Raw genomic sequence first — 229,000 nt, forward strand, 5'->3', positions numbered from 1 at the left:
GCCTGACGTTCGCCGCGCCGCAGATCGCGCTGATCAACAACGTCGACGTGGCCGTCGTCAATGACGTGGCCGGCATCAAGGACGCCCTCGTGCGCCAGGCCGCCAGCCCCGTGCGCTGGGTGGAGACCATGCAGAAGGTGGCCGCCGATGGCATTACGCAAGTGATCGAATGTGGTCCGGGCAAGGTCCTGATGGGCCTGGCCAAGCGCATCGATCCCGTGCTGGTGGGCGACGCCATCGTCGACCAGGCATCGCTGGAACGCATTTTGACGCAGCTCAAGTAAACAGCAAACGGCAGTGCAGTCATGGCTGCCGTCAGCCATCTTTAAGGATACACATGAATTTAGCAAATCAAGTCGTGCTGGTCACGGGCGCCTCGCGCGGCATCGGCCGCGCCATCGCCACCGAACTGGGCAAGCAGGGTGCCACCGTCGTTGGCACGGCCACCTCGGAAAGCGGCGCGCAAGCGATCACCGATTACCTGGCCGCCGAAGGCGTGGCGGGCAAGGGCCTGGTCCTGAACGTGACCGATGCGGCGCGCTGCGCGCAAGTCGTCGACGAAGTGCAGAAAACCTACGGCAGCCTGTCCATCCTGGTCAACAATGCGGGCATCACGCAAGACCAGCTGGCCATGCGCATGAAGGATGAAGAGTGGGACAGCGTGATTTCGACGAACCTGTCGGCCGTCGGGCGCCTGTCGCGCGCCGTACTGCGCGGCATGATGAAAGCGAAGGCCGGGCGTATCATTAACATCACGTCCGTGGTGGCGTCGTCGGGCAATCCGGGGCAGATGAATTACGCGGCGGCCAAGGCCGGCGTGGAAGGCATGAGCCGCGCGCTGGCGCGCGAAATCGGCAGCCGCAACATTACCGTGAACTGCATCGCCCCAGGCTTCATCGATACCGACATGACCAAGGCCCTGAGCGAAGAGCAGCACGCGGCCCTGTTGACGCAAATTCCCCTGTCCCGCCTGGGCAAGCCGGAAGACGTGGCGGCGGCCGTGGCCTTTCTGGCCTCGCCGCAAGCGGCGTATATCACGGGCACGACCCTGCACGTGAATGGCGGAATGTATATGAATTGATGTGAACGGTAGACGGGGCGGGCGTTTGTGGCATGATTCAACGGTCGTTTTTGTCTATAATCGCATCTTTTAGCAGCAGCTTCGGTCGAATTAGCAGCAGACACCGAAATTAGTATTCGGACGCGCAAACCTGATAAAATGCGCGCACTTTCCGTAACACACACTTTGGAGCCATAACATGTCGGATATCGAACAACGCGTTAAGAAAATCGTCGCTGAGCAACTGGGCGTTGCAGAAGCAGACATCAAAATCGAATCCTCCTTCGTCGACGACCTGGGCGCCGATTCCCTGGACACCGTGGAACTGGTGATGGCCCTGGAAGACGAATTCGAAATGGAAATCCCTGACGAACAAGCTGAAAAAATCACCACCGTGCAACAGGCGATCGACTACGCCACCGCACACGTCAAGGCCTAAGCCTGTCTGACCGACTTCAGGAGAATCGCTTGAGCCGTTCTAAAAACCGTCGTGTTGTTGTAACCGGCCTGGGCTGCGTTTCACCTGTCGGCAATACTATTGCCGAGGCGTGGGGCGCAATCATCGAAGGTAAATCCGGCATTGCCACGATTACCAAGTTTGATGCACAGCCATTCACCACGCATTTTGCCGGTGAAGTCAAAGGCTTCAATATCGAAGATTACATCTCCGGTAAGGAAGCCCGCCATATGGATACCTTTATCCATTACGGCATGGCTGCAGGCATCCAGGCGATGCAGGACTCCGGCCTGGAAGTGACCGAGGAAAACGCCGAACGCATCGGCGTGATCATCGGTTCCGGTATCGGCGGCTTGCCGCTGATCGAGGAAACCAAGTCCGAGTACGAAAAGCGCGGTCCGCGCCGTATCTCGCCATTTTTCGTGCCTGCCTCGATCATTAACATGATTTCTGGCAACCTTTCGATCAAATATGGTCTGAAGGGCCCGAACCTGGCGATCGTGACGGCGTGTACCACCGGTCTGCACAGCATCGGCGCGGCAGCGCGCATGATCGAGTACGGCGATGCCGACGTCATGATCGCCGGCGGTGCCGAGTCGACCGTGTCGCCGCTGGGCCTGGGCGGTTTCGCCTCGGCACGCGCCTTGTCGACCCGCAACGACGATCCGGCAACGGCATCGCGTCCGTGGGATGCCGACCGCGACGGCTTCGTGCTGGGCGAGGGCGCTGGCGTCATGGTGCTGGAAGAGTACGAGCATGCGGTGGCCCGTGGCGCCAAGATCTATGCCGAAGTGCATGGTTTCGGGATGAGCGCAGATGCTTATCACATGACCTCGCCGCTGGAAGATGGCAGCGGCGGCAGCAAATCGGTGATCGCGGCCCTCAACAACGCCGGCTTGAACGCGGATCAGATTCAATACCTGAACGCGCACGGCACGTCGACCCCGCAAGGCGACGTGGCGGAAGTGATGGGCATCAAACGCACCTTCGGCGAGCACGCCAAGAACCTGGTCGTCAACTCGACCAAGTCGATGACGGGCCATTTGCTGGGCGGCGCGGGCGGTCTGGAAGCGGTGTTTACGGTCCTGGCATTGCACCATCAGGTGTCGCCGCCGACCATCAACATCTTCAACCAGGATCCCGCTTGCGATCTCGATTTCTGTGCCAACACGGCGCGGGATATGAAGATCGATTATGCAGTGAAGAATTCGTTCGGCTTCGGCGGTACGAATGGCACACTGATTTTCGGTAAAGCGAAATAAGCAGGAACTTTCAAGCGCTCGCTGCGGTCGAACCGTAGTGAGCGCTGATTCGGCGCCAACGTTCGTTGGCGCCTGAATTTGCCCGGCATGTTGCTGGCGCGCCTTTCTTTTCCCTTGTTGTATGTCAATCGCCGTATCGCTGCTTATTCGCGCGCCCATCTGTTTGCGCTGGCTGCAAGCGGTCCTTGGCGTGGCTGCGCTGCTCGCTGCCTGGCCCTTGTCCGGTGCCTGGCGCAGTGCGTCCGGGCCAGGCGTGCTCGTGGGCGCCTATGCGCTGGGCTGGGCTGGCGCCGTGCTCAGTGCGCTTGGCGGCGGTTTTTTACTGCTGGCCCTGCGCTGGCGCAGAAAGCCGCACAGGCTTGATATTTCGCCGGTCGGCCAGTTGCGGCTGGCGGTATATCTGGAGCATGGCGCGGCGCCGGCGGATGCCTGCGGGACGGCGTCGTCGCTGCGGCGGCTGTTGCCGGGCTCCACCTTGTGGCCGTCGCTGCTGGTGCTGTGCCTGGAAGATGGCGCAGGACGGCGCAGCGCCGTGCTGGCGCAGCGGGGGCGTGCTTGCCCCGCGTTTCGCCAGCTGGCCGTGGCGTGCCGGGCCATTGCGGCGCGGGAAAGGGAAGAATAAAAGTGGGGCGAACACTGAACTTCTTGCAGCGGGCCAACTCTATATCCATACAGGCGCCCACGCTGCATGCCAATGGGGATACGCGGCGTGAGGACAGAGCGCGAGTATGATCAGTTACTGGTCGAGCGGGTGCAGGCTGGCGACAAACGGGCATTTGACGTCCTGGTATCGAAGTATCAGCGTCGCCTGATGCGTCTGGTGTCGCGCCTCGTGCATGACCCGGCGGAGGCCGAAGATGTGGTGCAGGAAACCTTTATCAAGGCGTACCGGGCGCTGCGGCATTTTCGCGGCGAAGCCGCCTTCTATACATGGTTGTACCGCATCGGCATCAACACGGCCAAGAATCACCTGGTCACGCAAGGGCGGCGCGCGGCCACGTCCAGCGACACCGATGCGGAACAGGCCGAGTCCTTCGACGATGGCAACAAGTTGCGTGACAACAATACGCCCGAATCGGTGCTGGCCAGCAAGCAGATTGCGGCGACCGTCAACGCGGCCATGGATGTGCTGCCCATCGAGTTACGCACGGCTATCGTGTTGCGCGAAATCGAGGGACTCAGCTATGAAGAGATATCGGAGATCATGTCCTGTCCCATCGGCACCGTGCGCAGCCGCATTTTCCGCGCGCGCGAAGTGATCGCGGAAAAATTGAAGCCGTTGTTGGACATGCCGATTGACAAGCGTTGGTAATGTGATGAGTATGGAGTTGGCATGGCTGCGCCCGGTTTCCGCACAGCTACTCTTGAAATGGCAGGGCCTATCATGGACACGCACACCCAATTGCACGAGAACATTTCCGCCCTGGCCGATGGCGAGCTGGCGGCCAGCGAACTCGAACTGGCCTTTGCCGCCCTCGACACGGAAACGGGCCGCCAGGCCTGGGAAGCCTACCGGTGTATCGGCGATGTCCTGCGCTCGGACCAGTGCGGCCACGAGCTGAGTCCCCAGTTCGCCGCGCGGCTGGCCAGCCGGCTGGCCAGCGAGGCGGCGCCCGCCTGCGACAGCGCGCCGGCGCCCGTGCCGTCGGCGCTGGTGCCGCCGGGCATGCCGGAGCCGCTGGTGCCGCGCTAGGGGGGGGGGGGCTGGCCCGCCTTACGCGAGGCTTAATGCCAGGTGCGCCCCCTTGACATGGGACTTCCACCCGATTGACACTATGAACAGGCAATATCTTGCTTTTGCGATATATTGTTGCATGCCATGCGTGCTGTCAGGTGTGTTCCTCTGGCGAGTCCGCGATGACGGTGAATCATGCACGCAGGCCATCGCCTGATCCGTTTTAATACTCGAAAAGATCCTTTCCATGAAAAAAAATATGTGTGCTGCCAGCAAGACGTTTTCAGTGAAGACGCTTTCCGCCTTATTGTTCGGTACGGCTGGCGTCTTTTTTGCCCCGACCATGCTGGGCCTGGCGCCACAGGCCCACGCTGCCGTGCCGGCCGTGAAGCTGCCTGATTTTTCGGACCTCGTCGACGCCGTCGGCCCGGCCGTCGTGAATATCCGCACCACCGAGCGCCTGAAGATGAACGGCCCCGGCATGGGCGGCCAGGATGAGCAGGAAATGCAGGAATTCCTGCGCCGCTTCTTTGGCGGCGCCATGCCGACGCCGCGCCAGCAGGCGCCGCGCGGCGGCCGCCGTGCCGTGCCGCAGGAGCAGGAAGTGCAGCGCGGCGTCGGTTCCGGCTTCATCATCTCGGCCGATGGCTACGTGCTGAGCAATGCGCACGTCGTCGATGGCGCCGATGAAGTGTATGTGACGCTGACGGACAAGCGCGAATTCAAGGCCAAGGTGATCGGCGCCGACGCGGCCACCGACGTGGCCCTGTTGAAGATCGAAGGCGCCAACCTGCCGCGCCTGACCATCGGCGATTCGAACAAGATCCGCGTGGGCGAGTGGGTGATCGCCATCGGCTCGCCATTCAACCTGGAAAACACGGTCACGGCCGGCATCATTTCCGCCAAGGCGCGCGACACGGGCGACTACCTGCCCCTGATCCAGAGCGACGTGGCCGTCAACCCCGGCAATTCGGGCGGCCCGCTGATCAATATGCGCGGCGAAGTGATCGGCATCAACTCGCAGATCGCCACCCTGTCCGGCGCCTACAACGGCATTTCGTTTGCCGTGCCCATCGATGAAGCCATGCGCGTGGGCGAGCAGCTGAAGAAGACGGGTAAAGTGGTGCGCGGACGCATCGGCGTGCAGATCGGCGCCGTCAGCAAGGAAGTGGCCGAATCGCTGGGCTTGCCAAATGGAAATGGCGCGCAAGTGTCGATGGTGGAGCCGGGCGGCGCGGCCGACAAGGCGGGCATCAAGGCCGGCGACATCATCCTCAAATTCAATGGCGCCGCCATCGAGCGCTGGTCCGACCTGCCGCGCCTGGTGGGCGGCGCCACCGTGAACGGCAAGAGCAACATCACCATCTGGCGCAACGGGGCGCAACAGACCTTGCCCATCACCGTAAGCGAGCTCGATAGCGGCAAGACGGCCAAGAAGGGCGCCAGGGAGCCGGAGGCGCAAACGGCCAACGCGCTGGGCCTGAAGGTCAGCGACGTGCCTGCCGCAAAGAAGCTGGAGCTGAGGATTGATGCTGGCGTGCAAGTCGATGACGCCGATGGCGTGGCCGCGATGGCCGGATTGCAGCCTGGCGACGTGATCTTGCAGTTGAATAACGTTGCCGTGAAGGATGCCAAGCAGTTCAACGCGCTGGTGGCCAAGCTCGATCCGAAGAAATCGGCGGCCGTGCTCGTGCGCCGTGGCGACACGGCGCAATTCGTTCCGCTGCGCCCGTCGGCCAAGTAAAATCCGCTTCCACCCGCATCCCGGCCCGGCCGGGATGCTTTCCCTCCTTGTCCATGCATTTCACCCTGTATTCCCGCAGTTACTGCCATCTATGCCAGGACATGCTCGACGCCTTGCTCCTGCTGCAGGCGCCCGGCCAGCGTTTCACCGTCGACGTGATCGATATCGACGCTTCGCCCGATGCCACGCTGCTGGCCCGTTTCGACGAGCTGGTGCCCGTGCTGTTCGGTGACCTGGCGCAGCCGGAGCTGTGCCACTATTTCCTCGACGAGGCAGCCGTGCGCCGCTATCTGGCGTAGCTTAAATGTCAATATTGACACTGCATTGCACCATTCTGGTGCTGAAAACAGGCAAAATTGTCGCCTCGCCCCGGCCCCGGCCTCATAAGACGGGCTTTCCGCTCTGAAATCCGGTAAAATGGGGAGGTCGAAAAAGCTACTGTCCGAGGCAGCAGCTTCTGTCGCTTCAAAAGCGCTCGCCTGGGCATGCAGATGTCCTGCTCGGAGCGCTTTTTTCATCATGAGTGGGGTGCCCGGTTTTGGCCCGGCTTGACCCGAGCATGATCCCCATGATTCCTGTTAAAGCAGTGTCGTCAACTTCGCACTTATATTAGTTAATGAACAACATACGCAATTTCTCCATCATCGCCCATATTGACCACGGTAAATCGACCCTGGCTGACCGCATCATTCAATTGTGCGGCGGCTTGTCCGACCGCGAGATGGAGGCGCAGGTGCTCGATTCGATGGATCTGGAGCGCGAGCGCGGCATTACCATCAAGGCGCAAACGGCGGCCCTGCACTACAAGGCGCGCGATGGCCAGATCTACAACCTGAACCTGATCGATACGCCGGGCCACGTCGACTTCAGCTATGAAGTGTCGCGCTCGCTGTCCGCCTGCGAAGGCGCGCTGCTGGTCGTTGACGCATCGCAAGGCGTGGAAGCGCAAACCGTGGCCAACTGCTACACGGCGCTGGACCTGGGCGTGGAAGTGGTACCCGTGCTGAACAAGATCGACTTGCCGAACGCGGACCCGCCGAACGCCATTGCCGAGATCGAAGACGTGATCGGCATCGACGCGGGCGACGCCGTGCATTGCTCGGCCAAGACGGGCCTGGGCGTGCAGGATGTGCTGGAGTCCTTGATCGCCAAGGTGCCGCCGCCGAAGGGCGACCCGGATGCGCCGCTGCAGGCGCTGATCGTCGATTCCTGGTACGACTCCTACGTGGGCGTGGTGATGCTGGTGCGCGTGGTCAACGGCACCCTGAAGCCGAAGGACAAGATCCGCCTGATGGCCACCGACTCGGTACAGCTGGTGGAAGACATCGGCGTGTTCTCGCCCCGTTCGCAATCGCTGCCGCAACTGTCCGCTGGCCAGGTGGGCTTCATCATCGCCGGCATCAAGGAATTGAAGGCCGCGAAAGTGGGCGACACCGTCACCCTGGCCAATCGTCCTGCCGCCGAGCCATTGCCTGGCTTCAAGGAAGTGCAGCCGCAAGTGTTCGCCGGCCTGTTTCCCGTCGAGGCGAACCAGTACGATGCGCTGCGCGACTCGCTGGAAAAGCTGAAACTGAACGACGCGGCCCTGATGTACGAGCCGGAAGTGTCGCAGGCGCTGGGCTTCGGCTTCCGCTGCGGCTTCCTGGGCCTGCTGCACATGGAAATCGTGCAGGAGCGCCTCGAGCGCGAATTCGACATGGACCTGATCACGACGGCGCCGACCGTCGTGTATGAAGTGATCCAGCGCGACGGCACCCTGATCAACGTCGACAATCCGTCGAAGATGCCCGACCCGTCGCGCATCGAGGAAGTGCGCGAGCCTATCGTCACCGTCAACCTGTACATGCCGCAGGAATACGTGGGTTCCGTGATCACCCTGTGCATCGCCAAGCGCGGCATCCAGATGGACATGAGCTACCACGGCCGCCAGGTCAAGCTCGTGTATGAAATGCCGATGGCCGAGATCGTGCTGGACTTCTTCGACCGCCTGAAATCGACGTCGCGCGGCTATGCCTCGATGGACTACGAGTTCAAGGAATACCGCGCGGCCGACGTGGTCAAGGTCGACATGCTGATCAACAGCGAAAAAGTCGATGCGCTGGCCATCATCGTCCACCGCTCGAACAGCCAGTACCGCGGCCGCCAGGTGGCCGCCAAGATGCGCGAACTGATCCCGCGCCAGATGTTCGACGTGGCGATTCAAGCGACCATCGGCGCCAACATCATTTCGCGCGAGAACGTGAAAGCCTTGCGCAAGAACGTGCTGGCGAAGTGCTATGGCGGCGATATCAGCCGCAAGAAGAAATTGCTGGAAAAACAAAAAGCAGGCAAGAAGCGCATGAAGCAAGTGGGTTCCGTGGAGATCCCGCAAGAGGCATTCCTGGCAATCTTACAAGTGGACGATAAATGAACCTGCAAGTGATCTTAGGAAATTTCGCTTTAATCCTGTTCGTGCTGATGGTGCTGACGGGCCTGGTCTGGTGCCTGGACGTGTTTTATCTGTCCAAGCAGCGCCGCAAGGCGGCCGACCGCGCCCTGGCCGAATTCGACGCGCGCCAGTCCAGGCTGGCCGCCGAAAACATCAAGTCCGATGCGGGCGGCAGCCGCGCCGCCATCGAGGCGGCCCTGCTGCGCCAGCCCACCTGGGTCGAGTATTCGGGCAGTTTCTTCCCCGTCATCGCCCTCGTGTTCTGCCTGCGTTCGTTCCTGTACGAGCCGTTCAAGATCCCGTCGAGCTCGATGGTGCCGACCCTGCTGGTAGGCGATTTGATCCTGGTTAACAAGTTCACCTATGGTATTCGCTTGCCGATCGTCAACAAGCGCATCATTGAAGTCAACGACCCGCAGCGCGGCGACGTGATGGTGTTCAAGTACCCGAAAGATATGTCGCAAGACTATATCAAGCGCGTGATCGGCGTGCCCGGTGATAAAATCACCTATGAAAACAAGCGCTTGACGGTCAACGGCAAGGAAGTGCAGTACACGCCGCTGGACGACTACCTCGATGACGAAAGCACCGTGTACCACAAGCAACTGGAAGAAAACCTGACGGGCGTGAGCCACCGCATCCTCAACGACGAGCCTGCTCCCACGTTGAATTTGCGCGAAGTCAAGGATTTCCCCCACAAGGAAGCGTGCAACTACAACGAAGACGGTTTCACTTGCGTGGTACCAGCAGGCAACTACTTCATGATGGGCGACAACCGCGACAATAGCGCGGACAGCCGCTACTGGGGCTTCGTGCCGAACGAAAACATCGTCGGCAAGGCCTTCCTCGTATGGATGAACTTCAGCAACCCGAAACGCGTAGGCGGCATCCATTAAGTCTTTCTTGCATGCAATGCCCATGGCTGCCGCGCCGATTCCCCGCGCGGCGGCCAGCCGAATCAATCAGATGATACAGAAACAACAATGAATCTTCAGCTATTGCAAACCCGTCTAGGCTATACGTTCCAGGATGCTGGCCTGTTGCAGCAAGCCTTGACGCACCGTAGCCACAGCAGTTTGCATAACGAGCGGCTGGAATTCCTCGGCGACTCCATCCTCAACTGCGTGGTCGCCTCCATCCTGTACGAGCGTTTCAAGTCCATCGACGAGGGCGACCTGTCGCGCCTGCGTGCCAATTTGGTGAAACAGCAGTCGCTGTATGAAATCGCGCAAAAGCTGGAATTGTCGCAATTCCTGCGCCTGGGCGAAGGCGAACTGAAATCGGGCGGTTTCCGCCGTCCGTCGATTCTCGCCGACACCCTGGAAGCCTTGCTGGGCGCCATCTTCCTCGACACGGGCTTCGATGCTGCCAGCACGGTGATCCGCGCCTTCTACATTCCCATCCTCGACTCGGTCGATCCGCAAACCCTGGGCAAGGATGCCAAGACCCTGCTGCAGGAGTTTTTGCAGAGCAAGAAAATTTCGCTGCCACAGTACAACGTGGTGGCCACCCACGGCGCCGCCCACAGCCAGGAATTCGAGATCGAATGCCTGGTGCCGAAATTGAACATCCAGGTCTACGGCCGTGGCGGAAGCCGCCGCGCCGGTGAGCAAGCCGCCGCCAAACTGGCGCTGGACGTGGCCGAGCAGGCACTGTTGAAGTCGCCTGCCGCCAGCCGCAAGCCCAAACCGCGCGCCGCCCAGCTCAAGCTGGCCGGCATTGCCACCATCCAGAGCGACGACGCACCAGCCCCGGCTGCCCCGGCGATCGCCGCTCACACTAAACAGAATCGACACTAGCATGACTGCCACCAAAATGCCCGACAACTTCCGCTGTGGCTATATCGCCATCGTGGGCCGCCCCAACGTGGGCAAATCGACCCTGATGAATGTGCTGATCGGCGCGAAGGTCAGCATCACTTCGCGCAAGGCGCAGACGACGCGCCACCGCATCACGGGCATCCAGACGCTGCCGGATGCGCAGTTCATCTACGTCGACACGCCCGGCTTCCAGACGCGCCACTCGAACGCGCTGAACAAGACGCTGAACAAGACCGTCACCAACACGCTGATTTCCTCGGACGTGATCCTGTACGTGATCGAGGCGGGCACGTTCGGCCCGGCCGACCAGCAAGTGATGGACCTGCTGCCGAAGGAAGTGCCGTGCATCCTCGTCATCAATAAATCCGACCGCGTCAAGGATAAGGCTGTATTGTTGCCGTTTGCGCAAAAGATCGCCGCCATGCGCGACTTTGCCGCCATCGTGCCCGTGTCCGCCAAGCTGCACTTCCAGCTGGAAGGCTTGCAGAACGAGATCAAGCGCTTCTTGCCGGAAAACCAGCCCATCTTTGGCCCGGACGACATCACGGACCGCAGCGAAAAATTCCTCGCCTCGGAAATCGTGCGCGAAAAACTGTTCCGCTTCGTCGGCGACGAACTGCCGTACACGAGCACCGTCTTGATCGAGAAGTTCGAGCAGGAAGGCGATCTGCGCCGCGTGTTCGCCGCCATCCTGGTCGAGCGCGATACGCACAAGTCCATGATTATCGGCAACAAGGGCGCGCGCCTGAAGGAAGTCTCCACCCAGGCCCGCCTGGACATGGAAAAGCTGTTCGGCGGCCCCGTGTACCTGGAAATCTGGGTCAAGGTCAAGTCGGGCTGGGCCGACAACGAGGCGGGCTTGCGCGCCTACGGCTACGAGTAATCCGCAACCCGGGGGCGACGCCACACGCATGAGCACCACCACGCCAGCGCTGCACGATCCCGCGCCAGCCTCGCTTGCCGCCCCCGTGCCCGTGGCCGTCGCGCCACCGGCAGCCCCTTCCGCATCTCCCCCAAGGCGCAGCCGTCCGCCCGCGCGCGACGGCCGCATCACGGGCCAGCCGGCCTTCGTGCTGCACAGCTATCCGCATAAAGAAACCAGCCTTATCGTCGACGTGTTTACGCGCGAGTACGGCCGCATCGCGCTCGTCGCCAAGGGTGCCAAGCGGCCCCATTCGCAGCTGCGCGGCGTGCTGCAGACCTTCCAGCCCCTGCAGGCGGGCTGGACGGGCAAGTCCGAGCTGCGCATCCTGACGGGCGCCGAATGGGTGGGCGGCATGTTGCCGCTGGAAAAGACGGCCCTGCTGTGCGGCTTTTACCTGAATGAACTGCTCGTCAAGCTGCTGGCGCGCGACGACCCGCATCCCGTCCTGTTCGACCACTACGTTGCCACCTTGAATCAACTGGCGCACAATGAGCCGGCGCCCATCGTGCTGCGCAAGTTCGAGCGCGCCCTGCTCAAGGAAACGGGCGTGGCGGCCGACCTGACGCGCTGCACGGGCACGCGCCAGCCCGTGCAGGCGGGACAGGTCTACGTGGTCGACCCGGAACGGGGACCGCGCCCGGCGCGCGCCGCCGACGCCTGGCCGAAGATCACGGGCAAGACCCTGCTCGACATGGAGCGCGAAGATTATCTTGACGTGGCCACGCAGGCGCAAAGCAAGCTGCTGATGCGCTTTTTGCTGGCCCATCAACTGGGGGGCGCCACCTTGAACACGCGCCAGATACTGATCGATTTAATGCAGCTGTAGCGGCGGCTTGCCGCAGGACAGCACTTTACGGATACCATCACTATGAGCTTTTTGCAGCCTTCCGGCCCCGTCATCGACCTGGGCGTCAATATCGACCACGTGGCCACCCTGCGCAATGCGCGCGGCACGCAGTATCCGGACCCGGTGCGCGCGGCCCTGCTGGCCGAGCAGGCGGGCGCCGACGCCATTACCCTGCATCTGCGCGAAGACCGCCGCCACATCAAGGATGCGGACGTGATCGCCATCGCGCCGCAATTGCTCACGCGCATGAACCTGGAAGCGGCCGTGACGGCCGAGATGATCGATTTTGCCTGCCGCATCCGCCCGGCCGACGTGTGCCTGGTGCCGGAAAAACGCACGGAAGTGACCACCGAGGGCGGCCTTGACGTGGTGCGCTACTTCAAGGAAGTGCAGGCTGCCGTCCAGCAATTGCAGGGCGAGGGCATCCGCGTGAGCCTGTTCATCGACGCGGACGAGCAGCAGATCGCCGCCGCCGCCGAACTCGGCGCGCCCGTGATCGAGCTGCACACGGGCCGCTACGCCGATACCGAGGGCGCGGAACAGCTGGCGGAACTGGAACGCATCAAGGCGGGCGTGCTGTTCGGCGTGGGGCGCGGCCTGAAGGTCAATGCGGGCCACGGCTTGCATTACAGCAATGTGCAGGCCATCGCCGCCATCCCCGATATTGCCGAGCTGAACATCGGCCACGCCATCGTCGCCCATGCCGTGTTTGTCGGCTGGGAAAACGCCGTGCGCGAAATGAAGGCCATCATGGTTGCCACGCGCCTTGGCCACCGCGCCTGATAGCAAGGAAACAGCATGATCTACGGCATCGGCACCGATATCTGCAAGATTCCCCGCATCGAGGCGGCCCTGGCGCGCCACGGCGAGCGTTTTGCCAAAAAGATACTGGGGCCGCAGGAGCTGGAGAAATTCCGCGCCCGCAGCGCCAAGAACGCCGTGCGCGGCGTGCGTTTTCTCGCCACCCGCTTTGCGGCCAAGGAGGCGTTTTCCAAGGCCATCGGCCTGGGCCTGCGCATGCCGATGACGTGGCCCGCTGCGCAGATGCTGAACCATCCCAGCGGCAAGCCGATGATCGTCTGCAGCGGCGTGCTGGCCGAGTTCATGGAAAAAAACCGGTTGAGCGCGCAAGTGACGATCAGCGATGAAGAAGAATATGCGGTCGCGTTCGTGATCGTGGAGCAAGCAGCGCAAGAATGAGCCAGCAATGACCGAAGCAAGCCCAAAACCTTCCTTGGCGGAAACGCCCCCCGACCCGCGCGCGCAGGTGCTGGCCACCGTTGCCAAGCTGCCGAACCTGCCCGGCGTGTACCGCTATTTCGACACCGCCGACAAGGTGCTGTACGTCGGCAAGGCGCGCGACCTGAAAAAGCGCGTGTCCAGTTACTTCCAGAAGAATCTGGCCAGCCCCCGCATCGCCATGATGGTCGAGCGCATCGCGCGCCTGGAAACGACCGTCACGCACAGCGAGGCGGAAGCCTTGATCCTGGAAAACAACCTGATCAAGGCGCTGCAGCCGCGCTACAACATCCTGTTTCGCGATGATAAATCGTATCCGTATCTGAAAATCACCAGCGGCGACGCGCCGCGCATGGTGTATTACCGGGGCGCGGTGGACAAGAAAAACCAGTATTTCGGGCCGTTTCCCAGTTCCTGGGCCGTCAAGGAATCGATGCAGATCCTGCAAAAGGTTTTTCTCATCCGCACCTGCGAGGACAGCGTGTACGCCAACCGCACGCGGCCGTGCCTGCTGCACCAGATCGGCCGCTGCAGCGCGCCGTGCGTGGGCCTGATCAGCAAGGAAGACTACAAGAACGACGTGGAAAACGCGGCGCGCTTCCTGCGCGGGCGCCAGAGCGAAGTGCTGGCGGACCTGGAAAAGAAGATGCACGCCTTTGCCGCCGAGCTCAAATTCGAGCAGGCCGTGGTGGTGCGCAACCAGATCGCCTCGCTGTCGCGCGTGCTGCACCAGCAGAGCATGGAAACGACGGGCGACGCCGACGTGGACATCATCGCCGTGCTGGTGCAGGGCGGGCGCGCCTGCGTCAACCTGGCCATGGTGCGCGGCGGGCGCCACCTGGGCGACCGCGCCTATTTCCCCAGCCAGCTCAGCGATGCGGCGGCGATTGCCGAGGAAGCCATCGAGGTGGAAGTGCTGGCCGCCTTCCTGGCCCAGCATTACACGGAAAAGTTCATTCCCGGCACCCTGATCCTGAATATCGAATTCGACCAGCCGGCCCTGATGGTGGCGCTGATGGAGCAGTGCGGCCACCGCATCAACCTGATCTTCCAGCCGCAGGGACAGCGCCGCCAGTGGCTTGAGATGGCGCAAAAGGGCGCCGAGATTTCGCTGGCCCGCCTGTTGTCCGAGCAGGGCTCGCAGCAGTCGCGCACGCGGGCGCTGGCCGAAGCGCTGCGCCTGGAGACGGAGGACCTCGACAGCCTGCGCGTGGAATGCTTCGACATCAGCCACACGCAGGGCGAGGCGACGCAGGCGTCCTGCGTCGTCTTCCACCACCACGCCATGCAGAACGGCGAGTACCGCCGCTACAACATCAACGATATCACGCCCGGCGACGATTACGCGGCCATGCGCCAAGTGCTGATGCGCCGCTACGAAAAGGTGGCCAATGGCGACGGCGTGATGCCCGACGTGGTCCTGATTGACGGCGGCAAGGGTCAGATCGAAATGGCGCGCCAGGTGTTCGCCGAACTGGGACTCGATATCAGCCTGATCGTCGGCGTGGCAAAAGGGGAGGGCAGAAAAGTCGGCCTGGAAACCCTGCTGTTCGTCGACGGCCGTCCGGCGCAGGAGCTGGGCAAGGAGTCGGCCGCGCTGATGCTGATCGCGCAGATCCGCGACGAGGCGCACCGCTTCGCCATCACCGGCATGCGCGCCAAGCGGGCCAAGACGCGCCAGACCTCGCGCCTGGAAGAGATCGAAGGCATCGGCGCCAAGCGCCGCCAGAAGCTGCTGTCGCGCTTTGGCGGCTTGCGCGGCGTGGTCGACGCCAGCGTCGAGGATCTGATGTCGGTGGAGGGGATTTCCACGCAACTGGCGGAAGAAATCTACAAGCAGTTGCATTGATGCATACAGGCCTGGTCCGGCGCTGCGGCAACCGGACTAGGCTAATACCCTGGGGCCATGTAGACTAGTGGCGCTTTCTTCACGCTTTCTTCATGTTCAATTTACCCGCCGGCCGATTGCTTTCCTATGCCTTTTAATATTCCCATCCTTCTGACCTGGCTGCGCGTGGCCCTGATTCCACTCGTCGTCGGCGTGTTTTACCTACCGCCGTCGATGCTGCTGCACGGCGACCAGAACCTGGTCGCCACCCTGGTCTTCATCATTGCCGCCGTGACCGACTGGTTCGACGGCTTCCTCGCGCGGCGCTGGAACCAGACGTCGGCCTTCGGCGCCTTCCTCGACCCGGTCGCCGACAAGCTGATGGTGGCGGGCGCCTTGCTGGTGCTGGTGCAGCTGGACCGCGTCAATGCCGTGCTGGCCTTCATCATCATCGGCCGCGAAATCACCATTTCCGCGCTGCGCGAATGGATGGCGCAGATCGGCGCATCGAAATCGGTGGCCGTCAGCTCGATCGGCAAGATCAAGACGGCCGCGCAAATGACGGCCATCCCCTTGCTGCTGTACCACGAAGTGATCTTCGGCGCGATCGATACCCATGTGTGGGGCGAGCGCCTGCTGTGGATCGCCTGCGTGCTGACGGTGTGGTCGATGTTCTATTACTTGCGCCTGGCATGGCCGCTGATCAAGGAAAAGGCCGGCAATCTCCATTAATTGCACAGGGATTAGGCAGTCGACGGCTTTCTTCGGAATATTTTGCAAAAGACCAGATATTGCCCGTTGACAGCCCCTGTAATCCCTCTATAATGCTGGCCTGTTGTTGATGACGCGGGAGTAGCTCAGTTGGTAGAGCGCAACCTTGCCAAGGTTGAGGTCGAGAGTTCGAGACTCTTCTCCCGCTCCAGTTTTCTGGATCGTGTCATAGGTAAAAACAGCAAATGTAGTAAAAAGTAGTACTGGCGATGTAGTAGAGCTTCTGATACAATGTTGTCCACTGCGGGAGTAGCTCAGTTGGTAGAGCGCAACCTTGCCAAGGTTGAGGTCGAGAGTTCGAGACTCTTCTCCCGCTCCAGTGAACACTGGATCAGCAGTAAAGCAGCACTGGTAAACGGTAGTAAAAAGCAGTAAAATAGCGGTTCGTATGCGGGAGTAGCTCAGTTGGTAGAGCGCAACCTTGCCAAGGTTGAGGTCGAGAGTTCGAGACTCTTCTCCCGCTCCAGCGAACGCTGGTGCAGTATAGCAAGAATGGCAGTAGCAGAAAATAGAAGCTCCAATGCGGGAGTAGCTCAGTTGGTAGAGCGCAACCTTGCCAAGGTTGAGGTCGAGAGTTCGAGACTCTTCTCCCGCTCCAGAATTCTAAAGGGAAGCTAAGCTGGCTTCCTTTTTTTATCCGCCGCAAAGCAGTCATGCGGCGTGGTCAGGCGGTAAACAAGCTCCAATGCGGGAGTAGCTCAGTTGGTAGAGCGCAACCTTGCCAAGGTTGAGGTCGAGAGTTCGAGACTCTTCTCCCGCTCCAGTTTTCAAGGTGGGCCGCAAGGCGCATCGAAGCAGTTCCTCTGGCGAGGTAGCAAAGAGGTTATGCAGCGGCCTGCAAAGCCGTTTAGACGGGTTCGATTCCCGTCCTCGCCTCCAGATGAAAAAAATAGCCCACTTCCGAGTGGGCTATTTTTTTGTCTGCCCTTTCGCCAGACTTTGTCCGCTGTGCATCTTGTATAATGCCAGCAAGCTCAACCGCGCCGCCTGGCGCCTTTGAAACCTCCCCCTTTCCGCCATGCCGATGTAGTCACTGACGACTTTCCTGCTCCGTTCAAGCTCAGCGCAACTTTTCTGTGACGTCCGCTGGCATGGCTGTGCCTGGTTTTTCCATCAGGCCGGTATTTCCCTGTTCCGACCCTGGATACGCATCAATGATCAACGCAACTTTTCGGGAAGAGTGGTTCTCGAATATACAAAAAAACGTCCTGGCGGGCCTGACTACCTCGTTCGCCCTGGTGCCGGAATGCATCGCCTTTGCCCTGGTGGCACAGTTGAATCCCCTGATGGGCCTGTATGGCGCCTTCATCATCTGCGCATTGACGGCCATCTTTGGCGGGCGTCCTGGGATGATTTCGGGCGCCGCCGGTTCCATGGCCGTCGTCATCGTGGCGCTGGTGGCCCGGCATGGCGTGCAGTATCTGCTGGCCACCGTGGTGCTGAGCGGCATCCTGATGGCGCTGTTTGGTATCTTGCGCCTGGGTAAATTGATCCGCATGGTGCCGCACCCGGTGATGCTGGGCTTTGTGAATGGCCTGGCCATCGTCATCGCCATGTCCCAGCTGGAACATTTTCGCCTGGCCACGCCGCAAGGCGAAACCTGGCTGCAAGGCACGTCCTTGTACGTGATGGTCGCCCTGGTGGCGCTGACCATGGCCATCGTCTATGTGCTGCCGCGCCTGACAAAGGCCGTGCCGCCCGCGCTGGTGGCCATCCTGGGCGTGGGCGTGCTCAGCCATTTCCTGCACCTGCCCACGCGCACGCTGGGCGACCTCGCGCATATCGCCGGCGGCTTGCCGGCCCTGCACTGGCCTACGGTGCCGCTGGACATGGCCACCTTGCACATCATTTTCCCGTACGCGGCGCTGATGGCCATGGTGGGCTTGCTGGAAACCTTGCTCACTTTCAATCTCACGGATGAGATAACGGAAACGCGGGGCCAGCCGAACCGCGAATGCATCGCGCTCGGCGCGGCCAACGTCGCCTCGGGCCTGTTCGGCGGCATGGGCGGCTGCGCCATGATCGGGCAGACGATGATCAACTTGAGTTCCGGCGGCCGCTCGCGCCTGTCTGGCGTGACGGCCGGCGTGATGGTTTTATTGTTCATCCTGTTCCTGTCGCCCCTGATCGAGCGCATCCCGCTGGCCGCGCTGGTCGGCGTGATGTTCGTCGTGGCGCAACAGACGTTTGCCTGGGGTTCGCTGCGCGTGCTGGGCAAGGTGCCGCGCCACGATGCGCTGGTGATCGTTGCCGTGACGGTGATCACCGTGTTCACGGACCTGGCGATGGCCGTGCTGTGCGGCATTGTGATTGCCGCCTTGAATTTTGCCTGGCAGCACGCGCGCGACATGCGTGCCGATACCGATGACAGCACGCCGGGAGTGCGCGTCTACGTGCCGCACGGCACGCTGTTCTTTGCCTCGGTCGCGCATTTCCAGGAGCTGTTCCGGCCGGCCACGGACCCGGCGCGCATCATCCTCGACTGCCGCCATCTGCACCTGGCCGACCACTCGGCCATTGCCGCCATCGAAGCCTTGTATGAACGCTATGACAAGGCGGGCAAGCATGTGCAGGTGATGCACCTGTCGGGCCGCGGCCAGGCCTTGCTGCAGCGCGCAGGCGTGGATGTGAGCGTGGCGTAAAATACTGCGTGCGTGGTCCCGCGCAATGGCACGATCCTGGCGGGATTTTTGAATGAAATGGAGTATTGATGCTGTCGTACGAACAAGAACAATTATTGCAGCAAAGCCAGGCGGCTTTTGATGCCTACTATGACGGGCTGGGTGCGTCGCTGGTCAATTTCGTCGAGCGCCTGGGCATACAGCCGGCGCACGAAGTGTTGACGAACGCGGCCGAATACCTGCCGTATATCGACGCGGCCATGCGCACCATCGTCATCCGCGACGAGAGCTGGCAATGGGTGAAAACCATGCTTGGCTACTTTATCGGCGAATACTTTGTGCAAGGTCATGCGGGCTGCTGGTATGTGGAAACGCGGGCCGAATCGCCGCATTTCTGCCGTTACATGGTCGGTGGCTTCGAGCATGGCTTGCCAGCGGACGCCGCCATCGATCCGGAGGCGCTGGCGCTGGCATTCCTGGCGCAATCCGCGCCGCGCGAACTGGCGAAACTGATAGACGATGCGCAAGCCGGGCTGTGCTGATGCCTGGCCGTGCGGCATGCGTGGCAGCCGCTGCCACGCATTGAGCGTCAGCTCTTAAAACTCTTCCCAATCGCCTTCGGCAGGCGCCGTTGCCTTGCTGCTGGCGCGCGTCGCGGGCAGGCGCAGGGCAGGGGCCTGGCGCGCGGGCGCGGCCGGGGCTGCCGGCGCGCTGCGCTGCGGCGCCTTGGCGCTGAAACGGTCGGTCGCCACTGCATTGGCGTCCAGGCGGAACACGCTGACCACCTGCGCCAGTTCGCTCGCCTGTTCCTGCATCGCTTCGGCCGCGGCCGACGCTTCTTCCACCAGCGCTGCATTTTGCTGGGTCACCTGGTCCATTTCGGAAATGGCCTGGTTGACTTGCTCGATACCGGCGCTCTGTTCTTCGCTGGCGTTGCTGATTTCGCTCATGATGGACGTGACGAAGCCGATGCTTTGCACGATTTCTTCCATCGTCTTGCCGGCCTTGTCGACCAGGTCCGTGCCCACGTCGACCTTTTGCACGGAGTCGTCGATCAAGCCCTTGATTTCTTTTGCCGCCGCTGCGGAACGCTGCGCCAGGTTGCGCACCTCGGTTGCCACGACGGCGAAGCCGCGGCCCTGTTCGCCGGCGCGCGCCGCTTCCACGGCCGCGTTCAAGGCCAGGATGTTGGTCTGGAAGGCGATGCCGTCGATGACAGAGATAATATCGACGATTTTCTTCGACGAGGTATTGATCTCGCCCATGGTGGCGACCACTTCGGCCACCACGGCGCCGCCGCGGCTGGCGATGCCGGCCGCGTCGCCGGCCAGTTTGTTCGCCTGGCGCGCATTGTCCGCGTTCTGCTTTACGGTGCTGGTCAATTCTTCCATCGACGAGGCCGTTTCTTCCAGCGAACTGGCTTGCTGTTCCGTGCGCGACGACAGGTCCTGGTTGCCGGCGGCGATTTCCGCCGATGCCGTGGCGATGGTGTCGGTGCCGCTGCGCACCTGGCCGACGATGCCCACGAGGCTGTCGTTCATGGTTTTCAGCGCGTGCATCAGCTGCGCCGTTTCATCGCGGCCCTGCACCGTGATGGTGCTGCTCAGGTCGCCTGCCGCCACGGTTTCGGCCACTTTCACGGCGTCGCGGATGGGGCCGGTGATCGAGCGCGTGATCCACCAGGCAAAGCCGATGCCCATCAGCACGGCCAGCACGCCCATGGTGATCAGGAAAATGCGGGTGCTGCTGTAAGCCTCGATGATGCTGGCGCCGACGCCGTCGGCCGCCTTGATCTGCATGCTGGCGAAGCGCTTCACCTCGGCCAGGTAGGCCACCGTGATCGGTGCGACTTCCTTCTCGAACACTTCCTTGGCGCCGGCCATGTCGCCGTCGGCCTTCATCTGGAAGGCGCGGGCGCGCGTCGTCACGTAGTCGGTGCGCACCTTGCGCACGACCTTGAATTGCTCGATGACGGCCGGGTTGAGCAAGGACGCGACGATGTCGTCCTGCAGCTTGCTGGAACGGTCCGCATCGACTTTCAGGTCGGCCTCGATCTTGGCGCGCACGGCGGGATCGGTGATTTCAAACGAGGCGACGCCGCGCACGCTGTTGAGTTCGATGATCTTCGACCATTCGGCCACCATGCGCTGGTTCTTGATGCTGGTATTGATGAGTCGGTAGGTCAGGTCGCTGGCCGTTTGCATGCGCACGAGGGCGGTGACGGTCAAGGCGGCAAGCAACAGCAATACGACAGCAAAGCCGACGCCAAGGCGGCTGCCGATGTTCAGGTTCTTCATGTAATTCCTAACAGTTTAATAGTCATGATCGCCGCCGCCAGCAGGGGCGGCCAGGCGCCGCAAGGCGCAGGGGATCGGGGTCTTCGGGTGCCGCAGGATTGCTGTGCGGCGCGCCGCGCTGTGCACGGCGTTGGAGGTGAAACAAGGGGTGTGGCGGCCTGGGATGCCGCTAACCAGCAAACCGGAAGTATAGCATTGACGCACGGAAATAGTTTTTTGCGGCAATTTTAATTTCTTATTGATATTAATTCATTGTTGCTTTTTTACGTCAAGTACCTAGTCCATAAGTACTATCACTTACATTCCGCCTTACTTTTCGCCGTGCCGGCTGATAAAATACTAATGATAATCATTCGTATTAAATAATCGACCAGGGAATTGTATGCAGCAACAGCGCAAGCCAGGATGTAAACCGATCACTCTCGCCGTACTGGGCGCCCTGACCTTGGGTGCCACGCCATTGGCGGCCTGGGCACAGGAAACCTTGCCCGCCGTCACCGTGACTGCGGCCAAGGACAGCAATGGCTATGTCGCCGCCACCTCCGCCAGCGGCACCAAGACGGAAATGGCCCTGCGCGACGTGCCGCAGACGATCAACGTGGTGCCGGCCGCCGTCATCAAGGATCAGCACGCCATGTCGATCCAGGACATCATGAAGAACATCCCCGGCGTGGGCCTGTCCACGGGTGACGGCCAGCGCGACCAGGTGTTCATCCGCGGCTTCACGGCCATCGGCGACCAGTTCGTCGACGGCTTCCGCGATGACGCCCTGTATTTCCGCGACCTGTCGAACGTGGAGCGCCTGGAAGTGATCAAGGGACCGGCCGCCGTGCTGTACGGCCGCGGCTCCTCGGGCGGCCTGGTCAACCGCATCACCAAGAAACCGGGTATCGATATCACGGACGTGGCCCTGAGCCTGACGAATACGGCCGGGCGCCGCGGCGAAGTCGACGTGGGCAGAGTGGGCGAGACGGTGGACTGGCGCGTCACGGGCGCGCGCGAATTGTCCGACAGCTACCGCGACCAGCAATTCATCAACCGCACGGCGATCGCGCCTTCCGTGGCCATCCGCCTCTCAAGCGCCACCAAACTGCTGCTGCAGGGCGACTACCTGGAAGACCGCCGCCTGACGGACTTCGGCATCCCGTCCTGGCACGGCCGTCCCGTCGCCGTCGATGCGGGCACCTATTATGGCGCCGCGAATGCCCGCGATGCGGACTTCAGCCAGTCGCGCGTGGTCTCCACGGCCGCCACGCTGACGCACAGGTTCAGCGATACCTTGTCGCTGCGCAATGCCTTCCGCTATTACGATTACCACCTGGACCGCAACAACACGAATATTTCCGGCAACGTCGACGAGGTCAATGGCACGATGAAGCTGGGCCACGCCAAACTCAACCGCGATGAAAGCGGCTGGTTCAACCAGACGGAACTGACGCAAAAATTGGTCACGGGCACCTTGCGCCATGAAGTGCTGTATGGCGCCGAGTTCGGCAAGCAAGACAAGGATGCCAACAGCTGGGTTTCGACCGTGGTGGCGCCGAATGTGTCGATCTTCCATCCCGTGCTGCCCGTGGTTGACCGGACCAAGCTGGGCGCGCGCAGCGATACCTTCGGCACCTATGACACGGCCGCCGCCTACGTGCAGGACGCCATCAGCTTCAGCGACGAGTGGAAGGCGCTGGCCGGCCTGCGCTACGACCGCTACCAGCAGCAGTCGCGCCTGGCCAATGCGGCTGGCGTGACGACGGCGGACCTGTCGCGTACGGATTCGGCGTTCAGCCCCCGCGCCGGCCTCGTCTGGCAACCGGGCGCGGCGCAATCGTATTACGCGTCGTGGAGCCGCTCGTTCCAGCCCAGCGGCGAGAACTTCGCCCTGGCCGCCAACAATGCCGACCTGGTGCCGGAAACCACGCGCAACATGGAAGTGGGCGCCAAGTACGATCTGTGGGGCGGCCGCGCCAACGCCACCGTGTCGCTGTTCCGCCTGGAGCGCGACAATATCAAGACCAGCGACCCGATCACGAACCGCATCGTGCCCGTCGGCACGCAGCGCACGGATGGCCTGGAACTGACCTTCAATGCGGACTTGCACGATGGCTGGAAAATGATGGCCGGCTATGCTTACCTGGACGCCACCATCACCGATTCCATCGCCGTCGACAAGAGCGTCAACGCGCCGGGCACGACGACGGCCAGTTCCGTCGCCGTCAAGGGCAAGCGCGCGACCTTGACCGCGCGCAACACGGCCAATCTGTGGCTGACGAAGGACCTGGGCCACGGCTTCACGGTGGGTGCCGGCGCGAATGCCGTCGGCAGCCGCTTCGCCAACCCGGGCAACACGGTGGTGCTGCCCGGCTACGTGACGGCCGACGCCATGGCGGCCTGGCGCTCGGGCCGCTATGAAGTGCAGCTGAACCTCAACAATATCGGCGACACGCGCTACATCGTGTCGGGCCACGGTTCCAGCCCGAACCTGAGCTTGCCGGGCGCGCCGCGCAACGTGGCGCTGACTTTGCGCTACAGCATGTAATTTTTGTCCTTTCCCGACAAAACCCGCTCGCGAGCGGGTTTTTTCATGCCCGCCGCGCTGCCTGCTCCGGCGGCCTTCCTGGCGGCGCAAACGGGCCGTGCATGCGGCTCATGCATTTAGAGGAAATATTCGGTATGCATAAATTAATGTTGACTGCGGGTAATTTTTTCCGGCGGACTGAGCCTTGATGGGTTTTGAGGGGTAAAATACGCCTCATATGGCACAGGCATGGTGCTTATATCTTATGGATATGACACCGTCATGACGTTGTATGACTTTTATTTACTCACATCATAGAGGCCTGATTATGGTTCAGATGTCCAGGCGCCAGTTCCTTCGGGTTACTGGCGCGACCATTGCTGGTTCCAGCCTCGCCCTGCTCGGTTTCGCACCGGGCCAGGCGCTGGCGGAAGTGCGGCAATACAAGCTGTCTCGCACGACCGAGACACGCAATACCTGTCCTTACTGTTCGGTAGGATGCGGCGTCCTGCTGTATGGACTGGGCGATGGCGCGAAAAACGCCGTTTCCAGCATCATCCACGTGGAAGGCGATGCCGATCACCCGGTCAACCGCGGCACCCTGTGCCCGAAAGGCGCCAGCCTGGTTGACTTCATCCACAGCCCGAACCGCCTGAAAGTGCCCGAATACCGCGCACCGGGCGGCACGGAATGGCAGCCGATCTCCTGGGATGTGGCGCTCGACAAGATCGCGCGCCTGATGAAGGATGACCGCGACGCCAACCTGATCGAAAAGAATGCCGACGGCAAGACCGTCAACCGCTGGCTCTCCACCGGCATGCTGGCCGCGTCCGCCGGCAGCAACGAGGTCGGGTATCTGACCCACAAGACAGTGCGCAGCATGGGGATGCTGACCTTTGATAATCAGGCGCGTGTATGACACGGACCGACGGTGGCAGGTCTTGCCCCGACGTTTGGCCGTGGCGCGATGACGAATCATTGGGTCGATATCAAGAATGCCGACGTGATCCTGGTCATGGGCGGCAATGCAGCAGAAGCACATCCTTGCGGATTCAAATGGGTAACGGAAGCGAAGGCGCATAACAAGGCCAAGCTGATCGTTGTCGATCCGCGTTTTACCCGTACCGCATCCGTGGCAGATTACTACTGCGCCACGCGTACCGGCACGGACATCGTCTTCCTCGGCGCGATCATCAATTATCTGCTGACGAACGACAAGATCCAGCATGAGTACGTGCGCAACTACACGGACATGCCCTTCATCGTGCGCGAAGACTATGCGTTCGAGGACGGCCTGTTCTCGGGTTTCGACAAGGAAAAAGGCAAGTACACCAACAAGGCCACCTGGGATTACGAGATCGGCGACGACGGCTATGCCAAGGTCGACCCGACCCTGGAACACCCGCGCTGCGTCTACCAGATGATGAAGAAGCACTACGCGCGCTACACGACTGAAATGGTCGAACGCACGTGCGGCGTGTCGGCCGACAAGTTCCACAAGGTGGCCGAAGCCCTGGCTTCGACCGCCGTGCCGGGACGCGCCGGTACCATCCTGTACGCGCTGGGCTGGACGCACCACTCGACGGGCGCGCAAACCATCCGCACGGGCGCCATGGTGCAGTTGCTTTTGGGTAACATGGGTATCGCCGGCGGCGGCATGAACGCCTTGCGCGGCCACTCGAACATCCAGGGCTTGACCGACCTGGGCCTGATGTCGAACCTGTTGCCAGGTTATATGACACTGCCCAACGAGGCCGAGCAGGATTTCGATGGCTATATCGCCGCGCGCGCCACCAAGCCGCTGCGGCCGAACCAGCTCAGCTACTGGAGCAATTACCGCAAGTTCCACGTCAGTTTCATGAAGACGTGGTGGGGCGACTTTGCCACTGCGGAAAATAACTACGCCTTCGACTACCTGCCGAAACTCGACAAGCCGTATGACTTGATGCAAGCCATCGAGTTGATGCACCAAGGCAAGATGACGGGCTATATCTGCCAGGGCTTCAACGTCATCGCTTCCGCGCCGAACAAGCAGAAGGTCACGGAAGCGCTGTCGAAACTGAAGTTCCTCGTCATCATGGACCCGCTGGCCGTGGAAACGGGCGAATTCTGGAAGCCGCACGGCAAATACCACGAAGTCGATCCCACCAAGATCATGACGGAAGTGTTCCGCTTGCCGACGAGCTGCTTCGCCGAAGAGCGCGGTTCGCTGGTGAGTTCCTCGCGCGTGCTGCAGTGGCACTGGCAGGCGGCCGAACCGCCGGGCCAGGCGCGCAGCGACCTGGAGATCATGTCGGGCCTGTTCTTGCGCATGCGCAGCATGTACAAGAAAGAGGGCGGCAAGTTCCCCGATCCTATCGTCAACCTGACGTGGAACTATGCGCAGCCGCACAATCCGCAGCCGGAAGAAATCGCCCGCGAATTCAACGGCAAGGCGCTGGCCGACTTGTACGATCCGAAAGATCCGACCAAGCTGCTGGTGAAAAAGGGCGAGCAGCTCGCGTCGTTTGCGCAATTGCGCGACGACGGCACGACGTCGAGCGGTTGCTGGATCTTCGCCGGCAGCTGGACGCAGGCGGGCAACCAGATGGGACGGCGCGACAACAGCGACCCGACGGGCATCGGCCAGACCCTGGGCTGGGCCTGGGCGTGGCCGGCGAACCGCCGCGTGCTGTACAACCGCGCCTCGTGCGACCTGAAGGGCAAGGCTTTCGACCCGACCCGCAAGTTGATCGAGTGGAATGGCACCAACTGGAGCGGGGCCGATATTCCCGACTTCAAGGCCGACGAACCGCCGGAAAACGGCATGGGGCCGTTCATCATGCTGGGCGAGGGCGTGGCGCGCTTCTTTGCGCGCGGGGCCATGGCCGAAGGGCCGTTCCCCGAGCATTACGAGCCGTTCGAAAATCCGCTCGGCTATAACCCCATGCACCCGAAGAACCCGCAGGCGACCAGCAATCCGGCCGCGCGCGTGTTTGCCGATGATCGCAAGCAATTCGGCACGCATGAGGAATACCCGCACGTGGCCACCAGCTACCGCCTGACCGAGCATTTCCATTACTGGACCAAGCATGCGCACCTCAATGCCATCATCCAGCCGCAGCAATTCGTCGAAATCGGCGAAGAGCTGGCCAAGAGCATCGGCGTCGTTGCCGGTGGAGAAGTGCGCGTCAGCTCCAAGCGCGGGCACATCATCGCCAAGGCCGTCGTCACCAAGCGCATCAAGGCCTTGATGATCGAGGGCAAGGCCGTGCACACGGTGGGCTTGCCGCTGCACTGGGGCTTTACGGGCGTGGCCAAGCCGGGGTATCTGATTAATACCCTGACGCCGGGCGTGGGGGATGCGAATTCGCAAACGCCGGAATTCAAGTCCTTCCTCGTGAAGGTGGAAAAAGCATGATGGGAGATCAATAATGGCACTGCAATCCTTAGATATCCGGCGCCTGTCGGCTACCACGGTGACGCCGCCCCAGGCGCGCAGCCCGGTGACGGGCACCGTGGCCAAGCTGATCGATGTGTCGAAATGCATCGGCTGCAAGGCTTGCCAGACGGCGTGCATGGAATGGAACGACTTGCGGGACGAGGTCGGTGAAAACCATGGTACTTATGACAACCCGACGGACCTGACGCCGCAATCGTGGACGGTGATGCGTTTTGCCGAGCACGAGAGCAACGACGGCAACCTCGAGTGGCTGATCCGCAAGGATGGCTGCATGCACTGCGAGGACCCGGGCTGCCTGAAGGCCTGCCCGGCGCCGGGCGCCATCGTGCAGTACACGAACGGCATCGTGGATTTCCACCAGGAAAACTGCATCGGCTGCGGCTACTGCGTGGCCGGCTGTCCTTTCGACGTGCCCCGCATTTCGAAAAAGGACGACCGCGCCTACAAGTGCACCTTGTGCTCGGACCGCGTCGCCGTGGGCCAGGAACCGGCCTGCGTGAAGACGTGCCCGACGGGCGCCATCGTCTTCGGCACCAAGGAAGACATGAAGGTGCATGCGGAAGAGCGCATCGTCGACCTGAAGTCGCGCGGCTTTGAAAACGCGGGCCTGTACGATCCGGCCGGGGTGGGCGGCACGCACGTGATGTACGTGCTGCACCATGCCGACAAGCCGAAGCTGTACTCGAACCTGCCGGAACGCCCGCGCATCAGTCCGATGGTGGGCTTCTGGAAGGGCTGGGCCAAGCCGCTGGCTGTCGCCGGCATGGCGGCCACGGCGCTGGCAGGCCTGTTCCACTACACGCGTGTCGGTCCGAACGAAGTGAGCAAGGATGAGGAACGCGAAGCCCTGGACGAGGCCGAGCGCATCAAGGAGGGTCAGCATGAGCCACAGTGAACAGCACGGCAGCAAGCTGCGCGACAAGGACGGCAATCCCTTGATTGAGCGCTACAACCCCAATGAGCGCACCAATCACTGGGTCACGGCCATCACCTTCGTCATGCTGGCCCTGTCCGGCCTGGCCATGTTCCATCCGTCGATGGCGTGGCTGGCGAACCTGTTCGGCGGCGGGCAATGGACGCGCATTTTGCATCCGTTTGCCGGCCTGGTGATGTTTGTCTCGTTCGCGATCCTCGTGCTGCGCTTCTGGCACCACAACAAGTTCGAGGACGGCGACAAGCAGTGGCTCAAGCAAATGGATGACGTGCTGCACAACCGCGAGGAAAAGCTTCCGAAGATCGGCAAATACAATGCCGGCCAGAAGATCCTGTTCTTTGTGTTGCTGGTCAGCATGATTGGCCTGCTGCTGTCGGGCATCGTGATCTGGCGCGCGTACTTCGCGTTCTATTTCCCGATCGACGTGGTGCGCTTTGCCGCCTTGCTGCATGCGGGGTGTGCTTTTGCCATCATTTGCGCCATCATCGTGCACATCTACGCGGCCCTGTGGGTCAAGGGCTCGATCGGCGCCATGGTGCGCGGCACCGTCACCTATGGCTGGGCGCGCAAGCACCATCCGAAGTGGTTTGAGGCGGTGGTACGCAACAGCAAGGATTAAGCTGCCGTAAGCGATACCCTGCTGCAAGAGCCGGGGCCGGTCCCACAGGATCGGCCCCTTTCTCTTTATCGATTAAAATACTTTTTCAGCACAGCCTACTCCGCTGGCGCTGCCTTGCTTTTTTTGATGGGAAAACTCCATTGGTACAACGCATTCTTCAGCCAGGCGAAATCGAAGGCCTGGACCACAACGCGATTCCGCGCCTGCTGCTGCCGCAGCCTGACAGCCTGTTCAAGGCGCGCGCCTTGCGCTTGCGCGAATTGGCGCAGGGCAATATCAAGGGCATCCCCGTCGACGCGGGCATGCAGGGCTACCTGGTGCTGATGGCCGCGCTGGCCGATGCGCAGGCCGCCGTCGTGAGCCGCCTGGCGCCCGGCGCCGTGCCTGCCGCCGAACCGGACGCGCTGCGCCGCGCGATACAGCACCGCATGCCGGTGCTGCCCGTCAATGGCGCCCGTCCGCCCGTCTGGCGCGACATCTTCGCCAGCCTGCTCGATGAACTGGCCGCCACGGCGGCCCGGCAACCGGCCCTGTCCGGCGGCCTGACGCAGGTGCTGGCGCAGCTGCGCGCGCTCGACGTGGCCGCGCTGGATGCCTGCGCCGATTGCGTGCTCGATGAGAATGGCGACAATGTCAATCCCATGCATGCGCCTTTCGTCGCCGCCGCGCTGCAGATCCTGTGGTCGGTTTCGGCCAGCGAACTGCGCGCCGCGCGCGTGCCGGACCTCGACACGGGCACCTTGTGCCCCGTCTGCGGCTCGCACCCCGTCGCCAGCGTGATCCGCATCGGCGGCCAGTCGCAGGGCTACCGCTACCTGCACTGCGGCATCTGCGAAAGCGAATGGCATATGGTGCGCGTGAAATGTTCGACCTGCGAACAGAACGGCAAGATCGCCTACCAGGGCCTCGATGCGGCTGACGCGGCGCCGTTCGACCCCGTCACGGCCAAGGACGAGAAATTGCCGAACAAGGCCAACGACCCGAAGAAGGTGGCGCGCGCGGAAACCTGCGACGATTGCCATACCTATCGAAAAGTCTTCAACCAGGAACACGATTACAACGTCGAGCCCCTGGCCGACGACCTGGCCAGCCTGATGCTCGACCTGCTGGTCGGCGAGGCCGGCTACCAGCGCGCCAGCGGCAATCCGCTGCTGTGGCTGGGCAAGAGCGAACCCCAGGGCGCAGCCTGATGAAGACTGAGCAGACCGTGCGCCTGCCGTCGGTGGACCGCATCCTGGGCGACGGGGCTTGCCTGGCCCTGATCGCCGAACACGGCCGCGTGCAGACGCTGGCCAGCGCGCGCGCCGTGCTGGCCGAACTGCGCGCGGCCATGCTGGCCGGCGCAGTATGCGAAGAGGGCGCCTCGCTCGCCGCCATCGTCGTGCAAATGGCGGAACGCCTGCAGGCGCAGTCGCGCACGCAGCTGCGCGCCGTGTTCAACCTGACGGGCACGGTGCTGCACACGAACCTGGGCCGGGCCTTGCTGCCCGACGCGGCCGTGCAAGCCGTGGTGGAAGCGCTGCAGTGGCCGATGAACCTGGAATTTGACCTGGAAACGGGCAAGCGGGGCGACCGCGACGACCTCGTCGAGGAACTGCTGCGTGAACTGACGGGGGCCGAAGCGGCCACCATCGTCAACAACAATGCGGCCGCCGTGCTGCTGATGCTCAATACTTTGGCGCAGAACAAGGAAGTGATCGTTTCGCGCGGGGAACTGGTGGAAATCGGCGGCGCCTTCCGCATTCCCGACGTGATGACGCGCGCGGGCGCCGTGCTGCGCGAAGTGGGCAGCACCAACCGCACGCACCTGGCCGACTACGCCAATGGCGTGACTGAAGACACGGCCCTCTTGATGAAGGTCCATTGCAGCAATTACGCCATTACCGGTTTCACGAAAAGCGTGGAATTGGACGAACTGGTGCCGCTGGCGGCACAGCATGGCGTGCCGACGGCGGTGGACCTGGGCAGCGGCACCCTCGTTGATCTGGCGCAATACGGCCTGCCGCATGAAACGACGGTGCGCGAGACGATAGCAGCGGGCGCCGACCTGGTGACCTTCAGCGGCGACAAATTGCTGGGCGGCCCGCAGTGCGGCGTCATCGTCGGGCGCGCCGACCTGATCGCCAAGATCAAGCGCAACCCGCTGAAACGCGCCTTGCGCGTGGGCAAGCTGACCCTGGCGGCCCTGGCCCCCGTGCTGCAGCTGTACCGCGCGCCGGACTTGCTGGCCGACCGCCTGACCACCTTGCGCCTGCTGACACGTCCCGCTTGCGCCATGCGCGCGCAGGCGCAAACCCTGCTGCCGCTGCTGCAGGGCGCGCTCGGCGCCGCCTATGTGGTGACGGCCGAAGCGGTGACCAGCCAGATCGGCAGCGGCGCCTTGCCCGTCGACCAGCTGCCCAGCTTTGGCCTGGCCGTCCGCAGCGCCCCCGGTTCGCGCCTGAGCAATCCGCTGGGCCTGCTGGAGCAGCGCCTGCGCGCCTTGCCGCGCCCCGTGATCGGCCGTATCGGCCAGGATACGCTGTGGCTGGACCTGCGCTGCCTGGAAGCGGCGCACGAAACGGCCTTCATCGCGCAGCTGGCCGGGTTGACGGCATGATCGTCGGCACGGCAGGCCATATCGACCATGGCAAGACGACCCTCACGCGCGCGCTGACGGGCGTGCACACGGACCGCCTGAAGGAAGAGCAGGCGCGCGGCATCTCGATAGAACTGGGCTACGCCTACCTGCCGCTGGCCGACGGCACGGTGCTGGGCGTGATCGACGTGCCCGGCCACGAAAAATTCATCCGCACCATGGCGTCCGGCGTGACGGGCATCGACTTCGCCCTGCTCGTGGTGGCGGCCGACGACGGCGTCATGCCGCAGACGCACGAGCACCTGGCGATTCTGCGGCTGCTGGGCGTGACGCGCGGCGCCGTGGCATTGAGCAAGGTCGACCGCGCCGACAGCGCCCGCGTGGCGCAGGTGGAGGCGGACATCGAGGCGCTGCTGGCCGGCACGCCGCTGGCGGGCAGCCCGATCTTCCCGACGGCCGCCAGCCGCGACAACGATCCCGGCGTGGCGGCCCTGCTGGCGCACCTGACGCAGGTGGCGCGCAGCCTGCCGCAACGCGACGAGCGGCGTCTGTTCCGCCTGGGCGTCGACCGCGTGTTCACCCTGTCGGGGCAGGGCACCGTCGTCACCGGCACGGCGCTGGCCGGCATGGCCACGGTGGGCGACAGCCTGCAGCTGGCGCCCGGCGGCGCGGGCGCGCGCGTGCGCAGCATCCATGCGCAGAACCGCGCGGCCGGGTCGGGCATGGCGGGCCAGCGCCTGGCGCTGAACCTGGCCGGCATCGACCGCGAGGCCATCGAGCGGGGCAACTGGATCGTCGCGCCCGCGCTGGCGCAGTGTTCCGAGCGCATCGACGTGGAGCTGACCCTGCTGCCCGACGCGGGCGTGCAATTGAAGGCCTGGTCGCCGCTGCATGTGCACCTGGGCGCGGCGCACCAGCTGGCGCGCGCCGTCATGCTCGATGGCGAGACGCTCGCGCCGGGGCAGACGGGCAGGGTGCAGCTGGTGTTCGACGCTCCCATGCATGCCGTGCCGGGCGACCGCTTCGTCGTGCGCAATGCCCAAGCGACGCAGACGGTGGGCGGCGGCATGGTGCTCGACCCGTTTGGCCCCGCGCGCAAGCGGCGCAGCCCGGCGCGCCTGGCCTGGCTGGACGCGCTGGCCGCGTTTGTCGCGCACGGCGATTATGCGGCCCTGCTGGCGCAAAGCCCGCTGGGCTTGCGCGAATCGCTGCTGGTGCGCCTGTCGCTGCTGCCAGCGGCGGCCATCACCTTGCCGCCCGAGACGCGGCGCATCGCCCTGCGCGGCGGCGACGCCCTGCTGCTGGCGCCAATGGCCTTGCTGGCGCTGGAAGAGAGACTGCTGGCGGCCCTGGCGGCCTTCCACGCGCGCGCGCCCGACGAGGCGGGGCCGGAGCTGTGGCGCCTCAAGCGCATCGTCGACGCGGAGATGGAAGACGCCCTGTGGAGCCATCTGGTCGATGGCTTGCTGGCGCAGGGCGGCGTGCTGGCGCGCGGCGCCAGCCTGCACCTGCCGACGCACAGCGTGGAACTGACGCCGCAGGAGCAGGCGGTGGCCGAACCGCTGCTGGCGGCGCTGCTGCAGGGGCGTTTCGATCCCCCGTGGACGCGCGACCTGGCGCGCGACTTCGGCCTGGCCGAGGACGAATCGCGCCGGCTGTTGCGCAAGCTTGCCAAGGCAGGGCAGATCAGCCAGGTGGTGCACGACCTGTTCTACCATCCGGCGGCGCTGGCCGAGCTGGCGCAGCTGGTGCGCGCTCTGACCGAAAAAGCGGAGCTGGACGAGGAACTGGCGCCCGGTTCCGGCGCCGTCAGTGCGGCTGCGTTCCGCGATGCCAGCGGCCTGGGGCGCAAGCGGGCGATCCAGGTTCTGGAGTTCTTCGACCGCGTCGGTTATACTCGCCGTGTTGGCAATGGGCATCTATTGCGTCCGCAAGCGCTGTGGTCCTACACCGCAGCCTTGGCCAGCAGCTAGCTCAGGCTCCGCGGAAAGCACACTCATCCGGTGATGTGGCCGGGCTTCAAACCCGGTGGAGGGCGTCAGACGTTCTCCCGTAGGTTCGACTCCTACTGTTTTCCGCCAGTTATTTTTCTTGCCATCTTCCCCTCGCATTTTCTTGCCCAGCGTTGGCCCCGAGCCACGTTACGGAGAATTAATGGTTTAATTGATAACTTTCGAGGAAGGGCGGCGGGGGCCGATGGTACCATCCTGCAGGTGGCAGGGACGTGTATCCCCTGTAGTAGAAGAAGGCAAGGATGAAACAAGCAAGCATGGCATGGCTGCTGGCGGCGCTGTTGCTGCCGGCGGCGGCCGGGGCGGAGGGCCTGCGCATCGTCGGCGAGCACTTGCCGCCGTCGAGCATGATGGAAGGCAACACCGTCGTGGGACGAGAAACGCTGAAGGTGCGCGACATCATGGCGCGCGCCGGCATCGGCTATACGATAGAACTGCTGCCGTGGAAGCGCGCATATGCGCAGGCGCTGCGCGAGGCCGACACCTGCGTCTTTTCCACCACGCGCACGCAAGAGCGCGAAGCGCGGTTTCGCTGGATCGGTCCCCTCAACGAAGCGGAATGGATACTGTATGGCCTGGCCGAGCGGCACCTGGCGCTGCGCACCCTGGCCGATGCGCGCGGCCTGGTCATCGGCACGGTGCTCGGCGACGCGCGCGACGACTACCTGCGCCAGCACGGCATGAGCGTGGCGCCCGTCACGCAGGAGTGGATCAATCCGCAAAAGCTGCTGCTGGGCCGCATCGACCTGTGGGCCGTCGGCATGGCCGTGGGCAGCAAGCCCTTCGTCGGCAAGGAGTGGGAGGGCAAGGTGGTGCCGCTGCTGACCTTCAACCGCGTGCAGACTTACCTGGCATGCAACCTCAAGGTGCCCGAGGCGCAGGTGGCGGCCATGCAGCGCGCCGCTGCCGCCATGCGCCGCGACGGCAGCATGGCGCGCGAACTGACACGCTAGCGTTGCAGCGTCAGCTTTCCAGCCACTGGCGCACGCGGTTGCGCCCCTCGCGCTTGGCCTGGTACAGGGCCTGGTCGGCATGGCTGTAGGCCGTTTCAAATGCCGTGCCGGCGCGGTTCCAGCTCAACCCCACGCTGACGGTGATGGCCCGCGTGATGGGCGCCGCATGGCGCTGGCGCCCGACGGTATCGCAGATGCGCTGGGCGATGTGCGCCGCCTCGTCGCGCGAGGAGGTGGGCCAGACGACGGAGAATTCCTCGCCGCCGACCCGGCCGATGGCCGTTTCCTGTCCCAACAACCCTTTTAAACAGTCCACCACGGCCTGGATCACGCCGTCGCCCGCCGGGTGGCCGAAATCGTCGTTGACCTGCTTGAACAGGTCGATATCGAGCACGATCAGCGCCATGTCGCCCTGCGCCAGGCAGCGCGAGGCGTGGTCGATCACGGCGCCGCGGTTCAGGGCGCCCGTCAGCGGGTCGTGCGTGGCGCGGTATTCGAGCTGGCCGGCCAGGGTTTGCAACTGGCGGTTCAGCAGATGCATGTCGCGTTCGGCCCGGTCGCTGCGGCCGATCAGGCGGCGCGTCTCGCGCATCAGCCGTTCATAGTGATTGATCAGTTCACCGAGCATGCGCCGCTGATCCGCGCCCGACGCGCCGGCGTCGGCATGCATGCGGCGCGCGGCGGCCAGCGCCGCCGCTTCCACGGTGAACAGGTCGGGCTCCAGTCCGGCCTCGGAGATGGCGGCGCGCATGCCTCAGTTGCCCTGCACGGGATGGTCGTGGAAATCGAGGGCCGTGAAGTCCTGCTGCAGCTCCTGGCCGAATTCCAGGATGGTGTCGTCGTCCTCGTCGTGGTACCAGTTCAGGCGCACCTGGTTGCCGTCCGCGGCCGCCTGGTTCAGCGCGTCGAACAGGGTAAACAGCATCTTCGTGCTGGAGCTGTTGAAGTAGGCCAGCGAGACATTCACGGTGATGGCGGCTGCGCGGCAGCCTTCCAGGTAGGCGCGCACGGCGGCGATCAGCGGGCCATAGAAGGCGGCCGCGTTTTCCGGATAGGACTCGCCCTTGACCGACAGGGTGTGCTGCTCGAAACGGAAGTCGATTTCGGGCGAACTCGGTGTCGCGGCGATGAACAGTGGTGACGGTAATTGCATATGCTTTCCTGAGTCGGCTCTTTCAAATGATGGCTTTGATGCAGAAGATGGTGTGGCCCGGCTCCTGGGGGTCCTGCACGAATTCGAATTCCAGCGGTTCGCTGGCGTCGCGCGCCATGGTGAGGAAACCCAGGCCCGCGCCCTTGCTGTCGGGCGGCGCTTCCTCGCGCAGGGCCTTCTTGTAGGCCAGGCGGATTTCCTCCATCGTCATCGTGTGCAGCGGTTCCAGGCGGGCGCGGATCTGCGCCACGTTGTCCGTCGAGACGGGATTGGCGCACAGCAGAAAAAAGCTGTCGCCGCGCGTGCCGATGCAGAACGAGCCGCGCCGCATCTGCTGGTCCAGCTGCGCATCGGGCGTCAGGCTGTCGGCCGAATAATGCATGATGTTTTGCGACATCTCGATGAACGAGGAAAAAATGCGCCGCCGCGTGGGACCGGCCGCGCCGGCCGTGTCGAGGCGCGCCTTGATGGTTTCGGAAATGGCGCTGACCACGTGCTGCGAGAAATAGCCCACGTAAAAAAAGATGATGTTGCGCTTGCGCGCCACGTCCCAAAACTCGTTGAATTCTTCGTACAGCACGTCAGTGCTCCTGGCTAGCCGGTGACCCGGTTTCTTGTTGATAAGGGGGCTTGATGGGCATCAAACTACAGACGGAAACAGAAAAAGGTCAGGTCGTCGCGGCGCGGCTGCCTGCCTTGCCATGCCGCGCTATCGCGCAGCAGCGCCGCCGCCACGTCGGCTGCCGGCGCATCGCGCTGCGCCAGCAGCTGTTCGCGCATGCGCCGCTTGCCGTAGGCGATGTCGCGCGCGCCGCCGATCTGGTCGAGCAAGCCGTCGGTGGTGAGGAACAGCAGGCTGCCCGCGGGCGCCGCCAGCGTCTCGTTGTGCCAGCAGTAGCCGGGCGGCGTGTCGACATAGCCGACGCCCATGCGCGCGCCGTCGATGGCGCGCACGCTGTCTTCGCCGGGCGCCACCACGTGCAGCGCCAGTTTCGCCCCCGCGAAACGCAGGCTGGCGCAGGCGTCGTCATAGCAGAGGAAGGCGCAATCCATGCCGTCGTTCGAGCCGGCGTGGCCGGTGGCCTCGCCGCTGCCGGCGTCCTGTCCCAGCAGGGTCTTGATGGCGCGGCTGACGGCGCCGATCAGGGCGGCCGGGTCGCGCGGCCCCCATTCGCGCAAGGCCTGGCTCAGGGCCGACGAGGCGATCAGGGTCATGAAGGCGCCCGGCACGCCGTGCCCCGTGCAGTCGGCGATGGCGGCGAACCAGCCCCCGTCGTGGCGCTCGAAGAAGTAGAAATCGCCGCCGACGACGTCGCGCGGCTGCCATTCCAGGTGGGCGTCGGGCAGGGTGGCGCGCAGTTCCGCATCGGAGGTGCGCAGCAGCGCGCGCTGGATCACGCTGGCGTAATCGATGCTGTGCATGATTTGCCGGTTCTTTTCCGCCTGCATGGTGGCCACCACGTTCATCAGCTGCAGGCCGAAGCCCACGCCGGCCAGCGCGCCGTCCTCGGTGATGATGAAGCCGTCGGCCAGCGCCTTTTCGCCCGCTTCCACGGCGCGGAAGGTGAGGTCCTCGATGCTCATGGCGCCGTCGACGATCAGCGGTTCCTTGTCCATGAAGGCGATGCAGCTCTTCTTGCCATACACCTCGTGGTAGAAGGGCTTGGACATCTGCGACATGAAGATATTGCGGCTGATCAAACCGATGGGCTTCTGCTGTTCCGTGACGGGCAGGCTCATCATGTCGCGCCGCTCCGTAAACAGTTCCAGCACGGCGAAATTGCTGGCGTCGGCCTGCACCGATTCCGTGGGGATGCACAGGTCGGCGGCCACGGACGTGCGATAACGGGGAAGATGCAATCGAGAAGCGTTGAACTCCACAGCGGCTACCTTTACATGACGATCGGACCCTTGTTGTCGCGACGGCAAGGCGGCTGACAAACAGGCAATATCATCATGGTAGCCGTCGAATGTGACGCCTTGATTACCTGCTTGTCAAAACCGTATGCAAGATGGCTGTAGGGCAAGCAACTTACAGGCCCCGGGCCAGCGTCTGCGCCTGCTCCAGCCAGCGTTGGCGCTGCGCTTCGGTGGAATTGATCATGGGGCCGAAACTGGCCACCTTGACGGGCTTGACGCCGCAGAACTCCAGCGTCGTCTTGCGCAGCTGGTGGATGCCGGGCATGCGGTAGACCCAGCGGAAGTACCATGGCGGCGTATCCATCGCCACCAGCAGCTGGGCCGTGCGGCCCTTCAGCAGCTGTGCCGGAAAAGCCTTGCCCGGGCGGTACTTGAAAGCGAAGCCGGGCAGGAAGATGCGGTCGACAAAACCTTTCAGCAGGGCCGGCGCGCCGCCCCACCAGATCGGGTAGGCGAACACCAGGTGTCCGGCCCAGCTGATGGCTTCCTGCGCCGCCAGCAAGTCCGCTTCCAGCGGCTGCACCTGGCGGTAGCCTTCATGCAGGTTCTGGTCGAAGTCCAGCTGGCCCAGGCGCAGCTCGCGCACGGCGTGGCCCGCGCTGCGGGCCGTGGCGGCATAGGCGTCGGCCAGGGCGGCGCAGAAACTGTCGCCGGAAGGGTGGCCGAGGATAATAAGAATGCGCTTCGGTGTCATTTTGCTCATGCTGCAGGCTTTCCGTTATAGAACAGCCTGCATGCTAAAGCCTGCCCCTAATGGCAGAGTCAAGCGGCCGCTTGCAGGTGCTGGCGCGCCAGGCAGTCGCCGATTTCCGCGTCGATGTCGGCCAGTTGCGCGTCAAGCTGGCGCAGGCGGGCGATATCCTGCCGTATCTGCGCGCGCTTGGCGCCGATATGCTGCGACAGGGCGGCCCAGTCGGTCTCGTCGCCGGCCAGCAGGGGCAGCAGTTCGGCCAGGCGGAAGCCCAGCGCCTGCGCCTGGCGTATCAGTTTGACTTGCGCCAGGTCCTGCTGCGTGTAGACGCGGTAGGCGCCGGAACGGCGCACGTCGCCCAGCAAGCCCAGCGCTTCATAGTGGCGCAGGGCCTTGGGCGAGGTGCCCGCCAGGCGGGCGATTTCTCCGATGTACATGGGTGATCCTTTCTCAAGCGTGAGCGAATCTTACCGCAAGGCCGCAGCGGCCAGGCGGCCGGGCACCCTCAGGCCCGGCGCGGCGGGATTTTCTTCGCCGTGCACTCGGCGCAGGTGCCGTACAGCGACAGCGCGTGCTCGTGCAGCACGAAGCCCCGTTCGGCGGCGATCTCGTTCTGGCGCAGTTCGATGCCTTCGTCGACGAATTCATCGACCTTGCCGCAGCCCGTGCAGACCAGGTGGTCGTGGTGCTGGCCTTCGTTCAGCTCGAAGACGGCGTGGCCCGATTCGAAGTGCCGGCGGAACAGGATGCCAGCTTCGGCAAACTGCATCAGCACGCGGTAGATGGTGGCCAGGCCCACGTCGATCTTTTCGGCCAGCAAGAGCTTATACACATCGTCCGCACTCAGGTGCTTGATGCCGCCTTCCTGGAACAGCTGCAGAATCCGCAAGCGGGGGATGGTCACTTTCAAGCCCGATTCACGCAGTTCCCTCAATATATCCATGTCTCCCATTCCTTTTATTGTCGCCTGAGCGAGCGCTTAAGCGTGAACCTGCATTATATCGCAAATGATAATCATTACCATTCTCATGTGTGCGCGGGAAATAGTATGGCGCGCGGGCCGGCGGCCATCCAGTGACATCGGCGCACGTGGCGCTTGGGCGGCGGGCAACTTGCGTGCCCGTTGTCGTTGAGGATGGAAAAATGGCGCCCCCATCGATACACTGTGCAGCAGGCAATAACAATGGAGGAGCCATGGACCGATTCGATGCGATGCGCATCTTTACGCGCATCGTCGAGCTGCGCAGTTTCACGCAGGCGGCGCATGACCTCGGCTATCCGAAGGCCACCGTCACGCATGCGATCAAGCAGCTCGAAGCGCGGCTGCGCGTGCGCCTGCTGCAGCGAACCACGCGGCAAGTGACGCCCACGCCCGACGGCGAAGCGTATTACCAGCGCTGCGCGCGGCTGCTGGCCGACCTGGAAGAAACGGAAGCCGTGTTCAGTGCGGCGGCGCAGCAGCCGGCCGGCAAGCTGCGCATCGACCTGCACGCGACCCTGGCCATGCATTTCGTCCTGCCCGTGCTGGACCGGTTCTGCGCCCGCTACCCGCTGATCGAACTGGAAATCGGCATGGGCGACCGCCTCGTCGACCTGGTGCGCGAAGGCGTCGATTGCGTGCTGCGCGTGGGAGAGCTTGGCGACTCGTCCATGGTGGCGCGCAGGGTCGCGCTGCTGGAGCAGATGACGTGCGCCAGCCCCGCCTACCTGGCCGCGCACGGCACGCCGCAGAACCTGGCGCAGCTGGCGGGCCACCGCGCCGTCAATTTCTTTTCGGCCCATACGGGCAAGGTCTGGCCCTTCGATTTCAAGGTGGACGGCCAGCGCCACAGCGTGGCCTTGCCGGGCACGGTGTCCGTCAATAACGCGGACGCGTATCACGCCTGCTGCCGGGCGGGCATGGGCCTGATCCAGGCGCCCCGCTACCACCTGGAGCGGGCGCTGGCGGCCGGGGAGCTGGTGGAAGTGCTGGCGCACCTGCGGCCCGACCCCTTGCCCGTGTCCGTGCTGTATCCCCACCACCGGCAATTGTCGCCGCGCGTGCGCGTGTTTGCCGACTGGGTCGCCGGCCTGTTCGCCGAGGCGGCTTGATTTTGCAATGCCGCATTTTCTTGACCTGGGCAAAGAAAAAAATCCCTCTGTTGATGCCATCTAGCACTATTTGATGTGGATCAAAGTTTTTGTTGCACTGCACTCTTAGACTTCGCAGCGTTACTTAACGACAGAGGGAAATAAAATGAAAAAGTCCGCAACTGCAGCAGCAATCGTTTTGGCCGCCATCGGCGCATTCGCCGGCAACGCAATGGCACAGGAAGGCCCATGGCTGGTCCGTGCGCGCGCCGTGCACATTGATCCGGCCGATAAATCTGCTCCTGTCGGTGGCGTCGGCGCATCCGACCGTTTGACGGTCAGCAGCAAGACGATTCCTGAAGTCGATATCTCGTACTTCTTCACGCCGAATATCGCTGCCGAGCTGATCCTGACCTACCCGCAAAAGCATGACGTCAAGCTCGACGGCAACAATATCGGCACCTTCAAGCACCTGCCGCCGACCCTGTCGCTGCAATACCACTTCATGCCGGAAAAACAGTTCAGCCCTTACGTGGGTGCCGGCATCAACTACACGAATATCTCCGACGTGAAATTGCTGAACGGCGCCGGCCGCCTGGAGCATGACAGCTGGGGTTACTCGCTGCAAGCCGGTGTCGACTACAAGCTGGACAAGAACTGGTCGCTGAACTTCGACATCAAGAAAGTGCAGATCCGCAGCGACGTCTTCATCGCTGGCGCCAAGGCCAGCGAAGTCAAGGTCGATCCTATCCTGATCGGCGTAGGCGTCGGCTACCGCTTCTAAGTCATGATAGCGCCCGCAAGGCGCGGACAATAAAAAAGGACGGCCTTGGCCGTCCTTTTTACGTTTGGTGCACGCCGCTTATTTTTTCAGCGTCTTTTCCAGCGCCAGCTGGTAGTCCGTCTTTTCGTAGCCGGCCAAATACTTGTTCGTCGCGTCGAGGAAGGCGCGCGAGCGGTAGGCCGCTTCCAGGTCCTTGACCCATGGCTTGCCCTTGTCGGCCGTGCGGATGGCGACCAGGTTGATGTAGCTGTCCGAGATCTTTTCCACGCTAAGGGCCGATGTCAGCTTCATGCCGGCGGCCAGCGCGAAGTTACCGTTCACAAAAGCGTAGTCGGCGTCTGCCAGCGAACGTGGCAGCTGCGCCGCTTCCAGCGGCACCAGTTTCAGCTTCTTCGGGTTCTCCAGCACGTCGCGCTCGGACGCGCGCAGCGGGTCGACGTTCGGCTTGAGCTTGATCCAGCCCATCTTGGCCAGCATCACCAGCGCGCGCGCCTGGTTGGTCGGATCGTTCGGCATGGTGATGGTGGCGCCGTTCTTGACTTCGGCGAGGGTTTTCTGCTTGCCGCCGTACAGGCCGATCGGCATGGTCGGCACGGTGATCAAGGAGCTCAAGGGCAGCTTGTTATCGGTGGCGAACTTGGTCAGGTACACGATGTGCTGGAACACGTTGGCGTCCAGCGAGCCTTCGGCCAGCGCGTAGTTCGGCTGCACGTAGTCGTTGAATTCCACGATCTTGACCTTGTAGCCCTGTTTTTCCAGGATGGGCTTGATGCCCAGCTTCAGCTGGTCGGAGTACGGGCCGGAGCTGGTGCCGATGACGAGTTCCTTCGGGTCCTTGGCGTGGGCGGCGGTGGCAAAGGCCAGGCTGGCGGCGGCCAGCAGCAGGTTGCGGCGTATGTGGTTCATGTAGGTCCTTGTTTCTGAATATGAATTAACGTTTGTCGAGGCGCTTGGCGATGCGCGTGCCGGCGAACTGGATGGTCTGCACCAGCACGATCAGGATGGCCACGGTGGCAACCATGATGTCCGTCTCGAAGCGGTAGTAGCCGTAGCGGATGGCCAGGTCGCCGATGCCGCCGCCGCCCACCACGCCGGCCACGGCCGAATACGACAGGAAGCTGATCGACAGCACGGTCAGCGCCAGCACCAGGCCGGAGCGCGCTTCCACCAGCAGCACGCGGAAGATGATCTGCAGCTCCGAGGCGCCCATGGCGTGCGCCGCCTCGATCACGCCGCGCGGCACTTCGCGCAGGTTCTGCTCCACCAGGCGCGCCAGGTAGGGAATGGCGGCGAACGACAGCGGCACGCTGGCCGCCAGCGGACCGATCGACGTGCCCGCGATGATGCGCGTAAACGGCGTCAGGGCGACGAGCAGGATGATGAAGGGGAAGCTGCGCACGGTATTGACCAGCCAGCCCAGTATCGTCGACAGGGGGCGGTTTTCCAGCGACTGGCCTTCCGAGACGAGGAACAGCAAAATGCCCAGCGGGCCGCCGATGAGGATGGCGGCGGTGAGGCCGATGCCCAGCATGGTCATGGTCTGGCCCAGCGCCACCCAGATTTCCGGCAGCAGCTTGATGACGTTATTGATCGATTCTTCAAACATGTGTTGCATCCTTCCATGCGGTGGCTTCAAACGCCTCGGTGCCGTAATACGCCAGTTCGCGTCCCAGCGCCGTCTTGCGCGGGGTGGCCGTGTCGCTCAAGTCGAATTGTTCGGCGATGGCGCCGTTTTCCACGACGGCGACGCGGTTGCAGATGGCGCCCAGCACCGACAGCTCATGGCTGACGATGACGATGGTCACGCCGAGGCGCGCATTGATGTCGCGCAAGGTGTCGAGCAGGGCGCGCGTCGTTTCCGCGTCCAGCGCGGAGGTCGGCTCGTCGCACAGCAGCACGTCCGGGTGGCTGGCCAGGGCGCGGGCGATGGCCACGCGCTGCTTCTGCCCGCCGGACAGTTGCGCCGGATAGCTGTGCAGCTTGTCGGACAGGCCGACGAGCGCCAGGCATTCCTCGACCCTGGCGGCGATCTGCTCGCCCTTGGTCGTGCCATGGATTTTCAATGGGAAGGCGACGTTGTCGAAGACGCTGGCGTTTTGCAGCAGGTTGAATTGCTGGAAAATCATGCCGATATTTTGGCGCGCGTCGCGCAAGTCGCTCTTGCCCAGGCGCGTCAGTTCGCGTCCGGCCACGGTAATGGTGCCGCTGTCGGGACGTTCGAGCAGGTTAATCAGGCGCAGCAGGGTCGATTTGCCGGCGCCGCTCTTGCCGATCAGGCCGAAAATATCACCGGGATAGACTTCCAGCGTGACCGATTTGACCGCGTGGAATTGTTCGCCCTTGGGCAGCGCGAAGGTCTTGTTCGCGCCATCGATGCGAATCACCGGCGTACGGTGTGGTGTGGTCATGCAGTGTTTCCTTTTTTATTGGACCGTGACAGGCTTGCTTGCAGGGGCCAAATCGCCCAGCCTGTTACGTCGGTTGCGTAGTATACCTCCGATCGCGTTATTACTCCTACGACAGAATCTTGCTTTGAATATGCAAATAATGTCTATGTAGATGTTTTCAAGTGGAAAAAGCGGGAAAGCCATATTTTTGCCGAATTAAATCGTGCCGGCAGGCGTGGCAGAGCCCTTTCTTGGTAAAAAGTTCGCCGCGCCGTGGCGGCGCAAAAACGTGTTTTTATGTGACGTTACGCTGACTTGCCGTGTTGGTGCTGCACGGGGTGTGGTTTACTGCCCGGCATTCCTGTCCTGCCGGGCAGATTCTGCCCCGGCGTCGGCGGACTGCGGACCTTCCGGACGGCGCAGCAGGTAAATGATGACGGCCATTTCCATGGCGCCCACCATGGCGATGACCCACCACGGCGGATGGCCGAGGCACATGGCGATGAAGCCGATGGCCATGCCCAGGCAGGCCATGGCCTTGCCGCGCCGCGACACGGCGCGGTGTTCGCGCCACTGGCGCAGCGGCGCGCCGAAGCGGGGATGGTGCAGCAGCCAGTGTTCGAGGCGCGGCGAGGCGCGGCTGAAGCAGGCCAGGGCGAGGATCAGGAAGATGGTCGTCGGCATCACGGGCAGCATGGCGCCGATGATGCCTAGCAGTACCATCAAGGCGCCGGCCGCCGTCCAGGCCCAGCGGCGCAGGCGCAGGACGTGCGCTTCGCGCTGCGCAGGCTGGGCGCGGCGCTCTTCCATCAGGCGCACGCCTCGACGTGGCCATGCATGCGCATGAAGGCGGCGCGCGCGCCGGCGATCACGCGTTCTTCGCCAGCGGCGTCGAGCGGCGCCGTATCGAGCACGGCCGTGAAGTCGCGCCAGTGGCGCGCGCGGCCATCGGGGTGGCCTGCCAGGTGGCGCGCGCCGTGGTGCTCGTCGAGGCCGATCTTGCCCGCCAGCTTGTAGAGGATGGCCGCGCCCAGCTTCGAGCCTTCGCTGACATACAGCCAGCCCAGCGCGGTGGCCACGTCCAGTTCCGCGCCGAACGGCGGCTCGGCGGCATCGGCCGGCAGCGCCGCATCGAGGTCGCGCAGGTCGGCGGCGATGCTGGCGTAGCGGCGGCGCTGTGCCAGGTCCGGCAGCAGGGCGGCCAGGCCGGCGTGTTCATACAGCGCATCGACGTCGCGCAGGAAGGCGTATTGCGCTTGCAGGAAACGGGCGTAATTGCGCGGGTTGTCGAATGGCTTGCTGGCCATGATGCGCTTGTCCAGCACGTCGTGCGTGGCCATGGTGTCTGCCTTCAGGCGCTGGCTGCGGGCGGGGGGCGTCGGGGGCGCGTTCAATTTGGTGGAATCGGTGGGGGCTACGGTCATGTTTTCCTGCTCTATTATGGATGAATCAAGGCAAACCTGCTTGTCCGGCATGGCCGGGCGCGCCGGCGCCAGGTGGCCCGGCCGCTGGCGTGGGCGCGGCGGGCTGGCGCCTGCCGGCAGCGCTGCAAAGGCCGCGATCATAGCAATCATCACGAATAATAACAAGAATCATTCTCATTTGTTGTGCCGGATAGCGCTGGATCTTTTTGTCAATGCGGACAATAATCGGCAGCAGAAGGCGTTGTCGGGGATATCTACTATTATCGATTTTTTCGATGCTAACTAGGTAAATTTTCCGTTTTACATCGATCTTCATGCCATGCATAATCTGTTGCAACTGAAGCCAGACAAGCAGTTGCTTGCGCCAGCCGCTTGATGCGGGCGCTCGCGCACTGCTTGCGGTTTTGACATCCTCCACTCCAAACAGGAACTTACAATGAAAAAACTGCTCGCTTTTATCGCCGCCGCCGGCTTCTCGCTGTCCGCCGTAGCCGCTCCGGAAGTCTATGTCATCGACGGCAGCCATACTTTCCCCCGTTTCGAGTACTCGCACATGGGCTTCTCGACGCAGCAAAGCCGCTTCAACAACACCACCGGCAAGATCACGCTGGACCGCGCCGCCAGGACGGGCGCCGTCGAAGTGCTGATCGACACCAAGTCCGTCGATACGGGTTCGACCCTGTTCAACACGCACATCCAGGGCGAAGACTTCCTCGACACGGCCAAGTACCCGGTCGCCACCTATAAATCGACCAAGTTCAATTTCGACGGCGACAAGCTGGCCTCCGTGGAAGGCAACCTGACCCTGAAAGGCGTGACCAAGCCGGTGACCCTGACCGTCACGTCGTTTACCTGCGCACCGCACCCGATGCTGAAGAAAGACGCCTGCGGCGCCAATGCCACGGCCAAGATCAAGCGCTCGGAATTCAACGCCGGCAAATATGCGCCGGCCGTCAGCGATGATGTCACTTTGACCTTCGCCATCGAAGCGATCAAGCAGTAATCGTTGGCTGCGTGACGTAGAAATGGCGGCGGACTTCGGTCCGCCGCCATTTTTTCTACCTGGCCTTAAAGCGAGGGCTGGGATCTGACCCCGGATTTCACGCCAGGTGATGCACCTCCTGCTGCCCGTACACGGGCGTGTTCAACCCCTCCATGCGCGCCTTCAGCTGCAGCGACAGGTACTGGGAATAGTGGCGCGACTGGTGCAGGTTACCGCCATGGAACCACAGCGCTTGCTGCTGCGTGGGCTTCCACATATTGCGCTGCTCGCCCTCCCACGGGCCCGGGTCCTTCGTCGTGGCGGAACCGAGGCCCCACACCTTGCCCACTTTATTCGCCACCTCGGGCGAGATCAGGTCCGCCGCCCAGCCGTTCATGGAGCCGTAGCCGGTGGCGTACACCACCAGGTCGGCGGGCAGCTCCGTGCCATCCGACAGCACGATGGAATGGGCTTTCAGCTCCTGCACGCCGACGCCGCTTTTCAGCTTGATCTTGCCGTCGGCGACCAGTTCCGAGGCGCCCACGTCGATGTAGTAGCCGGAGCCGCGGCGCAGGTATTTCATGAACAGGCCCGAATCGTCGTCGCCGAAGTCGAGCATGAAGCCCCGCTCTTCCAGGCGCCGGTAAAAATCCGCATCGCGCTCGCGGATGGCCTGGAAGACGGGTTTCTGGAAGTCGGCCAGTATCTTGTACGGAATCGAGGCGAACGTCAGGTCGGCCTTGTTCGTGGTCATGCCGGCCGCCAGCGCCCGTTCCGAATACAGGTCGCCCAAGGCCAGGTCCATCAAGGAATCGGACTTGACGATGTGCGTCGACGAGCGCTGCACCATGGTCACGTCCACGCCCGCTTCCCACAGGGCGGCGCAGATATCGTGCGCGGAATTGTTCGCGCCGATGACGACCACCTTCTTGCCCACATACGCGTCCGGCCCCGGATGCTGCGACGAATGCTGCTGCTCGCCCTGGAACACGTCCATGCCCTTGAACTTCGGCATGTTCGCCTTGCCCGACATGCCTGTCGCCAGCACCAGCTGCTTCGGCTTCAGGGTGACGCTCTGGCCGTCGCGCAGCACCTGCACCGTCCACTCGCCGCTGGCCTCGTCGAAGCTGGCCGACTCGCATGAGGTCGAGCCCCAGTAGTTCAGTTCCATCACCTTGGCGTACATCTCCAGCCAGTCGCCGACCTTGTCCTTCGGTGTGAAGACGGGCCAGTTGTCGGGGAAAGGGATGTACGGCATGTGGTCGTACCAGACGGGGTCGTGCAGGCACAGCGACTTGTAGCGCTTGCGCCAGCTGTCGCCGGGGCGCGCGTTTTTCTCGATGATGATGGTCGGCACATTGAGCTGGCGCAGCCGCGCGCCCAGCGCGATGCCGCCCTGGCCGCCGCCGATGATGACGCAATACGGCTGGCGCGCGTAGCCGAGTTCCCGGGCTTCCTGCTCGCGGTGCTCCAGCCAGCTGCTGCGGTTGGTGCGCGCGCCGTGTTCCGCGCCCATCGGCCGCCGGCCGCCCTTGGCTTCCTCGAAGCCCTTCAATTCGCTCATGGTGGTGAGCAGGGTCCAGATCTTGCCGTCGCGGATGCGGATGAAGCCCACGCCGCGCGCCACCTTCGTTTCCACCGTGATCCAGCTTTGCAGCACGCCGCCGGCTTCCACGGCATGCTCGCCATCGGCGATGCGGATGGTCACCGGCTGCACGGCGCCCAGCTGGGCGGCCAGCATGGCGGCGATCTGCTCGCGGCCTTCCAGGGTCTTCAGGTTCCAGGTAAACAGCACCAGGTCGCGCCAGTAACCGTCTGGCTCGAACAGTTGTGCGGCGCCCGTGCTGTCACTGGCGCGAAGACAGCCTTCAAGCTGCTCCAGGATGCTGGCCACGGCCAGGTTCGTGTCTTGTCCGCTCATGGTATCTCCTCCATAGTTTGCTGCGATGGAATGCTCCCGGCGCATCTCTGCGGATGCGGACCGGAAACGGCGCGCCGCTGTCCGGAAGGATGGCGGCGCATGCAGCACTTGTAGCATGCGGGTTCCGAGGCGACATCTTGCGTTGCAGCATGGCCTGCGGTGAGACGGAAATCTCAGCGCGCAAGGGAGGGGTAGTAGATGATTTTATGAAATTGTTATTTCTAAAATGAAACTATTTATGGTAATATTTCCAGGATGTCAAGAACGCCTTCATGGCGCCCGTTTCCTTTTTCTTCCCCCGTTCATGAACTACACCGCTAAAAAAATCTTCATCCTGCTGTTCACGCTGCCCTTCATCGCCATTGGCCTCTATTCGCTGCATGGCTACGTGAACGGGGACATGCAGGAGGATTTCTTCCCGCTGATTCATGGACTGATGTTCAGCGGCATCGGTGCCACGGTGCTCGTCTACAACATCCGCTTGCTCACCAAGTTCCAGACGCAGACGTTTGCCTGGTACCAGGCACACAATCCTGCGTGCGTGACGAATGGGGGCGTGGCGTGCAATGCCTGTGGCGGCAAGCGCGTGCATGTGCGCAATCTGATGAAGCGCACCTTCCATCGCGCGCACGTTTGCGTGCGCTGCGGCAAGACGCTGTATTTCTCGCCGGAAATTTGAGCGGCGCCCGCCGGCGCGCTACTGCCGGTGCGGCGGCACGATCTTCAGGTGCTTGATGCGCCGGTACAGGGTGGCGCGCGACAGGCCCAGCATGGCTGCCGCCTGCAGCGGGCGCCATTTGGCGGCGTTCATGGCATTGACGATGCGGGTGCGCTCGGCCAGCTCCAGCGGCGTATGGTTCAGCGGCTCTGGCGCTTCCACCGGCGCGGATTTGCCGGCACGCGGGCGCGTACCGGCAGGGCGCAGCGGCGCGCGCACGCGCGCATGCAGCCAGCTGCCGCCGCCCGCCAGCCGCAGGGACAGCAGGCTGCGCCCCGCGCGCGCATCGACCAGGCGCTCGGCGCGCACGTCCAGCACTTCGGCGACGGGGCGCGGCAGGGTATTGAGTCCCGCGATGACGTCGCGCGCGCAGCGGTTGGCGGCGACGATGTCGCCGTGTTCATCGATGGCGAGCAGCATTTCCGGCTGCACTTCCACGAAATGGCGGTTGCGGTGCGCCAGCAGGATGCAGCAATGACTGTACGTCTTGAGGAAAAAGCCGTCCTCGATCAAGGTGGCGCCCTGGCGCACCAGCTGTTTCACCAGGCGCTGGCTGTCGCGCGCGTCGGGTGAGCTCAAGGCGGAGGCATCGAGCACGCCGATCAACTCGCCATGCGGCGAAAAGATGGGGGCGGCGCTGCAGGTCAGGCCCGTGAACGCGGCGCGGAAATGGTCGGTCTTGTGTACGGTGATGGCTTCCCGGTCGAGCAGCACGGAGGCGATGCCGCAGGTGCCTTCCTCGTCTTCCGACCAGCACGAGCCCGGGTACAGGCCAGCCTTCTTGAAGTCCTTGCGCTGGTCGTGGTCGACCGCGTAATCGATCGTCACGCCATGCGCATTGGCGAGGATGACGCAGTAGCCCGCTTCGCGCACCATGGCGTGCAGGCGCGGCAGGCACTGGCCCGTGGAGCGCAGAAAATTTTCCTCGGATTGCTGGATGGCGCGCAGCTCGGCGCCCGTGAGGATGCGCGGCCCCGTGGTGGAGGCGGGGTCGAGCCGGTAGTCGTCGAGCGAGCGCCGGTAGGACGAGGCCAGCCTGGCCGCATCCAGGCCCGGATTGACGATGCGGCCGGCGATCATGTCGCGCACCCGGTCGAGGTGGCTGGTCTGGCGGACGTAGGGCATGGCGCTCTCCCGTGTATGGGTTGCTGTTTTTATGCTGCTTCGCGTTTGTAGCATGAAGCGGCCGCGCGCGCATGGCGCGCCGCAGCAAGGGCTCGCATGAGACGTTTGTCTCAGCCGAAAAATGCCTCGGCAATGGACTATTGTCCTGCCGCATGGCCAGCCGGGCAGGCCCGCACGATAGAATACCTTACAACAATAAAAAGAAAGTTCTCTGATAGCATTCATGCAAGGACAGTCCGGCGCCTGAAAAATAATCAAAAGCTGGCTATCGCAAGGGATACCTATGGCAACGCAAGCAATGTTCCCGGCGCGCCGCTCGCTCGTCCTGGCCCTGCTGGGCTGGAGCGCCGCCTGCGGCGCCGCCGGCCAGCTCGATCCCGATGGCCAGAGCAGCATGGAAAAAGAAGTGGCCCGGCGCGCCGCCGTCGAACCGGCCGTCGCCGCCGGCTGGCAAATGACGCCTTCCGTCGAGGCGGGCGCGCAGATCGCCGGCGAGAGCAATCTGTTCTGGAAGCTGTCGAACACGCCGGCGCGCAATCCCGGCTTCGATTTCAAGCCCTACTGGTACGAGTTCTATGCCAAGCCGGCGCTCGGCTTCAAGCGCAACCTGGGCGACGGCGGGCAGCTGTATGCGCGCGTGTCCGCCGTCGGCTCGGCCACCGTGCGCCACGATCCTTTCGGCGCGGGCGACACGGGCCGCATCTCGATCGAGGAATTCGTCGCCGGCATTCGCATGCCGCTCGGCGGCACGAATGCGCGCCTTGACCTGTCGGCCGGGGCGCAGAACTTCACGCTGGGCACGGGCATGCTGGTCGCCAATGGCGGCTCGAACGGCTTTGACCGGGGCGCGCTGAAACTGGGGCCGCGCAAGGCTTTCCAGAATTCCGTGGTGGCCAGAATAAGCCAGGATGCGTTCAGCGCCCAGGCGTTCTATCTCGACCCGAATGAAAACCCCGACAACGATAGCGGCACGCGCGTCGTCGGCGTTGACGCCAGCTACGCGCCTGCCGACGACCGCAAGGCCGGCATCGCGTATGGCAACGTGCCCCGTTCGCATGCCGCCTATCCGCAGGCGGCGCCGGGCGGCATCGGCGCGCCGCTGGCCGTGCCCGATGGCCGCAAGGACTTGCAGTTCGTGTATGGCTACGCGCGCGTTCCCGTGCTGCCCAGCGTGTTGTCGAAAGGCTGGTTCGGCGTGGACGCGGCGCGCGAATGGAATACGCGCGAGCCGATGCGGGCCTGGGGCTGGCGCACGGAAGGGGGCTTTTCGCTGCCCGGCGTGGCGTGGACGCCGAAGTTCACCCTGGGGTACCAGAGCTTTTCCGGCGACGATCCGCGCACGGCGCGCAACGAGCGCTTCGACCCCCTGTTTTTCGAAGGCACGCCGGGCGCCTGGGCGTCGGGCAGCAAGGCGACCTGGGTCTTCGTCAATGCCAACGTGAATGCCTTGCAGGCGACCATCGAGCTGCACCCGACGCCGAAGGACACCGTGACCGCCTACCTGGCGCAGGTGCGCGCCAACCAGATGGGCAGTCCGCTGCAGTTTGGCCAGGCCACGCGCCTCGACGTGCCGGGCGACGCGCCCGTGGTGATTGCGGGCGTGCTGCGCCCGATGCTGGCCAACGACGTCTTCGTCAAGTACGTGCGCGTGGTGAATCCGAATACCTACCTGACCCTGGGTTTCAGTGCCTCGTTCGCGCAGTCGGGCGTGAACCAGCTGGTGAATGGCCAGGCCAAAACCTGGACGGGCTGGCTGGCGAACGTGGTGTGGCTTTATTAAGAATTCTGTTTATCAAGGAGAGCATCGCATGAACGATTTTCCCAGCATGAAACGCCTGGCCCTGGCCGCCGCCTGCCTGGCGCTGGCCGCCGGCGCCCACGCGGCCGAGGCGACGGCGCCGCTGTCGGCCGCCGCCAGCGATCCGGCCGCCCTGCAATGGATGGTGGGCGCGCCGCCGCCTGCCGACAAGATCATCCGCTTCGACGATGGCAGCTATTTCAACTTCCCGCAGCTGCGCTGGAGCGTGTCGCACTTCCGCCAGCTGATGCCGACGGTGGACGTGTCGCGCGGCCTGGGGGCGCCCGTGCCCTTGAAACGCGCGCTGCGCAAGGATATCGACAGCCTGCGCTTTACCCCGCTGGGGGCGAAGGAAACGATGAGCTGGGAGCAGTCGCTGGGCGCCAACTACACGGACGGCATCGTCGTGCTGCACCGGGGCCGCATCGTGTATGAACGTTATCTTGGCGTGTTCAAGGAAAGCGGCCAGCACGGCGCCATGTCCGTGACGAAGTCCGTGATGGGCACCCTGGGCGCGGCGCTGGTGGCAGAAGGCAAGCTCGATCCTGGCAAGACCGTGGCCGAGTATGTGCCGGAACTGGCCAAATCCGCATTTGGCGACGCCACCGTGCGCCAGGTGCTCGACATGACCACGGGCCTGAAATTCAGCGAGGATTACGCGGACCCGAAAGCGGAAGTGTGGCAGCACGCGGCGGCCGGCAGCCCGCTGCCCAAGCCCAAGGACTACACGGGGCCGCGCAGCTATTTCGAATACCTGCAAACGGTGCGGCACGAGGGCCGGCATGGCGAGGCGTTCGGCTACCGCACGGTCAATTCCGACGTGCTGGGCTGGATCATCGCCCGTGTCACGGGGCAGAACGTCAATGACTACCTGTCCGAGCATGTCTGGCAAAAGCTGGGCGCCGAGCAGGATGCCTACATGACGGTCGATTCGACGGGCACGCCGTTTGCCGGCGGGGGCCTGAATGCGGGCTTGCGCGACCTGGCCCGCTTCGGCGAGATGCTGCGCAACGATGGCCGCTACAACGGCCATCAAATCATTCCCAGGGCCGCCGTCGAGGATATCCGCCGCGGCGGCGACAAGCAGCTGTTCGCCAAGGGCGGCTACGATTTGCTCAAGGGCGGGAGCTACCGCGACATGTGGTGGGTCACGCATAACGACCATGGCGCCTACATGGCGCGCGGCGTGTACGGCCAGCGCATCTATGTCGATCCGAAGGCGGAAATGGTCATCGTGCGTTTCGCCTCCACGCCGACGGCGGCCAATGCGGCCAACGACCCGACCACCATTCCGGCCTTCGAAGCGCTGGGCAAGCTGCTGCTGTCCAGGCCGAAGTAGGGCGCCAGCCGTGCGGCGAAACGGACATAACTGCAATACACTGTCCTTTCGTCATCACTTGTTGCCTGGGTGATAATTTATTCGCCGCATGCAAGGAGTACGCACCATGGAAACCCGCCAGCCAGAACAACCGCGACCGCCGCTCTGGCGGCGCCTGCTGTGGCCGGTCGCCCGGCTGGGCTCGGCTTTCAAGCTGACGGGCACGCATCTGCTGCACCACGTGATCGGCGCGAGCCTGATCGCCGCGCTGATGCTGGCGCTGGAGGGTTTTCACGTGCTCGAATGGCTCGATGCGGCCATGCTGCGCGCCAGCGCGGCACAGGGCCAGCTGCTGGACCGGCGCAAGGACCCGGGCGCCGCCTACCGGCCCGGCATCATCGAAATCGACCAGCCCGCGTTCGAACAGGTCTTTGACGAGCGCGAACCGCTGGAGCGCACGCGCCTGGAACAAGTGCTCGCCAGCGCCGCCGCGCGCGGCAGCCAGGTGCTGGCCATCGACCTGGACCTGGCGCCGGCCGTGTATGAACAGCACAAGGATGGCGAGCGGCCGCTCGACAGCCTGCTCGACCGGCTGGCCGCCGAGGGACGGACACTGGTGCTGATCCTGCCCGAACAATCTGACCGGAACGCGAACCTGCCGTGGATACGCGCGCGCTGCGCGGCCGGCATCCATTTCGCCAGCCCGCGGATCCGCGAGCGCATGGGCGCCGTCACGCGCATCGAACTGAAAAGTCCCGTGCTGGCGGCCGTGGCCTTCGAGCTGGCGCATGGCGCCGGCGGGCAGGAGCGGCAGCAACCCATGCCGGCCGCCTTGTCCGAGCAAAAGGAAGGGCTGGCGCTGGCCGGCCGCGTGTGCCAGCTGGCGCGGCGCGCGGGCAGCGAAAAGGAATTGGCGCGCTGGGCCTTCGAGCCCGTCATCCACGGCGACGCGAAGGATGCGGCGGAACAGAATGCCGTCACCGCGCCGTTTCACCCGGCCGCCGTGGCGCCGGCCTTCCTGAACCCGACGCGCACGCGCGTCCAACTGATGGACGGCCAGGCCGGCGTGGATGCGGGGGCCTTGCGCAAGCACGTCGTGTACATCGGCAGCACCTATGACGTGCGCGACCGCTATACGACGGCCGAAGGCGAGCAGGCGGGCCTGCACCTGCATGCGGCCGCCCACACCTCGCTGGGCATCGGCACGGCCGACGTGAACAAATACGTGGTGTTCGCGGCCGACATCGTCATCGGCGTGCTGCTGGGCTGCCTGTTCGGCGGCCTGTGGACCCTGTACGGCCGTGCCGAACTGGCCATCGACCGGCGCATGGAAGACCACGATTTCAGCCGTTTGCACCGCGTGGGCACCGTGGCGGAATTCTATGGCATCCGCCTGCTGCTGGTGCTGGTGTGGGCTTCGCCGTTTGCCATCGGCGCGCTGGCCATCTACCTGTCGCGCGGCTTGCTCGAGCAGGGCTGGTGGGTCAACCCCGGCCCCCTGATCGCCGGCATGTTCCTGCACGCGATGTCGCTGCGCGACGAAGCGCACCACCCGCACGAGGAAGTGCCGGGCCTGTCCGTGTGGGCCCAGCTGCGCCGCACGCATCCCGGCATCGTGCTGGTGCAGGCGCCGCTGGCGGTGGTGCTGTTGATCATCGCCGTCATTTAGCGCAAGGCGGCGTACCGCAATGTCCTGGGTATGGCTGGCCGATGGTTTGCCGCGGTATTGCGGCGCGCGCAGATGCCTGTCGGATTACGCTACGCTAATCCGACCTACGTGACGCATGGTTTCAGCCGATCAGCTTCAAGCCCGGCGGCAGCGCCTCGCCCAGCATGCGCTTGGTAGCCGCTTCGTCCAGCTGTGTCACTTCGCTGACCATCGTTTGCCACAGGGGCGGGGCGCCGACGGCTTTCAGGCGGGCCAGGATGGTGGCCCGCAGCTCGTCGCCGATGTCGCGCGAGCGGTCGCCCGTCATGCGCGCCAGGTGGGCGGCGGCAAACGCGGCCGGTTCCGTCTTTTTCCAGTCCAGCGCCAGCAGCATGTCCAGCCATTCGGCCACGGTGGCGCTGTCGACCACTTCGTGCGCGCTACCGTGGAAGGGCTGGCGCGCGCCGACCCTGGCCAGCGCCCACAATGTGTTCGTGTCCGCCGCTTCGCCCTTTTTATCCGCCTTCTGCAGGCGCTTGATCAGCCAGGCGCCCACTTCCGCCTTGTAGGCGCCGGGGATGCGCTCGAGCGAGGCGCCCAGGCGCAGCATGTCGTCGTCGCTGCCGTTCACGAGGGTGACGGGGCGGCTGCCGCGCTGGGCCGCGTCGGCTTGCAGGTTGAAGGCGAAGTCGTCGAGCAGGCGCAATTGCTGCTCCGCGCTCAAGCCGCCAGCGACCCTGCGCCACAGGGTCCACCATTCGGCGCACACCTGGTTATCCTTGTGGTGCTGGACGCCCGCGTCGAACAGGGTCCACAGCTGCTCGATGCGCCACGGGTCTAGCGCATCGCCATAGCCGGGCCGCAGACAGTAGCCGGCCAGGTTCAGCCATACCCGCTCATGCTCGGCGGAGCGGCGCCGGCCGCGCGCGCGCAGCATGAGGGCATCGAACAGCTGGCGCAGCAAGGGCGTGTCCCAGCTCTCGCGCCCGCCCAGGCCCCGTTCCAGGTGCTGGCGCAGCTGGCGCACTTCCTTGCTTTCGACCTTTTGCGCCTTGCCGCCGAAGATGCGCTCGATCTTCTCGACGGCTTCCTTGATGCGCGGCGATACCGTGGGCGTGTCGGCCTGCGTTTCCTCTTCGCCCCGCAGCTGGAATTCCAGCAGCCAGCGCTGGCTGGCATCGGCTGCGGCCACGCAGTGCACTTCCAGGGTGCCCACTTCCGTCATCACGGTGGCCAGCTGCACGGTGATTTCGCGCTTGTCCGTGGCGTCCTGCTTGTCGTGCAGCACGCTGGCCAGCGGCGGCAGGCGCAGGTACTCGCCTTCGGCCAGGTCGACGATGTCGCCCAGCTTCGGCGGCGTGCCCGACTCAAAGAGGGAGGTGGCCAGGTGAAAGCGCACGGGCCGTCCCAGGCGCAGGGCGAACAGGCGCTCCGTCAGGCGGATTTCCTCGCCGCTGGCGCTGCCACGGGGCAGGATGCAGACGGCGCGGCGGTCCTTGCCCGCCTCGCCCAGCACGAGGAAATAGCTGCGCGGCGAGCCGCCGCCGATGCGCGGGGCCTGGCCGCGCCGGGCCAGCGCGTAGGCGACGGCGCCACGGGCCACGGCCACGTCGGGATTGTCGTTGTGCAGGATGGTGAGGGGCTGCCCGCGCCAGTGTTCCAGCGTGGCGGCCAGGCGGCGCGCCAGCGCGTCGGCGCGGAACACGCCGCCATTGAGCAGCAGGGTATCTGGCAGCTCGCCCTGGTGCTGTAGCAAGAAGCTCGCCAGGTGGCGCGTGATGGCCGCGTCCTGCGCGTAGGGCAGGCCGAATTCGACGATGCCGGCACGGCCCTTTTTCGCCGTGTCGCCCAGTTCCACTTTCGGGAAGAAACCGTCGACCACCAGGGCCGCCACTTCCTCGCGCGTGACGTCGGCGGAACGGCTGCCGCCGATCAGGCGAGATCCCGCGCCCAGTAAAGTCACGGTGACGCTGTCGGGCGCGTCGTTCGACAGCAGCAGTTCCTTGGCGGCGCGGCAGCGCTCCATCAGCTGCGACAAGCGCGCGGCAGACAGTTTCATGCCGCCTGCGACACCCGCCGCCATGCGCGTTTCCACCAGGTGGGCCAGCGCCAGGTCCATATTGTCGCCGCCGAGGATCAGGTGGTTGCCCACGCTGCTGCGCGTGAGCTGCGGTGCGCCATCGTCGCCGAAGGCCACGTCGATCAGGCTGAAATCCGTGGTGCCGCCGCCCACGTCGCACACCAGAATGCGGCGCGTTTGCGCCAGGTCAAGCTGCAAGGTGGCGCGCCGGCGCTGCAGGTAATCATAAAAGGCGGCCTGCGGTTCTTCCACCAGCCGCAGCGCGGGCAAGCCCGCCATGCGCGCCGCCGCCAGGGTGAGTGCGCGCGCACCCTCGTCGAACGAGGCGGGGATGGTCAGCACCAGTTCCTGCTGTTCGAGGGGCGCGTGGGGGAAGCGGTGATTCCACGCGGCACGCACGTAGGCCAGGTAGCTGGCGCTGGCCGCCACGGGCGACACCTTGGCCACGTCGGCTTCGGCGCCCCACGGCAAAATGGGCGCCTGGCGGTCCACGTTCGCATGCGACAGCCAGCTCTTCGCGCTGGACACGAGCCGGCCCGGCACCTGGGCCCCGAGCTGGCGCGCGAACGCGCCCAGCACGGCAGCTTGCGCGCCGGCGACGTCCTGCTGCGGCCACGGCAGCGGCAAGTCGCCCGCCGCCAGTTCGCCGGCGGCGGGGTGGTAGCGCAAGGAGGGCAGCAGGGGGCGTGCGCCCACTTCGCCGGGCGCGACCAGCTGCTCGATGGCGAACAGGTTTATTCCTGCCTGCGCATCGCCAGCCGCAGCATACGCCACCACCGTATTGGTGGTGCCCAGGTCGATGCCGACCAGGTAGGCCGGCTTGCCCGCAGCGCTGCCCATGTTTATTGCTGGGGCGTGCCGCGCACGTCGAATTCCACCTTCCAGCGCTCGGCGCCGTCAGGGGAGACGGCCAGCAGCTCCAGGGTGCCCGCTTCCGTGACGCGCGCGTGCAATTTGACTTGCACCACGTCGCCGGCCTGACGGCCTTCGGCGGACAGGGTCGCCTGGATTTCGCTCAGCTCCTGCAATTCATCGGGACCCCAGAAGTCGAGCAAATCGCCGATCTGGTCGTTGCGGCGCGTGGACGAGGCGAAGAAGCGGAAGTGCACGGGTTCGCCCACGACGAGGCCGAATTGCTGGCCCGGCAGTTCCAGCTCGCTGCCTTCTTCCATGCCGAACGGCGCCACGCACAGGGCCTGGATGGGCGGTTCCATGCCGGGGATGGCCGGCATGGCCGATTCGATGGCGACATAAAAGGAACTGGCCGTGCCGCCGCGGATGCGCACGCCATGGCCGCGCCGCACGTAGCTGTAGTAGGCCGCGCCGCGCGCCACGGCCAGGTCCAGGTCGGCTCCGGCCAGCATGCGCGCCGGTTCCGCGCCTTCCATGTACAGCCAGTCGTTGACGGTCGCCATGATGCGCTGCACCAGCAAGTCCGACTTGAAGACGCCGCCGTTGAACAGCACGGCCGTCGGGTGCAAGAAGCTGGCGCCTTCCGCCTGGCGGCCCGCGAAGCCTTCCAGTTCGGCCGTCGCCGCTACTTGCCGGCCCAGGAAGGCGGCCAGGTGGCGCGTGATGGCCGCGTCCTGCGCATACGGCAAGCCCAGTTGCGTCAGGCCGGCGCGCGTGCGCACGGCAGGGCGGCTCGATGCTTCCACCTGCGGGAAGAAGCCGTCGAGAATGAAGGTGGACACTTCCGCGCGCGTCAGTTCCGTGCGGATGGAGCCGCCGATCAGTTTCGAGCCGCGGCTGGGCACGACGATCGGCGCCACATCGAGGCCGCTGTCGGCCAGCAGGCTTTCCTTGGCGCTGCGGCAGCCGTAAGTGAGCGCGCGCATCTGCCAGGCGTCCAGCTGGGTACCGTTGGCGGCCAGCTTGCGCGCCACCAGGTGGGCCAGGGCCAGGTCCATATTGTCGCCGCCCAGCAGGATATGCTCGCCGACGGCCACGCGGTGCGGTTCCAGCACGCCGTCGCGTTCGAGCACGGCGATCAGCGAAAAGTCGCTGGTGCCGCCGCCCACGTCGACGACCAGGATGATGTCGCCCGGCTTGACTTCCTTGCGCCAGCGGCCTTCGCTGGTCTGGATCCAGCTGTACAGGGCCGCCTGCGGCTCTTCCAGCAGGGTCAGCGACGCGTAGCCGGCCGCCTGCGCCGCTTCCATCGTCAGCTCGCGCGCGGCCGGGTCGAACGAGGCGGGTATCGTCACCGTGATTTCCTGCTCGGCGAACGGCGCTTGCGGGTGGGCGTGGTCCCAGGCCTGGCGCAAGTGCGTCAGGTAGCGCGTGGCGGCCGTGATCGGCGAGATGCGCGCCACTTCGGCCGGTGCGTCGTTCGGCAGGATGGCCGCGCGGCGGTCCACGCCCGGGTGGCACAGCCAGCTTTTCGCGCTCGACACCAGACGGATCGGCGTGGTGGCGCCGCGGCTGCGGGCCATTTCGCCGACGACGAACGGCGCTTCCGCTTCTTCCGTGACCCAGGGCAGGGCCAGGTCGCCCGCCGCCACTTCGTCGGCGTGCGGCAGGTAGACGAAGGACGGCAGCAGCGACAATTCTTCGACCGTGCCCGGCGCCGACAGCTGCGGCACTTTCAGCACGCCGTGGCTGGATTGCTCGCCGTCGCTCTCGACCAGGTTCACATACGACAGGGCGCTGTGGGTGGTGCCCAGGTCGATGCCGATGGCGTAGCGCGGGGTGTTGTTGGCTTGATCGCTCACAGTTCCACCTCCGCCGGTGCGAGGATGGAAGCGTCGTGCTGGCCGCTCAGTTTCGGCAGGCGCACGCTGGAAGCGCGCCAGCCGCGATGGCTCAGGGTGCCCGTGAATGGCGCCGAGCCGACGACGTTGCCCGTCAGGCGCACTTGCGCGGAATCAAAGCCTTCCTGCAGCACGATGCGGCTGCCCTCGGCTTCCTGGCGCACGGCGTCGATGGTGAAGTATTCGCGCATGACCTTGGCGCAGCCCTCATGCACGACGCGGGCGGCCGCGCCGATGTCGGCGTCCGCATGGCTGCCCAGGTTTTCCTGGGTGAAGTCGATCAATCGCGCTTCGCGTTGCAGCAGGGCCAGCAATTGCAGGGCCGCGTCCGGCGTCGCTTCTTTCAAGATGACGGGGGCGGCGGCCGGCGTCAGCACGGGAGCGGGCACCGGGGCAGGAGCCACGGGCGCTACCGGCGCGGCCTCGGGCAGGGACAGCTTTTCCACGCGGGCCGCATAGGCGGCGTCCGACAGGGTGCTGAAGAAGGCGCCGAAAGCCAGCGGGACTCGGCGCCAGAACGATGGGTGGGACGAAGATGTGCTCATGGGAACTCGTTTCTCTGATCTGTAGGGGCGGCGTCGGCGGCGCGCCGGAAGGCGTGGCCGCTTCGCAAGGTGTTGCATGTGCCGGTCCGGTTTGCATACGGCCGGCTGACGTTTGTCCGCATGATACCAGCTACCGGGCCGCCGCCAAAGTCGCCGGCCGCCACGCAGCCGGCCTGTCGGGTGGATTTTCTTTGTTCCTGCGCAAGGAAACGCTTGATTTCGTGCTGTTTCGACTAGAATCGCGCATGATCTTTTCGCCTGACCCTGACGCCATGTCCACCGACTTTTCCATATATCTTGCCAGCAGCACGTATATCGACAGCGACCATCCGGCCGTGCGCGCCAAGGCGGCCGCACTGGCGGCGGGTGCCGTGGGCGACGCCGCCATCGCGGCGCGCTGCTTTGCCTTCGTGCGCGACGAAGTCGCCCACAGCTGGGACTACCGGCGCAACCCTGTCACCTGCCGCGCGTCCGACGTCTTGCAGCATGGTACGGGATACTGTTATGCAAAGAGCCATCTGCTGGCAGCGCTGCTGCGCGCCAACGGCATTCCCGCCGGCCTGTGCTACCAGCGCCTGGCCGTCGGCGAAGCGGGCCCGCCGTTCTGCCTGCATGGCTTGAACGCCGTGTACTTGCAAGAAGTTGGCTGGTACCGCATCGATGCGCGCGGCAACAAGCCCGGCGTCGATGCCGCCTTCACGCCGCCGCAGGAACAGCTGGCCTTTCCCGTGCTGGCGCCGGAAGAGCGCGACTTGCCGGAAATCTGGGCGGAGCCGCTGCCCCAGGTGATCGCATCGCTGACCGGCCATGCCACGGTGCAGGATGTGGCGGCGCATTTGCCCGATATTGAATTGTTGCCGCAACACAAATAACTCGACGAAAGAAATCATGAAAAAAGTATCCATATGCCTGCTCGGCCTGTTGCTGCTGGCCGGCTGCGGCGGCAAGGGCGAGAGCGGCGGGCAATCGAGCGCCGCCCGCCTCGACGGCAAGGAAAAGGGCAGCGACTTTCTGGCCTACGAGCACAATGTCAGCGTCGATACGCACGAGGGGCAAGTGCGGCCCCTGTATGAAAAAGTCGTCGCCGCCTGCAAGGCCGACACGGAAAGCGGCTGTCTGCTGCTCGATTCCAGCATCGACAGCGGCCGCTACGTGCATGCGCGCATCAGCATGCGCGCCAAGCCGGCCGGCATCAAGAAACTCGTCGCGCTGGTCGCGTCCGAAGGCGACGTCACCAGCCAGGGCACGAAGGTGGAAGACCTGGGCCGCCCCGTGCTCGACAGCAAGAAGCGCCTGGACATGCTCAGGCAGTACCAGGCGCAGCTGCAAGACCTGGAAAAGCGCTCGGGCACAAACGTCGATGCGCTGATCAAGGTGACCAAGGAGCTGGCCAGCGTGCAGGTGGAACTGGAGCAGGCGACGGCGGCCAACGCGCTGTTGATGCAGCGCATAGACACGGACTTGCTGAACGTGGCCATCAGCGCCGAAGGCAAGCAAGCGTTCTGGCGTCCCGTCAAGCGCGCGCTGGGCAATTTTACGGATAACCTGTCCGAAGGCGTGGCCAACGCCATCACGGCCATGGCCTACATCCTGCCGTGGCTGGTGGCGTTCGTGCTGCTGTTCCCGCTGGGACGCAAGGGCTGGCGCCGCTTGCGCGGCATCAAGCGCTAGGCGCGGGCTCCCGACGTGAACAGGGCCTGCGCGCGGCAGGCCCTGGAGCGGGGTAGAGTGGCTGTTGTGGCGGGATCAGACCCTGCGGTTTGCCGAGATGGCGGAGACTACTTCAGCCGCTTTTTTCGGCCGTTTCTTGATATTGCTGCCCGTACTGCTTTCCGCCTCCATCCTGACATCGCTCGTGCTGGCGGTGCTGGCCGGCGACTCCGGTGCGGTGGGGGTGGCGCATGCGCTCAACAGCAACAGGGCGGACACGCCCGCTATCATATTTTTCATGAGTGAACTACCTGAATGGGTGACGTAAAGGGACAGTTGCAAGCGACCCGCTGATTTCATGTTGACTCACGCCGCCAAACAATGCGGCGCAAGAGGGACACATCTTAGTGTGCTTATCAAGAAAGCTCAATTAATTTTTTAATAATGATCATCCTGGCATGGCTGCGCCGTTCGCGTGATGATGTCACCGTCAAATATGGCTCAGACGAGTTGCAGCCAGCCCAGCACGGCGCCGCCCGCCAGCAGCCAGAGCAAATGGATCTTCGTGCGCCAGATGATCAGGCCCGCCACGATGGACAGGCTCCACAGGGGCCAGTCCGTGCGGATGTCATGGTTGGCGCCGCCCAAAATCATGCCGGTGGAAATCAGGAGGGCGACGACGATGGGCGCCATGCCTTGCTTGAAGGCGCGCACGGCGCGCAGGTCGCGGTTGCGGTAGCCCCACTGGGCCGCCACGTAGGTCAAGGTCGTGCTGGGCAGCATGATGCCCACCATGGTCACCAGCACGCCGAGGTACGCGGCCGCATAGCTGCCCGCGTTCATGCCCACGTTCCAGCCCATCAGCGCGACGAACAGCACGTTGGGGCCGGGCGCGGCCTGGGCGATGGCGATCGATTCGTTGAACTGCGCCTGCGTCAGCCAGCCATGCTGTTCCACGAGAAAGCGGTGCATTTCGGACGTGGTGGAAATGGCGCCGCCGATCGACATCAGCGACAGCATCAGGTAATGGCCGAACAGGTTCAGCCAGTCGCCCGCGCTCAGCACCAGTTGCAATGGCGGGTTCATGAAGACAGCTTCCGGTACGTCAGCAGGCAGCCGATGCCGCCCAGGCCCAGCAGGACGTACAGCAGGGGCCAGCGGAAGACCGCCACCATCAGCACGCCCAGTACGGCGATGGACAAGGTCAGCCACAGGGGCAGCGGATGCCTGGCCAGCGCCGTCGCCAGTTTTACGCCCGTGGCGGCGATCATGCCGGCCGAGACGGCGGCCATGCCGCGCAGGGCGCCCGCCATCTGCGCATTGTCGCCAAAGCGCGTGTAGAGCACGCCCAGCAGCAGGACGATGACGAGGGGCACGGCCAGCATGCCGGCCAGGGCCGTCAGCGCGCCCCGCAAGCCGAAATAGCGCCCGCCCACCATCAGCGACAGGTTGACGACATTCGGCCCCGGCATGATTTGCGCCACGGCCCAGTCTTCGAGAAATTCCTCTTGCGTGAGCCAGCGCTTGCGTTCCACCATTTCGCGCTGGATCACGGCCAGCACGCCGCCGAAGCCTTGCAGGGCCAGCCAGGTAAACGAGAAGAACAGGTCGGCAAGCGAGGCGGGCTGCGGGCGGGCGGGAACTGGCGGAAGGGCGGAAATGGGGGAGGAGGACATGGCTGATTATCGCCGTGGCCGTTCGCGCTTGTCCATCGCTTTCGCTGGCGCTTGTGCCTGCAAGAAAAAAACCGTGACTCATGTTTCCCTGCCATTGACATCGAGAATTTATCAGCAATACTTTCACAGGCAATACGACCGCTGTCCACGTCCGCGCCGGCACGGCTCGCACCGCTACGCCGCCTCTCTCCGCTACCCCTTCGCAGGAGTTGTTCACCATGCCTAATTCCCCAGAAACGCTGCATATGCCCGTCAAAACCGTGGTGCTGCATGCCCGGGTCGATCAGAAGATGTGCGACATCGTCAACCTGGGCATCGCCGTGCAGGCCGCCTTCAGTACCTTGTGTGCGCTCGAATACCTGAAGTCATATAATCTGGCGCCCGAACTGATCGAGCGCGTGCTGCTGTATCCGGAGCAGCGCCGCCAGACCTTGCATTGAGTAACTGTGGGCAAGAGTGTTGCCCACAGTCACAGCAGAATGTTGTCGAATTGCTTATTACGGCTCAGTTATGCACAAATGATGGGTTAGCGAAATTGGCGAAATAATTTTCCCGTGATTATGTGTGATTTTCTAAGTGTTTGATTTTATTGAATTTTATTTTTGCTGTTTGATTGAGCAGTTTATTGAAAGCCGCACTGGCTGCGGCTTTGAAGGCTGTCAATAGGCGCTTATCCACAAAGATATCCACAGTCCGTGTGGATATCTGAAAAAGCGCTTAACAATCCGCTACTTAGGATATTTTGACAAAACCGCGTGCGCCAGCGGCGGGCGAGACGGGCCGGAATGCGGTGTTTTGCAACGCTGTATGCCCATCCAGTACTCTTCTTTTATGACTGAAAGTAGCGCGCGCCGTTCAGGGCGTGCCGCTGCGCCGGGCCAGGGCGGCGGCCAGATCGGCCAGTTGCTGCTCGGCTTCGCGCAGGGTGGCGTAGGTGCGCAGCGAGGCGATCACCGTGGTAAACAGCTTGCGCGTGGTCAGGTCCGTCTTGCACCAGAAATCGTTGATGTCGTAATCGATGATGATGCGGTGCTCCAGCGCCTGGCCCGGCTGGCCCGTGCGCAGGATGATGCGCACGGCGCTGTTGTGCAGTTCTTCGCGGATCTGGCGCGCCACTTGCAGGCCCGCATCCTGCGTTTCCATGATGACATCGAGCAGCACGACGGCGATATCGGGCGTGCTGCGCAGCAAGGCCAGTGCCTCGGCGCCCGAATACGCATGCAGGAAGCTCAGCCGGCGTCCCTGGAAGCTGGCCTGGCTGAGGGCGAACTTGGTTACCACGTGCACGTCGACATCGTCGTCGACGATGAGCACGCGCCACGGGGGCGCGCTGGCCTGCTCGGACGCGGCGCCGGCATGCTCCAGCGGCTCATCCATCAGCCAGTCGGGTTCATCCGCCGCCTTGGCGGCGCTATCGCTATCCATGTCCATGCATTTTCCAACGTTGATCGTGCTTGCTTGTTCACACTATGCCAGTCTACCGGGTTTGTCAAAACAATGCTGTCCATGCAAGGCATTCCCGTGCCTGCTGCGCTTATGCACAGCAAAATATATTTTCATTGCGGCGGAGTAACTTTGCCCAAGCGCAAAATCATGATTGTAAGTCATTGATTTCATTGGGGTAAAAAAATGCCTGTGAAAGCGGCAAATTGTTGAAAGCCGCATCAATACTGGCGTTGCGGCTTGTCAAGAGGGGCTTATCAACAACTTTATCCACAGTTGCTGTGGATATCTAAAAAAGCCGTGCAAAAACCGGCACTTGGCAGCCCTTGATCAGGGAGTGCGTGAAGGACTCAAGCGGCCAGTCCTTCCCCGGCCAGCGCCGCGAATACCTGCAGGTAGCGCTGCTTGGCTTCGGCCGGGCCCATGGCCTCGATTATACCGGGCAAGGGGGCGATGCCGTCAAGGTAAGCCCAGCGCTCGGCCGAGTGCGGCATCAGGTCGCGCTTTTCCGTGGCCAGCGCGATCAGGTCGGCCCGCTTGATGGGCGCGTAATCGGAAAAGTCGATGCCGTACGTGGCGGCGATGATGGCGCTCACCTTGTCTTCCAGCACGGCAAACTCCGGCAGCAGCACTTTCAGCGGTTTCACCATGTCGCCCAGGTAAGCCTCTGCCGCGTCGTGCAGCAGGGCGGCCAGGCGCAGCGGCGGCGGCACCAGGCTGGCGACGATCAGGCTGTGCTGGGCGACCGAGTAAAACACCTGCGTCTGGCCATTGAAGCGGCACTGGTAGGCGAGGCCGTGGGCGATGTCCTCGATGGCGACCTTGTCGATGTGCGGGCGCAAGGGATAAAAGCGGTTGCCTGAATAGGTGGAAACGTAGTCGGTGGTAATCATTGCCTTTGCTCGCATACTCACAATGTTTTATCGTACACCCGATGGCAGAGGCTCGCCCCGGCCGCCGTGCGCGGGCGAAAGAAACCTACGCTATGCATCTTGGCATTTCGATTAATTTATTTCATATCATGCATTGTTCTTTCTCAGCCAAGATAGCAATCTTGTTTTTCTGAAACTGACTTTGGAGGCAGGGCAATGGCGGCGCAACCTTCGGCAAGACCTTCGTATATCTATCAGGGCGGTTCGGTGATGATGCACTCGCCGCTGCAATTGAAACAGTCGGAAATGTACGGCTATTTCGTCAGGGGCGACCTGGCCAAGCTGCAGGCGACCGTCAACACCACCCTGAACCAGGTGGCGGGCAGCAGGATGACCCTGAAAGCGCTGTCGCCGTATGTGATGCTGACGTTTACACGCGTCAACCATGCCGATTCCGCCAACCCCGTCGACCAGGCCAAGGGCTGGATCACGGAAGTGGACATCGTCACCTGGATCATGGTGGGCCAGATGGATGAGCACGGCAAGCTCGCGCATATCTACTGGTATCCATGCCATATCTTCGTCGATGACGCCATGGCCCTGATCAACGGGCGCGAGCTGTTCGGCTATCCGAAATACCTGTGCGACTACGAGATTCCCGCCGCCGGCAGCGAGCCGCTGCGCTGCTCGGTGGCCGCCAAGGGCTTCCAGCATTTTTCACCCGAAACGAAACTGGCCCTGCACCCGCTGCTCGAAGTCAATGCCACCGTGCGGACGGGGCCGCACAAACCCGTCAACAGTTTTCTGGAGCTCATTGAGCAGGCGTTCCAGATTTTCCTGTCCATCCCCGATTTCTTTGACATGGATCAGGCCGGCTGGGCCGATATTTTGTCGCTGCTGCGCAAGCCGCGCATCGACCAGATTTTTCTCAAGCAATTCCCCGACAGCGCGGGCGTGAAAGCCGTGTACCAGGCCCTGGTGGCCGCGCCGGCCGAAATCAAGCGCCTGCACAGCGCGCGCCTGCTCGGCTACGACTACGCATGCACGGTGCACGCCTTCGACAGCTTCCCGCTGGACCAGACCCTCGGCTTGCAGCTGGGGCCGCAGGCGGCGATATTGCCGTTCAACGTGAACTTCGACTTCACGGCCATGCCGGGCGAGGAACTGGTCGACAATTCGCAGATCGCGCCGGAAAAGATCGCCATCCTCGGCGGCGGCGTGGCCGCCATGACCACCGCGTATTATTTGACGAACCAGCCGGGCTGGCAAAACCGGCACGCCATCACCGTCTACCAGCTGGGCTGGCGCCTCGGCGGCAAGGGCGCCAGCGGGCGCAATGCCCAGGCGGGCCAGCGCATCGAGGAGCACGGCCTGCACATCTGGTTCGGCTTTTATGCGAACGCCTTCAGGATGATCAAGGAAGCCTACGCGAGCCTGGAACGTCCGCCCGGTGCGCCGCTGGCCACCTGGCGCGACGCTTTCAAACAGCATGATTACGTGGCCCTGTCGGAAGACGTCAAGGGCCAGTGGCGCAACTGGTCCATCGTCTTTCCCACCTTGCCGGGCGAACCGGGCGAGGGCGGCGAAGACATCACCCTGTGGCAGATGGCCATCGCCATGGTGGGCTGGATCGAGCAGTGGCTGCGCCAGATCCGGCAGGTGGCCGACGCCGATGCGCGCATCGTGCGCGCCAGCGCATCGCAGGGAGAGGGCGTGTGGCCGGGCTGGCTGCGCCGCCTGGCCGACGCGGTCGTGGGGCAGGCCGATGAACTGGGGCTGGACGTGGGCCTGTCCGTCGGCGCGCTGGCCGCGCTGGTGGCCGACCTGGCGCCGGACTCCACGCGCCACGACCAGGCCCGCCACCAGCTGCTGGCCGGCACCCTGAACGGCATCCGCGCCTGGCTGCGCCTGCGCTACCGGGCGCTGATCGACGGCGACGACGAGTTGCGCCGCCTGTTCACCTGCCTGGACCTGGGCATCACCGTCATGAAGGGCATGTTCGAGGATGGCGTGTTCAGGAACGGCTTCGACGTCATCAACGACATCGATTTCCGCGCCTGGCTGCGCAAGCATGGCGGCGACGAGCAGTTCAGCGTCAATTCGGCGCCCGTGCGGGGTTTCTATGACCTCGTGTTCGCCTACGAAGGCGGCGATTTCGGCAAGCCGAACATCGAGGCGGGCACCTTGCTGCGGGCCATGGCGCGCATCGGCCTGGCCTACAAGGGCGGCATCATGTTCAAGATGCAGGCCGGCATGGGCGACACGATCTTCACGCCGCTGTACCAGGTGCTGAAAAAGCGCGGCGTGACATTCAAGTTCTTCCAGCGCGTGGAAGAACTGGTGCCGGGCGCGGGCGACATCGACAGCATCCGCATTACGCAGCAGGTGCAATTGAAGGACCCGGCCGCCGGCTATGCGCCGCTGGTGGACGTGAATGGCCTGGCTTGCTGGCCCAGCGCGCCCGATTACACGCAGTTTGATCCCGCGCAAGCGGCGCTGCTGCAGGAGAAAACGGTCAACCTGGAATCGTACTGGAGCGGCTGGCCGCAGCAGTACCAGCAGGCGTTCGGCCGGCAGCTGCCCGTCACGGTCCTGAAGAAGGGCGTCGATTTCGACAAGGTGGTGTTCGGCATTTCCATCGGCTCGCTGCCCGCCCTGTGCCCGCAGCTGCTGGCGCAAAGCCCGGCCCTGCGGCTGGCGTCCGAGAAGGTGAAAACGGTGGCCACGCAGGCTTACCAGGTGTGGCTCAACAAGGATTTGCATCAGATGGGCTGGACCACGCAGCCGAAGGGCCAGCAGCCCGTGCTGTCGGCCTTCACGGAGCCGTACGACACGTGGGCGCCGATGGACCAGCTGCTGGCGCATGAAGACTGGCCGGCGGGGCTGGAACCGAAGAACGTCTCCTACTTTTGCAGCGCCTTTCCCGTCGACGGCTACCCGCCCGTCACCGATACGGATTTCCCCGCCCGCTGCGCGGCCAGGGCGAAACAGGGCGCGCTGCACCAGCTGGAACGCGAGATCGGCGCGCTGTGGCCGGAGGCGGGCGCGCCGGGCGCATTTCCGTGGCAATGGCTGGTCGATGCGAAGGAGGCTGCGGGGCCGGCCCGCTTCGACAGCCAGTACTGGCGCGCCAACGTCGACCCGTCCGAGCGCTACGTGATGTCGGTGGTGGGCAGCACGCAGTACCGGCTGGCCACCGACCAGTCGGGCTTTTCCAACCTGTACCTCACGGGCGACTGGGTGCGGACGGGCCTCAACGCGGGCTGCGTGGAAGCGGCCGTGATGGCGGGCATGCAGACCTCGCGCGCCATGACGGGCTATCCGGCCGTGATCCAGGGAGAGAAGGATTTCTAGTCATGCAAGGCCTGCTGTTTTTGTGTTTGATCCTGCTCAACCCGCATGCGCTGGCGGCGCCGCCCGGCGCCATCGTGCTGTGGCCCGGTGCGCCGCCCGGCGGCGCGGCGCCCGGCCCGCAGCGCGACAGCGCCAAGGGCTCCATCACGCAGGTGGCGCAGCCTTACCTGCTCGCGCACCGCCCGGCGCAGCCGAACGGCATGGCCATCCTGCTCGTCAGCGGCGGCGGTTATGCGCATATCGAGGCGGGCAAGGAGAGCGGCCCCGCCGCCCGCTGGCTGCAGGAGCGGGGCATCACGGCGTTTGAACTCGTGTACCGGCTGCCGCGGGAGGGCGGCGGGGTGGCCGCGCCATTCCAGGATGGCCAGCGCGCCATGCGCGTGATCCGTGCGCGCGCCGCCGAGTGGGGCATCGACCCGGCGCGCATCGGCATGCTCGGCTTTTCCGCCGGCGCGCACCTGGCCGGCATGACGGCCGTCGAGCCGGACGCCTCCCGCCATGCGCCCGTCGATGCGATCGATGCCGTCTCGGCGCGGCCCGATTTCGTCGTGCTGCTGTACCCCGTGCTGACCATGCAGCAGCCGTTCGACACGACGCATGCAAAGAAGCAGCTGCTGGGAAGCGATCCCGCGCAGGCGGCGCGCGACGCGCTGTCGGTGGAATTGCAAGTCGATGCGCGCGCGCCGCCCATGTTCATCGCGCAGGCGCTCGACGACGGCATTTCTCCGCCCGGGAACAGCGTGCTGATGGCGGCGGCCCTGCGCCGCGCTGGCGTGCCGGTGGAACTGCGGCAGTTCCGGCACGGCGGCCATGGCTGGGGCCTGGGCAAGCCGGGCAGCGAGCCCGCCGCGTGGCCGCGACTGCTGCTGGCGTGGCTGCGGGCGAACGGCTGGCTGCCAGCGGACTGAATCAATCGATGGCGGCGGCCGGCGCGTTCAGGTCGCGGCGTGCCTCGTCCAGCGCCGCCTGCAGCTGCGGCAGGAATTTTTCCACGTTGTCGAGCTGGCCGTTCGACGCCAGCGTTTCCATCTGGTGGCACAGGCCGTGCAGGGTGGGGCGGCTCAGGTAGCCGGCGCTGCCCTTTAATGCGTGGAAGGCGGCCGCCGCGGCGCTGGCGTTGCCGTCGCGCACGGCGTGGCAAGCCAGGTCCAGGCGGCGCGGCGCCTCGCTGAGGAAGGCTTGCGCGATGCGCTGCACGTGCTGCGGCGACAGGCCGGCCAGCGGCAGGATGTGCACGGGCGCGCTCATGGGGTCGGCCGGCGCCGGCGTCTCGGGCGGCCTGGCCGGCGCGCCCCCGTCGTCCAGGCCGAACTGGCGCGCCAGCGCGTCGTCGTCCTGCGGCAGCGATGGCGGCAGCGCGTGGCCGCGCGCCAGCAGCAGGTCGATGACGGCGTCGATTTTCTCGAACAGGAGCGCCTCGTCGACGGGCTTGCTGAGGAAGTCGTCCATGCCGCAAGCCAGGTAGCGCTGGCGGTCATGTTCGCTGGCGTTGGCCGTCAGCGCGATGATGGGGATCTGCGCGTCGGGCACGGGGAACTGCGCATTGCCGCCGTCGCGGATCAGGCGCGCGGCCTGTTCGCCATCCATCTGCGGCATGCGGCCATCCATCAGCACGCAGTCGTAGGGCCCCGCGCCCAGCGCGCGCAGCGCTTCCTCGCCATTGTCGACGATGGTGACGGCATGGCCCATGCTTTCGAGCAGGGTGCCGATGATGATCTGGTTGGTGCGCACGTCCTCGGCGCACAGGATGCGCAGGCGGCAGGCGTGGTGCGCATGGCGCGGCGCCAGGCGCGTGTCGGCCGCCGGCGCGCTGCCGGGCGTCAAGGGCAAGGTGAAATGGAAGCGCGAACCGATGCCGACGCGGCTTTCCACGCCTATGCTGCCCTGCATCAGTTCCACCAGCTCCTTGCAGATGGCCAGGCCCAGGCCCGTGCCGCCGTAGCGCCGCGTGGTCGAATGGTCGGCCTGCTCGAATTTCTGGAACAGCCTGGGCAGGGTGTCCGCGTCGATGCCGGGGCCCGTGTCGCTGATGACGAATTCGATGTCGCTGCGGCCGTCGCCGCGCGCCGGCGTGCGGGCGCGCCGCACTTCCAGCAGCACTTCGCCGTTGGCCGTGAACTTCAAGGCATTGCCCAGCAGGTTGATGAGGATCTGGCGCAGGCGCGTGGGATCGGCGCGCACGTAGCGCGGCAGGTCCAGCGCCAGCTCGCGGCGCAGCAGCAGGCTCTTGGCGTCGGCCTGGCCCTGCACGATGCCGGCCGCGTCGCCGATCAGCGCCAGCAGGTCGAAGTCCACCGTTTCCAGGGTCAGCTTGCCCGCGTCGATCTTCGAGAAATCGAGGATATCGTTGAGAATGGTCAACAGCGATACGCCATTGTGCAGGCCGATGCGCAGGTATTCCTGCGTGCGCCCTTTTATCGACTGGTCGCGCAGGGCGAATTGCAGCATGCCGATTACGCCGGCCAGCGGCGTGCGGATGTCGTGGCTCATGGCGGACAGGAATTCGATGCGGTGGCGGCTGACCACTTCCGCATGCTCCTTGGCCTTCAGCAGGGCGTCGTTGCTGAGGGTGAGCGCCAGCGTGCGCTCGCTGACGCGCTGCTCCAGGTTGTTGCGCAGCAGGCGGATCTGGTCGGCCAGCGCAAAGGCCAGCAGCAGGCCGTCCAGGGTGCCGCCCAGCAGGGTCACCAGCTGGGCGTTGGCCACCAGGGCCGGCATCAGTCCCAGGTTGGCCGGCAGGATCAGGAAGCCGGGCAGCATCAGGGCGACGAAGGCCAGCACGAAGAAGCGCGCCGGCTGGTAGCCGCGGCGCCACACGACGATGCCGCTGACGAGCGCCAGCAGCATCCAGATGGTGATGGCGATGGTCGCCAGCGCATGCGCATATTGCAGGGCGACGAAACAGCTGGGCAGCAGCAGCAGCGGCAGGATCACGTTGATCCTGCTGACGCGGTCGAGCAGGGGCGAATATTCGCGCAGGCGCAGGAAATGCGTGTAGAACAGGGTGCTGAAGACGGGCAGCAGGAAGAAGGGCACGTAATGCAGCTGCAGCTGGCGCCAGTCGAACAGGTCGGCGAAGACGTGGAAGGTCATGGCCCACGCCAGGCCATACGTGAGCACGTACAGCGCGTAATACACGGAGGCTTTTTCCAGGGTGATGGAAAAGATGAAGAAATTGAACAGGCCCAGCGCCAGCAGGGCGCCGATCGAGGCGACGATCAGGAAGTTTTCCTTGCCCACCAGCTTGCGGTAGTCCTGCTGCGTCGTGAGGCCGAACAGGGGCGCGCGCGCGTAATAGGGGCTGGAAAAGCGGATCAGGATGGCATAGGTGGCACCCGGCGCCAGTTGCACGTTCTTGCCGTAGTGCAGCAAATACTCGTGCGGACGCTGGTAGCCAGTCAGCAGGGTTTGCGGCGCGGCATGCTGGCCGGGGCCATACACGCGGATGTCGACCAGGTCGATCAGGGTGTCGTTCGGGTCGATCACCCAGGCGCTTTCGCTGCTGTCGTTGCGCACCTGCGCATACAGCCAGTAGGCGCCGCCGAACAGGTCGACTTCGGCGGCCGGGCGCTGGCGTGCCAGCCAGGCGGGCAGGGCGGCGGCATCGGCGGGCACGTCATAGTTGTCGGCAAGAAACAGTTGCCCGCCATCGGCCAGGTGCGCGATGCCATGCTGCGTCAGGGGCAGCGTGGCCGCTTGCGACCGCACGGCGCAGCCGAGGCCCAGCAGGCCGATCAGCAGCAGGCAGCAGCACAGCCAGGCGCTGAAGCGGCTGTGATGGGCGCTGTGGCTGGGCGGTGGCGGGTGGGCTGGCATCGGTAAGTATGGTGATTGTCGCGCGGGGATGGCGGCAAAGCCCTAGGCTGTGGAATGTCCATTTTAATCGACTCGGCTTGCGCACGCGCAATTTCTTGTCACGCAAGCATGTTGCTCATTGGTATGTCGGCCCGCTCCGGTATCATGTCGCTTTTTTGCCTGCGAGTCTTCCATGCTCAGTCCCGACCAGTTCCTGGCCTTCCTGGCCGCCGCCGTCCTCATTACCGCCAGCCCCGGCCCCGACAACCTGATGGTGCTGGGCGTGGGCATGTCGCGCGGGCGGCGCCAGGGCATGGCCTTCGGCCTCGGCTGCGCCCTGGGCTGCCTCACGCATACCTTGCTGGCGAGCATAGGCGTGTCGGCCCTGCTGGCCGCCTCGCCCATGGCCTTTACGGCCCTGAAAGTGGCCGGCGGCCTGTACCTGGTGTGGCTGGGCATCGGCGCCCTGCGCAGCCGGGGCGGCGCGAAAGTCGACGGCGCGGCGGCCCTGCCCGACGAGTCCTTGCTGCGCCTGTTCGGCAAGGGCTTGTTCGCCAACAGTATCAATCCGAAAGTCGTGCTGTTCTTCCTGTCGTTCTTGCCGCAATTCATCGTCACGGGACAGGGCAGCGCCAGCTGGCAGACGGCGCAGCTCGGGCTGGTCTTCACGGCGCAGGCGTGCGTGCTGTTCGGCCTGCTCGGCTATTTTTCGGGCGCCGTCGGCAAATGGATCAACCGCCGCCCGTGCGCCGGCCTGTGGCTGGACCGCCTGGCCGGCACCATCTTCATCGCCCTGGGCCTGCGCCTGGTGCTGGCGCGCTAGGCTCCGGCCTCGCCGTGATGCGGAACGCCAGTTCCATCTGGTCCTGCACGGCCATGGCGCCGCCCAGGATGGCGAAGGGCACGATGCCGAAGTCGCTCTGTTTCAGCAGCAGGCTGCCGCTGGCCTGCAGGCGGCGTCCATCGGCCGCTTGCTCGACGCGCACCGGCAACTGCAGCGTGCGCGTCACGCCATGCACGGTGATGTCCGCATCAAACACCTGCTTGTCGCCCGTGCGGCGCGCCTCGACGCGCACCCACGGATAGCGCTGCGCGTCGAGCACGCGCACCAGCATGTTGTGGCGCGTGCCGGCGATGGCGTCGGCCGACGGCGTCGTCGTCAGTCCCGCCGCCTGGCGCAAGCTTTCTTCATCCACACTCATCTCGTCGAGCCGGAACTGGAACTGTGCGCGTCCCGGCGCGGGCGCCACCACGCCCTGCAGGCTGCGGCTGGCCACCACGTGGTCATGGCCCAGCCGCGCCAGCGCGCCGCCGCGGCGCACGGTAATGGTCAGCAGCGATTCTTCGGGCGCGATGTGCAGCAGCTGCACGCCTGGCCGCTGCCATGCGGGCGCGGGCATGGCCGCCTGGGCGGGGGCTGCGGGTGCGGGCACGGGCGGCAGGGGCGTGCAGGCGGCCAGCACGGCGCAGGCAAGCAGGAGCGGGGTGCGGATGGCGGACGGCAGGCGGCGGTTCTGGCTGAACATGGGGGCAAAAGGGACAAGGACGGTGGGGGTATGGTACGCGATCCGCGCGGCGGCGCGCGCGCAATGTTAGAGCTACGTCATAAGGCGGTCATATGACGCTGCTATGATGCTTTTGTTGGCACACAGCATGCGTTGCGCAGATCACTACGCTCCGGGAGCGATAGGATGCAGGCATGACTCAACAGCTTAGCCGGTGAGCTCAACCATCGGCACCAGACACACGAAGCTTGCCAGAGTGGCAAGCAATGCAGGGCAGGAAGAGGGAAAAGCAGGAATCGGACAGGGATTTAATGAAGTCCTAAGCCTGCCGCAAGAAAGGGCTGGCATAGTGGATACATGGCGCACGGAAACCCCGTGCCCAAGGTTGCCGGACACCTCAATGACCGGCACGGTTTCCACTTTTTCATGTGTTTCCCCGTTTTATCCCTGCGCTCTGAAACAGCGTTTCAACCGGCTGCCGCGACTGGCGAAGCCGGTTTTTTTTTGCCTGCCGTGTCGCCGGCCTCAGTTCCCGGCGCCGCGGCGCCGGGAAGGCGCTTAGCCCGCCTGCTTCGCCAGCCATGCATCGATCGCCGGCAAGCGCTCGGCGCGTACCTTGATGCGGTACTCGATGCCGGCCACGGCGCTGTCGGCGTCGCCGCGCGCGCCCTCGGGCAGGTTGGCCTGCGCGTAGGACCGCAGCTTGGCGACCATCTGCGGCTGTGCCGACCCGGCCGCCAGGCGCGGGAAGTAGCGGCTGCGCGAGCTGGCGTCGATGCGCGCATTGACCTGCTCCTGGTGCGCCAGCGCGAAGTCGAAGGCCAGTTCCGGATGCGTGCGCGCCACGCGCGCGATCATGGCCGGGCTGTTCGTCACGCCCGGCTCCTCCGTCAGCGCCAGCGCCAGGGCGCGCTGCGCCAGCGCGGGATCGTCGCTCGAGGCCAGCAGGTCGTACAGCTGGTTCTTCACCAGCGGCGTCTGTTCCTGCCGCGCCCTGGCGTGCAGCTGCTCCCAGGTGGCGGCGTCCGCATGCTGGGCCACCACGCCCAGGATGGTGCGGCGCAGCGGCGCGGGCATGGTGGACGGGTCTTGCTCGCTGGCCGCGTAGCGGCGGCGCGCCTCGGCCAGCACGCCCGCTTCGCCCATGTCGCCGAGGATGGCGATCAGCTGGGCGCGCAGGGTCGCCACGCTGGACGCTTCGCCCGTGCGCGCTTCCCAGCCCGTCTGCGCCATCATGGGCGCCAGGCGCGCCATGGCGTAGCGGCCGAACGCCTGCTGGCGCGCCTTGCTGTCCGCGCTATCGCCCGCGTATTGTTCGTACAGGCTGCCCAGCGAGGCGGCCACCTTGCCCAGCACCTGCGGGTCGGCCGACAGCGGCGTGGCTTTTGCCAGCTCCAGGAAGGAGGCCGGGTCCTGCAAGCCCGCCATGCCCAGCGACTGGCTGTCCGACAGCAAGCCCAGCTGGTCGATCGGCGCCAGGTGCGCGAAGCTGGCCGCCAGCGCGCGCGTGCCGGCCGGCGCGTACAGGGTGCGGTAATAGCCGCTCTGGCCCGCATTGACCAGCAGGGCGCCGCAGCCGGGCACGTTCAGGGTCGCCTTGCCATTCCTGACCAGCACCGTGGCCAGCTTGCCGTTGCCGACCGTCGAGGCGATGACGGGCACTTTCCATGACAGCGGCTTCTTGTCCGCCTGGTCCTTGGAAAACTCCGTCTGCGTCAGGGTCACCCGCGTGCGGCCCTTGCGGCACACGGCGTCGCCCACCGTGATCATGGGCACGCCCGGCTGCAGCGTGAAATCGTGGGCGATGGCGCTGACGGGCTTGCCGGCGGCGGCATCGACTTCGCGCCACAGGTCGTCCGACACCGTGTTGCCATACGCGTGCTTGCGCATGTAGCTGCGCACGGCCGTGCGCCAGGTGTCGGCGCCCACATATGCTTCGAGCATGCGGATCACCGCCTCGCCCTTTTGATAGGTGATGCCGTCGAAGGCCTGGCTGGCCTGTTCCACGGTGGCGATGCGCTGCACGACCGGGTGCGTCGTGCGCAGCGCGTCCTGGCTCATGGCCGCTTCGCGCCCGGCCACGTTGGACAGGGCCGTGTTCCACTCTGGGTGCAGACGTTCCGTGGTGCGGCTTTCCATCCATGACGCAAAACCTTCGTTGAGCCACAGGTCGTCCCACCAGCGCATGGTGACCAGGTCGCCGAACCACTGGTGCGCCATTTCATGCGACAGCGTGGTGTAGATGTTTTCCTTGTCGGCCTGGGTCGAGATGGCCGGGTCGAGCAGCAGGCCGTATTCGAAGGTGAACACGGCGCCCCAGTTTTCCATGGCGCCGAAGAACTGGCTGCGGCCCGGCGCGGCGATGTTGTCGAGCTTGGGCAGCGGGTAGCGCACGCCGAAGTAATCGTTGTATTCGCGCAGCAGGGCGCTTGACTCGTCGAGCGCGTAGCGGCTTTGCGCCAGCGCGCCCTTTTTCGTGATGACGCCCAATTCCGTGCCGTCGGCCATCGTTGTCGCCCGTTCGAAGTCGCCCAGGCCGAAAAACAGCAGATAGGTCGACATGCGCGGCGTGGTGGCGAAGCGCACGTGCTTCATGCCATTGCCCAGTTCTTCGCTGCTGGCAATCGGCATGTTGCTGACGGCCATCTGGCCGCTCGGCACGACCACGCTGAGATCGAAGGTGGCCTTGTAGTCCGGTTCATCCCACGACGGCAGCATGCTGCGCGCGTCCGAATTCTCGAATTGCGTGTACAGCGCGCGCTGGCGGCCTTCGGGCGTGTCGTAGTCGAGCGAGAACAGGCCCGTGGCCTGCGTGCCGATCTTGCCGCTGTAGTCGATGCGCAGCAGGTATTCGCCCTTGGCCACGGGCTGGGCGAAATGCACGGTGGCCGTCTGCTGGTCCGCATCGAACTCGATCTTGCGCGTCACCTGCTTGCTGCCGCCCGCGCCTTCGATGGCGGCGGCCGCAAACGCCAGGTTCAGGGCATTGAAGGTGATGCTGGCGGTCGGCGCATCGACGGCCACCTTGATGGCGGCCTCGCCCTTGAAGGTGGCGGCGGCCGCGTCCGGCATGATCGACACGATATAGTGCAGCGGCGTGACGCCGCGCGGCAGCTGGGTGGTGGTCGTGGCGGCGTGGCTGGCCGAGGCGTATGTGGCGGCGGGAGCGGCATGGCCCGAGTTGAAGGCGGTGACGGCAGCCAGTGCCAGGACGGCGGCGGCCAGTTGGCTGCGGCGGAAGCGCGGAGTCGGTGTGCGATGCATGGTATGCCCTTGGTTCATGGATAAAACGCCCGCCAGCCGGATAGGCTGCGGGCGTTGATGACGGTGTTGGGGGACATCGCTGGAACTGGTGGCCAGCGTTCCCGTACGGCAATCTAAGGCGAAACGGGGGCAAAGTCAACGCGCCAGGGGCGGCGCAAGGCCGTCGGGCGCTGGTATGATGGACGCCTGACGTACTGCCGCAGGCCGGTGCCGCGCCTGATTGACCACCACCATAACGAGACGAGACCCACGCACATGAAACTGACTATCAGCCCCCGCACGCCCAATCCGCGCCGCGTCACCATGTTCATCGCCGAAAAGGGCATTACCGGCATCGAAGAAGTGGCGCTTGACCTGATGGCGGGACAGCACCGCGATCCCGCCTTCCTGGCAAAAAACCCGCTGGGCCGCGTGCCCGTGCTGGAACTGGACGACGGGCGCGTGCTGACCGAAACGCGCGCCATCTGCACCTACCTGGAAGGCTTGCAGCCGCAGCCGAACCTGATGGGCGAGGGATTCGAGGAGCGCGCCTTCATCGAAATGGCCGACCGCCGGGTGGAACTGCATCTGTTCAGCGCCGCCGCCAACTGGGTGCGCCACGGCCATCCGGCCCTGGTGGCCCTGGAAAACCCGCAGTTTCCCGATTTCGCCACGGCGCAGGCGGGCAAGCTGCGCGAGACGGCGCAATGGCTGGACCAGGTGCTGGCCAGCCAGCCCTACATCGCCGGCGAACGTTTTACGATTGCCGACATCACGGCCTTCTGCGCGCTGGAATTTGCGCGCGGGCTGATGAAGTACCGGCCGGGCGCGGAAGGTTTATCCAACCTGCAGGCCTACCGCGACCGCATCGCCGAGCGCCCCAGCGCGCAGGCGAAGTAAGGGCCAATGCAAAACGCCTGCGCCGGAGTCTCCGGCGCAGGCGTTCCTGCTTGCGCAAGGCCCATCAGGCCCCCGATTACTGCAACTTCTGCTGCAACTTCCTTACTTCAGTTGCTCGTGCAGGAAGGTGTAGGTCAGCGCCCACATCAGCGCCTGCTGGTCGTTGTTGGCGGCGCCCGCGTGGCCGCCTTCCGTGTTTTCCCAGTACAGCACGTCGTGGCCTTGCTCTTCCATCTTCGCCACCATCTTGCGCGCATGGCCGGGGTGGACCCGGTCGTCGCGCGTCGAGGTGGTCAACAGCACGCGCGGATATTTCTTGTCCTTGAAGACGTTGTGGTACGGCGAGTACTTGCTGATGTAGGCCCATTGTTCCGGCACGTCCGGGTCGCCGTACTCTCCCATCCACGAGGCGCCCGCCAGCATCTTGTTATAGCGGCGCATGTCGAGCAGCGGCACCTGGCTGACGACGGCGTTGAACAAATCGGGACGCTGCACCAGCACGGCGCCCGTCAGCAGGCCGCCATTGCTGCCGCCCATGATGCCCAGGTGGCGCGGACTGGTGACTTTGCGCTTGATCAAGTCCTGCGCCACGGAGATGAAGTCGTCATACGCGCGCTGGCGGTTTTCCTTCAGCGCCGCCTGGTGCCAGCGGGGGCCGAATTCGCCGCCGCCGCGGATATTGGCCAGCACATACACGCCGCCCTTTTCCAGCCACGCCACGCCCGTGGTGCCGCTGTAGCTTGGTTTCAGCGACACTTCGAAGCCGCCATAGCCATACAGCACCGTGGGGTTGCGGCCGTCCAGCTTCGTCTTCTTGTTCATGATGGCGAAGTAGGGTACCTTGGTGCCGTCCTTCGACGTCGATTCGAATTGTTCCACCTTGTATGGCGTGGCGTCGTAAAAGGCCGGCAGCGACTTGATTTTCGTGCGCTGGTCGCTGCCCGCCGCGCCCAGGTACAGTGTGGTCGGGTTGAGGAAGTCGGTCACCGTGAGGAAGTACTGGTCCGAGTCGACCGGATCGAGCGCGCTGGCGGCCAGGGTGCCCAGTTTCGGCGCGTCGACGCTGCGGCGCTGCCACTTGCCGTCCACGTGGCGCAGTTCCGTCAGGCGGTTCTTGACCTTGTCCAGGGTCGTCAGCAGGATGGCCGACTTCGTTGGCGTGACATTGTCCAGCGACGAGGTGGCAGTAGGGGCGAACAGCACCTCCAGCGCCTGCCCGCCCTGCATGAAGGCCTTGAAGTCGGTGGCCAGCAGCGCGCCCTGCGGATAGGTCTTGCCGTTCACTTTCCAGTCCGAGCGCAGGGTAATGATCAGCTGGTCGCGCACGGTGAAGGCCGTGGCGTCGTCCGGCTTCGGCACCTTTTTGAGTTCCGTACCGTCGCGCAGGAACATTTCGCCGCTGTAGAAATCGATTTGCCGCTCGACGAACTGATGCTCGTAGCCGGGCGTGAAGTCCTTGTAGGCGCCCGCGCTCAGGTCGTCGGGTTTGGCTTCATACAAGGTGTGCGCCTGCGCCAGCGGCGTGCCGCGCTGCCACTGTTTGATGATGCGCGGGTAGCCCGAGCTGGTCATCGAGCCGGGGCCGAAATCGGTGGACACGAAGAGGGTATCGGCGTCGATCCAGCTGGCGCTGCCCTTCGCTTCGGGCAGGGTGAAGCCGCCGTCGACAAACGCGCGTGTCGCCACGTCGTACTCGCGCACGACCTTGGCGTCGCCGCCGCCGCGCGACAGGGAAATGAGGCAGCGTTCGCCCTTCGGATATAGGCAGGAGGCGCCGCCCCAGACCCAGTTTTCGTTCTCGCCGGCGGCCAGCTGGTCGAGGTCGATCACGGTTTCCCAGGTCGGTTCCGCCAGCCGGTACTGCGCCAGGGTGGTGCGGCGCCAGATGCCGCGCACGTGCTGGGCGTCGCGCCAGAAATTGTAGTAGTACTCGCCTTCCTTGCTGACGTAGGGAATGCGTTCCTTCGAGTTGAGGATGGTTTTCAGGCGCGCCTGCAGGGCCGTGAAGCCGGGCCGGGCTTCCAGCTCTTTGGTGGTGACGGCATTGTGCTGCTTGACCCAGGCCAGCGGCTTGTCGCCGAGGACTTCTTCCAGCCACAGGTGGGGATCGGTGTTGGCGGCGGCAGGGGCGGGGGCTTGCGCGTGGGCGATGCCCGCTGCGGCCAGGCCGAGCAGCATGCTGCCGGCGAGAGTGCGATATGACGACATGTAAGGTTCCTGGTTGGTCCGGTGGAGGCCGCGTTGCAGGCAAAACGGCGCAGCCATGGTGCCATGGATTGCTGTGAGGAACCAGTGTCTATGGACGGCTACCCGAAAAAATAGTTACTTTTCCAATATTGTTTGCTGGAAAAGATCAGGGCCGTAGAATCTGCGGTGCGATACAGGCGAGGCGGCCTCCTCAAGGCAGCTGATTGACCCACACGGGCGCCGACCAGACGATGTTGCCATCGTCCTGCGTCAGGCGCGCATAATAAAAGTGCGGGCCGGGCGCGGGCGTGACGGTGATCGCGGCCTGGTCGGACAGGGCCGTGACGGAGCCATTGCCGCCCGGCACGCCGTGGAAGATGGCGACGGCGGCCGCTTGCCGTCCGGCGCTGTTGCTGAAATGGGTGGACAGCTGCAGCGGCCCGTGGTTGTCGAAGCGCTCGCCCATCAGCCTGCCATTGGCCGTCAACAGCAGTTGCGCGTGCTTGTCCATGGTGGCAAACACGCGGCGCGCGCGCAGCGCTTCGAGGAAACTGTCGCGTGACACGGGCATGCCGGCGGCCGGGCTGGCCACCAGCACGGCCGTGCGGTTGCCGTACGACGCGCCCCAGTTGGCGCAGTGGTTGTCCTGGTTGCTGCTGAAGGCCACGTGGTAGCCGGCCGCCAGCGCCCGGTTGCAGGCCGCCTCGTAATTGCTGCGCCGCGTTTCCTTTTCCTCGTCGTTGGTGGAAAAGGCGGACGTGTTCATCACTTCGCACAGCACCATGGCCGTGTCGCCATCCTGCGTGTAGCCGAGGGGCTGGCCATCGACGAGAAACTGGCCCGTTTGCGCCGGGTGGTTGAACTGGCCTATCCAGCCCCTTGCGCGCATCAGCGCATACAGGGCGGCGTAGTCGCTTTTCGGTGTTTCCACGTCGGCCAGCAGCTCGCCCTGGGCATTCCTTTCCCAGCCCAGCAACTGCTCGCTATTGAAGATGTTCAAATGGCCGCCCTTGTTGATGACGCCCCATTCCATGCCGTACAGGGCCAGGAAACCGGGGTGGGCGTTTGTATAGGCGGCCGCTTCGGCCAGCCCCGTCTGGTACAGGGCCTTCGCTTCGGCAGGCGTGGCTGCGGGGTTTGTTCCGTCCGAGCCGTCATACATATGGTTGTGCTCGGACGTCAGCAGGGCGTCCAGGCCGTGATCCTGCGCATATTGATAGGCATCGATGGGGCCGAACGGCGCCGTTTGCGGCTCCTGCGCGCCATGGCAGGCGTCGAGCGGGGCGCCGCCGTCGCTGTGGCGCGTCTGGCTGTGCAGGTTGGCATAGACGATGCGGTAGGCGGGTGCGCCATCGAGGCGCAGCAAGCCCGCGTGGAATGCCGGCACCGGCGGCGGCGCGGCGCCGGCCCGGTTGACGGCGATGGGCCACGCTTGTTCCACGGCCGCTTCGCGGGACGTGCCGGCATCGGCCACGGCCAGCAGGCGCAGTTCGTACACGCCGTCCGGCGCCGGCATGCGCCGTGCGCGCGCATCGGCATCGGCGCGGCCATCCCAGGGCAAGCGCACGCTCTTGCCGCCCGCATCGACCTGTTCCGTGCCCGACCAGCGCCGCAGCACGGCCCCTTGCGGGCCGGGGCCGGACAGGGTCAGGGTCCAGCGCACGGCATGGGGGCGGCCTTCGTCCGGGTAGCTGAGCCGCACGACAAATGTGCGCGCCTGCGCGAGCCGTTCGCCGCGCGCGGCATGGAACGGCGCGAACACGGTCGCGTCCAGTTCGCTGTGCTCGCGGGGCGCGGGCGAACCATCTTGCGCTGCAGCACTATTGCACCAGCCGATCAACAGCGCCCCCACGCAGGCGCAGGCCAGCGTCCGCGCCACGCGTGGCGGCACTTGCCGCAGTTGCCCGACCATGGCAGCCTCCGCTTTCTGAATTTGATATCAGTTAGACAATTCTCGCCATGTCCGAGTTCCGCGACGCACCAAGAAGAGGCGCGCCTGCACCGCGATTGGCCATGATCTGGCGCAAAGTGCGTGCAATCAGGCGGGCGGCCCCCTGAGGCGGCGCTGGCACGGCGCTTGCTAAACAGGAGATACGGATCAACGGCGATCCCCTGAATAAACACACAACGGTCCAACGACGGACCACCTGGACAACGGCGTCCGCTCTGGCTGATTTTTTTCATCGGCGTGGGCGGGCGCCGTTTTTGTTTGCATCTTTGTTATTTTCGGGATACTTCGGGAAACCATCATGGCCAGCCAAAAAGCAACAAGCATCGCGCTCTTCTCCCTCGCCACGCCGCCCATGCGGGCATTCCATCTCACGTGGATGGCATTTTTCGTGTGTTTCTTCGCCTGGTTCGCCTGCGCCCCGCTCATGCCGGTCATCAAGGGCGAATTTGGTCTTTCCCTGGCGCAAGTGGCGAACATCAATATCGCGGCCGTCGCCATCACCATCCTCGTGCGCCTGATCGTCGGCCCCTTGTGCGACCGCTACGGCCCCCGCAAGACGTACACGGGCTTGCTGCTGCTGGGCGCCATCCCCGTGCTGGGCGTGGCCGCCTCGCAAAGCTATGAAAGCTTCCTCTTCTTCCGCCTGGGCATCGGCGCCGTCGGCGCCAGCTTTGTCATTACGCAATATCACACGTCCGTGATGTTCGCTCCGCGTGTCGTCGGCACGGCGAATGCGGCCGCCGCCGGCTGGGGCAATGCGGGCGGCGGCGCCGCGCAGGCGCTGATGCCGCTGCTGCTCGGTGCCGTGCTGATGCTGGGCGTGTCCGAATCGCTGGGCTGGCGCATCGCGCTGCTGGTGCCGGGCGTCTTGATGCTGGTGATGGCGGCCCTGTACTGGCGCTATACGCAGGATTGCCCGGAAGGTAATTACTCGGATTTGCGCGCCGCCGGCGTGGCCATCGAAGGAAAAAAGGGTGGCTGGGCCAGCTTCAAGGCTGCCAGCAGCAATTATCGCGTGTGGCTGCTGTTCGTTACCTACGGCGCCTGCTTCGGCATCGAAATCTTCATCCACAACATCGCCGCCGTCTACTACGTCGACCATTTCGGCCTGTCGCTGAAATCGGCCGGCCTGGCCGCCGGCAGCTTCGGCCTGCTGGCCCTGTTTGCCCGCGCTTTGGGCGGCTGGCTGTCGGATAAATTGGCCCTGCGCGGCAACCTGAACAGCCGCGTGACCCTGCTGTTCATGCTGATGATAGGCGAAGGCGTGGGCTTGCTGTGGTTTGCCAAGGTCGACAGCGTCACCTGGGCCGTCATCGCCATGCTGGTCTTCGGCCTGTTCACCCACATGGCTTGCGGCGCCACCTACGCGCTGGTGCCCTTCATCGACAGCAAGGCTCTCGGCGGCGTGGCCGGCATCATCGGCGCTGGCGGCAACGTGGGCGCCGTGGCGGCCGGTTTCCTGATGAAGGGCACGGGCGACATCCGCCAGACCTTGATCATCCTCAGCGCGCTGGTGGTGATCTCGGCCCTGTGCGCCATCGCCGCCCGTTTCACGGGGCTGGCGGCCGAACCAAGCATGGCCGCGGCCTGAGGAGCGAGCAATGACCCACCCCCTGAAGATCGTCGTCCTCGGCCATGGCATGGTCGGGCATAAATTCCTCGAACGCCTGGCCCTGGAAAACGCGCCGCACCTGCACGTCAGCGTCTTGTGCGAAGAGCCGCGCCCCGCCTACGACCGCGTACACCTGTCCGAATTTTTCAGCGGCAAGTCGGCCGATGACCTCTCCTTGGTGACGCCCGGCTTCTTCGACAAGGACAACGTCGTGTTGAAACTCAATGCGCGCGCCGTGTCCATCGACCGCGCGGCGAAGACCGTCACGGCCAGCACGGGCGAAGTCTTGAGCTACGACAAACTCGTGTTTGCCACCGGCTCCACGCCGTTCGTGCCGCCGCTGCCGGGCAAGGAGAGGGACGGCTGCTTCGTCTACCGCACCATCGAAGACCTGGAAGCCATGCTGGCCTGGGGCGCCAAGTCGAAAACGGGTGTGGTCATCGGCGGCGGGCTGCTGGGCCTCGAATGCGCGAAGGCCTTGCGCGATTTGCAGCTCGACACCCACGTGGTGGAATTCGCGCCGCGCCTGATGGCCGTGCAGGTGGACGAGGGCGGCGCGCGCGTCCTGCGCCGCAAGATCGAGGAACTGGGCGTGACCGTGCACACGCAAAAGAACACGCTGGCCATCGTTGACGGCGAAACTGCCACGCACCGCATGCAGTTCGCCGACGGCAGCCACCTTGAAGCGGACATGATCGTCTTCTCGGCCGGCATCCGCCCGCGCGACGAGCTGGCGCGCGCCTGCGGCCTGGACGTGGGGCCGCGCGGCGGCATCGCCATCGACGACCGCTGCGTCACCTCCGACACGGACATCTACGCGATCGGCGAATGCGCGCTGTGGGGCGGCCTGGTCTTCGGCCTGGTCGCGCCCGGCTACGAGATGGCGCGCATCGCTGCCCGCCACCTGTTGCAGAAGGAAGAAGGAGAAGCGGGCGAAGCCGCGTTCAAGGGCGCCGACATGAGCACCAAGCTCAAACTGATGGGCGTGGACGTGGCCAGCCTGGGCGACCCGCACGGCAATGCGCCGGGCAGCCGCTCCTACCAGTTCATGGACGAGCGCAAGCAGATCTACAAGAAGATCGTCGTTTCCGATTGCGGCAAGTATCTCTTGGGCGGCGTGATGGTGGGCGACGCCAGCGAATACGGCACGCTCTTGCAGATGATGCTCAACAAGATCGAGCTGCCTGAGTTCCCCGAATTCCTCATCCTGCCGCAGGCGGACGGCCAGCAAAAGGCGGGACTGGGCGTGGACGCCTTGCCCGAGGCGGCGCAGATCTGCTCGTGCAACGACGTGTCGAAAGGCGCGCTGTGCGCGGCCGTCGCCGATGGCGCCACCACCATCGGCGCATTAAAATCCTGCACGAAAGCCGGCACGGCCTGCGGCGGCTGCGTGCCGCTGGTGACGCAGATCATGAAGGCGGAAATGCGGAAGCAGGGCATGGCCGTGAACAACCACGTGTGCGAACACTTTGCCTACTCGCGCCAGGAATTGCATCACCTGGTGCGGGTCGGCAAGATCCGCAGCTTCGGCGAACTCTTGGGCGCGCATGGCCAGGGCCTCGGTTGCGACGTGTGCAAGCCCGTGGCGGCGAATATCCTGGCGTCTTGCTGGAACGATTTCGTGCTGTCGCCCGTGCACGCCAGCCTGCAGGACAGTAACGATTATTTTCTCGGTAATATCCAGAAGGATGGCACGTATTCCGTCGTGCCGCGCATGCCGGGCGGCGAAGTGACGGCCGATGGCTTGATCGCTGTGGGCATGGTGGCGAAAAAATACGGTCTCTATACGAAGATCACGGGCGGCCAGCGCGTCGACCTGTTCGGCGCCCGCGTGGACCAGTTGCCGGCCATCTGGGAAGAGCTGATCGCGGCCGGCTTCGAATCGGGCCACGCCTACGGCAAATCCTTGCGCACGGTCAAATCCTGCGTCGGCTCCACCTGGTGCCGCTACGGCGTGGCCGACAGCGTGGGCTTTGCGATCCAGCTGGAAAACCGCTACAAGGGCTTGCGCACGCCGCACAAGATCAAGTTCGGCGTCTCCGGCTGCACGCGCGAATGCGCCGAGGCGCAGGGCAAGGACATCGGCCTGATCGCCACGGAAAAGGGCTGGAATCTGTACGTGTGCGGCAATGGCGGCATGAAGCCGCGCCACGCGGAACTGCTGGCGGCCGATCTCGATGAAGCGACCCTGGTGCGCTATGTCGACCGCTTTTTGATGTTCTACGTGCGCACGGCCGACCGCCTGCAGCGCACCAGCGTGTGGCGCGACAACCTCGAAGGGGGCCTCGATTACCTCAAGCGCGTCATCGTCGACGACAGCCTGGGCCTGGGCGCCGAGCTGGAGGCGGACATGCAGCACGTGGTCGACACCTATGCCTGCGAGTGGCAGGCTGCCGTCACCGACCCCGCCGTGCGCCAGCGTTTCCGCCATTTCGTCAACAGCGAAAAAAACGATGAAAACGTCGTGTTCGTGGAAGAGCGTGGCCAGATCCGGCCCGCCACGCCCCTTGAACGCCGCAGTACCGTGATTCCCATCCTTGCCGTGGAGGCGTGAGCCATGAATGCGATGAATGAATTGAACAGCGCCAGCGCCGATGACTGGGTCGCCATCTGCCCCCTGACCGACATCGTGCCCGATACGGGCGTGTGCGCGCTGCTGCACGGGCGACACGTGGCCGTGTTCCGCGTCGGCGATGCCGCGCCGCGCGTGTACGCCATCGACAATGTCGACCCGAACGCGGGCGCGTCCGTGCTCTCGCGCGGGCTGGTGGGCAGCATCGGCCAGCGCGTCGTCGTGGCGTCGCCCATCTACAAGCAGCATTTCGACCTGGCCAGCGGCGAGTGCATCGAAGCGCCTGAACACTCGGTGGCCGCCTGGCCGGCGCGCGTGTTTGGCGGCATGGTATGGGTGGCCCTGTGAACACCGCCGCACGGCCGTCTTTAGTCGTGGTCGGCAACGGCATGGCCGGCATGCGCACGGTCGAGGAATTGCTGACAATGGCCCCGGACCTGTACGACATCACCGTCTTCGGCGCCGAGCCGCACGGCAACTACAACCGCATTTTGCTGTCGCCCCTGCTGGCCGGCGACAAGACGGTGGCCGACATCATGCTGCACACGCGCGACTGGTATGCGCACAACAGCATCACCCTGCACGCGGGCGACCCCGTGGTGCGCATCGACCGCCAGGCGCGCACGGTGCAGGCGCTGTCCGGCATCGAGGTGCGCTATGACCGCCTGCTGCTGGCCACCGGTTCCACGCCCTTCATCGTGCCCGTGCCCGGCCATGAACTGCCCGGCGTGATCGGTTTTCGCGACATCGACGACGTCGACACCATGCTGCGGGCGGCGCGCAAGCACCGCCACGCGGTCGTCATCGGCGGCGGCCTGCTGGGGCTGGAGGCGGCCAACGGCCTGCAGCGCCAGGGCATGGACGTGACGGTGGTGCACATGAGCGGCGCCCTGATGAACCAGCAGCTGGACGCACCCGCGTCGATGCTGCTGAAAACGGCGCTGGAAGCGCGCGGCCTGCGGTTTTTGATGCAGGCGCAAACGGCGGAAATCCTCGGCACCGGCCGCGTGCAGGGAGTCCGCTTTGCCGATGGTACGTCGATCCCCGCCGACCTGGTGGTGATGACGGCCGGCGTGCGCCCGAACATTGCGCTGGCGCAAGCGGCCGGCCTGCACTGCGAGCGGGCCATCGTCGTCGACGACTGCCTGCAAAGCTACGACCCGCGCGTGTACGCCGTGGGCGAATGCGTGCAGCACCGGCGCGCCACCTTCGGCCTGGTCGCGCCCATCTGGGAACAGGCGCGCGTGTGCGGCGCGCACCTGGCCGGCGCAGGACACCGCCGCTACGTGCAGCAGGCCAGCGCCACCAAACTGAAAGTGACGGGCATCGACCTGTATTCGGCCGGCGACATCCTCGGCGGCGAGGGCAGCGAAGACCTGGTGCTGCGCGACCCGCGCCGCGGCATCTACAAGCGCCTGGTGGTGCAGGGCAGCCGCCTGGCCGGCGCCGTGCTGTATGGCGACGTACAGGACGGCCCCTGGTATTTCGACCTGATCCAGCAGCGCCGCGACATCAGCCAGCTGCGTTCCCATTTATTGTTCGGCCAGGCCCTGTGCGGCCAGGCCGCCTGACCGCGACCGACAGGACACTTTCATGACCAGCTGCACGCCCGTGAAAACCACTTGCCCCTACTGCGGCGTCGGCTGCGGCGTGGAAGCGACACGCCTGCCCGACGGCGCCATCCGCATCGCCGGCGACGCCAGCCACCCGGCCAACCTGGGGCGCCTGTGCGTGAAAGGCTCGGCCCTGGGCGACACCCTGGACCTGGACCAGCGCCTGCTCTACCCGCAGGTGCGCGTGGACGGCGTGCTGCGGCGCGCTTCCTGGGATGCCGCGCTGGACCAGGTGGCCGGCGGCCTGCGCGCCATCATGGCCGAGCACGGGCCGGACGCCGTCGCCCTGTACGTGTCGGGCCAGCTGCTGACGGAAGACTATTACATCGCCAATAAATTCATGAAGGGCTACGTGGGCAGCGCGAACATCGACACCAATTCGCGCCTGTGCATGTCCTCGGCCGTCGCGGGGCACAAGCGCGCGTTCGGCGAAGACATCGTGCCCGGCTGCTATGAAGACCTGGAACTGGCCGACATGATCGTGCTGGTGGGCTCGAACACGGCCTGGTGCCATCCGATCCTGTTCCAGCGCATCGCCCGCATCAAGGAAACCCGGCCGGAGATGAAACTGGTGGTGATCGACCCGCGCCGCACGGCCACCTGCGAGCTGGCCGACCTGCACCTGCCCGTGAAACCGGGCACGGACGTGTGGCTGTTCAACGGTTTGCTGTGCCACCTGGCGCGCGAAGGCGTGGTCGATGACGCTTTCGTCACGCTGCACAGCCGTGGCCTGGACGAGGCGCTGGCGGCCGCCCACGTGGATTGCGGCGACCCGCTGCAGGTGGCGCGCATCTGCAAGGTCGATCCGCACGCCCTGCTGGCGTTTTACCAGGCCTTTACCGCCACGCGCAAGGTCGTCACCGCCTTTTCGCAGGGCGTGAACCAGTCGTCCTGCGGCACGGACAAGGTCAACAGCATCATCAACTGCCACCTGGCGACGGGCCGCATCGGCCAGCCCGGCATGGGGCCGTTTTCGCTCACGGGCCAGCCGAACGCCATGGGCGGGCGCGAAGTAGGGGGCCTGGCCAACATGCTGGCGGCGCACCTGGAACTGGACAATCCGCTGCACCGCGACACCGTGCAAACCTTCTGGGACTCTCCCCGCATGGCGAACAAGCCGGGCCTGAAGGCCGTGGACCTGTTCCACGCGATCGAAGCGGGCAAGGTCAAGGCCGTGTGGATCATCGCCACCAACCCGCTGGTCAGCATGCCGGACGCCGACCAGGTGCGCCGCGCGCTGGACAAGTGCGAGCTGGTGGTGGTGTCGGACATCAGCGCGCAGTCGGACACGAACGCGCATGCCGACGTGCTGCTGCCCGCGCTGGGCTGGGGCGAGAAGGACGGCACGGTGACGAACTCGGAGCGGCGCATCTCGCGCCAGCGCGCGTTCTTGCCGGCGCCGGGCGAGGCGCGCGCCGACTGGGACGTGCTGTGCGACGTGGCGCGCCGCATGGGCTATGCCGGCTTTGATTTCACGTCGCCGCAAGCCATTTTTAGCGAGCATGCGCGCCTGTCCACCTTCCGCAATAGGGCGGAAACGGCGCGCCTGTTCAGCCTGGCGGGACTGGACAGCCTTGATGCTGCGCAATACGACGCGCTGGCGCCGCAGCAGTGGCCGCAGGGCCCGGCGCGGCTGTTCGGCGACGGCCGTTTCGCCCATGCGGACGGGCGCGCCCGCTTCGTGCCGACGGCGCCGCGCGCGCCGCGCAACGCGCCCGACGAAGACTATCCGCTGATCCTGAACACGGGCAGGGTGCGCGACCAGTGGCATACGATGACGCGCACGGGCAAGGCGGCGAAATTGTCGGGCCACGTCGCCGAAGCCTTCATCGACCTCCACCCGCAGGATGCGCTGCTGTACAGCGTGCGCGAGGGCGAGCTGGCGCGCGTCTCCAGCGCCTGGGGCGCGATGGTGGCGCGCGTCGTGCACGGCGGCGGCATCGCGCGCGGCCAGGTCTTCGTGCCCATCCACTGGAGCGACGCGAATGCGTCCGACGCGCGCGTGGGCGCCGTCGTCAACCCGGTCGTCGACCCCGTCTCGGGCGAACCGGAATTCAAGCATACGCCCGTGCGCATCGAGCAGTTCCGCGTGCACTGGCATGCGTTTGTCCTGAGCCGCACGCCTTTGATTCTCGACGGCGTGGCGCACTGGACGCGCGTGCAGGGCGAGCAGTTTTTGCGCTACGAACTGGCGGGCCGCCAGCGCATCGAGGATCTCGGCGCCTGGGCGCGTGCGCTGCTGGGCGTGACGGATGGCGAGGCCGACTGGCTCGATTACGCGGACGCCAGCGCCGGCGTGTACCGCGCCGTGCACCTGGACGAGGGCCGCATCGCGCAATGTGTATATGTCTCGCCCCGTCCCGACCTGCCGTCGCGCAGCTGGCTGGCCAGCCTGTTTGCGCACGCGCAAATGGATGCGCTTGATCGCGCCGGCGTGCTGCTGGGCCAGCCCATCGGCAAGGGCGTGGACGCCGGCCCCACCGTGTGCTCGTGCTTTGGCGTGGGGCGCAACACCATCTGCGCCGCCATCGTGGAGCAGAAGCTGACGACGACGGCGCAGGTGACGGCTTGCGTCAAGGCAGGCGGCAATTGCGGCTCCTGCGTGCCCGAGATACGACAGTTGCTGCTGGAGGCGCGCAGCGCGGCCTGAAAATCTGTCCTTTCGGGCACGGCTTTGTTATATTGCCAGCTCTATAACAGAGAGGCAGTGTGATGACAGCAGTACAACACCCTACGGTCTGGCTGACGGGCTTGAGCGGCGCCGGCAAGACCAGCATTGCGCTTGCGCTGGCGCAAACGCTCAAGGCCCAGGGCCAGGCCGTGACGGTGCTCGACGGCGACCAGCTGCGCCATGGCCTGAACCGCGATCTCGGTTTCACGCCCGAAGACCGGCATGAAAACATCCGCCGCACGGCCGAAGTGGCGCGCCTGATGAATGACGCGGGCCTGCTCGTCATCGCCGCCTTCATCTCTCCCAGCCGCGCCGACCGGGCCATGGCCGCCGACATCATCGGCGCCGCGCATTTCATCGAAGTCCACGTCAGCACGCCGCTGGCCGTGTGCGAGGCGCGCGATCCCAAGGGCCTGTACGAAAAGGCGCGCGCGGGGCAGATCGCGCAGTTTACGGGCGTTTCCGCGCCGTATGAAGCGCCGTTGGCGGCCGCGCTGACCCTGGACGCGGGCAGCCTGGCGCTGGACGAGTCGGTCGCGCGCATCTGCCGGCACCTGCGGCAGCGGCCGTGACGACCTGGCGCAAACGATTGCGCCGGCGCTTGCCCGCCAGCCTGAAGGCGCGCATGAGCATGGTCGTCTTCCTGCTGGTGCTGGGCGCCGTGGCGCTGCTGGCGCTGGCCACCCTGGCCGTGGCCGAACGGGGCATGCGCGACGTCACGGGCCGGCAGCAGTACGTGTCGCTGTCCGGCGCCGCCGTCTTCATCGACGAGGAACTCGACGCCAGGCGCAATGTGCTGCGCGCCATCGCCGACAGCCTGGCGCAGAGCGGCGCGCACGACGGCGCCGGCCTGCAGCGCTTCCTGGCCGCGCAGACGGTGCTGGCCAAGGAGTTTTACTCGGCCGGCGTGGTGGGCGTCGATGGCGCGGTGCTGGCCAGCGTCAGCCCGTTCAGGCCGCAGGCGGGGCTGAACCTGAAAGGCCGTCCGTATTTCGAACAGACGCTGGCGACCCGCCGCTCGGTGATCTCCGCGCCGCTCAACGGCAGCATTTCCGGCATGCCCATCGTGGTGGTGACGCAGCCCGTGTTCGATGCGCAGGGCGCCATGCGCTATGTGCTGGCAGCGAGCGTGAACCTGCGCCAGCCCGATTTCCTGGGCCGCCTCGGCGCCCTCAAGCCCGGCGCGGGCGGCTACCTGTACATCATGACGAATGACGGCGTCATCGTCGAACACCCCGACAAGTCGCGCATCATGCAGCATATCGAAGCCGATGGCCCCCTCAGCGAGCCCGCGCGGCGCGCCTTGCAGGGCTTCGAAGGCTGGCAGACGGGCACCACCACGCGCGGCGTCGATGCGCTGTTCGCCTACCACCGCATCGCCTCGACGGGCTGGATACTGGCGTCCGTGTATCCCATGCGCGACGCGTTCGCGCCGCTGCACGCCATCCGCAGCAAGATCCTGCTGGCTGCCGTGCTGCTGGCGGCACTGGCGGGCCTGGCCGGCTGGCGCGTGGTGCTGCGCCTGCTGCGGCCCCTGGCGCGCCTGCGCCACCATGTGCATGAAATCCGCCGCCAGCGCCTGGGCATCGAAGCGCTGCAGATCGAGCGGCGCGACGAAATCGGCGACTTGAGCCGCGATTTCTATTCGCTGGTGGCCGAGCGCGAGAGCGCCGAGGCGCAGACGCGCGACAGCGAGCGGCGCCTGAAGCTGCTGACGGACCACGTCCCCGTGGTGATCGTCTATATCGACCGCGAGCACCGCTACCAGTTCATCAATGCGACGTTTGAAAAATGGTTCGGCAGGTCGCAGCAGGAAAGCCTGATGCAGTCGATACGCGACGTGCTGGGCGAGGAAGCCTACCAGCTGCGCGAACAGTATTTGCGGCGCGCCTTCGCGGGCGAGGAGGTCGAATATGAATTTACGGTCGATGGCGTGGGCGACGCAGGGCGGCGCGCCTTCCAGACCAGCTATGTGCCCGACGTGGGCGAGAGCGGCACGGTGGAGGGCGTGTATGGCCTGATCCATGAAATCACCAAGGTCAAGGCCGTGCACACGGCGCTGCAGTTCGCCGCCGCCACCGATATCCTGACGGGCATCGCCAACCGGCGCCGCTTCGACGAGCAGCTGGCGCAAAGCATGCAGCGCACGCGCGCCACGCGCGCGCCGATGGCGCTGGCCTATCTCGATATCGACCGCTTCAAGGCCATCAATGACAGCCTGGGACACCAGGCGGGCGACGCGGTGCTCCAGGAATTCGCCGCGCGCCTGGTGCGCAGCGTGCGCGCCAGCGACCTGGTGGCACGCCTGGCCGGCGATGAATTCGTGATCGTTTTCGAAGGCGTGAAGAGCGCGGCTGAAGTGCGCCACATCGGCGCCAAGATCATCGGCGCCATCCGCCAGCCGTTTGAGCTGGCCGGCGGCCCGCTGCCGGTGACGACCAGCGTCGGCATCGCCATCTTCCGCGACGGGGCGCTGACGCCGGCCCAGCTGCTGGACCTGGCCGACCAGGCCCTGTACGACGCCAAGGGGCAGGGCCGCGATGGCGTGGCGCTGCGCGAGGCGGCGCCGTAGCGACTACAGCGTGGCGTTCCAGTGCTCGAGCTGCTGCGTGGTGGCCGTCACGCCGCCGCAGACGATGACGAGCACGTTGCGGTAGGGCGCCAGTTGCGGCGCCTTGCCGTAGACGGCCGCCAGGGCCGCGCCGCAGGCCGGTTCCACCACCAGCCGATGATCGTCGATAAACCGCCGGCAGGCGTCGACGGCGGCACGGTCAGACACCACCACGCTGTGCAGCAGGCGCGCCTGGCTGATGGCGAAGGCCTGGGCGCAGACCTGGCGCGCGGCCAGCGAGGTGGCGATGCTGCTCACGGCGGGCAGGGCCACGTGTGCGCGCGCGGCCACGGCGGCCGCCAGCGAAGCGGCGCCTTCGGTTTCCACGGCCACCAGGGCCACGTCGTCCCAGCCGTTGCGCTGCAAGCCCTCGGCCACGCCGGCCAGCAGGCCGCCGCCGCCCACCGACAGCACGACGGCGTCCGGCTTGACGCCCGCGCGGGCCACTTCATCGATCATGCCGGCATGGCCCTGCCACAGCAGCGGGTCGTCGAACGGGTGCAAAAAGGCGTCCTGCGGCGTGAGCATGGCTTGCGCCAGCGCGTTCGCTTCCTGCCAGGCGGCGCCGTGCACGATCACTTCGGCGCCTTCCTGCACGATCAGGGCCCTGGCCCGTTCGCTCGTCGTTTCCGGCACGACGACGACGACGGGGATGCCCAGCTGGCGCCCGGCATAGGCGACGGCGATGCCGGCATTGCCGCCGGAAGAGGAAATGAAGCGCCTGGCGCCACGGCGCGCGTATTCTTCGCACGCGAGGCCGATGCCGCGGATCTTGAACGAGCCGGGCGGCTGCAAGGCTTCCAGCTTGAGCCAGATGGCGCGCTCGCTGAGCAGGCTCAGCGCGCGCGAGTTGAGCAGATGGGTTTCGATGTGCAGGGCCATGCGTTTTCCTGGAAGACAGTCAGGCCAGCATCATAGCCGAAGCCCCCGCGCCGCCGCATCACCGTTGCCCGGCCCGCGTCAATTCAAGGGGGCGCTCTTCAGCTGGTGCCTGCGCGCCACTTCCTTCAGCGCTTCGAGCAGGTCGTCGCGCAGCTGGCGCGGCAGCTGGCCGAAGAATTCCTCGTCGTTCTGGTCGGCCATCTCGGCCAGCACGGGCACCAGCGCTTCGCCTTCCGTGGTCAGTTCGATCGAGTGCTGGCGGCGGTCGGCCAGCAGGATGGATTTGCTGACCATGCCCTTGCTTTCCAGGCGGTCGATCAGTTTCGACACGGCGCCCTTGCTCATGCCGGCCACTTGGGCCAGCACGGTGGGCGAGGTGCAGCCGAGGCGGAACATTTCGCGCAGCACCACCCATTCGGACACCGTCACGCCGTTGGCTTCGGCTTTTTTCTGGAAGCTGTGGGAAACGTGGTTGGAGACGAAGCGCAGCCAGTAGCCGAGGTGCGCTTCCAGCTCGCTGACGCGCACGCCGCCGGGATGGCTGATTTGCGGCGTGACGGCCGCTTCAAAATTATGGCTCATTTCTTTTCCTTCACTGGGCGATGCAGCCGGCATGGTTAAGGCCTTCGCACTTGCGGTCGAGTGGTTTTGTTTAGGGACGCAGCTTGCTGATGGTAGTTTTAACACTGTTTCAACAGGAAAGCATTTGCAGCTTCGGTACTTTTCTTCATTTCCTTGCTCTGGATATACAAAAACTAATATCAAGCAAATAATCGTATTGCTGGACAGGAAGATTAAAAAAATAACGCATGTTGCATCAATGGTAACAGCATTTTTGCCGAATTGATAAATATTTCACGTCCTTCGCTGCGTTCGTCCCCATTCGCGTCTTGCCCGCGCGACAGTCGCCACTGTCATGTCCGCCGGCCGCCCCGGCTGGCCGTCCGTTTCCCCGTGGTCAGGCGGCCACCACCACCTTCACGCCCGCCTCGCGCAGTACCTGGGCAAAGCGCGGCGGGGCGGGCGCATCCGTGAACAGCATGTCGACCTGGGCCAGGTCGGCCAGGCGCACCAGGGCCTTGCGGCCGAACTTGTGCTGGTCGGCCACCAGCCACACTTCGCGCGACTGCTCGATGATGGCTTGCGCCACTTTGACTTCGCGCGCGTCGAAATCGCGCAGGCTGCCGTCTTCGTCGATGCTGGAAATGCCGATGATGCCGATGTCGACCTTGAACTGGCGGATGAAGTCGATGGTGGCTTCGCCGACGATGCCGCGGTCGCGCCCGCGCACCACGCCGCCGGCCACGATGACTTCGCAGGCGGGATTGTCGGCCAGGATGGCGGCCACGTTGAGGTTGTTCGTCACCACGTGCAAGCCCGTGTGCTGGCCCAGCGCGCGCGCCACTTCCTCGGTGGTCGTGCCGATATTGATCAGCAGCGAGCAGCCGTGCGGCACCTGCGCGGCGACGGCGGCGGCGATGCGCCGCTTGGCGTCGCTGTTGAATACTTGCCGCTGGCTGTAATCGATGTTTTCCACGGACGAGGGCAAGCCCACGCCGCCGTGATAGCGGGCCAGCAGGCGCGCTTCTTCCATCTGCTTGACGTCGCGGCGCACGGTTTGCGGCGTCACGTCCAGCTGCTGCGCCAGCTCTTCGACGGACATCGTGACCTTCTGGCGCACCACTTCGAGCAGGCGCCGCTGGCGGGGATTCAAAATCATGGGCTAGTCTCTTTAAAAATCACAAACGAACAAAAACGAACAAATAGTGATAAAAATATGTTGCTATCGATTCGCAATCTGGCGTATCTTATCCATATTGCATTCGAATGACATCTGTATTGATCTTAACGACAGTCACCGGCCATGCCTAGTCTTTCCTGGGGCGCCGGTGCTTGACAGCGATGGAGGCCCGATGGCGGCAGCACGGCAAGGTGTGGATACAAAGACGGCATGCGACGTGCTCGTGGTGGGCGGCGGCATCAACGGCGCCGGCATCGCGCGCGACGCGGCCGGTCGGGGCTTGTCCGTGGTGCTGTGCGAAAAGGACGACCTGGCTGCCCACACCTCGTCGGCCTCCACCAAGCTGATACACGGCGGCCTGCGCTACCTCGAATACTATGAATTCGGCCTCGTGCGCAAGGCGCTGATCGAGCGCGAAGTGCTGCTGCGCTCGGCGCCGCACATCATGTGGCCGCTGCGCTTCGTCATGCCGCACGCCCAGGGCCAGCGCCCCGCCTGGCTGATACGCGCCGGCCTGTTTCTGTACGACATGCTGGCAAAGCGGGAAATCCTGCCGGCCTCCAGCGGCATCGACCTGGCGCGCCACGCGGCCGGCACACCGTTAAAACCCCAGTTCAAGCGCGGCTTCGTGTATTCCGACGGCTGGGTCGACGATGCGCGCCTGGTGGTGCTGAACGCCATCGACGCGGCGGACAAGGGCGCGACCATCCTGACGCAGACGCGCTGCACGGCCCTGCGGCGCGATGGCGCGGGTGCGGACGCTTGCTGGGAGGCCACCCTGCTGCAAGCCGACGGGCGGGAGTTGTCCGTGCGCGCGCGCAGCGTCGTCAATGCGGCCGGGCCGTGGACGGCCGAATTCCTGCAGCAGGCGGCGCCCGCCGCAACGCGCCGCCATTTGCGCCTGATCAAGGGCAGCCATATCGTCGTCAAGCGATTGTTCGAGCATGACCATGCCTACATCTTCCAGCATCCGGACGGTCGCATCGTGTTTGCCATACCGTATGAGCACGATTTCACCCTGATCGGCACCACCGATCTCGACTACCACGGCGACACTGGCAAGGTGGAAATCGACGACGAGGAAGTGCGTTACTTGTGCGAGCTTTCCAGTTACTATTTCAGCAAGCCCATTGTGCCAGCCGACGTGGTGTGGACGTATGCGGGCGTGCGCCCGCTGGTGGAAGACGCGGCGGCCGACGCCAAGGCCGTCACGCGCGATTACCGCTTCGAACTGGACCGGGAAGGCGCGCCGCTGCTCAGTATTTTCGGCGGCAAGATCACCACGTTCCGCAAGCTGGCCGAGGAAGCGCTCGATGTGTTGGCGCCGGTGCTGGGCAATGCGCGGCCGGCCTGGACGGCCAATGCCTGCCTGCCCGGCGGCGACGTGTTCGGCAGCGCGCCGCAGAACCGGTCCGTGCGCGAGTTCGGCCAGTTCGTGCAGGGCTTGCAGCGCGACTATGCATGGCTGCCGGCATCGCTGGTGGCGCGCTATGCGCGCGCCTACGGCACGCGCATCCATGTGCTGCTGGCCGGGCGGGCGGACGTGGCGGCCATGGGCGAGGAAATCGCCGCCGGCCTGTACGCGGCGGAAGTGGACTATTTGCGGCGCCATGAATGGGCCGTCAGCGCGGCCGACATCCTGTGGCGGCGCTCCAAGCTGGGCCTGCACCTGCCGCGCGAGACGGCGGGCAGGCTCGACGCCTGGCTGTTGCAGCATCCCGTATTGCCGTAGAAAAGATTGTGCTGGCGACCGCACCCCGCAGAGGGCGCGGCGAAGAATAAGAACACATCACTGGAGGAGAAGCGCGTGCAACTGGTACTGGACAAGATCAGCAGGAAGCAGGGGGCTGACGATTTTTTGTATCCGATGTCGCTGGCATTGGTGCCGGGCGCCATCAACGTCTTGCTGGGCACCACGCGTGCCGGCAAGACGACCCTGATGCGCGTGATGGCGGGCCTGGACAAGCCCAGCGGGGGCACGGTCACGGCCGACGGCATCGACGTGACGGGCGTGCCCGTCAGCAAACGTAACCTGGCCATGGTGTACCAGCAATTCATCAACTATCCGGCCTTCACCGTCTACGACAATATCGCCTCGCCCTTGCGCTTGCGCAAGGTGCCCGAGGAACAGATACGGACGAAAGTGCTGGCGCTGGCCGAGCGCCTGCACATCACGCCCTACCTGCAGCGCACGCCCGGAGAGTTGTCCGGCGGGCAGCAGCAGCGCACGGCGCTGGGGCGCGCGCTGATCAAGGATGCGTCCTTGCTGCTGCTCGACGAGCCCCTGGTCAATCTCGATTACAAGCTGCGCGAGGAATTGCGCCGCGAATTGACGGAGCTGTTTTCCAGCGGCAGCACGACGGTCGTGTACGCCACCACGGAACCGCTGGAAGCGCTGCAGCTGGGCGGCCACGTGGCCGTGCTGCACGAGGGACGGCTGCTGCAGCAGGGGCCGACGCTGGACGTCTTCAACGCGCCCCATTCCATCGCTGTGGCGCGCACCTTCAGCGACCCGCCCATCAACCTGATTCCCGCCCGCGTGGATGGTCACGGCGTGGCGCAGGCGGCCGACGGCCTGGCCATCCACCTGAGCGGCGCACAGCGCGCCCGCCTCGGTGAGCGGCGCGACGTGATCCTCGGCGTGCGCGCGCACAGCCTGCACCTGTCGCCGCAGTCCGACGGCGACGTGCCCATCGCCGCGACGGTGGACCTGGCCGAAATCAGCGGCTCGGAAACCTATGTGCATGCGCGCCGGGGCGAGCTGTCCCTGGTGGCGCAGCTCGGCGGCGTGCACGACCTGGAGATCGGCAGCGCCTGCACCGTGTATTGCCAGCCGCATGACTTGCTGATCTTTGGCGACGATGGCGGGCTAGTGTTCGCTCCTGCGCAAGGAGGAGCGTGACATGGCGCGCATCGAACTGGTGGACCTGGCCCACGCCTACAAACCGAACCCGGCGGCCCCCGCCGACTACGCGCTGCGGCCCATGAGCATGGAGTGGCGCGACGGCGGCGCCTACGCCTTGCTGGGGCCATCCGGCTGCGGCAAGACGACCTTGCTCAATATCATCTCCGGTCTCGTGAAACCGTCGCATGGCAAGGTGCTGTTCGACGGCAAGGACGTGACGCAGCTGCCCACGGAAGCACGCAATATCGCGCAAGTGTTCCAGTTTCCCGTCATCTACGACACCATGACCGTGCACGACAACCTGGCGTTTCCGCTGCGTAATCGCGGCTGGAAAGAGAGCGAGGTGAAAAAGCGCGTGCAGCAGGTGGCGCAGATGCTGGAGCTGACGGGCGACCTGAAATTGCGCGCCAGCGGCTTGTCCGTGGATGCCAAGCAAAAGATTTCGCTGGGAAGGGGGCTCGTGCGCCCCGACGTGGCGGCCGTGCTGTTCGACGAACCGCTGACGGTGATCGATCCGCATTTGAAATGGCTGTTGCGCAGAAAGTTGAAGGAAATCCACCACGAACTGAAATTGTCCTTGATCTACGTCACGCACGACCAGGTGGAAGCCTTGACCTTTGCCGACCAGGTGGTCGTCATGACGCAGGGCGAAGTGGTGCAGACGGGCAGCGCGCAAGCGCTGTTCGAGGAACCCGAGCACACGTTTGTCGGCTATTTCATCGGCAACCCGGGCATGAACTTGCTCGATTGCAGCCTGGACGATGGCGGCGTGCGCGTGGCGGGACAGCCGCTGGCAGCGTCCGCCGCCGCCCGCGCGGCGCTATCGGGCGCGCAAGGAAAAATCACGCTGGGCGTGCGGCCGGAATTCGTCGAATGCCTGCGGGCGGGCGAGGGCGGCGCGGGCAGCGATCATTGCCTGGACGCCACGGTGACGGCCGTGCGCAACATGGGCACGCATTACCTGGCGGAATTCCAGCTGGGCGGCGCGACGGTGGCGGCCAAGCTGCGCGCCATCGATGCCGTCGCGGGCGATGCCGTGCGGCTGCGTTTTCCGCCGCAACGCACCTTGTTCTATGTCAACGATAAGCGGGTGGCCTGATGATACATAACGGTAAAACCGATAACAACCGCCGCGCCTGGCTATTGATCGCGCCCGTGCTGCTGTGCGTGGCCTTTTCCGCCATCCTGCCCCTGATGACGGTGGTCAATTATTCCGTGCAGGATATTCTGAGCCCCACGCAAAAGGTCTTCGTGGGCACCGAATGGTTCCGCATGGTCATGCTCGACGGCGACCTGCACAGCGCCTTGCTGCGCCAGCTGCTGTTTTCCGGCTCCGTGCTGGCCATCCAGATTCCGCTCGGCATCCTGATCGCCCTGTGCATGCCGGCCGATGGCTGGAAGGCCTCGCTGGCGCTGGTGCTGATCGCGCTGCCCTTGCTCATTCCCTGGAACGTGGTGGGCACCATCTGGCAAATCTTTGGCCGCGGCGACATCGGCCTGATGGGCTATACCCTGAACCAGCTGGGTTTTGACTACAACTACAACGGCAATTCGCTCGACGCCTGGCTGACGGTGATGGTGATGGATATCTGGCACTGGACGCCCCTGGTCGTGCTGCTGTGCTATGCGGGCTTGCGCGCCATTCCCGACGCGTATTACCAGGCGGCGCGCATCGACGGCGCCTCGCGCCTGGCCGTGTTCCGCTACATCCAGCTGCCGAAACTGCGCAATGTGCTGATGATCGCCGTCTTGCTGCGCTTCATGGACAGCTTCATGATCTACACGGAACCGTTCGTGCTGACGGGCGGCGGACCGGGCAATGCCACCACCTTTTTGTCGCAATACCTGACGCAAAAGGCCGTGGGCCAGTTCGACCTGGGGCCGGCTTCCGCCTTCTCACTGATCTATTTCCTCATCATCCTGCTGTTCTGCTTTGTGCTGTACACGTGGATGCAGCGCGTCGGCACGGGAGACCAGAAATGATGCACAAGAAAATGAGCAGTGCCATCCTCGTGGTCTTCCTGTTGGGCTCGCTGTTGCCCATCTACTGGATGCTCAATATGTCGCTCAAGACCAACGAGGAAATCGTCGGCGTCTTGAGCCTGTGGCCCCGGCAATGGACGTTCGCCAACTACCACACGATTTTTACCGACCGTTCCTGGTACAGCGGCTACATCAATTCCATGATTTACGTGGCCTTGAACATGGTCATGTCGGTCACGGTCGCCTTGCCGGCCGCGTATGCGTTTTCCCGCTATAACTTTGTCGGCGATAAACACTTGTTCTTCTGGTTGTTGACCAATCGCATGACGCCGCCCGCCGTCTTCCTCGTGCCCTTCTTCCAGCTGTACTCGACGGTGGGCCTGATGGATACGCACCTGGCCGTGGCGCTGGCGCACATGGTCTTCAACGTGCCGCTGGCCGTGTGGATTTTGGAAGGATTCATGTCCGGCGTGCCGAAGGAAATCGACGAGACGGCGTACATCGACGGCTACAGCTTCCCGCGCTTCTTCCTCCGCATCTTCTTGCCGATGATCAAGTCGGGCGTGGGCGTGACGGCGTTCTTTTGCTTCATGTTCAGCTGGGTGGAACTGTTATTGGCGCGTACCTTGACCTCCGTCAATGCCAAGCCGATCGCCGCCACCATGACGCGCACCGTCTCGGCGGCCGGCATGGACTGGGGCGTGCTGGCCGCTGCCGGCGTGCTGACCATCGTGCCCGGCGCACTGGTGATCTGGTTCGTGCGCCATTACATAGCCAAGGGTTTTGCGATGGGGAGGGTGTGACATGGAAAATACAAGCGATAGCACGGCCAGCCTGTTCGGCTGGATGGCGTGGACGCCGGAAGTGGCCATCTTCTTTATCTGCATCGGCTTGATGCTGGCTGGCATGACGGTGTGGCAAATCCGCTCGCCCAGCATAGCACGCAAGGGCTTTTTGCCCATGCCGACGACGCGCGGCGACCGCCTGTTCATCGGCTTGCTCACGGCGGCCTACGTGAACCTGGCCTGGGCGGGATTCACGGAAATGCAGCAGGCGATAGGCGCCGCCATCAGTTTTGTCATTTTATTAGTGGTAATGCGTTGGGGATGACCGGCTTGCCGGTGTTGATGGAGGCCGTACCGCCAGCAGGCGGCCGGCAATAAAATAAAAGGAGATTCACGATGAAATTGAAGTTCACGGTCTTCGCGGCTGCGGCCATGCTCGTGTCGAACGCGGCCCTGGCCGACGCCAAGCAGGCGCAAACCTGGATCGACAAGGAATTCCAGCCATCCAGCCTGAGCAAGCAGCAACAGCTTGCTGAAATGAAATGGTTCATCGATGCGGCGGCCAAGCTGAAAGCCAAGGGCATCAAGGAAATTTCCGTGGTCTCGGAAACCATCGACACCCACGTCTACGAATCGAAGACCCTGGCCAAGGCTTTCGAGGAAATCACGGGCATCAAGGTGCGCCACGACATCATCCAGGAAGGCGACGTGGTGGAAAAGCTGCAAACGTCGATGCAGTCGGGCAAGAGCATCTATGACGGCTGGATTTCCGACTCCGACCTGATCGGCACCCATTACCGCTATGGCGCCGTGGAGCCGCTGTCCGACTACATGGCCGCCAAGGGCAAGGAATTCACGAATCCCGGTCTCGATCTGAAGGATTTCATCGGCATCAGCTTTACCACGGCGCCGGACGGCAAGGTGTACCAGTTGCCCGACCAGCAATTCGCCAACCTGTACTGGTTCCGCGCCGACTGGTTCGCGCGCAAGGATTTGCAAGCCAAGTTCAAGGCCAAGTATGGCTACGAGCTGGGCGTGCCGCAAAACTGGTCCGCGTATGAAGACATCGCCGATTTCTTCACGAATGACGTGAAGGAACTGGACGGCAAGAAAGTCTACGGCCACATGGATTACGGCAAGAAAGATCCGTCGCTGGGCTGGCGCTTCACCGATGCGTGGCTGTCGATGGCTGGCGCGGCCGACAAGGGCATTCCGAACGGCCTGCCCATCGACGAGTGGGGCATCAAGGTGGCGGCCGACAAGTGCACGCCCGTGGGCGCGTCGATGTCGCGCGGCGGCGCCACCAATTCGCCGGCGGCCGTGTTTGCGCTGACGAAATACATCGACTGGATGAAGAAATACGCCCCGCCGCAGGCGAACGGCATGAATTTCTCGGAATCGGGCCCCGTGCCGGCGCAGGGCGAAATCGCCCAGCAAATCTTCTGGTACACGGCATTTACCGCCGGCATGACGAAACCGGGCTTGCCAGTGGTGAATAAGGACGGCACGCCGAAATGGCGCATGGCGCCGTCGCCGCACGGCCCGTACTGGAAAGAGGGCATGCAGAACGGCTACCAGGATGTGGGTTCCTGGTTCCTGTTCAAGTCCACGCCCGATGACCGCAAGGCGGCAGCCTGGCTGTACGCCCAATTCGTTACGTCGAAAACCGTGTCGCTGAAGAAATCCATCGTCGGCCTGACCTTCATCCGCGATTCCGACATCCGCCACGATTATTTTACCAAGCACGCGAACGAATACGGCGGCTTGATCGAGTTCTACCGCAGCCCCGCCCGCGTGGCGTGGACGCCGACCGGCAACAACGTGCCCGACTATCCGAAGCTGGCCCAGCTGTGGTGGAAGAACGTGGCCACGGCCATCACGGCGGAAAAAACGCCGCAGGCCGCCATGGATAACCTGGCCGAGGAAATGGACCAGGTCATGGCGCGCCTGCAGCGGGCCGGCATGAAGGCGTGCGCGCCCAAGCTCAATCCGAAAGGCGACCCGAACCAGTACCTGTCGGACCAGCACGCGCCGTGGAAAAAGCTGGCCAATGAAAAGCCGAAGGGTGAAACGATTGCCTACGATAAATTATTGCAGGCTTGGAAAGAAGGCAAGGTAAGGTAGTCGTGTAAACTTCTGCCGCCGCTTTCCCGGGGCACGGGCCTTTGCCCGTGCCCCTTTCACTGTAAAGACGTAGTAGCGACCATGACCAAATACATACTTGCTTTAGACCAGGGCACCACCAGTTCGCGCGCCATCCTGTTCGACCATGCGGGCCGGCCGCACGCCAGCGCGCAGCGCGAATTTCGCCAGATTTTCCCCCAGCCGGGCTGGGTCGAGCATGACGCGAACGACATCTGGGCTTCGCAGGAAGGCGTGCTGCGGCAGGTGCTGCGCGACAGCGGCGTGGCGGCCTCCGACGTGGCCGCCATCGGCGTGACCAACCAGCGCGAAACGACGGTGCTGTGGGACCGCGCCACGGGCGAGCCCGTCGCCAACGCCATCGTCTGGCAAGACCGCCGCAATGCCGCGTTCTGCGAACAGCTGGTCGAGCAGGGCAAGGCGGACGTGATCCAGCGCAAGACGGGTCTCGTGCTCGATGCGTATTTTTCCGCAACTAAATTGAAATGGCTGCTCGACAACGTGGCCGGCGCCCGCGCGCGCGCCGAGCGGGGCGAGCTGGCCTTCGGCACCGTGGACAGCTGGCTGATCTACAAGATGAGCGGCGCCCACTTGACGGACACGAGCAACGCGGCGCGCACCATGCTGTTCAATATCCACACCCTGCAATGGGACACGGATCTGCTGGCGCTGCTCGATATTCCCGCCTCGCTGCTGCCCGACGTCGTGCCATCGAGCGGCGTGGCCGCGCACACCTACGTTGACTTGCTGGGCGTGGCCGTGCCGATCGCCGGCATCGCGGGCGACCAGCAGGCCGCCACGTTCGGCCAGGCCTGTTTGAAACCGGGCATGGCGAAGAATACCTACGGCACCGGCTGCTTCATGCTGATGAACGTGGGCAAGCGCCCCTTGCCCTCGAAAAACCGGCTGCTGACGACGGTGGGCTGGAGCCTGGGCCCTGATGCAAATCAAACCGATTATCTGCTCGAAGGCAGCGCCTTTATTGCGGGCGCGGCCGTGCAATGGATGCGCGACGGCATCGGCATCATCCGTGACTCGTCCGAAGTGGAAGCGCTGGCCACCAGCGTGCCCGATTCGGGCGGCCTCGTCTTCGTGCCCGCGTTCGCGGGGCTCGGCGCGCCGTACTGGGACCCGTATGCACGGGGCACCCTGATCGGCATCACGCGCGGCACGGGCAAGGCGCACATCGCGCGCGCGGCGCTCGAAGGCGTGGCGTACCAGAACGTCGACGTGCTGTCGGCCATGCAGGACGATGCGGGCATTGCGCTATCCGAGTTGCGCGTGGACGGCGGCGCGGCCCGCAACGACATGCTGATGCAGTTCCAGGCCGACATCCTCAATGTGCCCGTGGTGCGCCCCGTGGTGACGGAAACGACGGCCCTGGGCGCCGCCTACCTGGCGGGCCTGGCCGTCGGTTTCTGGGCCTCGCAGGACGAGATCGCCGCCCAGTGGCAGGTGGGACGCCGCTTCGAGCCAAAGATGGCGGCCGAGGAGCGCCTGAGCCGGCTGCACAAGTGGCAGCGGGCGGTGGAGCGGTCGCGCGACTGGAGCGAATAAAAGCGCGTGGTCAGGGCCGCATGAAATACACGGCATAGCCGACGGTTTCGCGCGGCACGGAATACAGGTCGCGCCACTCGACATACGGCGCGTGCACCTGGCCGCTGACGGCGATGCCGCTGCGCTCCAGTGCCAGCCGGAAGCGGGGCACGTGAAAATATTGCGTGGCCACCATGGCTGACTTCCAGCCGTGCGCGCGCATGAGAAGCGCTGCGTTGCGGGCCGTGGCGTCCGTGGTCCAGCCTTGATTATCCTCAACAATGGCGCGGGCCGGCACGCCGCGCGATTGCAGGTAGCGGCCCATAGCCGCGGCCTCGTCGAAACCTTCCTTGCCCGTCGCGCCGCTGACGAGGATGCGCGGCGCCCGGCCGGCCTGGAATTGCGCCAGCGCCACGTCGAGCCGCGCCTGCAGGCGGGGGCTGGGCGTGCCGTCGGGCATGATCGTGTTGCCGGGCACGACGATCACGTCGGCGGGCGCCAGCTTGTCGTTCAGGCCCGCCAGCACCAGGGCCGCGGTGGCCAGCAGGAAAACACCAGCAGTCGTCAAGCCCAGCACAGTTACTTTTCGCATCGTTCATCATCAAGTAGGGAATGGACGCATGATACCCGGCCATTCCCGCCGGCGTCAGTTCGCCTGCGCTTTTCTCGCGCGCTGGTTCGACAGATAAATATTATCCTTGTCCAGCGGCTTGCCTGCGCGCACGGCATCGAGCCAATCCTGCGTGCTGGCGACGGCGGCGAAATTCGAGTGGAACACGGTGCAAAAGACGCGGTGGATTTCCTCGGCGCTGGCCGTGCCGCCCGCATTGGCGTAGGGCAGGGTGCCCGTGGCGTCGTGCAGGAACTCGACTTGCAAGCCGTCGTGCGCGGCCTGGTAGATGGTGGCCGCGTCGCAGTTGTGCGTCATGTAACCCGTTACCGTCAATGTGTCGATGCCGTGGCGCTCCAGCCAGGCGCGCAAGTCCGTGCCCGCAAACGCGCTGCCCATGCTCTTGTTGATGCGGTGGTCGGCGGCAAAGGACGCCACTTGCGGATGCAGCTGCCAGCCGTCGCTGCCCTTGGCGAAGATGGGAGAAGCTTCCGGCGCATCGTGCTGGACGACGATGACGGGCACGCCGGCGGCGCGGGCGGCGGCCATGGCGGTGACGATGTTCGGCAGGGAAAGATCGACGGACGGGTATTCGATCGGCATGTCGCCCGTGAAGTATTCGTTTTGCACGTCGATGACGAGCAGGGCGCGGCGCGGTGCGGTAGTGGTGGACATGCTTGACTCCTGAATGGTTGAAAGAGGAAGGACTTCCCCGATACCGCCATTTTCAAGCGGCGCGCAGCAAACAAGAAGTGGCCCGAAGGCCCATATGCGATAAAATCGGGCCATGTCTATTCCATCTGCCGCTCCCCTGACCATCGCCGTGATCGCCTTCGACGGCATGACGCCATTTCACCTGTCCGTGCCTTGCCTCGTGTTTGGCGCCCAGACGGACGAGGCCGATCTGCCGTCTTTCCACGTGCGCGTGTGCGCCGCCGATCCCGCGCCCTTGCGCACGGCGGCCGGCTTCGGCATCACGCCCGAGTTCGGCCTGGAAGGACTGGACGGCGCCGACATCGTCATCATGCCTGCCTGGCACGACGATTGCCGCGACGCGGCGCCATCACTGGTCGCGGCGCTGCAGGCGGCCAGCGGGCGCGGCGCGCGCATGGTGGGCCTGTGCCTGGGCGCGTTTCCGCTGGCGCAGGCAGGCTTATTGGATGGCAAGAGCGCCGCCACGCACTGGGGCATGGCGGACCGGCTGGCGGCCCGCTATCCCAGGGTCAGGGTGGACCGGGAAGTGCTGTACGTGGACGATGGCGCCGTGCTGACGTCGGCCGGCGTGGCGGCCGGCCTCGATTGCTGTTTGTATCTGCTGCGCCAGCTGGCGGGCGCCGAGGTGGCCAACCGGGTGGCGCGCCGGCTGCTGGTGGCGCCGCACCGCCAGGGCGGGCAGGCGCAGTTCATCGCGCGCCCGCTACCCGTGTCCGGCAGCGAAGGGCGCTTTGCCGAGGTGCTCGCCTGCGTGACGGCCAGCCTGGGCCAGGTGCACAGTATCGATGCGCTGGCCGAACGGGCCGCCATGAGCCGGCGCAATTTCACGCGCCACTTCCGCCAGGCGACGGGCACGTCGTTCAAGCAATGGCTGCTGAACCAGCGTCTTGCGCATGCGCAAAGCCTGCTGGAAAAAAGCGCGGCCTCGATCGATGTCGTGGCGCAAGAAGCCGGTTTCGGCACGGCCCTGTCGCTGCGCCAGCATTTCCGGGCCAGCTTGCAGACGTCGCCGTCGGCCTACCGCAAGCTGTTCCGCGAGAAACAGGCGTGCGCGGCGCGCTGACATCAAGGCGCATGGCCTGCCGCCGCCACTTCCGCCGCTTCGAGCAGCCGGTAACTGCTGGCCCGTTCCGCCGAGTCGAGCGTAATCATCGTCAGCGGCGGCCCGCCAAACTGGCGGAAGCGTGATTTTGTCGCCGCGTAGGCGGGCACCAGGGTGATGAGATTGCGTACCAGCAATCCAACATGCCGCGCCGCATGCTCGATGACGACGATGCGCGCCGTTGGCGCACCCTGCGGGCCGAGCGCGAACAGCGGCAGCGTGCGTCCCTGCCAGGTGCAGCTGCCGCCGGGCGCGGCCATGCCGTCGGAAGCGGGCGCCTGCATGTCGGCAGGCAGGGGCAGGATGGTGACGATGGCGCTCATCGGCAAGGCCAGTTCCTCGCCCGCATCGCAGATGATGTAGGCGTCGCCGCTGCGCTCGTCGTGCGCCGGCGCCTGGTCGCCCGTAGCCTGCGACGCCTGCGGGCACAGGGCCAGCAAGGCCGCGTCGTCGAGCACCAGTTGCGGCGGGCCGGACGCCGCCGTGATCGTGGCCGCCACCAGCGCGTGAGCGCATGGCCCGTCGCTTCCGTGCAGGATGAGGCTGCTATCGGTATCGCGCACGGCCAGTGTCTTGTCGACCCGCAGCCCCAGGCAAAGGCCGTCGCGTTCCAGCACGGCCAGCAGGGGCGGCGGCGCGGACGGTGCCGGCACGGCGCCGTCGAGCACGGCGCCGTTGAGCACATAGACTTGCCGTCCGCGCCAGCGCGCCACCCCGGCCAGTTGTCCATTCCAGCCGAATGCCGTGTCCAGCGGCGGGCACGGCAGGACCTCGGCGACCAGCGTCGCGGGCAGCGCCAGCACGCGCCCCGCCAGCTCGAACAGCGCCAGCGGCACGCTGCCGCCCGCTTGCGCATCGCGCGGGCGCGCGTCGAGCCCCGTTTGCATGCCCGCCGTCCGGCTCCAGGCTTGCGCCCGCAGCATCAGGCGCTGCGGTTCCAGCAGGTTCAGCAGCTCATCGCCGCCGGCGTGACGCGCGACGTGGCGGAAGAAACGGTCAGGCTCGTCATCGTGGCACACTTGCTCGATATGGTCAGGATGGATTTTCCGTACGCTGCAGATGGCGTCGACCGCCAGGCCGGCCAGGCGGCCCTCCGCCGCCAGCAGCAGCACGTAGGCACAGGGGGCGTCGGCCGGCATGTTGAGCCAGCCGCGCAAGTCGATCAGGGGTATCACCTGGCCCAGGTGCGAAAACACGCCTGCCAGGGCGCCTGTTGCGCCCGGCATGGGCAGCACGCCGGCCGGTAGCGGCAGCGCCTGGCGCACATGCAATGACGCGATGCCCACCTGCAGCAGGCCGATGCGCACCTGCACGTAGTCCTGCGCCGCCGGTGCCGGGGCAGACATGCTCAGTGCCCTGCGGCGGCGGTTGCCTGCAGGTCCGTCAGCAGTTGCGCCACATGCCTGCTGGAGTCGACCTGGGCGGCCGTGGCCTGGTCGATCTGGCCTATCGATTGTGTTGTGTTATGCACGGAGTCGCGGATCTGTTCGAAGGACAGGCGCACCTGTTCCGACAGGGTGCCGCTTTGATCGACGCGGCCGATGGTGGCGTCGATCAGGCGCGCGATGTTGCGCGCCGCATCGCCGGATTTTTCGGCCAGTTTGCGCACTTCATCGGCCACGATGGCGAAACCGCGGCCATGTTCGCCGGCGCGGGCCGCCTCGACGGCCGCATTGAAGGCCAGCAGGTTGGTCTGGATCGCAATATCGCTGATGGTGCTGACGATTTCCTGCACGTCCTGCGACGATTTCTGGATTTCCAGGATGGAGTCGATCGACTGACCGAGCAGTACGCGCCCCTGCCGGGCATGCTGTTCCGTTTGCTGTGCGATGGTGTTCGCATGCGCGGCGCCCTGGCCGATGCTGTCGATGGCGCCGGCCAGCTCCTGCATGACGTCGCCGATGCCGGCGACGCGGCTGCTGACGGTCTGTTCGCGCTCGACCTGCTGCGTGATGTCCATGGCGAATTTGACAACCTTGAAGGCGCGGCCGTTGGTGTCGAGGATGGGATTGTAGGTGGCTTGCAGCCAGATGGCGGCGCCATGCTTGGCGAAGCGGTGGAAGCGGGCGCTCTTGAACTTCCCTTCGCCCAGGTCGGCCCAGAAGTTGCGGTAGCCTTCGCTCTGCACCAGGGCGTCGTCGCAAAACATGCTGTGGTGCTGGCCCTGCACTTCTTCCAGCGTGTAGCCGACGGCACGCAGGAAATTGCTGTTGGCCGTCAGGATAGTGCCCCGCATGTCGAATTCGATCACCGCCTGCGAACGGGCGATGGCATCGATCTTGCCGGCCGTTTCGGAGCTGAGGCGCTTGGCGGCCGTGATGTCGGTGGCAAACTTGATCACTTTCAGCGGCCGGCCATCGACATCCAGGATGGGGTTGTAGGACGCCTGTATCCACACTTCGCGGCCCAGTTTGTCCAGCCGGCGGAATTCGCCGGACTGGAATTGCCCGCGCTCCAGGCCTTCCCATAACTGCCGGTAGCTGCTCGCCCGCACATCTTCCTCGGTGCAGAACATGCGGTGGTGCCGGCCGAGCAATTCCTGTTCCTGGTAGCCGAAGGTGCGCAGAAAGTTGTCATTGGCGCGCAGCACGCGGCCCTGCAAATCGAATTCGATCACGGCCTGTACCCGTTCGATGGCCTGGATCTTGCCGGAAAAGTCCTGGCGCGCGTGCATAGTGGCCGTGATGTCGTCGATGAGCGCGATGACATGGTCGGGCTGTCCGCCATCGTGCGACAGCGGCACATAGCGGGCCTGTATCCACACTTCCCGTCCTTGCTTGTCCACGCGGCGAAATTCGCCCGCCTGCGACTGGCCCTCGGCCAGCAGGCTCCAGAATTGCCGTTCTTCCTGCTGCCGTTCGCGCGTGGCCAAGCATAGCAATTGATGTGGCTGGCCCAGCAATTCGTCGCGCTGGTAGCCGAACAGGTCCAGCGCGAACGCGTTGGCGTCGCTCACGCAGCCGCGCAGGTCGAATTGCATCAGCCCTTGCAGCTTGCCCAGTGCTGCAAGCAGGCCCATGCCATCCATGCCTTGCCGTGCGATGCCAGCGTCCATGATCGGGTGGTTCATTGCATTCTCCAATGTTCTCGGACCGGCGCGCGCCGGCACAACGGTACTTGACGGTGTGAGCCACGTGTCGGTCAGGCAGGCGAGCGATGTCGCTGGATGGCGGATGCGGCTTGGGCATCCGCGGAAACAAATAATTTAAATATGCCTAATTAAACAAATATTCAATGAATTAGTCAAATGATATTTGAGATTTTCCAAGCAAGATGCCCGGTTTTCTTGTTCTTTCAGAGCGAATGAGGGAGATGTGTTTCTTTGTGGATACAAGTGTACCGGCAATGCAAAAAATAAATATGTCACATATATCAAATAAATTGCGCTACTCTTGGCATGCCGGGGCGCGGCTGCCGTGCGGGAGCTTTGCGCTGACGGCGATTTGCCGCCCGATGAAGGCGGTGGCATCGAAGGCATGGCGTTCCTGAAACGACACGGTCTCCGCGCTCATCAGTTCGGCATACGTCTGCATCAGGGTCGAGGCGGCAACGTGCTTGCCTTGCTCCAGGTAGGTGGCGATGGCGGCCAGCAGCACGGGGTAGTCCGCATTGTCCTTGCTGCCCCCAAAGTTCAGCGATAATTGCCCGCTGGCACGCCAGATGGGGTCGAGTTCCCCCTCCGGCACCGGCTGCATGCGCAGCCATTGCAGGGCCTTCAGTGGCGGGCCGCCGAACGACGGTGGCGATATGATGGCCTGGATGGCCACCCTGGCGGCTTCCCCGATTCTTCCCGCGCGCACGTACTGGCCATGCAGCAGCACCAGCGCGTCCGTGTATTCGGGCACGATGGCCAGTGCTGCTTCCAGCAGGGCGATGGCCGCGTCCGGCTTGCGCTGCGCAATCCATTCCCTCGCTTCCAGATAGGCGGCGCGCGGCGAGGCGGGGTCGTCGGCCAGCGATGGTGTGGCGACGTACTCGTCTTCCGCAGCGGCATGGGCTTGCAGAAACGCCGCCAGGCTGGAAAAGTGCGGCTGGATGCGCCACTCGTCGTGCCAGGTCTCGACGACGATGGGTTCGTCCGCTTCGCGGCCGATGGGCCAGTACAGGCCGAAGGTGTCGCCATTGCCCAGCGCCCCTTCGGCGAACGGGGTGAAGCCGAGCGGTGGATACGCTGTCGTGTGTTGCCAGTCTTGATCCGCCGAAATGCGGGCGACGCTTGCGGGTAGTTGCATGGGGGGGCACCGGAGTATAAAACGCCAGTGTAGAGCAAGGGGACGCGGCGGGCGCGCCCCCATGGCTTGCCTGCGCGACCTACTTGCGCGGCTCGTGGATGCGGAATTTCTTCACGACACCCGCCTGGTCGAACATGACGGCCACTTCGCGCGTGCCTTTTTCGCCCAGCAGGGGGATCAGCCGCGTCACCTTGGGCGCTTGCAGCTGGTTCTTGTAGACCCAGACTTCATAGCCGGGATCGAAGCTGACGACGGTGGCGTTGCCCAGGGCCGCGTCGAGGTCGAGGCGGGTGGTCTTGCCCACCTTGATGTTCTGATAGATGGCGCCGTTGTCGGGCGCGCGGTTGACCTTGTACTCACTGGCGGTGCACATGGCCACGGCCAGGCCCGCGAGGCAGGAAGCTGTCAGTTTGATCAATGTGTTCATAGGGACTCCCGGTGTGCATCACTGCTTCCAATCTCAGAGGGGACGGGCGTGATGTCAGGACTGGAGTGTGCTTGCGAACCAGGCAATGTGCTACCGGATTATACAAAGTCTCATATTTCGATGCTGCCAGTACCGGCTGGCGGTACTTTTAGCGGTTCTGCAGCACGTCGGTCGAGAGCGCCAGGGTTTCCTTGATTTCTTCCATCACCACATAGCTTTTCGACTGGGCCGCGCCGGGCAGCTGCAGCAGCATGTCACCCAGCAGCTTGCGGTATTCGGCCATCTCATGGATGCGCGCCTTGATCAGGTAATCGAAGTCGCCCGACACCAGGTGGCATTCCTGCACTTCGGGAATTTGCAACACTTCGCGGCGGAATTGCTCAAAGGCTGACGCGGATTTCTGATTCAGCGTAATCTCTACAAAGACGAGCAGCTTGGCGCCCAGCGCGGCCGGGTTCACCTTGGCGTGGTAGCCCGTGATGACGCCGTCGCGCTCCATGCGCTTGACACGCTCGATGCAGGGCGTGATGGACAGGCCCACCTGTTCGCCCAGGTCTTTCATCGAGATGCGGCCATCCTGTTGCAGGATGCGCAGGATGTGACGGTCCAGCTTATCCAGTCCGCGTGCCGATTCTTTAAGTATTCTCATGATTTATTGCTGAAATTCTCGATTTATACGTGAACAAATACTGGGTCATTCCCAATATCATAGCGGTAAATCTGGCAATAGCCTAAAAAATATAATGAGGAAACTATGCGTATCGTGATTCTGGGTAGCGGCGTTATCGGCGTCACCAGTGCTTACTATCTGGCCAAGGCAGGACATGAAGTGACCGTCATCGACCGCCAGCCCGGCCCGGCACTGGAAACCAGCTTCGCCAATGCGGGGCAGATCTCGCCCGGCTACGCTTCGCCGTGGGCGGCGCCCGGCATTCCCCTGAAAGCCGTGAAGTGGATGATGCAGCGTCACGCGCCGCTGGCCATCTCGCTCGACGGCAGCGCCGCCCAGCTCAAATGGATGTGGCAGATGTTGCGTAATTGCACACCGGAAGCCTACGCCGTGAACAAGGAGCGCATGGTGCGCCTGGCCGAATACAGCCGCGACTGCTTCAAGGTCTTGCGCGCCGAGGCGGGCATCACCTATGAAGGCCGCCAGCAAGGCACGATGCAATTGTTCCGCACCGAAAAGCAATACAACGACGCCGCCAAGGATATCGAAGTGCTCAAGGATGCCGGCGTGCCGTACGAAGTGCTGCAGCGCGATGAGCTGTCGCGCGCCGAGCCGGCCCTGGAAGCCGTCAAGGACAAGCTGTTCGGCGGCCTGCGCCTGCCCAACGATGAAACGGGCGATTGCCAGCTGTTTACCACGCGCCTGTCCGAAATGGCCGTGGCGCTGGGCGTGAAGTTCCGCTATGGCGTGGCGATCGATGCCTTGCTGACGCAGGGCGATGAAATTGCCGGCGTGCAATGCGGCGCGGAAATCGTCAAGGCCGATTCCTATGTCGTGGCGCTCGGTTCCTACTCGACGGGCTTCATGAAGCCGCTGCTCGACATCCCCGTGTATCCATTGAAGGGCTATTCGATCACCGTGCCCATCGTCAACGCGGCCAAGGCGCCCGTGTCGACCATCCTCGATGAAACCTACAAGATCGCCGTGACCCGTTTCGACGACCGCATCCGCGTGGGCGGCATGGCGGAAATCGCCGGCTACAACCTGAACCTGAACCCGCGCCGCCGCGAAACGCTGGAAATGGTCGTCAACGACCTGTTCCCCGGCGGCGGCAACACGGCCGAAGCGACGTTCTGGACGGGCTTGCGCCCGATGACGCCGGACGGCACGCCGATCGTCGGCCGCACGCCGCTGCGCAACCTGTTCCTCAACACGGGCCATGGCACCCTGGGCTGGACCATGTCCTGCGGATCGGCGCAATTGCTGGCCGACCTGATGTCGTCGAAAAAGCCGGCCATCCTGGCCGACGACCTGTCCGTCAGCCGCTACAGCGGCGCGCAGCGCGGCGGCAAACTGCAATACGCGGGAGCCTGAGATGGCGGGAAGCATGCCTCCAAAGGAACGTAGCGGCGCCATCCTGACGGTGGACCTCGATGCCGTGCGCGCCAACTACCGCCTGTTGCGCGACAAGGCGCACCCGGCCGCCTGTTCCGCCGTCGTCAAGTCCGACGCGTATGGCCTGGGCGCCGCGCAAGTGGGCGCGGCCCTGTATGAAGAGGGTTGCCGCCATTTCTTCGTGGCCCACCTGGAAGAGGGCATCAGCCTGCGCCCGCACGTGGCGCCGGACGCGGCCATCTTCGTGCTGCACGGCCCGCCCGTCGATACGGAAGGCGAATTCACGGCCCACGGCCTGACGCCCGTGCTCAACAGCGAGCCGCAGGTGGCAGGCTGGCGCCGGCACGCCAAGGCGCTGGGCACCACGCTGGACGCCATCGTGCAGGTGGACACGGGCATGTCGCGCATGGGCTTGTCGCCGCAGGAAATCGACGCCTGGCTGCAAGACCCGCACTTTCTTGACGGCATCAAGGTGCGCTACATCATGAGCCACCTGGCTTGCGCCGACGAGCGCGCCAACCCGATGAATGGCGAGCAGCTGGCCCGTTTCACCGCCATCCGCGCCCGTTTGCCGCAATACCGCGCCAGCCTGGCCAATTCCTCGGGCATCTTTTTGTCGCCCGATTACCATTTCGACCTGGTGCGCCCCGGCGCGGCCCTGTACGGCATCGGGCCGCAGGGCGGCGAGCCGAATCCGCTGCGCTCCGTGGTGCGGCTGCAGGGCAAGGTCTTGCAGACGCGCACGATTGTCGCCGGCGACCATGTGGGCTACAGCCGCCGCTACACGGCCAGCGAACCGCGCCAGGTGGCCACGGTTTCCGTCGGCTATGCCGATGGCTGGCTGCGCAGCATGAGCAACCAGGGCCTGGCCATCGTCGACGGCGTCAAAGTGCCGCAGATCGGCGCCATCTCGATGGATTCCATCACCCTGGACGTGAGCGCCATCGCGCAGGAACGCGTCGCGCCGGGCAGCCTGGTCGACCTGATCTGCGCCGAACACCCGGTCGACGCCGTGGCGGCCATGGCCAATACCATCGGCTATGAGGTGCTGACCAACCTGGGCGGGCGCTATTACCGCGAGTATCAAGGCCTGGCGCAGTCGGCACGCTAGCGCGCGAAACCGATGATTGTGTGGCAAGATAGCCCCGGAGTGAACTTCACTCCAGGGCTATTTTTTTACCATCATCGGGGATTTATATGAGCCAATATCAAGTCGCAATCATCGTCGGCAGCCTGCGCAAGGATTCCTTCAACCGCAAGCTGGCCGACGCCATCATCAAGCTGGCGCCGCCCGAGTTTTCCTTCAAGCACATTGAAATCGGCGACTTGCCGCTGTACAACCAGGATGACGATGGCGCGCAGGCCGAACAGGTGCTGCGCCTGAAATCGGACATCGCCGCCTCGCAAGCCTTGCTCTTCCTGACTCCCGAATACAACCGTTCTATCCCCGGCGTGCTGAAGAACGCCCTCGACCACGGTTCGCGCCCGTATGGCCAGAGCGTGTGGGGCGGCAAGCCGGGTGCCGTGCTGGGCGTCTCCGTCGGTGCCACGGGCACGGCCCTGGCGCAGCAGCATCTGCGCAATGTGCTGGCCTACCTGGACGTGCCGCTGCTGGGCCAGCCTGAAATGTTCATTCAGGCCAAGGATGGCCTGTTCGACGAGCACGGCGGCATCGGCCCGGCCAGCCTCGGTTTCTTCCAGGGCTGGATGCAGCGCTATGCGGACTGGGTGCGCAAGCACGCCGTGCATGCCTGAATGGCGTAGGCTTGTCCGGCGGGAAGGAATGGGGTAATAAACAGTTGTATATGGCACTTTGTTGCTGTATGGACATGTATAATGGGCGTTTTTTCAGGCGCAATCCCCCGCTGCCCCGTCCCTTTCATGCCGCTACAACCTGTGGCGCAACCTGTGTTGCGCATCAATCTGCGCCGTCTGATCGTGCTGGTGGCGTTTGCCAGCGCGGTGATCTCCCTGCTGAACAGCTTCCATGCCACGTATCAGGTGCAGCGCCAGCTGCTGATCGATACCACCCTGGAGGCGAATCACGCGTACGCGCAGAAACTGGCCAGCAGCACGGAGAATTTCCTGCAGGCGACGCGCCAGCAGCTGGCCTACAGCGCCCGCCTGCTGCCGCGGCATTTTGCCGATCCGGCCGCCCTCAAGGCGGAAGCGGAGCGCCTGCGCGGGCAGACCAACAGCTTCAACTCCGTCCTGGTGGTCAACGCGCAGGGAACGGTGCTGGCCGTGTCGCCCGAAACCCTGGCCTTGCAGAACAGCCAGCTGGCGTCGGAAGGCGCGCGCCAGGCCCTGCGCGAACGCCGGCCCCTGATTACCAGGCCCTACCTGTCCTCGGTCGGCAACCTGGTCGTTTTCATCTCCCATCCCGTCTTCGATGACGCCGGCCGCTACCTCGGCTACGTGGGCGGTTCGATTTACCTGAAGCAGAAGAACATCCTGTTCACGTTGCTGGGGCAACATTACTACCGCGATGGCTCGTATCTGTTCGTCGTCGACCGGAGCCGCCGGCTGCTCTACCATCCCGATCCCTTGCGGGTCGGCGAAGTGGCCGGCGACAACGCCGTGATCGACGCCATCCTGCGGCAGGAAAGCGGCAGCGGCAGCACGGTCAACAGCAAGGGCACGGACATGCTGGCCGGCTATGCCGTGCTGCCGTCGACGGGCTGGGGCATCGTGGCCCAGCGCCCGACGGCCGCGACCCTGGAGCCGCTGAACCAGCTGATGCTCAACACCCTGTGGCATTCCCTGCCCATCGCCTTGCTCAGCCTGCCGTTCATCTGGTGGCTGGCGCGCCTCATCTCGCGGCCCCTGGTGCAACTGGCCGAAGGCGCCAGCCGCATGGACGCGCCCGGCATGGCCGAGCGCATCGGCGGCATCCGCGCCTGGTATCTGGAAGCGGCGCAGATCAAGCGCGCCTTGCTGGTGGGAATGTCTTTGCTCCAGCAAAAGATCGGCAAGCTGAAATTCGACGTGCAGACGGACCCGCTGACGGGCTTGTCGAACCGGCGCGGCATGGCCTCCGCGCTCGACGCCTGGCAGGCCCAGGCGCGGCCATTTTCCGTCATCGCCATCGATATCGACCATTTCAAGCAAGTCAACGACCGCTGGGGCCACGCCGTGGGCGATGAAGTCATCCTGCGCCTGGCCCAGCTGATGCGCGCCTGCTCGCGCGATGCCGACGTGCTGTGCCGCAATGGCGGCGACGAATTCATCATGCTGCTGCCCGACGCCGACCTCGACGTGGCGCTGCAGGTGGCCGAACGCCTGCGCGCGCGGGTGGCCGCCGCCGAGATCCCCGGCGCCGGCCCCGTGACGGTATCGCTGGGCGTCGTGTCGTCCGAGCAGGCGGCGGGCAAGGCGGGCGGCGCCGACGCCGTGCTGCTGGCGGCCGACGCGGCCCTGTACGTGGCCAAGGAAAACGGCCGCAATTGCGTGGGCATCACGGAGCCGGCCTGAAGCGCATTTGTGCCTGACCGGTTTGACCTTGTCATTCGGCAAAGGTCAAACTGATCCTATGTTTTCTCCGATTTCTGAGTCTGTTATGTTTTGCCCGCAAAGCCTAGAGTGGAGGCCTGGGTAAAACAGACGTCACACGTCGGGAAGGCAACACATGTTAGGGCTTACGGCATTGGAACTGGCGCGCGTCCAGTTCGGCTTCACCATCTCATTCCACATCATTTTTCCTGCCATCACGATTGGCCTGGCCAGTTACCTGACGGTGCTGGAAGCGGCGTGGCTGCGCACGCAGGACGCCGTGTACCGCGACCTGTACCACTTCTGGTCGAAGATTTTCGCCGTCAATTTCGGCATGGGCGTCGTCTCCGGTCTCGTCATGGCCTACCAGTTCGGCACCAACTGGAGCTTCTTTTCCGATTTCGCGGGCAGCATCACGGGGCCGCTGCTGGCCTATGAAGTGCTGACGGCCTTCTTCCTGGAAGCGGGCTTCCTCGGCGTGATGCTGTTCGGCTGGCACCGCGTCGGCCCCGGCCTGCACATGTTCGCCACGTCCATGGTGGCGCTCGGCACCCTGATCTCGGCCACCTGGATCATCGCCTCGAACAGCTGGATGCAGACGCCGCAGGGCCATGCAATCATCGACGGAAGGATCGTGCCCGTGGACTGGCTGGCCGTCATTTTCAACCCCTCGTTCCCGTACCGGCTGCTGCACATGAGCGTGGCCGCCTTCCTTGCCACGGCCTTGCTGGTGGTGGCCTCGGCCGCCTGGCATTTGCTGCGTGGCAACGACAATGCGGCCATCCGCAAGATGATGACCATGGGCCTGTCGATGCTGCTGGTCGTCGCGCCCATGCAGGCCGTGATCGGCGACCTGCACGGCTTGAACACGCTCGAGCACCAGCCGGCCAAGCTGGCCGCCATGGAAGGCCACTGGGAAAACAAGGGCGGCGAGGGCACGCCGCTGATCCTGTTCGGCTGGCCCGACATGGCGCGCGAGGAAACCCTGTACAAGGTGGAAATCCCCCGCCTGGGCGGCCTGATCCTCGCGCATGACTGGAATGGCACGATCCCCGCACTGAAGGACTTCGCGCCGCGCGACCGTCCCCCTTCCGCCGTCGTGTTCTGGTCGTTTCGCCTGATGGCGGGCCTGGGCATGCTGATGATCGCGCTGGGCATCTGGAGCGCGTGGCTGCGCTGGCGCGGCACGCTGTGGCGCTCGCGCCTGTTCCTGCGCTGCGCGCTGTGGATGGGGCCCAGCGGCCTGGTGGCCATGCTGGCCGGCTGGTACACGACGGAAATCGGCCGCCAGCCGTGGACCGTGTACGGCTTGCTGCGCACGCAAGACGCCGTCTCGGCGCACGGCGCCACGCAGCTGGGTATCACCCTGGTGTTCTTTGTCATCATCTATTTTGCCGTGTTCGGCACGGGCATCGGCTACCTGCTGCGCCTGATCCGCGTGGGACCGCAGCCGCACGAAGGGGAGAGCGTCGAACACGGCGGCCCCGGCCAGGAACGCACGCCCGCGCGGCCTATCTCTGCCGCGCATCTTGAAGAACCAGCACGAGGAGGAAATTCGCATGGGCATTGATCTGCCACTACTGTGGGCCGTCATTATCCTGTTCAGCATCATGATGTACGTGGTGATGGATGGCTTTGACCTGGGCATCGGCATCCTGTACCCGTTTTTCCAGGACAAGAGCGAGCGCGACGTGATGATGAATACGGTGGCGCCCGTCTGGGACGGCAATGAAACCTGGCTGGTGCTGGGCGGCGCCGGCATGCTGGCGGCCTTTCCGCTCGCCTATGCCGTGGTGCTCAGCGCCTGCTATTTGCCGCTCAGCTTCATGCTGATGGGCTTGATCTTCCGCGGCGTGGCCTTCGAATTCCGCTTCAAGGCGCGCGAGCACGAGCGCCATGTGTGGGACAAGGCGTTTATCCTCGGCTCGGTGGCGGCCGCCTTCTTCCAGGGCGTGACCCTGGGCGCCTACATCCAGGGCATGCCGGTGGAGGGGCGCAGCTATGCGGGCGGCGCGCTGGACTGGCTCACGCCGTTCTCGCTGTTCACGGGCGCGGGACTGGTGGCGGCGTATGCCTTGCTGGGCAGCACCTGGCTGATCATGAAGACGCAGGGCGGCCTGCAGGCGCGCGCGGGGCGCATCACGCGCGTGCTCGTGTGGCTGCTGCTGGGCGTGATCGCCGTCATCAGCGTCTGGACGCCGCTGGTCGACCCGGCCATCGCCGCGCGCTGGTTTGCGCTGCCGCAACTGTTTTGCTTCCTGCCCGTGCCGCTGCTGGTGGCGGGCGCGGGCTGGCTGCTGCTGCGCGCCCTGCGGCGCGGCCAGCAAACGGCGCCGTTCCTGTGCACGCTGGCGCTCGTCTTCCTCGGCTATACGGGCCTGGGCATCAGCGTGTGGCCCAACATCATCCCGCCGTCGGTATCGATCTGGGAGGCGTCCTCGCCGCCGCAAAGCCAGGGCTTTACCCTGGTGGGCGCGCTGTTCATCATTCCCGTGATCCTGATGTACACGGTGTGGTCATATTATGTGTTTCGTGGCAAAGTCTTGCCGGAAGATGGCTATCATTGATGAAACAATTTAAACAAGGGCAACAATCATGGCGGAAGCGACTGGCGTGGATGGCCGGCATCTGGCTGGCGAGCGTGGCCACCCTGAGCCTGGCCGCCTGGGCGATGCGCCTGCTGATGCGGGCGGCGGGAATGGGCAGCTGATGGCGCAGGTATCGCAGGTATCGGGCATCCGCTGCGAGGTCGCTGGCCAGCCCCACCCGCTGGCCTTGCTCGACTGCCGCGAACTCAATTACGGCCAGCACAGCGTGCTGCCGCTGCACCCGTTCCGCCTGAGCGTGCCGGAAGCGGCGCTGGCGGGACTGCTCGACGAACCGTTCAACAGTTTCGTGCAGGATTGCCGCGAAGACGACCTGCAGTACGAGGAAAGCGACTTGCCCGAGCTCATGCAGGCCGGCTACCCCGACATCACGGCCATGCTGGCGGGTCACCGGCCGCTGCTGGCCGACATGATGTACGACTTCATGATCGGCGACCTGATGCGGGCCATCGGGCGCGCCAGCGGCTACTGCCGGCCCCGCGCCCGTTGCGTGGGCGACGTGGAGGCGGCCGATGGCCGCGCGTATTTTACCGTCAATCAAGTGGAGAACATCCACTTTGCCGAGGGCCAGGTCGTCCTGGAAGGGCAGGGCTATTACGGCGCCTACGTCATCTGGCTGACGCACGGCGGCGGGCGCAAATAGGGGCTTGACCTTCCTCATGTGGGAAGGTTTATAGTCATGCCATGAACCGCGCCTTTTTCCGCTTTCTCGCCCGCTCGCTGCTCTGGCTGCTGGCCGTCACGCTGCCCTTGCAGGGCTTTGCGTCGGCCATGCGCAGCTGCTGCGTGGACGAGCTGGCGGCAGCGGTCACGGTCGCCGCCGTCGCGCCGGAGGCGCCCCAGTGCCACGACATGGGCGACATGGCCGGCATGTCCCACATGCAGGACCAGCCGCTGCACATGGCCATGGACGATGGCGGCGCCGGCCACCCTGGCCACGATTGCAGCAACCACGGCGCCTGCACCGTGGGCGCCACGGCGCCGCCCGCCATGGTCGCCCTGCAAGCCCTGACCCTGCGCGCGCCGCCCCCGGCGCTGGCGCCCGATTCCCTGTTCGCCGGGCATATCCCGCCTGGTCCCGAACGTCCCCCGAGAAGCACGCGCTCCGCCTGACCGCCCGTAACCCGGCGGTGCGGCCGCGGCACGCCCATCGCGGCCGTGCCGGCCGTCCCCCGCGTTCCGACGGCGCGCCCGCCGCGCCACACCCCGTCATTCAAGGAAATACTATGAAGCAATTAATCAGCCTCGCGCTGGCCGCCGGTGTTGCGCTTGCCGCGCTGCCGCTGGCCGCCGCTGCGCAGTCCCAGTCCCCGTCCGCCCCGCAGGAGGCGCAAGCGCCCGTGCCGGCCGTCGCCTACCGCTCCGCCTTCGCCGGCTACCGTCCCGCCGCCGAGGAGGACGCCACGCCCGACCAGGCCTGGCGCGCCCTGAACCGGAAAGTCGGCGACGCCGGCGGCCACATGGGCATGATGAAGATGGAGGGCCACAAGATGCAGGGCCACCAGATGGAAGGGCACACCATGCCGATGGAGAAGTCCAGCCCCAAGCCGGCTGCCCGGCCCGCCCCGCAACACCAGCATGAAGGACACTGAGATGGCACGTTTCACAAAATCAACTTGCCTGACGCCGCTGGCGCTGGCGGCCGCCTTGCTGCTCACTGGCTGCGCCAGCTTCAGCCCCGATGGCGGCATGCAGACGGTGTCCGCGCTGGCCGACGCCCGCACGGGCGCCCCCGCGGCATTGACGGACAAGGGCGGCGAGGAAAAACTGGCCTCTCTGCTGGCCCAGCCGCTGGACGCCGACAGCGCCGTGCGCGTCGCCCTGATGCACAACCACGGCATGAAGGTGGCGCTGGCCGAGCTGGGCGCGTCCGAGGCGGACCTGGTGCAGGCGGGGCGCTTGCGCAACCCGGGCCTGTCCTTCGGCCGCTCGCACGGCAGCCATGGCAATGAAATCGACCGGGGCGTCAGCTTCGACCTGGCGGGCCTCTTGACCATGCCGATGCGCGTGAACATCGAGCGGGGCCGTTTCGAGCAAGCCAAGCTGCAGGCGGCCAGCAGCGCCGTGCAGCTGGCGGCCGACACGCGCCGCGCCTACTTCAGCGCCGTGGCCGCCGTGCAGACGGAAGCGTTCATGCAGCGGGCGCTGCTGTCGGCCGAGGCGGGCGCCGAACTGGCCACGCGCCTGCGGCAGGCGGGCAACTGGAGCCGCCTCGACCAGGCGCGCCAGCAAGTGTTTTACGCGGACGCCGTCAGCGACCTGGCCCGCGCCCGCCACCAGGCATTGGTGACGCGCGAGCACCTGACGCGCTTGCTGGGCCTGTGGGGCAGGCAGACGGCGTTCACTTTGCCGTCGCGCCTGCCCGACTTGCCGGCCCAGCCGGCCGACGCGGGCAATATCGAGGCGCAGGCCATGGAGCAGCGCCTCGACGTGCAAAGCGCGAAACTCGACGTCCATGCGACGGCCAGTGCACTGGGCCTGTCCAAGGTCACGGGTTTCATCAATGTGCTCGACGTGGGCTATACCAACAAGAGCACGAGCGAGGCGCCGCGCGAAAACGGCTATGAAGTCTCGCTGGAACTGCCCCTGTTCGACTGGGGCGCGGCGCGCAACGCCAGGGCGCAAGCCTTGTACGAGCAGTCGCTGCAGCGCACGGCGGGCACGGCTGTGAAGGCCCGCTCGGAAGTGCGCGTAGCGTATTCGAGCTACCGCACGGCCTACGACCTGGCGCGCCACTACCGCGATGAAGTCGTGCCGCTGCGCAAGACGATCTCGCATGAAGTGTTGCTGCGCTACAACGGCATGCTGGCCAGCGTGTTCGAGCTGCTGGCCGACGCGCGCGAGCAGGTGGCCAGCGTGAACAGCGCCATCGAGACCCAGCGCGATTTCTGGATCGCCCAAACCGAATTGCAATCGGCCATCAACGGCAGCGGCCCAGGTGCGGCCACTGCGGCAAAGGAATAATGATGATTACACGTAGAAACTTTTTCATGAACGCGGGCGCCGTCGCCCTGAGTGCGGCCGCGGTGAGCCGCGTGGGTGCGGCGTCCCTGCCGGAAGCCGTCAGCATGGCCGGCGCGGACACGAAGGCGCCGCCACCGCCGCCGAACGGGCGTCCGTACAACCCCGTCGTCACCCTGAATGGCTGGTCCTTGCCCTGGCGCATGAACAACAACGTCAAGGAATTCCATCTGGTGGCCGAACCCGTCGTGCGCGAGCTGGCGCCCGGCATGATGGCCAACCTGTGGGGCTACAACGGCCAGTCGCCCGGTCCCACCATCGAAGTGGTGGAGGGCGACCGCGTGCGCATCTTCGTCACCAACAAATTGCCCGAACACACGAGCGTGCACTGGCATGGCCAGCGCTTGCCCAACGGCATGGACGGCGTCACGGGCCTGACCCAGCCGGGCATTCCTCCGGGCAAGACCTTCGTCTATGAATTCGTCGCCAAGCGGCCCGGCACCTTCATGTACCACCCGCATGCGGATGAAATGACGCAGATGGCCATGGGCATGATGGGTTTCTGGGTGACGCACCCGAAAGACCCGCATTTCATGAAGGTGGACCGCGATTTCGTCTTTCTGCTGAGTAACTACGACATCGACCCGGGCAGTTACACGCCGAAGATCATGACGATGACGGATTTTAATCTGTTCACCTTCAACAGCCGCGTCTTCCCCGGCATCGATCCCATGGTCGTGCGCCAGGGCGACAAGGTGCGCGTGCGCGTGGGCAACCTGACCATGACCAACCACCCGATCCACATGCATGGCCATGAATTCGAGGTGACGGGCACGGACGGCGGCTGGACGCGCCCCGAATCGCGCTGGCCCGAAGTGACGACCGACATTGCCGTGGGGCAGATGCGCGCCGTGGAATTCACGGCCACGGACCTGGGCGACTGGGCTTTCCACTGTCACAAGTCGCACCATACGATGAATGCCATGGGGCATGACGTGCCCACCATGATAGGCGTCGACCACCAGGGCGTGGCGGCGAAGGTCAACCAGCTCGTGCCCGGCTATATGGTGATGGGCGAGCGGGGCATGGCCGACATGGGCGAGATGCAGATGCCGATACCGGACAATACCCTGCCGATGATGGCCGGCGACGGCCCGTTTGGCGCCATCGGCATGGGCGGCATGTTTACCACGGTCAAGGTGCGCAAGGACCAGAAACCGGGCGACTACCGCGACCCCGGCTGGTACAAGCACCCGGCCGGCAGCGTGGCCTATGAATGGACGGGCGCCTTGCCGGAACCGGTGCGGGGCCAGGGCGCGGGCAAGGCGGCCAAAGGCGGCGTCGAGATGACGGTGCGCAAGCCAGGCGCACACGCGGGCCATTGATACGGGCCGCTGACACGGGCCGCTAATACGGGCCACTCAGCACCTGCCTGAACGGCTTGCCTAGCACGGCAAGCCGTTTTGCATGTTGCTATAAATCAATGAAATGTTGTTTAGTGACAATTTGAGCATTTTCCCCCTGCTTTTTTCTTTATATTCAATCTGAAGTCCCGTTGCGTACCGGCCGCCAGGCCATCGGAGGAATCATGTTGAATCGGATGAAGGTGGGCACGCGCCTGCTGGCGGCATTCTGCTGCGTGGCGCTGCTGGGCGCCATCGTGGCCGGCATCGGTATTTTCAACATGGGCAAGATCGACACCATGGCGGCCAGGATGTACAGCAATGAATTGCTGGGGCTGTCGTACATCAAGGAAGCGAATATCGCCCTGATCAAGGTGGGCCGCGCGCGCAGCAATTACCTGCTGGCCACAACCGCCGAGGAGCGCGCCACGCGCCAGGCCGACATCGGCAAATTCCTCGAATTGAATAAGACTTACCTTGCCAAGGCCGAACCGCTGTTCGTCACGCCGGCCGCCAAGGAACTGTTTACCCGGTTCGCCGCTGTCGAAGCCGAGTACATTGCCACCATGCAGCAGGCGCTGGCCCTGGCGGCGGGCGAACCGCTGGCGCAGCGCAGCGCGAACCTGACGCAGCTGCTGGACAAGACGCGCCAGCATGCTGATGAGCTCGACAGCGTGCTCGATAAATTGTCCTTGCAGAAAGAAGAGCGGGCCAGGGCGGCGGCCGAGCAGGCGTCCAGCGTGTACCAGACGAGCCGCACCTTCATGCTCGCCCTCGTGCTGGGCAGCGTGGCGGCCGGACTGGCGCTGGGCGCGCTGATCACGCGGGGACTGACGCGCCAGCTGGGCGGCGAGCCGGCCTATGCCGTGAAGATCGCCGGCGCCATTGCCGAGGGCGACCTCACCGTGGAGATCCGCACGGCCAGCCATGACGACGCCAGCCTGCTGTTTGCCATGCAAGCGATGCGCGACAAGCTGGTGGCCATCGTCAGCCAGGTGCGCTCGGGCACGGACACCATCCATACGGCGTCGAGCGAAATTGCGCAGGGCAACCTGGACCTGTCGTCGCGCACGGAAGAGCAGGCTAGTTCCCTGGAAGAAACAGCCTCCTCGATGGAGCAGCTGACCTCGGCCGTGCGGCAGAATGCGGACAACGCGCGCCAGGCCAATGCGCTGGCCGGCGCCGCATCCGACGTGGCCGGCAAGGGCGGCACTGCGGTGGGACAGGTGGTGCAGACCATGGAATCGATCAATGCCTCGTCGCGCAAGATCGTCGACATCATCAGCGTCATCGACGGCATCGCCTTCCAGACCAATATTTTGGCCTTGAACGCGGCCGTGGAAGCGGCCCGGGCGGGCGAGGAGGGACGGGGCTTCGCCGTCGTGGCGGCCGAGGTGCGCAACCTGGCCCAGCGCTCGGCCAGCGCGGCCAAGGAGATCAAGACCCTCATCGGCGACTCCGTCGAGCAGGTGGAAGTGGGCGCCAGGCTCGTGCGTGACGCGGGCCACACGATGGACGAGGTGGTTACCAGCGTGCGCCAGGTGGCCGACATCATGCAGGAAATCACGGCCGCCAGCGCGGAACAGAGCGCCGGCATCGAGCAAGTCAACCAGGCCGTGCTGCAGATGGACCAGGTGACGCAGCAAAACGCGGCCCTCGTGGAAGAGGCGGCGGCCGCTGCCGAATCGCTGCAGGACCAGGCGCAGACCCTGACGGAGCTGGTGGGCGTGTTCCGCCTGCACGCCCAGGCCGAAGGCATCGCCGTGGCGGCGGCCAGCAATGTCACGCCGCTGCGCCGGCCCGCGCCCGCGGCCAGGCCGGGCGTGCGCCGCCTCGCCTGACGGCGCAACACGGACGCCTGGGCTTGGTGGTAGGCTGTCGGTATTGCGCGTTTGCCACTTCCGGATTTTCCATGCCATCTGCTTTCCTGTCGTCCTTGTCTTGCTCGCTGTTGCTGCTGACCCTGGCGCCCCAGGCGCAGGCGCAGGATAGCGCTCCCATCCTGCCTTACCGGCCTTCCGTCGCCAGTCCCGCCCAGCTGCCCGTGCCGGGCCAGCTGGAATTCGAGGCGGGCGGCCTGCTGTCGAAAACGGACGACACGCGCCGCGCCAGCCTGCCCTATACCTTCAAGCTGGCGTTTACGCCCGAATGGGGCTTGCTGCTGCAAGGCGAAGGTGTCGTGCGCGCGCGCGATGCAACGGGACGGCGCGAGACGGGCGCGGGCGACACGACGTTCGTGCTCAAGCGCGCCTTTGAACTCGACAGCGCCACGGCGCTGGGCCTGGAGCTGGGCTGGAAGTTGCCCACTGCCAAGGACAGCATCGGCAGCGGCAAGAGCGATGTGTCGCTGAACGGCATTTTCAGCCGCGACCTGGGCGCCGTGCACATGGACGCCAATGTGAATGCCACGCGCCTGGGCGCATCGGACCCGGTGTCGGGCCGGGTGCAGACGGGCTGGGCGGCCTCCTTTTCCACGCCCGTCAGCGCGCGCTGGGGCGCCACGGCGGAAGTGTCGGGCACGCGTCTGCGCGGCGCGCCGGCCACGGCGCAGCTCTTGCTGGCGGCCACCTACAGCCCCACGCCGCGGCTGGCCATCGACGTCGGCATGGCGCGCGGCTTGACGGCGGCGTCGCCGGACTGGTCGCTGTTCAGCGGCCTGGTCGTGCCTTTGGGCAAGTTGTGGTGAGATTGCGACGGGATTCCTTATGTGTCCTTGCGCACAAACAGTTGGTCACACAAGGTCTACAATTGCGGCATAACTGATAAAAGGAGTGCCCCATGAAAACCCTCATTCTCGCCGCCGTCCTGCTGTCGGCAGCCACCGCCGCTGTCGCCCAGGTGGGCGTCTCCGTCACGGTCGGCCAGCCCGGCTTTTACGGCCGCCTCGACATCGGCGACTATCCCGCGCCGCAATTGATCTATGCCCAGCCCGTCATCGTGCAGCGCCCGCAGTACTACACCGGCCATCCGATCTACCTGCGCGTGCCGCCCGGCCATGCGAAACACTGGTCCAAGCACTGCCGCAAGTATAATGCCTGTAACCAAGAGGTATATTTCGTACAAGATAGTTGGTATAACAACCAGTATGTGCCCCGTTACCGCCAGCAGCACGGCGACCATGGCCGCCCCGACTACCGCGACCGCGACCGTCATGACGACCGCCGCGACGACCGCCATGACGACAGGCGCGACAAGCATGACAACAAGCCGGGCAAGGGCCACGGCAACGGCAACGGCAATGGCAACGGCCACGGCAACGGCAACGGGCACAGGGATTAACACGCAGGAGGATATTTGCACAGTAAAATCGTCATCGTAGGGGGAGGAGCAGGCGGCCTGGAGCTGGCCTGCAAACTCAGCCGCAAGCTCGGCCCCGGCCACGTGACACTGGTCGACAGCCGTCTGTATCACATCTGGAAACCATCGCTGCATGAAGTGGCGGCCGGCACCCTGGATATCCACCAGGAGGGGCTGTCATACCAGATGCTGGCGCATGACAATGGTTTCACCTATGTCTATGGCCCCCTGATCGCGCTCGACGCGGCCAGCAACAGCCTCACCGTGGGCGCCATCGCCACCGACAAGGACGAGCAGCTCTTGCCGCAGCGCACGGTCCGCTACGAGCAGCTGGTGCTGGCCGTGGGCAGCACCTCGAATTACTTCGGCGTGCCCGGCGCCCAGGAAAACACGATTTCCCTGAACGCCACGGAAGACGCCGAACGTTTCCGTCTGACCCTGCTCAAGCTGCTGGCCATGGCCGAGCAGCGCCAGGGCGACGCGGGCAATCCCGGCGTCGACATCGTCATCATCGGCGGCGGCGCCACGGGCGTGGAACTGGCGGCCGAGCTGCGCGAAGCGAGCGGCGTGTATGCCGCGTATGGTTTCCAGAACCTCAACGCCATCAAGGACGTGCGCATCACCCTGCTCGAAGGGGCGCCGCGCATCCTGGCGCCGCTGCCCGAACGCGTCTCCATCGCCGCCTCGAAACTGCTGCACCAGCACGGCATCACCGTGGTGACCGAGACGCGCGTGACGTTCATCGACCCCGACAAGGTGACGGTGGCCAGCGGCACCAGCTATGCGGCCGACATCTGCGTGTGGGCGGCCGGCATCCGCGCGCCGGAATTCCTCGCTACGCTGGGCTTGCCCACCAACCGCGCCGGCCAGCTGGAAGTGACGGGCATGCTCAATGTGCAGGGCCACGCGAATATCTTCGCGCTGGGCGACTGCGCCGCCTGCATGGGGCCGGACGGCAAGCTGGTGCCGCCGCGCGCCCAGGCGGCCCACCAGCAGGCCGATTACCTGCTGAAAACCTTTTTGCTGCAAGCGAAGGGCAAGCCGCCGCAAACCAAGCCATACGAATACCTGGACTACGGTTCGCTCGTGTCGTTTGGCCGCACCACGTCGGTGGGCACGCTGATGGGGTCGCTGAAGGGCCTGAGCTGGTTCGTGGAAGGCTTTGTCGCGCGCATGATGTATGTGAGCCTGCACCTGATGCACCACAACGCCGTGCTGGGCGGCGTGCGCACGGCCGTCATGGCCATGGGCCGCTTCCTGATCAAGCGCAGCACGCCGCAGGTCAAGCTGCATTGAGCTGCTTGCTATCAGAGCAGAAAGGGGCCGCAGGGCCCCTTTTTATTTGCTGCGCGCCAGGGGCGCTGCCTCGCAGCGGGCCCGGGTCATGGGGAAATCGATCGTGGTGAGCTTGCCCTTCAGGGTACCGGTGATGCTGGCGTGCAAGATGCGCTCGCTGTCGCGGCGGTAGGTGATGCGGCTCGGAAAGTCATTGTCCAGGTTGGCGAAGATGAATTCATTCGGCTTGTCCTGGCGCAACAGGTTGAAGATCACGGGCGGCTCTCCCGACGGCTGCACGATGTAAGCGAGCTGGCCCGGTTCCGTCAGGCGGATCTGCACGAACTCGAAGGCCGTCGTCTTGCCGCCCTTGACGGTGCGGCTGGTGCCGAGCAGGGTGCCGCCGGCAGCCGTACTCCAGTGCTCCCCGGAACCGGGTTCGGCGCCGTCGACATTCCAGCAGCCGGCCAGCCAGGCCAGCTTGTCCACGGTTTCCGGCGGCGGCACGGTTTTTTCGGTAGCCTGGGCGTTGCCCAGAGTCAGCAGTGCTGCCAGCACGGCGGGGATCAGTCCTTGCATGCGGTCTCCTGTCATCGAATCGTTCTGCGGTTCGGGGTGCCCCGGCAGTGTTCTGGCAAGGACTATTCTTTCGGGCTAATGCGCGGCAAGACGACGGTCAGGGCCGTGCCGCCTTGCGGATTGGCCGCCAGATGCAGTGTGCCGCCCAGGTAATGCACGCGTTCGCGCACGGCGCGCAGGCCGTGCTTGCTCATTTCCACCGCTTCGCTCGCTGGCAGGCCCACGCCATTGTCCTTGACGGTCATCATCAGCGCTTCGTCATTGTCGTCGATGATGATATCGACTTGCGTGGCGTTGGCGTGCGCGGCGATGTTGCTCAGCGCTTCTTCCAGGGTGCGCAGCAGGGCCACGCCCACGTTGCGCGGGCAGATCAGTTCATCTTCGGGCAAGCTGCAGCGCACGGTGATCTTGTGCTGTTCGGCAAATTGCGTGGCCAGTTCGCCAAGCGCGACATTGACGCCGAGAAACTCCAGCTTGTCATTCCACAGCTTCATCTGCATTTGCCGGTTCGTCTCGATCACGTTCAGCAGCAATTGCTTCATGGTCGCCGCGCGGTCCAGCAGGGCCGCTTCCTGCGGCATTTTTTGCGTCAGCAGCGACAAATGCATGGTCAGCGCCGTCAGCGAGGAGCCGAGGCTGTCGTGCAGCTGGCGCGACAGGGCGCGCCGTTCATTGTCCCAGCTGGTGTTGACGTGACCCAGCAATTCGCTGAGGTCGGCGGCGCGGTCCGCATCGGCCTGGGCCGCTTCCTTGTTCGGATCTGTATGTGCGGACATGGCGCCCCGTGAAAATAGTGAAATGATACGACCGGATTCAAGGTGTGGATCATACATGAGGATTCCATCGCGGGGCGCATGGCTGGAAAATTTCTGTCTTTTCAGCAATTTTAATCTCCTCCCATCACTTTTACATGATAGACAATATTTTGGCTCTGTCCCCGCTAAGTAGGGGGAACGCCAGGAATTTTCCTCAGCCCCGGCTGTCTGACTGTACATATCGGACAAACGGGAGCCTTTCATGCAGCCAGTCGAATGGAAAACCTTCATCGCCCAGTTCGCCGCACTGAGCCGTCGCCAGCGTCTGGCCAGCGCCACCCTGCTGCGCGGGGCAGGATCGCAGAACGCCGCCGTGGCACTGGTCGAAAGCGTGGCCCGGCAGCGGCTACACTGTCCCGCCTGCAACAGCAGCCATGCGCACCGGCACGGCCATGCGCACGGACTGCAGCGCTACCGCTGCGTGCCGTGCGGGCGCACCTTCAATGCGCTCACCGGCACGCCGCTGGCGCGCCTGCGCCACAAGACCTTGTGGCTAGCCTACGCCGCCTGCCTGCTGGCATCGGCTTCCGTGCGCCAGGCAGCGCGACAACTGAACGTGCACCGCAACACCGCCTTCCGCTGGCGCCACCGGTTTTTGACGCTCGCCAGGACGGACCGGCCGCTGTGCCTGCACGGCATCGCCGAGGCCGACGAGCTGTATGTGCTGGAATCGGAAAAGGGATCCAGGCATCTGGCGCGTCCGGCACGCCGCCGGGGCGGCCACGCCCGCCAGCGCGGCATTTCCAGTGAACAGGTCTGCATCGTGGTGGCGCGCGACCGCACAGGGCAAACCCTCGACTTCGTCACGGGAAAAGGGGCGCTGACCAAGGTGCAACTGCATGCCTGCCTGCCACCCGTGATCGACAAGGACGTCTTGCTGGTCACCGACGGCCATGCCGCCTACCGGGCCTTCGCTGCGGAAGCGGGCATCAGCCACCAGGCCGTCAACTTGCACGCCGGCATCCGCGTGCAGGGCGCCGCCCACGTGCAGAACGTCAACGCGTATCACAGCCGCTTGCGGGAATGGCTGCGCATCTTCCATGGCGTGGCCAGCCGCTACCTGCCGAGTTACCTGGGATGGCGCTGGATACTGGACGCCGGGCGCATCCGCTCGCCAGAAGCGTTATTGAAAGCAACGGTGGGAGCATTCCCACACCTGACGGTGACATAGCCTTTTTGATTGGGCAAGCCCGCTTACGGCTGGACCGCTGCCGGCGGCGCCGTGTCCATTTGCCCGCTCACTTCCTGCAAGCCGCGCGCCAGGCTGGAGATGCTGGGGTTGTCGATGAAGACGCAGCGCTTGCCCGTGCGCTTGCAATAATCCTTCACGCGCCAGTAGGCGCTGTGGCTGATGCAGCCCGTCTGGCAAATCACCAGGTCGGCCGCCGCCAGGCTGGAATCGAGCAGGTTGGCATTGTCTTCCAGGCCGCCGTCATGGTGGGCGAACTGCGCGCCCACGCGCTCGATCAGGGCGCGGTAGGTGGCGACATTGCCGCTGCGCCCGCCCACGCACAGCACGCTTCGATCGACGAGGCGGATCGGCATTTTCAGCTTGCCGCCCGTGGGCACTTCCAGCTTGGGCGCCGGCGGCGGCGCGGCGGCGCCAGCACGCGGCTGGGCCTGTTTCAAGTCCGCGATTTGCTGGCGCAATTCCTTCTCGCGCTCATCCATCTGCGCCAGGCGTTCGACGAGGCGCGTGCGCGATTCCAGCGCGGGGACGGCGGCCTGCAATTGCGCCAGCTCAAGGCGCAACTCCTCGATGACGCTGTCCTTGCTGATCGAGTCAAACCGCGCGCGCAGCAGCATCGCTTCCTGGCGTTCCAGTTCGCCCGTCTTTTCCGTCAGCATGGCCTGGCTGCGCTGTTGCAGCCTGGCCAGTTCCTGCGCCAGGCGCGCATTTTCTTCCTGCAAGGCCGTAAATTTGCCCATGTCGGCGCGCACGCAGGCGCCCGCCTGGTGCTGGATCATGTGCAGGTCGCGGCACATCTGCTCTTCCAGTTCGGCATCGCAGCGCGGGTGCGTCAGGCCGGCCCAGAAGGCGCCGGCCACGTCGCCGTTGGCGACGGCCGCGCGCCACAGCTGCGCCACCTGTTGCGTGGACTTGGCGCCGCGAAAGCGCAGGATCACGGGCGCGTAGCGGCGTTCCAGTTCCTTTTGCAGTGCTTCGGACAGGCGGTTGCGCGCGCCGCATTCCGTCACGGCGCCCACGTGCACCTCGTAGTCGTCGGCCAGCACGCGCCCGCCCGTCATCTTGCCCACCAGCTTGCGCAGGTAGCCCAGCGGCAAACCGACGCCCACCAGCGGGCAATGGCAGGTATGCGACAGTTCCCACAGCCGGCGGCGGCGAGAAGCGAGCGCTGCCGTATCGGCCTCGCCGCTGGAACAATTGCTGATGACGGGCAGGGACGGGTCTTTGTCACACATGGCGATATCCTGTTGGGCGGTGGGCGGTGGGCGGTGGGCGATGTTGGAAAAATTATTGCGGCAGGGGCGAGGCGGGGCGCCTGGCGCTCAGCAGGCGTGCAAGACGGTCGAGCACGGTGGTCCTGGGCGGGGCCGGGCGGTGCTGGGCCACCAGGGCGGCCCATTGCTGCGACAGCTGTTGGCAGGTTGCCTGCAGCACGGGAGCCAGGTCGGGCAAGCCGGACAGTACTTGCAAATGGCGTTCGATGACGGCGGCCAGCTTGGCGCAGGGGCTGCCCGCATGGTAGTGCGACATCAGGTGCAGCACGGCCGACAGCATCAATTCCGGCTGTTGCCCCTTCGTGGAAGAAAACATCGAGTCAGTATGATCGTTCGCCATCAAACGCTCCTGTGCGGTGGTTTGGCTGGCTGGCGCGCGGGGCGCGACTGGCTGGCGTATGGGGTGGCTGGCTGCCGGCGCTATCAGGCAGTCAGGATCAGCTTGTTCAATTGGGTGACGCGCAGGCGGTAAATCTTGCCGCTGTGCTCAATCTCCACTTCGCGGCCCTGCTGCAGCAGCGCTTCGCTGGTGATGCGGCGCGCCGCTTGCGCCACGCTGACGGGAGGGCGGACGTGTGCGCTGGCGGCATCCTGGATCAAGGCTGGTTTTGAGCTTTGCATGTTGGCTTTCTTTGTCTCAGTTGAGAATGATTCGTATTTGCATTATTGTTGAATGTGGCCCGAAAAGCAAGGCTTATTTGTACCGGATGCAGGTTTTTTTTGACTGACGGGGGAGGGGGCTGGCGGGGCGTGGCGCGCAGCGGCGCCAGCGTGCGGGAGACGGGGGAGGACAGCAAAAAAGACCCGGCGAAGCATTGCATGCCTCGGCCGGGTCAAGCCTGTGCCAAGCTTGAGGAAGGGGGGGCTAAATGGTGGCCAGCAATTGCGCCGAGGCGTCGGCGGCAGCTGCCGCATCGGCTTTCAGCTTGGCGGCGGCCAGCTGCTTGGCGCGCGAGCGCGACGGCGGCAGGCGGCGCAGGGTCTTCAGGGCGTCCGGGTCCTTGATGCCGATGGTGCGCTGGTCGACCGTGATGAGGCCGATTTCATTGAAGGCGGACAAGGTGCGGCTCACCGTTTCCAGGGTCAGGCCCAGGTAGCTGCCGATTTCATGGCGCGTCATGCGCAGGTTGAACAGCTTGCTCGAATAGCCCATCTGGCCGAAGCGGTCCGCCAGCGAAACGAGGAAGCGGGCCACGCGCGCTTCGGCGCTGAGGGCGCCCAGCATGCCGATCATCGCCTGTTCGCGCACCAGTTCGCGGCTCATCACGCCATACATGACGTTTTCCAGTTCCAGGTGGACACGGCCCAGCGCCGTGAGCTTCTTGAACGGCAGCAAAATCAGGTCACAGTCGGACAGGGCCACGGCCTCGGACGAGTAATGGCGCGAGTGGATGCCGTCCACGCCCAGCATGTCGCCCTTCATGGGAAAGCTGAGTACCTGTTCATTGCCGAATTCGTCGATGAGCACGGTTTTCAGGAAGCCCGAGTTGACGATGTACAGGGTGTCGAAGGGCTGGCCTATCGTGTGCACGCGCTGGCCCGTCTTGAATTGCACGTGCTGGAACAGCAGCTCGTCGGCGGCGATGGTGCAGGCGCTGGAAATATGCAGCAAGTCGCATACTTCCTTCAGGTTCGACCATAGCCGCCCCTGGCGCTGGCGCCCCGCTTCCATCGGCGTGGAAGGGGGCAGTGCTGGTGAGGCAGGACGGTTTTCAGGCGTTTGCGTGGACAGCATGTTCATCTCCTGGTAACAGGTAATTCAGAGTTGACTGACGGAGTGCGCAAGGCGGCGGGCACGGCAGAGGGCTGGCGGCGCGCGTCCTGGCAGGTAATGCTCAATTCGCTGAAGACTTGCTGCGTGATGAAGTAACTTCCCAGCAACTTGATTACTGGTTTCAGTATGCCAACAACCGTATGGAATTAATATCAGCAGTGGCTGAATATGGCGGTAGGAGCCGTGGTAGCGGGTGTAGGATTGTTCCTACGCGCGGCCTGCGCCGCCTGGCTCAGGTCTTGAAGGGGGACAGCAGCCGGTGGGCCACGGCGTACTGCACCATTTCCGAAAGCGAACTCATGCCCATCTTTTGCATGATGCGCGTCTTGTGCGTGCTGACCGTCTTCACGCTCAGGTGCAGGTGGTTGGCGATTTCCGTGATCGACTTGCCGGCCACCAGCAGGGAAAAGACTTCGAATTCGCGGTCCGACAGCTGTTTGTGCAACAGGCTTTCATTCGGCATCATGATGTTGAGCACCAGTTGCTCGGCCACCTCGGCGCTGATGTAGGGACGTCCCGAGGCCACCATGTTGATGGCGCCCACCAGTTGCGTGCCCGCGCTTTCCTTGGTCAGATAGCCTTGCGCGCCGGCGCGGATGGCGCGCACGGCATATTGTTCTTCCTCGTGCATGGTGAGGATCAGGATGGCCAGCTTGGGCGCCTCGCTGCGGATTTGCCGGATCAGGTCCACGCCGCTGCGGCCCGGCATGGACAGGTCGAGCAGCAGCAGGTCGAAGCCGCCCTGGCGCACATGGTTGAGCACTTCGAAGCCGTCGATGGCTTCGCCCACGATGTCGATGTCCGGCGCGCCGTCGAGGATGCGCTTCAAGCCCTCGCGCATGATGGTGTGGTCGTCGGCAATCACAATGCGTATCATAGGCGTGCAATCTGGAAGCGTGCAATCAGCTCTGGCTGTCCGTGGACGGCCAAATGTTAAGAAACGAGAAAGGTTGTCATATTAACTGAAAATGGCCGCATGTCAGCCTGTTTCTCACTGTGCTGGCGCGGCCCGCCCCCGTTGCCATGTGACCCCTCATTGCGGCGAGGGTTCCTTGATCAGCCGGTGCACCAGTACGGGCAGTTTGGAATGCGACAGCACCTTGTTGGTGACGCTGCCCAGCAACAACTGGCCCCAGCCGCTGCGGCCATGCGAACCCATGAAAATCAGGTCGCAGTGCTGGAGTTGCGCCACCTCCACGATCTTCAGTGCCGGGCTGTCGGAAAACGCCGTCAGTCCCGTCGCTTCCAGCCCCCGCTTGGCGGCCGCGTCGAGGATGGGCTGCCAGTGGTCGGCGCCCGCCTTGCGCATGGCGATCCGGTATTCCTCTTCGCTGGGATAGCTGGGCGGAATGATCTCGATGTACACGGGATACTGGTATTCGGGCGCCACGTACAGGGCCAGGATGTCGGCATGCATCTGTTCGGCAAAGGCAACGCCGGCGCAGGCCGTCAGGTTGGAGACGGTGGAGCCGTCCGTGGCGATCAGAATTTTCTTATACATGGCAGCTCCTTGGGCAGTGGACCGGCGCGCGCGACTCCTCTTATTGTAGACGTGGCGCCAGCATTGTATTCATGTAAAGACTTGATAATTATCAATACTATTGCACCTTCAGTATAGACAACATTGGCAGAAAGATCGTGTTTTTGGCGACAATGGCGCTTGCGCGCGGCCGTTGCGCGAGTGGCACGGCGCGAGGATTTCTTCAGTGATGCGTGGTCTTGCCTGCACGCCAATGGTAGTATTTCAAAATACAACGGCAGGAACACTTATTTCCTGGTGGAAAAGCTCTTGCAAGCCTCCTTTGCACCAGTAAGCGCGTTTTGAGATTTACCAACAGGGCAGCGCCCTGCTACACTCGCACCATCGCAGCGGTATTGCCTCAAATCATCTTAATCGAGAAATTGCGGGTATCAGTCTGTAAAACGCACAGTTCAGGCGGAATTTTGACAAATTATGGAGAAGCAGGGATATGACCAACGCCGCTGATGATTTCGATGCATTATTCGATGAAGTATCTGCGCAGCGCGCGGCCGAGCCGGCGCCCGCGCCAGCCGCCGCGCCTGCTCCCGCCGTGATTGCGGAAGACGATTTCGACGCGCTGTTCGACTCCGTCTCGGCCAGCACCGCCGTACCGGTGCCGGCCGCTCCCGCTGCGGCAGCCGAGCCTGCCACCGCAGAGGCGGCGCCCGCGCATGGCGAAGCGGCCGACCCCGTCGACCCGTCCGACAAGCCGATGTTCGAGCGCCTGGGCGGCATTGTGCGCCTGCTGCACGATTCGCTGCGCGAGTTGGGCTACGACAAGGCGCTGACGGAAGCGTCGTCGCAGATCGTCGACGCCCAGGATCGCCTGGAATACGTGGCCACGCTCACCGAGCAGGCGGCCAACAAGGTGCTGAACACGCTCGACGAAGGCATGCCGGCGCAGGACGTGCTGTCGAAAAAGGCCAAGGACATGGACGGCCGCTGGACGGCCTTGTTCGACGGCAAGCTGAGCCTGGAAGAATTCAAGGCCCTGGCCGGCGACTCGCGCCAGTTCGCGCAAGCCGTGGCCGAGGCGACGGAAGCGGAAAAAGCGCGCTTGCTGGAAATCATGATGGCGCAGGACTTCCAGGACATCACGGGCCAGCTGATCAAGAAAGTGGTCAATATCACCAAGACGGTCGAAAACGAGCTGGCTCAGTTGCTGCGTGACAACGCGCCGGCCGAGGTGCGCGAAAAACTGGCGCAAAAGCCGGTGCCGCTGATGCAGGGCCCGTCCGTGCCGTCGGTGGCGCTGGACCAGGATAATGTAGACGACCTTCTTGCGGATTTGGGATTCTAATGGACGATATGCTCAAGGATTTCGTCGTTGAGGCGATGGATCTTGCGGTTAATGTTGAAGAGCACTTATTGCGTCTCGAACGCGATCCGGATAACAAGGAAACACTGAATGCCGTGTTTCGTTCTTTCCACACCATCAAGGGCGGCGCCGGCTTCATGGGCCTGCCCGCGCTGGTGGCGGCCTGCCATCTGACGGAAAACCTGTTCGACGCGCTGCGCACGGGCGCCGCGCCGGTGACCCCGATCGCCATCGAGGCGGCGCTGCAGGCGTCCGGCTTCGTCGCTGACCAGTTGACGGAGCTGGCCAATGGTTCTGCGCCGGAAAGCCTGCCGGCCATGCCGGAAGAGCTGGAACACATCCTCACCAACGCCATCGAAGGCAAGGGCATGGATGCGCCGGCGCCTGCCGCCGCCGTGCCAGCCGAAGTGCCCGTGGCCGAGGTCCTGGTGGCCGCGCCCGCCGCTGCCGCCGCGACCGTCAGCGCCGATGGCCTGGACTGGGAAGCCATGTATAACGCCGTCGTGCCGGCGGCCAGCCAGGTGGCCGCCGCGCCAGCCGCCGCTGCCGTCGTCGCCGCCGCCGCGCCTGCAGCCGCTGCAGCTGCGCCAGCCGCGGCCGCCAAGCCCGCCGCCAAGGCCTGGGATGGCGCGGAACGCCGCGAAGAGCGTCCCGACGTGCGCCATGCCGCGCCCGTCAAGGAAGACAGCATCCGCGTTGACGCCGTCAAGCTCGACGCCCTGCTGGAAGTGGCCGGCGAATCCGTGCAGGCCGCCAACCAGGCTGCCGTGCTGCTCGAACGCTTGCTGCAATTCAAATTCGAAGGCCAGGCCGCCACCCTGATGGCGACCCTGGCGGAAACCCTGGAACGCGCTTCGCGCTACTCGACGGAACTGCAGCGGGCCACCCTGGCCACGCGCATGCAGCCCGTCGGCCGTTTGTTCCAGAAATTCCCGCGCCTCGTGCGCGAACTGGCGAAAGACCTGGGCAAGGATGTCGAACTGACCATCGAGGGCGCGGAAACGGAAGTCGACCGCGTCGTCGTGGACAGCCTGTACGATCCGCTCGTGCACATGCTGCGCAACTCGCTCGACCATGGCGTCGAATCGCCTGAAGCGCGCCTGGCTGCCGGCAAGCCCGCCAAGTCGTATATTTCGCTCAAGGCCTGGCAGGAAGCGAACAGCGTCATGATCGTGCTGCAGGATGACGGCAAGGGCATGGACCCGGTCTTCCTGCGCAGCAAGGCGCAGCAAAAGGGCTTGATCAGCGAAAACGCGCAGCTGAGCAACGACGAATGCTTCCAGCTGGTGTTCCTGCCGGGCTTCTCGACCAAGGAAGTGGCGTCCAGCGTCTCCGGCCGCGGCGTGGGCATGGACGTGGTGAAGACGGCCGTGGAGAAAAACCGCGGCGCCATCCACATCGAGTCGACGCTGGGCAAGGGCACCAAGTTCGCCATCCGCCTGCCGATCGAACTGTCGATCGTGCCGACCATGCTGGTATCGACCTCGGGCGCCGCGCTGGCGCTGCCGATGGCCGTGGTGCAGCGCGTCGTGGAATTGCCGGAAACGTTCATGGAAGTGGGCGGCGCGCCCGTGCTGAAAGACCAGGGCCGTCCATTGCCCGTGCGCTCGCTGGCCGGTGCCCTGGGCTATGAATCGTGCAGCGAGCGCGTCGGCATCGTCGTCGCCGCGCCGCAGCCGTACATTCTCGCCGTGGAAGCCGTCGATGGCACGGCCGACCTGGTGATCAAGCCGATGACGGCCATCACCGTGGAAGGCATCACGGGCACGGCCCGCTCGGCCGAAGGCGAGCTGGTGCTAGTCGTGGGCCTATCTTTCCTGATGGATGGTTGCAGGGGAAGCGTGCGCATGGCTGCTTGATAACACAGGCCAGATCACGCCAAGCCCGCTGCAGACCTCTGCGGCGGGCTTTTTTTTCGGCTTTTTTCGATTTTTATTCGCCCCGCCGGCATTTTGGCGGATTTTCGTATCAGCAATTTTTTAACCATATCAGCAAGACAGGCCGAATTTTGTATCGCCCATCCCACGCCGGGGCGGCTTTTGGTTCTGCAATGCACAAAATATGGCATAATCATTGCCGATCCCTTCGATCAGTACGACAGATCACTTAAACAGGCTGTGGCAACGCTGCATAAATCATGATGAAGACGCTTTACGACAAACTCTGGGAATCCCACGTTGTTCGGGCCGAAGATGATGGCACGACAATTTTGTATATCGACCGGCACCTGCTGCACGAAGTCACGAGCCCGCAAGCCTTCGACGGCCTCGGCGTGGCGGGACGCCAGCCGTGGCGCGTGTCCGCCAACCTGGCCGTGGCCGACCATAACGTGCCCACCACCAGCCGGGTCGATGGCATTGCCGACCCCGTTTCGCGCCTGCAGGTGGAAACCCTGGACAAGAACGCCAGGCACTACGGCTTGACCTACTTCAACATGAACGACAAGCGCCAGGGTATCGTGCATGTGATCGGCCCTGAACAGGGCGCGACCCTGCCCGGCATGACGGTCGTCTGCGGCGATTCGCACACGTCCACGCACGGCGCGTTCGGCGCGCTGGCGCACGGCATCGGCACGTCCGAAGTCGAGCACGTGCTGGCCACGCAGACCTTGCTGCAAAAGAAATCCAAAGCCATGCTGGTGCAGGTCGACGGCGCTCTGCCGGCGGGCGTGACGGCCAAGGACATCGTGCTGGCCATCATCGGCAAGATCGGCACGGCCGGCGGCACCGGTTACTGTATCGAGTTCGGCGGCTCGGCCATCCGCGCCCTGTCGATGGAAGGCCGCATGACGGTGTGCAACATGGCCATCGAGGCGGGCGCGCGCGCCGGCATCATCGGCGTGGACGACACCACCATCAATTACGTCAAGGGCCGTCCGTTTTCCCCGGCCGGTCCGCACTGGGAGCGCGCCGTGGCCTACTGGCGCACCCTGCATTCGGACCCGGGCGCCCGTTTCGACCTCGTCGTCACGCTCAACGCGCAAGAGATCGAACCGCAAGTGACGTGGGGCACCTCGCCCGAGATGGTGGTCGGCATCGATGGCCGCGTGCCCGATCCGGACAATGAAAAAGACAGCGTCAAGCGCGACGCCATCGAAAAGGCGCTCGTCTACATGGCCCTGAAGCCGAATACGCCGATCTCCGACATCCGCATCGACAAGGTCTTCATCGGTTCCTGCACCAATTCGCGCATCGAGGATTTGCGCGCGGCCGCCGCCGTGGTGCGCGGCAAGTACCGCGCCTCGAACGTGACCCTGGCGCTGGTCGTGCCCGGTTCCGGCCTGGTGAAAGACCAGGCCGAGCGCGAAGGCCTGGACCGCATCTTCAAGGATGCCGGTTTCGAGTGGCGCGAGCCGGGCTGTTCCATGTGCCTGGCCATGAATGCGGACCGTCTGGAACCGGGCGAACGCTGCGCCTCGACCTCGAACCGCAACTTTGAAGGCCGGCAAGGGCAGGGCGGTCGTACCCACCTGGTGTCGCCCGCGATGGCGGCGGCAGCGGGCATCGCCGGCCACTTTGTCGACGTGCGGGCGTTGCGATGACGGCAGGGACTGGCGCCGCTGGTTTACACTAGCGTTTCCAGTCCCATATTTCTTATCGAGAACTCATCATGAAAAAACTCTTCGCCCTCCTCATCGCCACCGTCATCTTGTCTGGCTGCAACACCGTGTCCGGCATCGGCCGCGATGTGCAGAAAGTCGGCCAGGTTGTCACTGGCGCCGGCGGAAAATAAACCGTGACGTGCCGGCGCCCCGCGCCGCGCGTCTTACCGAGTAGAAACAGCATGGATAAATTTACGATTTACGAAGGCCTGGTCGCCCCGCTGGACCGCGCCAATGTCGATACCGACGCGATTATTCCGAAGCAATTCCTGAAATCGATCCACCGCAGCGGCTTCGGCCCCAACCTGTTCGATGAATGGCGCTACCTCGACCATGGCGAGCCTGGCCAGGACAACAGCCGCCGCCCGCTGAACCCCGAGTTCGTGCTCAACGAGCCGCGCTACCAGGGCGCCTCGATCTTGCTCACGCGCAAGAACTTCGGCTGCGGCTCCTCGCGCGAACACGCGCCGTGGGCACTGGACCAGTATGGCTTCCGCGCCATCATCGCGCCCTCGTTTGCCGATATCTTCTTCAATAACTGCTACAAGAACGGCTTGCTGCCCATCGTGCTGTCGGAAAGCCAGGTCGAGCACCTGTTCAATGAAGTCAAGGCTTTCCCCGGCTACAAGCTGGTGGTGGACCTGGAACAGCAGTGCGTGCGCACCAGCAATGGTTCCGTCTCGTATCCGTTCGAAATCGATGCCTTCCGCAAATATTGCCTGATGAATGGCCTCGACGATATCGGCCTGACCCTGCGCCATGCGGACGATATCCGCGCCTTCGAAGAGCGTCATTTGAACAATCAGCCCTGGCTGGCCAACGTTATCTAAAGATCACCCCATGAAAATTGCAATCTTACCCGGCGACGGCATCGGTCCTGAAATCGTCGCGCAAGCCGTCAAGGTCTTGAATGTGCTGGGCGAATCGTTCGAGCTGGAAAGCGCGCCCGTGGGCGGCGCCGGCTATGCGGCCCATGGCCATCCCTTGCCGGAAGGCACCCTGGCGCTGGCGAAAGCGGCCGATGCCGTGCTGTTCGGCGCCGTGGGCGACTATCAATACGACAGCCTGGAGCGCCAGTTCCGTCCCGAGCAAGCCATTTTGGGCTTGCGCAAGAACCTGGGCCTGTTCGCCAACCTGCGTCCGGCCATCTTGTACCCGGAACTGGCGGGCGCCTCGACCCTGAAGCCGGAAGTGGTGTCGGGCCTCGATATCCTGATCATCCGTGAATTGACGGGCGACATTTATTTCGGCCAGCCGCGCGGCGTGCGCGAGTGCCCGGACGGTCCGTTCAAGGGCCAGCGCGAAGGTTTTGACACCATGCGCTATGCGGAAGGCGAAATCCGCCGCATCGCCCACGTGGCGTTCCAGGCGGCGCAAAAGCGCGACAAGCGCCTCACCAGCGTGGACAAGGCCAACGTGCTGGAAACCTTCCAGTTCTGGAAAGACATCGTCATCGACGTGCACAAGGAATACCCGGATGTTGCGCTCGATCATATGTACGTCGATAACGCGGCCATGCAGCTGGTGCGGGCGCCGAAGAAATTCGACGTCATGGTGACCGGCAACATGTTCGGCGACATCTTGTCGGACGCGGCCGCCATGCTGACGGGCTCGATCGGCATGCTGCCGTCCGCCTCGCTGGACGCCAACAACAAGGGCCTGTACGAGCCCTCGCACGGTTCGGCGCCCGATATCGCGGGCAAGGGCATCGCCAATCCGCTGGCGACGATCTTGTCGGCCGCCATGATGCTGCGCTATTCGCTGAACCGCGAAGAGCAGGCAAACCGCATCGAGGCTGCCGTCAAGCAAGTGCTGGCGCAGGGGCTGCGCACGGCCGATATCCACGAAGCGGGCACCACTTTGGTCGGTACCGAGGCCATGGGCGATGCGGTCGTCAAGGCATTAGGATAAAATATTTCAATGACGGCAGTCGCCGTCTCATCTTGAGGAATGGTAATGAAATTAGTTGGCTTGGTAGGTTGGCGCGGTATGGTCGGTTCGGTCCTGATGCAGCGCATGCAGGAAGAGGGCGATTTCGCCCATATCGAACCGGTGTTTTTCACGACGTCGAACACGGGCGGCGCGGCGCCGGCCATGGCGAAGAATGAAACCATCCTCAAGGATGCCAACAATATTGCCGAACTGTCCAAGTGCGACATCATCATTTCCTGTCAGGGCGGCGACTACACGAGTGCCGTCTTCCCGCAGCTGCGCGCAGCGGGCTGGAACGGCTACTGGATCGATGCGGCCTCGACCTTGCGCATGGAAAAAGACGCCGTCATCGTGCTCGACCCCGTCAACCTGCACGTCATCAAGGATGCGCTGGGCAAGGGCGTCAAGAATTACATCGGCGGCAATTGCACCGTATCCTGCATGATGATGGGCCTGGGCGGCCTGTTCCAGCACGATTTGATCGACTGGATGACGTCGATGACGTACCAGGCGGCCTCGGGCGGCGGCGCGCAGCACATGCGCGAGCTGCTGACGCAATTTGGCACCATCAACAGCTCCGTCAAGGCGCTGCTGGAAAATCCCGCTTCCGCCATCCTGGAAATCGACCGCCAGGTGCTGGCCACCCAGCACGGCTATTCCCCGGACGAAATCAAGCAGTTCGGCGCGCCGCTGGCCGGCAACCTGATCCCATGGATCGACAAGGACCTGGGCAACGGCCAGTCGAAGGAAGAGTGGAAGGCGGGCGCGGAAACGAACAAGATCCTGGGCCGCGGCATCGACTTCGGCACCAAGGAAATTCCTGTCGACGGCCTGTGCGTGCGCATCGGCGCCATGCGCTGCCATTCGCAGGCGCTGACCATCAAGCTGAAGAAAGACGTGCCGCTCGATGAAATCAACGACATCATCGCCAGCAACAATCAATGGGTGAAATTCGTGCCGAACACGCGCGAAGCGTCCGTGCGCGACCTGTCGCCGGCAGCCGTCACGGGCAGCCTGACGATTCCCGTCGGCCGCGTGCGCAAGATGAGCATGGGCGGCGAATACCTGTCCGCGTTCACCGTGGGCGACCAGCTGCTGTGGGGCGCGGCCGAGCCGCTGCGCCGCATGCTGCGCATCCTGCTGGACGCGTAATGGCAATAATTTGCTGATCCAGATCAAGCCGGGGCTGTTTCCCCGGCTTTTTTTTCGTCCTGAGCCCGTCAAGGCTCAACCATGCGGAGCTTGCATAGCTCTGGGCATGATGATATGTTGATACCTCTGGAAAAGTAACTGTTTTCCCATGTCAACTAAGATGCCGCCAACTATGCCTGTACACACTCGTCCCCGGGTCGCCTCCCTTGCCATCAAAACGCTCAGCAGCGCTGTCGCCTGCGCGGTGTTATTGTCACCGGCGGCATCCGCAGCCGAGCTGGGCAAGATCACGGTGCTGTCCGCGGCCGGCCAGCCGCTGCGTGCCGAGGTCGAGCTGTCGGCCATCAAGCCTGGCGAAGCGTCGACCCTGCTGGCCAAGCTGGCGCCGCCGGAAGCCTACCGCCAGGCCAACGTGGAATTCAATCCCGCGCTGAACGCATTGACGTTCGCCGTGGAAAACCGCAACGGCAAGCCCTTCATCCGCATCAGCTCGGCGCAAGCCGTGGCCGAGCCCATGGTCGACTTGCTGCTGGAACTGAGCAGCAAGAGCGGGCGCCAGGTGCGCGAATACGCATTCGTGCTCGACACGCCCGAAGCGCGCCAGACGCGCGGCGCACAAGTGACGGCGCCCGTCGAGCCAGGCAAGGCCAAGCCGGCCGCTGCCGCTGCCGCTGCCGATACCGCGCCGGCGAAAAAGGCGGCCGGCGAATACAAGGTCAAGGCGGGCGATACCCTGAGCCGCATCGCCAGCGAACTCAAGCCATCGGGCGTGTCGCTCGACATGATGCTCGTCGCCCTGTACCGCGCCAATCCCGACGCCTTCAAGGGCGAGAACATGAACCGCATGCAGGCCGGGCGCATCCTCGCCGTGCCGGGCGCGGACACCATCCGCGCCACCAGCGCGGCCGAAGCGAAGGGCATCGTGACGGCGCACGCCATCGATTTCGAAGCCTACCGCAACAAGCTGGCAGGCCAGGTGGCGCAAAGCAAGCCGGCCAAGGCGGCGCAGGCGGCGCAAAGCACGGCCGGCAAGATCGGCGCGACGAAAGTACAGGAAAAGCCAACGGCCGTGAGCGAGTCGCAAGACAAGCTGAAACTGTCGAAAGCGGAGCCGGCGGCCAAGTCGGCCGGCAAGAGCGCCGTCGCCAGCGAGGAAGACAAGATCGCCAAGGCCAAACAGGTCGAAGAAGCGGCCGCGCGCGTCAAGGAACTGGAAAAGAACGTCAGCGACCTGGAAAAGTTGATGGCGGTCAAGAGCAAGGCCATGGCAGACAAGAGCGCCCCGGCGCCCGCCAAGCCGGCCGAGGCTGCTGCCAGCGCACCGGCAAGTGCGGCGGCCAGCGCCATCGCCAGCGCGCCGGCCGAGGCGCAGCCGCCCGTTCCGAAGGCCAAACCGGTGCCGCTGGTGAAGAAACCGTCGCCGCTGGAGCCGACCATTACCGACAAGATCAATGACCACCTGGGCGCCATCGGCATCGGCATCGCCGCGCTGCTGGCCGCCGTTGCCGCGCTGGTGGTCGCGCGCCGCCGCAAGGATGCGCCGCCCGCGCCGGAGAGCGTGGCTCCCGTGTTCGAGCCGGAGCCGCCCGCCGCGCCACCGGCCGGCCCGGCGCCGGAAGACCAGCAGTCCGAAGCGAGCAATCACCTGTTTGGCACGGGTGCCGCCGCTGCCGGCGTGGCCGCGGCAGCGGGCGCCAGCATGCTCGACGCGAATGAAACGGACCCCGTCGCGGAAGCCGATGTGTATATCGCCTATGGCCGCGATGGCCAGGCGGAAGATATCCTCAAGGAAGCCTTGCGCATCCACCCGGAGCGCCATGCGGCCCGTCTGAAGCTGCTGGAAATCTATTCGGCCCGCAACGACGCGCGCGCGTTTGAAGACCAGGCCAGCGAGCTGTACAGCCTGACGCGGGGCCAGGGCGAAGAGTGGCCGCAGGCCGCCGCGCTGGGCCTGGCGCTCGACCCCACCAATCCCCTGTATGGCGACACGGAGGACGACGCCGTCGTCAGCCTGAGCAAGGGTGCCGACGATGGCTTGCGCGGCCACAGCATGGATTTGCCGGAAAACACACAGGCGCCAGCGCCGCTGGTGGACCTGGCGCCGGCCGAACCGGTGGCCAGCGTTGCGCAGCGCGACACGCGCGAGCCGCTCGATTTTGACCTCGACAGCCTCGATTTCGAGCCCGTTTCCACCAGCGACCCTATCGTCATGCCGGGGCCGGAAGCGACGCCTTCCGCGCCTGCGCACGAGGCGCAGTACGACGCCAGCATGGATTTCGGCCTGGACCTGGAGCCGCCAGCCGGTCCCGTGAATGGCGTGGGCGCCGGCCTGGCGCCGCTGCCCGACCCTTTGACGGATGTGGACCTCGCGCATTTCGACCTGGATGAGCCGGTGTCGCCTGCGACGACCCCGGCGGCGCCAGTCGCGGCGGCCGAGCCATCGATCGACAGCCTGTTTGACGATGCGCAAGCGCCCGCCGCGCTGCCGGACGCCATCCCGCCGGCCCGTGAACTCGACCTGTCCGGCATCGACCTGGACTTGCACGACAACAAGCCGGCCAGCGTGGGCGTGGACGACCCGCTGTCGGCCATGCACATGGAAATGGATACCAAGCTGGACCTGGCGATCGCTTACCAGGAAATCGGCGACAAGGAAGGCGCGCGCGAGCTGATCGACGAGGTCATCAAGGGCGGCAGCGAAGAGCAGGTGGCCAAGGCCAATACAATGAAGGCACTTCTGAGCTAAGCACCTGGTATGACGTCCATGGCAGCGTTGCACGGTCTCGCCGTACTATTCGTACTGTCTTCGACTATGCGCCTGGCCCTGAACGCCGTCTCAGGCGCTGGTGTCGCCGGGAGGCGGGGCCGCCTTTGCGCCGGTATAATGCTTCGATGCAAAATATTACGACAGCAACGCCATTGAAGCGTATCGCCCTGGGCCTGCAGTACGACGGCACGGCCTGGCATGGATACCAGAAGCAGGAAGACGGACAGACGGTGCAGGACCAGCTGGAAAACGCGCTGGAGCAGTTTGCCCGCGTGCGCCTGGCCACCACCTGCGCCGGCCGCACGGACACGGGCGTGCATGCGCTCGAGCAAGTCGTGCATTTCGATACGGAACTGAACCGCGACGTGCACTCGTGGGTGCGCGGCGTCAACGCCTTCCTGCCCAAATCGATCGCCGTGCGCTGGGCCAGGGAACTGCCCGGCGATCCCACCGTCAACGATTTCTTCCACGCCCGCTTCAGCGCCCGCGCGCGCACCTATCATTATGTGTTGTATAACAACGCCACGCGTTCGCCGCTGGTGGAAGGGCGCGCCGGTTTCTTTTTCCGTCCGCTGGACGTGGAACTGATGCGCCAGGCCGTGCAGCCGCTCTTGGGCTGGCACGATTTCACGGCTTTCCGCGCCGCGCAATGCCAGGCCAAGTCGCCCGTCAAGCTCATGCATGACATCCGCATCGAGCGCCACGGCGATTGCGTCATTTTTACGATTACGGCCAATGCCTTCCTGCACCACATGGTGCGCAACCTCGTCGGTTCGCTCGTCTACATCGGCACGGGGCGCGAAAAGCCGGAATGGCTCGGGCACTTGCTGGAAAGTAAGGATCGCCACGCGGCGGCGCCCACCTTCATGCCCGATGGCCTGTACCTGGCGAAGATCGATTACGATCCGAAATGGGAATTGCCGCAAGACAGCAGCAGCGCCTTGCCCTGGTTTTGAGCTGTATCAAGAAAGGAATCGCATGCCACGCACACGCATCAAGATCTGCGGCCTGACCCGCGTTGAAGACATCCAGGCTGTCGTGGCGGCGGGCGCCGACGCCATCGGCTTCGTGTTTTATCCGAAAAGCCCCCGTTACGTGACGCCGCAGCAGGCCGCCAGCCTGATCGCCGCCGTTCCCCCGTACGTGACGGCGGTGGGCCTGTTCGTCAACGCCACCGTGGACGAGGTGCGGGCCACCAGGGCCGTGGCGCCCTTGTCCCTGCTGCAATTTCACGGCGACGAGACGCCCGAGCACAGCGCCGCGCTGGCCGGCGCCGTGAATACGCCGTTTACACAAGTGTTCAGGGTGAAACCTGACACCTCCTTTGAAGATTTGCTAGAATACGAACAGCGCTATCGCGCCGCCAGTCCCTTGTTTGCCAGCCTCTTGCTGGACACCTATGTGGATGCCTATGGCGGTGCAGGAAAGGTATTCGATTGGTCCCTCATTCCAGAAGAACTCGCGCCTCGGGTCGTTTTAAGTGGTGGCTTGAGCGTACAAAACGCGACTGACGCAGTGGTGCGCGTGCGCCCTTACGCCGTCGACATCAGCAGTGGTGTCGAAGCGTCCAAGGGCATCAAGGACGCGTCCCGTGTCCGCGCGTTCATCGCCGCGGTGCAGGATGCCGATGCCATCATTGCCAGAGGAAACCACCATGAATGACCGTACCACAGCGCCCGGCGCAGCCGCCGCATTGTTCCACGCCACCGATTACCCGTTTCCCGACCTGCGCGGCCACTTCGGCCCCTACGGCGGGGCATTTGTTGCCGAAACGCTCACGCATGCGCTGGCCGAGCTGAAGGACGCCTACGCCCGCTACAGCGCCGACCCGGAATTCCTCGAAGAATTCCGCTATGAGCTCAAGCACTTCGTCGGCCGTCCGTCGCCCATCTACCACGCCAAGCGCTGGTCCGAGATGGCCGGCGGCGCGCAGATCTATTTCAAGCGCGAAGACTTGAACCACACGGGCGCGCACAAGATCAATAACGTGATCGGGCAGGCCCTGCTGGCCAAGCGCATGGGCAAGCCGCGCATCATCGCCGAAACGGGCGCCGGCCAGCATGGCGTGGCCACGGCCACGATCTGCGCCCGCTTCGGCCTCGAATGCGTGGTCTACATGGGCAGCGAAGACGTCAAGCGCCAGGCGCAGAACGTGTACCGCATGAAATTGCTGGGCGCGACCGTCGTGCCCGTCGAGTCGGGCTCGAAAACCCTCAAGGATGCGCTGAACGAAGCCATGCGCGACTGGGTCACGAACATCGAAAACACCTTTTATATCATCGGCACCGTGGCCGGTCCCCATCCGTATCCGATGATGGTGCGCGATTTCCAGTCCGTGATCGGCGAGGAATGCCTGGTGCAGATGCCGGAAATGACGGGCCGCCAGCCCGATTACGTCCTGGCCTGCATCGGCGGCGGCTCGAACGCCATGGGCATCTTTTACCCGTACATCGACCAGAAAGAGGTCAAGCTGATCGGCGTGGAAGCGGCCGGCGAGGGACTGGACACGGGCAAGCATTCGGCGTCGCTGACGGCCGGTTTTCCGGGCGTGCTGCACGGCAACCGCACCTATCTGCTGCAGGATGACAACGGCCAGATCATCGAGACGCATTCCGTCTCGGCCGGCCTCGACTACCCGGGCGTGGGCCCGGAACATGCCTGGTTGAAAGATTCCGGCCGCGCGCAATACGTGTCGATCACGGACGACGAGGCGCTGCAGGCTTTCCACGACTGCTGCCATATCGAAGGCATCATCCCGGCCCTGGAATCGTCGCACGCGCTGGCCTACGCGGCCAAGCTGGCGGCCACCTTGCCGAAAGATCAAATTGTACTGGCCAACCTGTCGGGCCGTGGCGACAAGGACATGCATACGGTGGCGGAGCGCATGGGATTGAATTTCAGTTAAATAACTGTCAATTCCCCATAACGCGTAGGTCGGATGAGCGCGCAAGCGCGTCATCCGACATCCTCCACCGATAAAGAAAGCTCACCATGTCCCGTATCGCCGCTACCTTCGCCCAGTTAAAATCCAGCAACAAGACCGGCCTGGTCACCTTCATTACCGCCGGCGACCCCGGCCCCGACGCCACCGTGCCCCTGATGCACGCGCTCGTCGAGGGCGGCGCCGACGTGCTGGAGCTGGGCGTGCCGTTTTCCGACCCCATGGCCGAAGGCCCCGTCATCCAGCGCGCCTGCGAGCGGGCCTTGAAATTCAATGTCGGCATCCACGACGTGTTCGGCTATGTGCGCCAGTTCCGTGAAACGAACCAGACGACGCCCGTCGTGCTGATGGGCTATGCGAATCCCATCGAACGCATCGGCAGCGCCGCGTTTATTGATGCAGCGCAAGCTGCCGGCGCCGATGGCGCCATCGTCGTCGACTATCCGCCCGAAGAATGCGAGCAATTCGCGGCCGCCATGCGCGCGGCCGGCCTCGACCTGATTTTCCTGCTGGCACCTACCTCGACGGAAGAGCGCATCGCGCAAGTGGCCAAGGTTGGCGGCGGCTTCAGCTATTACGTGTCGCTGAAAGGCGTCACGGGTGCCGGTAACATTGATACGGAACAGGTGGCGGAACGCCTCGCGGCCATCCGCCAGCATGTAAAATTACCCATCGGCGTGGGCTTCGGCATCCGCGATGGCGCCACGGCCAAGGCCGTTGCCAAGGTGGCCGATGCCGTCGTCATCGGCAGCCGCATCATCCAGGAAATTGAAAACGCCCCGGAAGGGGGCGCCGTCGATGCCGTGCGCAGCTTTACGGCAGGCATCCGCGCCGCACTGGACGCTTGAGCAAGCTTGCCGTTTACGCAAGATGCGTTGGCGGCAAAGTTCGACAGCCCGGCGATAAACGGCTACACTTCGGCCACTGATTTGCCTGTTATTGTGCAATAGATAAAATTTTTGGTGGCACCCCGCGGGGCGTCGCCGTTGACCGTCTGCCGGGGGCGTCCACTGACGCTACCCCTACAAGGGCCCAAGGAGAAAATATGAGTTGGTTGGAAAAACTGCTGCCACCGCGCATCCAGCGTTCTGATGCTGCCGCGCGCAAGACCATGCCGGAAGGCCTGTGGGTCAAGTGCCCGTCGTGCGAAGCCGTGCTGTACCGCACGGACCTGGAATCGAATTTGCATGTGTGCCCGAAATGCGACCATCACATGCGCATCCGCGCGCGTGAGCGCCTCGACAGCCTGCTCGACGCGGGCGGCCGCTATGAAATCGGCCAGGAAATCCTGCCCGTCGATACCTTGAAATTCAAGGACAGCAAGAAATACCCCGACCGCCTGAAGTCCGCCATGGAAGCGACGGGCGAGACCGATGCGATGGTCGTCATGGGCGGCGCCATCATGAGCCTGCCAGTGGTCGTGGCGTGCTTCGAATTCGAATTCATGGGCGGCTCCATGGGCTCCGTCGTCGGCGAGCGCTTCGTGCGCGGCGCGCAGATCGCGCTGGAGCAGAAAGTGCCGTTCATTTGCATCACCGCCACCGGTGGCGCGCGCATGCAGGAAGGCTTGCTGTCGCTGATGCAGATGGCGAAAACCACGGCCATGCTGACCAAGTTGTCGGAAAAGAAATTGCCATTCATCAGCGTGCTGACCGACCCGACCATGGGCGGCGTGTCCGCTTCGTTCGCCTTCATGGGCGACGTCGTCATCGCCGAGCCAAAAGCGCTGATTGGCTTTGCCGGCCCACGCGTGATCGAAAACACCGTGCGCGAAAAACTGCCGGAAGGCTTCCAGCGCGCCGAGTTCCTCGTCACCAAGGGCGCTGTCGACATGATCGTCGACCGCCGCAAGATGCGCGAAGAAATCGCCCGTCTGCTGGCCTTGCTGCAGAACCAGGCCGTTGAAGTGCTTGCTTAATCGTAAATAGTTACAGGCCGGGCGGTGTCCTGCGGACCCGCCTGGTTGCCACGCCACACCGTCTGCGCGCCGCGCGCACTGTCTCCTCATCAACAAGTCTCCCATGCAAAACCTCCCCACCACCTTGCCGGACTGGCTCGCCCTGCTGGAAACCCGCCATTCGGAAACCCAGATCAACATGGGCCTGGACCGCGTGCAAGCCGTCAAGGCGCGCATGCAGCTCGCTTTTACTTGCCCCGTGATCATGGTGGCGGGCACGAATGGCAAGGGTTCCACCTGCGCCATGCTGGAATCCGTGCTGTTGCGTGCTGGCTACAAAGTGGGCCTGTACATCAAGCCGCATTTCCTCGATTTCAATGAGCGCGCCCGCGTGCTGGGCGAGATGGCCAGCGACGAGCAGCTCGTCGCCAGCTTCCAGGCCGTCGAAGCCGTGCGCGGCGACACGCCGCTCACGTATTTCGAATTCACCACCCTGGCTATCCTGCACCTGTTGTCGCAAGCCAAGCTCGATGTGGCCATCCTCGAAGTGGGCCTGGGCGGGCGCCTGGACGCCGTCAACGTGATCGACGCCGACGTGGCCATCGTCACCAGCGTCGACATCGACCATACGGATTACCTTGGCGACACGCGCGAAGCGATCGGCTTTGAGAAGGCCGGTATCTTCCGTCCGGGCAAGGCGGCCATCTGCAGCGACCCCGTGCCGCCGCAGTCGCTGATCGACCATGCCGAGGCCATCGGCGCCGACCTGTGGCTGATGGGCCGCGATTTCAACTATTCGGGCGACAAGCAGCAGTGGAACTACGGCGGGCGCGAGCAGCGCCGCAATTCGCTGGCCTACCCGAGCTTGCGCGGTGCCAACCAGATCCTCAACGCGACGGCCGTGCTGGCCGCGCTGGAAGTGCTGAAATTGAAACTGCCCGTGGGCGCGCAGGAAGTGCGCACGGGTCTCGTGACGGTAGAGTTGCCGGGCCGCTTCCAGGTCTTGCCTGGCCGCCCCAGCGTGATCCTTGATGTAGCGCATAATCCCCACGCGGCCTCGGCCTTGAACCAGAACCTGGGCAATATGGGTTTCCACCCGTACACCTACGCCGTGTTCGGTTCCATGCATGACAAGGATATCGATGGCGTGCTGGCCGCCATGAGCGAACACGTCGACCACTGGTGCCTGGCGGGCCTGCCTTCGCCGCGCGCGGCCACGGCTTCCGAACTGGCCGCCAAGGTGCAGATCATGCTGGAAGATAAGCCTGACAGCAGCGAGCACACTGTGTCTATTTTCGATGATCCGGCACAAGCTTTTGCAAATGCAATGAGCCGGGCCGGTGAGAATGATAGAATTGTGGTCTTTGGTTCTTTCCTCACCGTCGCCGGCGTGATGAAGGCCCGAAAATCCTCACTTCACTGAAACGCACTCGACTGAAAATCACGCATGGGCTTGTTCTCGAAACTGTTTAAAAACAAGCAAGAATCCTCTGGCGAAGACAGCGGCTTTTATGTCCCTGGCGAAGCGCAGTCGCCGACCCGCAAGCGCGCCGCCAACACCTCCGGTGGCGGCGGATCGCGCCGTGGCGGCAAGGAAGCGCCGGATCCGGTCTTGCCTGAAAAGAAACGCGCACGCCGCCGCCTGGTCGGGGCCATTGCCCTGGCCCTGGGCGTGGCCGTCGGCTTGCCGATGCTGCTCGATTCCGAGCCGAAAGCACCGTTCAACGACATTGCCATCGACATTCCGTCGAAGGAGAAGGCTGTCGCGCCTGCGCCGGCGCCCGTGCCTGCCGTTCCGGCCCAGGCCGCCGCGAATGGCCTGGACCAGTCCGAGGAAATTATCGACGCACCGCTGCCGCCCGCGGCCAAGCCCGCGCCTGCGCCGGCACCCGTGCTGGCAGCCGCCCAGCCTGCGCCCGTCAAGCCGGCCTATGTTGAGCCAAAATCCGAACCGAAACCCGAACCGAAACCTGTCAAGGTGGAGCCGAAACCGGAACCTAAACCCGAGCCGAAACACGAAGCCAAGCCGGAACCGAAACACGAGCCCAAGCCTGAACCGAAGCATGAGGTAAAACCGGAAGCCAAGCCGGAGCCGAAACCGGCCAAGCCGGCGCAATCGGCCGACGATGCCGCGCGCGCGCTGGCCATCCTGGAAGGCAAGCCGCAAGAGAAAGCGCAAGACAAGCCCCACGACGCCGGCAACGGCAAGTTCGTGGTGCAGGTGGCGGCGCTGGCGACGCAGGACAAGGTCGACGAATTGCAGGAAAAACTGCGCGAAGCGGGCATCAAGTCGTACACGCAGAAAGTCTCCAGCCCGGCTGGCGAGCGCATCCGCGTGCGCGTGGGGCCGTTCGGCAGCCGCGACGATGCGGAAAAGACGCGCGCCAAGCTGCAAAAACTGGGCCTGGGCGGCAGCCTGGTACCAGTGTGACGATGCAAGGCTGAACGCGCGTGACGATCTTCGATTACCTGGTGCTGTTCGTGCTGGTGACCTCCGTGCTGATCAGCATGATGCGCGGCCTGGTCAAGGAAATACTGTCCCTGGTCAGCTGGATCGTGGCTTTCGTCATTGCCAACGCCTATGGCGCCACCCTGGCGAAATTTTTGCCGGAAGCCGTGCCGGGCGAAGCCATCCGTTTGTTGCTGGCCTTCGTCGTGCTGTTCATCGGCGTGCGCATTTTGATGGGATTGCTGTCCATGACGGTCGACGCACTGGTCAAGGTGACGGGCCTGAGCCTGGCCGACCGCACCCTGGGCAGCCTGTTCGGCCTGGCGCGGGGCCTTGTGATCGTGCTGACCGCCGTCATCTTGTGCGGCATGACTTCCATACCGCAGCAGCCATTCTGGAAAAACGCGCTGCTCAGCCCGTTCGCGGAGCAGGGCGCGCGCGCCATCAAGCCTTATCTGCCTGCCGCTTACGCGCAGCATGTGAAATTTTGAATTTTTTTTAAAATCAGTAGCACAGTTTAGGAGCACACCATGTGTGGCATCGTCGGCGTCGTTTCCCATCAACCTGTCAATCAATTGCTCTATGATGCATTGTTGCTTTTGCAACATCGCGGTCAGGATGCGGCAGGGATTGCGACCAATCACAGCAGTATGTTTTCCATGCACAAGGCCAACGGTCTCGTGCGTGACGTCTTCCGCACGCGCAATATGCGTTCGCTGCAAGGTAATTCGGGCATCGGCCACTGCCGTTACCCGACGGCCGGTTCGTCGAGCGAAGAGGAAGCACAGCCGTTTTATGTGAATGCGCCGTTCGGCATCACCCTGGCCCACAATGGCAACCTGACCAACTGGGAACAGCTGAAGCAGGAAATGTTCAAGAACGACCGCCGCCACATCAATACCGATTCCGACTCGGAAGTGCTGCTCAACGTGCTGGCGCATGAAATCCAGGAAGCGACGACGGGCCTGAACCTGGACCCGGAAGCCATCTTCAAGGCCGTGACCGTGCTGAACCGCCGCGTCAAGGGCGGCTACGCCGCCGTGGCGCAAATCGCCGGCGTGGGTTTGCTGGCCTTCCGCGACCCGCACGGCATCCGTCCGCTGTGCCTGGGCATCAATGAAACGGAGCAAGGTCCCGAATACCTGATCGCTTCCGAATCCGTGGCCCTGGAAGGCATGGGCTTCCGCTTCGTGCGCGACATCGGCCCCGGCGAAGCCGTTTTCATCGATGCTGACAAGCAATTGCACAGCGCCCAGTGCGCCGACAACGCCAGCCTGAACCCGTGCGTCTTCGAATTCGTCTACCTGGCCCGCCCCGACTCCGTCATCGACGGCGCCTCCGTGTACGCCACGCGCCTGAAAATGGGCGAATACCTGGCCGAGAAGATCCGCGCCGAATTGCCAGGCGTACATATCGACGTGGTCATGCCGATTCCCGATTCCTCGCGTCCGGCCGCCATCCAGCTGGCCATGGCGCTCAACATCGAGTACCGCGAAGGCTTCATCAAGAACCGCTACATCGGCCGCACCTTCATCATGCCGGGCCAGGCGGCGCGCAAGAAATCCGTGCGCCAGAAGCTCAACGCGATTCCATCCGAATTCAAGGATAAAGTGGTCTTGCTGGTCGACGATTCCATCGTGCGCGGCACCACCAGCCGTGAAATCGTGCAGATGGCGCGCGAAGCGGGCGCGACGAAAGTCATCTTCGCCTCGGCCGCGCCACCGGTGATCTACCCGAACGTGTACGGCATCGACATGCCGACGCGCGACGAGCTGATCGCCTATGGCCGCACGACGGAAGAGGTGTGCCGCGAAATCACGGCCGATTACCTGGTGTACCAGGATATCGGCGCGCTGAAGCAGGCGATCGCCGACGTCAACCCGGCCCTGGTCAACTTCGAGGCCTCGTGCTTCGACGGCGTCTACGTGACGGGCGACGTGTCGCAGGAATACCTGGACCGCCTCGAATATGCGCGCCACCATCCAAAGGCGGCAGCGCCCGAAGATACGCCGCGTTCCCAGCTGAACCTGAACCTGGCAACGACAGAAGCGTAATTATCTTGCCCGGCTAGCGCCGGGCTTTTTTTGCTCCGCGATCATGAACGATAAAAAAAACTACGGCTTTACCACGACCATCCTGCATAACGACCGCCGCAAGGGCATCGAGCACGGCTCGCTGCACAAGCCCGTGCACACCTCCGTTGCGTTTGGATACGCCGACGCGCGCCAGCTCGCCTCCGTATTCCAGGGCAAGGAGCCGGGCTTCCGCTACGGCCGCCAGGGCAACCCGACGGTCTCCGCGCTGGAAGACAAGGTCAACAAGATGGAAGGCGGCGTGGCCACCCTGTGCTTTGCCACCGGCATGGGCGCCATCGGCGCCGTGGTGCAGTCCCTGCTGCGCGCAGGCGACCATGTCGTCTCGTCGGCCTTTCTGTTTGGCAACACCAACAGCCTGTGGCAAACGGTGACGGGGCAGGGCATCGATGTGTCGTTCGTCGACGCCACCGATGTCGCCAACGTGGCGGCCGCCATCACGCCGGCCACGCGGATTGTTTTCGTGGAAACTATTGCCAACCCGCGCACGCAGATCGCCGACCTGCAAAAAATCGGCGACCTGTGCCGCGAGCAAGGCATCTTGTACATCGTCGACAACACCATGACGACGCCGTATCTGTTCCGCCCGAAAGCCGTGGGCGCGGGCCTGGTGGTCAATGCGCTGACAAAATCCATTGGCGGACACGGCAATGCGCTGGGCGGCAGCTTGACGGACACGGGCGTCTTCGACTGGACGCAGTACCCGAATATTTTCGACAATTACAAGAAGGCGGCGCCGGCCCAGTGGGGCATCGCGCAAATCCGCGCCAAGGCCTTGCGCGACTTCGGCGCTTCGCTGGGTCCGGAAGCGGCGCACCACATCGCCGTCGGCGCGGAAACCATGGCCCTGCGCATGGATCGCACGTGCTCGAACGCCCTGGCGCTGGCGACCATGCTCGCCGCCGACCCGCGCGTGGCAGCCGTGCATTACCCGGGCCTGGCGTCGCACCCGCAGCACGCGCTGGCGACGAACCTGTTCCGCAGCTATGGCTCGCTGTTCAGCTTTGAATTGAAGGATGGCATCGATTGCTTCGATTTCCTCAATCGTTTGAATCTGGCCATTCCCGCGAGCAACCTCGGTGACACGCGTACCCTGGTCATTCCCGTCGCCCACACGATCTTCTACGAGATGGGTGCCGAGCGGCGCGCCAGCATGGGCATCGCCGAATCCCTGATCCGCGTCTCCGTCGGCATCGAGGACGAGGTGGATCTGCTCGAGGATTTCCGCCAGGCACTCGATGTATAAGTCGCCGGATAAATGAAAAGGGCCGCAACAGTCATGCTGTTGCGGCCCTTTTTTCGTGCAGTCGTCTAATGCCAGCTGCGCATCAAGCCCACCGCCAGCCCTTCCAGGGCGAATTCATCTTCCGGCGACACGGTGATGACCTTGAAATCGGGATTTTCCGGGAACAGTTCGATCACGGAACCGGTCTTCTTGTAGCGCTTGACGGTGACTTCGTCGCCGATGCGCGCGACGACGATCTGGCCGTTCTTGGCGCTATCGACCTTCTTGACGGCCAATAAGTCGCCATCCATGATGCCGGCGTCGCGCATGGACCAGCCGCGTACCTTCAGCAGGAAGTCGGGCTTGGCTGAAAACAGGGCCGGGTCGACGTTGTAGCTCGCTTCGAGGTTTTCCTGCGCCAGAATGGGCGAGCCGGCCGCCACGCGGCCGATCAGGGGCAGCGACATCAGCAGGGCCGGCGCTACCTTCGGCAGCGCCTCGGCCGCCGCACTCGGCGCCGCGCCGATCAGGCGGATGCCGCGCGAGGTGCCGGGCGAAATCTCGATCGCGCCCTTGCGGGCCAGGGCTTGCAGATGCTCCTCGGCCGCATTGGCCGATTTGAAACCCAATTCGTTGGCGATCTCGGCACGGGTGGGAGGGAAGCCCGTGTTTTCAATCGCGTCCTTGATCAGGTTCAGGATTTGTTCTTGTCGTGCTGTCAGCTTGATCATGAGCGGTGGGTGCATACTAAAATGCTGTCTATATGAACAGTCTGTATTTTTGTACAGTATCGCGCACTATGCAAGCAGATTTCGGGCTTTTTCGGCGATTTTGAAAGAAAATCTGCTGTCGGGGCAAGAAAGGCAGGCGTTGGTGGGCGCGGCGCAAGCAATCATTGAATAGTTCGCAAAAGGCGGTTATAATCTTCGGCTGACCTTCCCACACCCGTCTTGACGCCGGGGTGGGCGATTATCAATCCGACCTGAAGGAGTTTGCATGCGTCATTATGAAATAGTCTTTATCGTCCATCCGGACCAAAGCGAGCAAGTGCCCGCGATGATCGAACGCTACAAAGCCAGCGTAACCACCCGCGGCGGTTCGGTTCACCGCGTGGAAGATTGGGGCCGCCGTCAAATGGCTTACTCGATCCAAAAGCTGCCTAAAGCACACTACATCTGCCTGAACATCGAATGCGACAACGAGACCCTGGTCGAGTTGGAAACAGCATTCAAATTCAATGATGCCGTGTTGCGTCACCTGACCGTTAAAATGAAGAAAGCTGAAACAGCTCCTTCGCCGATGATGAAATCGGTACAACGCGAAGACGCGGCCAAAAGCCACCGCACCGAAGCACCAGCAGCCGCTCCAGCCGCAGCCGCTTAATTGTTGACCAGGATCGTGCGCTGAACCAGCTACAAGTCACCGCCATCATTGCCGAGCGCGAAATATTGCGCTATACCCCGGCAGGGCTGCCGATTGTGAATGCAGTATTGCAACACAGTTCGCAGCAGATGGAAGCAGGGATTGCCCGTTTGACCGAGTTTGATGTTGCCGCGCTAGCCGCTGGCGAAATCTCAGGCCGGTTCAGTCAGGCAAGCTTGGGCGGGGTCTATCAGTTCACGGGTTTCCTGGCCAGGAAGAGCCGCAACAGCAAGAGTTTGGTGTTTCACATCATTGATTTTAGTGCAGTCAATTCTGACTAGCGCATTTTAGATACAGGAGCCTGACATGGCATTCGGTAAAAAGTTCGACAAAAATAAGCTCAAGCTTAAAGAAAAACGCAAACAGCAAAACCCTTTGTTCAAACGTAAGAAGTTCTGCCGCTTCACGGCAGCTCACGTTGAGCAAGTCGACTACAAAGACGTCGACACGCTGAAAGACTTCGTCCAGGAAAACGGCAAGATCATGCCAGCACGCCTGACCGGTACCAAAGCGCACTACCAGCGCCAAGTCGACACCGCAATCAAGCGCGCTCGCTTCCTCGCGCTGCTGCCATACACCGATCTGCACCACGCTTAATCGGTCAGATATTCCTGGAGAAGAACTATGCAAATCATTCTGTTAGAAAAAGTTGTTAACGTCGGTAACCTCGGCGAAGTCGTCAAAGTCAAAGACGGTTACGCACGTAACTTCCTGATCCCACAACGCCTGGCACGTCGTGCTACGGCAACCGCTGTGGCTGAATTCGAAGTCAAGCGCGCCGAACTGGAAAAAGCTGCTGCCGCCAAACTGGCCGCATCGCAAGCCCAGGGCGAAAAACTGAGCGGCCTGACCGTTCAAGTTGCTCAAAAAGCTGGCGTCGATGGCCGTCTGTTCGGTTCCGTCACCAACTTCGACATCGCTGAAGCGCTGACCAAGCAAGGTTTTGCTGTTGAAAAAGCACAAATCCGCATGCCTACCGGCCCGCTGAAGATCGTTGGCGAGCACAACGTTTCGGTTGCTCTGCACACCGACGTGGTCGTGGAAGTGGTGATCGCTGTCGTTCCAGACGCGAACGCGTAATCGTCTGCGGGCCTGGCCCGCAAGCGTTGCCGCACTATGAAAAGCCGGGTTCGCCCGGCTTTTTTGTGGCCTTTTTTTCGCTCATTTTCAGCCCTTTATTTTTGCCAGCACGCCGAAGCGGGTATAATTCGCGCCATGAACGCCCCCTCTGATCCGCAACTGGATTCCCTCCGTATTCCGCCGCATTCGATCGAAGCAGAACAATCCGTTATCGGTGGTCTGCTGCGCGACAATGCCGCCTATGACCGCATCGCCGACTTCATGCATGCGGAGGATTTCTATCGCTATGACCATCGCATCATCTTCGAGCAAATCGTCAAGATGGTTAACGCTTCCAAGCCAGCCGATGTCATTACTGTTTTTGAAACCCTGACCCAGCTCGGCAAGGCCGAGGACGTGGGCGGACTCGCTTACCTGAACGCCATGGCGCAAAACACGCCATCGGCCGCGAACATCCGGCGCTACGCCGAGATCGTGCGCGACCGCGGCGTGCTGCGCAAGCTCATCACCGTCGCCGACGATATCTCCGGCACGGCCTTCAGCCCGCAAGGCAAGGAAGTCAAGCAGATGCTTGACGAGGCCGAGTCGAAGATTTTCGCCATCGCCGAAGAAGGCGCGCGCGGCGCCCAGGGCTGGACCGCCATCCAGCCCCTGCTGACGCAGGTGGTCGAGCGCATCGACGAGCTGTACAGCCGCGACAACCAGAGTGAAATCACGGGCGTGCCCACCGGTTTCATCGACCTCGACCGCATGACTTCCGGTCTGCAGCCGGGCGACCTGGTGATCGTGGCGGGACGTCCGTCGATGGGCAAGACGGCGTTTTCCGTCAACATCGGCGAAAACGTGGCCATCGACAGCGGCTTGCCCGTGGCCGTGTTCTCGATGGAGATGGGCGGCGCCCAGCTGGCCATGCGTATGCTCGGCTCCGTCGGACAGCTCGACCAGCACCGCCTGCGCACGGGCCGCCTGAACGACGAAGACTGGCCGCGCCTGACGAATGCGATCCAGAAGATGAACGACGCGCAGTTGTACATCGATGAAACGCCGGCGCTCAACTCGATCGAATTGCGCGCCCGCTCGCGCCGCCTGTCGCGCCAGTGCGGCAAGCTGGGCCTGATCATCGTCGATTACTTGCAGCTGATGTCGGCCAATACGCCGGGCGACAACCGCGCCACGGAGATTTCCGAGATTTCGCGGGGCTTGAAAGGCCTGGCGAAAGAACTCGGTTGTCCCGTGATCGCGCTGTCCCAGCTGAACCGCTCGCTGGAGCAACGCCCGAACAAACGTCCTGTCATGTCCGACTTGCGCGAATCGGGCGCTATCGAGCAGGATGCCGACGTGATCCTGTTCATTTACCGCGACGAGGTATATAACCCCGACTCGCCAGACAAGGGAACGGCCGAAATCATCATCGGTAAACAACGTAACGGCCCAATCGGCAGCATCCGCCTCACCTTCATGGGGCAGTACACCAAATTTGGCAATTACAGTGGTGGCCTGGCGCTTTACCAAGGCGACTAAGACTCAGCAGCACTGGCAATTCCATTGGCCGCCCCCTCATACGGGGCGGCTTTCTGTAGTAAATAACACGACTCAATGCTTAACGGAGAATGACATGTTTGGACGCTTGATGCCCACTGAGGGCAAGTTTTTTGAATTGTTTAACCAGCACGCGGAACTGTGCGTCAAGGGCGCGAAAGAGATGCTCGGCCTGATGACCAATTTCGACGACCTGGAAAACCGCGTGCACGCGATCGAAAGCATCGAGAAACAGGCGGACAAAGTCACCTACGCCACCGTGGAAATGCTGCACAAGACCTTCATCACGCCGATCGACCGCGATGACATCCATCAGCTGATCACGCGCCAGGACGACATCCTCGACCTGCTGGAAGATGCGGCGCAAACCGTCTCGCTGTACGACCTGAAAGCCGTCACGCCGGAAGCCAAGCGCCTGGCTGAACTGGTGCTGGCCTGTACCGAAAAAGTGCGCGACGCCGTCGCCATGCTGCACAACATGGACAACTCGCGCAAGATCGTCGCCATCTGCGAAGAGATCGACCGCCTGGAATCGGATGCCGACCACGTGATGCGCGCCGCCATGTCCAAGCTGTTCCGCGACGAACCGGACGTGCGCAACCTGATCAAGCTCAAAGCGATCTACGAAATTCTGGAAACCGTGACCGACCGTTGCGAAGACGTGTCCAATATTATCGAAGGCATCATCGTCGAAAACGCGTAAGCGTTGGGCCTGTCCTGAACCAGAATCAGAAAAGAAACTATAATGACCATACAAATCAGCATCTACGTGCTAGGCCTGTTGATCGTCCTGGCGCTGCTGTTTGACTTCATGAACGGCTTCCACGATGCCGCCAACGCGATTGCCACGGTGGTCTCGACGGGCGTCTTGAAACCGCAGACCGCGGTTGCCATGGCCGCCACGTTCAACTTCGTCGCCATCTTCGTGTTCCACCAGCTGACCGTGGCCGCCACGGTGGGCAAGGGCACCATCGACCCGGCCGTGATCGACCAGTACGTGATCTTCGGCGCGCTGATGGGCGCCATCTTCTGGAATTTGTTTACCTGGTACTACGGCATTCCGTCGTCGTCCTCGCACGCCCTGATCGGCGGCCTGGTGGGCGCCGCCGTCGCCAAGTCGGGCACGGGCGCGCTGGTCGCGGCCGGCCTGTGGAAAACCGTGGCCTTCATCGTCATCGCTCCCGTGCTGGGCTTCGTGTTCGGCTCCATCATGATGCTGCTCGTGTCGTGGATTTTTGTCCGTTCGACGCCGCGCAAGGTCGACAAGTGGTTCCGCCGCCTGCAACTGGTATCGGCGGCCGCCTACAGCCTGGGCCACGGCGGCAACGATGCGCAAAAAACCATCGGCATCATCTGGATGCTGCTGATTGCCGCAGGTTACTCCAGCGCGGCCGATGCCATGCCGCCGATGTGGGTCATCATCTCATGCTACACGGCCATCAGCTTCGGCACCCTGTTCGGCGGCTGGCGCATCGTCAAGACCATGGGCCAGAAGATCACCAAGTTGAAACCGGTCGGCGGCTTCTGCGCCGAAACGGGCGGCGCGATCACCCTGTTCGTCTCGACGGCGCTGGGCATTCCCGTGTCGACCACGCACACCATCACGGGCGCCATCGTCGGCGTCGGCTCGTCGCAGAAGATGTCGGCCGTGCGCTGGGGCGTGGCGGGCAATATCGTCTGGGCCTGGATCTTCACGATTCCCGCATCGGCCTTCGTCGCGGCGGTTGCCTGGTGGATTGGCCACCATATAATGTAATGGATAGCCAACGTCAGTAAAAAGGGAGCCTTGCGGCTCCCTTTTTTATGCGCCGGCCAGTTCCACCGTCAGCCCCTCGCAGGCGAGGAACACCTGCAGGCCGGCCAGGCGGCTCGCATAGCGGCCCATCACGTCGGCAAACACGGCTTCGAGCTGCTCGTCGCTGCGGGTCGGTTCGTGGTGGGTGCAGTACAGGCGCCGCGCGCCGCAGCGCAGGGCCAGGTCGAAGGCGGCGTCGAAGGTGCCGTGGCCCCAGCCCTGCTTGCCCGGGTATTCCTCGCGCGTGTACGAGCAATCCATGATCAGCGCATCGACGCCGGCGACCAGCGCATCGATGCCGGCCTGGCGCTGCGCATTGCGCGCCGCGCAGTCCGCGTGCTCGGTGTGGCCGGGCGGATGCAGGTTGTAGAACGGTTCATGGTCGCCGCTGAAAAACAGCGAGGCGCCGCCGCAGTCGATGCGGTAGCCGAGGTTGACGACCGGATGGTTCATTTCCGCGCCGCGCACGCGCGCGCCGCCCACGTCGACGGTGTCGCCCGGCGCCAGGGTGCGGTACTCGATGCTGGCCGCCATGGCCGCTTCGCTGACGGGAAAATAACTGCCTTGCAGCTGCACCGCCATCACGTGCTCGATGCCGCGCCCGCTGATGGCGTCCAGGGCGCCATGTAGGCGCATGCGGTTGCCAGCCACGAACAGGGGCGAGAACATGGGCAAGCCGTGGATGTGGTCCCAGTGGCTGTGCGTGATGAAGACGTGCGCGTCGACGGGCTGGCCCGGCGGCAGCTGCTGCGCCAGGGAAAAGATGCCGCTGCCCGCATCGAGAATGATCAGGCTGTCATCGTCGGTGCGCACTTCGATGCACGTGGTGTTGCCGCCATAGCGGGCCGTGCGCGGTCCGGGGGAGGGGATGGAGCCGCGTACGCCCCTGAACGTGAATTTCATTCAGTGCCTTGTTACAGTGTAATTATTGTTGATTCTATTCTAATTAATGAGATTAGCGGCAACATTTGTCTGTGTTGCAATACGGCAAGTTATTTCATTCTGTTGTGACTAAGTAATGTACAGTGCGGCGGACGGCCGTTACACTGGCGCTTGCCGACTTCCCCACTTCCTTACCTGATCGTTGCCAACATGCCTCAGCTGCATCCTGAGAAAATCGCCCACAGACTGGAGCAATTGACCGAGCTTAGTGTCGCGCTCGGCCATGGACAGGGGGGGCAGGGCCGCGATCTGGGACCGTTGTTGCAGCGCATCGTTTTGCTGGCAAAGAGCATGAGCGGCGCCGATGGCGCCACGCTGTACCGGCCGGCTGCGGACGGCCGCCAGCTCGATTTTCACATCAGTGTCAACGATAGCCTGGGCATCGTCCAAGGGGCGGACGTCGGCTTGCCCGGCGTGCCCCTGTTTGACGCCGCCGGCCAGGCCAACCTGGCATCGGTGGCCGCGTATGCCGCCAACCTGCGCCGCTGCGTGAATGTCGCCGACGTGTATCGCGACGAAGCCTTCAATTTTTCCGGCATGCGCGATTTCGACCGCCACCACGGCTACCACACGCAATCGATCCTGACGGTGCCCATGAGCGATCACGAGGGAGACTTGATCGGCGTGCTGCAGCTGATCAATGCCAAGGATGGCGAGACTGGCCAGGTGCGCGCCTTTTCGCCGACCGACCAGCGTTTTATCGAAGCCCTGGCGGCGCAGGCGGGGGTGGCGCTGACCAATCAATTGCTGATTTCACAACTGGAAGAGTTGCTCGAATCGCTAGTCACCCTGATCAATATCGGCATCGATGAAAAGTCGCCGTACACGGGGCGCCATTGCCAGTTTGTGCCCGAGCTGACGATGCTGCTGGCCGACGCCGCGCATGCAACTGAAAGCGGGCCGCTGGCCGATTTCCGGCTCAGCGAGAACGAGCGCAAGCAGCTGTGGCTGGCCGGACTGCTGCACGACTGCGGCAAGATCACCACGCCCGTGCACGTGGTCGACAAGGCCACCAAGCTGGAAACCATTTTTGATCGCATCGCTCTGATCGACACGCGCTACGAAGTGCTGCTGCGCGACGCCGAGATCGCGGCCCTGCGCCAGCAGGCGGCGCAGCCGCGGCAAAAAGACGCCATCGCCCGCGCGCTGGAGCTGGAACAGGCCGCGCTGCGCGAGGAGCGCGACTTCATCCGCAGGGTTAACATCGGCGGCGAGAGCATGGCGCCAGCCGACCAGGAAAGAGTGCGGCAGATTGCCCGCCGCCGCTGGCGCGCGGCCGACGGCGAATTGAGCGATTTCCTGGACGCCGACGAGATGGAAAACCTGACCATCCGCGCCGGCACCCTGACGGCGGCCGAGCGGGCCATTGTCAACAACCATATCAGTGTGTCGATCCGCATGCTCGAAGCGCTGCCGTGGCCCAAGCACCTGAGCAAGGTGCCCGAGTACGCGGGCGGCCACCATGAGCGCATGGACGGCAAGGGCTATCCGCGGGGGCTGACGAAGGAGCAGATGTCGGTGCCGGCGCGGCTGATGGCGATCGCCGATATTTTCGAGGCGCTGACGGCGCGCGACCGGCCATATAAAAAGGGCAAGTCGCTGTCCGAATCCTTGCGCATTCTGGGCAATTTCAGCCTGAACGGGCATATCGACCCGGAACTGTTTGACGTTTTCATCCGCAGCAAGGTGTACCTGACCTTCGCTGAAAAACATCTGCATCCGAGCCAGATCGATGCCGTCGACGAGGCGGCCATTCCGGGCTATACCCCTTGACGCTGTCGCCGGCCTTGCGCAGGCATGGCGCGCGCTGGCTGCTGGGCGTGCTCCTGATCCTGGGCGCTGCCATCGCCTGTCTGGCTGGCAACGAAAACATTGCGCGTCTGGACGCCATGCTGGGCGACTGGCGCATGCGCGCGGAAAAGCCGCAGCTCGACAGCCGTATCGTCATCGTCGATATCGATGAACAAAGCCTGGCACGGGTAGGGCGCTTTCCCTGGGGGCGCGACATCCAGGCGCGCCTGGTGCGCCAGCTCACCGGGCATTACGGCGTGGCCGCACTGGGCTTTGATATTTCCTTTCCCGAGCCTGATACCAGCTCCGGCTACGCCGTGCTGCAAGGCCTGGCGCATGGCGAACTGGCCGGCGTGCCCGGCTTGCCGGCGCAGCTGGAAAAGCTGCGCCCGGCCATGGACTACGACGGCCTGTTTGCCGAGGCCATGCGCGGCCAGCCCGTGGTGCTCGGCTACAGTGTCTCGGAGCAGCAAAGGAAGGGCGTGCTGCCCAAGCCCGCCTTCACCGTCGCCGACCTGAACGGGCGCACGGTCACGGCCTACGTGGCGCGCGGCTACGAAGCCAATATCGCGCCCCTGCAGGCGGCCGCGCGAGGCGCCGGCATTTTCACTGCCCTGACCGACGCCGATGGCGTGGTGCGCTCATCGACCCTGCTTGCGCGCATCGGCGACGGCTATTATCCGTCGCTGTCACTGGCCACGGCCGCCGTCTATCTGCAGGCGCGCGCCATCGCGCCGCATTTTACGGCCACGGCCGATAGCCTGTCGGCGCGCGAACTGGCGAATGGCGGCCTGGAACATATTGTGCTGTTTGCACCGCGCGGCGCGACAGCGATACCCGTCGGCGAGGCGCTGACCACGACGGTGCAGTACCGCGGCAGGGGCGGTCCCGGTGGCGGGGCGTTCCGCTACGTGTCGGCGTCCGATGTGCTGGCCGGCAGCGTTCCGCCCGCACTGCTGAAGGGGGCCATCGTGCTCGTCGGCACCACGGCACCTGGCCTGAACGATGTTCGCGCCACACCCGTGAACGCGGAATATCCGGGGGTGGAAGTGCACGCCAACCTGATCAAGTCCATCCTCGACGGCCGCTTCAAGGCGCGCCCCGACTACGCTTCGGCGCTCGAACTGCTGCAGGTGCTGGCGGTGGGCTTGCTGCTGGCCGGCGCGCTGGCCGTGCTGCCGCCGGCCGGCGTCATGCTGGCCACGCTTGCTGCGCTGGCGGCCACCATAGGCCTCAATCTGTACCTGTACGCCATGTGCGACCTGGTGCTGGGGAGCGCCGTGATGCTGCTGCTGATCGTTGCGCTGTTCATCGTCAACCTGGCCTGGGGCTATTTTTTCGAGGTGCGCAAGGGGCGTGCGCTGGTGGCCCGCTTTGGCGAGTACGTGGCGCCCGAACTGGTTGCCGAGATGGCGGATAATCCGCAGCGCTACACCATGGAAGGCGAGAACCGTGAATTGACGGTGCTGTTTGCCGACGTGCGCGGCTTCACGGCCATTTCCGAGCAGCTGGCGCCTGCCGCGCTGCGCGCATACATCAATGCATACCTGACGGCCATGTCGCATGATATTCGCGACAGCCATGGCGGCACCCTGGACAAATACATCGGTGACGCCGTGATGGCGTTCTGGGGCGCGCCGGTGGCCTTTGGCGATCACGCCAGCCGGGCCGTGGCCAGCGCCCTGCTGATGCAGCAAAGCGCGGCGCGGCTGAACCAGCAATTTTGTGCGCGCGGCTGGCCGCCGCTGCGCATCGGCATCGGCATCAATACGGGCGCCATGCACGTGGGCGACATGGGCTCGCGCATCCGCCGCGCCTATACCGTGATGGGCGACAACGTCAACCTCGCCGCGCGCCTGGAGGGGGCCAGCAAGCTGTATGGCGTGGGCATCGTCGTGGGGGCGGCCACGCGCGCGGCCGCCCCTGCTTTCCTGTACCGCGAGCTGGACCTGGTCAGGGTGTTGGGCAAGCAGGAGGCCGTGGCTATCTTCGAGCCACGGGCCGTGGCAGGCGATGCGGATGCGCAGGAGCTGGCCCAGCTAGCGCGCTGGAGCGAGGCCCTCGCGCTGTTGCGCACACGGAAGTGGGAGGCGGCAGCTGCCGCCGTGGCGCACCTGCAGGCGGACTTCCCCGAAGACGGACTGTACCGTCTGTACGCTGAGCGGCTGGCGCAGTACCGCCTTGCACCGCCGCCAGCGGACTGGGATGGCGTGACGGTGTTGCATAGCAAATAAGGTCTTGATTTGATAGGAAAATGTTGTTTCTTGCATCATTTTTTCGCGCTTGTCTGCATGATGTATGGTGTGGCCACCATGAAAATCGCAGGAAAAAGGCAGAAATTTCTGACTGGAAACTAAAAGCCGTCTAAAATTTGTCTTCAATCCATTGCCGGATACAGTGCCGTGGTACCTGCGGGACCGCGCCCTTGTCCGGCTGCACAAGAAATCCTTCACATGACATATCGATTGGTGCACCTGCTTGCGGGTTCCGCGCTGCTGTTCGCCGTCGGCGCCGCCGGCGCTGCCGTTTCCATGGATGAGGCCGCGCCTGCCGCGCAGGAGGACGGCGTGCCGCGCTTCGCCATCAGCCGCTTTGATGTGCAGGGAAACACCCTGCTCAGCGACTCCCAGGTGCAAACCTTGCTGGCGCCGTTTGCGGGGCCGCAGCGCGATTTTTCCGATATTGCCCGCGCCGTCGAGGTGCTGGAAGGGGCTTACCGCGAGCGTGGCTACAGCGCCGTGCAGGTGCAATTGCCTGAGCAGGAACTGGAGCGGGGCGTGGTGCGCCTGAACGTGCTGCAAACGCCGCTGGGCAAGGTCGCCATCAGCGGCAATGCCTATGTGGACGACGCCAACGTGCGGCGTGCCTTGCCGCTTCTCCGTGAAGGCGAGACGCCGAATCTGCCGGCCCTGTCGCAAAGCCTGAAGCTGGCCAATGAAAATCCGGCGCGCAAGATCGAAGTGCGCCTGCAGGCCGACGAGCCGGCGGGCGCCATCGATGCCATCGTCACGGTGGCCGATGAAAGGCCGTGGAAGGCCATGCTCAACGTGGATAATACGGGCAATGCCCAGACGGGCAAGACGCACGTGGGCGTGGTGCTGCAGCATGCCAACCTGTTCGGCCGTGACCACGTCGCCAGCCTGCAATACACGAGCAGCCTGGAAAAGCCGGACAAGGTGGGCGTGTATGGCGCCGGCTACCACTTGCCGCTGTATGCGCTGGGCGACTCGATGGATTTTTTTGCCAGCTATTCGAACGTCGATTCGGGCAGCATTTCGGCCGGTATTTTCGACCTGGCCGTCAGCGGCCAGGGCAGCATGGCCGGCATCCGCTACAACCAGAACTTTGCCCGCCGCGGCGATTTCGAACCCAAGCTCGTGTACGGCATCGATTACAAGGATTACCGCAACAGCGTCCAATTGTTCGGCATGGAGCTGGGCGCCGACGTCACCGTGCACCCGCTCAGCGTCAGCTATATCGGCAACTGGACCTTGCCCACGGGCGAGAGCAGCGTGGCGGTCACCTTCGCGCACAATATCCCTGGCGGAAAGCACGGCGGGCAAGCCGATTTCGACCGCGTGCGCGCGCACGCCAAGGCGGCCTACAACACGGCGCGGTTGAGCGCCAGCGCGAGCCGCGTGCTGGCCGGCGACTGGCAATGGCGCGCCCTGTTCAATGCCCAGGTCACGCCGGACGCGCTGGTGCCCGGCGAGCAGTTCGGCGCCGGCGGCGCCGCGTCCGTGCGCGGCTTTGCCGAGCGCGAGGTAGCGAATGATTCGGGTGTCAACCTGAACCTGGAACTGTACACGCCGAACTGGTGCGGCGTGGCGCTCGGCTATCAGTGCCGCGCGCTGGCCTTCTATGACACGGCCTGGCTGCGCCGCAACCATGCGCTGCCAGGCGAAACTACCTCGCAGGGTATCGCCAGCGGCGGTCTCGGCCTGCGTTTGCTGCTGAGCCGCTACGCCAATCTGCAACTCGACTACGCCCATGTCGTCAATGCCGGCGACACGGGCCAGCGCGATGCCAACCGCCTGCATTTCCGCCTCGCCTTGGCTTATTAGTATCAGGATGAACACCATGCACAACCACGCCCAGCACGCCTCTGTTTTCATCCTGACGCCCGCCTTTTCATTACCCCTTGCGCCGCCCTTGCGCCGCACGGTGCTGGCGCTGTTGATGGCCTCGTGCTTCGGTGCCGCGCAGGCCAACCCTGCCTTGCCGCAGGTGGTCAATGGCCAAGCGACGTTCAACCAGCAGGGCAACATCTTCTCGATCACGAACACGCCCAACACCATCATCAACTGGCAGAGCTTTTCCATCCATGCGGGCGAGATCACGCGCTTCATCCAGCAAAACGGCAGTAGCGCCGTGCTCAACCGCATCACGGGACAAGACCCCAGCAAGATCCTGGGCAGCCTGGAATCGAATGGCAAGGTTTTCCTGATCAACCCGAACGGCATCGTCTTCGGCCAAGGCGCGAAGGTGGACGTGAACGGTCTGGTGGCGTCCAGCCTGGGCATGTCGAATGAGGACTTCCTGGCCGGCAAGCACCAGTTCACGGCCGGCAGCGTGGCCGGCGGCGTCAGCAATGCTGGTGTGATCAATGCGGGCAAGGGCGGGCAAGTGCTGCTGATCGCGCCGAACGTGGAAAACACGGGCATCATCACGGCGCCGAACGGCGAAGTGATCCTGGCAGCGGGGCGCAGCGTGCAACTGGCCGATCCCGGCAATCCGCAATTGCGCGTGCTGGTCTCGGCACCAAGCGACCAGGCGCTGAACCTGGGGCAGATTATTGCGCAGGGCGGCAGCATCGGCATGGCCGGTGCGCTGGTCGGCCAGCGCGGCGTGCTCAACGCTAACAGCGCCGTCGTCGGCGAGAATGGCAGGATCGTGCTCAAGGCCAGCGGCAAGGCGCTGCTGGAAGCGGGCAGCGTGACCAGCGCCACCGGCGCGGCGGGCAAGGGCGGCGAGATCCGTGTGCTGGGCGAGCAGGTAGGCATGCTGGGCAATGCGGCGATCGACGCCAGCGGCGCCACGGGCGGCGGCACGGTCTTGCTGGGCGGCGACTACCAGGGCAAGAACGCGGACGTGCAGCATGCGCGGCAAGTGCTCGTCGGCAAGAATGTCAGCGTCACGGCCGATGCCGTCGACCGTGGCGACGGCGGCAAGGTCATCGTATGGGGCAATGATTCCGCACAAGTGTACGGCAGCATTTCCGCGCGCGGCGGGGCCGCCTCCGGTAACGGCGGCCTGGTCGAAACCTCGGGCGCGCGCGCCTTGGCCGTCGACGGCATCCGCGTCGATACGCGCGCCCGCTCGCGCAGCGGCAAGACGGGTGACTGGCTGCTCGATCCGAGCGACATCAACGTGGTCGCTGGCAGCAGCGGCAATGGCTTGCAGGATGCCGAGGATTTCAGCAATGTGTTTCCCGATGCGTCGAACAACCTCGATGCCAGCCTGATCTCGGGTGCCACCAGCAATGTGCGCCTGCAGGCAAGCAATAACGTGACATTCATGAGCGATGTCAACAATCTCAATGCCGGCGTGGGACTCTCGGTAGAGGCGGGCAACCGTATCAGCGTCAACGCCCTGATCAAGACAAGCAACGGCAGCCTGGTGTTGACGGCGCCAGAGATTGCCTTTGGCGCGGCCGGCAAGGCCGATGTGGGCGGCGCCAATATCAGCCTGCTGTCGAACGCGATTGGCGGCAGCATTGCGCTCAATGGCACAGGCGGGCAGTTGACGGGCAGCGGCGTGGCCGGACAGCAGTTCCAGTTGCAAGCCGACAATATGGACTTGCGCGGCGGCATTGATGCCGGCGGGGTGACGGGAGCGGCCAAGGTGACGCTGAGCGCCACGTCCAATGCGCGCGCCATCACGCTGGGCGCCAAGCCCGGCACCACCCTGGGCCTGTCGAACGAAGACTTGAACGCGATCTCCAGCGCTACCTTGCATATCGGCAGCAGCGGCAATAGCGCGGGCTTGACCGCGTCGCAAATGATCGATTTGCCGGTCGTTGGCGGAACGGCCGGCGTGAAGAACCTGGAGCTGGAAACGGCGGGGCCGCTGAACATCGATGCAGGCGTCACCGTGCACCAGGGCGGCGGCAGCGTGCTGGCCACGATGGCCGGCAGTGGCTCGCTGAGTATCGGCGGCGCTGGCGGCTTGCATGCCGATACCGTGCAATTGACGGCTGACCATATGAGTTTGGCCGGGGCGGCTGGCTCACTGTCAGGCAATGCGGTCTTGCTCGGCAAATATACCCAGTCTGGCACCATCGATATCGGTGGCAACGCGGCCGACACGCTGACGGCGCTGGGTCTGTCCGAAGCGGAATTGAAAACCATCAGCGCAGCGAACATCAACATCGGCAGCACGGCGTTCATGGGAACGCTGAGGGTGACGGGGGCGCTCAACCTGAGCAACCTGCCGACGGAGGGCACCCTGCAGCTGCGCAGCGGCGCGGACATGCGTATCGGCGCTGCCTTGACTTTGCCGGGCAATTTGCGTGTGGGCGCCGCCAGCGGCATCGCCGCCACGGCAGCCGTGCAGGTGGGCGAGACGTTCACGCTCGACGGCGGAGCATGGTCGCAAAGCGCAGCGAGCCTGCCAATTTTTGCAGCCAAGAATTTCACCATCGCCAACGGCAGTTTCTTGCGCGTATACGGCGGCGATGGGACGGGCCTCACCCCATACCGCATCGCCGATATTTTCGGCTTGCAGGGGATAGGCAGCCTGGGCATGGGTAATCACTATGTGCTGGCCGGCGACATCGACGCCAGCGGCACGGTTAGCTGGAACCAGAATGCCGGTTTTGCCGCCATCGCCGGCGGCGATGGCGCTGGCTATGCGGGAACATTTGACGGCGCCGGCCACGTGATCGGTGGATTGCAGATCAATGCGGCCACCTCGTCCGCGACAGCCGGCGTTGGCCTGTTTGGCAAGGTGGAAGGCGGTATCGTGCGCAACGTGGTCTTGCAAGGCGGCAGCGTGGCGGGCCGCCAGAATGTGGGCGCGCTGGTGGGCATGAACCTTGGCGGCACACTGGACAATGTGAGCAGCAGTGCCACGGTCACCGGTGGGCGCGCCGTGGGCGGGCTGGCCGGCCTCAATGCCGGCATTGTCAGCAATGCCGGCGCCAGCGGCTATGTCACCGGCTTCAATGTTGACAATGGCGGCAATATTGGCGGCCTGGTGGGGGAGAATCAGGCTGGCGCCAGCATCGACGCTTCGTATGCGACCGGTACGGTCAAAGGCGCGCGTGAAATGATCGGTGGCCTGGTGGGCAACAACCAGGGCCGCGTCAGACGGTCGTATGCCACTGGCAGTGCCAGTGGCGGACGCAATATCGGCGGACTGGTTGGCACCAACGGGGGCAGCATCGACGACGCCTACGCCAGCGGCGCCGTGGGCCGTGCCGATAACGCTGACTCCATTTTGACGCAGGAAAACATGGGTGGCCTGGTGGGCGAAAGTACCGGCAGCGTCAGCCATGTCTTCAGCAGCGGTGCCGTGCATGGCGACGGCTATGCGGGTGTCGGTGCCGTGGCGGGTAGGGTGGCCACCGGGTCGACTTTTGCCCATGGATTCTACAATGCCGACACGTCGCTCGTGCAAGGCGATGCGGGCAGTTCCAGTGGCCTCAGTTCGGCAGCGATGAAGCAGCAAGGCAGCTTCATCGATTTCAATTTCAGCGATGTCTGGCGTATTTACGATGGCTATACGACGCCGATGCTGAAGGATTTCCTCAAGCCGCTGCTGGTGACGGCGTCCGGTGGCGCGTCCAGCCGTGTCTATGATGGAATGCTCGCCGGTTTCCTTGGCAGCGTGAGCTATGCGGGTTTCCTCGACGGCGACACGGCCGTGAGCGGCAGCCTCGGTTACGGAAATGCGCGCAACGTCGGTAATTACGCCTTGACGGGATTATGGTCAACCAAGTACGACATCGACGTGAGGGGCGCCACGCTGGCCATCCTGCCGCGCGCATTGACGGTCAGCCTGGGGGGCAACAAGGTGTATGACGCGCAACTGGGCTTCGACAATGCCAGTTTTGTGCTGGGCAATGTGGTGACGGGTGACACCGTCCGCGCCAGCGGCAATGTCGTCTTCCTCGATAAGAATGTAGGCAACGGCAAGGCCGTGCACGCTAGCGGGATCAGCCTGCTGGATAATTCGCTGGGCAACTACAGCCTGGATGCCACCACGGTGGAGGGGACGGCCAGCATCAGCGCGCGCGCGCTTACGTATGGTGTTTCCTCGGGGCAGAACCGCATTTACGATGGCAGCAAGCAAGTCAATCTCAACGGTTATTTCGAGGGCTTGCTGGGAAGTGACCAGGTCAGCATCCAGGGCTTGCACGGTTATATGAGCGACAAGCAGGTGGGCAACGCCAAGAGTGTTGCCTATGATGTCGCCACCGGCACGCTGGCGGGCCAGGACGCGGGCAACTATGTGCTCAGCCCGAACTCGGGCAACACTACCGTCGATATCGGCGCGCGCACGCTAAACGTGAGTTTTGGCGGCGTCAGCAAGATTTACGATGGCAAGACGGGTGCGGACGTGACGTTCGGCGACAACCGCATCGAAGGCGACGTGCTGACGCTGGCAGGCACGGCCGCGTTCGGCGACAAGAACGCGGGCAATGGCAAGACGGTCACTGTGAGCAATGTCGGCGTCAGCGGCACCGATGCGGGCAACTACGTGCTGGGCAATAGCAGCGGCAGCACCACGGCAAATATCGCGGCGCGCACGCTGGACGTGCGTTTTGATGGCGTCAACAAGATTTACGATGGCAAGACGGGCGCGGACGTGACGTTCGGCGATAACCGCATCGAAGGCGACGTGCTGACGCTGGCAGGCACGGCCGCGTTCGGCGACAAGAACGCGGGCAATGGCAAGACGGTCACTGTGAGCAATGTCGGCGTCAGCGGCACCGATGCGGGCAACTACGTGCTGGGCAATAGCAGCGGCAGCACCACGGCAAATATCGCGGCGCGCACGCTGGACGTGCGTTTTGATGGCGTCAGCAAGATTTACGATGGCAAGACGGGCGCGGACGTGACGTTCGGCGACAACCGCATCGAAGGCGACGTGCTGACGCTGGCAGGCACGGCCGCCTTCGGCGACAAGAACGCGGGCATCAACAAGACCGTCAGCGTGAATAATGTCGGCGTCAGCGGCACCGATGCCAATAACTATGTATTGAGCGCGAACAGTGGCAGCACCACGGCAAATATCGCGGCGCGTGCATTGACTGTGTCGGGCGTAGCTGACAGCAAGATTTATGACGGTGCGACGGGTGCTACCGTGCGTTTTGGCGATGACCGCATCGCTGGCGATATGCTGAATGTCTCGGCGGCGGCCAGCTTCGCGGACAAGAATGTGGGCATGGCCAAGGCTGTAACCTTGAGCGGTGTCGCGCTGGCGGGGCAGGATGCGGGCAATTACTTCATCGTCTTGCCGACGGGATTGTTGGCCAGTATCACGCCGGCCACCCTGACCCTGGCGGGCTTGAGCGCCGCCAACAAGGTGTACGACGGTACCAGTACCGCAGCCGTCAGCGCCACGGCCAGCGGAGTGCTGGGCCAGGATGCGGTGAGCGTGACGGGCGGCAGCGGCAGCTTTGCCGACCGCAATGCCGGTGCCGGCAAGCTGGTGACTGCCAGCGGATTCCGCCTGGCAGGTGCCGATGCGGGCAACTACGTGCTCGATGCCACGGGTGGCACGGCGCAGGCGACGATCACGCAGAAATTGCTGTCGACCTGGGTCGGCAGCGGCAACGGCTTGTGGAGCGATGCGGCCAACTGGGATGGCGGCGTGGTCCCGGAAGGCACGAATGTGCTGGCCGTCGATTTTTCGCGCAGCAGCGGCATCGTCACGTATGGCGCGGCAGCCGGCAGCACGACGCTGAAGAGCCTGACCAGTGCGTCGGGCTTGCTGCTGACGGGCGGCAGCCTGACGCTGGGCGAAAGCGTGCAAGACCATTCCATGCTCGGTGGCCAGGCTGGCCTGGAAATCAGCGGCGGCAACCTGGTGTTGAATGGCACCCTGTCGATGGATCGTTACGCGCAGAGCGGCGGTTTGCTCGGCGGTAGCGGCAACCTGTTGATCGCCAACAGTTTCAGCCAGGCGGCGGGCGCCATCAAGCTGGCAGGCCAGTTGGCCATCAGGCAGTCCACAGGCGACCTGCGTTTTGCCAGCCTGGCGGCGCGCGATGTCAGCCTGAGCGCCCTCAATGGCGCGATTGGCCAGGATGGCGCCGTCGTCGCCACCAGCCTGGCCACGCAATCGCAGAATGGCACGCTGCTGGACAATGCAGGCAACCAGGTGGACAGTTTTAGTGCCAACAACAGCGCCGCGGGCGGCATTGTATTGAAGAATACCTCGACGCCGGGCAGCCTGGCGCTGGGACTGCTCGTCACGGGCACCGGCAATGTCGCCATCGAGAACACGGGAGGCATCGTGGCCAGCAGCATCAATGCGAATGGCGGCAATGTGGCGCTGACGGCGCACAGTCCCGTCACCGTGAACGGCGCCATCGTGGGTAACGATATCGCGATCACGGCCAGTACGGACGTGGCCCTCGCCGATGGCGCACAGTTGATGGCGGCGCGAGACATCAGCCTGACTGCGGGGCGCGATATCAGCTTCGACGGTGGCGCCAGGGTCGCCAGCGGCGGCAGTTTGCTGGCCAGCGCGGGCAGCAACGTGCGCTTCGCCGGCAATGCCAGCTTTACGGTGCCCACGGTATCGAGCATGAGCGTGCTGGCCAAGGCGGGCAGCATCACGGGGACCTCCGGCGTGCGCATCAACCGCGAACGCGCCGACGTGACCTTGCTGGCACCGGATGGCATCGTGGTCATGCCCGATGCGATCTTCCTGCCCGCTACGGGCAAGCCGGTTGTCGATGGCAGCGTGGGCAATGTGATCGACGGTACGCTGAGCATCATCAAGCAGGCGGACCGGTCCACTGCCACGCTGCCCCCCACGTCGCTGGCAGCCAGGGAGGCCGACGACAAGACACCGGACAACAAGGCAGTTACCGACGCCAGTGATCAATCGACAGGATATAAATTCGATGCCAAAAAAACATTTTGCAACTAAGGTTGCCGCCAAGGCGCTGCTGTGGCTGGCCCTGACGTGCGCGGTAGCGCATGCCTGGGCTGGTCAGGTGGCCGGCACGGTGACGCAACTGAGTGGCCCGCTGATGGCGAAGAAGGCCGATGGCAAGGTGAAGATCCTGGCCGTCAAGTCCGAGGTCGAGCAGGGCGATACCTTGCTGACGGAAAAGGAAACCTATGCCTTGATCAAGCTGATCGACAATAGCGAAATCACCTTGAAACCGAATACCAGTTTCGTGATCGAACAATTCAGCTACACGGCCGAGCAGCCCGATGGCGACCACGCCATCTTCAGCCTGCTCAAGGGGGGCTTGCGCTCCGTTACGGGATTGCTGGGCAAACGCAACAAGGAGCGCTTCGAGATGAAGACGCCGGCCGCCACCATCGGCATTCGCGGCACGACGTTCATTGCCACCGTCATCCCGCCTGGATCGCTGTCGTTGCCTGCACCGGGACCGGGACCGGGACCGGGACCGGTCCCGGCAAGCCAGCCGCGGGTGCCAGGTCTGTATGTGCAGGTACTCGACGGCCTGATTCATGTGACCAATCCTGCCGGGGCGCAAAATTTTTCTGCCGGGCAATTTGGTTTCACGCCCAACTTCAGGCAGCCGCCCGTCCCTTTGCCCGTCAACCCCGGCATCCCGTTCACGCCGCCGCCGGTCTTTTCATCGTCGTCACCGGGCCCAAGCAGCGCGGCAGGCGGCAGCAAGCCTGCCACCGTCGACTGCGTGGTGCGCTAAGCTGTTTCCTGCAAGCCCGGCGCACATGACAAATAGGGCTTGACCTTCCCATCATGGGATGGCAGATCCTGTACCTATCAGTTAATCTTTCGTACAGGATCTGCCATGAATCAGAGTGCACTCGCTCCCGCCATTTCCCCTCCCGCCGCCGCGCACGCACAGGCGCTGGCCATCGAAGGCATGAGCTGCGCCTCGTGCGTGGGCCGCGTGGAAAAGGCCCTGGCCGCCGTGCCGGGCGTGACCCAGGCCAGCGTCAACCTCGCCACCGAAGTGGCCAAAGTCAGTTCCGACACGCCGATTCCCCTGGCCGCCTTGCAGGCGGCCGTGGAAAAGGCCGGCTACACGGTGGCGCAGCGCGAGATCGACCTGAACATCGCCGGCATGACGTGCGCGTCTTGCGTGGGCCGGGTGGAAAAAGCCTTGCTGAAGGTGCCGGGCGTGCTGGCCGCCAGCGTCAACCTGGCCACGGAAAGCGCGCGCATCAAGGTCACGGGCGGCGCGGATGCCGCCACCCTGATCGCCGCCATCGACAAGGCCGGCTATGCCGCCACGGTACCCGCCGCCAGCCAGGCCAGCGCGCCCGCGGTGGCGCCCAACCGCGACGGCCTGAAAGTGGCGTTCGCGGCCGTTCTGGCCTTCCCGCTGATGCTTCCCATGCTGCTCGAGTGGGCCGGCATCCACCTGATGCTGCCCGGCGCTCTGCAATTCGCGCTGGCCACGCCCGTCCAGTTCTACTTTGGCGCCCGTTTCTACAAGGCGGGCTGGAAGGCGGCCCGCGCCGGCAGCGGCAATATGGATTTGCTGGTGGCGCTGGGCACAAGCGCCGCGTATGGCTTGTCTGTCTATCAATGGCTGACGGCGGGCGAGATGCTGCCGCATCTGTATTTCGAGGCCTCGGCCGTCGTCATCACCCTCGTGCTGCTGGGCAAATGGCTGGAAAGCCGCGCCAAGCGCCAGACGGCCTCGGCCATCCGCGCGCTGCAGGTCTTGCGTCCGGAATCGGCCCGCGTGCGCCGCGACGGCGTCGAGATCGACTTGCCCGTGGAACAGGTGAAAGTGGGCGACCTGGTGGTCATCCGCCCCGGTGAACGGGTGGCCGTCGATGGCGTGGTGGTGGAGGGCGCCAGCCAGGTCAACGAATCGCTGATCACGGGCGAAAGCTTGCCGGTCGATAAGCATCCTGGCGACAAGGTCACGGGCGGTGCCATCAATGCTGATGGTTTGTTGCTGGTGCGCACGCAGGCGGTGGGCGGCGAGACGACCTTGTCGCGCATCATCCGCCTGGTGGAAGACGCGCAGGCGGCCAAGGCGCCCATCCAGCACCTGGTGGACAAGGTCAGCGCCATCTTCGTGCCCGTGGTCTTGCTGCTGGCCCTGCTGACCATGCTGGGCTGGTGGTTCGCGACCGGCGAACTGGAAAACGCCATCATCAATGCCGTGGCCGTGCTGGTCATCGCCTGCCCATGTGCGCTGGGCCTGGCCACGCCGACCGCCATCATGGCCGGCACGGGTGTTGCCGCCCGCTACGGCATCCTGATCAAGGATGCGGAAGCGCTGGAAGTGGCGCACGCCGTCAATACCGTCGTGTTCGACAAGACGGGCACCCTGACGGTGGGCAAGCCTGCCCTGGCGGCCCTGCATGCGCACGGCATAGCCGAAGCCCGGCTGTTGCAGCTGGCGGCCAGCATCCAGCGCGGCAGCGAGCACAGCCTGGCTACGGCCGTGCTGGATGCGGCTGGCGCCCGCCACATCGAACCCTTGCCGGCCACGGCCCTGTCGGCCTTGCCGGGGCGCGGCCTGGCGGCGAATGTCGACGGCCTGGACCTGAAACTGGGCAGCACGCGGCTGATGCAGGAGTTAAACGTCGACATGACTCCCTTGGCGGCACAGGCCTTGTCGCTGGAAAGCACGGGCAACACGATCTCATGGCTGTCCTCGGGTACGCAATTGCTGGGCCTGTTTGCCTTCAGCGACCAGGTCAAGCCGAACGCGCAGGCGGCCATTGCCCATCTGCACAGCCTGGGCATCCGCACGGTGATGTTGACGGGGGACAACCAGGGCAGCGCCGACGCCGTCGGCAAGCTGCTGGGCATCGACACGGTGGCGGCGAAAATGTTGCCGGCCGATAAAACCGCTAAAATTGTCGCGCTGAAAGGCGAGGGCGCGAAAGTGGCCATGGTGGGCGACGGCATCAACGACGCGCCCGCGCTGGCCGCCGCCGACGTGGGCATCGCCATGTCCACGGGCACGGACGTGGCCATGCATGCGGCCGGCATCACGCTGATGCGTGGCGATCCGGCCCTGGTGGCGGACGCCATCGATATCTCGCGCCGCACCTACAGCAAGATACGGCAGAATCTGTTCTGGGCCTTCATTTATAACCTGATCGGCATTCCGCTGGCCGCCTTCGGCTTGCTCAACCCCATGGTGGCGGGCGCGGCGATGGCCTTCAGTTCGGTCAGCGTGATCAGCAATGCCCTGTTGCTGCGCCGCTGGAAAGCCCGCAGTCATGCAGGTAACGCGCATACCAAGGAGCAATAAGGATGAATATCGGTCAGGCGGCAAGCGAGACGGGCGTATCGGCAAAAATGATACGCTACTACGAAAGTATTGCCCTGTTAAAACCCAGCGCGCGTAGCGACGCCGGTTACCGCATCTACACGCAGAACGACTTGCATGCCTTGCGCTTTATCAAACGCGCGCGCGGGCTGGGTTTTTCGCTGGAGCAGATACGCGAGTTGCTGTCGCTGTGGCAGAACGATCAGCGCGCCAGCGCAGACGTGAAAGGCATCGCCCTGGCCCATGTCGCGGACTTGAACCAGCGCATTGCCGAGCTGACGGAAATGCGCGACACGCTGGCCCATTTGGCGCAATCGTGCCATGGCGACGACAAGCCCGATTGCCCCATCCTGCAAAGCCTGGGGCTGGCCGGTGACACGGAAGAGAAGGCTTGCTGCCATTGAGGTAAATCAACGGAGGTGGGTATGGCTTACGAACTGTACTACTGGCCTACGATACAGGGGCGCGGCGAATTCATCCGCCTGGCCCTGGAAGAGGCGGGCGCCGACTACCGCGATATCGCCCGTTTGCCTGAACGCAAGGGGCAAGGCCTTCCCGCCATGCTGGCCTGCCTTGATGGCGGCAGTGCGCCACACGCGGCCTACGCGCCGCCCGTGCTGCGCGACGGCGACTTGCTGATCGGCCAGACGACGAATATCCTGCTCTACCTGGGCAAGCGCCTGGGCCTGGCGCCGCGCGCGGAAAGCGGGCGTTTGTGGCTGAACCAGCTGCAACTGACGATGGCCGACTGGCTGACGGAAGTGCACGATACGCACCATCCGCTGTCGATGAATCAATACTATGAAGAGCAGAAACAGGCGGCCCTGCTGCGCAGCGCGGATTTCCGCCAAACACGCTTGCCGAAATTCCTCGCTTATTTCACCCAGGTCCTGTTGAATAATCGCAGCCGCGGCCAGTATCTTGTGGGTGCACGGCTCACGTATGGCGACCTGTCGCTGTTCCAGATGCTGGCCGGCTTGCGTTATGCGTTTCCGCAAGCCATGACGCGCCTGGCGCCCGAGTATCCCTTCCTGTCCGAGCTGCACGATGCGGTGGCGGCGCGGCCGAACATCGCCCGCTATCTGCAGTCGAAGCGCAGAATCGCGTTCAATGAGGAAGGCATTTTCCGCCATTACCCGGAACTGGACGGGTAAATGAAAACAGCCGGCGCAAAGGCCGGCTGTCCCGATACCGCGTGGTTGTTATTGCGCGCTGGTAACGGGGTAGCCCGCTTCCACGATGGCGGCGCTGATGGCGCCCAGTTCACTCGACGATTCCACCGTCACGCGCTTGCTGGCCAGGTCGATCTGCACCTGGGCTTGCGGATCGATGCCTTGCACCGCTTTCGTGACCGAGCCGACGCAATGGCCGCAGCTCATGTTTTCAACTTGTAACTGATACATGGCAAGCACTCCTTGAATGATTAAGTGCCTCCACTGTAAGCCTTCCCCCGATGGTAAGGTCAAGGGGAAAGCTGGCGTGCGTATCAATTCAGCAGGAAATCGACGGCTTCCATGGGCGGTGGCACATTGTCGTCCTGCAAGGACTGGCGCAGACTGATCTCGATGGCGCGGCACATGGCCGACAGGGGCAAATCGTTCGCATCCTCGCCGAACGGTTCCTCGATTTCGTCGCCCAGCGCGTCCAGGCCAAAGAAGGTATAGGCGACGATGGCGACGACAAAGGGCGTCATGAACCCGAGGGAATCGACGAGGCCGAAGGGCAGCAGGAAACAGTACAGATAGGCCGTGCGGTGCAGCAGCAGCGAATACGAAAACGGGATCGGCGTGCTGCGGATGCGTTCGCACGAGGCGCCAGCGCCTACCATGGCAGAAATTGAGCTGTCGATCTGCGTGGCCAGGATGCTGTCGATGCGTCCCTGGTTGACGCAGTCGGCCAGGTCGTGGCCCATTTGCAGCATCAGGTAGTCGGATGGGTTGCCAGCCTTGCATGCCGCCTCCCATTCGGCCGGGCGCAGCAGCGGCTGCAAGTCGGCCGGGCCGCGCGTATCGCGCAACTGGTGGCGCAGGGCGTGGCAAAAGGCGATGGTGCGGTAAATCATGCGCACACGCACATCTTCCAGGCCCAGCCTGGCGTGGGCTGGCGTGTCGCTGCGTATCATCGTCTGGCACTGGCGCGAGAAATTGCGGCTGCGCAATACCAGTTCGCCCCACAGCTTGCGCGCTTCCCAGTAGCGGTCATAGGCGGCCGTGTTGCGAAAGCCCAGGAAGATGGCCAGCGGCAAGCCGATCAGGGTAAACGGGATGGTGGTCAGGATGACCTTGTGGTCGAACAAGGTGCCGTGGCACCAGGTGACGAGGGTGGCGATCAGGGTATTGACGATCAGGGTAGTGCGGATGCGCGGCAGGACGGAGCCGCGCACGACCAGGAACAGCCGTAGCGCCGAAGGACGCTCGCGCACGATCATGTTGCGCTCCCTGTCGGGAGCTGGGCAGGCGGGGAAACGCAGGCCCGGCGATTGCTAAAAAGTGCAAAAAAACAAAGTGGCAGGTATGGGGAACAAAAAGCCCGCGGCGTGTGCGGGCTGAGCTGGGTGTGCATGGGAAGCAGTGTAGGGGAGACGCCATGAGTATAGGCCGCCGTGCCGCTGCCGGCCAATTCACAGTGATAATGGGTATTATTCATTTCATGAATGAATATTTCATTTGTAATTATTGTGTGAATTTAGCTATCCGAATCCTGTCGCTGCCTGATCTTCTTGCGGTGTTCTTCCTGTTGCCGTTTCAGTGCGGTACCGGCTGTGTAGTCGTTGCGGAAGCACGTCGGGTTCTTGCCGCGGCCTGGCCGGGAGCAATCAGCCAGGCTGGCCACGTCGGCGCAGTCGCAAGCGCAGTCGAGCAAGGGTACGTCGCAGTCGCAAGACCCGGCCTGGGCCTGGCGGCGCGCGCTGCGTCTTGCTTGCGGATGCCGCGCCAGGTGCTGGCGATGGCGTTCGCCACAGGCGCGCAGGCGCCGTTGCAACAGCGCCAGTCCCGTGCGCAAGCCATGGCGCGCGATGACCTTGTAGCCGTAGGCGGAGCAGCTGTCGCGTCCCGTCAGCACGCGGTAGGCGCAGCGAAATCTCTTCCAGGGCGATAGATGGTGCTGGTAGGCCCGGATCGCCCACAGGGCCAGGTGCTTGCCGCAGGTGTCGAAGGTGAAAATAACGCTTCCTTTGTCGTTTGCCTTGCGGCACTGAGTCGAGCATACGACAGGTCTGCAAAAAAGAATAGCGGCATGCTGGTGCGCATGGCGACACGTGACAAAGGGAGAGATTTGCTGCAGGGGCGTCTGTTAGGCTGGATGAGCTAAATGCAAATATTTCCTATGGTATATCCATTATCCGATAGCCGCCGCCAAGGGCATGGCCAGCTTGTTTATCCTTACTATGAAAGTGATCTGCATGTTTAACGTTTCCAGCATCTGCCTTGCAACTTTGATCCTGTTGCAAACCCCTGCCAGCTGGGCCGGCCAGCCCGCTCCACTGACTGCGCGACAGCAGGCGCTGGCAGCGCAAATCGACGCCAGCATCGCTCCCTATTACAAGTCCACCGAACCGGGCGCCGTTGTCATCGTCGTCAAGGATGGGCAGCCCCTGTTGCGCAAGGCATATGGCCTGGCCAGCGTGCAGGATGGCCAGCCGCTGACGCCCGACATGTCGCTGCGCCTGGGTTCCATTTCCAAGCAATTCACCGCCGTCGCCATCCTCTTGCTGGCCGACCAGGGCAAGCTGGCCGTTACCGATGACATCACGACATTCCTGCCCGACTATCCGACCCACGGCAAGAAAATCACGATCGCGCAGCTGCTGGCGCACACGTCCGGCATCCACGACTACACAAGGAAGCCGGAATTTGTGCCCAACAGCACGAAAGACTTGAGCGTGGCGCAGATGATCGATTTCTTCAAGAACGATCCCCTGGACTTTGAACCGGGCACCCAATGGAGTTACAGCAGCTCCGGCTATTTCCTGCTGGGCGCCATCATTGAAAAAGCTTCGGGCCAGCCCTATGCCACGTTTGTGGAACAGCAGATATTCGTGCCGCTGGGCATGAACGATACGGCTTACGAAGGCCACGAGCGTCAGTCCGTCAAGCGTGCGGCCGGGCATATCCGTTCGGGCGAGACCTATGTGCCGAACTTGCCCTTGAGCATGACGCAGCCGTATGCGGCTGGCGCGCTCGTCTCCACCGTGGACGACCTGGCGCGCTGGGATGCGGCCATTTCGGACGGCAAGCTGCTCAAGGCCGCCACTTGGGAGCTGGCGTTCACGCAAGCCAAGCTGAACGATGGTAAAACGACCCGCTCCGGCTACGGCTGGAAGGTGGGCACTTGGCAAAACACGCCCGTCATCCACCATAGTGGCGGCATCAATGGCTTTGCCACGTATGCGATGCGTTTGCCCAAGGAAAAAGTCTACGTGGCCGTGCTGGAAAACTCGGACACGGGCCTGGTCGACCCGGACGTGGTGGCGCGCAAGGCTGCCGCCATCGCCGTGGGCCGGCCATATCCCGAGATTAAGGTCATCACGCTCAAGCCCGCCATCCTGGATGCGTATGCGGGCGTGTACGCCATCAACGACAAGGCTGGCTATACGATCCGCAACTTCGAGGGCAACTTGCTGCTGCAGCGCACGGGCCGCCCGGCGCAACGCATGCTGGCGTATTCGCCAAATGGTTTCCTGATTGAAAATACGCTCACCACAGCCGAATTCGAGCGGGGACCGAAGGGCGAGGCGCAGCTGATTCTCAACGATGGCGGCGAATCGAAGTCGGTGCACGAGCGCGCCAGCGCCGCCAAGCCGGCGCGTACGGTGGTTGCCATGACGACGGCGCAATTCGATGCCTACGTGGGCAAGTATGCGCTGGCGCCCGAGGTCTACCTGGAAGTGACGCGCGAAGGCGACAAGTTCTTCGCCCAGGTGACGGGTTTTCGCAAGCTGGCCATGCTGCCGATGAGCGAGACGGCTTTCTTTTCGAATGAAGTCGATGCGGAAGTGCGCTTCAGCAAGGATGCCGATGGCAAGACGCAACAACTGGTGTTGCGTCAGGAGGGGCAGGATATGCCGGCCAGAAGGGTCAATTGATGCGTGAAGGCCGGCTTGGCGCTTGTGCGCGAGCCGGTCTACGCCCCCATGGCTTGCCAGCCATGCCAGCCGAACGCCATCACCCAGGCCAGGAAGATCGCCAGCCCCGGCAGCAACAGCCATTTTGCTGCCGTTTCTTCCCACGCCACATACGGCTGGCCGCCGCGTGCGATGGCCAGCAGCACCTGGCCGCCATTCAGGCCGGCAAACGGCAGCAGGTTGAACGCGCACAGTTTTAATGAGAACAGGGCGAACACCAGCGCAAAGCCATGCGTACGGGAAAACATTTCCCCTTCACCCAGCAATTCCTGCGCCCTCGACAAGGGCGCCAGCGCGCCAGCGACGATGTGCCCGAAGGCGGCGATAAAGCGCTCCCAGCCCGAGACTCCCATGATGCCCAGCGACAAGGCCAGCAGCACGGTCACGCCGCTCAGGGGCAGCAGCACCTGCTTCCACAGCGGCTGGAAGTTGTAGGCGTCAAGGCAGGGATCGTCGTCATACAAGGTTTCCTCACGCGTATCCTTCAGCACGAGATTGCCGGCCAGCGGCAGCAGCTTGAGGTGGACTTTGCCCCAGGTCAGCAGGGTGGGACCGACGCCATAGCTGATGCTGCGCACCGTGATGCCGAACAGCCTGGCGCAGGCCGCCATGACGGAAATGTGGAGGACCATGAAGACAATGAAGCAGAGCAGCAACTGCAGGGCGGGATGCATGGGGCGGGTTGTCCAGGAAGAAAGGAGCGGTATTAGAACATGTCGCAGAAAAAAGTTGCGCACATGAAAAAAGCCCCGCCTGCATCGCTGCAGCCGGGGCTTTTGCATGACTGGGGCAGCTCGCGCCGCCCGCTACAACTTACAGCACTTCGCTGGCGTGGTCGGCCAGGCGCGAACGCTCGCCGCGAGCCAGGGTCACGTGGCCGCTGTGCGACCAGCCCTTGAAGCGGTCGACCACATAGGTCAGGCCGCTGGAGCCTTCCGTCAGGTACGGCGTGTCGATCTGGGCGATGTTGCCCAGGCACAGGATCTTCGTGCCGGGACCTGCGCGCGTGACGAGGGTCTTGACCTGTTTCGGCGTCAGGTTTTGCGCTTCGTCAATGATGAGGAACTTGTTGACGAAGGTGCGGCCGCGCATGAAGTTGAGCGACTTGATCTTGATGCGTGAGCGGATCAGGTCTTGCGTTGCCGCACGGCCCCATTCGCCGCCATCGGAGTCGGACTTGTTCAGCACTTCCAGGTTGTCGTCGAAGGCGCCCATCCATGGCGACATCTTTTCCTCTTCCGTGCCAGGCAGGAAACCGATGTCTTCGCCGACGGGCACGGTCACGCGGGTGACGATGATCTCATTGTAGAGCTTGGTTTCCAGCACTTGCGCCAGGCCGGCGGCCAGGGCCAGCAGGGTCTTGCCGGTACCGGCCTGTCCCAGCAGGGTGACGAAGTCGCATTCCGGGTTCATCAGCAGGTTCAGGGCGAAGTTCTGCTCGCGGTTGCGTGCCGTCACGCCCCACACATTGTTCTTCGTGTGGCTGAAGTCGCGCAGGGTTTGCAGCACGGCCGTCTTGCCGTTGATCTGTTTCACCTGGCCATAGAATGGCGCTTCGCCGTTTTTCGGCTCCAGGTAGATGAACTGGTTGACCAGCATCGACGGCACGAACGGACCCGTCACGCGGTAGAACGTGGAGCTGTAGCCGTTCTTGCTTTCTTGCCACGATTCCATGTCCTTGCCGTGCTTGTTCCAGAAATCGTCCGGCAGTTGCACGATGCCCGAATACAGCAAGTCCGTGTCTTCCAGCACATGGTCGTTGAAGTAGTCTTCGGCCGGCAAGCCCAGGGCGCGTGCCTTGATGCGCATGTTGATGTCTTTCGACACCAGCACGACGGGGCGGCCGTCCTGTTCCGCTTCCAGCGAGCGCACGACGGCGAGGATCTGGTTGTCGGCCTTGCCTACTGGCAAGCCAGCCGGCAGGTCCGCGCTTTGCAAACGCGTCTGGAAGAATAAACGGCCCTTGGCATCCTTGTTGCCCAGCTTGGACAGCGGAATGCCGTGCTCGATGGCGTCGTCATCCGTGTTGCTGATCAGGGCGTCGAGCGTGCGCGAGACCTGGCGGGCGTTGCGCGCCACTTCCGTCATGCCCTTCTTGTGGTTGTCCAGCTCTTCCAGGGTCATCATCGGCAGGTACACATCGTGTTCCTCGAAGCGGAACAGCGACGAAGGGTCGTGCATCAGCACGTTGGTGTCGAGCACGAACAGCTTGCTGATGCCGCGCTGGTCCGCGGCGCGGCTGGCCGAGGACTTGAGCTGCACTTCGACCGCCTTGTGCTTGGCCGGGTGCGGCTGCTCCTGCTTGACGGACTTGATCGGCGTGACCTTGGCGGCGGGCGCCTTGGCTTTTGCCGCCGGCTTGGTTTTGGCGGCAGGCGCCGGTGCAGCAACAGGCGCGGCAGCCACGGGCGCCGGGGCGGGCGCTGGTTTGGCGACCATCAGGGCCGCCACTTGCTTGATCTTCGTGGCCGCATTGCGGACTGGCTTGGCAACTTCGGCGATCGCCGCTTCAATGATCGGTGCAGCCACTTTCTTGGCTGCCGGGGTTTTCGTGGCCGGGCGCGCTGCGCCTGCGGTTGGGTAATCTTGGGTGGCCAGGATGGTGGCTGGCTTGCTCGGTAATTTTGGCAGTGGCATCAGGATCTCAATCAAAAAATTTCTGGAATGAATCGCCCATGGGCTGCCAGCTTCTGGCGGCACTACTCATGGGGTGGATGCTTGGGAACAACAATGGAACAGGACGAGTGACTGCCGGACGGCCGGCTGCTTGGCCGGTCATGAACGCCATCGGCGGGCTGCAGGCCCGCCTGGCGGAGTGGGTAGAGGCGCTTCGTTGACTCAAAATGGCGATAGGTACCGTGAACTGGGCTGCGGTTGAATTAAGCTGGCTGGATGCCGGCAACGCGCATTCGATCAGAACAGATGATCACTTCAGACGCGCTACGAATTCCAGCACTTCTTCCACGTGAGTTGCGACCTTCACGCCTCTCCATTCTTTCACCAATCGGCCCTGGGCGTCAATCACAAACGTGCTGCGCTCGACGCCGCGCACGGTCTTGCCGTACATCTGTTTCATCTTCATGACGTTGAACAGCTGGCAAACGGCTTCGTCCGGGTCGGAAATGAGTTCGAACGGCAGGTCCAGCTTGGCCTTGAAGCTTTCGTGCGAGCGCAGGGAATCGCGGCTGATGCCGTAGATTTCCACGCCGGCGGCCGTGAACTGCGCATAGGCGTCGCGGAAGGCGATATTTTCAGTGGTGCAGCCTGGGGTGTTGTCCTTCGGATAGAAAAACAAGACCGTGGCCTTGGCCGGACGGCCCAGCAACTGAAAAGTCTTGCCGCTGGTCATGGCAGCGGTGAAGTCGGGAATGCTAACGAGGGATTGGCTATCAGCCACAGGTTCTCTCCTGAACGGTGATCATAGCGCTGTTTTTAATCTGGCAACGCATCCAGGTGCAACGATACAGCATTCAGGCCGCTTTGCCCTGCACAATCAGGCGTCCCGAACGCCCTGGCAATTCATCCCAGGTGATGGGGCAAACGGGCAGGTCGGTATTTTTTATCTTTTCATAATAGTCGCCCATCGCTGCGAACTGGTAGCCCTGGGCTTGCCAGCCAGCCAGCAGTTGCTCGAAAATGGGGGCGAGTTTCTGACCTTCAAGTTCCGCATGCAAGGTATATACGTGATCGCGCGGATTATCCGCCGTCAGCGACAAGATGTGCGCGGCAACATTGCCGGTAGTAATTAGTTTGCCATCGATTTCGCAACCGAGCAGCTCGTCCAGGGTAGGCAGGGTGGTGGGCAACTGTACGCACTCGAGGATGGTGTTGCCATTGCGCACGCGATGCGGGCCATTGCCCGGATGCACCATGGCGCCACGTTCATCAAGCATGGCGCGGCCATCGGACGCAAAGCGGTAGCCGGCCGTGTCATGCTCGACAAAGGCGCTGACATTCATTTGCCAGCCGGCCGCGCCGTGCGTGTGCGGCGGTGTGCCGAACACCTGCTCGTAGCGGTTGGCAGCCTTGCGCATCATCTTGATGGTCCAGGCGGCGCCGCGCCTGGCCACGTTGTCTTGCCACAGGGTGTGATCCCAGGTGTGGATGCCGCACTCGAAACCGGCATCGCGCACGGCGCGCAATTGCGCCGCGCACTGCTTGCCGATATCGGGTCCCGGCAGCAAGGTGCCGTACATCAATGTTTTCAAGCCATAGTGCTCGACCACCGAGGTGCGCGACACCTTGCTGAAAAAGCCGGGCCGCAAGGCACGCCGCAGGGCCCAGCCCGTGTGGTCGGGGCCCAGCGAGAACAGAAAGGTGGCCTTGGCCTGGTGCGCCTGCAACATGCGCACCAGATTGCCCATGCCTTCACGGGTGCCGCGATAGGTATCGACGTCGATTTTCAGGGTCAGGAACGGCTTGCTCAACATTAATCCATCAGGGCTTTGGCTTGGGCTACCTGGCTGCGGTAGGCGTCGAAAATATTGCGCAGGGAGTCGGCCATGGACGTCGTTGGCGCCCAGCCCAGCTCTTCGCAGGTATTCGTGATTTTCGGCACGCGGTTCTGCACGTCCTGGTAGCCGGCGCCGTAGTAGGCGCCCGAGGTCGTTTCCACGATTTTCACGTGTTTCGCGCCTTCGGCGTATTCCGGGTACTCGGCGGCCAGGGTCAGCATCATGCCGGCCAGGTCGCGGATCGAGTAATTATTGGTCGGATTGCCAATGTTGTAGATCTTGCCGCTGGCCACGCCATTTTTGTTGGCAATGATGCGGATCAAGGCATCGATGCCGTCGTCGATGTAGGTGAACGCGCGTTTCTGTGCGCCGCCGTCCACCAGCGAGATGTTCTCGCCGCGCACGATATGGCCGAAGAATTGCGTCACGACGCGCGACGAGCCTTCTTTCGGCGTGTGGATCGAGTCCAGGCCGGCGCCGATCCAGTTGAATGGGCGGAACAAGGTGAAGTTCAGGCCTTCCATGCCGTAGCCCCAGATCACGCGGTCCATCAGCTGCTTGGCATTCGAGTAGATCCAGCGTGGCTTGTTGATCGGGCCGCAGATCAGTTCCGAGTTTTCCGGATCGAATTCTTCGTCGTGGCACATGCCGTACACTTCCGAGGTCGACGGGAAGACCAGGTGCTTGCCGTACTTGGCGGCCGAGCGCACGATAGGCAGGTTGGCTTCGAAGTCCAGTTCGAACACGCGCAGCGGCTGCTTGACGTAGGTCGAAGGCGTGGCGATGGCCACCAGCGGCAGGATCACGTCGCATTTCTTGACGTGGTACTCGACCCATTCCTTGTTGATCGTGATGTCGCCTTCAAAGAAGTGCATGCGCGACTTGTAGTTCTCGTCGTCCAGCAATTCCGTGATGCGGTCCGTGTTCATGTCCATGCCGTAGACATGCCAGTCGGTGGTTTCCAGGATGCGCTTGGACAGGTGGTGGCCGATGAAGCCGTTGACGCCTAAGATGAGGACTTTTTTCATGTGAGATTCTCGTGTGTGATATTCAATGTGTGCTGACGCCGGTGGTCAGTCTTGCTTGCAATTGCTTGGCCGAAATCGTCTCCTCACCGGCCCTCAGTGCGGAAATGGCCAGCATGCGGCCGTCACCGCAGACGCCAAAGATGCAATTATCCACTACCGCCAAGCCCGGTGGCAAACTTCCCGCTGAAAGCTTGCTTAAACGGGCTGTTTCGATGATGTAAACGACATTATTGACTTCGGTAAACGCGCCCGGATACGGTGGCGCGACCGCCCGGTGCAGGTTGTACACCTGTTGCGCGGGTAACTTCCAGTCGATGCGGCCGTCTTCCGGCTTGCGTCCGCCGAAGTAGCCGCCCTGGCGCAGATCGTTCAACTGGCGCGGCGCCGTGCCGTCCAGCAAGGCTGGCAGCACGCCCCACAGGGTTTGCTCCGCAGCAACAGTTACCTTGCCAAACACTTCAAACGCCGTGTCGTCGGGCAGGATGGGCACGGCCGTCTGCGCCACGATGGCGCCGGCGTCCGGCTTGACCGTCATTTCATGCAGGGTGGCGCCCGTTTCCGTGGCGCCATGCAGCACGGCCCAGTTGACGGGGGCGCGGCCACGGAACTGCGGCAGCAGCGAGCCGTGCATATTGTAGGCCGGCGCGACTTCCAAGATACTGGCTGGCAACATGTGACGGTAGTAAAAACTGAACAGCATGTCCGGCGTGGCCGCCTGCACCTGCGCCAGCAGCTCCGGCGCGCGGGCGTCGCCCGGCGTGACATAGGGGATGCCTTCGGCCCGGCACAGGTCCGCCACGGACTCGAACCACAGGTTTTCCGTGGGGCTGTCTTCGTGCGTGACGACGAGGGCGATATCGACGCCACCGGCCAGCAGCACCTTGATGCAGCGCACGCCGACGTTGTGGTAGCCGAAGACGACGGCGCGCGGGGCGCCCATCAGCGACCCACCTGGCGTTTTTCCAGGCGCACGTACGACTGTGCCTCGGCTTCCGCCTGGGTCATGCCGTCTTGCAGGATGGTTTGCACCACATAGCGGGGACGCGCGCGCACCTGCTGGAAGATGCGTCCCACGTATTCGCCCACCAGGCCGATGCCGAACAGGATCACGCCCATGAAGAAGAAGGCGATGGCAAACAGGGTGAACACGCCTTCGGCCTCCGCGCCCAGCAGGAAGCGGCGTATCAGCAGGAAGATGACCAGCAACGCCGAGCCCAGCGACAAGGCCATGCCCAGCATGGAAAAGATTTGCAGCGGCACGAGTGAAAAGCCCGTGACCAGGTCGAAATTGAGGCGGATCAGGCTGTAGAGCGAGTATTTCGACTCGCCGGCGGCCCGTTCTTCGTGCTCGACGGTGATTTCCGTCGGCTTGCGGGCAAACGTGTAGGCCAGCGCGGGCACGAAGGTGTTCACTTCGGCGCACTGGTTGACGAGGTCGATGACATTGCGGCCATACGCGCGCAGCATGTTGCCCTGGTCGGTGATCTTGATATTCGTGATCTTTTCGCGCAGGCGGTTCATCATTTTCGAGGCCAGCGTGCGCCAGGCGGAATCTTGCCGCTTGCGCCGGATCGAGCCCACGTAATCGTAGCCTTCGCGCATTTTCGCCACCAGATTGCCGATTTCCTCGGGCGGGTTCTGCAAGTCGGCGTCGAGCGTGATCATGATCTGGCCGCGCGAGGCTTCAAAGCCGGCCAGAATGGCCATGTGCTGGCCATAGTTGCCGTTGAACAAGACCACGCGCGTGACGTCGGGGCGCTGGCGGAATTGCTCGGCCAGGATGCTGACCGAATTGTCGCGGCTGCCGTCATTGATGAAGACGATCTCGTAGCTCGTCTGCAAGGCATCGAGGGCCGGATACAGGCGGGCAAACAGGGCGGCCAGGCCATCCTGCTCGTTGTAGATAGGAATGATAATGGACAGTTCAGGTTTCATCGGCGCGCTACTTATTTGATGAGGATGGATTTGACGGTGGCGACGGCGCGTTCCACGTCCTGTTTCGTCATGGCGTAGAACATGGGCAGGGTCACGGTCAGGCGGCCGATCTTTTCCGAGACAGGGAACATGCCCTCGGTAAAGCCGCGCTCGCGGTACATGGTAAACAGATGGATCGGTGCGTAATGATAGCCCGTTCCCACGTTCTGCTGTGCCATCGCCTGCATGAAGGCGGCGCGCGTGCCGGGGCCATTGTCGGGCAGGATGATCTGGAACAAATGCCAGTTGCTGTTTTCAAAGTCCTGCACGGGCAGCTGGGCACCGCTCCGCACTTCGAAATCGCTGCCGAATTGCTCGAAATAATGGCGCGCCAGCGCGCGGCGGTGGGCCGTGATCGCTTCGATGTTAGCAAACTGCCCCAGGCCGATGGCGGCCATGATGTCGCTCATGTTGTACTTTCCGCCCAGCACATCGACATCGATGCCGTCGACGCCGCTGCGCGTCACACCCTGCAGCCGGTATTTCTCGGCCAGCTTCGCTTCTTCCAGGTTGTTCAGGACCAGCGCGCCGCCTTCGCCCGTGGTGATGTTCTTGTTGGCCTGGAAGCTGAACGAGACGAAATCGCCAAACGAGCCAATGCGCTTGCCCTTCCATGTGGAGCCGAAGGCCTGCGCCGCGTCTTCCACGACTCTTAAGTTGTGCTTTTCGGCAATCGCATACAGGCGGTCCATGTCGACGGGCAAGCCGGACAGGTAGACGGGGATGATGGCTTTTGTGCGGGGGGTAATGGCCGCTTCCAGTTTGTCGAGATCGATGTTGCGCGTGACGGGATCGATATCGGCAAACACGGGCGTGGCGCCCACTTCGATGATGACATTGGCCGTCGCCACCCACGACACGGGCGTGGTGATGACTTCGTCGCCTGGGCCGATGCCAGCGATGCGCAGCGCAATTTCCATGGTGCAAGTGCCCGAATTGAAGGTGCGCACGGGGCGCCCGCCAAAGTACTCGGACAGCTGGGCTTCAAACGCTTGCACTTTCGGACCGCTGGTGATCCAGCCCGAGCGCAGCACTTCGCCGACGGCGGCGATGGTCGCTTCGTCGATGGTGGGTTTGGAAAAAGGCAAAAAGGGCAGGGTAGAGGTCATGGGGCGCTGTTCTTGGGTTGACTATGCTGTACGGGTTGTTGCCGAGGCGGCCTGCGCGACCGGAATCGGCGGGCTGGCATGGCTATTCTAAATCTATATTGCGGGAGCGGCGCAGCCGTTTTTTGGGGATGGTCAGCTTCCGATGCGGGCGCGGACCGTTCCGGTACGCGCCCTGTCATGCTCGTTGTTCTTTACTGGTTGGCAATAACCATGCGGCGCGCATCCTGCGCCACGACGCGCATGGGGACGCCACGTTGCTGCAATTGCTTGTAGCGGTCCAGGCTGATGATGGCCACGTCGTGTACGCCGGCAGCCGCATCGCGCGTCCACTGCTCGATGAACGGCTCGATGGTCGGTATCGACAGTTCGGGCTGCTGTTTCAGGCCGAAGGTGAACTCGTCCCAGTAATCGACGAGGATCACGGTGCGCTGCAGGTAATACGTGAGCGACTGTTCGTAGATGCCGACCGAATAGAGCTTGGTGTCGGGCTTCAGTTCGGCCTGGATCTGCGGCAGCAAATCGGTGCCGGCGCGGTTCTGGCCATACAGTTCGGAACCGGCCAGGATGCAGTGCGTGGCCAGGAAGCCGGCGCCGGCGATCGTCAGGATCGTCATGTCGCGGCGTAACTGTCGCGCATGCAGCAGCGCCAGGCCGCCGCCAGCCAGGGCGAAGAAGCCGGCGGCCATCAGCCAAGGCTGGTAACCCTTTAACGCGATCAGCTCGGCTGGATCGCGCGCGCTGGCCTTGCCGAAGGCGATCGGTCCGCCGATCAGGATGGCCGCGCCCAGCACGCACAGCAGGCCGGCAGCCAGCATGCGCTGGCGTCGCGACGCCGATTCCAGGAACAGCGCGATCAGCAGCGCCAGGGCGGGGAAGACGGGCACTATGTAGCCGGGCAACTTCGAGGTCGAGTAGCTGAAGAAGAAGGTGATGAACAGGACCCAGATCAGCACCATCAAACGGGGCTGGAAAGTGCCTTCCTGGCGCTTGAACGCAGCCGCTATGCTTTGCGGCAATACGCCCAGCCAGGGCATGATGCCCGGAATTAACAGCACGAGGAAGTAATACCAGGCGCCTTCGCGCTTGTGGCCCTTCATCAGGAAACGCTGAAAGTGTTCGTGAATGAAGAAGAAATGCGGCTGTTCCGGGTTGCGCAGGGCAACGAGCACGAACCACGGCGTGGCGATGGCGAAGAAGACGAGCAGCCCCTTGATCAGGTGCAAGCGGGTCCAGATGCGCCAGTCGCGCGCGAACAGCGAATACAGCACCAGCACGGCGCCCGGCAGCACGATGCCGATCAGGCCCTTGGCCAGCACGGCCAGCGCCATGCCTGCCCAGCACAGCAGCATCCAGTTGCGCCGTTCGGCGGGGCCGGCTTCGTCGCGCTGGGCAATCAGCAGGCTGGTCAGTACGATGGTCATCATGGCCGACAGGCTCATGTCCAGCGAGTTGATCTGGCCGGAGGCGAGCCAGAACAGGCTCGACGCCAGCACCAGGCCGGCATACAGTCCCACGCGCGGGCCGAAGACTTTCTTGCCGGCATACGCGGTCATGCACACGCCGATGATGCCGCACAGGCCAGTCCACAGGCGCGCCTGCCATTCGCCCAGGCCGAAGGCGGCGAAGCTGAGCGCATTCATCCACGTTTGCAGGGGCGGTTTTTCAAAGTACTTGATGCCGTTCAGGCGGGTAGTGATCCAGTCGCCGGTGACGAACATCTCGCGCGCCATCTCCGCGTAGCGGCCCTCGTCGGGCGGCACCAGGGTGCGGATGCCCAGCGCATACAGGGTAACGACGATGAAGATGCCCAGCAGGGACCACATCAGCACCCGTGACGAGTGCAGTTCGTTGACGTTGATTTTCATGCGTTCTTGCCCGCGCCTGGGGTCAGGATCAGGGCCAGCGTGACTTTGCGGCCTTCGCCCATGAGGATGTTGTAGGTGCGGCAGGCCGCCTGGCTATCCATGCATTCGACGCCGATGCGGCGCATGGTCAGCGCGGCCGTCAGCTTCGGATGCACGAAGCGCTGGCGCTCGCCCGTGCCGAGGATCACGACATCGGGCGCATCGGCCAGGATTTGCGCGAAATGCGCCTCGCTCAATTGCTCGAAACTGTCCACATCCCACGCCCGTGGCGGCATTTCCGGCATGACGATCAGGCTGTAGTTATACGGAACGGCATTGATTTCAACGCCATTTTCATCGTAGCCTGTGACGGTTTGGTATTGTTGGGTGCTGCTGGCATGAAGTTTCATGGCGATGGGATGGTCGTGTCGGTTGATCGGTGCGCGCGCCGTCCGGATGTGCGCTGCGGCGAAGGGCGTAAGCATGCCATAAATGACAGAAAAGAGCGAATGGAATGCAAGATTCTTTCCAATTTGCAATGTTTGCGGTGGCGCCGGCAGGTGGCGCATTCGCCATGGTAATAGGCAAAGATTAAGAGAAGATGAAGGTGTCCCGGCCGGAATGGCCGGCCGTGGCGTCTGGCGTGGCAGAATCGGCGCGAAATGCTGCAGTTCGCCATGTTTAATTTGATAAAATGGCCTGCTTTCGGCGAGAATGGTTGTTTTCGCATTGCAGTCTCATGGGTTCATAGTTCTGGCGCGGGTATTACGCCGCAAGCGTAAGGCCGGCAGCGCCGCATCACGACAGGGATTTATTTTGCGACCGATTCAGAAATCGAATAAATTGGCGGACGTCTGCTACGACATCCGCGGCCCGGTCCTGGAAAAATCCAGGCAAATGGAAGAAGAAGGCCACAAGATCACCAAGCTCAATATCGGCAACCTTGCCGTATTCGGCTTCGATCCGCCCGACGAGATCGTGCGCGACATGATGCTCAACCTGCAGAACGCGGCCGGCTACACGGATTCGAAAGGCATGTTCGCGCCGCGCAAGGCCGTCATGCACTATACGCAGGGCAAGAATATCGCCGGCGTGACCATCGACGATATTTACCTGGGTAATGGCGCTTCCGAACTGATCGTCATGTCGATGAACGCCCTGCTCAACAGCGGCGACGAAGTGCTGGTGCCGGCGCCCGACTACCCGCTGTGGACGGCCGCCGTCAGCCTGTCGGGCGGCAATCCCGTGCATTATGTGTGCGACGAGCAGAACGAGTGGTATCCCGACATCGAGGACATGCGCCGCAAGATCACGCCGCACACCAAGGCCATCGTCGTCATCAACCCGAACAACCCGACCGGTGCGCTGTACCCGGTTTCCGTGCTGCTGCAGATCGTCGAGCTGGCGCGCCAGCACCAGTTGATCATTTTCGCCGACGAAATCTACGACAAGGTGCTGTACGACGAAGCCGAGCACGTGTCGATCGCCTCGCTGGCCGACGACGTGCTGTTCATTACCATGAACGGCCTGTCGAAGAATTACCGCTCCTGCGGCTACCGTTCCGGCTGGATGGTGGTCTCGGGCGAAAAGCGCCACGCAAAAGATTACATCGAGGGCCTCAACATGCTGGCCTCGATGCGGCTATGCGCCAACGCGCCGGGGCAGTTTGCCATCCAGACGGCGCTTGGCGGCTACCAGAGCATACAAGACCTGGTGGGGCCCGGCGGGCGCCTGTTGAAACAGCGCGACCTGGCGCACAAGCTGCTGACCGATATTCCGGGCGTCACCTGTGTCAAGCCGAAAGCCGCGCTGTACATGTTCCCGCGCCTGGACCCGGAGATCTACCCGATCGCCGACGACCAGCAGTTTGCCTATGAATTACTGGCCGAAGCCAAGGTCCTGATCGTGCAGGGCACGGGCTTCAACTGGATCGCGCCCGACCATTTCCGCGTCGTTTTCCTGCCCAACTCCGATGACCTGACCGAGGCCATGGGCCGCATTGCGCGCTTCCTCGAAGGTTACCGCAAGCGTCACGGCCGGGGCTGAGGCGGCCAGTAGCAACACCGATCAACCTGGCGCCGCCTTGGCGGCGCCACTTAATGAGCAGTCAAGCATAACTATGAAATCCATCAAGATCGGCCTGCTGGGCCTGGGCAACGTCGGTTACGGCACGTTCAGCGTCCTGCAACGCAACCAGGAAGAAATCAAGCGCCGCGCGGGCCGCGGCATTGAAGTTGTCGCCGTCGCCGTGCGCGACGTGGCGCGCGCCGAAGCGCTCATCGCCGGCGCGTGCAGGGTCGTCGATGACCCTTATCTGATCGTCAACGATCCCGAGATCGACATCGTCGTCGAACTGATCGGCGGCTACGACCTGGCGAAAACCCTGGTCATGCAGGCCATTGCCAACGGGAAGCACGTGGTCACGGCCAACAAGGCACTGCTGGCCGTACACGGCAACGAAATCTTCGCCGCCGCCCAGGACAAGGGCGTGATGGTGGCCTTCGAGGCGGCCGTCGCCGGCGGCATCCCCATCATCAAGGCGCTGCGCGAAGGCTTGACGGCCAACCGCATCGAATGGATCGCCGGCATCATCAACGGCACCACCAATTTCATTTTGTCCGAGATGCGCGACAAGGGCCTCGATTTCGCCACCGTGCTGAAACAGGCGCAGGAACTCGGCTACGCGGAAGCCGACCCCACCTTCGACATCGAAGGCGTCGACGCCGCGCACAAGGCCACCATCATGTCGGCCATCGCCTTTGGCATCCCGGTGCAGTTCGACAAGGCCTACGTGGAAGGCATCAGCAACCTCAATGCCGTCGACATCCGCTACGCCGAGCAACTGGGCTACCGCATCAAGCTGCTGGGCATCACCCGGCGTACCACCGTCAACGGCTTGGAAGGCATCGAGCTGCGCGTGCATCCGACCCTGATCCCGGCCAAGCGCCTGATCGCCAACGTGGAAGGCGCGATGAACGCGGTGCTGGTACATGGCGACGCCGTCGGCGCCAGCCTGTATTCGGGCCGCGGCGCCGGTGCCGAGCCGACCGCCTCGTCGGTGATCGCCGACCTGGTCGACATCACGCGCCTGGCAACGGCCGACCCGGAACACCGCGTGCCGCACCTGGCGTTCCAGCCGAATGCCATGACCAACATCGAAATCCTGCCGATGTCGGAAATCACCACCAGCTACTACCTGCGCATGCATGTGGCCGACCAGCCGGGAGTGCTGGCCGACCTGACGCGCATTCTGGCCGAACGCGGCATCTCGATCGACGCCATGCTGCAAAAAGAGCCTGCCGAAGGCGAGACGCATACGGATATCATCATGCTGACGCACCAGACGCAGGAAAAGAACGTCACGGCCGCCATCGAGAAAATGGAAGCGTTGAACAGCGTGGTGGGCACCGTCACCAAGATCCGCCTGGAAAACCTCAGCTGATCGTTGTCAGCGAGCCATGCAAAACGGCGCCCACGGGCGCCGTTTTTTCATCGTTAAACTGTCTTACAGCTGCGGCACATCGGGCGCGCCGACGGGGCCCACATCCATGCCGTCATAGCTGGCCAGCTGGTTGTCCTGCGCAAATGCCATCAGTTCGCCATTGCGCGCGTGCAGGCTGTCGACGCCATGCACTTCGGCTTTTTCCACGTGCAGCACCCACACGGGGGCGGCGGCCGGGTCGTCCAGCTCGGGCTGGTACAGCTCCACGGGGCGGTAGCCCTGCAGCGCCAGCAGGGCGGCGGCCTGCTCCAGTGGCGCGGATGTCGGGTTGGTGAAGTAATAACCCCACAGCAGCGGCTGGGACAGGTCCCACGGTGCATTCTCGGCAATATTGGCAAACAGTTCGGTTACGTCGTCTTTGGTCATCATGGCTGTGGGCTTTCTTTGAAATTTCAGGGCGCGATCTTAGCATCGACTGGCGTTGCGGTGAAATACACGCCGACTTTCAGTCCGTGCCCATTTGCCGCCGTGGCCAGTTCCAGGCGTGCGCCGTGCAGGGCGGCGATGTCGCGCACGATGGCCAGTCCCAGCCCGGCGCCGCCGGGATTGCTTTCGAGCGCCGCGCCGACCCGGTAAAATGGCGTGAACACGCGTTCGCGCTCGGCAGGCGGGATACCCTTGCCGCTGTCCTCCACCTCCAGCACGGCGCCTTGTTCGTCGCCGTATCCTGCCTGCGCCGCGCGCACGCGCAAGACGACGCTGCCGTCCTGGGGGGTGTAGCGCAGGGCATTGTCGACCAGGTTGGCCACCAGTTCGTGCAACAGCAGGGCCTGGCCATGCACGGGCGCCTCGTCGGGCGCTTCCAGCGACAGGTCTATATTCTTGGCGACGGCGCTCATGGCCATTTCCAGGCCCACTTGCTGCGCCACGTCGCGCAGCGAAACGGTATCCATGGCCAGGCTGTCGCCGCCATGCTCGATGCGCGCCAGGGTCAGCAGGCGGTTGGCCAGCAGCACGGTTGAATCGGTGGTGGCGGCGATCGAGCGCACGATGTCGCGCAGGGCGGCGATGTCCGGCGGTGCGCCCGCCTGGCGATCGCACTCGCGCATGGCCAGTTCGGCCTGGGTTTTCAGCACCGTCAGCGGCGTGCGCAGCTGGTGCGAGGCGTCGGCGATGAAGCGGCGCTGGCTGGCGATCAGCTGCTGCAGGCGCGACATGGCGCCGTTCATGGCGCTCACCAGCGGGCGCATCTCCTTGTGCACCAGCGTGGGATCGACGTCGGACAGGTCGGACAGCGTGCGCGTCTCGACTTCCGTCTTCAGGCGCATCAGCGGGCGCAGCACCAGGCGCACGGCAAACCACACGAGGGCGCCCATCACCAGTATCATCGCCGCCTGCCAGCTGAGGGTGTCGAACAGGATCTGGTTCGACAGGCCACGCCGCGCGTCCAGCGTTTCGGCCACCTGGATCAGGGCGATGCCGCGCATCGAGTCGTCATACACGGGTTGCAGCAGGGCCGCGATGCGGATCGGCTTGCCGTGGTAGTCGGCGTGGTAGAAGCGCACCAGGGCCGGGTAATTCTGCGAGCGTGGCACGTTTTTCGGCACGGGCGGCAAATCGCCATAGCCCGAGACCAGTTCGCCGTTGATGCCCGTGACCTTGTAGTAGATGCGGCCCAGCGTGTCCGTTTCGAAGCTGTCGAGCGCCACGTAAGGCACTTCGGCCACCACCTTGCCGTTGACGATGGAGACGCGTTCGGCCAGCGCCCGCGTCGAGGCCAGCAGCGAGCGGTCGTAGGCCATGTCGGCCGCGTCGAGCGCGTTGCGGTAGACGAAAACGGCGTCGAGCAGCACCAGCATCACCAATGGAATGAGCAGCCAGCGCAGCAGCTGGCTGCGCAGGCTGCCCAGCGGCCTGCCTTGTGCCCAGCCCCGGCGCAGGCGTTCGAACAGGGGCAGGCGTGGCGCGCGCACGGTCATTTTGGCGTCGCCGGCGCCGTGGCGCTGCGCGGCTGCAGCAGGTAGCCGATGCCGCGCAGGGTGGTGATGGCGGCGGCGTCGGGCGCATCGCTTTCAAGCTTCTTGCGCACGCGGTGGATGTACAGTTCGATGGCGTCCAGGTTGGCGTCGTCGGCCAGGGCGAAGACTTCGTCGAACAATTTTTCTTTCGATACGGCGCGGCCTGAGCGCGTGATCAGCGCCTCAAGCACGGCATGTTCGCGCGGCGTCAGGGGGAAAGGGGCGCCGCCATAGCTGAACATGCGCGTGACGGTGTCGAAACTGAGGGCGCCGCAGCTGTGCACGAGGGCTTCGTTGCCCTGGCTGCGGCGCAGCAGGGCCTTTACGCGCGCTTCCAGTTCGGCCAGTTCGAACGGTTTGGCCATGTAGTCGTCTGCGCCCAGGTTCAGGCCCTGCACTTTTTCATCGAGGCCGCCGCGCGCCGTCAGTATCATGACGGGAGTCTTGCCGCGCGTGCCGCCGCGCGCGCGCAGGCGGCGCAGCACGTCCAGGCCATCCATCTTGGGCAGGGTCAGGTCGAGCAGCACCAGCGAGTATTCCTGCGTGTGCAGCAGGGCGTCGGCATCGGCGCCGTTGTGGGCGGTCTCCACCGTCAGGTGCGCGTCGCGCAGGGCCTTTGCCAGCCAGTGCGACAGCTCCAGATGGTCTTCCACTAATAATATGCGCATGGTCTCCGCCATTCGTTGAAATGATGCAGTGTAAGCCTGGCGGCAGGGGAGGCGACGAATATGTTGATGTCCGTTGTGGCTGGCCGGCGACACCTGTCATTCTGAAAGCCAATTGAAAGGATGGCGCTCATATAGTGTGATCCTGATTCATGGAATTGATCAGGCTTATCACCAATAACTATATCTAAGGGGATTCCACATGAAGAAAACCGCATTCTCGCTGGCCGCCATGGCCGTTCTTGCCGCCGCAGCCGGCGCTGCCCAGGCACAGTCGAACGTTACCGTCTACGGCTTGCTCGATGTCGGCGTCGACAATACCAGCAATGCCTCGCCATCGAAAGGCTCGGTCAGCCACGTCAGCTCCGGTGGCATGAACACGTCGCGCTGGGGCATCCGCGGCAGCGAAGACCTGGGCGGCGGCCTGAAAGCCGTCTTCAACCTGGAAGGCGGCATTCTGATGGATACGGGCGCAGCCGATGGCGCGCTGTTCAAGCGCCAGGCGTATGTGGGCCTGGAAGGCAGCTATGGCCGATTGGTGCTGGGCCGTTCGTTCACCACCGTGTACGACTTCGTGCTGCCGTTCGATCCGATGGGTTACGCGCCTTACTACTCGTGGGCCACGTCGGCCAACGCCAGCGGCCCCAGCAAGTACGGCATGACGACCGCGTTCGATAATCTGGTCAAGTACTCGGGCAAGGCCGGTGACTTCAAATTTGGCGCTTCCTACGGCTTCGGCGAGCAAGCGACAGGTGCCCAGGACAGCGCCAAGTTCTCTTCCGGCGTCACCTATACGGCCGGTCCCGTGAGCCTGCTGGCCACGTACGAGCGCGTCAACGGCAACTCCATTGTCGGTGGTGCGCGCGACAAGACCACTTCCTACCATATGGGCGCCATGTACAGCGAAGGCCCATGGAAGGTGCAGGCCGTGGCGCGCGACTACAAGCTCGATCCGGCAGCCGCCGGCAAGGCTGACGTGCGCGGCACCTTGTACTGGGGCGGTGTCAGCTACATGACCACGCCGCAAGTCACGCTGACGGGCGTCATTTACTACCAGGACGTGAAGAACGTGGCGGCCAATACGGATGCCGATCCGATCATGTACGTGGCGCGCGTGCGCTACGCCCTGTCCAAGCGCACCGACCTGTACGTGGCCGGTGCGTATGCCAAGGCCAAGCATAACCAGCTGGTCAGCCTGTCGCGCGACGATGCCGGTTTCGACAACACGCAGCGCGGCGTGATCGCCGGTATCCAGCACCGTTTCTAAGCCATGACCATGTTGCGCTCCCTGTTCCTGTCGCTGCTGTGCCTGTTGCTCGCCTGTTTCCGGGCACAGGCGGCGACGCCCGCGCCGGTCGAATGCGTGGTGCCGTCCAAGCCGGGCGGCGCCATGGATCTGACCTGCAAGCTGGCGAAAAAAGGCCTGGCGCAGGAGAGCGCGGCTGGCGTCGCCAGCCCGATGCGCATCACTTATCTGCCCGGCGGCATCGGCGCGGTGGCCTGGCATTCGATGGGCTCGCAGCGCCGCCGCGCGGAAGCGAACACCCTGGTGGCCTTTTCGGGCGGTTCGCTGCTCAATCTGGCGCAGGGCAAGTTCGGCAACGCCAAGGCAAGCGACGTGCGCTGGGTGGCGGCGCTCGGTGCCGATTACGGCATGATCGCCGTGCGCAGCGATTCGCCCTACAAGACGCTCGGTGACCTGATCGCGGCATTGCGCCAGCATCCGGACACGGTGCTGATCGGCGTCTCCGGCACCATCGGCAGCCAGGACTGGCTGAAGATGGCGCTGGTGGCGCGTCACGCCGGCATCGACCCGAAAGTGCTGCGCTTCGTGGCACTCGAAGGTGGCGGCGAAGTGTTTACGGCGATGCAGGCCGACTACGTGCAGGTGGTGTCGGGCGATACGTCCGAAGCCACCCTGAACGCCAGCGCCAACCATGCGCGCGTGCTGGCCGTACTGTCGGAAAAACGCCTGCCGGGCGTGCTGGCGAACGTGCCGACGGCGCGCGAGCAGGGCATCGACGTGGTGTGGCCCATCATCCGCGGCGTGTGGATGGGGCCGCAGGTGCCCGAAGCGGACTACCAGCGCTGGGTGGCCACTTTCGACCGGGCCATGGCCACGCCGCAGTTTGCCGAATGGCGCGCGCAGGCCGGCCTGTACCCGTTCGCGCTGACGGGACCGAAGCTGACGGCGTATGTCAGGAAGGCGGTCGACGAATATGCGCGGCAGGCCACCGAGCTCGGATTAATGCGCTGAACGGCATCACATTCAAAAAAATATCTATTTCATAGACGGAGACAACCCCATGCAAACCAAGACCCTGCTTCAAGTCGCCATTGCCACCGCGTTTGCCAGCCTGGCCGGCGCCGCCTTTGCGCAAGTGCCGTCCGGCTATCCTGCGGACTACCAGAAGATCATCGACGCGGCCAAGAAGGAAGGCAAGCTGGTGATCTACAGCGCCACCGACAGCAAGGCGGCCGCTCCCCTGATCAAGGATTTCAACGCCCTGTATCCCGGCATTTCGGTCGAATACAACGATATGAATTCCACCGAGGTGTACAACCGCTTCATTTCCGAGGTGGCGGCAGGCGGCAACACGGCTGACGTGATGTGGTCGTCCGCGATGGACCTGCAGATGCGTCTGGCCTCCGATGGCTACGCCCTGAAATACAAGTCGGTCGAAGCGGCGAAGATTCCCGGCTGGGCCATGTGGGACGACCAGGCCTACGGTACCACGTTCGAGCCGGCCGCCATCGTCTACAACAAGCGATTGCTCGATCCGAAGGAAGTGCCGAAGAATCACGACGACTTCGTCAAGCTGATCGCCACGCCGAAATTCAAGGACAAGGTCACCACCTACGACATCGAGAAATCGGGCGTGGGCTTCATGTTCATGGCGCAGGATGCCAAGGAGTACCCGCAGTTCCTGGCGCTGGAAAACGCTTTTGGCGCGGCCAAGGTGCGCGTGCAGTCGTCAACGGGCACCATGATGGAGCGCATCTCCTCGGGTGAAAACCTGATCGGCTACAACGTGCTGGGTTCCTACGCCCTGGTGCGCGCCAAGACCGACCCGTCGATCGGCGTGGTGCTGCCGAAGGATTACACGCTGATCCTGTCGCGCGTACAGTTCATCAACAAGAACGCGAAGAACGTCAACGCCGGCAAGCTGTGGCTCGATTACATCCTGTCGCACCGCGGCCAGACCATCATCTCGAACGGCGCCAAGCTGTTCGCCATCCGCGCCGACGTGACGGGCGAGACCACCTCGGCCGAACTGGTCAAGGAAATCGGCGCGGCCAACGTCAAGCCGATTCCTGTGCACCCGATCATCCTGCAATTTTTGGGACCTGCCAAGCGCATGGCCTTCCTGAAACAGTGGAAAGAAACCGCCGGCAAAAAATAGGGACCTCCGAAAAACCTGCTGCGCGTCGCGATTTGCGGCCTCCGATGCTCGCTGTGCATTCGCACAGCTCCGCTTCTCGGCCACAAATCACTGCCGCTCGCTACGGTTTTATCGGAGTTCCCAGGCCGCCTGCGAACTGCGGTTCGCGGGCGGATGCCGCACCCTTCATTCATTGGATTCATCATGCAAACTGCCATCTTGCCGCTGCCTGCACGGTCGCGCTCTCCCTTGTCGCGCCTGAACTGGTCGCGCGGCGTAGTCGTGACGATCACGCTGATCGCCATTTTCCTGCCGCTGTTCCTGATTTTTTACCAGAGCTTTTTGAACGCGCCGTTTTTCATGCCGGTGCGCGAATTCGGCTTTGATTCCTACCGTTTCATCTTCGATGATCCCGATTTTGCCATGGCCTTCAAGAATGGCCTGATGCTGGCCTTCGGCCTGACCGTCATCGCCGTGCCGCTGGGCGGCATGCTGGCATTTTTGATGGTGCGCACGGACTTGCCGGGCCGCGGCTGGGTGGCGCCCATGCTGCTGGTGCCCATTTTTGTCTCGCCGATGGTGATGGGCTTCGGCTACGTCGTCTCGATGGGGCCAGTCGGCTTTTACTCGACCTGGGCGAAGGAGTTGCTCGGTTTCGTACCCTGGAATATCTACTCGTTTACCAGTATCGTCATCATCGCCGGCCTGACGCACGTGCCGCATGTGTACCTGTATGCCTCGTCGGCACTGAAAAGCCTGGGTTCGGACGTGGAGGAAGCTGCCCGCGTGGCCGGCGCCTCGCCGATCCAGGTGATGCTCAATGTGTCGCTGCCGATGATCATGCCGGCGCTGGCGTATGCGGGCGTGCTGGTGTTCTTCCTCGGCTTCGAGGTATTCGGCCTGGTGCTGGTGCTCGGTGATCCGGAAGGCCACCTGGTGCTGCCGACCTATCTGTACAAGCTGACGAACAAGCTCGGTACGCCGTCGTACCATCTGATGGCCGCCGTCGCCGTCTGCCTGGTGATGGTGACCATGCCGCTGGTGATGATACAGCGCTGGCTGCTCAAATCGGCCAACAAATACGTGTCGATCAAGGGCAAGGGCGCGCGCAGCAAGGCCATGCCGCTGGGCCGCTGGAAGTGGCTGGCGTTCGCCTTGCTGGCCGGCTGGCTGATCTTCACCATCATTCTGCCCTTGAGCGGCATCGTGCTGCGCTCCTTCGTGCAGTACTGGGGCGAGGGCGTGCACCTGGCCGACGTATTGACCCTGCAGCATTTCCGCGATATTTTCGATCAGCCTTCACTGGTGCGCGGCATCGTCAACACCATCCTGATCGGCGTCGTCGGCGGCGCGCTGGCCGTGGCCTGCTACAGTTTCATCGCGCTGGCCATGCACCGCAAGCAGGACGGCATCACGCGCCTGCTCGACTACAGCGTGCTGGTGCCGCGCGCCGTGCCTGGCCTGCTGGCCGGCCTGTCCTTTTTGTGGGTGTTCCTGTTCGTGCCGGCCTGGCTCGACGGCATTTTGAAAGGCATGGACAACGGCGTGGCCCTGTGGCTGAGCGGCCATGTGATTCCCGTGCTGCGCGAATTGCGCTCGACCATCTTCGCCCTGTGGCTCGCATATTCGGTGGTGTGGATGGCCTATGGCATGCGCCTGATTTCCACCGCGCTGCTGCAGGTGGGACCTGAACTGGAAGAGGCGGCGCGCGCCGTCGGCGCCAGCCGCGGGCAGGTGACGCGCGACGTGACCCTGCCGCTGATCAAATACGGATTGCTGGGCGCCTGGCTGATGGTGTTCCTGATCTTCGAGCGCGAATACTCGACGGGCGTGTACCTGCTCTCGCCAGGCACGGAAGTGATCGGCGCCATGCTGGTATCGCTGTGGGCGGGCGGCTCGACCGACCTGGTGGCGGCGCTGTCCTTCATCAACATCACCCTGGTGGCCATAGGCCTGGGCATCGCCTTGCGTTTTGGCGTGAAACTCCATAATTAATAGAAGACTGAGACCACATCATGAATGAATTGACCGTCAATGAATTGCACCTGGACTATGGCACCGGCGCTGCCGCCAACCAGATCCTGAAGGGTGTCTCGATGCACCTGAAAAAAGGCGAAGTGGTCGCCCTGCTGGGGCCTTCGGGCAGTGGCAAGACGACCTTGCTGCGCGCCGTCGCCGGGCTGGAAAGCCCGAAGGCGGGCACCATCCAGATCGGCGAACGCAATGTCTTCGACGGCGCGAAGCAGTTCGAGATGCCGGCCGAGCAGCGCAACCTGGGCCTGGTGTTCCAGTCGTACGCGCTGTGGCCGCACAAGACCGTCTTCGATAACGTCGCCTACGGCCTCAAATTGCGCAAGATGGGCAGCACGGAGATCGCCGCGCGCATCAAGGAAGTGCTGACGCAGCTGGGCCTGGGGCACCTGGGCGAACGCTATCCGCACCAGCTGTCCGGCGGCCAGCAGCAGCGCGTGGCCATCGCCCGCGCGCTGGTGTACAACCCGCCCGTGATCCTGCTCGACGAACCGCTGTCGAACCTGGACGCCAAGCTGCGCGAAGAGGCGCGCGCCTTCCTGCGCGAGCTGATCGTGCGTCTGGGCCTATCCGCGCTGATGGTCACGCACGACCAGGGCGAGGCCATGGCCATTTCCGACCGCATCTTGCTGCTCAATAACGGCAAGATCGAGCAGCAGGGCACACCGCAAAGCATGTATGAAACGCCGGACACCCTGTTCACGGCCGAGTTCATGGGCAGTAACAACCGCTTGCCCGGCAAGGTGGTACAGCGCGACGGCAGCGCCGTGCGCCTGCTCGTCGATGGCGCGTCCATGCAGGGCGTGGCGCGCGGCGCCAACGTGGGCACGGAAGTGACGACGATGGTCCGCGTCGAAGAGGTGAAGATCAGCGCCACGCAGGTGGACAACGCCATCGAGATGCCGCTCCTGACCTGCATGTACCTGGGCGACCGCTGGGAATGCCTGTTCGAACGGGGCGGCGCGGACAACATCAGCCTGCGCGCGTACTCGCGCCACAAGCTCGACGCGGGCAAGTACTGGCTGCATATGCCGGCCGACAAGCTCTGGGTGTTTTAACGGTGCCGTGGTGGCCGCGCTGGCGCGCTTTCGGCGCGGCGCTGGCCGCCGGCCTGCTGGGTGCCGCCGTCTGCCTGTGGCTGCACACCCCGCTGCCGTGGATGATCGGCCCCCTGTTCTCCACGGCCGCGCTGCGCCTGGCCGGACGCGAGCTGGCGTGCCCCGTGCGGGTGCGCGAGGCGGGCCAGTGGGCCATCGGCACGGCCCTGGGCCTGTACTTCACGGCGCCCGTGCTGGCCGTGCTGTCTTCCTACATCCCGTGGATCGCCGGCGCCGTGCTGTTCGCGCTGGCGCTGGGGCTTGCCGGCGCGCTGCTGCTGCGGCGCCTGTCGGGCGCCGACACGGCCACCGCCTTTTTTGCCATGGCCGTTGGCGGCGCTTCCGAAATGGCGGTGCAGAGCGAGCGCCATGGAGCCGACGTGGGCAAGGTGGCCGCCGCGCACAGCCTGCGCATGATGCTGGTGGTGGCGACGATTCCATTCGGCGTGCGCTACTGGGGCAGTCATGGCCTGGAGGCGGGGCATGAAACCTTCGTGCCGGGTGCCGCGCTGGTCGACTATGGCGGGCTGGCGCTGCTGGTCGGCATCACGGCGCTGGCGGCCCTCGCCTTGAAACGGGGCAGGCTGCCCAACGCCTGGGTCATCGGACCCTTGCTGGCGGCCTTGCTGCTGACGGCGTGCGGCATCCATCTGTCACGCCTGCCCGAGTGGATGATACGCGCGGGCCAGCTCTTCATCGGCATCGCCCTGGGCACGCGCTTCAGCCCCGCCTTCCTGCATGCTGCCCCGCGCTACCTGGCCAGCGTGGCCGCTTGCACGGTTTTGATGCTGCTTTTGGCGGCGGCCTTCGGCCTGGGCCTGTCGCATTGGCTGGCCATTCATCCCGGTACGGCCATCCTGGCCACGTCGCCGGGCGGCATCGCGGAAATGTCGCTGACGGCCCAGACACTGCACCTGGGCGTGCCCATCGTTACGGCCTTCCACGTGGCGCGCATGGTGGTGCTGGTGCTGGCAATCGGGCCGCTGTTCCGTCTTCTGCAGCGTGCTTAATTTCCCTTCACGACGATTTCCTGCGCCTGCGGCTCGCGCTGGCGCATGAAGCGCACGATGGAGTCGACGGTGACGACGTCGATCTGGCGCGTCATGCGGCGCTCGAACGGGTGGTCGTCGAAGGCGATATTCGCGCGGAACATGCGCGCGCCCAGGCGCGTGGCGGCGGGGATGCTCAGCGTTTGCGGCGCATAGCTGGCGCTGCGCAGCCAGGCTTGCGCTTCGGTGCGCGTTTCGATCTTGCCGGGCTCGTTGCTGGCGGCGGCCAGGGTTTCCAGTACCCATTGGTTCGAGTTCTGGTACTTGGTGGAAAACGGGTAGGCCAGCATATTGTAATGCGCCTCATGCAGGCGCTTGGGCGTGTTCGACGTCAGCAGGCGTGCCAGTTGCTGTTGCGTATCTTGGCCGGGAATCAGGATCAGGGTTTCATACATGAACAGATCATCCATGAAAAAATTGCCCAAGCCTTCGTTGTACAGCGACGATTGCGCCGTGCCGCATTCATTGAGTTCATGCACCACCAGCCAGCGACCCTTCGGGTGGTCGCGCCAGGCCAGCGCCATGTGCGAGTAGCGCAAATTGTACTTCGACAGGTCCTGCCCGGCGCGCGCCAGCAGCGCCACCTGCGCGCCCGAGGCATCGAGCGCCTGCAGGGTCTTTTGCGCCAGGTCCATCGATTTGACGAGGGTGGTCGCATCCGTTGGCTTTTCCTCGCACGAGCGCCCCGCATGGGCGGCGCCGGCCAGGAGCAGGCTGAAGACGATGACGGCAAGGCGTTTCATGGGATTCACGCCTTCGAATGGTGGAGGATGGCGTTGCCGGCCGCGTTCGGCACATAGGCGATGGCCTTGCCCGACAACATCAGCATGTGACCCGTCGAGACGGCCACTACCTTGACGGCCGTGCCGGCCGCCAGCGACAGGCCTTGCATGGCCTTCTGGCTCAGCTTGACGGAAGCCGTGGCGGCGGACGATGCGCTCTTGGCCGCGCTTTTGAGCACGAGCACGCTGCCGTCGGCCACGTCTTCCACCTTGTCGATGACGATTTCACCGGCGGCGGCCAGCGCCGACATGGAACCGACGAGCACGATGGCCGAGGCCATGCTGGCATTGTCGGAGGCGTTGGTGGTGTCGGAGTTGGCCTGGGCCAGCGGCGCCATGGTGGCGACGCACAGCAGGGCGGTGGCGAGCAACTGTTTCATGGAATTTCCGTTCTTCATGGTGGTTACACTTTGGAGTGGTGCAGCAGGGCCTTGCCCAGTTCGTTCGGGATGAAGGCGATGGCCTTGCCGGACATGACCAGCATGTGGCCGGTGGACAGCGCCACGACATTGACCACGGTGCCGGCCGCCAGCGACAGGCCCTTGGCCGCTTGCGTGCTCATCTGGATCGACGCGCCGCCCGCCTCGGAAGCGCCTTTCAGCACGATGACGATGCCTTCACCCACCGTTTCCACACTGGCAACGACCACCTGGCCGGAGGCGACCAGCATCGACATGGAACCGGCGACTACGATGGCAGAGCCCTGGCTGAGGTTTTGCGAGCCTTTCGACAGGTTCTCCGAGGCAGCGGCGCGGGCCAGGCCGGGCGCGGCCACGGAGAGCGTCAACAGCGACAGGGACAGGCAGAGGGGCAGCAGGCGTTTCATGTGTTTCTCCTTCAAGTGTGCCAAGTGGCCACGCCATCATTGTAGACTGTGGGCAATTGGTCAATGAAAACGCTACTCGTAGCGGGCAGGCATACCGAAGGTAGCGTATTGCGCTACTTTTTTGCCGCTGGAACCGATGCTATTTTTATAAAGGAAGTGCATGCCGCAAACCCACGCCCTGATCGAGGCCCTGAAACGCCTGCTGAAGGCGCGCGCCGTCACCTATGCCGAGCTGGCCCAGCGCATCGGCGTGTCCGAAGCCAGCGTCAAGCGGATGTTTTCGCAGAAACAATTTACCCTGCAGCGCCTGGACCAGATCCTGGTGGCCATCGGCAGTGATTTCCAGCAGCTGGCGCTGGCCGTGCAGTCAGCCCAGGCGGCGCCTACGCTGATCACGGGCCTGACGTACGCACAGGAAAAGGAAATCATCGAAGATACCCGCTTGTTCGTGGTGGCCGTCTCCGCCCTGAATTTGCTGCCGCTGGAACAGATCGTCGCCATCTACGACATCAGCGAGGCGCAAGCCGTCAAGTATCTGTTGCGCCTCGACAAGATCGGTTTTCTGGAACTGCTGCCGAATAACCGGGTCAAATTGCTGGTGGCGCGCACGTTTGCGTGGATACCGAACGGCCCCATCCACACGTATTTCAAACAGGAAGCCTATGGCGACTATCTGAATTCGCAATTCGATGGCGAGACAGAATTGCTGCGCCTGGTGAACGTGATGCTGTCGAAAAAATCCACGGCGGCTTTGCTGGAGCGCTTGAAGCAAGTGGCGGTAGAATTTTCGCAGCAGCACCAGGAAGACGCGCGTCTGCCTGGTGACGAGCGTCTGGCCATCAGCTTCATGCTGGCGGCGCGTCCCTGGATGCCGCAGACGTTCAAGGCGCTGCTGCGGCAGTAAGGCAGCAATGTCGCGGCCGAGCGGCTAATGTTCCTGCTTGTCGGTACTGCCTTGTTCCTCTTTCATCTGCGTCAGCAGGCGCCAGGCAAAAAAGCCCAGCACGCCCACGCCCAGCAGCAGTGCGGCCCATAGTGCGGCCAGGCGCCACGGTGCCCCGTCCTTGGTGACGCGCGGCGGCGCCTCTGCGCCGGCGTTGGGCTGGAGCGGGCCGGCGCTGGCCGTCGTGAGCGCCAGCAATTCTTCTGCCTTGAAGCCGGGCGCCACCTGCGACAGCGGCTGCGCCACGGCGGCGGCGTTGCTGTTGCCGAACGCCAGCTGATAGGGCGGCTTGCCGCTGGCCAGGAAGACGACGGTGGCCGGTGTCCAGCCCAGGCGCAAGGCGGGCGCATCGCCGGCGGCGAGCGGCTGTTCCGTGGATGTCTGCAATACCGATTCGCCGGTCTGCGTGACGGGCATGGCCAAGTCGCCCGAGATCCGTTCCTTGCCATCGAGGCCGATGCGGTAAAACGTTGTGCTCAGCAGGGGATCGAAATACGCGCCCTGGGCGGGCCGCGCCTGCTGGCGCAGGTGCAGCCGGTGCCGGGGAGGCTCGCTGTTCTGGCGATACACGCCCAGCGTCACGGGCAGCACCACATTGGCATGCGTCAATTGCAGGGCGATGCTGTCGGCGGGAATGGCGAGGGGCGTGGCGTAGCGCCATTCATTCGCCTGCTTGCCGGGCAAGCCTTGCAGCACGACGGAGGCGCGCGCCGGGGCGACGTCCGTTTCGCTGACGGCTTGCGCCGTAATCGCCGCAAAGGCCAGCGGTACGCCCGCCTGCCAGCTCAGGCGCGCATAGCGAAACGCGCGTGGCGCAAAGGCGATGCTGTCGTTGGCCAGGGTTTGCGTGTCGCTGTTGCTGAGCCAATTCAAGGTGGTGGTGCCGATGGCGTCCCATTGTTTCAGGTCATCGCTCACTTCCAGCAGCACTTGCGCACTGTAATTGTCCGTGCGGGCCGGCGGCGTGAAGCGCAAGGCAGCGATGCGCTTGTCGTGCGTTTGCTTGCCCAGGTCGAGGATCAGCGCCTGCAGTGCCGCCGTGGCCGCTGCCGTGCCGGCGCGCGTGCTGACCGACAGCAAGCGGCCATCGTCGGCCGTGCGGATGTCGATGCCTTGCAAGCCATCGCCAGTTGCCGGCGTGCCCGTTACGGGGAAAATGCGCGCTGGAATGCTGGTCCGCTGCGTGGCCGATTGCGCGGGCGGCGCACCGATGGCATAGGCCAGGCGCTTGCCGTCGGCGTCGAACAGCCGTACGTCGGCCAGGCTGGCCGAACTGGCGTGCAGGTAGACTTCCTTGGGTAACGCTAGCTGGACGATGCCCGCGCCCGCCGGTACTTGCACGGGCATGCTCCAGCCATAGTCTTGCGGCCGGTCCTGGCCAGGTGCTGCCGGCGCGGCGCCTGCCAGCAGCAGGCTGCAACAGATTGAGATGGTTTTCATGCGGCTCCCGCTTGGGGTTCGGCTGGCGCTGGGGCGGCAGCCTTGGGGAAGGGCGCCAGGTAGCCGATCAAGACCATCAGCAAGCCGACACCCACGAAAGAGATGATGCGTTCGATGCCGCCCACGTTCGACAGGTCGATCAGGAACAGTTTCAAGACAACCAGTCCCAGCAGCACGGCGCCCATGCTCCATTGCTGGCGCCGCTGTTGGCGGGCCGCATGGCGCATCAGCAGCAGGGCCGTGACGCTCCAGACCAGCGACAGCATCGCTTGCACGAACTGCGAGGCCAGCATGGCGTCAAAGGTGTAGGGCACGCCAAGATAGTGCGAGACCGTGCGCAGCAGCATCAGGTTGAACCAGCCATACAGGACGCACGCGGCCACGACGGGCAAGCGTGCCTGCCAGCGTGGCGGCAGCGGGATCTGGCCGGCCGGGAACAAGCGGTAGCTGGCGATGGCCAGCAGCACGGCAAAGCCCGTGCTCAGGTCCAGCGGATTGAGCAGCGGCAAATAGGGTAGCGGTGCCATGCCGCCGTCGTCAAAGACGTTCCATGCGGCGATCAGCAGCAGCGACCACAGCGCGCCCAGCGGTATCAGATAGCGCCGGTACCACGTGGCGACGGGCGCCACCGGCCAGGCGCCAGCGCGGCAGCGGCGGATCAGCCAGGCCAGTACCAGCATCATGGCCCAGGCCGGCAAGTAGCGTGCCCAGGCAGGGCTGACGCTGCCTTCATGTTGCGCCAGCCAGGCGCCCACGTGCATGGCGCCGACGGGCCACAGCATCAGCCAGGGGCCGGCCGTGCGCAGCGTATGCAGCAGACGCAGCGCCCGCACGTCGAGTGGCCAGCCGGTTTTCGGCCAGGCCCGCAGCAGGAATTCGCCGGCCGCCAAGGCGCAGGCCAGGGCCAGCCAGCTCAAGCCCGTCGGCAGGGTGTCGCGCAGGTACAGCGCCAGCAGCAGCTTGGCGCTCCACAGGCCCAGGGCTAGCCAGGCGGCCACGGTCAGCCAGCGCAGTTGCGGCCAGTCCAGGCGTCGCGCCAGGACGGCGAACGCGGGCGTCGTGACGCAGACGGTGATCAGATACAGCGCCAGCCAGTGCTCGCCCGCGTGCGGCTGCATGCTCAGGTCGCCATCGATCAGGCGCAGCAGCCAGCTGGTGAAGGGCACGAGGATGGCGGCAAACCACAGCAAGCCGCTCCAGGCCAGCAGGGGGCGCGCGGCCAGGGCCAGCAGTTCGTCGCCGCCGCGCGCGCACAGCGCAAGGAAGCGGGCGCTGGCAAAGGCGGCGGCGCCCAGCAGCAGGGCGCTGAGGAAGGAGCCGTCGAACAGGCTGGCCGGATGCCGGTCCCAGGCCCAGCTGGCGTGGCTGAGCATGACCATGCCGGCCAGCACCTGCACGGCCAGCAGCAGGGCGCGCGGCGCATGCCATTGTTCGCGCCGCGCCAGCGCCGCCAGCAGGGCCGCCACTGCCAGCGCGCTGATCGTCAGCAGGTTCAGTTGCGTGGCGGCATCCGTGCGCAGCAGGATCTCGCTCCAGATACCGCCCAGCAGCCAGACCGTGGCGGCCGTCAGGAACAGCACGGACATGCTGCGCATGAACTCCGGATGCAAGTGGCTGCCATGGCGGCGGAAATTGTAGGCCATCACCAGCGCGGCCGCGGCCAGCAGCGCGCAGCCGAGCCAGATGTTGGCCTGCAGGGCCGATGTCGTATTGAGTTCCTGCATGGCGCCGAGGAAGGCAAACCACGCGGCCGCCTGCACCAGCAGGCCGAAGGCCCAGGCCAGGGTCTGGCGCTGGCGCAAGCCGACCCAGACGATGCCCGCCCCTTCCAGCGCCCAGGCGGCCGACGTCCAGCGGCCATCGAGGGCGAACGGGATGGCCAGGGTGCCAAAGACGATGCCCAGCGCGAGGAAGGCTTCGGCCAGCAGGCGGAAGCCTTCGCGGCGCCACAGGGCCACGGCCAGGCCCGTGTAGGTCAAGCCGGCGGCCAGCGCGGAAAACGCCAGGCCAAATTCAAAGTGCCGGACCAGGCCGTATTGCAGGCCCATGGCCGCCAGCGGCGTGCCGAACACGAGCGTGCCATCGACGTAGTGCTTGAGGCGCGGCGCCTGGCGCGCGCAATAGGCAATCGCGATGCCGATATAGAACAGCACGAACAGGATCAAAAACAGTTGCGTGGACAGGTAGTTGTCCGGGGTGTAGCGCAGCAGGCCCCAGGTGGTGGCGACGACGAAGGTGAAGCCAAAACTGAGCACGTTCAGCACGCGCCAGGCGCGTTGCAGGGCGATGGCGAAGACGCCCGCATTGAGCAGCGCGTAATAGCTGAACAGGCCGATATGGTTGCCGCTGCCCGTCGATACGAGCAGGGGCACGGCAAAGCCGCCGACGATGCCGAAGATGGCCAGCCAGACGGCGTTTTGCAGCACGGCCAGCAAACACGTGAACGCCGTCAGCACGAACAGCACGGCAAAGGTCAGGCCGGCCGGGATTAATTCATACAGGCGGAAGGCGCCGAACGTGACCAGCATCAATATCGCCAGCGCCGTGCCCTGCAGCGGCAAGCTGATGCCGGGACGCTTGACGCGGATGCGCCAGGCCCAGGCCAGCAGGGCGATGTCGGCCAGCGCGATGCCGGCCAGGCGCAGTTCGATGGGCAGCGTCACCTGGGCCGACACATACTTGAGCAGGAAACTGACGCCGAGGAAGAGGATCAGCAAGCCCAGCTTGGCGACCAGGTTGCCGGTAAACAGCCAGTTCCTGGCCTTGGCAAGCAGGCCGTCCGGATGCGCGATCCAGGAGGGGGTATTGGGGGCGGCGGCGACGGGCCTGGCGGGATGCGGCAGGGTTGGCTGCGCCGACTTCGGCGGCACAGGGGCGGCTGCCGGCACGACCTTCGCCACTTCGGCCACCTTGATCTCGGCCGCTTGTGGCACGGGGGCGGGCGGCCGCGTGGGCACTGGCGCCACGCTATCGACTGCGACGGGGGCAAGCGGCGGGACGTTCGCGTCGGCCTGGCCTTCCAGCGCTTGCAGGCGCTGCCCGATGCCGTCAACTTCCTTGCGCAAACGCGCTGTCAGCAACTCCAGATCGGCCACTTTCCTGCGCTGCTGCTGCACCTGCACGAAGGCGGCGATCAGCAAACCTAGTATGATCAGCGTTAACAATCCAAACATGGGGTAGCTTTCATGGAAGAGCCGGGCGAAGGCGCCCGATGTATGCGCACATTACCTTATTATCAATAAACTGGCGATTTATTGCTGTCTATGCAAGTGCCAGGGACGGTGTCCGCACGATGGTGCCAGCATGGCGCGGCACGCCGTTTTCAGTATTGATGCTAAGCAAGGCGGAGACATTAAGATTGTCGTGCGCAGGATAGTGCTGTATTTTAGCAATTCCTTAATTGCCAGCCCCCCATGCCATGAGTCAAAGCAGCCAGTTTTCCTTATTGTCGCAGCGCCGTTTCGGGCCCTTCTTCTGGACCCAGTTCTTTGGCGCCTTCAACGACAATCTGTTCAAGACGGCCCTGATGGTGATCCTCGCCTACGATGCGCTGAGCTGGACCACGCTCGACCCGTCCACCATCACGAATCTGATTCCCGGCCTGTTCATCCTGCCCTACGTCGTGTTTTCGGCCACGGCGGGCCAGCTGGCAGATAAATTCGAAAAGGCGGGCCTGGCGCGTTTCGTCAAATGGATGGAGCTGGCCATCATGGCCGTGGCTGCCGCCGGCTGGATGACGCACACGCTGTGGCTGCTGGTGGCGGCCGTCGTGGGCATGGGCGTGCATTCGACCCTGTTCGGTCCCGTCAAGTATGCGTATCTGCCGCAGCAGCTGAAAGCCGAGGAATTGGTCGGTGGCAACGGCCTGATCGAGATGGGTACCTTCGTCGGCATCTTGTTGGGTGAAATCCTCGGTGCCGTCTTGATCGTGCACAAGCCGCTGGGCGTGGAACTGGTGGCCGGCGCGACCATCGCCGTGGCCGTCTTCGGCCTGATCGCCAGCTACCGCGTGCCGCGCACGCCCGCACCCGAGCCGGACTTGAAGGTAAGTTTGAACTTTGTTGCCGAATCGTTCCGCAACCTGAATTTTTCGCGCAAGAACCGTCCCGTCTTCCTCGCCATGCTGGGCAATTCCTGGTTCTGGTTCTACGGCGCCCTGATCCTGGCCCAATTCCCCGTGTATTCGAAGGATTTCCTGCACGGCGACCACAGCGTGTTCGTGCTGCTGCTGACCGTGTTTTCCGTCGGCATCGGCACGGGTTCCTTGCTGTGCGAACGGCTGTCGGGCCACAAGATCGAGATCGGCCTGGTGCCGTTCGGCTCCATCGGCCTGTCCCTGTTCGGCATCGACCTGTATTTCGCCAGCAATGCCTATGCGAATACGCACATCGTCGACGCGCTGGCTTTCGTGGGCCAGGCGGGCGTGCCGCGCATCTTGCTCGACATCGTCATGATCGGCGTGTTCGGCGGCTTCTTCATCGTGCCCCTGTTCGCGCTGATCCAGACGCGCTGCGACCCGAAACACATTTCGCGCACGATTGCCGGCATGAATATTTTGAATGCCCTGTTCATGGTGGCGGCCGCCGGCGTGGCCATCGTGCTGCTGGGAAAGGGTTTCACCATCCCGCAGCTGTTCCTCGTCACGGCGATCCTGAATGCGCTGGTGGCCGCCTATATCTTCTCGCTGGTGCCGGAATTCCTCATGCGCTTCCTCGCGTGGATACTCATCCAGACCGTGCACCGGGTGAAAGTCGTCGATGGCGAGCGCATCCCTGCGGAAGGCGCGGCCGTGCTGGTGTGCAACCACGTCAGCTATGTCGATGCCATCGTCATCATGGCGGCCAGCCCCCGTCCCATCCGCTTCGTCATGGATCACCGCATCTTCAAGATGCCGCTGATGGGCTGGATTTTCCGCACGGCCAAGGCCATCCCCATCGCGCCGGCCAAGGAAGATCCTTTCCTCATGGAAAAGGCCTTCATTGATATTGCGCAAGCGCTGCACGAAGGCGAACTCGTCTGCATCTTCCCTGAAGGCAAGCTGACGCGCACGGGCCAGATCAGCGAATTCAAGGGCGGCATCGCCAAGATCGTCGCGCGCAGCAAGGTGCCCGTGATTCCGCTGGCGCTGCGCGGCCTGTGGGGGCACTTGTTGAGCCATCGCAATGGCTATCTGTTCGAGCGCGCCTTCAAGGCGGGCCTGCGCTCGCGTTTGTCGCTGGCCGTGGGCATGCCCGTGCCACCGGAGTCCGCTACGCCGGAATTGCTGCAGCAAAAGGTGCAGGAATTGCGCGGGAAATGGAAGTAGGCGTCATCGCGTCGGCGTAGACGCCGCCCGCTGCGCCAGGTGCTGCTGCAGCAGGGCGGCGATGGCGGCGAAGTCGACGGGTTTCGTCAGGTGATGGTCGAACCCGGCTTGCGCCGTGCGCCGCCCCGCGTCGCCCCAGCCCGTTAGCGCGAGCAGCAGCACGTCGCGCCCCCGTGCTTTCAGGCGGATCTGGCGCGCCGTTTCATAGCCATCCATGTCCGGCATGCCCAGGTCCATCACGATCAGCTGCGGCCACAGGGCATCGACGGCGGCCAGCGCCTGCGCGCCGTCGTAGGCGACCCGCACGGCATGGCCTTCCAGCAGGAACAGTGCCTGCAGCGAATCGGCCGCGTCGCGGTTGTCATCGACCACCAGCACCTGCACGGCCTGGCCCGGCCCGGCCGGCGCATCAGTGGCCGGCGTGGCGGTGGACGCGGCCATGCTGGCGGCCAGGCTGACGACGAAGCGGCTGCCTTGCCCCGGCCCGGCGCTGTGCGCTTCGATCTTGCCGCCATGCATTTCAGCGAACTGGCGCGCCAGGCTCAGGCCGATGCCCAGGCCGCTGGCCATCTGGCCCGCCACCGTGCGGCCCTGTTCGAACATGGAAAAGATGCGCGGGATGGCGTCCGGGTCGATGCCGATGCCATTGTCTTCCACGGCCACTTGCAGCTGGCCGTCGGCCACTTGGGCCGTAATGTGGATGTGTCCGCCGTTTGGCGTGAATTTGACGGCATTCGAGACGATGTTGGCAAAGATCTGCACCAGGCGCGCATAGTCGGCGTGCAGCATCACCGTGTGCGGCGGCAAGTCCAGCGCGATGCTGATGTTGCGGCTGCTGGCGGCCGGCTGGCATAGCTCGATCACATGGTTGAGGACTTGTTGTAGCGCAATGTCCTTGCGTTGGAGCACTACCTTGCCGCTGGTAATGCGCGCCACGTCGAGCAAGTCATCGACCAGCCGCGTCAGGTGCGTGACCTGGCGTTCGATCACGCCCTTGACCTTGCTCACCTGTTCCGATTCCGGATACAAATGGCTGAGCAGGGCGATCGACGTCTTGATGGGCGCCAGCGGATTGCGCAATTCATGGCCCAGGCTGGCGAGGAATTCATCCTTGCGCCGCTGCGTTTCGCGCACCTGGTACTGGCGCTGGCGCGCGCGCAGCATGGCGTGCGCCGAGGTGAGCAGGGTCAGCATGTGCACGGGGCGTTCCAGCAGGGTCAGGTTGCCCAGGGTGGCGATAGCTTGGCGCAAGGGCAGGGAATCGAGTCCCGCATGCGTGAGCAGGATGATGGGCAGGTCGGACCAGTCTGGCTGCTGTCGCCCGTACTCATCGAGCACCTGGTGGGCGCCCGCCTGCAGCGCCTCGTCTACCGTCAGCACGCCGCCCGCGCCCAGCGCCAGCTGTTCGGCCAGTTCGGCGGCGGAGCGGCAGGCGTGGCTGGCAATGGCGCCGCTGGCCAGCACCTGGCTGGCCAGGGCCGCGTCCTGGCCGCCCGGCGCGTAGATCAGGATGCGCTGTTCCATGGCCGGCCCTAGGGAAATGGCGTGCCGCCCACGGTGGGCATGCCCGACAGGATGCCGTGGAAACCGGCCAGTGTCGGTCCGATGCGCAAGCCTTGCGGGCCGATCTCGAAGCGGCGGATGCTGCGTTCATGCGCGCTGCCGCGTTTCTTGAAGACGGAAATGGCTTGCCGCACTTCACCTTCCGTTTCGTAGTAGCGCAGCATGATGACGCTGTCGGCCAGGTAGCTGGCGTCGGCCGAAGTGGTCATCGACATGCCCAGCATGTTTTGCTGCACGCCGACGAGCAGGGCAGACACGCCGCGCTGGCTCAGGTAATTGAGCAGTTCATGCAAATAGGTGCTCTGGAAGCGCTCGTCGGGCACGGCGTGCATGTAGCCGTTCAGGCTGTCGATGACGATCATCCTGGCGCCCCGTTCGGCCGCGTCGACGACGGCCTGGGCGAACTCGCCCGGCGTCAGCTCGGCCGGGTCGACCTGCTGCACGCTCAGCAAGCCGGTGTCGAGTGCGTCCTTCAGCCGCATGCCCAGCTCGTCCGTCCGGTGCAGCAGCTTGCTGCGCGCTTCCTCGAACAGGAACATGGCGCACGGCTCGCCGCGCGTTGTTGCCGCATGCACGAACTGCGCCGCCAGGGTCGACTTGCCGCTGCCGGCGGGGCCGGAAATGAGGGTGCTCATGCCTACTTCCAGGCCGCCGCCTATCATGGCGTCGAGTTCGGGCACGCCGCTCGACAGGCGGTGGTGGTTGCCGTCGCGGCGCGTGTCGGCCGCCACCAGGCGCGGGTAGACGACCAGGCCTTCACGGGCGATCTTGTAATCGTGCGTGCCGCTGCGAAACGGCACGCCCCGGTATTTCACGACGCGCACGCGGCGCCGGTCGTTGCCATAGGCCTGGTTTTGCAGCTCCAGCGCAATGACGCAATGGGCCACGCTGCGCACTTGCAAGCCGTCATCGAGGGCGGAACGGTCATCGATCAGCATGGTGGTGCAGTGGCGGCTGGCCATGTATTGCTTCAGGGCTAGCACCTGGCGCCGGTAGCGCAAGGGGTTTTCCGCCAGGAGTTGCAGTTCGGATAATGAGTCGAGTACCAGGCGGGCGGGGTGGTGCCTGTCGATGGCCGCCAGGATGCGCTGGTTGGTCGCCGCCAGTTCGATTTCAGACGGGTGGAAGATGGTGTATTGGCGGTCGGGGTCGAGCATGTCGTCGCTGGGCGCCACTTCCTCGATGGCAATGCCGGCCAGATCCCAGCCGTGCGAGTCGGCCGCGCCGCGCAGTTCGATTTCCGATTCGGCCAGCGCGATGTAGAGCACGTTTTCGCCCGTGCGCGCGCCTTCCGCCAGGAATTGCAGCGCGAGGGTGGTCTTGCCCGTGCCCGGCTCGCCTTCGAGCAGGTATAGCCGCTCGGCCAGCAAGCCGCCGGCCAGCACGGCGTCGAGGCCGGGCACGCCCGTGGACAGCAGGGGCGGGACGGCCTGGCCTGCCCCTGCCTGCATGGTGTGCTGCGCCGTTGCCGTCATCGCAGTGCCCCCTGTCATGGCTCGCTGTGGGCATCCATCTTAGCGCACCTGCGGCGCCATGTCTTTTCGATACCATTGGTAAATAATCACGGATGCCCGGCCAGGCGGGGCCGGCAGTGTTGTGTCCTTGTCGTGTAGTTCAGCAAAGAAATCTTGACCCTGCTACAGTATTCACTCAATCCAACTTTCCCGCTTTGCCGTTTTGCCGCCGCCAGCCTGTTTTCCGAGGGACCTTGCTGGTGCGCGCCTGCTGTTGTTGTCACCACTTAATTGCATCATTAGCAATAAAAAGCGCTTAAAGGTCACTTTGTTTCAATTGTAACGATGCTTGACGATTTTAGAATGATCGTTCATTCTTTGACCTGCGTTAATAAATTTAGTCATTTCTAACGACACTAGCCAGCTTCTTTTTCAGAAAGTCCAAGATGCAACCAACCTTTTCCTTGACGTCGCCGCGTACGAGCGGCGCTATTGCCGTTCTGTGCGCCACTGTAATCATGGCCGGCTGCAGTAAAAAACAGGAAGCACCTCGCGCGCAGCAAGCGCCGCAGGTGGTCGTGTTTACTGTTAATCCGGCCGCGTTGCCGATGAGCGCCGAATTGCCCGGCCGCACGAATGCCTACCAGGTCGCCGATGTGCGCCCGCAAGTGGGCGGTTTGATCCAGAAGCGCCTGTTCGTCGAAGGCAGCGATGTGAAAGCGGGCACGGCCCTGTATCAGATCGACCCGGCCACCTACCAGGCTGCTTATAATTCCGCCAAGGCTGCCTTGTCGAAAGCCAAGGCCAACCTGCTGACGGCCGGCCCGAAAGCGTCGCGCTACAAGGAACTGGTCGCCATCGAAGGCGTGAGCCGCCAGGAATACGATGACGCCGTCGCTGCCTTCGAGCAAGCCAAGGCAGACGTCGAGTCCGCCACGGCGGCGCTGGAAACGGCGAATATCAACCTGAAGTACAGCACCGTGACGGCGCCGATCAGCGGCCGCACCAGCCGTTCGACCGTGACGGCCGGCGCGCTGGTCACGGCGGGCCAGGCTGAGGCGCTGACCACCGTGCAGCAACTCGATCCGATCTATGTCGACGTGACCCAGTCGAGCACCGACCTGCTGCGCCTGAAGCGCCAGATGGCCGACGGTTCGCTGAAAAAAGTCGGCGAAGGCCAGGCCAAGGTCGACCTGATCCTGCCGGACGGCAGCAAGTACAGCGAATCGGGCAAGCTGCAGTTCGCCGGCGTGACGGTCGATCCGACCACCGGCAACGTGGTCTTGCGCGCGCTGTTCCCGAACCCGAAAGGCGAATTGCTGCCAGGCATGTACGTACGTGCGCAGCTGGAAACGGGCGTGGATGAAAAAGCCATCACCGTGCCGCAAGTGGGCGTGACGCGCAACCAGAAGGGTCAGGCTACCGCCTTGATCCTGAACAAGGAAAACAAGGTCGAGCAACGCGTGCTGACCACCAGCGGCACCGTCGGCACCGACTGGCTGGTGACGTCCGGCCTGGCCGCAGGCGACCGCGTCATCGTGGAAGGCTTGCAAAAAGTCAAGCCAGGCGCGCCAGCCGTTGCCGTGCCCGCCAAGGCCGAAGCTGCTCCTGCACCCGCCGCTGCCGCTTCTGCCGCCGCATCGGCTGCCAGCGCCCACTAATTCAGGAGAATATTAATGGCCCGTTTTTTCATTGACCGCCCGATTTTTGCCTGGGTGGTCGCGATCGTCATCATGCTTGCCGGCGTGATTTCGATCCTCAGCCTGCCGATCGCGCAGTACCCGAGCATTGCTCCGCCGTCGATTTCGATCAGCGGCTCCTACCCTGGCGCCTCCGCCAAGACCGTGGAAGACGCGGTTACCCAGGTCATCGAACAAAAGATGAAGGGGATCGACGGCTTGCGCTACATGGCCTCGTCGAGCGATGCCACTGGCGGCATCAGCATCACCTTGACGTTTACCAGTGGCACGAATCCTGACATTGCTCAAGTGCAAGTACAGAACAAGCTGCAGCTGGCCACGCCACTGCTGCCGACGGCTGTCACGCAACAGGGCCTGGTCGTGTCGAAAGCGACGAAGAACTTCCTGATGGTGTTCGGCTTCATTTCCGAAAACGGCAAGATGGACCAGACCGACTTGAGCGACTATGTGGCCGCCAACGTCGTCGATCCGCTCAGCCGCGTGGCGGGCGTGGGCGACGTGACCCTGTTCGGTTCGCAGTACGCCATGCGTATCTGGCTCAATCCGGCCAAGCTGCAAAGTTTTAACCTGACACCGGCGGACGTGATCACGGCCGTGCAGGCGCAGAATGCGGAAGTGTCGGCCGGTGAGCTGGGCGGCACGCCGTCCATCAAGGGCCAGCAGCTGAACGCCACGGTATCGGCGCAAAGCCGCTTGCAAACGGTGGAACAGTTCGGCGCCATCCTGCTGAAAACCACGACCAACGGTGCCATGGTGTACCTGAAGGACGTGGCCACCATGGAACTGGGCCGCGAAAACTACAACACCGTGGCCCGCTACAACGGCCATGCGGCCACCGGCGTGGCGATCAAGCTGGCGACGGGTGCCAACGCGCTCGACACGGCCAACGCGGCGAAGGCCATGCTCAGCAACCTGAGCAAGCAGTTCCCTGAAGGCATGAGCTACCAGGTGGCGTTCGACACGACCCCGTTCGTGAAACTGTCCATCGAAGAAGTGGTCAAGACCCTGGTCGAAGCGGTCATCCTGGTGTTCCTGGTGATGTATTTGTTCCTGCAAAACTTCCGCGCCACCTTGATCCCGACCATGGCCGTGCCGGTCGTGCTGCTCGGTACCTTCGGCATCCTGAACGCCTTCGGCTACTCGATCAATACGCTGACCATGTTCGCCATGGTGCTGGCCATCGGTCTCTTGGTCGATGACGCGATCGTGGTGGTGGAAAACGTCGAGCGCGTGATGAGCGAAGAGGGCTTGTCGCCGCTGGAAGCGACGCGCAAGTCCATGACGCAGATCACGGGCGCGCTGGTCGGTATCGCCATGGTGCTGTCGGCCGTGTTCGTGCCGATGGCCTTCTTCGGCGGTTCGACGGGCGTGATTTACCGCCAGTTCTCGATTACCATCGTCTCGTCGATGGTGCTGTCCGTCGTTGTTGCCCTGGTGTTTACGCCGGCCCTGTGCGCCACCCTGTTGAAACCCGTAGAGAAGGGCCATCACGCGACGAACAAGGGCTTCTTCGGCTGGTTCAACCGCAGTTTTGATAGCAGCAGCAACAAGTATCAGGGCTGGGTCGGCGCCATGATCACCCACCGTTTCCGCTCGATGCTGCTGTACGTGCTGCTGCTGGCCGGCCTCGTGTTCATCTTCATGCGTTTGCCGACTTCGTTCCTGCCGGAAGAAGACCAGGGCATCCTGTTTACGCAGATTCAGTTGCCGACGGGCGCCACGCAAGAGCGCACCCTGAAAGTGATCGAACAGGTCGAAGACCACTTCCTGAACAGCGAGAAAGACAACGTCGCTTCCGTGTTTGCCGTCGCCGGTTTCAGCTTCGGCGGTAACGGCCAGAACACGGGTATCGCCTTCGTGCGCCTGAAAGACTGGTCGCTGCGCAAGGACGTGGCGCAGAAAGCGCCGGCCGTGGCCGGTCGCGCCATGGGCAAGTTGTTGCAGATCAAGGATGCGATGGTGTTCACGTTTGCCCCGCCTGCCGTGCTGGAACTGGGTAACGCCACCGGTTTCGACATGCAGCTGCAGGATATCGGCGGTGTCGGCCATGACGCCCTGATGGCGGCGCGTAACCAGTTGCTGGGCATGGCGTCGCAGAATCCGGCCATGGTGGGCGTGCGCCCGAACGGCCAGGAAGATACGCCGCAGTACAAGATCGACATCGACCAGCAGAAGGCAACGGCGCTGGGCTTGCAGATCTCGGAAATCAACCGCGTGCTGAGCGTGGGCTGGGGTAGTTCATATGTGAACGACTTCCTCGACCGCGGCCGCGTGAAGAAAGTGTTCATCCAGGGTGACGCTACTTCGCGCATGCTGCCGGAAGACTTGAACAAGTGGTTCGTGCGCAATACGGCTGGCCAGATGGTGCCGTTCTCGGCCTTTGCCACCGGCAAGTGGATTTACGCGTCGCCACGCCTGGAACGCTACAACGGCTTGCCGTCCGTAGAGATCCTGGGTACGCCGGCGCCGGGCCAGAGCACGGGCGCCGCCATGAACGCGATGGAAGAGATGGTGGCCAAGCTGCCGCCTGGCATCGGCTTCAGCTGGACCGGCGTCTCGCTGGAAGAGCGCGAATCCGGTTCGCAGACGCCGCAGCTGTATGCGCTGTCGCTGCTGATCGTCTTCCTGTGCCTGGCCGCGCTGTATGAAAGCTGGTCGATTCCATTCTCCGTGCTGCTGGTGGTACCGCTGGGCGTGATCGGCGCCGTGCTGGGCACCTGGCTGTTCGGCCTGTCGAACGACGTGTACTTCCAGGTGGGCTTGCTCACGGTGGTGGGCCTGTCGGCGAAGAACGCGATTCTGATCGTGGAATTTGCCAAGGAAATGCAGGAATCGGGCATGTCGCTGCTGGACGCGACCTTGCATGCGGTGCGTCTGCGTCTGCGTCCGATCCTGATGACCTCGATCGCCTTCGGCCTCGGTGTGTTGCCACTGGCGATCTCCAGCGGCGCCGGTTCCGGCAGCCAGAACGCCATCGGTATCGGCGTGCTGGGCGGCATGTTGACGGCCACCTTCCTCGGTATCTTCTTCGTGCCGGTGTTCTTCGTGCTGGTACGCGGCTTCTTCTCGAAGTCGGACGCGCCGGCGACGCCGGGCGCGCCAGCCGTCACGCTTTCCAAGGATGCACATTAATATGAAAAAATCACTACTCTCCATGGCGGCACTGGCCTTGCTGGCCGGTTGCAGCCTGGCCCCCACGTACGAGCGTCCGGCAGCGCCGGCGCCCACGGCGTGGCCGACCGGCCCGTCCTACAAGGCCGACACGGCCGCCGCCGACGCCAAACCGGTGTCGGACGTGGCCTGGCGCGAGTTCTTTGCCGATGCGCGCCTGCGCCAGGTACTGGAACTGGCGCTGGCCAACAACCGCGACCTGCGCGTCTCGATCCTCAACATCGAGAAGGCGCGCGCCACCTACGGCATCGAACGCGCGGCCCTGATCCCGACCCTGTCGGCGGCGGGCGGCCAGTCGGCCACGCGCGTGCCGAAGAACGCCAGCGCCAACGGCGAAGCGTCCATCAATCGCCAGTACACGGCGAACCTGGGCGTGTCGGCCTACGAGCTGGACTTCTTCGGCCGCGTGCGCAGCCTGTCCGACAGTGCGCTGGAACAATACCTGGGCACGGAAGAAGCACGCCGCGCTCAGCAGATCAGCCTGGTGGCCGAAGTGGCCAGCACCTATCTGAACCTGGTGGCCGACCAGCAGCGCCTGCGCGTGGCGCAGGACACGCTGAAGAGCCAGCAGGCCTCGTATGACCTGGCCGTGCGCCGCTTCAGTGCGGGCGCCACGTCGGGCCTGGACAAGTACGATGCCCAGACCAGCGTCGAATCGGCCCGTTCCGACGTGGCTGTATTCACGAGCCAGGTTGCGCTGGATCAAAACGCGCTGGTCCTGCTGGTGGGCGGTCCCGTGCCGGCCGAGTTGCAGCCGCAAGGCGAGTTCGGTAGCGTCACGGCGCTGGCGGACATTCCGTCCGGCCTGCCGTCGGACGTGCTGCAACGCCGTCCCGACGTGCTGGCGGCCGAGCGCACCCTGCGCGCCGCCAACGCCAACATCGGCGCGGCGCGCGCGGCTTTCTTCCCGCGCATTTCGCTGACGGCGACGGCCGGTTCGCTCAGCGACAACCTGTCGGGCCTGTTCAAGGCGGGCAGCGGCACGTGGAGCTTCATTCCGCAGATCAGCTTGCCGATCTTCGATGGCGGCGTGAACCGCGCCAACCTCGATATCGCCAAGGTGCAGCGTGAAATTTCTGTGGCGCAATACGAAAAGGCGATCCAGGTCGCCTTCCGTGAAGTGTCCGATGCGCTGGCCCAGCGCGGCACCATCGACGAACGCCTGCAGTCGCAGGTGTCGCTGGTCGAAGCGTCGACGAAGAGCTACGCCATCCACGACGCGCGCTACAAGCAGGGCGCCGAGTCCTACCTGAACGCCCTCGTGGCCCAGCGCGCGCTGTACGCGGCGCAGCAAAGCCTGATCACGGCGCGCCTGGCCAAATCGACCAACCTGGTGACCTTGTACAAGGTGCTGGGCGGCGGTTGGCAGCCCGAGCAGACAGCCGTCGCGGCGGCTGGCGGCGTCCAATAATCACGGGGACGCCGACGCCGGCCTTGCCCGCAAGGGCAGGGCCGGCGCGCTACTGGAAAAGTCATGAACCAAGTTGAAAAGAAGCATCCGGATCCCGAGCGCGCCAACACGCGGCGCAAGCAAGTGCTCGATGCGGCTGAAAGCTGCTTCAGCCGCCGCGGCTTCCACGGCGCCAGCATGGCCGAGATCTCGAAGGCGGCCGGCATGAGCGCGGGCCACATCTATAATTATTTTGACAGCAAGGATGCGATCATCGCCGCCTTCGTCATGCAGAATACGGAGCGCGTCTCCAATTTGATGCAGGACCTGGCGCAGCGCGACGATCCCTTGCAGGCCGTGATCGACAATGCGGGCGAGCACGTGCTCGAAGCGCTGGACGCGAAGACATGGATGATGCCGCTGGAAATTTTTGCCGAAGCGTCGCGCAATCCGGTGATCGCCGCCATGCTGCAAACCTCGGACCAGCGCTCGCGCCAGTTGTTTCTCTCGATCATACGCGACGCCCGCATCAAG

At 64.0% G+C, this 229,000-nt stretch carries 196 protein-coding genes and 7 tRNA genes (2 of these 203 running past the window's edge); 131 read left to right on the forward strand and 72 right to left on the reverse strand.

The window, feature by feature from the left end:
* The 26 genes from fabD to BXA07_RS06300 form a co-directional block, all read left to right on the forward strand.
* Positions 1-284: the 3' portion of an ACP S-malonyltransferase gene (fabD, locus tag BXA07_RS06175; RefSeq protein ID WP_076566626.1), read on the forward strand. It extends 658 nt beyond the left edge of the window; only the last 284 of its 942 coding nucleotides appear in the window; its start codon lies beyond the left edge, outside the window; the stop codon is at positions 282-284.
* 53 nt (positions 285-337) lie between these two features.
* Entirely contained in the window at positions 338-1,081 is a 744-nt protein-coding gene (gene fabG / locus BXA07_RS06180; RefSeq protein ID WP_076566627.1) for a 3-oxoacyl-ACP reductase FabG, read from the forward strand.
* Between the two features lie 178 nt (positions 1,082-1,259).
* Positions 1,260-1,499, forward strand: a complete 240-nt coding sequence (gene acpP / locus BXA07_RS06185; protein ID WP_008449912.1) for an acyl carrier protein — start codon at positions 1,260-1,262, stop codon at positions 1,497-1,499.
* A 29-nt stretch (positions 1,500-1,528) separates the two neighbouring features.
* Positions 1,529-2,779 carry a beta-ketoacyl-ACP synthase II gene (gene fabF / locus BXA07_RS06190; protein ID WP_076566629.1) on the forward strand — a complete coding sequence of 417 codons (1,251 nt, stop codon included), beginning with the start codon at positions 1,529-1,531 and terminating at the stop codon, positions 2,777-2,779.
* Positions 2,780-2,900: 121 nt separating this feature from the next.
* The gene (locus BXA07_RS06195; protein ID WP_076566630.1) at positions 2,901-3,401 is read left to right on the forward strand and encodes a hypothetical protein; all 501 of its coding nucleotides are present in this window, start codon (positions 2,901-2,903) and stop codon (positions 3,399-3,401) included.
* A 72-nt stretch (positions 3,402-3,473) separates the two neighbouring features.
* On the forward strand, positions 3,474-4,091 hold the full coding sequence (gene rpoE / locus BXA07_RS06200) for an RNA polymerase sigma factor RpoE (RefSeq protein ID WP_076566632.1): 618 nt from the start codon (positions 3,474-3,476) through the stop codon (positions 4,089-4,091).
* A 72-nt stretch (positions 4,092-4,163) separates the two neighbouring features.
* Positions 4,164-4,472, forward strand: coding sequence for a sigma-E factor negative regulatory protein (locus BXA07_RS06205; protein WP_076566633.1), 309 nt, complete (start codon positions 4,164-4,166; stop codon positions 4,470-4,472).
* Positions 4,473-4,797: 325 nt separating this feature from the next.
* Positions 4,798-6,198, forward strand: a complete 1,401-nt coding sequence (locus BXA07_RS06210) for a Do family serine endopeptidase (protein ID WP_244556217.1) — start codon at positions 4,798-4,800, stop codon at positions 6,196-6,198.
* Between the two features lie 53 nt (positions 6,199-6,251).
* On the forward strand, positions 6,252-6,497 hold the full coding sequence (locus BXA07_RS06215; protein ID WP_076566636.1) for a glutaredoxin family protein: 246 nt from the start codon (positions 6,252-6,254) through the stop codon (positions 6,495-6,497).
* Positions 6,498-6,814: 317 nt separating this feature from the next.
* A complete protein-coding gene (gene lepA, locus BXA07_RS06220) occupies positions 6,815-8,608 on the forward strand; it encodes a translation elongation factor 4 (RefSeq protein ID WP_076566638.1) in 1,794 nt (597 codons plus the stop codon).
* Entirely contained in the window at positions 8,605-9,522 is a 918-nt protein-coding gene (lepB, locus tag BXA07_RS06225) for a signal peptidase I (RefSeq protein WP_076566639.1), read from the forward strand. The genes lepA and lepB overlap by 4 nt, the downstream gene beginning before the upstream one ends.
* An 87-nt stretch (positions 9,523-9,609) precedes the next feature.
* On the forward strand, positions 9,610-10,425 hold the full coding sequence (rnc, locus tag BXA07_RS06230) for a ribonuclease III (RefSeq protein ID WP_046683971.1): 816 nt from the start codon (positions 9,610-9,612) through the stop codon (positions 10,423-10,425).
* Between the two features lies 1 nt (position 10,426).
* Complete coding sequence (gene era, locus BXA07_RS06235; RefSeq protein WP_076566641.1) at positions 10,427-11,329, forward strand: GTPase Era; 903 nt, start codon at positions 10,427-10,429, stop codon at positions 11,327-11,329.
* A 28-nt stretch (positions 11,330-11,357) separates the two neighbouring features.
* Complete coding sequence (recO, locus tag BXA07_RS06240) at positions 11,358-12,197, forward strand: DNA repair protein RecO (protein ID WP_076566642.1); 840 nt, start codon at positions 11,358-11,360, stop codon at positions 12,195-12,197.
* Positions 12,198-12,239: 42 nt separating this feature from the next.
* Complete coding sequence (gene pdxJ, locus BXA07_RS06245; RefSeq protein ID WP_076566644.1) at positions 12,240-13,001, forward strand: pyridoxine 5'-phosphate synthase; 762 nt, start codon at positions 12,240-12,242, stop codon at positions 12,999-13,001.
* 15 nt (positions 13,002-13,016) lie between these two features.
* Positions 13,017-13,418 carry a holo-ACP synthase gene (gene acpS / locus BXA07_RS06250; protein WP_076566645.1) on the forward strand — a complete coding sequence of 134 codons (402 nt, stop codon included), beginning with the start codon at positions 13,017-13,019 and terminating at the stop codon, positions 13,416-13,418.
* 7 nt (positions 13,419-13,425) lie between these two features.
* Positions 13,426-15,306: an excinuclease ABC subunit UvrC gene (uvrC, locus tag BXA07_RS06255; RefSeq protein ID WP_076566647.1), complete on the forward strand. Its 1,881-nt coding sequence runs from the start codon at positions 13,426-13,428 to the stop codon at positions 15,304-15,306.
* A 126-nt stretch (positions 15,307-15,432) separates the two neighbouring features.
* Positions 15,433-16,017 carry a CDP-diacylglycerol--glycerol-3-phosphate 3-phosphatidyltransferase gene (gene pgsA, locus BXA07_RS06260; RefSeq protein ID WP_076566649.1) on the forward strand — a complete coding sequence of 195 codons (585 nt, stop codon included), beginning with the start codon at positions 15,433-15,435 and terminating at the stop codon, positions 16,015-16,017.
* Positions 16,018-16,131: 114 nt separating this feature from the next.
* Positions 16,132-16,207, forward strand: a tRNA-Gly gene (locus BXA07_RS06265).
* 92 nt (positions 16,208-16,299) lie between these two features.
* Positions 16,300-16,375: transfer RNA gene (locus BXA07_RS06270), tRNA-Gly, on the forward strand.
* Positions 16,376-16,446: 71 nt separating this feature from the next.
* A tRNA-Gly gene (locus BXA07_RS06275) sits at positions 16,447-16,522 on the forward strand.
* A gap of 56 nt (positions 16,523-16,578) precedes the next feature.
* A tRNA-Gly gene (locus tag BXA07_RS06280) sits at positions 16,579-16,654 on the forward strand.
* Between the two features lie 89 nt (positions 16,655-16,743).
* A tRNA-Gly gene (locus BXA07_RS06285) sits at positions 16,744-16,819 on the forward strand.
* Positions 16,820-16,861: 42 nt separating this feature from the next.
* Positions 16,862-16,935 (forward strand) — tRNA-Cys (locus BXA07_RS06290).
* 275 nt (positions 16,936-17,210) lie between these two features.
* Entirely contained in the window at positions 17,211-18,698 is a 1,488-nt protein-coding gene (locus BXA07_RS06295; RefSeq protein WP_076566651.1) for a SulP family inorganic anion transporter, read from the forward strand.
* 68 nt (positions 18,699-18,766) lie between these two features.
* The gene (locus BXA07_RS06300; protein ID WP_139335454.1) at positions 18,767-19,219 is read left to right on the forward strand and encodes a hypothetical protein; all 453 of its coding nucleotides are present in this window, start codon (positions 18,767-18,769) and stop codon (positions 19,217-19,219) included.
* Between the two features lie 54 nt (positions 19,220-19,273).
* On the opposite strand, the gene BXA07_RS06305 is transcribed toward BXA07_RS06300, so the two are convergent.
* Entirely contained in the window at positions 19,274-20,974 is a 1,701-nt protein-coding gene (locus BXA07_RS06305) for a methyl-accepting chemotaxis protein (RefSeq protein ID WP_076566655.1), read from the reverse strand.
* Between the two features lie 382 nt (positions 20,975-21,356).
* Between BXA07_RS06305 and BXA07_RS06310 the strand changes: the two genes are divergently transcribed.
* The 9 genes from BXA07_RS06310 (at position 21,357) to BXA07_RS06355 (ending at position 34,024) form a co-directional block, all read left to right on the forward strand.
* Positions 21,357-23,507, forward strand: a complete 2,151-nt coding sequence (locus BXA07_RS06310) for a TonB-dependent receptor (RefSeq protein ID WP_076566657.1) — start codon at positions 21,357-21,359, stop codon at positions 23,505-23,507.
* Positions 23,508-23,814: 307 nt separating this feature from the next.
* Complete coding sequence (fdnG, locus tag BXA07_RS06320; protein ID WP_139335455.1) at positions 23,815-26,886, forward strand: formate dehydrogenase-N subunit alpha; 3,072 nt, start codon at positions 23,815-23,817, stop codon at positions 26,884-26,886.
* Between the two features lie 13 nt (positions 26,887-26,899).
* Complete coding sequence (gene fdxH / locus BXA07_RS06325; RefSeq protein ID WP_076566661.1) at positions 26,900-27,823, forward strand: formate dehydrogenase subunit beta; 924 nt, start codon at positions 26,900-26,902, stop codon at positions 27,821-27,823.
* The gene (locus BXA07_RS06330; RefSeq protein WP_076566663.1) at positions 27,810-28,481 is read left to right on the forward strand and encodes a formate dehydrogenase subunit gamma; all 672 of its coding nucleotides are present in this window, start codon (positions 27,810-27,812) and stop codon (positions 28,479-28,481) included. The genes fdxH and BXA07_RS06330 overlap by 14 nt, the downstream gene beginning before the upstream one ends.
* A gap of 140 nt (positions 28,482-28,621) precedes the next feature.
* Positions 28,622-29,671 carry a formate dehydrogenase accessory protein FdhE gene (gene fdhE, locus BXA07_RS06335; protein ID WP_076566664.1) on the forward strand — a complete coding sequence of 350 codons (1,050 nt, stop codon included), beginning with the start codon at positions 28,622-28,624 and terminating at the stop codon, positions 29,669-29,671.
* A complete protein-coding gene (gene selA / locus BXA07_RS06340; RefSeq protein WP_076566666.1) occupies positions 29,671-31,080 on the forward strand; it encodes an L-seryl-tRNA(Sec) selenium transferase in 1,410 nt (469 codons plus the stop codon). Before fdhE ends, selA begins: the two co-directional genes overlap by 1 nt.
* Entirely contained in the window at positions 31,077-33,032 is a 1,956-nt protein-coding gene (gene selB, locus BXA07_RS06345) for a selenocysteine-specific translation elongation factor (RefSeq protein ID WP_076566667.1), read from the forward strand. The genes selA and selB overlap by 4 nt, the downstream gene beginning before the upstream one ends.
* Before the next feature lie 12 nt (positions 33,033-33,044).
* A tRNA-Sec gene (locus BXA07_RS06350) sits at positions 33,045-33,140 on the forward strand.
* Between the two features lie 173 nt (positions 33,141-33,313).
* Positions 33,314-34,024 carry a substrate-binding periplasmic protein gene (locus tag BXA07_RS06355; protein ID WP_244556203.1) on the forward strand — a complete coding sequence of 237 codons (711 nt, stop codon included), beginning with the start codon at positions 33,314-33,316 and terminating at the stop codon, positions 34,022-34,024.
* Between the two features lie 10 nt (positions 34,025-34,034).
* Here the strand turns inward: BXA07_RS06355 and BXA07_RS06360 are convergent, their stop codons facing one another.
* The 7 genes from BXA07_RS06360 to fur all read right to left on the reverse strand — a co-directional run bounded on the left by BXA07_RS06360 (position 34,035) and on the right by fur (position 38,731).
* Positions 34,035-34,775, reverse strand: coding sequence for a GGDEF domain-containing protein (locus tag BXA07_RS06360; protein WP_076566670.1), 741 nt, complete (start codon positions 34,773-34,775; stop codon positions 34,035-34,037).
* Positions 34,776-34,778: 3 nt separating this feature from the next.
* Positions 34,779-35,177: a DUF1987 domain-containing protein gene (locus tag BXA07_RS06365; RefSeq protein WP_076566672.1), complete on the reverse strand. Its 399-nt coding sequence runs from the start codon at positions 35,175-35,177 to the stop codon at positions 34,779-34,781.
* Between the two features lie 22 nt (positions 35,178-35,199).
* On the reverse strand, positions 35,200-35,757 hold the full coding sequence (locus tag BXA07_RS06370) for a SiaB family protein kinase (RefSeq protein WP_076566673.1): 558 nt from the start codon (positions 35,755-35,757) through the stop codon (positions 35,200-35,202).
* A 65-nt stretch (positions 35,758-35,822) separates the two neighbouring features.
* Positions 35,823-37,037, reverse strand: coding sequence for a SpoIIE family protein phosphatase (locus tag BXA07_RS06375; protein ID WP_170909617.1), 1,215 nt, complete (start codon positions 37,035-37,037; stop codon positions 35,823-35,825).
* Between the two features lie 172 nt (positions 37,038-37,209).
* Positions 37,210-37,791 carry an NAD(P)H-dependent oxidoreductase gene (locus BXA07_RS06380; protein WP_076567115.1) on the reverse strand — a complete coding sequence of 194 codons (582 nt, stop codon included), beginning with the start codon at positions 37,789-37,791 and terminating at the stop codon, positions 37,210-37,212.
* Positions 37,792-37,859: 68 nt separating this feature from the next.
* On the reverse strand, positions 37,860-38,225 hold the full coding sequence (locus BXA07_RS06385; RefSeq protein WP_076566676.1) for a MerR family transcriptional regulator: 366 nt from the start codon (positions 38,223-38,225) through the stop codon (positions 37,860-37,862).
* A 68-nt stretch (positions 38,226-38,293) separates the two neighbouring features.
* On the reverse strand, positions 38,294-38,731 hold the full coding sequence (fur, locus tag BXA07_RS06390; RefSeq protein WP_076566678.1) for a ferric iron uptake transcriptional regulator: 438 nt from the start codon (positions 38,729-38,731) through the stop codon (positions 38,294-38,296).
* A 251-nt stretch (positions 38,732-38,982) separates the two neighbouring features.
* Between fur and BXA07_RS06395 the strand changes: the two genes are divergently transcribed.
* Together BXA07_RS06395 and BXA07_RS06400 are read left to right on the forward strand one after the other, a co-directional pair.
* Complete coding sequence (locus BXA07_RS06395) at positions 38,983-39,879, forward strand: LysR family transcriptional regulator (protein WP_076566679.1); 897 nt, start codon at positions 38,983-38,985, stop codon at positions 39,877-39,879.
* 145 nt (positions 39,880-40,024) lie between these two features.
* On the forward strand, positions 40,025-40,642 hold the full coding sequence (locus BXA07_RS06400) for an OmpW/AlkL family protein (protein WP_076566681.1): 618 nt from the start codon (positions 40,025-40,027) through the stop codon (positions 40,640-40,642).
* Positions 40,643-40,720: 78 nt separating this feature from the next.
* Here BXA07_RS06400 and BXA07_RS06405 read toward each other — a convergent pair whose 3' ends face one another.
* The 6 genes from BXA07_RS06405 to BXA07_RS29995 form a co-directional block, all read right to left on the reverse strand.
* Positions 40,721-41,548: a MetQ/NlpA family ABC transporter substrate-binding protein gene (locus BXA07_RS06405; protein ID WP_076566682.1), complete on the reverse strand. Its 828-nt coding sequence runs from the start codon at positions 41,546-41,548 to the stop codon at positions 40,721-40,723.
* Between the two features lie 25 nt (positions 41,549-41,573).
* Entirely contained in the window at positions 41,574-42,248 is a 675-nt protein-coding gene (locus BXA07_RS06410) for a methionine ABC transporter permease (RefSeq protein ID WP_076566684.1), read from the reverse strand.
* Positions 42,241-43,050, reverse strand: coding sequence for a methionine ABC transporter ATP-binding protein (locus BXA07_RS06415; protein WP_076566686.1), 810 nt, complete (start codon positions 43,048-43,050; stop codon positions 42,241-42,243). Before BXA07_RS06415 ends, BXA07_RS06410 begins: the two co-directional genes overlap by 8 nt.
* A gap of 324 nt (positions 43,051-43,374) precedes the next feature.
* A complete protein-coding gene (locus tag BXA07_RS06420) occupies positions 43,375-43,839 on the reverse strand; it encodes a YbaN family protein (protein ID WP_083708067.1) in 465 nt (154 codons plus the stop codon).
* On the reverse strand, positions 43,839-44,453 hold the full coding sequence (locus tag BXA07_RS06425) for a biliverdin-producing heme oxygenase (RefSeq protein ID WP_139335456.1): 615 nt from the start codon (positions 44,451-44,453) through the stop codon (positions 43,839-43,841). The genes BXA07_RS06420 and BXA07_RS06425 overlap by 1 nt, the downstream gene beginning before the upstream one ends.
* A gap of 25 nt (positions 44,454-44,478) precedes the next feature.
* On the reverse strand, positions 44,479-44,769 hold the full coding sequence (locus tag BXA07_RS29995) for a hypothetical protein (protein ID WP_139335457.1): 291 nt from the start codon (positions 44,767-44,769) through the stop codon (positions 44,479-44,481).
* A gap of 120 nt (positions 44,770-44,889) precedes the next feature.
* On the opposite strand from BXA07_RS29995, the gene BXA07_RS06430 reads away from it, so the two are divergent.
* Entirely contained in the window at positions 44,890-45,456 is a 567-nt protein-coding gene (locus BXA07_RS06430; protein ID WP_076566688.1) for a YceI family protein, read from the forward strand.
* A 97-nt stretch (positions 45,457-45,553) separates the two neighbouring features.
* Here BXA07_RS06430 and BXA07_RS06435 read toward each other — a convergent pair whose 3' ends face one another.
* A complete protein-coding gene (locus BXA07_RS06435) occupies positions 45,554-47,356 on the reverse strand; it encodes an NAD(P)/FAD-dependent oxidoreductase (RefSeq protein ID WP_076566689.1) in 1,803 nt (600 codons plus the stop codon).
* 304 nt (positions 47,357-47,660) lie between these two features.
* On the opposite strand from BXA07_RS06435, the gene BXA07_RS06440 reads away from it, so the two are divergent.
* Positions 47,661-48,035 (forward strand): hypothetical protein, encoded by a 375-nt coding sequence (locus BXA07_RS06440; protein ID WP_076566691.1) that lies wholly within the window; start codon positions 47,661-47,663, stop codon positions 48,033-48,035.
* Between the two features lie 18 nt (positions 48,036-48,053).
* Here BXA07_RS06440 and BXA07_RS06445 read toward each other — a convergent pair whose 3' ends face one another.
* Entirely contained in the window at positions 48,054-49,199 is a 1,146-nt protein-coding gene (locus BXA07_RS06445; RefSeq protein WP_076566692.1) for a sigma-54-dependent Fis family transcriptional regulator, read from the reverse strand.
* 283 nt (positions 49,200-49,482) lie between these two features.
* Between BXA07_RS06445 and BXA07_RS06450 the strand changes: the two genes are divergently transcribed.
* The 3 genes from BXA07_RS06450 (at position 49,483) to BXA07_RS06460 (ending at position 53,984) form a co-directional block, all read left to right on the forward strand.
* On the forward strand, positions 49,483-50,979 hold the full coding sequence (locus tag BXA07_RS06450; RefSeq protein ID WP_083708068.1) for an alginate export family protein: 1,497 nt from the start codon (positions 49,483-49,485) through the stop codon (positions 50,977-50,979).
* A 160-nt stretch (positions 50,980-51,139) separates the two neighbouring features.
* Complete coding sequence (locus BXA07_RS06455; protein ID WP_244556219.1) at positions 51,140-52,336, forward strand: serine hydrolase domain-containing protein; 1,197 nt, start codon at positions 51,140-51,142, stop codon at positions 52,334-52,336.
* A gap of 106 nt (positions 52,337-52,442) precedes the next feature.
* Positions 52,443-53,984, forward strand: a complete 1,542-nt coding sequence (locus BXA07_RS06460; protein ID WP_076566697.1) for a CHASE2 domain-containing protein — start codon at positions 52,443-52,445, stop codon at positions 53,982-53,984.
* Positions 53,985-54,105: 121 nt separating this feature from the next.
* Here the strand turns inward: BXA07_RS06460 and BXA07_RS06465 are convergent, their stop codons facing one another.
* From BXA07_RS06465 to BXA07_RS06475, 3 genes are read right to left on the reverse strand one after another with little or no spacing between them, the layout of a single operon-like run.
* Positions 54,106-56,883, reverse strand: a complete 2,778-nt coding sequence (locus BXA07_RS06465; RefSeq protein WP_076566698.1) for an Hsp70 family protein — start codon at positions 56,881-56,883, stop codon at positions 54,106-54,108.
* A 2-nt stretch (positions 56,884-56,885) separates the two neighbouring features.
* Positions 56,886-58,757, reverse strand: a complete 1,872-nt coding sequence (locus tag BXA07_RS06470; RefSeq protein ID WP_076566700.1) for an Hsp70 family protein — start codon at positions 58,755-58,757, stop codon at positions 56,886-56,888.
* Positions 58,754-59,341, reverse strand: coding sequence for a DUF2760 domain-containing protein (locus BXA07_RS06475; RefSeq protein WP_076566701.1), 588 nt, complete (start codon positions 59,339-59,341; stop codon positions 58,754-58,756). Before BXA07_RS06475 ends, BXA07_RS06470 begins: the two co-directional genes overlap by 4 nt.
* A 245-nt stretch (positions 59,342-59,586) precedes the next feature.
* Here BXA07_RS06475 and BXA07_RS06480 point away from each other — a divergent pair, with 245 nt between their 5' ends.
* A complete protein-coding gene (locus tag BXA07_RS06480) occupies positions 59,587-60,213 on the forward strand; it encodes a transglutaminase-like domain-containing protein (protein WP_083708092.1) in 627 nt (208 codons plus the stop codon).
* A gap of 16 nt (positions 60,214-60,229) precedes the next feature.
* Positions 60,230-61,012, forward strand: a complete 783-nt coding sequence (locus tag BXA07_RS06485) for a DUF4349 domain-containing protein (RefSeq protein ID WP_076566703.1) — start codon at positions 60,230-60,232, stop codon at positions 61,010-61,012.
* Positions 61,013-61,087: 75 nt separating this feature from the next.
* Here BXA07_RS06485 and BXA07_RS30000 read toward each other — a convergent pair whose 3' ends face one another.
* From BXA07_RS30000 to BXA07_RS06500, 3 genes are all read right to left on the reverse strand, one after another.
* Complete coding sequence (locus tag BXA07_RS30000; protein WP_139335458.1) at positions 61,088-61,291, reverse strand: hypothetical protein; 204 nt, start codon at positions 61,289-61,291, stop codon at positions 61,088-61,090.
* 201 nt (positions 61,292-61,492) lie between these two features.
* On the reverse strand, positions 61,493-62,077 hold the full coding sequence (locus BXA07_RS06495; protein WP_076566706.1) for a chromate transporter: 585 nt from the start codon (positions 62,075-62,077) through the stop codon (positions 61,493-61,495).
* Positions 62,074-62,667 (reverse strand): chromate transporter, encoded by a 594-nt coding sequence (locus BXA07_RS06500; RefSeq protein ID WP_076566708.1) that lies wholly within the window; start codon positions 62,665-62,667, stop codon positions 62,074-62,076. Before BXA07_RS06500 ends, BXA07_RS06495 begins: the two co-directional genes overlap by 4 nt.
* A 218-nt stretch (positions 62,668-62,885) precedes the next feature.
* Here BXA07_RS06500 and BXA07_RS06505 point away from each other — a divergent pair, with 218 nt between their 5' ends.
* Positions 62,886-63,107, forward strand: a complete 222-nt coding sequence (locus BXA07_RS06505; protein ID WP_076566709.1) for a hypothetical protein — start codon at positions 62,886-62,888, stop codon at positions 63,105-63,107.
* A 415-nt stretch (positions 63,108-63,522) separates the two neighbouring features.
* Here the strand turns inward: BXA07_RS06505 and BXA07_RS06510 are convergent, their stop codons facing one another.
* On the reverse strand, positions 63,523-64,098 hold the full coding sequence (locus tag BXA07_RS06510; RefSeq protein WP_244556204.1) for a response regulator: 576 nt from the start codon (positions 64,096-64,098) through the stop codon (positions 63,523-63,525).
* A gap of 362 nt (positions 64,099-64,460) precedes the next feature.
* The gene (locus tag BXA07_RS06515; RefSeq protein WP_083708070.1) at positions 64,461-65,003 is read right to left on the reverse strand and encodes a phosphohydrolase; all 543 of its coding nucleotides are present in this window, start codon (positions 65,001-65,003) and stop codon (positions 64,461-64,463) included.
* 195 nt (positions 65,004-65,198) lie between these two features.
* Here BXA07_RS06515 and BXA07_RS06520 point away from each other — a divergent pair, with 195 nt between their 5' ends.
* On the forward strand, positions 65,199-68,336 hold the full coding sequence (locus BXA07_RS06520) for an NAD(P)-binding protein (protein WP_076566711.1): 3,138 nt from the start codon (positions 65,199-65,201) through the stop codon (positions 68,334-68,336).
* Positions 68,337-68,338: 2 nt separating this feature from the next.
* Positions 68,339-69,244: an alpha/beta hydrolase gene (locus BXA07_RS06525; RefSeq protein WP_076566713.1), complete on the forward strand. Its 906-nt coding sequence runs from the start codon at positions 68,339-68,341 to the stop codon at positions 69,242-69,244.
* A 1-nt stretch (position 69,245) separates the two neighbouring features.
* On the opposite strand, the gene BXA07_RS06530 is transcribed toward BXA07_RS06525, so the two are convergent.
* A complete protein-coding gene (locus tag BXA07_RS06530) occupies positions 69,246-72,152 on the reverse strand; it encodes a hybrid sensor histidine kinase/response regulator (protein WP_083708071.1) in 2,907 nt (968 codons plus the stop codon).
* Positions 72,153-72,324: 172 nt separating this feature from the next.
* Here BXA07_RS06530 and BXA07_RS06535 point away from each other — a divergent pair, with 172 nt between their 5' ends.
* Positions 72,325-72,954 (forward strand): LysE family translocator, encoded by a 630-nt coding sequence (locus BXA07_RS06535; RefSeq protein WP_076566714.1) that lies wholly within the window; start codon positions 72,325-72,327, stop codon positions 72,952-72,954.
* Here the strand turns inward: BXA07_RS06535 and BXA07_RS06540 are convergent.
* Together BXA07_RS06540 and BXA07_RS06545 are read right to left on the reverse strand one after the other, a co-directional pair.
* A complete protein-coding gene (locus tag BXA07_RS06540; protein ID WP_244556205.1) occupies positions 72,917-73,657 on the reverse strand; it encodes a YceI family protein in 741 nt (246 codons plus the stop codon). The two genes, BXA07_RS06535 and BXA07_RS06540, sit on opposite strands and share 38 nt — an antisense overlap.
* 537 nt (positions 73,658-74,194) lie before the next feature.
* Positions 74,195-76,900 (reverse strand): M1 family metallopeptidase, encoded by a 2,706-nt coding sequence (locus BXA07_RS06545; protein WP_076566716.1) that lies wholly within the window; start codon positions 76,898-76,900, stop codon positions 74,195-74,197.
* Between the two features lie 255 nt (positions 76,901-77,155).
* Here BXA07_RS06545 and BXA07_RS06550 point away from each other — a divergent pair, with 255 nt between their 5' ends.
* Entirely contained in the window at positions 77,156-77,779 is a 624-nt protein-coding gene (locus BXA07_RS06550) for a glutathione S-transferase family protein (RefSeq protein WP_076566717.1), read from the forward strand.
* A gap of 102 nt (positions 77,780-77,881) precedes the next feature.
* Here BXA07_RS06550 and BXA07_RS06555 read toward each other — a convergent pair whose 3' ends face one another.
* Together BXA07_RS06555 and BXA07_RS06560 are read right to left on the reverse strand one after the other, a co-directional pair.
* A complete protein-coding gene (locus BXA07_RS06555) occupies positions 77,882-79,987 on the reverse strand; it encodes a prolyl oligopeptidase family serine peptidase (protein ID WP_076566719.1) in 2,106 nt (701 codons plus the stop codon).
* Between the two features lie 190 nt (positions 79,988-80,177).
* Positions 80,178-81,878, reverse strand: coding sequence for a CehA/McbA family metallohydrolase (locus tag BXA07_RS06560; protein ID WP_076566720.1), 1,701 nt, complete (start codon positions 81,876-81,878; stop codon positions 80,178-80,180).
* Positions 81,879-82,215: 337 nt separating this feature from the next.
* Between BXA07_RS06560 and BXA07_RS06565 the strand changes: the two genes are divergently transcribed.
* The 7 genes from BXA07_RS06565 to BXA07_RS06595 all read left to right on the forward strand — a co-directional run bounded on the left by BXA07_RS06565 (position 82,216) and on the right by BXA07_RS06595 (position 92,957).
* Entirely contained in the window at positions 82,216-83,508 is a 1,293-nt protein-coding gene (locus BXA07_RS06565) for an MFS transporter (protein WP_076566722.1), read from the forward strand.
* A 10-nt stretch (positions 83,509-83,518) separates the two neighbouring features.
* Positions 83,519-86,083 carry a nitrite reductase large subunit NirB gene (nirB, locus tag BXA07_RS06570; RefSeq protein ID WP_076566723.1) on the forward strand — a complete coding sequence of 855 codons (2,565 nt, stop codon included), beginning with the start codon at positions 83,519-83,521 and terminating at the stop codon, positions 86,081-86,083.
* A 12-nt stretch (positions 86,084-86,095) separates the two neighbouring features.
* Complete coding sequence (gene nirD / locus BXA07_RS06575) at positions 86,096-86,449, forward strand: nitrite reductase small subunit NirD (protein ID WP_076566725.1); 354 nt, start codon at positions 86,096-86,098, stop codon at positions 86,447-86,449.
* The gene (locus tag BXA07_RS06580) at positions 86,446-87,672 is read left to right on the forward strand and encodes an NAD(P)/FAD-dependent oxidoreductase (RefSeq protein WP_244556206.1); all 1,227 of its coding nucleotides are present in this window, start codon (positions 86,446-86,448) and stop codon (positions 87,670-87,672) included. The genes nirD and BXA07_RS06580 overlap by 4 nt, the downstream gene beginning before the upstream one ends.
* 22 nt (positions 87,673-87,694) lie before the next feature.
* Complete coding sequence (locus BXA07_RS06585) at positions 87,695-90,364, forward strand: nitrate reductase (protein WP_076566728.1); 2,670 nt, start codon at positions 87,695-87,697, stop codon at positions 90,362-90,364.
* 62 nt (positions 90,365-90,426) lie between these two features.
* Complete coding sequence (gene cysC, locus BXA07_RS06590) at positions 90,427-90,957, forward strand: adenylyl-sulfate kinase (protein WP_076566729.1); 531 nt, start codon at positions 90,427-90,429, stop codon at positions 90,955-90,957.
* Complete coding sequence (locus BXA07_RS06595; protein ID WP_139335459.1) at positions 90,954-92,957, forward strand: diguanylate cyclase domain-containing protein; 2,004 nt, start codon at positions 90,954-90,956, stop codon at positions 92,955-92,957. Before cysC ends, BXA07_RS06595 begins: the two co-directional genes overlap by 4 nt.
* A 3-nt stretch (positions 92,958-92,960) precedes the next feature.
* Here the strand turns inward: BXA07_RS06595 and BXA07_RS06600 are convergent, their stop codons facing one another.
* Positions 92,961-93,878, reverse strand: a complete 918-nt coding sequence (locus BXA07_RS06600) for a pyridoxal-phosphate dependent enzyme (protein WP_076566731.1) — start codon at positions 93,876-93,878, stop codon at positions 92,961-92,963.
* Positions 93,879-93,956: 78 nt separating this feature from the next.
* Positions 93,957-94,460 (reverse strand): MarR family winged helix-turn-helix transcriptional regulator, encoded by a 504-nt coding sequence (locus tag BXA07_RS06605; protein WP_076566732.1) that lies wholly within the window; start codon positions 94,458-94,460, stop codon positions 93,957-93,959.
* A gap of 31 nt (positions 94,461-94,491) precedes the next feature.
* Between BXA07_RS06605 and BXA07_RS30010 the strand changes: the two genes are divergently transcribed.
* Positions 94,492-94,725, forward strand: coding sequence for a hypothetical protein (locus BXA07_RS30010; protein ID WP_139335460.1), 234 nt, complete (start codon positions 94,492-94,494; stop codon positions 94,723-94,725).
* 111 nt (positions 94,726-94,836) lie between these two features.
* On the opposite strand, the gene BXA07_RS06610 is transcribed toward BXA07_RS30010, so the two are convergent.
* A complete protein-coding gene (locus BXA07_RS06610) occupies positions 94,837-95,598 on the reverse strand; it encodes a DeoR/GlpR family DNA-binding transcription regulator (RefSeq protein ID WP_170909618.1) in 762 nt (253 codons plus the stop codon).
* Positions 95,599-95,791: 193 nt separating this feature from the next.
* On the opposite strand from BXA07_RS06610, the gene glpD reads away from it, so the two are divergent.
* From glpD to glpK, 8 genes are all read left to right on the forward strand, one after another.
* Complete coding sequence (glpD, locus tag BXA07_RS06615; protein ID WP_076566734.1) at positions 95,792-97,351, forward strand: glycerol-3-phosphate dehydrogenase; 1,560 nt, start codon at positions 95,792-95,794, stop codon at positions 97,349-97,351.
* 75 nt (positions 97,352-97,426) lie between these two features.
* Positions 97,427-98,521, forward strand: coding sequence for an ABC transporter ATP-binding protein (locus BXA07_RS06620; protein WP_076566735.1), 1,095 nt, complete (start codon positions 97,427-97,429; stop codon positions 98,519-98,521).
* A 1-nt stretch (position 98,522) separates the two neighbouring features.
* The gene (locus tag BXA07_RS06625) at positions 98,523-99,623 is read left to right on the forward strand and encodes an ABC transporter ATP-binding protein (RefSeq protein WP_076566737.1); all 1,101 of its coding nucleotides are present in this window, start codon (positions 98,523-98,525) and stop codon (positions 99,621-99,623) included.
* On the forward strand, positions 99,623-100,507 hold the full coding sequence (locus tag BXA07_RS06630) for a carbohydrate ABC transporter permease (RefSeq protein WP_076566738.1): 885 nt from the start codon (positions 99,623-99,625) through the stop codon (positions 100,505-100,507). Before BXA07_RS06625 ends, BXA07_RS06630 begins: the two co-directional genes overlap by 1 nt.
* Complete coding sequence (locus BXA07_RS06635; RefSeq protein ID WP_076566740.1) at positions 100,504-101,310, forward strand: carbohydrate ABC transporter permease; 807 nt, start codon at positions 100,504-100,506, stop codon at positions 101,308-101,310. The genes BXA07_RS06630 and BXA07_RS06635 overlap by 4 nt, the downstream gene beginning before the upstream one ends.
* Position 101,311: 1 nt before the next feature.
* Positions 101,312-101,617: a DUF2160 domain-containing protein gene (locus tag BXA07_RS06640; protein ID WP_244556207.1), complete on the forward strand. Its 306-nt coding sequence runs from the start codon at positions 101,312-101,314 to the stop codon at positions 101,615-101,617.
* A gap of 71 nt (positions 101,618-101,688) precedes the next feature.
* Positions 101,689-103,416 (forward strand): ABC transporter substrate-binding protein, encoded by a 1,728-nt coding sequence (locus BXA07_RS06645; protein WP_076566741.1) that lies wholly within the window; start codon positions 101,689-101,691, stop codon positions 103,414-103,416.
* Positions 103,417-103,497: 81 nt separating this feature from the next.
* Positions 103,498-104,991 (forward strand): glycerol kinase GlpK, encoded by a 1,494-nt coding sequence (gene glpK / locus BXA07_RS06650; RefSeq protein ID WP_076566743.1) that lies wholly within the window; start codon positions 103,498-103,500, stop codon positions 104,989-104,991.
* A 10-nt stretch (positions 104,992-105,001) separates the two neighbouring features.
* Here glpK and BXA07_RS06655 read toward each other — a convergent pair whose 3' ends face one another.
* Positions 105,002-105,562 carry a YdcF family protein gene (locus BXA07_RS06655; protein ID WP_076566744.1) on the reverse strand — a complete coding sequence of 187 codons (561 nt, stop codon included), beginning with the start codon at positions 105,560-105,562 and terminating at the stop codon, positions 105,002-105,004.
* 54 nt (positions 105,563-105,616) lie between these two features.
* The gene (locus BXA07_RS06660) at positions 105,617-106,255 is read right to left on the reverse strand and encodes a cysteine hydrolase family protein (RefSeq protein ID WP_076566746.1); all 639 of its coding nucleotides are present in this window, start codon (positions 106,253-106,255) and stop codon (positions 105,617-105,619) included.
* Between the two features lie 112 nt (positions 106,256-106,367).
* Between BXA07_RS06660 and BXA07_RS06665 the strand changes: the two genes are divergently transcribed.
* Complete coding sequence (locus BXA07_RS06665; RefSeq protein WP_076566747.1) at positions 106,368-107,357, forward strand: GlxA family transcriptional regulator; 990 nt, start codon at positions 106,368-106,370, stop codon at positions 107,355-107,357.
* A 2-nt stretch (positions 107,358-107,359) separates the two neighbouring features.
* Here the strand turns inward: BXA07_RS06665 and BXA07_RS06670 are convergent, their stop codons facing one another.
* The 5 genes from BXA07_RS06670 to BXA07_RS06690 all read right to left on the reverse strand — a co-directional run bounded on the left by BXA07_RS06670 (position 107,360) and on the right by BXA07_RS06690 (position 112,704).
* Positions 107,360-108,742, reverse strand: coding sequence for a chemotaxis protein CheW (locus BXA07_RS06670; RefSeq protein WP_076566749.1), 1,383 nt, complete (start codon positions 108,740-108,742; stop codon positions 107,360-107,362).
* A gap of 2 nt (positions 108,743-108,744) precedes the next feature.
* The gene (locus tag BXA07_RS06675) at positions 108,745-110,466 is read right to left on the reverse strand and encodes a methyl-accepting chemotaxis protein (RefSeq protein ID WP_076566751.1); all 1,722 of its coding nucleotides are present in this window, start codon (positions 110,464-110,466) and stop codon (positions 108,745-108,747) included.
* Positions 110,467-110,782: 316 nt separating this feature from the next.
* A complete protein-coding gene (locus BXA07_RS06680; RefSeq protein WP_076566753.1) occupies positions 110,783-111,628 on the reverse strand; it encodes a tetratricopeptide repeat protein in 846 nt (281 codons plus the stop codon).
* A gap of 79 nt (positions 111,629-111,707) precedes the next feature.
* Positions 111,708-112,055, reverse strand: coding sequence for a hypothetical protein (locus tag BXA07_RS06685; protein ID WP_076566756.1), 348 nt, complete (start codon positions 112,053-112,055; stop codon positions 111,708-111,710).
* 148 nt (positions 112,056-112,203) lie between these two features.
* On the reverse strand, positions 112,204-112,704 hold the full coding sequence (locus BXA07_RS06690) for an Lrp/AsnC ligand binding domain-containing protein (RefSeq protein WP_070222192.1): 501 nt from the start codon (positions 112,702-112,704) through the stop codon (positions 112,204-112,206).
* Between the two features lie 105 nt (positions 112,705-112,809).
* On the opposite strand from BXA07_RS06690, the gene BXA07_RS06695 reads away from it, so the two are divergent.
* From BXA07_RS06695 to BXA07_RS06780, 16 genes are all read left to right on the forward strand, one after another.
* Positions 112,810-114,099, forward strand: a complete 1,290-nt coding sequence (locus tag BXA07_RS06695; protein ID WP_076566758.1) for a D-amino acid dehydrogenase — start codon at positions 112,810-112,812, stop codon at positions 114,097-114,099.
* Between the two features lie 13 nt (positions 114,100-114,112).
* Complete coding sequence (gene alr / locus BXA07_RS06700) at positions 114,113-115,231, forward strand: alanine racemase (RefSeq protein ID WP_244556208.1); 1,119 nt, start codon at positions 114,113-114,115, stop codon at positions 115,229-115,231.
* 86 nt (positions 115,232-115,317) lie between these two features.
* Positions 115,318-115,875: an NADPH-dependent FMN reductase gene (locus tag BXA07_RS06705; RefSeq protein WP_076566762.1), complete on the forward strand. Its 558-nt coding sequence runs from the start codon at positions 115,318-115,320 to the stop codon at positions 115,873-115,875.
* Between the two features lie 153 nt (positions 115,876-116,028).
* On the forward strand, positions 116,029-117,594 hold the full coding sequence (locus tag BXA07_RS06710; RefSeq protein WP_348532953.1) for a GGDEF domain-containing protein: 1,566 nt from the start codon (positions 116,029-116,031) through the stop codon (positions 117,592-117,594).
* A gap of 154 nt (positions 117,595-117,748) precedes the next feature.
* Complete coding sequence (locus tag BXA07_RS06715) at positions 117,749-119,182, forward strand: cytochrome ubiquinol oxidase subunit I (protein WP_076566766.1); 1,434 nt, start codon at positions 117,749-117,751, stop codon at positions 119,180-119,182.
* Positions 119,172-120,179 carry a cytochrome d ubiquinol oxidase subunit II gene (gene cydB, locus BXA07_RS06720; protein ID WP_076566768.1) on the forward strand — a complete coding sequence of 336 codons (1,008 nt, stop codon included), beginning with the start codon at positions 119,172-119,174 and terminating at the stop codon, positions 120,177-120,179. Before BXA07_RS06715 ends, cydB begins: the two co-directional genes overlap by 11 nt.
* A 50-nt stretch (positions 120,180-120,229) precedes the next feature.
* Positions 120,230-120,322, forward strand: coding sequence for a DUF2474 family protein (locus BXA07_RS31725; protein WP_348532955.1), 93 nt, complete (start codon positions 120,230-120,232; stop codon positions 120,320-120,322).
* Positions 120,322-120,861, forward strand: coding sequence for a hypothetical protein (locus BXA07_RS06730; protein ID WP_076566771.1), 540 nt, complete (start codon positions 120,322-120,324; stop codon positions 120,859-120,861). Before BXA07_RS31725 ends, BXA07_RS06730 begins: the two co-directional genes overlap by 1 nt.
* Before the next feature lie 41 nt (positions 120,862-120,902).
* Positions 120,903-121,331, forward strand: coding sequence for a hypothetical protein (locus BXA07_RS06735; RefSeq protein ID WP_076566773.1), 429 nt, complete (start codon positions 120,903-120,905; stop codon positions 121,329-121,331).
* A 113-nt stretch (positions 121,332-121,444) separates the two neighbouring features.
* Positions 121,445-121,810, forward strand: a complete 366-nt coding sequence (locus BXA07_RS06740; protein ID WP_076566775.1) for a hypothetical protein — start codon at positions 121,445-121,447, stop codon at positions 121,808-121,810.
* Between the two features lies 1 nt (position 121,811).
* A complete protein-coding gene (locus tag BXA07_RS06745; RefSeq protein WP_076566777.1) occupies positions 121,812-123,182 on the forward strand; it encodes a TolC family protein in 1,371 nt (456 codons plus the stop codon).
* 2 nt (positions 123,183-123,184) lie between these two features.
* Complete coding sequence (locus BXA07_RS06750; protein ID WP_076566778.1) at positions 123,185-124,564, forward strand: multicopper oxidase family protein; 1,380 nt, start codon at positions 123,185-123,187, stop codon at positions 124,562-124,564.
* 203 nt (positions 124,565-124,767) lie between these two features.
* Positions 124,768-126,423, forward strand: a complete 1,656-nt coding sequence (locus BXA07_RS31590; RefSeq protein ID WP_083708074.1) for a methyl-accepting chemotaxis protein — start codon at positions 124,768-124,770, stop codon at positions 126,421-126,423.
* A 71-nt stretch (positions 126,424-126,494) separates the two neighbouring features.
* Positions 126,495-127,268 (forward strand): hypothetical protein, encoded by a 774-nt coding sequence (locus tag BXA07_RS06770; protein WP_076566780.1) that lies wholly within the window; start codon positions 126,495-126,497, stop codon positions 127,266-127,268.
* Between the two features lie 92 nt (positions 127,269-127,360).
* Positions 127,361-127,861 (forward strand): hypothetical protein, encoded by a 501-nt coding sequence (locus BXA07_RS06775; protein ID WP_076566782.1) that lies wholly within the window; start codon positions 127,361-127,363, stop codon positions 127,859-127,861.
* 15 nt (positions 127,862-127,876) lie between these two features.
* On the forward strand, positions 127,877-129,175 hold the full coding sequence (locus tag BXA07_RS06780; protein WP_076566783.1) for an NAD(P)/FAD-dependent oxidoreductase: 1,299 nt from the start codon (positions 127,877-127,879) through the stop codon (positions 129,173-129,175).
* Between the two features lie 42 nt (positions 129,176-129,217).
* Here BXA07_RS06780 and BXA07_RS06785 read toward each other — a convergent pair whose 3' ends face one another.
* Both BXA07_RS06785 and BXA07_RS06790 read right to left on the reverse strand, forming a co-directional pair.
* Positions 129,218-129,733 (reverse strand): DUF6265 family protein, encoded by a 516-nt coding sequence (locus BXA07_RS06785; RefSeq protein ID WP_076566785.1) that lies wholly within the window; start codon positions 129,731-129,733, stop codon positions 129,218-129,220.
* A gap of 62 nt (positions 129,734-129,795) precedes the next feature.
* Positions 129,796-130,509 carry a sensor histidine kinase gene (locus tag BXA07_RS06790; protein WP_076566787.1) on the reverse strand — a complete coding sequence of 238 codons (714 nt, stop codon included), beginning with the start codon at positions 130,507-130,509 and terminating at the stop codon, positions 129,796-129,798.
* 241 nt (positions 130,510-130,750) lie between these two features.
* Between BXA07_RS06790 and BXA07_RS06795 the strand changes: the two genes are divergently transcribed.
* Positions 130,751-131,719 (forward strand): IS1595 family transposase, encoded by a 969-nt coding sequence (locus tag BXA07_RS06795; protein WP_076566789.1) that lies wholly within the window; start codon positions 130,751-130,753, stop codon positions 131,717-131,719.
* 23 nt (positions 131,720-131,742) lie between these two features.
* Here the strand turns inward: BXA07_RS06795 and BXA07_RS06800 are convergent, their stop codons facing one another.
* From BXA07_RS06800 to BXA07_RS06825, 6 genes are all read right to left on the reverse strand, one after another.
* A complete protein-coding gene (locus tag BXA07_RS06800; RefSeq protein ID WP_083708075.1) occupies positions 131,743-132,972 on the reverse strand; it encodes a DUF2325 domain-containing protein in 1,230 nt (409 codons plus the stop codon).
* Between the two features lie 52 nt (positions 132,973-133,024).
* Positions 133,025-133,351 (reverse strand): hypothetical protein, encoded by a 327-nt coding sequence (locus BXA07_RS06805; RefSeq protein WP_076566790.1) that lies wholly within the window; start codon positions 133,349-133,351, stop codon positions 133,025-133,027.
* A gap of 83 nt (positions 133,352-133,434) precedes the next feature.
* Positions 133,435-133,632 (reverse strand): hemin uptake protein HemP, encoded by a 198-nt coding sequence (locus BXA07_RS06810; protein WP_076566792.1) that lies wholly within the window; start codon positions 133,630-133,632, stop codon positions 133,435-133,437.
* A gap of 244 nt (positions 133,633-133,876) precedes the next feature.
* Positions 133,877-134,683: a Crp/Fnr family transcriptional regulator gene (locus BXA07_RS06815; RefSeq protein ID WP_076567127.1), complete on the reverse strand. Its 807-nt coding sequence runs from the start codon at positions 134,681-134,683 to the stop codon at positions 133,877-133,879.
* A 334-nt stretch (positions 134,684-135,017) separates the two neighbouring features.
* Positions 135,018-135,662 (reverse strand): response regulator, encoded by a 645-nt coding sequence (locus BXA07_RS06820; RefSeq protein ID WP_076566793.1) that lies wholly within the window; start codon positions 135,660-135,662, stop codon positions 135,018-135,020.
* A 156-nt stretch (positions 135,663-135,818) separates the two neighbouring features.
* A complete protein-coding gene (locus BXA07_RS06825; protein ID WP_076566795.1) occupies positions 135,819-136,286 on the reverse strand; it encodes a universal stress protein in 468 nt (155 codons plus the stop codon).
* A gap of 469 nt (positions 136,287-136,755) precedes the next feature.
* On the opposite strand from BXA07_RS06825, the gene BXA07_RS06830 reads away from it, so the two are divergent.
* The 18 genes from BXA07_RS06830 to BXA07_RS06915 all read left to right on the forward strand — a co-directional run bounded on the left by BXA07_RS06830 (position 136,756) and on the right by BXA07_RS06915 (position 157,703).
* On the forward strand, positions 136,756-137,607 hold the full coding sequence (locus tag BXA07_RS06830) for a protein phosphatase CheZ (RefSeq protein ID WP_076566797.1): 852 nt from the start codon (positions 136,756-136,758) through the stop codon (positions 137,605-137,607).
* A complete protein-coding gene (locus BXA07_RS06835) occupies positions 137,607-139,484 on the forward strand; it encodes a chemotaxis protein CheA (protein WP_076566798.1) in 1,878 nt (625 codons plus the stop codon). The genes BXA07_RS06830 and BXA07_RS06835 overlap by 1 nt, the downstream gene beginning before the upstream one ends.
* A gap of 278 nt (positions 139,485-139,762) precedes the next feature.
* Positions 139,763-141,166 (forward strand): 3-isopropylmalate dehydratase large subunit, encoded by a 1,404-nt coding sequence (leuC, locus tag BXA07_RS06840; protein ID WP_076566800.1) that lies wholly within the window; start codon positions 139,763-139,765, stop codon positions 141,164-141,166.
* Between the two features lie 68 nt (positions 141,167-141,234).
* On the forward strand, positions 141,235-141,357 hold the full coding sequence (locus tag BXA07_RS06845) for an entericidin A/B family lipoprotein (protein ID WP_010400408.1): 123 nt from the start codon (positions 141,235-141,237) through the stop codon (positions 141,355-141,357).
* 51 nt (positions 141,358-141,408) lie between these two features.
* The gene (leuD, locus tag BXA07_RS06850) at positions 141,409-142,056 is read left to right on the forward strand and encodes a 3-isopropylmalate dehydratase small subunit (protein ID WP_046685799.1); all 648 of its coding nucleotides are present in this window, start codon (positions 141,409-141,411) and stop codon (positions 142,054-142,056) included.
* Between the two features lie 10 nt (positions 142,057-142,066).
* Positions 142,067-143,137, forward strand: a complete 1,071-nt coding sequence (gene leuB, locus BXA07_RS06855; RefSeq protein ID WP_076566802.1) for a 3-isopropylmalate dehydrogenase — start codon at positions 142,067-142,069, stop codon at positions 143,135-143,137.
* Between the two features lie 45 nt (positions 143,138-143,182).
* Positions 143,183-144,310 (forward strand): aspartate-semialdehyde dehydrogenase, encoded by a 1,128-nt coding sequence (gene asd, locus BXA07_RS06860; RefSeq protein ID WP_071650193.1) that lies wholly within the window; start codon positions 143,183-143,185, stop codon positions 144,308-144,310.
* A gap of 172 nt (positions 144,311-144,482) precedes the next feature.
* A complete protein-coding gene (locus BXA07_RS06865; protein WP_083708097.1) occupies positions 144,483-147,056 on the forward strand; it encodes a motility hub landmark protein FimV in 2,574 nt (857 codons plus the stop codon).
* Positions 147,057-147,202: 146 nt separating this feature from the next.
* Positions 147,203-148,033, forward strand: a complete 831-nt coding sequence (truA, locus tag BXA07_RS06870) for a tRNA pseudouridine(38-40) synthase TruA (RefSeq protein WP_244556209.1) — start codon at positions 147,203-147,205, stop codon at positions 148,031-148,033.
* A 22-nt stretch (positions 148,034-148,055) separates the two neighbouring features.
* Positions 148,056-148,739, forward strand: a complete 684-nt coding sequence (locus BXA07_RS06875; RefSeq protein ID WP_076566806.1) for a phosphoribosylanthranilate isomerase — start codon at positions 148,056-148,058, stop codon at positions 148,737-148,739.
* The gene (gene trpB / locus BXA07_RS06880) at positions 148,732-149,982 is read left to right on the forward strand and encodes a tryptophan synthase subunit beta (RefSeq protein ID WP_139335461.1); all 1,251 of its coding nucleotides are present in this window, start codon (positions 148,732-148,734) and stop codon (positions 149,980-149,982) included. The genes BXA07_RS06875 and trpB overlap by 8 nt, the downstream gene beginning before the upstream one ends.
* Positions 149,983-150,068: 86 nt before the next feature.
* Positions 150,069-150,866: a tryptophan synthase subunit alpha gene (gene trpA / locus BXA07_RS06885; protein WP_076566808.1), complete on the forward strand. Its 798-nt coding sequence runs from the start codon at positions 150,069-150,071 to the stop codon at positions 150,864-150,866.
* Between the two features lie 197 nt (positions 150,867-151,063).
* The gene (gene accD / locus BXA07_RS06890) at positions 151,064-151,936 is read left to right on the forward strand and encodes an acetyl-CoA carboxylase, carboxyltransferase subunit beta (protein WP_010400390.1); all 873 of its coding nucleotides are present in this window, start codon (positions 151,064-151,066) and stop codon (positions 151,934-151,936) included.
* Between the two features lie 103 nt (positions 151,937-152,039).
* Positions 152,040-153,338 (forward strand): bifunctional tetrahydrofolate synthase/dihydrofolate synthase, encoded by a 1,299-nt coding sequence (gene folC / locus BXA07_RS06895; RefSeq protein WP_076566809.1) that lies wholly within the window; start codon positions 152,040-152,042, stop codon positions 153,336-153,338.
* 24 nt (positions 153,339-153,362) lie between these two features.
* On the forward strand, positions 153,363-154,346 hold the full coding sequence (locus BXA07_RS06900) for an SPOR domain-containing protein (protein WP_076566811.1): 984 nt from the start codon (positions 153,363-153,365) through the stop codon (positions 154,344-154,346).
* A gap of 20 nt (positions 154,347-154,366) precedes the next feature.
* Positions 154,367-154,855, forward strand: a complete 489-nt coding sequence (locus BXA07_RS06905) for a CvpA family protein (protein ID WP_076566813.1) — start codon at positions 154,367-154,369, stop codon at positions 154,853-154,855.
* Between the two features lie 39 nt (positions 154,856-154,894).
* Complete coding sequence (gene purF / locus BXA07_RS06910) at positions 154,895-156,418, forward strand: amidophosphoribosyltransferase (RefSeq protein WP_076566814.1); 1,524 nt, start codon at positions 154,895-154,897, stop codon at positions 156,416-156,418.
* A 43-nt stretch (positions 156,419-156,461) separates the two neighbouring features.
* Positions 156,462-157,703, forward strand: coding sequence for a cystathionine gamma-synthase family protein (locus BXA07_RS06915; RefSeq protein ID WP_076566816.1), 1,242 nt, complete (start codon positions 156,462-156,464; stop codon positions 157,701-157,703).
* 65 nt (positions 157,704-157,768) lie between these two features.
* Here BXA07_RS06915 and lexA read toward each other — a convergent pair whose 3' ends face one another.
* On the reverse strand, positions 157,769-158,413 hold the full coding sequence (lexA, locus tag BXA07_RS06920; RefSeq protein WP_076566817.1) for a transcriptional repressor LexA: 645 nt from the start codon (positions 158,411-158,413) through the stop codon (positions 157,769-157,771).
* 265 nt (positions 158,414-158,678) lie between these two features.
* Between lexA and rpsF the strand changes: the two genes are divergently transcribed.
* The 7 genes from rpsF to BXA07_RS06955 all read left to right on the forward strand — a co-directional run bounded on the left by rpsF (position 158,679) and on the right by BXA07_RS06955 (position 163,479).
* On the forward strand, positions 158,679-159,065 hold the full coding sequence (gene rpsF, locus BXA07_RS06925) for a 30S ribosomal protein S6 (RefSeq protein ID WP_010400028.1): 387 nt from the start codon (positions 158,679-158,681) through the stop codon (positions 159,063-159,065).
* A 20-nt stretch (positions 159,066-159,085) separates the two neighbouring features.
* A complete protein-coding gene (gene priB / locus BXA07_RS06930; protein ID WP_034783455.1) occupies positions 159,086-159,385 on the forward strand; it encodes a primosomal replication protein N in 300 nt (99 codons plus the stop codon).
* Between the two features lie 25 nt (positions 159,386-159,410).
* Positions 159,411-159,701, forward strand: a complete 291-nt coding sequence (gene rpsR / locus BXA07_RS06935; protein ID WP_010400024.1) for a 30S ribosomal protein S18 — start codon at positions 159,411-159,413, stop codon at positions 159,699-159,701.
* A gap of 27 nt (positions 159,702-159,728) precedes the next feature.
* Positions 159,729-160,184: a 50S ribosomal protein L9 gene (gene rplI / locus BXA07_RS06940; RefSeq protein ID WP_034783456.1), complete on the forward strand. Its 456-nt coding sequence runs from the start codon at positions 159,729-159,731 to the stop codon at positions 160,182-160,184.
* A gap of 135 nt (positions 160,185-160,319) precedes the next feature.
* Positions 160,320-161,705: a replicative DNA helicase gene (locus BXA07_RS06945; RefSeq protein WP_071322553.1), complete on the forward strand. Its 1,386-nt coding sequence runs from the start codon at positions 160,320-160,322 to the stop codon at positions 161,703-161,705.
* A 94-nt stretch (positions 161,706-161,799) separates the two neighbouring features.
* Positions 161,800-162,426 carry a DUF47 domain-containing protein gene (locus BXA07_RS06950; RefSeq protein ID WP_010400015.1) on the forward strand — a complete coding sequence of 209 codons (627 nt, stop codon included), beginning with the start codon at positions 161,800-161,802 and terminating at the stop codon, positions 162,424-162,426.
* A gap of 39 nt (positions 162,427-162,465) precedes the next feature.
* The gene (locus tag BXA07_RS06955; RefSeq protein ID WP_072452470.1) at positions 162,466-163,479 is read left to right on the forward strand and encodes an inorganic phosphate transporter; all 1,014 of its coding nucleotides are present in this window, start codon (positions 162,466-162,468) and stop codon (positions 163,477-163,479) included.
* Between the two features lie 45 nt (positions 163,480-163,524).
* On the opposite strand, the gene BXA07_RS06960 is transcribed toward BXA07_RS06955, so the two are convergent.
* Positions 163,525-164,421 carry an MBL fold metallo-hydrolase gene (locus BXA07_RS06960; RefSeq protein WP_076566819.1) on the reverse strand — a complete coding sequence of 299 codons (897 nt, stop codon included), beginning with the start codon at positions 164,419-164,421 and terminating at the stop codon, positions 163,525-163,527.
* Between the two features lie 189 nt (positions 164,422-164,610).
* On the opposite strand from BXA07_RS06960, the gene BXA07_RS06965 reads away from it, so the two are divergent.
* The 8 genes from BXA07_RS06965 to BXA07_RS07000 all read left to right on the forward strand — a co-directional run bounded on the left by BXA07_RS06965 (position 164,611) and on the right by BXA07_RS07000 (position 181,827).
* On the forward strand, positions 164,611-166,233 hold the full coding sequence (locus tag BXA07_RS06965; protein WP_076566821.1) for a GAF and HD-GYP domain-containing protein: 1,623 nt from the start codon (positions 164,611-164,613) through the stop codon (positions 166,231-166,233).
* Positions 166,230-168,485 (forward strand): CHASE2 domain-containing protein, encoded by a 2,256-nt coding sequence (locus BXA07_RS06970; protein WP_076566823.1) that lies wholly within the window; start codon positions 166,230-166,232, stop codon positions 168,483-168,485. The genes BXA07_RS06965 and BXA07_RS06970 overlap by 4 nt, the downstream gene beginning before the upstream one ends.
* 219 nt (positions 168,486-168,704) lie before the next feature.
* Positions 168,705-170,315 (forward strand): ShlB/FhaC/HecB family hemolysin secretion/activation protein, encoded by a 1,611-nt coding sequence (locus BXA07_RS06975; RefSeq protein ID WP_076566824.1) that lies wholly within the window; start codon positions 168,705-168,707, stop codon positions 170,313-170,315.
* A 16-nt stretch (positions 170,316-170,331) separates the two neighbouring features.
* The gene (locus BXA07_RS06980) at positions 170,332-177,357 is read left to right on the forward strand and encodes a YDG domain-containing protein (RefSeq protein ID WP_076566826.1); all 7,026 of its coding nucleotides are present in this window, start codon (positions 170,332-170,334) and stop codon (positions 177,355-177,357) included.
* Positions 177,332-178,114, forward strand: a complete 783-nt coding sequence (locus tag BXA07_RS06985; RefSeq protein ID WP_076566827.1) for a FecR family protein — start codon at positions 177,332-177,334, stop codon at positions 178,112-178,114. The genes BXA07_RS06980 and BXA07_RS06985 overlap by 26 nt, the downstream gene beginning before the upstream one ends.
* Before the next feature lie 105 nt (positions 178,115-178,219).
* Positions 178,220-180,655: a heavy metal translocating P-type ATPase gene (locus tag BXA07_RS06990; RefSeq protein WP_076566829.1), complete on the forward strand. Its 2,436-nt coding sequence runs from the start codon at positions 178,220-178,222 to the stop codon at positions 180,653-180,655.
* Between the two features lie 2 nt (positions 180,656-180,657).
* Positions 180,658-181,077, forward strand: a complete 420-nt coding sequence (gene cueR, locus BXA07_RS06995; RefSeq protein WP_076566831.1) for a Cu(I)-responsive transcriptional regulator — start codon at positions 180,658-180,660, stop codon at positions 181,075-181,077.
* Between the two features lie 21 nt (positions 181,078-181,098).
* Positions 181,099-181,827, forward strand: a complete 729-nt coding sequence (locus BXA07_RS07000) for a glutathione S-transferase (protein WP_076566832.1) — start codon at positions 181,099-181,101, stop codon at positions 181,825-181,827.
* Positions 181,828-181,875: 48 nt separating this feature from the next.
* On the opposite strand, the gene BXA07_RS07005 is transcribed toward BXA07_RS07000, so the two are convergent.
* The 3 genes from BXA07_RS07005 to yidD all read right to left on the reverse strand — a co-directional run bounded on the left by BXA07_RS07005 (position 181,876) and on the right by yidD (position 183,838).
* Entirely contained in the window at positions 181,876-182,076 is a 201-nt protein-coding gene (locus BXA07_RS07005) for a heavy-metal-associated domain-containing protein (RefSeq protein WP_076566834.1), read from the reverse strand.
* Positions 182,077-182,159: 83 nt separating this feature from the next.
* On the reverse strand, positions 182,160-183,101 hold the full coding sequence (locus BXA07_RS07010) for a bestrophin family protein (protein WP_076566835.1): 942 nt from the start codon (positions 183,099-183,101) through the stop codon (positions 182,160-182,162).
* Between the two features lie 257 nt (positions 183,102-183,358).
* Complete coding sequence (yidD, locus tag BXA07_RS07015) at positions 183,359-183,838, reverse strand: membrane protein insertion efficiency factor YidD (protein ID WP_083708076.1); 480 nt, start codon at positions 183,836-183,838, stop codon at positions 183,359-183,361.
* A gap of 238 nt (positions 183,839-184,076) precedes the next feature.
* Here yidD and BXA07_RS07020 point away from each other — a divergent pair, with 238 nt between their 5' ends.
* On the forward strand, positions 184,077-185,759 hold the full coding sequence (locus BXA07_RS07020; protein WP_076566838.1) for a serine hydrolase: 1,683 nt from the start codon (positions 184,077-184,079) through the stop codon (positions 185,757-185,759).
* 38 nt (positions 185,760-185,797) lie between these two features.
* On the opposite strand, the gene BXA07_RS07025 is transcribed toward BXA07_RS07020, so the two are convergent.
* The 10 genes from BXA07_RS07025 to BXA07_RS07070 all read right to left on the reverse strand — a co-directional run bounded on the left by BXA07_RS07025 (position 185,798) and on the right by BXA07_RS07070 (position 196,617).
* On the reverse strand, positions 185,798-186,472 hold the full coding sequence (locus tag BXA07_RS07025; protein ID WP_076566840.1) for a site-2 protease family protein: 675 nt from the start codon (positions 186,470-186,472) through the stop codon (positions 185,798-185,800).
* A 139-nt stretch (positions 186,473-186,611) separates the two neighbouring features.
* Positions 186,612-188,435, reverse strand: a complete 1,824-nt coding sequence (locus tag BXA07_RS07030) for a PhoH family protein (protein WP_076566841.1) — start codon at positions 188,433-188,435, stop codon at positions 186,612-186,614.
* 289 nt (positions 188,436-188,724) lie between these two features.
* The gene (locus BXA07_RS07035) at positions 188,725-189,195 is read right to left on the reverse strand and encodes a peroxiredoxin (protein ID WP_076566843.1); all 471 of its coding nucleotides are present in this window, start codon (positions 189,193-189,195) and stop codon (positions 188,725-188,727) included.
* Positions 189,196-189,268: 73 nt separating this feature from the next.
* The gene (locus BXA07_RS07040; protein ID WP_076566845.1) at positions 189,269-190,228 is read right to left on the reverse strand and encodes a polysaccharide deacetylase family protein; all 960 of its coding nucleotides are present in this window, start codon (positions 190,226-190,228) and stop codon (positions 189,269-189,271) included.
* Positions 190,228-191,280, reverse strand: coding sequence for a bifunctional UDP-4-keto-pentose/UDP-xylose synthase (locus BXA07_RS07045; RefSeq protein WP_076566846.1), 1,053 nt, complete (start codon positions 191,278-191,280; stop codon positions 190,228-190,230). The genes BXA07_RS07040 and BXA07_RS07045 overlap by 1 nt, the downstream gene beginning before the upstream one ends.
* 22 nt (positions 191,281-191,302) lie before the next feature.
* Entirely contained in the window at positions 191,303-192,220 is a 918-nt protein-coding gene (locus tag BXA07_RS07050; protein ID WP_076566848.1) for a formyltransferase, read from the reverse strand.
* A complete protein-coding gene (locus BXA07_RS07055; protein ID WP_076566849.1) occupies positions 192,220-193,215 on the reverse strand; it encodes a glycosyltransferase in 996 nt (331 codons plus the stop codon). Before BXA07_RS07055 ends, BXA07_RS07050 begins: the two co-directional genes overlap by 1 nt.
* Positions 193,216-193,226: 11 nt before the next feature.
* Positions 193,227-194,363, reverse strand: a complete 1,137-nt coding sequence (locus tag BXA07_RS07060) for a DegT/DnrJ/EryC1/StrS family aminotransferase (RefSeq protein WP_076566851.1) — start codon at positions 194,361-194,363, stop codon at positions 193,227-193,229.
* Positions 194,364-194,554: 191 nt separating this feature from the next.
* Positions 194,555-196,228, reverse strand: coding sequence for a glycosyltransferase family 39 protein (locus tag BXA07_RS07065; protein WP_076566852.1), 1,674 nt, complete (start codon positions 196,226-196,228; stop codon positions 194,555-194,557).
* A complete protein-coding gene (locus tag BXA07_RS07070; RefSeq protein ID WP_076567130.1) occupies positions 196,225-196,617 on the reverse strand; it encodes an Mth938-like domain-containing protein in 393 nt (130 codons plus the stop codon). The genes BXA07_RS07065 and BXA07_RS07070 overlap by 4 nt, the downstream gene beginning before the upstream one ends.
* A 406-nt stretch (positions 196,618-197,023) precedes the next feature.
* Between BXA07_RS07070 and BXA07_RS07075 the strand changes: the two genes are divergently transcribed.
* Positions 197,024-198,253 (forward strand): pyridoxal phosphate-dependent aminotransferase, encoded by a 1,230-nt coding sequence (locus BXA07_RS07075; protein ID WP_076566854.1) that lies wholly within the window; start codon positions 197,024-197,026, stop codon positions 198,251-198,253.
* A 73-nt stretch (positions 198,254-198,326) separates the two neighbouring features.
* Positions 198,327-199,649, forward strand: coding sequence for a homoserine dehydrogenase (locus tag BXA07_RS07080; RefSeq protein ID WP_076566855.1), 1,323 nt, complete (start codon positions 198,327-198,329; stop codon positions 199,647-199,649).
* Between the two features lie 63 nt (positions 199,650-199,712).
* On the opposite strand, the gene BXA07_RS07085 is transcribed toward BXA07_RS07080, so the two are convergent.
* Genes BXA07_RS07085 through BXA07_RS07095 form a run of 3 tightly spaced genes read right to left on the reverse strand, consistent with a single transcriptional unit; the run spans position 199,713 to position 202,335 of the window.
* Positions 199,713-200,078 carry a ribonuclease E inhibitor RraB gene (locus BXA07_RS07085; RefSeq protein ID WP_083708077.1) on the reverse strand — a complete coding sequence of 122 codons (366 nt, stop codon included), beginning with the start codon at positions 200,076-200,078 and terminating at the stop codon, positions 199,713-199,715.
* A 23-nt stretch (positions 200,079-200,101) separates the two neighbouring features.
* Positions 200,102-201,628: a sensor histidine kinase gene (locus tag BXA07_RS07090; RefSeq protein ID WP_076566857.1), complete on the reverse strand. Its 1,527-nt coding sequence runs from the start codon at positions 201,626-201,628 to the stop codon at positions 200,102-200,104.
* Positions 201,625-202,335, reverse strand: a complete 711-nt coding sequence (locus BXA07_RS07095; protein WP_076567134.1) for a response regulator — start codon at positions 202,333-202,335, stop codon at positions 201,625-201,627. The genes BXA07_RS07090 and BXA07_RS07095 overlap by 4 nt, the downstream gene beginning before the upstream one ends.
* A 199-nt stretch (positions 202,336-202,534) precedes the next feature.
* Here BXA07_RS07095 and BXA07_RS07100 point away from each other — a divergent pair, with 199 nt between their 5' ends.
* The 6 genes from BXA07_RS07100 to BXA07_RS07125 all read left to right on the forward strand — a co-directional run bounded on the left by BXA07_RS07100 (position 202,535) and on the right by BXA07_RS07125 (position 209,853).
* Positions 202,535-203,599, forward strand: a complete 1,065-nt coding sequence (locus BXA07_RS07100; protein WP_076566858.1) for a porin — start codon at positions 202,535-202,537, stop codon at positions 203,597-203,599.
* Positions 203,600-203,602: 3 nt separating this feature from the next.
* Positions 203,603-204,589 (forward strand): Bug family tripartite tricarboxylate transporter substrate binding protein, encoded by a 987-nt coding sequence (locus tag BXA07_RS07105; RefSeq protein WP_076566860.1) that lies wholly within the window; start codon positions 203,603-203,605, stop codon positions 204,587-204,589.
* A gap of 49 nt (positions 204,590-204,638) precedes the next feature.
* Positions 204,639-205,736 carry an ABC transporter substrate-binding protein gene (locus BXA07_RS07110; RefSeq protein WP_076566861.1) on the forward strand — a complete coding sequence of 366 codons (1,098 nt, stop codon included), beginning with the start codon at positions 204,639-204,641 and terminating at the stop codon, positions 205,734-205,736.
* Between the two features lie 183 nt (positions 205,737-205,919).
* Positions 205,920-207,710, forward strand: a complete 1,791-nt coding sequence (locus tag BXA07_RS07115; RefSeq protein WP_076567136.1) for an ABC transporter permease — start codon at positions 205,920-205,922, stop codon at positions 207,708-207,710.
* A 20-nt stretch (positions 207,711-207,730) separates the two neighbouring features.
* A complete protein-coding gene (locus tag BXA07_RS07120; RefSeq protein WP_076566863.1) occupies positions 207,731-208,804 on the forward strand; it encodes an ABC transporter ATP-binding protein in 1,074 nt (357 codons plus the stop codon).
* Positions 208,805-208,806: 2 nt separating this feature from the next.
* A complete protein-coding gene (locus BXA07_RS07125) occupies positions 208,807-209,853 on the forward strand; it encodes an AbrB family transcriptional regulator (RefSeq protein ID WP_076566864.1) in 1,047 nt (348 codons plus the stop codon).
* Here the strand turns inward: BXA07_RS07125 and BXA07_RS07130 are convergent.
* The 3 genes from BXA07_RS07130 to BXA07_RS07140 are packed head-to-tail and all read right to left on the reverse strand — an operon-like array spanning position 209,850 to position 211,500.
* Positions 209,850-210,635, reverse strand: coding sequence for a DUF2145 domain-containing protein (locus BXA07_RS07130; protein ID WP_076566866.1), 786 nt, complete (start codon positions 210,633-210,635; stop codon positions 209,850-209,852). The genes BXA07_RS07125 and BXA07_RS07130 overlap by 4 nt on opposite strands.
* A 5-nt stretch (positions 210,636-210,640) precedes the next feature.
* Positions 210,641-211,054 (reverse strand): hypothetical protein, encoded by a 414-nt coding sequence (locus BXA07_RS07135; RefSeq protein WP_076566867.1) that lies wholly within the window; start codon positions 211,052-211,054, stop codon positions 210,641-210,643.
* 23 nt (positions 211,055-211,077) lie between these two features.
* Complete coding sequence (locus tag BXA07_RS07140; RefSeq protein WP_076566869.1) at positions 211,078-211,500, reverse strand: hypothetical protein; 423 nt, start codon at positions 211,498-211,500, stop codon at positions 211,078-211,080.
* Positions 211,501-211,660: 160 nt separating this feature from the next.
* Here BXA07_RS07140 and BXA07_RS07145 point away from each other — a divergent pair, with 160 nt between their 5' ends.
* Complete coding sequence (locus tag BXA07_RS07145; RefSeq protein ID WP_076566870.1) at positions 211,661-212,404, forward strand: helix-turn-helix domain-containing protein; 744 nt, start codon at positions 211,661-211,663, stop codon at positions 212,402-212,404.
* Between the two features lie 24 nt (positions 212,405-212,428).
* Here BXA07_RS07145 and BXA07_RS07150 read toward each other — a convergent pair whose 3' ends face one another.
* Positions 212,429-213,883, reverse strand: a complete 1,455-nt coding sequence (locus BXA07_RS07150) for a DUF3999 family protein (protein ID WP_076566872.1) — start codon at positions 213,881-213,883, stop codon at positions 212,429-212,431.
* Positions 213,880-217,056, reverse strand: coding sequence for a DUF2339 domain-containing protein (locus BXA07_RS07155; protein ID WP_076566873.1), 3,177 nt, complete (start codon positions 217,054-217,056; stop codon positions 213,880-213,882). Before BXA07_RS07155 ends, BXA07_RS07150 begins: the two co-directional genes overlap by 4 nt.
* Positions 217,057-217,301: 245 nt before the next feature.
* Between BXA07_RS07155 and BXA07_RS07160 the strand changes: the two genes are divergently transcribed.
* Positions 217,302-219,188: an MFS transporter gene (locus tag BXA07_RS07160; RefSeq protein WP_076566874.1), complete on the forward strand. Its 1,887-nt coding sequence runs from the start codon at positions 217,302-217,304 to the stop codon at positions 219,186-219,188.
* A gap of 3 nt (positions 219,189-219,191) precedes the next feature.
* Here BXA07_RS07160 and BXA07_RS07165 read toward each other — a convergent pair whose 3' ends face one another.
* Entirely contained in the window at positions 219,192-220,712 is a 1,521-nt protein-coding gene (locus BXA07_RS07165) for a hybrid sensor histidine kinase/response regulator (protein WP_076566876.1), read from the reverse strand.
* 8 nt (positions 220,713-220,720) lie between these two features.
* Positions 220,721-222,202, reverse strand: a complete 1,482-nt coding sequence (locus BXA07_RS07170) for an ATPase domain-containing protein (protein ID WP_076567138.1) — start codon at positions 222,200-222,202, stop codon at positions 220,721-220,723.
* A 449-nt stretch (positions 222,203-222,651) separates the two neighbouring features.
* On the opposite strand from BXA07_RS07170, the gene BXA07_RS07175 reads away from it, so the two are divergent.
* The 4 genes from BXA07_RS07175 to BXA07_RS07190 all read left to right on the forward strand — a co-directional run.
* Positions 222,652-223,866, forward strand: coding sequence for an efflux RND transporter periplasmic adaptor subunit (locus BXA07_RS07175; RefSeq protein WP_076566877.1), 1,215 nt, complete (start codon positions 222,652-222,654; stop codon positions 223,864-223,866).
* A gap of 15 nt (positions 223,867-223,881) precedes the next feature.
* The gene (locus BXA07_RS07180) at positions 223,882-227,037 is read left to right on the forward strand and encodes an efflux RND transporter permease subunit (protein ID WP_076566879.1); all 3,156 of its coding nucleotides are present in this window, start codon (positions 223,882-223,884) and stop codon (positions 227,035-227,037) included.
* A gap of 1 nt (position 227,038) precedes the next feature.
* Positions 227,039-228,487 carry an AdeC/AdeK/OprM family multidrug efflux complex outer membrane factor gene (adeC, locus tag BXA07_RS07185; RefSeq protein ID WP_076566880.1) on the forward strand — a complete coding sequence of 483 codons (1,449 nt, stop codon included), beginning with the start codon at positions 227,039-227,041 and terminating at the stop codon, positions 228,485-228,487.
* Between the two features lie 63 nt (positions 228,488-228,550).
* Positions 228,551-229,000, forward strand: the 5' portion of a protein-coding gene (locus BXA07_RS07190) for a TetR/AcrR family transcriptional regulator (protein ID WP_076566882.1). The gene runs 165 nt beyond the window's last position; only the first 450 of its 615 coding nucleotides appear in the window; it begins with the start codon at positions 228,551-228,553; its stop codon lies off the right edge, out of view.

Source organism: Janthinobacterium sp. TND4EL3 (genome assembly GCF_900156175.1).
Taxonomy (GTDB): Bacteria; Pseudomonadota; Gammaproteobacteria; order Burkholderiales; family Burkholderiaceae_D; genus Janthinobacterium.

Excerpts from the sequence above, each read along its gene's own strand:
- BXA07_RS07140 (WP_076566869.1), bottom strand. The coding sequence starts at position 211,500 with ATGAAACGCCTGCTGCCCCTCTGCCTGTCCCTGTCGCTGTTGACGCTC.
- BXA07_RS06750 (WP_076566778.1), top strand. The coding sequence starts at position 123,185 with ATGATTACACGTAGAAACTTTTTCATGAACGCGGGCGCCGTCGCCCTG.
- BXA07_RS07150 (WP_076566872.1), bottom strand. The coding sequence starts at position 213,883 with ATGAAAACCATCTCAATCTGTTGCAGCCTGCTGCTGGCAGGCGCCGCG.
- BXA07_RS07120 (WP_076566863.1), top strand. The coding sequence starts at position 207,731 with ATGAATGAATTGACCGTCAATGAATTGCACCTGGACTATGGCACCGGC.
- cueR (WP_076566831.1), top strand. The coding sequence starts at position 180,658 with ATGAATATCGGTCAGGCGGCAAGCGAGACGGGCGTATCGGCAAAAATG.
- BXA07_RS06365 (WP_076566672.1), bottom strand. The coding sequence starts at position 35,177 with ATGCAATTACCGTCACCACTGTTCATCGCCGCGACACCGAGTTCGCCC.
- nirB (WP_076566723.1), top strand. The coding sequence starts at position 83,519 with ATGACCCACCCCCTGAAGATCGTCGTCCTCGGCCATGGCATGGTCGGG.
- BXA07_RS07030 (WP_076566841.1), bottom strand. The coding sequence starts at position 188,435 with ATGCCACTGCCAAAATTACCGAGCAAGCCAGCCACCATCCTGGCCACC.
- rplI (WP_034783456.1), top strand. The coding sequence starts at position 159,729 with ATGCAAATCATTCTGTTAGAAAAAGTTGTTAACGTCGGTAACCTCGGC.
- fdxH (WP_076566661.1), top strand. The coding sequence starts at position 26,900 with ATGGCACTGCAATCCTTAGATATCCGGCGCCTGTCGGCTACCACGGTG.
- BXA07_RS07000 (WP_076566832.1), top strand. The coding sequence starts at position 181,099 with ATGGCTTACGAACTGTACTACTGGCCTACGATACAGGGGCGCGGCGAA.
- trpA (WP_076566808.1), top strand. The coding sequence starts at position 150,069 with ATGTCCCGTATCGCCGCTACCTTCGCCCAGTTAAAATCCAGCAACAAG.
- BXA07_RS06965 (WP_076566821.1), top strand. The coding sequence starts at position 164,611 with ATGCCTCAGCTGCATCCTGAGAAAATCGCCCACAGACTGGAGCAATTG.
- BXA07_RS06540 (WP_244556205.1), bottom strand. The coding sequence starts at position 73,657 with ATGTTCAGCCAGAACCGCCGCCTGCCGTCCGCCATCCGCACCCCGCTC.
- BXA07_RS06980 (WP_076566826.1), top strand. The coding sequence starts at position 170,332 with ATGCACAACCACGCCCAGCACGCCTCTGTTTTCATCCTGACGCCCGCC.
- BXA07_RS07010 (WP_076566835.1), bottom strand. The coding sequence starts at position 183,101 with ATGATCGTGCGCGAGCGTCCTTCGGCGCTACGGCTGTTCCTGGTCGTG.
- BXA07_RS07155 (WP_076566873.1), bottom strand. The coding sequence starts at position 217,056 with ATGTTTGGATTGTTAACGCTGATCATACTAGGTTTGCTGATCGCCGCC.
- BXA07_RS07005 (WP_076566834.1), bottom strand. The coding sequence starts at position 182,076 with ATGTATCAGTTACAAGTTGAAAACATGAGCTGCGGCCATTGCGTCGGC.
- BXA07_RS06450 (WP_083708068.1), top strand. The coding sequence starts at position 49,483 with ATGGCAACGCAAGCAATGTTCCCGGCGCGCCGCTCGCTCGTCCTGGCC.
- BXA07_RS06530 (WP_083708071.1), bottom strand. The coding sequence starts at position 72,152 with ATGCCAGCCCACCCGCCACCGCCCAGCCACAGCGCCCATCACAGCCGC.
- BXA07_RS06445 (WP_076566692.1), bottom strand. The coding sequence starts at position 49,199 with ATGCCCTACGTCCGCCAGACCAGCCACCTCGACCGGGTGCGCGACATG.
- BXA07_RS06525 (WP_076566713.1), top strand. The coding sequence starts at position 68,339 with ATGCAAGGCCTGCTGTTTTTGTGTTTGATCCTGCTCAACCCGCATGCG.
- BXA07_RS06670 (WP_076566749.1), bottom strand. The coding sequence starts at position 108,742 with ATGTCTGCCCCGGCACCGGCGGCGCAGGACTACGTGCAGGTGCGCATC.
- BXA07_RS06440 (WP_076566691.1), top strand. The coding sequence starts at position 47,661 with ATGAACTACACCGCTAAAAAAATCTTCATCCTGCTGTTCACGCTGCCC.
- BXA07_RS06550 (WP_076566717.1), top strand. The coding sequence starts at position 77,156 with ATGAAACTGACTATCAGCCCCCGCACGCCCAATCCGCGCCGCGTCACC.
- trpB (WP_139335461.1), top strand. The coding sequence starts at position 148,732 with ATGAATGACCGTACCACAGCGCCCGGCGCAGCCGCCGCATTGTTCCAC.
- BXA07_RS06205 (WP_076566633.1), top strand. The coding sequence starts at position 4,164 with ATGGACACGCACACCCAATTGCACGAGAACATTTCCGCCCTGGCCGAT.
- glpK (WP_076566743.1), top strand. The coding sequence starts at position 103,498 with ATGACCAAATACATACTTGCTTTAGACCAGGGCACCACCAGTTCGCGC.
- BXA07_RS06385 (WP_076566676.1), bottom strand. The coding sequence starts at position 38,225 with ATGTACATCGGAGAAATCGCCCGCCTGGCGGGCACCTCGCCCAAGGCC.
- BXA07_RS06400 (WP_076566681.1), top strand. The coding sequence starts at position 40,025 with ATGAAAAAGTCCGCAACTGCAGCAGCAATCGTTTTGGCCGCCATCGGC.
- leuC (WP_076566800.1), top strand. The coding sequence starts at position 139,763 with ATGATGAAGACGCTTTACGACAAACTCTGGGAATCCCACGTTGTTCGG.
- BXA07_RS06990 (WP_076566829.1), top strand. The coding sequence starts at position 178,220 with ATGAATCAGAGTGCACTCGCTCCCGCCATTTCCCCTCCCGCCGCCGCG.
- BXA07_RS06770 (WP_076566780.1), top strand. The coding sequence starts at position 126,495 with ATGCCATCTGCTTTCCTGTCGTCCTTGTCTTGCTCGCTGTTGCTGCTG.
- BXA07_RS06815 (WP_076567127.1), bottom strand. The coding sequence starts at position 134,683 with ATGGAAGCGGGGCGCCAGCGCCAGGGGCGGCTATGGTCGAACCTGAAG.
- leuB (WP_076566802.1), top strand. The coding sequence starts at position 142,067 with ATGAAAATTGCAATCTTACCCGGCGACGGCATCGGTCCTGAAATCGTC.
- BXA07_RS30000 (WP_139335458.1), bottom strand. The coding sequence starts at position 61,291 with ATGAAAAATATGATAGCGGGCGTGTCCGCCCTGTTGCTGTTGAGCGCA.
- BXA07_RS06565 (WP_076566722.1), top strand. The coding sequence starts at position 82,216 with ATGGCCAGCCAAAAAGCAACAAGCATCGCGCTCTTCTCCCTCGCCACG.
- pgsA (WP_076566649.1), top strand. The coding sequence starts at position 15,433 with ATGCCTTTTAATATTCCCATCCTTCTGACCTGGCTGCGCGTGGCCCTG.
- BXA07_RS07165 (WP_076566876.1), bottom strand. The coding sequence starts at position 220,712 with ATGGAACAGCGCATCCTGATCTACGCGCCGGGCGGCCAGGACGCGGCC.
- acpP (WP_008449912.1), top strand. The coding sequence starts at position 1,260 with ATGTCGGATATCGAACAACGCGTTAAGAAAATCGTCGCTGAGCAACTG.
- BXA07_RS06685 (WP_076566756.1), bottom strand. The coding sequence starts at position 112,055 with ATGAACACATTGATCAAACTGACAGCTTCCTGCCTCGCGGGCCTGGCC.
- BXA07_RS06690 (WP_070222192.1), bottom strand. The coding sequence starts at position 112,704 with ATGAGAATACTTAAAGAATCGGCACGCGGACTGGATAAGCTGGACCGT.
- BXA07_RS07145 (WP_076566870.1), top strand. The coding sequence starts at position 211,661 with ATGCCGCAAACCCACGCCCTGATCGAGGCCCTGAAACGCCTGCTGAAG.
- BXA07_RS06535 (WP_076566714.1), top strand. The coding sequence starts at position 72,325 with ATGCTCAGTCCCGACCAGTTCCTGGCCTTCCTGGCCGCCGCCGTCCTC.
- BXA07_RS07170 (WP_076567138.1), bottom strand. The coding sequence starts at position 222,202 with ATGCAGGCAGGGGCAGGCCAGGCCGTCCCGCCCCTGCTGTCCACGGGC.
- lepA (WP_076566638.1), top strand. The coding sequence starts at position 6,815 with ATGAACAACATACGCAATTTCTCCATCATCGCCCATATTGACCACGGT.
- BXA07_RS06785 (WP_076566785.1), bottom strand. The coding sequence starts at position 129,733 with ATGCAAGGACTGATCCCCGCCGTGCTGGCAGCACTGCTGACTCTGGGC.
- alr (WP_244556208.1), top strand. The coding sequence starts at position 114,113 with ATGCCTCCAAAGGAACGTAGCGGCGCCATCCTGACGGTGGACCTCGAT.
- BXA07_RS06420 (WP_083708067.1), bottom strand. The coding sequence starts at position 43,839 with ATGGAAGAGCGCCGCGCCCAGCCTGCGCAGCGCGAAGCGCACGTCCTG.
- adeC (WP_076566880.1), top strand. The coding sequence starts at position 227,039 with ATGAAAAAATCACTACTCTCCATGGCGGCACTGGCCTTGCTGGCCGGT.
- BXA07_RS06415 (WP_076566686.1), bottom strand. The coding sequence starts at position 43,050 with ATGACCACACCACACCGTACGCCGGTGATTCGCATCGATGGCGCGAAC.
- selB (WP_076566667.1), top strand. The coding sequence starts at position 31,077 with ATGATCGTCGGCACGGCAGGCCATATCGACCATGGCAAGACGACCCTC.
- BXA07_RS06405 (WP_076566682.1), bottom strand. The coding sequence starts at position 41,548 with ATGAACCACATACGCCGCAACCTGCTGCTGGCCGCCGCCAGCCTGGCC.
- BXA07_RS06520 (WP_076566711.1), top strand. The coding sequence starts at position 65,199 with ATGGCGGCGCAACCTTCGGCAAGACCTTCGTATATCTATCAGGGCGGT.
- BXA07_RS06455 (WP_244556219.1), top strand. The coding sequence starts at position 51,140 with ATGGTGGGCGCGCCGCCGCCTGCCGACAAGATCATCCGCTTCGACGAT.
- BXA07_RS06410 (WP_076566684.1), bottom strand. The coding sequence starts at position 42,248 with ATGTTTGAAGAATCGATCAATAACGTCATCAAGCTGCTGCCGGAAATC.
- BXA07_RS07045 (WP_076566846.1), bottom strand. The coding sequence starts at position 191,280 with ATGAAAAAAGTCCTCATCTTAGGCGTCAACGGCTTCATCGGCCACCAC.
- BXA07_RS06545 (WP_076566716.1), bottom strand. The coding sequence starts at position 76,900 with ATGCATCGCACACCGACTCCGCGCTTCCGCCGCAGCCAACTGGCCGCC.
- BXA07_RS06605 (WP_076566732.1), bottom strand. The coding sequence starts at position 94,460 with ATGAGCCATAATTTTGAAGCGGCCGTCACGCCGCAAATCAGCCATCCC.
- rpsF (WP_010400028.1), top strand. The coding sequence starts at position 158,679 with ATGCGTCATTATGAAATAGTCTTTATCGTCCATCCGGACCAAAGCGAG.
- BXA07_RS06805 (WP_076566790.1), bottom strand. The coding sequence starts at position 133,351 with ATGGCGAACGATCATACTGACTCGATGTTTTCTTCCACGAAGGGGCAA.
- BXA07_RS06310 (WP_076566657.1), top strand. The coding sequence starts at position 21,357 with ATGCAGCAACAGCGCAAGCCAGGATGTAAACCGATCACTCTCGCCGTA.
- BXA07_RS06790 (WP_076566787.1), bottom strand. The coding sequence starts at position 130,509 with ATGTCCGCACATACAGATCCGAACAAGGAAGCGGCCCAGGCCGATGCG.
- BXA07_RS06915 (WP_076566816.1), top strand. The coding sequence starts at position 156,462 with ATGAACGATAAAAAAAACTACGGCTTTACCACGACCATCCTGCATAAC.
- BXA07_RS06485 (WP_076566703.1), top strand. The coding sequence starts at position 60,230 with ATGAAAAAAGTATCCATATGCCTGCTCGGCCTGTTGCTGCTGGCCGGC.
- uvrC (WP_076566647.1), top strand. The coding sequence starts at position 13,426 with ATGACCGAAGCAAGCCCAAAACCTTCCTTGGCGGAAACGCCCCCCGAC.
- BXA07_RS06295 (WP_076566651.1), top strand. The coding sequence starts at position 17,211 with ATGATCAACGCAACTTTTCGGGAAGAGTGGTTCTCGAATATACAAAAA.
- BXA07_RS06735 (WP_076566773.1), top strand. The coding sequence starts at position 120,903 with ATGAACCGCGCCTTTTTCCGCTTTCTCGCCCGCTCGCTGCTCTGGCTG.
- BXA07_RS06665 (WP_076566747.1), top strand. The coding sequence starts at position 106,368 with ATGTCTATTCCATCTGCCGCTCCCCTGACCATCGCCGTGATCGCCTTC.
- BXA07_RS06430 (WP_076566688.1), top strand. The coding sequence starts at position 44,890 with ATGAAAAAACTGCTCGCTTTTATCGCCGCCGCCGGCTTCTCGCTGTCC.
- BXA07_RS06515 (WP_083708070.1), bottom strand. The coding sequence starts at position 65,003 with ATGATTACCACCGACTACGTTTCCACCTATTCAGGCAACCGCTTTTAT.
- BXA07_RS06625 (WP_076566737.1), top strand. The coding sequence starts at position 98,523 with ATGGCGCGCATCGAACTGGTGGACCTGGCCCACGCCTACAAACCGAAC.
- fabG (WP_076566627.1), top strand. The coding sequence starts at position 338 with ATGAATTTAGCAAATCAAGTCGTGCTGGTCACGGGCGCCTCGCGCGGC.
- fur (WP_076566678.1), bottom strand. The coding sequence starts at position 38,731 with ATGGATATATTGAGGGAACTGCGTGAATCGGGCTTGAAAGTGACCATC.
- BXA07_RS30010 (WP_139335460.1), top strand. The coding sequence starts at position 94,492 with ATGGTTAAGGCCTTCGCACTTGCGGTCGAGTGGTTTTGTTTAGGGACG.
- BXA07_RS06635 (WP_076566740.1), top strand. The coding sequence starts at position 100,504 with ATGATGCACAAGAAAATGAGCAGTGCCATCCTCGTGGTCTTCCTGTTG.
- accD (WP_010400390.1), top strand. The coding sequence starts at position 151,064 with ATGAGTTGGTTGGAAAAACTGCTGCCACCGCGCATCCAGCGTTCTGAT.
- BXA07_RS06645 (WP_076566741.1), top strand. The coding sequence starts at position 101,689 with ATGAAATTGAAGTTCACGGTCTTCGCGGCTGCGGCCATGCTCGTGTCG.
- BXA07_RS06820 (WP_076566793.1), bottom strand. The coding sequence starts at position 135,662 with ATGATACGCATTGTGATTGCCGACGACCACACCATCATGCGCGAGGGC.
- rpsR (WP_010400024.1), top strand. The coding sequence starts at position 159,411 with ATGGCATTCGGTAAAAAGTTCGACAAAAATAAGCTCAAGCTTAAAGAA.
- BXA07_RS07025 (WP_076566840.1), bottom strand. The coding sequence starts at position 186,472 with ATGCATCCCGCCCTGCAGTTGCTGCTCTGCTTCATTGTCTTCATGGTC.
- BXA07_RS29995 (WP_139335457.1), bottom strand. The coding sequence starts at position 44,769 with ATGAAGATCGATGTAAAACGGAAAATTTACCTAGTTAGCATCGAAAAA.
- BXA07_RS07160 (WP_076566874.1), top strand. The coding sequence starts at position 217,302 with ATGAGTCAAAGCAGCCAGTTTTCCTTATTGTCGCAGCGCCGTTTCGGG.
- BXA07_RS07110 (WP_076566861.1), top strand. The coding sequence starts at position 204,639 with ATGCAAACCAAGACCCTGCTTCAAGTCGCCATTGCCACCGCGTTTGCC.
- BXA07_RS06360 (WP_076566670.1), bottom strand. The coding sequence starts at position 34,775 with ATGCGCGCCGCCATCTCCGAGGCCGGACTGGAGCCCGACCTGTTCACC.
- BXA07_RS07130 (WP_076566866.1), bottom strand. The coding sequence starts at position 210,635 with ATGAAACGCCTTGCCGTCATCGTCTTCAGCCTGCTCCTGGCCGGCGCC.
- BXA07_RS07070 (WP_076567130.1), bottom strand. The coding sequence starts at position 196,617 with ATGAAACTTCATGCCAGCAGCACCCAACAATACCAAACCGTCACAGGC.
- BXA07_RS06610 (WP_170909618.1), bottom strand. The coding sequence starts at position 95,598 with ATGATTTTGAATCCCCGCCAGCGGCGCCTGCTCGAAGTGGTGCGCCAG.
- BXA07_RS07135 (WP_076566867.1), bottom strand. The coding sequence starts at position 211,054 with ATGAAACAGTTGCTCGCCACCGCCCTGCTGTGCGTCGCCACCATGGCG.
- BXA07_RS06775 (WP_076566782.1), top strand. The coding sequence starts at position 127,361 with ATGAAAACCCTCATTCTCGCCGCCGTCCTGCTGTCGGCAGCCACCGCC.
- BXA07_RS06300 (WP_139335454.1), top strand. The coding sequence starts at position 18,767 with ATGCTGTCGTACGAACAAGAACAATTATTGCAGCAAAGCCAGGCGGCT.
- cydB (WP_076566768.1), top strand. The coding sequence starts at position 119,172 with ATGGGCATTGATCTGCCACTACTGTGGGCCGTCATTATCCTGTTCAGC.
- asd (WP_071650193.1), top strand. The coding sequence starts at position 143,183 with ATGAAATTAGTTGGCTTGGTAGGTTGGCGCGGTATGGTCGGTTCGGTC.
- BXA07_RS06705 (WP_076566762.1), top strand. The coding sequence starts at position 115,318 with ATGAGCCAATATCAAGTCGCAATCATCGTCGGCAGCCTGCGCAAGGAT.
- BXA07_RS07095 (WP_076567134.1), bottom strand. The coding sequence starts at position 202,335 with ATGCGCATATTATTAGTGGAAGACCATCTGGAGCTGTCGCACTGGCTG.
- BXA07_RS06985 (WP_076566827.1), top strand. The coding sequence starts at position 177,332 with ATGCCAAAAAAACATTTTGCAACTAAGGTTGCCGCCAAGGCGCTGCTG.
- BXA07_RS06355 (WP_244556203.1), top strand. The coding sequence starts at position 33,314 with ATGAAACAAGCAAGCATGGCATGGCTGCTGGCGGCGCTGTTGCTGCCG.
- BXA07_RS07175 (WP_076566877.1), top strand. The coding sequence starts at position 222,652 with ATGCAACCAACCTTTTCCTTGACGTCGCCGCGTACGAGCGGCGCTATT.
- BXA07_RS06560 (WP_076566720.1), bottom strand. The coding sequence starts at position 81,878 with ATGGTCGGGCAACTGCGGCAAGTGCCGCCACGCGTGGCGCGGACGCTG.
- BXA07_RS06215 (WP_076566636.1), top strand. The coding sequence starts at position 6,252 with ATGCATTTCACCCTGTATTCCCGCAGTTACTGCCATCTATGCCAGGAC.
- BXA07_RS06305 (WP_076566655.1), bottom strand. The coding sequence starts at position 20,974 with ATGAAGAACCTGAACATCGGCAGCCGCCTTGGCGTCGGCTTTGCTGTC.
- BXA07_RS06695 (WP_076566758.1), top strand. The coding sequence starts at position 112,810 with ATGCGTATCGTGATTCTGGGTAGCGGCGTTATCGGCGTCACCAGTGCT.
- BXA07_RS07050 (WP_076566848.1), bottom strand. The coding sequence starts at position 192,220 with ATGGGCGCCCCGCGCGCCGTCGTCTTCGGCTACCACAACGTCGGCGTG.
- lepB (WP_076566639.1), top strand. The coding sequence starts at position 8,605 with ATGAACCTGCAAGTGATCTTAGGAAATTTCGCTTTAATCCTGTTCGTG.
- acpS (WP_076566645.1), top strand. The coding sequence starts at position 13,017 with ATGATCTACGGCATCGGCACCGATATCTGCAAGATTCCCCGCATCGAG.
- BXA07_RS06740 (WP_076566775.1), top strand. The coding sequence starts at position 121,445 with ATGAAGCAATTAATCAGCCTCGCGCTGGCCGCCGGTGTTGCGCTTGCC.
- selA (WP_076566666.1), top strand. The coding sequence starts at position 29,671 with ATGAAGACTGAGCAGACCGTGCGCCTGCCGTCGGTGGACCGCATCCTG.
- BXA07_RS07180 (WP_076566879.1), top strand. The coding sequence starts at position 223,882 with ATGGCCCGTTTTTTCATTGACCGCCCGATTTTTGCCTGGGTGGTCGCG.
- BXA07_RS07085 (WP_083708077.1), bottom strand. The coding sequence starts at position 200,078 with ATGATGACCAAAGACGACGTAACCGAACTGTTTGCCAATATTGCCGAG.
- BXA07_RS06195 (WP_076566630.1), top strand. The coding sequence starts at position 2,901 with ATGTCAATCGCCGTATCGCTGCTTATTCGCGCGCCCATCTGTTTGCGC.
- BXA07_RS07060 (WP_076566851.1), bottom strand. The coding sequence starts at position 194,363 with ATGACCTCTACCCTGCCCTTTTTGCCTTTTTCCAAACCCACCATCGAC.
- BXA07_RS06425 (WP_139335456.1), bottom strand. The coding sequence starts at position 44,453 with ATGACCGTAGCCCCCACCGATTCCACCAAATTGAACGCGCCCCCGACG.
- recO (WP_076566642.1), top strand. The coding sequence starts at position 11,358 with ATGAGCACCACCACGCCAGCGCTGCACGATCCCGCGCCAGCCTCGCTT.
- BXA07_RS06500 (WP_076566708.1), bottom strand. The coding sequence starts at position 62,667 with ATGTCCTCCTCCCCCATTTCCGCCCTTCCGCCAGTTCCCGCCCGCCCG.
- BXA07_RS06380 (WP_076567115.1), bottom strand. The coding sequence starts at position 37,791 with ATGACACCGAAGCGCATTCTTATTATCCTCGGCCACCCTTCCGGCGAC.
- BXA07_RS06835 (WP_076566798.1), top strand. The coding sequence starts at position 137,607 with ATGGACGATATGCTCAAGGATTTCGTCGTTGAGGCGATGGATCTTGCG.
- BXA07_RS06875 (WP_076566806.1), top strand. The coding sequence starts at position 148,056 with ATGCCACGCACACGCATCAAGATCTGCGGCCTGACCCGCGTTGAAGAC.
- BXA07_RS06810 (WP_076566792.1), bottom strand. The coding sequence starts at position 133,632 with ATGCAAAGCTCAAAACCAGCCTTGATCCAGGATGCCGCCAGCGCACAC.
- BXA07_RS06975 (WP_076566824.1), top strand. The coding sequence starts at position 168,705 with ATGACATATCGATTGGTGCACCTGCTTGCGGGTTCCGCGCTGCTGTTC.
- BXA07_RS07105 (WP_076566860.1), top strand. The coding sequence starts at position 203,603 with ATGACCATGTTGCGCTCCCTGTTCCTGTCGCTGCTGTGCCTGTTGCTC.
- BXA07_RS06675 (WP_076566751.1), bottom strand. The coding sequence starts at position 110,466 with ATGAACCACCCGATCATGGACGCTGGCATCGCACGGCAAGGCATGGAT.
- BXA07_RS07065 (WP_076566852.1), bottom strand. The coding sequence starts at position 196,228 with ATGAAAATCAACGTCAACGAACTGCACTCGTCACGGGTGCTGATGTGG.
- BXA07_RS06655 (WP_076566744.1), bottom strand. The coding sequence starts at position 105,562 with ATGCGAAAAGTAACTGTGCTGGGCTTGACGACTGCTGGTGTTTTCCTG.
- rnc (WP_046683971.1), top strand. The coding sequence starts at position 9,610 with ATGAATCTTCAGCTATTGCAAACCCGTCTAGGCTATACGTTCCAGGAT.
- BXA07_RS06510 (WP_244556204.1), bottom strand. The coding sequence starts at position 64,098 with ATGGACATGGATAGCGATAGCGCCGCCAAGGCGGCGGATGAACCCGAC.
- BXA07_RS06745 (WP_076566777.1), top strand. The coding sequence starts at position 121,812 with ATGGCACGTTTCACAAAATCAACTTGCCTGACGCCGCTGGCGCTGGCG.
- BXA07_RS07020 (WP_076566838.1), top strand. The coding sequence starts at position 184,077 with ATGTTTAACGTTTCCAGCATCTGCCTTGCAACTTTGATCCTGTTGCAA.
- lexA (WP_076566817.1), bottom strand. The coding sequence starts at position 158,413 with ATGATCAAGCTGACAGCACGACAAGAACAAATCCTGAACCTGATCAAG.
- pdxJ (WP_076566644.1), top strand. The coding sequence starts at position 12,240 with ATGAGCTTTTTGCAGCCTTCCGGCCCCGTCATCGACCTGGGCGTCAAT.
- BXA07_RS07115 (WP_076567136.1), top strand. The coding sequence starts at position 205,920 with ATGCAAACTGCCATCTTGCCGCTGCCTGCACGGTCGCGCTCTCCCTTG.
- BXA07_RS06555 (WP_076566719.1), bottom strand. The coding sequence starts at position 79,987 with ATGTCGTCATATCGCACTCTCGCCGGCAGCATGCTGCTCGGCCTGGCC.
- BXA07_RS07090 (WP_076566857.1), bottom strand. The coding sequence starts at position 201,628 with ATGACCGTGCGCGCGCCACGCCTGCCCCTGTTCGAACGCCTGCGCCGG.
- BXA07_RS06210 (WP_244556217.1), top strand. The coding sequence starts at position 4,798 with ATGCTGGGCCTGGCGCCACAGGCCCACGCTGCCGTGCCGGCCGTGAAG.
- BXA07_RS06505 (WP_076566709.1), top strand. The coding sequence starts at position 62,886 with ATGCCTAATTCCCCAGAAACGCTGCATATGCCCGTCAAAACCGTGGTG.
- BXA07_RS07080 (WP_076566855.1), top strand. The coding sequence starts at position 198,327 with ATGAAATCCATCAAGATCGGCCTGCTGGGCCTGGGCAACGTCGGTTAC.
- BXA07_RS06730 (WP_076566771.1), top strand. The coding sequence starts at position 120,322 with ATGGCGCAGGTATCGCAGGTATCGGGCATCCGCTGCGAGGTCGCTGGC.
- BXA07_RS06640 (WP_244556207.1), top strand. The coding sequence starts at position 101,312 with ATGGAAAATACAAGCGATAGCACGGCCAGCCTGTTCGGCTGGATGGCG.
- purF (WP_076566814.1), top strand. The coding sequence starts at position 154,895 with ATGTGTGGCATCGTCGGCGTCGTTTCCCATCAACCTGTCAATCAATTG.
- BXA07_RS06460 (WP_076566697.1), top strand. The coding sequence starts at position 52,443 with ATGGAAACCCGCCAGCCAGAACAACCGCGACCGCCGCTCTGGCGGCGC.
- BXA07_RS07040 (WP_076566845.1), bottom strand. The coding sequence starts at position 190,228 with ATGTTGAGCAAGCCGTTCCTGACCCTGAAAATCGACGTCGATACCTAT.
- BXA07_RS06630 (WP_076566738.1), top strand. The coding sequence starts at position 99,623 with ATGATACATAACGGTAAAACCGATAACAACCGCCGCGCCTGGCTATTG.
- BXA07_RS06945 (WP_071322553.1), top strand. The coding sequence starts at position 160,320 with ATGAACGCCCCCTCTGATCCGCAACTGGATTCCCTCCGTATTCCGCCG.
- BXA07_RS06795 (WP_076566789.1), top strand. The coding sequence starts at position 130,751 with ATGCAGCCAGTCGAATGGAAAACCTTCATCGCCCAGTTCGCCGCACTG.
- BXA07_RS31725 (WP_348532955.1), top strand. The coding sequence starts at position 120,230 with ATGGCCGGCATCTGGCTGGCGAGCGTGGCCACCCTGAGCCTGGCCGCC.
- BXA07_RS06395 (WP_076566679.1), top strand. The coding sequence starts at position 38,983 with ATGGACCGATTCGATGCGATGCGCATCTTTACGCGCATCGTCGAGCTG.
- BXA07_RS06475 (WP_076566701.1), bottom strand. The coding sequence starts at position 59,341 with ATGAGCACATCTTCGTCCCACCCATCGTTCTGGCGCCGAGTCCCGCTG.
- BXA07_RS06465 (WP_076566698.1), bottom strand. The coding sequence starts at position 56,883 with ATGGGCAGCGCTGCGGGCAAGCCGGCCTACCTGGTCGGCATCGACCTG.
- BXA07_RS06950 (WP_010400015.1), top strand. The coding sequence starts at position 161,800 with ATGTTTGGACGCTTGATGCCCACTGAGGGCAAGTTTTTTGAATTGTTT.
- cysC (WP_076566729.1), top strand. The coding sequence starts at position 90,427 with ATGACAGCAGTACAACACCCTACGGTCTGGCTGACGGGCTTGAGCGGC.
- BXA07_RS06960 (WP_076566819.1), bottom strand. The coding sequence starts at position 164,421 with ATGAAATTCACGTTCAGGGGCGTACGCGGCTCCATCCCCTCCCCCGGA.
- era (WP_076566641.1), top strand. The coding sequence starts at position 10,427 with ATGACTGCCACCAAAATGCCCGACAACTTCCGCTGTGGCTATATCGCC.
- BXA07_RS07055 (WP_076566849.1), bottom strand. The coding sequence starts at position 193,215 with ATGAAACCTGAACTGTCCATTATCATTCCTATCTACAACGAGCAGGAT.
- BXA07_RS06495 (WP_076566706.1), bottom strand. The coding sequence starts at position 62,077 with ATGAACCCGCCATTGCAACTGGTGCTGAGCGCGGGCGACTGGCTGAAC.
- glpD (WP_076566734.1), top strand. The coding sequence starts at position 95,792 with ATGGCGGCAGCACGGCAAGGTGTGGATACAAAGACGGCATGCGACGTG.
- BXA07_RS06680 (WP_076566753.1), bottom strand. The coding sequence starts at position 111,628 with ATGCAACTACCCGCAAGCGTCGCCCGCATTTCGGCGGATCAAGACTGG.
- BXA07_RS07100 (WP_076566858.1), top strand. The coding sequence starts at position 202,535 with ATGAAGAAAACCGCATTCTCGCTGGCCGCCATGGCCGTTCTTGCCGCC.
- BXA07_RS06480 (WP_083708092.1), top strand. The coding sequence starts at position 59,587 with ATGATCTTTTCGCCTGACCCTGACGCCATGTCCACCGACTTTTCCATA.
- BXA07_RS06865 (WP_083708097.1), top strand. The coding sequence starts at position 144,483 with ATGCCTGTACACACTCGTCCCCGGGTCGCCTCCCTTGCCATCAAAACG.
- BXA07_RS06585 (WP_076566728.1), top strand. The coding sequence starts at position 87,695 with ATGACCAGCTGCACGCCCGTGAAAACCACTTGCCCCTACTGCGGCGTC.
- BXA07_RS06845 (WP_010400408.1), top strand. The coding sequence starts at position 141,235 with ATGAAAAAACTCTTCGCCCTCCTCATCGCCACCGTCATCTTGTCTGGC.
- BXA07_RS06600 (WP_076566731.1), bottom strand. The coding sequence starts at position 93,878 with ATGGCCCTGCACATCGAAACCCATCTGCTCAACTCGCGCGCGCTGAGC.
- BXA07_RS06330 (WP_076566663.1), top strand. The coding sequence starts at position 27,810 with ATGAGCCACAGTGAACAGCACGGCAGCAAGCTGCGCGACAAGGACGGC.
- nirD (WP_076566725.1), top strand. The coding sequence starts at position 86,096 with ATGAATGAATTGAACAGCGCCAGCGCCGATGACTGGGTCGCCATCTGC.
- BXA07_RS06715 (WP_076566766.1), top strand. The coding sequence starts at position 117,749 with ATGTTAGGGCTTACGGCATTGGAACTGGCGCGCGTCCAGTTCGGCTTC.
- rpoE (WP_076566632.1), top strand. The coding sequence starts at position 3,474 with ATGGGGATACGCGGCGTGAGGACAGAGCGCGAGTATGATCAGTTACTG.
- BXA07_RS31590 (WP_083708074.1), top strand. The coding sequence starts at position 124,768 with ATGTTGAATCGGATGAAGGTGGGCACGCGCCTGCTGGCGGCATTCTGC.
- leuD (WP_046685799.1), top strand. The coding sequence starts at position 141,409 with ATGGATAAATTTACGATTTACGAAGGCCTGGTCGCCCCGCTGGACCGC.
- BXA07_RS06825 (WP_076566795.1), bottom strand. The coding sequence starts at position 136,286 with ATGTATAAGAAAATTCTGATCGCCACGGACGGCTCCACCGTCTCCAAC.
- BXA07_RS06900 (WP_076566811.1), top strand. The coding sequence starts at position 153,363 with ATGGGCTTGTTCTCGAAACTGTTTAAAAACAAGCAAGAATCCTCTGGC.
- folC (WP_076566809.1), top strand. The coding sequence starts at position 152,040 with ATGCAAAACCTCCCCACCACCTTGCCGGACTGGCTCGCCCTGCTGGAA.
- BXA07_RS06800 (WP_083708075.1), bottom strand. The coding sequence starts at position 132,972 with ATGTGTGACAAAGACCCGTCCCTGCCCGTCATCAGCAATTGTTCCAGC.
- BXA07_RS06830 (WP_076566797.1), top strand. The coding sequence starts at position 136,756 with ATGACCAACGCCGCTGATGATTTCGATGCATTATTCGATGAAGTATCT.
- BXA07_RS06660 (WP_076566746.1), bottom strand. The coding sequence starts at position 106,255 with ATGTCCACCACTACCGCACCGCGCCGCGCCCTGCTCGTCATCGACGTG.
- truA (WP_244556209.1), top strand. The coding sequence starts at position 147,203 with ATGCAAAATATTACGACAGCAACGCCATTGAAGCGTATCGCCCTGGGC.
- BXA07_RS06435 (WP_076566689.1), bottom strand. The coding sequence starts at position 47,356 with ATGAGCGGACAAGACACGAACCTGGCCGTGGCCAGCATCCTGGAGCAG.